Annotated in this window: 212 protein-coding genes, 2 tRNA genes, 1 other RNA gene, 2 pseudogenes and 1 riboswitch (2 of these 218 cut by a window edge); of the genes and pseudogenes, 129 read left to right on the top strand and 88 right to left on the bottom strand. The window is 72.3% G+C overall.

Translation table 11 applies throughout. The annotated features are described in order from the left end of the window. Positions 1-1,432, bottom strand: partial view of a DNA recombination protein RmuC gene (gene rmuC, locus ITJ64_RS16020; protein ID WP_194681699.1) — the 5' portion only. 167 nt of this gene lie to the left of the window's left edge; only the first 1,432 of its 1,599 coding nucleotides appear in the window; the start codon lies at positions 1,430-1,432; its stop codon lies beyond the left edge, outside the window. 141 nt (positions 1,433-1,573) lie between these two features. Between rmuC and ITJ64_RS16015 the strand changes: the two genes are divergently transcribed. The 3 genes from ITJ64_RS16015 (at position 1,574) to ITJ64_RS16005 (ending at position 4,759) form a co-directional block, all read left to right on the top strand. Then, the gene (locus ITJ64_RS16015) at positions 1,574-3,088 is read left to right on the top strand and encodes a CoA-acylating methylmalonate-semialdehyde dehydrogenase (RefSeq protein ID WP_194681698.1); all 1,515 of its coding nucleotides are present in this window, start codon (positions 1,574-1,576) and stop codon (positions 3,086-3,088) included. 96 nt (positions 3,089-3,184) lie between these two features. Continuing rightward, complete coding sequence (ychF, locus tag ITJ64_RS16010) at positions 3,185-4,258, top strand: redox-regulated ATPase YchF (protein ID WP_179549501.1); 1,074 nt, start codon at positions 3,185-3,187, stop codon at positions 4,256-4,258. 39 nt (positions 4,259-4,297) lie between these two features. Beyond that, positions 4,298-4,759, top strand: a complete 462-nt coding sequence (locus tag ITJ64_RS16005; RefSeq protein WP_194681697.1) for a hypothetical protein — start codon at positions 4,298-4,300, stop codon at positions 4,757-4,759. Between the two features lie 26 nt (positions 4,760-4,785). Here the strand turns inward: ITJ64_RS16005 and ITJ64_RS16000 are convergent, their stop codons facing one another. Continuing rightward, the gene (locus ITJ64_RS16000; RefSeq protein WP_194681696.1) at positions 4,786-4,959 is read right to left on the bottom strand and encodes a hypothetical protein; all 174 of its coding nucleotides are present in this window, start codon (positions 4,957-4,959) and stop codon (positions 4,786-4,788) included. Positions 4,960-5,136: 177 nt separating this feature from the next. Between ITJ64_RS16000 and ITJ64_RS15995 the strand changes: the two genes are divergently transcribed. Then, a complete protein-coding gene (locus ITJ64_RS15995; RefSeq protein ID WP_194681695.1) occupies positions 5,137-6,546 on the top strand; it encodes an FAD-binding oxidoreductase in 1,410 nt (469 codons plus the stop codon). Here the strand turns inward: ITJ64_RS15995 and ITJ64_RS15990 are convergent. Next, the gene (locus ITJ64_RS15990; RefSeq protein ID WP_194681694.1) at positions 6,532-7,029 is read right to left on the bottom strand and encodes a DUF427 domain-containing protein; all 498 of its coding nucleotides are present in this window, start codon (positions 7,027-7,029) and stop codon (positions 6,532-6,534) included. The genes ITJ64_RS15995 and ITJ64_RS15990 overlap by 15 nt on opposite strands. Before the next feature lie 51 nt (positions 7,030-7,080). On the opposite strand from ITJ64_RS15990, the gene ITJ64_RS15985 reads away from it, so the two are divergent. Further along, positions 7,081-7,749, top strand: a complete 669-nt coding sequence (locus ITJ64_RS15985) for an LON peptidase substrate-binding domain-containing protein (protein WP_194681693.1) — start codon at positions 7,081-7,083, stop codon at positions 7,747-7,749. On the opposite strand, the gene ITJ64_RS15980 is transcribed toward ITJ64_RS15985, so the two are convergent. Continuing rightward, on the bottom strand, positions 7,698-8,687 hold the full coding sequence (locus ITJ64_RS15980; protein ID WP_194681692.1) for a homocysteine S-methyltransferase family protein: 990 nt from the start codon (positions 8,685-8,687) through the stop codon (positions 7,698-7,700). The two genes, ITJ64_RS15985 and ITJ64_RS15980, sit on opposite strands and share 52 nt — an antisense overlap. 117 nt (positions 8,688-8,804) lie before the next feature. Between ITJ64_RS15980 and ITJ64_RS15975 the strand changes: the two genes are divergently transcribed. Further along, a complete protein-coding gene (locus ITJ64_RS15975) occupies positions 8,805-9,587 on the top strand; it encodes a hypothetical protein (protein ID WP_194681691.1) in 783 nt (260 codons plus the stop codon). A gap of 44 nt (positions 9,588-9,631) precedes the next feature. On the opposite strand, the gene lgt is transcribed toward ITJ64_RS15975, so the two are convergent. Continuing rightward, the gene (gene lgt / locus ITJ64_RS15970; RefSeq protein ID WP_194681690.1) at positions 9,632-10,642 is read right to left on the bottom strand and encodes a prolipoprotein diacylglyceryl transferase; all 1,011 of its coding nucleotides are present in this window, start codon (positions 10,640-10,642) and stop codon (positions 9,632-9,634) included. Between the two features lie 224 nt (positions 10,643-10,866). Here lgt and ITJ64_RS15965 point away from each other — a divergent pair, with 224 nt between their 5' ends. From ITJ64_RS15965 to ITJ64_RS15935, 7 genes are all read left to right on the top strand, one after another. Next, entirely contained in the window at positions 10,867-11,073 is a 207-nt protein-coding gene (locus tag ITJ64_RS15965) for a cold-shock protein (RefSeq protein ID WP_173181437.1), read from the top strand. A gap of 192 nt (positions 11,074-11,265) precedes the next feature. Then, a complete protein-coding gene (locus ITJ64_RS15960; protein ID WP_370545275.1) occupies positions 11,266-12,360 on the top strand; it encodes a fatty acid desaturase in 1,095 nt (364 codons plus the stop codon). Between the two features lie 37 nt (positions 12,361-12,397). Further along, the gene (locus ITJ64_RS15955; protein WP_194681689.1) at positions 12,398-13,129 is read left to right on the top strand and encodes a copper resistance CopC family protein; all 732 of its coding nucleotides are present in this window, start codon (positions 12,398-12,400) and stop codon (positions 13,127-13,129) included. A 50-nt stretch (positions 13,130-13,179) separates the two neighbouring features. Further along, positions 13,180-13,269, top strand: a riboswitch (glycine riboswitch). A 168-nt stretch (positions 13,270-13,437) separates the two neighbouring features. Continuing rightward, positions 13,438-14,586 (top strand): glycine cleavage system aminomethyltransferase GcvT, encoded by a 1,149-nt coding sequence (gene gcvT, locus ITJ64_RS15950; protein ID WP_194681688.1) that lies wholly within the window; start codon positions 13,438-13,440, stop codon positions 14,584-14,586. A gap of 1 nt (position 14,587) precedes the next feature. Further along, on the top strand, positions 14,588-14,959 hold the full coding sequence (gene gcvH / locus ITJ64_RS15945) for a glycine cleavage system protein GcvH (RefSeq protein ID WP_173181434.1): 372 nt from the start codon (positions 14,588-14,590) through the stop codon (positions 14,957-14,959). A 3-nt stretch (positions 14,960-14,962) separates the two neighbouring features. Further along, entirely contained in the window at positions 14,963-17,917 is a 2,955-nt protein-coding gene (gcvP, locus tag ITJ64_RS15940) for an aminomethyl-transferring glycine dehydrogenase (RefSeq protein WP_194681687.1), read from the top strand. A 48-nt stretch (positions 17,918-17,965) separates the two neighbouring features. Then, positions 17,966-18,775 carry a pentapeptide repeat-containing protein gene (locus ITJ64_RS15935; RefSeq protein WP_194681686.1) on the top strand — a complete coding sequence of 270 codons (810 nt, stop codon included), beginning with the start codon at positions 17,966-17,968 and terminating at the stop codon, positions 18,773-18,775. 7 nt (positions 18,776-18,782) lie between these two features. On the opposite strand, the gene ITJ64_RS15930 is transcribed toward ITJ64_RS15935, so the two are convergent. Then, the gene (locus tag ITJ64_RS15930; protein WP_194681685.1) at positions 18,783-19,562 is read right to left on the bottom strand and encodes a CPBP family intramembrane glutamic endopeptidase; all 780 of its coding nucleotides are present in this window, start codon (positions 19,560-19,562) and stop codon (positions 18,783-18,785) included. A gap of 196 nt (positions 19,563-19,758) precedes the next feature. On the opposite strand from ITJ64_RS15930, the gene ITJ64_RS15925 reads away from it, so the two are divergent. From ITJ64_RS15925 to ITJ64_RS15900, 6 genes are all read left to right on the top strand, one after another. Next, positions 19,759-21,375, top strand: coding sequence for an ABC transporter substrate-binding protein (locus tag ITJ64_RS15925; protein WP_194681684.1), 1,617 nt, complete (start codon positions 19,759-19,761; stop codon positions 21,373-21,375). A 109-nt stretch (positions 21,376-21,484) separates the two neighbouring features. Then, complete coding sequence (locus ITJ64_RS15920) at positions 21,485-22,414, top strand: ABC transporter permease (RefSeq protein ID WP_194681683.1); 930 nt, start codon at positions 21,485-21,487, stop codon at positions 22,412-22,414. After that, the gene (locus ITJ64_RS15915; RefSeq protein ID WP_194681682.1) at positions 22,404-23,354 is read left to right on the top strand and encodes an ABC transporter permease; all 951 of its coding nucleotides are present in this window, start codon (positions 22,404-22,406) and stop codon (positions 23,352-23,354) included. Before ITJ64_RS15920 ends, ITJ64_RS15915 begins: the two co-directional genes overlap by 11 nt. Further along, positions 23,351-25,111, top strand: coding sequence for an ABC transporter ATP-binding protein (locus tag ITJ64_RS15910; protein ID WP_194681681.1), 1,761 nt, complete (start codon positions 23,351-23,353; stop codon positions 25,109-25,111). Before ITJ64_RS15915 ends, ITJ64_RS15910 begins: the two co-directional genes overlap by 4 nt. A gap of 95 nt (positions 25,112-25,206) precedes the next feature. After that, entirely contained in the window at positions 25,207-27,114 is a 1,908-nt protein-coding gene (gene typA / locus ITJ64_RS15905; RefSeq protein WP_173181426.1) for a translational GTPase TypA, read from the top strand. A gap of 92 nt (positions 27,115-27,206) precedes the next feature. Then, the gene (locus ITJ64_RS15900; RefSeq protein ID WP_194681680.1) at positions 27,207-27,674 is read left to right on the top strand and encodes a hypothetical protein; all 468 of its coding nucleotides are present in this window, start codon (positions 27,207-27,209) and stop codon (positions 27,672-27,674) included. 23 nt (positions 27,675-27,697) lie between these two features. On the opposite strand, the gene ITJ64_RS15895 is transcribed toward ITJ64_RS15900, so the two are convergent. Genes ITJ64_RS15895 through efeU form a run of 4 tightly spaced genes read right to left on the bottom strand, consistent with a single transcriptional unit; the run spans position 27,698 to position 32,461 of the window. Continuing rightward, positions 27,698-29,074 (bottom strand): MFS transporter, encoded by a 1,377-nt coding sequence (locus tag ITJ64_RS15895; protein ID WP_370545221.1) that lies wholly within the window; start codon positions 29,072-29,074, stop codon positions 27,698-27,700. Then, on the bottom strand, positions 29,071-30,369 hold the full coding sequence (gene efeB, locus ITJ64_RS15890; RefSeq protein WP_194681679.1) for an iron uptake transporter deferrochelatase/peroxidase subunit: 1,299 nt from the start codon (positions 30,367-30,369) through the stop codon (positions 29,071-29,073). The genes ITJ64_RS15895 and efeB overlap by 4 nt, the downstream gene beginning before the upstream one ends. A 17-nt stretch (positions 30,370-30,386) precedes the next feature. After that, positions 30,387-31,574, bottom strand: a complete 1,188-nt coding sequence (gene efeO / locus ITJ64_RS15885; RefSeq protein WP_194681678.1) for an iron uptake system protein EfeO — start codon at positions 31,572-31,574, stop codon at positions 30,387-30,389. A gap of 26 nt (positions 31,575-31,600) precedes the next feature. Next, entirely contained in the window at positions 31,601-32,461 is an 861-nt protein-coding gene (gene efeU, locus ITJ64_RS15880) for an iron uptake transporter permease EfeU (protein WP_194681677.1), read from the bottom strand. A gap of 193 nt (positions 32,462-32,654) precedes the next feature. On the opposite strand from efeU, the gene ITJ64_RS15875 reads away from it, so the two are divergent. From ITJ64_RS15875 to ITJ64_RS15850, 6 genes are all read left to right on the top strand, one after another. After that, positions 32,655-34,325 (top strand): helicase HerA-like domain-containing protein, encoded by a 1,671-nt coding sequence (locus ITJ64_RS15875; protein WP_194681676.1) that lies wholly within the window; start codon positions 32,655-32,657, stop codon positions 34,323-34,325. A gap of 64 nt (positions 34,326-34,389) precedes the next feature. Further along, positions 34,390-34,917 (top strand): DUF6113 family protein, encoded by a 528-nt coding sequence (locus tag ITJ64_RS15870; protein ID WP_194681675.1) that lies wholly within the window; start codon positions 34,390-34,392, stop codon positions 34,915-34,917. 22 nt (positions 34,918-34,939) lie between these two features. After that, a complete protein-coding gene (gene fdxA, locus ITJ64_RS15865; protein WP_173181419.1) occupies positions 34,940-35,260 on the top strand; it encodes a ferredoxin in 321 nt (106 codons plus the stop codon). Next, on the top strand, positions 35,260-36,372 hold the full coding sequence (gene dapC / locus ITJ64_RS15860) for a succinyldiaminopimelate transaminase (protein ID WP_228508693.1): 1,113 nt from the start codon (positions 35,260-35,262) through the stop codon (positions 36,370-36,372). Before fdxA ends, dapC begins: the two co-directional genes overlap by 1 nt. A gap of 91 nt (positions 36,373-36,463) precedes the next feature. Beyond that, entirely contained in the window at positions 36,464-37,750 is a 1,287-nt protein-coding gene (locus ITJ64_RS15855) for a citrate synthase (protein ID WP_370545220.1), read from the top strand. 71 nt (positions 37,751-37,821) lie between these two features. Then, positions 37,822-38,328, top strand: coding sequence for a septum formation family protein (locus tag ITJ64_RS15850; RefSeq protein WP_194681673.1), 507 nt, complete (start codon positions 37,822-37,824; stop codon positions 38,326-38,328). A 47-nt stretch (positions 38,329-38,375) separates the two neighbouring features. Here the strand turns inward: ITJ64_RS15850 and ITJ64_RS15845 are convergent, their stop codons facing one another. Together ITJ64_RS15845 and dapD are read right to left on the bottom strand one after the other, a co-directional pair. Continuing rightward, complete coding sequence (locus ITJ64_RS15845) at positions 38,376-39,359, bottom strand: hypothetical protein (protein WP_194681672.1); 984 nt, start codon at positions 39,357-39,359, stop codon at positions 38,376-38,378. 53 nt (positions 39,360-39,412) lie between these two features. Continuing rightward, on the bottom strand, positions 39,413-40,366 hold the full coding sequence (gene dapD / locus ITJ64_RS15840; RefSeq protein WP_194681671.1) for a 2,3,4,5-tetrahydropyridine-2,6-dicarboxylate N-succinyltransferase: 954 nt from the start codon (positions 40,364-40,366) through the stop codon (positions 39,413-39,415). Between the two features lie 39 nt (positions 40,367-40,405). Here dapD and dapE point away from each other — a divergent pair, with 39 nt between their 5' ends. The 3 genes from dapE (at position 40,406) to ITJ64_RS15825 (ending at position 43,027) form a co-directional block, all read left to right on the top strand. Beyond that, a complete protein-coding gene (gene dapE / locus ITJ64_RS15835) occupies positions 40,406-41,506 on the top strand; it encodes a succinyl-diaminopimelate desuccinylase (RefSeq protein WP_194681670.1) in 1,101 nt (366 codons plus the stop codon). Next, a complete protein-coding gene (locus ITJ64_RS15830) occupies positions 41,503-42,741 on the top strand; it encodes a mannosyltransferase family protein (RefSeq protein WP_370545219.1) in 1,239 nt (412 codons plus the stop codon). The genes dapE and ITJ64_RS15830 overlap by 4 nt, the downstream gene beginning before the upstream one ends. A 112-nt stretch (positions 42,742-42,853) precedes the next feature. Next, positions 42,854-43,027: a DUF3117 domain-containing protein gene (locus ITJ64_RS15825; RefSeq protein ID WP_194681669.1), complete on the top strand. Its 174-nt coding sequence runs from the start codon at positions 42,854-42,856 to the stop codon at positions 43,025-43,027. A 74-nt stretch (positions 43,028-43,101) separates the two neighbouring features. Here ITJ64_RS15825 and ITJ64_RS15820 read toward each other — a convergent pair whose 3' ends face one another. After that, a complete protein-coding gene (locus tag ITJ64_RS15820) occupies positions 43,102-43,731 on the bottom strand; it encodes a class I SAM-dependent methyltransferase (protein WP_194681668.1) in 630 nt (209 codons plus the stop codon). A gap of 230 nt (positions 43,732-43,961) precedes the next feature. Between ITJ64_RS15820 and ITJ64_RS15815 the strand changes: the two are divergent. Further along, a pseudogene (locus ITJ64_RS15815) lies at positions 43,962-44,214 on the top strand (Sec-independent protein translocase TatB); the annotation flags it as partial. A 330-nt stretch (positions 44,215-44,544) separates the two neighbouring features. Here ITJ64_RS15815 and ITJ64_RS15810 read toward each other — a convergent pair. The 4 genes from ITJ64_RS15810 to ITJ64_RS15795 all read right to left on the bottom strand — a co-directional run bounded on the left by ITJ64_RS15810 (position 44,545) and on the right by ITJ64_RS15795 (position 48,770). Further along, on the bottom strand, positions 44,545-45,543 hold the full coding sequence (locus ITJ64_RS15810; protein WP_194681667.1) for a hypothetical protein: 999 nt from the start codon (positions 45,541-45,543) through the stop codon (positions 44,545-44,547). Continuing rightward, positions 45,540-46,793, bottom strand: coding sequence for a P-loop NTPase (locus ITJ64_RS15805; protein WP_370545274.1), 1,254 nt, complete (start codon positions 46,791-46,793; stop codon positions 45,540-45,542). Before ITJ64_RS15805 ends, ITJ64_RS15810 begins: the two co-directional genes overlap by 4 nt. A 62-nt stretch (positions 46,794-46,855) precedes the next feature. Further along, complete coding sequence (locus tag ITJ64_RS15800) at positions 46,856-47,446, bottom strand: DUF1003 domain-containing protein (protein WP_194681666.1); 591 nt, start codon at positions 47,444-47,446, stop codon at positions 46,856-46,858. Then, the gene (locus tag ITJ64_RS15795; RefSeq protein WP_194681665.1) at positions 47,433-48,770 is read right to left on the bottom strand and encodes a magnesium transporter MgtE N-terminal domain-containing protein; all 1,338 of its coding nucleotides are present in this window, start codon (positions 48,768-48,770) and stop codon (positions 47,433-47,435) included. The genes ITJ64_RS15800 and ITJ64_RS15795 overlap by 14 nt, the downstream gene beginning before the upstream one ends. Positions 48,771-48,933: 163 nt before the next feature. Here ITJ64_RS15795 and ITJ64_RS15790 point away from each other — a divergent pair, with 163 nt between their 5' ends. Continuing rightward, complete coding sequence (locus ITJ64_RS15790) at positions 48,934-49,422, top strand: general stress protein (protein WP_370545218.1); 489 nt, start codon at positions 48,934-48,936, stop codon at positions 49,420-49,422. A 9-nt stretch (positions 49,423-49,431) separates the two neighbouring features. Here the strand turns inward: ITJ64_RS15790 and ITJ64_RS15785 are convergent, their stop codons facing one another. Continuing rightward, positions 49,432-50,910 (bottom strand): aminopeptidase P family protein, encoded by a 1,479-nt coding sequence (locus ITJ64_RS15785; protein ID WP_194681664.1) that lies wholly within the window; start codon positions 50,908-50,910, stop codon positions 49,432-49,434. Between the two features lie 104 nt (positions 50,911-51,014). On the opposite strand from ITJ64_RS15785, the gene ITJ64_RS15780 reads away from it, so the two are divergent. After that, positions 51,015-51,884, top strand: coding sequence for a PHP domain-containing protein (locus ITJ64_RS15780; protein ID WP_194681663.1), 870 nt, complete (start codon positions 51,015-51,017; stop codon positions 51,882-51,884). A gap of 222 nt (positions 51,885-52,106) precedes the next feature. On the opposite strand, the gene ITJ64_RS15775 is transcribed toward ITJ64_RS15780, so the two are convergent. Further along, positions 52,107-53,786 (bottom strand): DEAD/DEAH box helicase, encoded by a 1,680-nt coding sequence (locus ITJ64_RS15775; RefSeq protein WP_228509061.1) that lies wholly within the window; start codon positions 53,784-53,786, stop codon positions 52,107-52,109. A gap of 266 nt (positions 53,787-54,052) precedes the next feature. On the opposite strand from ITJ64_RS15775, the gene ITJ64_RS15770 reads away from it, so the two are divergent. Continuing rightward, positions 54,053-54,769: a ferritin-like fold-containing protein gene (locus ITJ64_RS15770; protein ID WP_173181408.1), complete on the top strand. Its 717-nt coding sequence runs from the start codon at positions 54,053-54,055 to the stop codon at positions 54,767-54,769. An 88-nt stretch (positions 54,770-54,857) separates the two neighbouring features. On the opposite strand, the gene ITJ64_RS15765 is transcribed toward ITJ64_RS15770, so the two are convergent. Both ITJ64_RS15765 and ITJ64_RS15760 read right to left on the bottom strand, forming a co-directional pair. Continuing rightward, positions 54,858-55,160 (bottom strand): hypothetical protein, encoded by a 303-nt coding sequence (locus ITJ64_RS15765; RefSeq protein WP_194681662.1) that lies wholly within the window; start codon positions 55,158-55,160, stop codon positions 54,858-54,860. Between the two features lie 9 nt (positions 55,161-55,169). Next, on the bottom strand, positions 55,170-55,394 hold the full coding sequence (locus tag ITJ64_RS15760) for a DUF3107 domain-containing protein (protein WP_194681661.1): 225 nt from the start codon (positions 55,392-55,394) through the stop codon (positions 55,170-55,172). Between the two features lie 230 nt (positions 55,395-55,624). Here ITJ64_RS15760 and ITJ64_RS15755 point away from each other — a divergent pair, with 230 nt between their 5' ends. Beyond that, positions 55,625-59,038 (top strand): UrvD/REP family ATP-dependent DNA helicase, encoded by a 3,414-nt coding sequence (locus ITJ64_RS15755; protein ID WP_194681660.1) that lies wholly within the window; start codon positions 55,625-55,627, stop codon positions 59,036-59,038. Continuing rightward, positions 59,035-62,667 (top strand): ATP-dependent DNA helicase, encoded by a 3,633-nt coding sequence (locus ITJ64_RS15750; protein WP_194681659.1) that lies wholly within the window; start codon positions 59,035-59,037, stop codon positions 62,665-62,667. Before ITJ64_RS15755 ends, ITJ64_RS15750 begins: the two co-directional genes overlap by 4 nt. A gap of 141 nt (positions 62,668-62,808) precedes the next feature. Here ITJ64_RS15750 and ITJ64_RS15745 read toward each other — a convergent pair whose 3' ends face one another. Further along, the gene (locus ITJ64_RS15745) at positions 62,809-63,891 is read right to left on the bottom strand and encodes a phosphotransferase (protein ID WP_194681658.1); all 1,083 of its coding nucleotides are present in this window, start codon (positions 63,889-63,891) and stop codon (positions 62,809-62,811) included. Between the two features lie 62 nt (positions 63,892-63,953). Here ITJ64_RS15745 and nudC point away from each other — a divergent pair, with 62 nt between their 5' ends. Next, complete coding sequence (gene nudC / locus ITJ64_RS15740; RefSeq protein WP_194681657.1) at positions 63,954-65,075, top strand: NAD(+) diphosphatase; 1,122 nt, start codon at positions 63,954-63,956, stop codon at positions 65,073-65,075. Further along, on the top strand, positions 65,072-66,796 hold the full coding sequence (locus ITJ64_RS15735; protein ID WP_194681656.1) for an ATP-dependent helicase: 1,725 nt from the start codon (positions 65,072-65,074) through the stop codon (positions 66,794-66,796). The genes nudC and ITJ64_RS15735 overlap by 4 nt, the downstream gene beginning before the upstream one ends. Positions 66,797-67,659: 863 nt before the next feature. Here ITJ64_RS15735 and ITJ64_RS15730 read toward each other — a convergent pair. Then, on the bottom strand, positions 67,660-69,063 hold the full coding sequence (locus ITJ64_RS15730; protein WP_370545217.1) for a zinc-dependent metalloprotease: 1,404 nt from the start codon (positions 69,061-69,063) through the stop codon (positions 67,660-67,662). Between the two features lie 143 nt (positions 69,064-69,206). On the opposite strand from ITJ64_RS15730, the gene ITJ64_RS15725 reads away from it, so the two are divergent. The 5 genes from ITJ64_RS15725 to sufU all read left to right on the top strand — a co-directional run bounded on the left by ITJ64_RS15725 (position 69,207) and on the right by sufU (position 75,372). Further along, complete coding sequence (locus ITJ64_RS15725) at positions 69,207-70,310, top strand: PDZ domain-containing protein (RefSeq protein WP_370545216.1); 1,104 nt, start codon at positions 69,207-69,209, stop codon at positions 70,308-70,310. 94 nt (positions 70,311-70,404) lie between these two features. Continuing rightward, positions 70,405-73,368, top strand: a complete 2,964-nt coding sequence (locus ITJ64_RS15720; RefSeq protein ID WP_370545215.1) for a UPF0182 family protein — start codon at positions 70,405-70,407, stop codon at positions 73,366-73,368. 51 nt (positions 73,369-73,419) lie between these two features. Beyond that, positions 73,420-73,493, top strand: a tRNA-Met gene (locus ITJ64_RS15715). Between the two features lie 137 nt (positions 73,494-73,630). Next, a complete protein-coding gene (locus tag ITJ64_RS15710) occupies positions 73,631-74,932 on the top strand; it encodes a cysteine desulfurase (protein ID WP_194681655.1) in 1,302 nt (433 codons plus the stop codon). Beyond that, complete coding sequence (gene sufU, locus ITJ64_RS15705) at positions 74,932-75,372, top strand: Fe-S cluster assembly sulfur transfer protein SufU (protein WP_194681654.1); 441 nt, start codon at positions 74,932-74,934, stop codon at positions 75,370-75,372. The genes ITJ64_RS15710 and sufU overlap by 1 nt, the downstream gene beginning before the upstream one ends. Before the next feature lie 16 nt (positions 75,373-75,388). Here the strand turns inward: sufU and ITJ64_RS15700 are convergent, their stop codons facing one another. Then, positions 75,389-76,324 carry a DMT family transporter gene (locus ITJ64_RS15700; protein WP_194681653.1) on the bottom strand — a complete coding sequence of 312 codons (936 nt, stop codon included), beginning with the start codon at positions 76,322-76,324 and terminating at the stop codon, positions 75,389-75,391. Between the two features lie 53 nt (positions 76,325-76,377). Then, entirely contained in the window at positions 76,378-76,692 is a 315-nt protein-coding gene (locus ITJ64_RS15695; protein ID WP_194681652.1) for a hypothetical protein, read from the bottom strand. Positions 76,693-76,847: 155 nt separating this feature from the next. Here ITJ64_RS15695 and ITJ64_RS15690 point away from each other — a divergent pair, with 155 nt between their 5' ends. Beyond that, positions 76,848-78,554, top strand: a complete 1,707-nt coding sequence (locus ITJ64_RS15690) for a M28 family peptidase (RefSeq protein WP_194681651.1) — start codon at positions 76,848-76,850, stop codon at positions 78,552-78,554. Positions 78,555-78,604: 50 nt separating this feature from the next. Beyond that, positions 78,605-80,158 (top strand): family 14 glycosylhydrolase, encoded by a 1,554-nt coding sequence (locus ITJ64_RS15685; RefSeq protein WP_194681650.1) that lies wholly within the window; start codon positions 78,605-78,607, stop codon positions 80,156-80,158. Between the two features lie 87 nt (positions 80,159-80,245). Here ITJ64_RS15685 and ITJ64_RS15680 read toward each other — a convergent pair whose 3' ends face one another. Then, entirely contained in the window at positions 80,246-81,031 is a 786-nt protein-coding gene (locus ITJ64_RS15680; protein WP_194681649.1) for a response regulator transcription factor, read from the bottom strand. Positions 81,032-81,123: 92 nt separating this feature from the next. Here ITJ64_RS15680 and ITJ64_RS15675 point away from each other — a divergent pair, with 92 nt between their 5' ends. Further along, on the top strand, positions 81,124-82,359 hold the full coding sequence (locus tag ITJ64_RS15675; RefSeq protein WP_194681648.1) for a sensor histidine kinase: 1,236 nt from the start codon (positions 81,124-81,126) through the stop codon (positions 82,357-82,359). Then, the gene (locus ITJ64_RS15670) at positions 82,356-84,023 is read left to right on the top strand and encodes a hypothetical protein (RefSeq protein WP_194681647.1); all 1,668 of its coding nucleotides are present in this window, start codon (positions 82,356-82,358) and stop codon (positions 84,021-84,023) included. The genes ITJ64_RS15675 and ITJ64_RS15670 overlap by 4 nt, the downstream gene beginning before the upstream one ends. A gap of 31 nt (positions 84,024-84,054) precedes the next feature. On the opposite strand, the gene ITJ64_RS15665 is transcribed toward ITJ64_RS15670, so the two are convergent. Both ITJ64_RS15665 and ITJ64_RS15660 read right to left on the bottom strand, forming a co-directional pair. Next, complete coding sequence (locus ITJ64_RS15665) at positions 84,055-84,408, bottom strand: hypothetical protein (RefSeq protein WP_194681646.1); 354 nt, start codon at positions 84,406-84,408, stop codon at positions 84,055-84,057. A 206-nt stretch (positions 84,409-84,614) separates the two neighbouring features. Beyond that, positions 84,615-85,382, bottom strand: coding sequence for a GAP family protein (locus tag ITJ64_RS15660; protein WP_194681645.1), 768 nt, complete (start codon positions 85,380-85,382; stop codon positions 84,615-84,617). A 118-nt stretch (positions 85,383-85,500) separates the two neighbouring features. On the opposite strand from ITJ64_RS15660, the gene ITJ64_RS15655 reads away from it, so the two are divergent. The 4 genes from ITJ64_RS15655 to ITJ64_RS15640 all read left to right on the top strand — a co-directional run bounded on the left by ITJ64_RS15655 (position 85,501) and on the right by ITJ64_RS15640 (position 90,255). Continuing rightward, positions 85,501-86,991 (top strand): F390 synthetase-related protein, encoded by a 1,491-nt coding sequence (locus ITJ64_RS15655; protein ID WP_194681644.1) that lies wholly within the window; start codon positions 85,501-85,503, stop codon positions 86,989-86,991. Beyond that, a complete protein-coding gene (locus ITJ64_RS15650; RefSeq protein WP_194681643.1) occupies positions 86,988-88,112 on the top strand; it encodes an NAD-dependent epimerase/dehydratase family protein in 1,125 nt (374 codons plus the stop codon). The genes ITJ64_RS15655 and ITJ64_RS15650 overlap by 4 nt, the downstream gene beginning before the upstream one ends. Positions 88,113-88,201: 89 nt before the next feature. After that, positions 88,202-89,377: a cytochrome P450 gene (locus ITJ64_RS15645; RefSeq protein WP_370545214.1), complete on the top strand. Its 1,176-nt coding sequence runs from the start codon at positions 88,202-88,204 to the stop codon at positions 89,375-89,377. A 65-nt stretch (positions 89,378-89,442) separates the two neighbouring features. After that, complete coding sequence (locus ITJ64_RS15640; RefSeq protein ID WP_194681641.1) at positions 89,443-90,255, top strand: carbon-nitrogen hydrolase family protein; 813 nt, start codon at positions 89,443-89,445, stop codon at positions 90,253-90,255. Between the two features lie 29 nt (positions 90,256-90,284). On the opposite strand, the gene ITJ64_RS15635 is transcribed toward ITJ64_RS15640, so the two are convergent. After that, positions 90,285-91,478, bottom strand: a complete 1,194-nt coding sequence (locus ITJ64_RS15635) for an aminotransferase class I/II-fold pyridoxal phosphate-dependent enzyme (protein ID WP_194681640.1) — start codon at positions 91,476-91,478, stop codon at positions 90,285-90,287. 175 nt (positions 91,479-91,653) lie between these two features. On the opposite strand from ITJ64_RS15635, the gene ITJ64_RS15630 reads away from it, so the two are divergent. The 5 genes from ITJ64_RS15630 (at position 91,654) to ITJ64_RS15610 (ending at position 97,646) form a co-directional block, all read left to right on the top strand. Then, on the top strand, positions 91,654-93,321 hold the full coding sequence (locus ITJ64_RS15630) for a S1C family serine protease (protein ID WP_194681639.1): 1,668 nt from the start codon (positions 91,654-91,656) through the stop codon (positions 93,319-93,321). Positions 93,322-93,446: 125 nt separating this feature from the next. Next, on the top strand, positions 93,447-94,559 hold the full coding sequence (locus ITJ64_RS15625) for a glycosyltransferase family 2 protein (protein ID WP_194681638.1): 1,113 nt from the start codon (positions 93,447-93,449) through the stop codon (positions 94,557-94,559). Positions 94,560-94,561: 2 nt separating this feature from the next. Continuing rightward, complete coding sequence (locus ITJ64_RS15620) at positions 94,562-95,368, top strand: CDP-alcohol phosphatidyltransferase family protein (protein WP_194681637.1); 807 nt, start codon at positions 94,562-94,564, stop codon at positions 95,366-95,368. Continuing rightward, entirely contained in the window at positions 95,365-96,240 is an 876-nt protein-coding gene (locus ITJ64_RS15615; protein WP_194682187.1) for a glycosyltransferase family 2 protein, read from the top strand. The genes ITJ64_RS15620 and ITJ64_RS15615 overlap by 4 nt, the downstream gene beginning before the upstream one ends. A 125-nt stretch (positions 96,241-96,365) precedes the next feature. Beyond that, a complete protein-coding gene (locus ITJ64_RS15610; protein ID WP_194681636.1) occupies positions 96,366-97,646 on the top strand; it encodes a CDP-glycerol glycerophosphotransferase family protein in 1,281 nt (426 codons plus the stop codon). 11 nt (positions 97,647-97,657) lie between these two features. Here the strand turns inward: ITJ64_RS15610 and ITJ64_RS15605 are convergent, their stop codons facing one another. Together ITJ64_RS15605 and ITJ64_RS15600 are read right to left on the bottom strand one after the other, a co-directional pair. Then, positions 97,658-97,879 (bottom strand): hypothetical protein, encoded by a 222-nt coding sequence (locus tag ITJ64_RS15605; protein WP_194681635.1) that lies wholly within the window; start codon positions 97,877-97,879, stop codon positions 97,658-97,660. Positions 97,880-97,983: 104 nt separating this feature from the next. Further along, on the bottom strand, positions 97,984-98,817 hold the full coding sequence (locus ITJ64_RS15600) for a hypothetical protein (protein WP_194681634.1): 834 nt from the start codon (positions 98,815-98,817) through the stop codon (positions 97,984-97,986). A gap of 48 nt (positions 98,818-98,865) precedes the next feature. Between ITJ64_RS15600 and budA the strand changes: the two genes are divergently transcribed. The 3 genes from budA (at position 98,866) to ITJ64_RS15585 (ending at position 101,239) form a co-directional block, all read left to right on the top strand. Beyond that, entirely contained in the window at positions 98,866-99,603 is a 738-nt protein-coding gene (gene budA, locus ITJ64_RS15595; RefSeq protein ID WP_194681633.1) for an acetolactate decarboxylase, read from the top strand. Next, positions 99,600-100,166: an MOSC domain-containing protein gene (locus tag ITJ64_RS15590; protein WP_194681632.1), complete on the top strand. Its 567-nt coding sequence runs from the start codon at positions 99,600-99,602 to the stop codon at positions 100,164-100,166. The genes budA and ITJ64_RS15590 overlap by 4 nt, the downstream gene beginning before the upstream one ends. Positions 100,167-100,273: 107 nt before the next feature. After that, positions 100,274-101,239 (top strand): LLM class F420-dependent oxidoreductase, encoded by a 966-nt coding sequence (locus ITJ64_RS15585; protein ID WP_194681631.1) that lies wholly within the window; start codon positions 100,274-100,276, stop codon positions 101,237-101,239. Positions 101,240-101,343: 104 nt separating this feature from the next. Here ITJ64_RS15585 and ITJ64_RS15580 read toward each other — a convergent pair whose 3' ends face one another. After that, positions 101,344-102,714: an HNH endonuclease signature motif containing protein gene (locus ITJ64_RS15580; protein ID WP_194681630.1), complete on the bottom strand. Its 1,371-nt coding sequence runs from the start codon at positions 102,712-102,714 to the stop codon at positions 101,344-101,346. Positions 102,715-102,826: 112 nt separating this feature from the next. Further along, positions 102,827-103,690 carry an SDR family oxidoreductase gene (locus ITJ64_RS15575; protein ID WP_194681629.1) on the bottom strand — a complete coding sequence of 288 codons (864 nt, stop codon included), beginning with the start codon at positions 103,688-103,690 and terminating at the stop codon, positions 102,827-102,829. 116 nt (positions 103,691-103,806) lie between these two features. Here ITJ64_RS15575 and ITJ64_RS15570 point away from each other — a divergent pair, with 116 nt between their 5' ends. Beyond that, on the top strand, positions 103,807-104,211 hold the full coding sequence (locus ITJ64_RS15570) for a helix-turn-helix domain-containing protein (protein ID WP_194681628.1): 405 nt from the start codon (positions 103,807-103,809) through the stop codon (positions 104,209-104,211). A 40-nt stretch (positions 104,212-104,251) separates the two neighbouring features. On the opposite strand, the gene ITJ64_RS15565 is transcribed toward ITJ64_RS15570, so the two are convergent. After that, a complete protein-coding gene (locus tag ITJ64_RS15565; RefSeq protein WP_370545213.1) occupies positions 104,252-105,142 on the bottom strand; it encodes an aminodeoxychorismate lyase in 891 nt (296 codons plus the stop codon). A gap of 67 nt (positions 105,143-105,209) precedes the next feature. Here ITJ64_RS15565 and ITJ64_RS15560 point away from each other — a divergent pair, with 67 nt between their 5' ends. Together ITJ64_RS15560 and ITJ64_RS15555 are read left to right on the top strand one after the other, a co-directional pair. Continuing rightward, positions 105,210-106,859 carry a CYTH and CHAD domain-containing protein gene (locus ITJ64_RS15560; RefSeq protein WP_194681627.1) on the top strand — a complete coding sequence of 550 codons (1,650 nt, stop codon included), beginning with the start codon at positions 105,210-105,212 and terminating at the stop codon, positions 106,857-106,859. A 91-nt stretch (positions 106,860-106,950) separates the two neighbouring features. Beyond that, positions 106,951-109,488, top strand: a complete 2,538-nt coding sequence (locus tag ITJ64_RS15555) for an acyltransferase family protein (protein WP_194681626.1) — start codon at positions 106,951-106,953, stop codon at positions 109,486-109,488. A gap of 105 nt (positions 109,489-109,593) precedes the next feature. Here ITJ64_RS15555 and ITJ64_RS15550 read toward each other — a convergent pair whose 3' ends face one another. Beyond that, positions 109,594-110,775 carry a Na+/H+ antiporter NhaA gene (locus tag ITJ64_RS15550; protein WP_194681625.1) on the bottom strand — a complete coding sequence of 394 codons (1,182 nt, stop codon included), beginning with the start codon at positions 110,773-110,775 and terminating at the stop codon, positions 109,594-109,596. 189 nt (positions 110,776-110,964) lie between these two features. Between ITJ64_RS15550 and ITJ64_RS15545 the strand changes: the two genes are divergently transcribed. From ITJ64_RS15545 to ITJ64_RS15515, 7 genes are all read left to right on the top strand, one after another. Beyond that, entirely contained in the window at positions 110,965-111,369 is a 405-nt protein-coding gene (locus tag ITJ64_RS15545) for an arsenate reductase ArsC (protein ID WP_194681624.1), read from the top strand. Between the two features lie 57 nt (positions 111,370-111,426). After that, positions 111,427-112,377, top strand: a complete 951-nt coding sequence (locus ITJ64_RS15540; protein WP_194681623.1) for a serine hydrolase — start codon at positions 111,427-111,429, stop codon at positions 112,375-112,377. Positions 112,378-112,431: 54 nt separating this feature from the next. Beyond that, the gene (locus tag ITJ64_RS15535) at positions 112,432-113,481 is read left to right on the top strand and encodes a permease (RefSeq protein ID WP_370545212.1); all 1,050 of its coding nucleotides are present in this window, start codon (positions 112,432-112,434) and stop codon (positions 113,479-113,481) included. After that, positions 113,474-114,355, top strand: a complete 882-nt coding sequence (locus tag ITJ64_RS15530) for a TIGR03943 family protein (protein WP_194681622.1) — start codon at positions 113,474-113,476, stop codon at positions 114,353-114,355. The genes ITJ64_RS15535 and ITJ64_RS15530 overlap by 8 nt, the downstream gene beginning before the upstream one ends. Continuing rightward, positions 114,355-115,788 carry an Ig-like domain-containing protein gene (locus ITJ64_RS15525; RefSeq protein ID WP_194681621.1) on the top strand — a complete coding sequence of 478 codons (1,434 nt, stop codon included), beginning with the start codon at positions 114,355-114,357 and terminating at the stop codon, positions 115,786-115,788. The genes ITJ64_RS15530 and ITJ64_RS15525 overlap by 1 nt, the downstream gene beginning before the upstream one ends. Positions 115,789-115,852: 64 nt before the next feature. Then, on the top strand, positions 115,853-116,251 hold the full coding sequence (locus ITJ64_RS15520; protein WP_194681620.1) for a hypothetical protein: 399 nt from the start codon (positions 115,853-115,855) through the stop codon (positions 116,249-116,251). Positions 116,252-116,299: 48 nt separating this feature from the next. Beyond that, complete coding sequence (locus ITJ64_RS15515; RefSeq protein ID WP_194681619.1) at positions 116,300-116,497, top strand: three-helix bundle dimerization domain-containing protein; 198 nt, start codon at positions 116,300-116,302, stop codon at positions 116,495-116,497. Between the two features lie 81 nt (positions 116,498-116,578). Here the strand turns inward: ITJ64_RS15515 and ITJ64_RS15510 are convergent, their stop codons facing one another. After that, positions 116,579-117,157, bottom strand: coding sequence for a DUF1992 domain-containing protein (locus ITJ64_RS15510; RefSeq protein ID WP_194682184.1), 579 nt, complete (start codon positions 117,155-117,157; stop codon positions 116,579-116,581). A gap of 304 nt (positions 117,158-117,461) precedes the next feature. On the opposite strand from ITJ64_RS15510, the gene ITJ64_RS15505 reads away from it, so the two are divergent. Further along, positions 117,462-117,692, top strand: coding sequence for a hypothetical protein (locus ITJ64_RS15505; RefSeq protein ID WP_194681618.1), 231 nt, complete (start codon positions 117,462-117,464; stop codon positions 117,690-117,692). A gap of 15 nt (positions 117,693-117,707) precedes the next feature. Here the strand turns inward: ITJ64_RS15505 and ITJ64_RS15500 are convergent, their stop codons facing one another. The 3 genes from ITJ64_RS15500 to ITJ64_RS15490 all read right to left on the bottom strand — a co-directional run bounded on the left by ITJ64_RS15500 (position 117,708) and on the right by ITJ64_RS15490 (position 120,285). Beyond that, entirely contained in the window at positions 117,708-118,139 is a 432-nt protein-coding gene (locus tag ITJ64_RS15500; RefSeq protein WP_194681617.1) for a hypothetical protein, read from the bottom strand. A gap of 70 nt (positions 118,140-118,209) precedes the next feature. Continuing rightward, positions 118,210-119,700 carry a zinc-ribbon domain-containing protein gene (locus tag ITJ64_RS19405; protein ID WP_194681616.1) on the bottom strand — a complete coding sequence of 497 codons (1,491 nt, stop codon included), beginning with the start codon at positions 119,698-119,700 and terminating at the stop codon, positions 118,210-118,212. A gap of 264 nt (positions 119,701-119,964) precedes the next feature. Next, positions 119,965-120,285: an ATP-dependent DNA ligase gene (locus ITJ64_RS15490; RefSeq protein WP_194681615.1), complete on the bottom strand. Its 321-nt coding sequence runs from the start codon at positions 120,283-120,285 to the stop codon at positions 119,965-119,967. Between the two features lie 163 nt (positions 120,286-120,448). Here ITJ64_RS15490 and ITJ64_RS15485 point away from each other — a divergent pair, with 163 nt between their 5' ends. Beyond that, positions 120,449-120,832: a Rid family detoxifying hydrolase gene (locus ITJ64_RS15485; RefSeq protein WP_194681614.1), complete on the top strand. Its 384-nt coding sequence runs from the start codon at positions 120,449-120,451 to the stop codon at positions 120,830-120,832. A 128-nt stretch (positions 120,833-120,960) separates the two neighbouring features. Next, positions 120,961-121,539: a GIY-YIG nuclease family protein gene (locus ITJ64_RS15480; protein WP_194681613.1), complete on the top strand. Its 579-nt coding sequence runs from the start codon at positions 120,961-120,963 to the stop codon at positions 121,537-121,539. 13 nt (positions 121,540-121,552) lie between these two features. Here ITJ64_RS15480 and ITJ64_RS15475 read toward each other — a convergent pair whose 3' ends face one another. The 4 genes from ITJ64_RS15475 to ITJ64_RS15460 form a co-directional block, all read right to left on the bottom strand. Further along, positions 121,553-122,773 (bottom strand): MFS transporter, encoded by a 1,221-nt coding sequence (locus tag ITJ64_RS15475; protein ID WP_194681612.1) that lies wholly within the window; start codon positions 122,771-122,773, stop codon positions 121,553-121,555. Beyond that, positions 122,770-124,035 carry an FAD-dependent oxidoreductase gene (locus ITJ64_RS15470; protein ID WP_194681611.1) on the bottom strand — a complete coding sequence of 422 codons (1,266 nt, stop codon included), beginning with the start codon at positions 124,033-124,035 and terminating at the stop codon, positions 122,770-122,772. Before ITJ64_RS15470 ends, ITJ64_RS15475 begins: the two co-directional genes overlap by 4 nt. 22 nt (positions 124,036-124,057) lie before the next feature. Then, positions 124,058-125,221: a helix-turn-helix domain-containing protein gene (locus tag ITJ64_RS15465; RefSeq protein WP_194681610.1), complete on the bottom strand. Its 1,164-nt coding sequence runs from the start codon at positions 125,219-125,221 to the stop codon at positions 124,058-124,060. Between the two features lie 66 nt (positions 125,222-125,287). After that, a complete protein-coding gene (locus ITJ64_RS15460; RefSeq protein ID WP_194681609.1) occupies positions 125,288-125,638 on the bottom strand; it encodes a UBP-type zinc finger domain-containing protein in 351 nt (116 codons plus the stop codon). A 205-nt stretch (positions 125,639-125,843) separates the two neighbouring features. Between ITJ64_RS15460 and ITJ64_RS15455 the strand changes: the two genes are divergently transcribed. Continuing rightward, entirely contained in the window at positions 125,844-126,803 is a 960-nt protein-coding gene (locus tag ITJ64_RS15455; protein WP_370545211.1) for a GlxA family transcriptional regulator, read from the top strand. On the opposite strand, the gene ITJ64_RS15450 is transcribed toward ITJ64_RS15455, so the two are convergent. Beyond that, positions 126,733-127,605 carry a helix-turn-helix domain-containing protein gene (locus ITJ64_RS15450; protein ID WP_194681607.1) on the bottom strand — a complete coding sequence of 291 codons (873 nt, stop codon included), beginning with the start codon at positions 127,603-127,605 and terminating at the stop codon, positions 126,733-126,735. The two genes, ITJ64_RS15455 and ITJ64_RS15450, sit on opposite strands and share 71 nt — an antisense overlap. Before the next feature lie 185 nt (positions 127,606-127,790). On the opposite strand from ITJ64_RS15450, the gene ITJ64_RS15445 reads away from it, so the two are divergent. The 9 genes from ITJ64_RS15445 to ITJ64_RS15405 all read left to right on the top strand — a co-directional run bounded on the left by ITJ64_RS15445 (position 127,791) and on the right by ITJ64_RS15405 (position 136,406). Then, positions 127,791-128,246: a DUF3817 domain-containing protein gene (locus ITJ64_RS15445; RefSeq protein WP_194681606.1), complete on the top strand. Its 456-nt coding sequence runs from the start codon at positions 127,791-127,793 to the stop codon at positions 128,244-128,246. A 124-nt stretch (positions 128,247-128,370) separates the two neighbouring features. Continuing rightward, positions 128,371-129,750, top strand: coding sequence for a serine/threonine-protein kinase (locus tag ITJ64_RS18990; RefSeq protein ID WP_228508689.1), 1,380 nt, complete (start codon positions 128,371-128,373; stop codon positions 129,748-129,750). Next, complete coding sequence (locus ITJ64_RS15435) at positions 129,740-130,273, top strand: SRPBCC family protein (RefSeq protein WP_194681605.1); 534 nt, start codon at positions 129,740-129,742, stop codon at positions 130,271-130,273. The genes ITJ64_RS18990 and ITJ64_RS15435 overlap by 11 nt, the downstream gene beginning before the upstream one ends. 237 nt (positions 130,274-130,510) lie before the next feature. Then, positions 130,511-131,185 (top strand): glycosyltransferase family 9 protein, encoded by a 675-nt coding sequence (locus ITJ64_RS15430; protein ID WP_370545210.1) that lies wholly within the window; start codon positions 130,511-130,513, stop codon positions 131,183-131,185. Between the two features lie 190 nt (positions 131,186-131,375). After that, positions 131,376-131,561 carry a hypothetical protein gene (locus ITJ64_RS15425; protein ID WP_194681603.1) on the top strand — a complete coding sequence of 62 codons (186 nt, stop codon included), beginning with the start codon at positions 131,376-131,378 and terminating at the stop codon, positions 131,559-131,561. A gap of 90 nt (positions 131,562-131,651) precedes the next feature. Further along, positions 131,652-133,304: a RecQ family ATP-dependent DNA helicase gene (locus ITJ64_RS15420; protein WP_194681602.1), complete on the top strand. Its 1,653-nt coding sequence runs from the start codon at positions 131,652-131,654 to the stop codon at positions 133,302-133,304. Positions 133,305-133,386: 82 nt separating this feature from the next. After that, positions 133,387-134,400: an SDR family oxidoreductase gene (locus tag ITJ64_RS15415; protein ID WP_194681601.1), complete on the top strand. Its 1,014-nt coding sequence runs from the start codon at positions 133,387-133,389 to the stop codon at positions 134,398-134,400. Next, positions 134,397-135,845: an NAD(P)/FAD-dependent oxidoreductase gene (locus tag ITJ64_RS15410; RefSeq protein ID WP_194681600.1), complete on the top strand. Its 1,449-nt coding sequence runs from the start codon at positions 134,397-134,399 to the stop codon at positions 135,843-135,845. Before ITJ64_RS15415 ends, ITJ64_RS15410 begins: the two co-directional genes overlap by 4 nt. Before the next feature lie 84 nt (positions 135,846-135,929). Then, complete coding sequence (locus tag ITJ64_RS15405) at positions 135,930-136,406, top strand: SRPBCC domain-containing protein (RefSeq protein ID WP_194681599.1); 477 nt, start codon at positions 135,930-135,932, stop codon at positions 136,404-136,406. A gap of 26 nt (positions 136,407-136,432) precedes the next feature. Here the strand turns inward: ITJ64_RS15405 and ITJ64_RS15400 are convergent, their stop codons facing one another. Next, entirely contained in the window at positions 136,433-137,146 is a 714-nt protein-coding gene (locus ITJ64_RS15400) for a GAF and ANTAR domain-containing protein (RefSeq protein ID WP_370545209.1), read from the bottom strand. Then, positions 137,143-137,859 carry a GAF and ANTAR domain-containing protein gene (locus ITJ64_RS15395; RefSeq protein WP_194681598.1) on the bottom strand — a complete coding sequence of 239 codons (717 nt, stop codon included), beginning with the start codon at positions 137,857-137,859 and terminating at the stop codon, positions 137,143-137,145. Before ITJ64_RS15395 ends, ITJ64_RS15400 begins: the two co-directional genes overlap by 4 nt. Positions 137,860-137,968: 109 nt before the next feature. Here ITJ64_RS15395 and ITJ64_RS15390 point away from each other — a divergent pair, with 109 nt between their 5' ends. Next, positions 137,969-138,187 (top strand): hypothetical protein, encoded by a 219-nt coding sequence (locus tag ITJ64_RS15390; RefSeq protein ID WP_194681597.1) that lies wholly within the window; start codon positions 137,969-137,971, stop codon positions 138,185-138,187. Between the two features lie 6 nt (positions 138,188-138,193). Here the strand turns inward: ITJ64_RS15390 and ITJ64_RS15385 are convergent, their stop codons facing one another. Continuing rightward, positions 138,194-138,490, bottom strand: coding sequence for an ATP-dependent DNA ligase (locus ITJ64_RS15385; RefSeq protein ID WP_194681596.1), 297 nt, complete (start codon positions 138,488-138,490; stop codon positions 138,194-138,196). Positions 138,491-138,725: 235 nt separating this feature from the next. Between ITJ64_RS15385 and ITJ64_RS15380 the strand changes: the two genes are divergently transcribed. The 4 genes and pseudogenes from ITJ64_RS15380 to ITJ64_RS15365 all read left to right on the top strand — a co-directional run bounded on the left by ITJ64_RS15380 (position 138,726) and on the right by ITJ64_RS15365 (position 141,121). Then, on the top strand, positions 138,726-139,376 hold the full coding sequence (locus ITJ64_RS15380) for a hypothetical protein (RefSeq protein WP_194681595.1): 651 nt from the start codon (positions 138,726-138,728) through the stop codon (positions 139,374-139,376). Beyond that, positions 139,373-139,789, top strand: a complete 417-nt coding sequence (locus ITJ64_RS15375) for a phage holin family protein (RefSeq protein ID WP_173181335.1) — start codon at positions 139,373-139,375, stop codon at positions 139,787-139,789. Before ITJ64_RS15380 ends, ITJ64_RS15375 begins: the two co-directional genes overlap by 4 nt. After that, positions 139,786-139,866 (top strand): annotated as a pseudogene (locus ITJ64_RS19175) (DUF3618 domain-containing protein); the annotation flags it as partial. The gene ITJ64_RS15375 and the pseudogene ITJ64_RS19175, both read left to right, overlap by 4 nt. Before the next feature lie 433 nt (positions 139,867-140,299). Then, a complete protein-coding gene (locus ITJ64_RS15365) occupies positions 140,300-141,121 on the top strand; it encodes a YihY/virulence factor BrkB family protein (RefSeq protein WP_228509040.1) in 822 nt (273 codons plus the stop codon). A 3-nt stretch (positions 141,122-141,124) separates the two neighbouring features. Here the strand turns inward: ITJ64_RS15365 and ITJ64_RS15360 are convergent, their stop codons facing one another. The 4 genes from ITJ64_RS15360 to ITJ64_RS15345 form a co-directional block, all read right to left on the bottom strand. Continuing rightward, positions 141,125-142,138 carry a cytochrome P450 gene (locus ITJ64_RS15360; RefSeq protein ID WP_194681594.1) on the bottom strand — a complete coding sequence of 338 codons (1,014 nt, stop codon included), beginning with the start codon at positions 142,136-142,138 and terminating at the stop codon, positions 141,125-141,127. An 86-nt stretch (positions 142,139-142,224) separates the two neighbouring features. Continuing rightward, positions 142,225-143,091, bottom strand: coding sequence for a glycosyltransferase family A protein (locus ITJ64_RS15355; RefSeq protein WP_194681593.1), 867 nt, complete (start codon positions 143,089-143,091; stop codon positions 142,225-142,227). After that, positions 143,088-143,969, bottom strand: coding sequence for a manganese catalase family protein (locus ITJ64_RS15350; protein ID WP_194681592.1), 882 nt, complete (start codon positions 143,967-143,969; stop codon positions 143,088-143,090). Before ITJ64_RS15350 ends, ITJ64_RS15355 begins: the two co-directional genes overlap by 4 nt. 135 nt (positions 143,970-144,104) lie before the next feature. Next, the gene (locus ITJ64_RS15345) at positions 144,105-145,085 is read right to left on the bottom strand and encodes an SDR family oxidoreductase (RefSeq protein ID WP_194681591.1); all 981 of its coding nucleotides are present in this window, start codon (positions 145,083-145,085) and stop codon (positions 144,105-144,107) included. Between the two features lie 140 nt (positions 145,086-145,225). Between ITJ64_RS15345 and ITJ64_RS15340 the strand changes: the two genes are divergently transcribed. From ITJ64_RS15340 to ITJ64_RS15295, 10 genes are all read left to right on the top strand, one after another. Further along, on the top strand, positions 145,226-145,840 hold the full coding sequence (locus tag ITJ64_RS15340; RefSeq protein ID WP_194681590.1) for an MBL fold metallo-hydrolase: 615 nt from the start codon (positions 145,226-145,228) through the stop codon (positions 145,838-145,840). 102 nt (positions 145,841-145,942) lie between these two features. Continuing rightward, positions 145,943-146,224, top strand: a complete 282-nt coding sequence (locus ITJ64_RS15335; protein ID WP_194681589.1) for a hypothetical protein — start codon at positions 145,943-145,945, stop codon at positions 146,222-146,224. 79 nt (positions 146,225-146,303) lie between these two features. Next, positions 146,304-146,903: a DUF6766 family protein gene (locus ITJ64_RS15330; protein ID WP_194681588.1), complete on the top strand. Its 600-nt coding sequence runs from the start codon at positions 146,304-146,306 to the stop codon at positions 146,901-146,903. A gap of 33 nt (positions 146,904-146,936) precedes the next feature. After that, on the top strand, positions 146,937-148,292 hold the full coding sequence (locus tag ITJ64_RS15325) for an NAD(P)/FAD-dependent oxidoreductase (protein ID WP_194681587.1): 1,356 nt from the start codon (positions 146,937-146,939) through the stop codon (positions 148,290-148,292). A 65-nt stretch (positions 148,293-148,357) separates the two neighbouring features. Next, positions 148,358-148,615 carry a hypothetical protein gene (locus ITJ64_RS15320; RefSeq protein WP_194681586.1) on the top strand — a complete coding sequence of 86 codons (258 nt, stop codon included), beginning with the start codon at positions 148,358-148,360 and terminating at the stop codon, positions 148,613-148,615. After that, positions 148,602-149,345, top strand: a complete 744-nt coding sequence (locus ITJ64_RS15315) for an alpha/beta fold hydrolase (protein WP_194681585.1) — start codon at positions 148,602-148,604, stop codon at positions 149,343-149,345. The genes ITJ64_RS15320 and ITJ64_RS15315 overlap by 14 nt, the downstream gene beginning before the upstream one ends. Then, positions 149,342-150,016 carry an alpha/beta hydrolase gene (locus ITJ64_RS15310; protein ID WP_194681584.1) on the top strand — a complete coding sequence of 225 codons (675 nt, stop codon included), beginning with the start codon at positions 149,342-149,344 and terminating at the stop codon, positions 150,014-150,016. The genes ITJ64_RS15315 and ITJ64_RS15310 overlap by 4 nt, the downstream gene beginning before the upstream one ends. Continuing rightward, positions 150,013-150,366, top strand: a complete 354-nt coding sequence (locus ITJ64_RS15305; RefSeq protein WP_194681583.1) for a hypothetical protein — start codon at positions 150,013-150,015, stop codon at positions 150,364-150,366. Before ITJ64_RS15310 ends, ITJ64_RS15305 begins: the two co-directional genes overlap by 4 nt. A 90-nt stretch (positions 150,367-150,456) precedes the next feature. Then, positions 150,457-150,714: a hypothetical protein gene (locus ITJ64_RS15300; RefSeq protein WP_194681582.1), complete on the top strand. Its 258-nt coding sequence runs from the start codon at positions 150,457-150,459 to the stop codon at positions 150,712-150,714. 71 nt (positions 150,715-150,785) lie between these two features. Beyond that, positions 150,786-151,397 carry a hypothetical protein gene (locus tag ITJ64_RS15295; protein WP_194681581.1) on the top strand — a complete coding sequence of 204 codons (612 nt, stop codon included), beginning with the start codon at positions 150,786-150,788 and terminating at the stop codon, positions 151,395-151,397. A 9-nt stretch (positions 151,398-151,406) separates the two neighbouring features. On the opposite strand, the gene ITJ64_RS15290 is transcribed toward ITJ64_RS15295, so the two are convergent. Further along, the gene (locus tag ITJ64_RS15290; protein ID WP_194681580.1) at positions 151,407-152,678 is read right to left on the bottom strand and encodes a M18 family aminopeptidase; all 1,272 of its coding nucleotides are present in this window, start codon (positions 152,676-152,678) and stop codon (positions 151,407-151,409) included. A gap of 41 nt (positions 152,679-152,719) precedes the next feature. After that, on the bottom strand, positions 152,720-153,841 hold the full coding sequence (locus ITJ64_RS15285; RefSeq protein WP_228508687.1) for an NAD-dependent epimerase/dehydratase family protein: 1,122 nt from the start codon (positions 153,839-153,841) through the stop codon (positions 152,720-152,722). Between the two features lie 158 nt (positions 153,842-153,999). Here ITJ64_RS15285 and ITJ64_RS15280 point away from each other — a divergent pair, with 158 nt between their 5' ends. Together ITJ64_RS15280 and ITJ64_RS15275 are read left to right on the top strand one after the other, a co-directional pair. Beyond that, positions 154,000-154,641: a hypothetical protein gene (locus ITJ64_RS15280; RefSeq protein WP_194681579.1), complete on the top strand. Its 642-nt coding sequence runs from the start codon at positions 154,000-154,002 to the stop codon at positions 154,639-154,641. 64 nt (positions 154,642-154,705) lie between these two features. Then, positions 154,706-155,542, top strand: coding sequence for a PhzF family phenazine biosynthesis protein (locus ITJ64_RS15275; protein WP_194681578.1), 837 nt, complete (start codon positions 154,706-154,708; stop codon positions 155,540-155,542). 79 nt (positions 155,543-155,621) lie between these two features. Here the strand turns inward: ITJ64_RS15275 and ITJ64_RS15270 are convergent, their stop codons facing one another. Next, positions 155,622-157,118: an MFS transporter gene (locus ITJ64_RS15270; protein ID WP_194681577.1), complete on the bottom strand. Its 1,497-nt coding sequence runs from the start codon at positions 157,116-157,118 to the stop codon at positions 155,622-155,624. A gap of 108 nt (positions 157,119-157,226) precedes the next feature. Between ITJ64_RS15270 and ITJ64_RS15265 the strand changes: the two genes are divergently transcribed. Further along, positions 157,227-157,883, top strand: a complete 657-nt coding sequence (locus ITJ64_RS15265; protein ID WP_194681576.1) for a TetR/AcrR family transcriptional regulator — start codon at positions 157,227-157,229, stop codon at positions 157,881-157,883. Between the two features lie 25 nt (positions 157,884-157,908). On the opposite strand, the gene ITJ64_RS15260 is transcribed toward ITJ64_RS15265, so the two are convergent. Beyond that, positions 157,909-158,724, bottom strand: a complete 816-nt coding sequence (locus ITJ64_RS15260) for an SDR family NAD(P)-dependent oxidoreductase (protein ID WP_194681575.1) — start codon at positions 158,722-158,724, stop codon at positions 157,909-157,911. 105 nt (positions 158,725-158,829) lie between these two features. On the opposite strand from ITJ64_RS15260, the gene ITJ64_RS15255 reads away from it, so the two are divergent. Next, entirely contained in the window at positions 158,830-162,648 is a 3,819-nt protein-coding gene (locus ITJ64_RS15255; protein ID WP_194681574.1) for a bifunctional RecB family nuclease/DEAD/DEAH box helicase, read from the top strand. Between the two features lie 286 nt (positions 162,649-162,934). Here the strand turns inward: ITJ64_RS15255 and ITJ64_RS15250 are convergent, their stop codons facing one another. Beyond that, positions 162,935-163,225 (bottom strand): hypothetical protein, encoded by a 291-nt coding sequence (locus ITJ64_RS15250; RefSeq protein WP_194681573.1) that lies wholly within the window; start codon positions 163,223-163,225, stop codon positions 162,935-162,937. 80 nt (positions 163,226-163,305) lie between these two features. Here ITJ64_RS15250 and ITJ64_RS15245 point away from each other — a divergent pair, with 80 nt between their 5' ends. The 3 genes from ITJ64_RS15245 to ITJ64_RS15235 all read left to right on the top strand — a co-directional run bounded on the left by ITJ64_RS15245 (position 163,306) and on the right by ITJ64_RS15235 (position 167,118). Continuing rightward, on the top strand, positions 163,306-163,899 hold the full coding sequence (locus ITJ64_RS15245) for an SRPBCC family protein (protein WP_194681572.1): 594 nt from the start codon (positions 163,306-163,308) through the stop codon (positions 163,897-163,899). After that, entirely contained in the window at positions 163,896-166,715 is a 2,820-nt protein-coding gene (locus ITJ64_RS15240; protein WP_194681571.1) for an ATP-grasp domain-containing protein, read from the top strand. Before ITJ64_RS15245 ends, ITJ64_RS15240 begins: the two co-directional genes overlap by 4 nt. 100 nt (positions 166,716-166,815) lie before the next feature. Continuing rightward, entirely contained in the window at positions 166,816-167,118 is a 303-nt protein-coding gene (locus tag ITJ64_RS15235) for a helix-turn-helix transcriptional regulator (RefSeq protein WP_194681570.1), read from the top strand. A gap of 32 nt (positions 167,119-167,150) precedes the next feature. Here the strand turns inward: ITJ64_RS15235 and ITJ64_RS15230 are convergent, their stop codons facing one another. The 4 genes from ITJ64_RS15230 to ITJ64_RS15215 form a co-directional block, all read right to left on the bottom strand. Continuing rightward, on the bottom strand, positions 167,151-167,456 hold the full coding sequence (locus ITJ64_RS15230) for a hypothetical protein (RefSeq protein ID WP_194681569.1): 306 nt from the start codon (positions 167,454-167,456) through the stop codon (positions 167,151-167,153). 147 nt (positions 167,457-167,603) lie between these two features. Next, on the bottom strand, positions 167,604-168,368 hold the full coding sequence (locus ITJ64_RS15225) for an ABC transporter ATP-binding protein (protein ID WP_194681568.1): 765 nt from the start codon (positions 168,366-168,368) through the stop codon (positions 167,604-167,606). Next, entirely contained in the window at positions 168,368-169,153 is a 786-nt protein-coding gene (locus ITJ64_RS15220) for an ABC transporter permease (protein ID WP_194682181.1), read from the bottom strand. Before ITJ64_RS15220 ends, ITJ64_RS15225 begins: the two co-directional genes overlap by 1 nt. Before the next feature lie 139 nt (positions 169,154-169,292). Next, positions 169,293-169,985 (bottom strand): NTP transferase domain-containing protein, encoded by a 693-nt coding sequence (locus ITJ64_RS15215; protein ID WP_173181263.1) that lies wholly within the window; start codon positions 169,983-169,985, stop codon positions 169,293-169,295. A gap of 245 nt (positions 169,986-170,230) precedes the next feature. On the opposite strand from ITJ64_RS15215, the gene ITJ64_RS19400 reads away from it, so the two are divergent. Then, complete coding sequence (locus ITJ64_RS19400; RefSeq protein ID WP_370545208.1) at positions 170,231-171,541, top strand: ABC transporter ATP-binding protein; 1,311 nt, start codon at positions 170,231-170,233, stop codon at positions 171,539-171,541. Continuing rightward, positions 171,517-173,100 (top strand): hypothetical protein, encoded by a 1,584-nt coding sequence (locus ITJ64_RS15205; RefSeq protein ID WP_194681567.1) that lies wholly within the window; start codon positions 171,517-171,519, stop codon positions 173,098-173,100. Before ITJ64_RS19400 ends, ITJ64_RS15205 begins: the two co-directional genes overlap by 25 nt. Positions 173,101-173,124: 24 nt before the next feature. On the opposite strand, the gene ITJ64_RS15200 is transcribed toward ITJ64_RS15205, so the two are convergent. Both ITJ64_RS15200 and ITJ64_RS15195 read right to left on the bottom strand, forming a co-directional pair. Continuing rightward, positions 173,125-173,418, bottom strand: a complete 294-nt coding sequence (locus ITJ64_RS15200; protein ID WP_173181261.1) for a DUF3039 domain-containing protein — start codon at positions 173,416-173,418, stop codon at positions 173,125-173,127. A 54-nt stretch (positions 173,419-173,472) separates the two neighbouring features. Continuing rightward, the gene (locus ITJ64_RS15195; protein ID WP_370545273.1) at positions 173,473-174,741 is read right to left on the bottom strand and encodes a nicotinate phosphoribosyltransferase; all 1,269 of its coding nucleotides are present in this window, start codon (positions 174,739-174,741) and stop codon (positions 173,473-173,475) included. Between the two features lie 93 nt (positions 174,742-174,834). On the opposite strand from ITJ64_RS15195, the gene murI reads away from it, so the two are divergent. From murI to ITJ64_RS15175, 4 genes are read left to right on the top strand one after another with little or no spacing between them, the layout of a single operon-like run. After that, positions 174,835-175,671, top strand: a complete 837-nt coding sequence (gene murI / locus ITJ64_RS15190) for a glutamate racemase (protein ID WP_194681565.1) — start codon at positions 174,835-174,837, stop codon at positions 175,669-175,671. Beyond that, on the top strand, positions 175,668-176,435 hold the full coding sequence (gene rph, locus ITJ64_RS15185) for a ribonuclease PH (protein WP_194681564.1): 768 nt from the start codon (positions 175,668-175,670) through the stop codon (positions 176,433-176,435). The genes murI and rph overlap by 4 nt, the downstream gene beginning before the upstream one ends. Next, entirely contained in the window at positions 176,432-177,031 is a 600-nt protein-coding gene (rdgB, locus tag ITJ64_RS15180; RefSeq protein ID WP_228509028.1) for an RdgB/HAM1 family non-canonical purine NTP pyrophosphatase, read from the top strand. Before rph ends, rdgB begins: the two co-directional genes overlap by 4 nt. Positions 177,032-177,077: 46 nt before the next feature. After that, positions 177,078-178,019 (top strand): cation diffusion facilitator family transporter, encoded by a 942-nt coding sequence (locus ITJ64_RS15175; RefSeq protein WP_194681562.1) that lies wholly within the window; start codon positions 177,078-177,080, stop codon positions 178,017-178,019. A 36-nt stretch (positions 178,020-178,055) separates the two neighbouring features. Here the strand turns inward: ITJ64_RS15175 and ITJ64_RS15170 are convergent, their stop codons facing one another. The 3 genes from ITJ64_RS15170 to ITJ64_RS15160 all read right to left on the bottom strand — a co-directional run bounded on the left by ITJ64_RS15170 (position 178,056) and on the right by ITJ64_RS15160 (position 180,261). Beyond that, positions 178,056-178,820 (bottom strand): DedA family protein, encoded by a 765-nt coding sequence (locus ITJ64_RS15170; protein ID WP_370545207.1) that lies wholly within the window; start codon positions 178,818-178,820, stop codon positions 178,056-178,058. Positions 178,821-178,875: 55 nt separating this feature from the next. Further along, positions 178,876-178,957: transfer RNA gene (locus ITJ64_RS15165), tRNA-Leu, on the bottom strand. A gap of 41 nt (positions 178,958-178,998) precedes the next feature. Continuing rightward, positions 178,999-180,261 (bottom strand): MFS transporter, encoded by a 1,263-nt coding sequence (locus tag ITJ64_RS15160; RefSeq protein WP_194681561.1) that lies wholly within the window; start codon positions 180,259-180,261, stop codon positions 178,999-179,001. Between the two features lie 55 nt (positions 180,262-180,316). Here ITJ64_RS15160 and prfB point away from each other — a divergent pair, with 55 nt between their 5' ends. The 4 genes from prfB to smpB all read left to right on the top strand — a co-directional run bounded on the left by prfB (position 180,317) and on the right by smpB (position 184,165). Next, positions 180,317-181,423, top strand: coding sequence for a peptide chain release factor 2 (gene prfB, locus ITJ64_RS15155; RefSeq protein WP_194681560.1), 1,107 nt, complete (start codon positions 180,317-180,319; stop codon positions 181,421-181,423). Positions 181,424-181,536: 113 nt separating this feature from the next. Further along, positions 181,537-182,697: a cell division ATP-binding protein FtsE gene (gene ftsE / locus ITJ64_RS15150; protein WP_194681559.1), complete on the top strand. Its 1,161-nt coding sequence runs from the start codon at positions 181,537-181,539 to the stop codon at positions 182,695-182,697. Next, positions 182,694-183,608 carry a permease-like cell division protein FtsX gene (ftsX, locus tag ITJ64_RS15145; RefSeq protein ID WP_194681558.1) on the top strand — a complete coding sequence of 305 codons (915 nt, stop codon included), beginning with the start codon at positions 182,694-182,696 and terminating at the stop codon, positions 183,606-183,608. The genes ftsE and ftsX overlap by 4 nt, the downstream gene beginning before the upstream one ends. Before the next feature lie 80 nt (positions 183,609-183,688). Then, positions 183,689-184,165 carry an SsrA-binding protein SmpB gene (gene smpB / locus ITJ64_RS15140; RefSeq protein WP_173181252.1) on the top strand — a complete coding sequence of 159 codons (477 nt, stop codon included), beginning with the start codon at positions 183,689-183,691 and terminating at the stop codon, positions 184,163-184,165. 49 nt (positions 184,166-184,214) lie between these two features. On the opposite strand, the gene ITJ64_RS15135 is transcribed toward smpB, so the two are convergent. Together ITJ64_RS15135 and ITJ64_RS15130 are read right to left on the bottom strand one after the other, a co-directional pair. Further along, positions 184,215-185,141: an SDR family NAD(P)-dependent oxidoreductase gene (locus tag ITJ64_RS15135; RefSeq protein ID WP_194681557.1), complete on the bottom strand. Its 927-nt coding sequence runs from the start codon at positions 185,139-185,141 to the stop codon at positions 184,215-184,217. Further along, complete coding sequence (locus tag ITJ64_RS15130) at positions 185,138-185,821, bottom strand: SIMPL domain-containing protein (RefSeq protein WP_194681556.1); 684 nt, start codon at positions 185,819-185,821, stop codon at positions 185,138-185,140. The genes ITJ64_RS15135 and ITJ64_RS15130 overlap by 4 nt, the downstream gene beginning before the upstream one ends. A gap of 124 nt (positions 185,822-185,945) precedes the next feature. On the opposite strand from ITJ64_RS15130, the gene ssrA reads away from it, so the two are divergent. Continuing rightward, positions 185,946-186,344, top strand: a transfer-messenger RNA (tmRNA) gene (gene ssrA, locus ITJ64_RS15125). 77 nt (positions 186,345-186,421) lie between these two features. On the opposite strand, the gene ITJ64_RS15120 is transcribed toward ssrA, so the two are convergent. The 6 genes from ITJ64_RS15120 to aroA form a co-directional block, all read right to left on the bottom strand. Next, positions 186,422-187,081 (bottom strand): histidine phosphatase family protein, encoded by a 660-nt coding sequence (locus tag ITJ64_RS15120; RefSeq protein ID WP_194681555.1) that lies wholly within the window; start codon positions 187,079-187,081, stop codon positions 186,422-186,424. Positions 187,082-187,091: 10 nt separating this feature from the next. Continuing rightward, a complete protein-coding gene (locus ITJ64_RS15115; RefSeq protein WP_194681554.1) occupies positions 187,092-187,949 on the bottom strand; it encodes a DUF72 domain-containing protein in 858 nt (285 codons plus the stop codon). 31 nt (positions 187,950-187,980) lie between these two features. Then, the gene (locus tag ITJ64_RS15110) at positions 187,981-188,484 is read right to left on the bottom strand and encodes a septum formation family protein (RefSeq protein WP_194681553.1); all 504 of its coding nucleotides are present in this window, start codon (positions 188,482-188,484) and stop codon (positions 187,981-187,983) included. A 148-nt stretch (positions 188,485-188,632) separates the two neighbouring features. Further along, positions 188,633-189,556 (bottom strand): inositol monophosphatase, encoded by a 924-nt coding sequence (locus tag ITJ64_RS15105; RefSeq protein WP_370545206.1) that lies wholly within the window; start codon positions 189,554-189,556, stop codon positions 188,633-188,635. A 25-nt stretch (positions 189,557-189,581) separates the two neighbouring features. After that, complete coding sequence (gene rsgA, locus ITJ64_RS15100; protein ID WP_194681552.1) at positions 189,582-190,625, bottom strand: ribosome small subunit-dependent GTPase A; 1,044 nt, start codon at positions 190,623-190,625, stop codon at positions 189,582-189,584. Then, positions 190,622-192,007 carry a 3-phosphoshikimate 1-carboxyvinyltransferase gene (gene aroA / locus ITJ64_RS15095; protein WP_194681551.1) on the bottom strand — a complete coding sequence of 462 codons (1,386 nt, stop codon included), beginning with the start codon at positions 192,005-192,007 and terminating at the stop codon, positions 190,622-190,624. The genes rsgA and aroA overlap by 4 nt, the downstream gene beginning before the upstream one ends. Before the next feature lie 80 nt (positions 192,008-192,087). Between aroA and ITJ64_RS15090 the strand changes: the two genes are divergently transcribed. Next, the gene (locus ITJ64_RS15090) at positions 192,088-192,723 is read left to right on the top strand and encodes a sigma-70 family RNA polymerase sigma factor (protein WP_370545272.1); all 636 of its coding nucleotides are present in this window, start codon (positions 192,088-192,090) and stop codon (positions 192,721-192,723) included. Further along, complete coding sequence (locus tag ITJ64_RS15085; protein ID WP_194681550.1) at positions 192,720-192,959, top strand: zf-HC2 domain-containing protein; 240 nt, start codon at positions 192,720-192,722, stop codon at positions 192,957-192,959. The genes ITJ64_RS15090 and ITJ64_RS15085 overlap by 4 nt, the downstream gene beginning before the upstream one ends. A gap of 86 nt (positions 192,960-193,045) precedes the next feature. Here ITJ64_RS15085 and ITJ64_RS15080 read toward each other — a convergent pair whose 3' ends face one another. Then, positions 193,046-196,873 (bottom strand): multifunctional oxoglutarate decarboxylase/oxoglutarate dehydrogenase thiamine pyrophosphate-binding subunit/dihydrolipoyllysine-residue succinyltransferase subunit, encoded by a 3,828-nt coding sequence (locus tag ITJ64_RS15080; RefSeq protein ID WP_194681549.1) that lies wholly within the window; start codon positions 196,871-196,873, stop codon positions 193,046-193,048. Between the two features lie 139 nt (positions 196,874-197,012). Between ITJ64_RS15080 and ITJ64_RS15075 the strand changes: the two genes are divergently transcribed. Both ITJ64_RS15075 and ITJ64_RS15070 read left to right on the top strand, forming a co-directional pair. After that, positions 197,013-198,356, top strand: a complete 1,344-nt coding sequence (locus ITJ64_RS15075; protein WP_194681548.1) for a hemolysin family protein — start codon at positions 197,013-197,015, stop codon at positions 198,354-198,356. Then, entirely contained in the window at positions 198,349-199,389 is a 1,041-nt protein-coding gene (locus tag ITJ64_RS15070) for a hemolysin family protein (protein ID WP_173181239.1), read from the top strand. The genes ITJ64_RS15075 and ITJ64_RS15070 overlap by 8 nt, the downstream gene beginning before the upstream one ends. On the opposite strand, the gene ITJ64_RS15065 is transcribed toward ITJ64_RS15070, so the two are convergent. Continuing rightward, a complete protein-coding gene (locus ITJ64_RS15065) occupies positions 199,386-200,486 on the bottom strand; it encodes an NADH:flavin oxidoreductase/NADH oxidase (RefSeq protein ID WP_194681547.1) in 1,101 nt (366 codons plus the stop codon). The two genes, ITJ64_RS15070 and ITJ64_RS15065, sit on opposite strands and share 4 nt — an antisense overlap. Here ITJ64_RS15065 and ITJ64_RS15060 point away from each other — a divergent pair. Next, positions 200,485-201,399, top strand: coding sequence for an ADP/ATP-dependent (S)-NAD(P)H-hydrate dehydratase (locus ITJ64_RS15060; RefSeq protein WP_194681546.1), 915 nt, complete (start codon positions 200,485-200,487; stop codon positions 201,397-201,399). The genes ITJ64_RS15065 and ITJ64_RS15060 overlap by 2 nt on opposite strands. An 89-nt stretch (positions 201,400-201,488) precedes the next feature. On the opposite strand, the gene ITJ64_RS15055 is transcribed toward ITJ64_RS15060, so the two are convergent. After that, positions 201,489-202,178, bottom strand: a complete 690-nt coding sequence (locus tag ITJ64_RS15055; protein ID WP_194681545.1) for a YceI family protein — start codon at positions 202,176-202,178, stop codon at positions 201,489-201,491. A 169-nt stretch (positions 202,179-202,347) separates the two neighbouring features. Here ITJ64_RS15055 and ITJ64_RS15050 point away from each other — a divergent pair, with 169 nt between their 5' ends. Beyond that, positions 202,348-203,655, top strand: coding sequence for a glycosyltransferase 87 family protein (locus tag ITJ64_RS15050; protein WP_370545205.1), 1,308 nt, complete (start codon positions 202,348-202,350; stop codon positions 203,653-203,655). Next, a complete protein-coding gene (locus tag ITJ64_RS15045; RefSeq protein ID WP_194681543.1) occupies positions 203,603-203,926 on the top strand; it encodes a thiamine-binding protein in 324 nt (107 codons plus the stop codon). The genes ITJ64_RS15050 and ITJ64_RS15045 overlap by 53 nt, the downstream gene beginning before the upstream one ends. On the opposite strand, the gene ITJ64_RS15040 is transcribed toward ITJ64_RS15045, so the two are convergent. The 6 genes from ITJ64_RS15040 to ITJ64_RS15015 form a co-directional block, all read right to left on the bottom strand. Further along, positions 203,923-204,630, bottom strand: a complete 708-nt coding sequence (locus tag ITJ64_RS15040; RefSeq protein WP_370545204.1) for a response regulator — start codon at positions 204,628-204,630, stop codon at positions 203,923-203,925. The two genes, ITJ64_RS15045 and ITJ64_RS15040, sit on opposite strands and share 4 nt — an antisense overlap. A 22-nt stretch (positions 204,631-204,652) precedes the next feature. Beyond that, positions 204,653-205,990 (bottom strand): hypothetical protein, encoded by a 1,338-nt coding sequence (locus ITJ64_RS15035; RefSeq protein WP_194681541.1) that lies wholly within the window; start codon positions 205,988-205,990, stop codon positions 204,653-204,655. Then, on the bottom strand, positions 205,987-207,150 hold the full coding sequence (locus tag ITJ64_RS15030) for a sensor histidine kinase (protein ID WP_194681540.1): 1,164 nt from the start codon (positions 207,148-207,150) through the stop codon (positions 205,987-205,989). Before ITJ64_RS15030 ends, ITJ64_RS15035 begins: the two co-directional genes overlap by 4 nt. A gap of 125 nt (positions 207,151-207,275) precedes the next feature. Further along, entirely contained in the window at positions 207,276-208,481 is a 1,206-nt protein-coding gene (locus tag ITJ64_RS15025; RefSeq protein ID WP_194681539.1) for a homoserine O-acetyltransferase, read from the bottom strand. 78 nt (positions 208,482-208,559) lie between these two features. Next, complete coding sequence (locus ITJ64_RS15020; RefSeq protein WP_194681538.1) at positions 208,560-209,885, bottom strand: bifunctional o-acetylhomoserine/o-acetylserine sulfhydrylase; 1,326 nt, start codon at positions 209,883-209,885, stop codon at positions 208,560-208,562. A 32-nt stretch (positions 209,886-209,917) separates the two neighbouring features. Further along, positions 209,918-210,991 carry an acyltransferase family protein gene (locus ITJ64_RS15015; protein WP_194681537.1) on the bottom strand — a complete coding sequence of 358 codons (1,074 nt, stop codon included), beginning with the start codon at positions 210,989-210,991 and terminating at the stop codon, positions 209,918-209,920. A 65-nt stretch (positions 210,992-211,056) separates the two neighbouring features. Here ITJ64_RS15015 and ITJ64_RS15010 point away from each other — a divergent pair, with 65 nt between their 5' ends. Continuing rightward, positions 211,057-211,830 carry an SDR family oxidoreductase gene (locus ITJ64_RS15010; protein ID WP_194681536.1) on the top strand — a complete coding sequence of 258 codons (774 nt, stop codon included), beginning with the start codon at positions 211,057-211,059 and terminating at the stop codon, positions 211,828-211,830. Here ITJ64_RS15010 and ITJ64_RS15005 read toward each other — a convergent pair. Next, positions 211,817-213,286 carry an MFS transporter gene (locus tag ITJ64_RS15005; RefSeq protein WP_194681535.1) on the bottom strand — a complete coding sequence of 490 codons (1,470 nt, stop codon included), beginning with the start codon at positions 213,284-213,286 and terminating at the stop codon, positions 211,817-211,819. The genes ITJ64_RS15010 and ITJ64_RS15005 overlap by 14 nt on opposite strands. A gap of 58 nt (positions 213,287-213,344) precedes the next feature. Here ITJ64_RS15005 and ITJ64_RS15000 point away from each other — a divergent pair, with 58 nt between their 5' ends. The 6 genes from ITJ64_RS15000 to ITJ64_RS14975 all read left to right on the top strand — a co-directional run bounded on the left by ITJ64_RS15000 (position 213,345) and on the right by ITJ64_RS14975 (position 217,890). Next, positions 213,345-213,914: a phosphoribosyltransferase gene (locus tag ITJ64_RS15000; RefSeq protein WP_194681534.1), complete on the top strand. Its 570-nt coding sequence runs from the start codon at positions 213,345-213,347 to the stop codon at positions 213,912-213,914. Beyond that, positions 213,911-214,642, top strand: a complete 732-nt coding sequence (locus tag ITJ64_RS14995; protein WP_194681533.1) for a peptidase S51 — start codon at positions 213,911-213,913, stop codon at positions 214,640-214,642. The genes ITJ64_RS15000 and ITJ64_RS14995 overlap by 4 nt, the downstream gene beginning before the upstream one ends. Then, the gene (locus ITJ64_RS14990; RefSeq protein WP_194681532.1) at positions 214,639-215,337 is read left to right on the top strand and encodes a uracil-DNA glycosylase; all 699 of its coding nucleotides are present in this window, start codon (positions 214,639-214,641) and stop codon (positions 215,335-215,337) included. The genes ITJ64_RS14995 and ITJ64_RS14990 overlap by 4 nt, the downstream gene beginning before the upstream one ends. Before the next feature lie 36 nt (positions 215,338-215,373). Further along, a complete protein-coding gene (locus ITJ64_RS14985; protein ID WP_194681531.1) occupies positions 215,374-215,964 on the top strand; it encodes a GNAT family N-acetyltransferase in 591 nt (196 codons plus the stop codon). Positions 215,965-215,972: 8 nt separating this feature from the next. After that, positions 215,973-217,403, top strand: coding sequence for an amidase (locus ITJ64_RS14980; RefSeq protein WP_370545203.1), 1,431 nt, complete (start codon positions 215,973-215,975; stop codon positions 217,401-217,403). A 100-nt stretch (positions 217,404-217,503) separates the two neighbouring features. Continuing rightward, the gene (locus ITJ64_RS14975) at positions 217,504-217,890 is read left to right on the top strand and encodes an SIP domain-containing protein (protein ID WP_194681530.1); all 387 of its coding nucleotides are present in this window, start codon (positions 217,504-217,506) and stop codon (positions 217,888-217,890) included. A gap of 9 nt (positions 217,891-217,899) precedes the next feature. On the opposite strand, the gene ITJ64_RS14970 is transcribed toward ITJ64_RS14975, so the two are convergent. The 5 genes from ITJ64_RS14970 to ITJ64_RS14950 form a co-directional block, all read right to left on the bottom strand. Then, positions 217,900-218,286 (bottom strand): Fe-S oxidoreductase, encoded by a 387-nt coding sequence (locus ITJ64_RS14970; RefSeq protein ID WP_194682176.1) that lies wholly within the window; start codon positions 218,284-218,286, stop codon positions 217,900-217,902. A 47-nt stretch (positions 218,287-218,333) separates the two neighbouring features. Next, positions 218,334-219,779, bottom strand: coding sequence for an NAD(P)/FAD-dependent oxidoreductase (locus ITJ64_RS14965; protein WP_194681529.1), 1,446 nt, complete (start codon positions 219,777-219,779; stop codon positions 218,334-218,336). A 53-nt stretch (positions 219,780-219,832) separates the two neighbouring features. Next, entirely contained in the window at positions 219,833-220,696 is an 864-nt protein-coding gene (locus ITJ64_RS14960; protein ID WP_370545202.1) for an arginase family protein, read from the bottom strand. A 91-nt stretch (positions 220,697-220,787) separates the two neighbouring features. Next, positions 220,788-221,534, bottom strand: a complete 747-nt coding sequence (locus ITJ64_RS14955) for a PspA/IM30 family protein (RefSeq protein ID WP_194681528.1) — start codon at positions 221,532-221,534, stop codon at positions 220,788-220,790. 45 nt (positions 221,535-221,579) lie between these two features. Then, positions 221,580-223,706 carry a TPM domain-containing protein gene (locus tag ITJ64_RS14950; protein WP_194681527.1) on the bottom strand — a complete coding sequence of 709 codons (2,127 nt, stop codon included), beginning with the start codon at positions 223,704-223,706 and terminating at the stop codon, positions 221,580-221,582. A gap of 212 nt (positions 223,707-223,918) precedes the next feature. On the opposite strand from ITJ64_RS14950, the gene ITJ64_RS14945 reads away from it, so the two are divergent. Together ITJ64_RS14945 and ITJ64_RS14940 are read left to right on the top strand one after the other, a co-directional pair. Then, entirely contained in the window at positions 223,919-224,668 is a 750-nt protein-coding gene (locus ITJ64_RS14945) for a gamma-glutamyl-gamma-aminobutyrate hydrolase family protein (protein WP_194681526.1), read from the top strand. Between the two features lie 175 nt (positions 224,669-224,843). Beyond that, a protein-coding gene (locus tag ITJ64_RS14940; RefSeq protein ID WP_194681525.1) for an NlpC/P60 family protein crosses the window boundary here: on the top strand, positions 224,844-225,472 show its 5' portion. The gene runs 715 nt beyond the window's last position; only the first 629 of its 1,344 coding nucleotides appear in the window; the start codon lies at positions 224,844-224,846; the stop codon falls past the right edge of the window.

Raw genomic sequence — 225,472 nt, 5'->3', positions numbered from 1 at the left:
GGGTCTCCTCGAGGGGGGCGAGCTCGGGGAAGAGGCTCTCCGAGGAGAGGGCGCCGAGCTTGCGGGCGGTGGGGAAGACCTGGCGCTCGAAGGAGCCGATGAAGGCGTTGTAGTCCTTCACCGTGCGGTCGATGGTGCGGCCGAGCTTGTCGATGTGCGAGGCGGTCTTGCCCAGGCGCGCGTAGAGCTGCTGGCTGAGGTCGAAGAGCTGGCGGGCCTCCTGGGTCAGCACGTCCTGCTGCCAGCTGAACGCGACCGTCTTCAGCACCGACCACAGCGTGACCGGTGACGCCAGCGCCACGCGCTTGCCGAAGGCGAACTCCATGATCGACGGGTCGGCCTCGAGCGCGCTGGAGACCAGCGACTCGCTCGGGATGAACGCGATCACGAGCTCGGGGGAGGCCTCGAGCCCGTTCCAGTAGCCCTTCGTGCCGAGTGCCGTGATGTGGCTGCGCAGCGCGGCGACGTGCTTCTTCATCAGCTGCGTGCGGCGGTCGCCCTCGGCGCCCGTGGCCGACGGCGGGATCGACGAGGCCTCGAGGTAGGCGTCGAACGGCACCTTCGCGTCGACGGCGATGTTCTTGCCTCCGGGCAGGTGCACCACCATGTCGGGCCGGCCCACACCCGAGTCGCTCTGGATGCTCGTCTGCACGTCGAAATCGACGCGCTCGATCAACCCGGCCGCCTCGACGACGCTGCGCAGCTGCGTCTCGCCCCAGACGCCGCGCGTGCTGTTCGACCGGAGCGCCGAGGCCAGCGACTCGGCCGTGGAGCGCAGGCGCTCCTCGGACTCGGTGGCCGACTTCAGCTGCTGCGAGAGCTCGCCGTACTGCTGCTGGCGCTGCGTCTCGAGCTCGACGACCTTGGCCTGCACGGCCTTCAGGCTCTCCTGAACCGGGCTCAGGGCCACGAGCACCTTGCTGTCTTCGTCGATGCGGGCGGCCTCGGCCTCCTTCAGCTCGGCGAGCCGGCGCTGGAAGTCGCTCAGGCGCTCCTCGAGGCTCGCGATCTGCGCCTTGTACTGCGCATCCTGCTGGGCCAGGCGCTCGCGCGCCTGCTCCTTCGCGAACGTGAGCTGCGCCTCGAACTGCGCCGCCGCCGCGGCAGTCTGCTCGCGGTGGGCGCGCGCCGCCGACTCGCTCTGCTCCCGGTGGGCGAGCGACCCGATGTCGACCTGCTCGCGGAGCGCGGTGGCCGTGGCGTCGACCGCCGCGAGCCGGCTCTGCAGCGCGGCCCGCTCGTCGACGAGCTGCTCGACGCGACCGCGCACCTCGGTGAGGTCGGCGGTGCGTTCGGCCAGCGCGGCCTCGACGGCCGGATCGGCCGCGGAACGGGCATCCGCCCGCCGACTGCGCGCGAGCAGCCACCCGCCGGCCACGCCGAGGGCGAGGCCCAGGAGGAGACCGATGACGAGGGGGAGGAGTGCGTCCATGCCTCCAGTGTGTCAGCGGCCACCGACAACGGCGGATCGCCACGTCGACACGCCCTCCCAACGACGCCCCGAAGCTCTAGGCTGGCGTGATTCAGCTCCACCGATGAACCACGCCCGTTCCCACCGAAGAAGTCAGGAATCATGTCAGACGATGTCTCCACCGGCCAGCTGCCCGTCGTGAACCACTGGGTCGGCGGGGCCGAGCTCGTGTCGACGAGCGGCCGCACCGCCCCCGTGTTCGATCCGGCCCTCGGTCGCCAGTCCAAGAGCGTCGCGCTCGCGAACGGCGCCGAGATCGACGCCGCCGTCGCCGCCGCGAAGGCCGCCTTCCCGGCCTGGCGCGACACGAGCATCACCAAGCGCCAGCAGGTCATGTTCGCGTTCCGCGAGCTGCTCAACTCCCGCAAGGGCGAGCTCGCCGAGATCCTGACCGCCGAGCACGGCAAGGTGCTCTCCGACGCCGCCGGCGAGATCACCCGCGGCCTCGAGGTCGTCGAGCTGGCGACGGGCTTCCCGCACCTGCTGAAGGGCGAGTACTCCGAGAACGTCTCGACCGGTGTCGACGTCTACTCCACCAAGCAGCCGCTCGGCGTGGTGGGAATCATCAGCCCCTTCAACTTCCCGGCCATGGTGCCGATGTGGTTCTTCCCGATCGCCATCGCGGCCGGCAACACGGTCGTGCTGAAGCCGTCCGAGAAAGACCCGTCGGCCGCCAACTGGCTCGCCGCCCTGTTCAGCGAGGCAGGCCTGCCCGACGGCGTCTTCAACGTGCTGCACGGTGACAAGGAGGCCGTCGACGGCCTGCTGAACCACCGCGACGTCAAGAGCATCTCGTTCGTCGGATCGACCCCCATCGCCCACTACATCTACGAGACCGCGGCCCGCAACGGCAAGCGCGTGCAGGCCCTCGGCGGGGCGAAGAATCACATGCTGGTGCTCCCCGACGCCGACCTCGACCTGGCCGCCGACGCCGCCATCAACGCGGGCTTCGGCTCGGCCGGCGAGCGCTGCATGGCCATCTCGGTGCTCGTCGCGGTCGACACGATCGCCGACGAGCTGGTCGCCAAGATCCAGCAGCGGATGGCCGGGCTGAAGATCGGCGACGGCCGCCGCAACTGCGACATGGGCCCGCTCGTCACCGAGGTGCACCGCGACAAGGTGGCCTCCTACATCGACATCGCGGCGACCGACGGCGCCACCGTGGTCGTCGACGGCCGCGGCATCGAGGTCGACGGCGAGGCCGACGGCTTCTGGCTCGGCCCGACGCTGATCGACAACGTGCCGACCACGAGCAAGGTCTACCTCGACGAGATCTTCGGCCCGGTGCTCTCGGTCGTGCGTGTGCACTCCTACGAGGAGGGCGTCGACCTGATCAACAACGGCGCCTACGGCAACGGCACGGCCATCTTCACCAACGACGGCGGGGCGGCCCGCCGCTTCCAGAACGAGGTCGAGGTCGGCATGATCGGCATCAACGTGCCCATCCCGGTGCCGGTCGCCTACCACTCCTTCGGCGGTGTCAAAGACTCGATCTTCGGCGACTCGAAGGCGTACGGCCTCGCGGGCTTCCGCTTCTTCACCCAGGAGAAGGCCATCACCTCGCGCTGGCTCGACCCCTCGCACGGCGGCATCAACCTGGGCTTCCCCCAGAACTAGCGAACTGCTCCGGATGCGCGGGGCACTGCTTCGGGCGGGCAGGCCCCGCGCACCCCGAAGCTCGGCCCGCGCATCCGGAAGCTAAGCTTGACGCTCGTGGCTCTTACTATCGCGATCGTCGGACTGCCCAATGTCGGCAAGTCCACCCTGTTCAACGCCCTCACCAAGAACCAGGTCCTGGCGGCGAACTACCCGTTCGCCACCATCGAGCCGAACGTCGGGGTCGTGAACCTGCCCGACCCGCGGCTCGACAAGCTTGCCGAGATCTTCAGCAGCGAGCGCATCCTGCCGGCGCCGGTGTCGTTCGTCGACATCGCGGGCATCGTGAAGGGTGCGAGCGAGGGCGAGGGGCTGGGGAACAAGTTCCTCGCGAACATCCGCGAGGCCGACGCCATCGCGCAGGTCATCCGCGGCTTCGTCGACGACGACGTCGTGCACGTCGACGGCAAGGTCGACGCCGCGAGCGACATGGAAACCATCAACACCGAGCTCGTGCTCGCCGACCTGCAGACCCTCGAGAAGGCGGAAGCGCGCTTCGAGAAGGAGGTCAAGGGCAAGAAGCTCGAGCCCGTCGTGCTCGCCACCGCGCAGGAGGCGCGTGCCTGGCTCGACACCGGCAAGCCGCTCTCGGCGTCGTCGATCGACCTCGCGCCGATCAAGGAGCTCGGGCTGCTGACGGCCAAGCCGTTCATCTACGTCTTCAACGTCGACGAGGGCATCCTGAACGACCCGGCCCGCAAGGGTGCGCTCGCCGATCTCGTGGCCCCGGCGAAGGCGATCTTCCTCGACGCCAAGCTCGAGTCGGAGCTGATCGACCTCGACCCCGCCGACGCCGCCGAGCTGCTCGAGTCGACCGGCCAGGAGGAGAGCGGCCTCGACCAGCTCGCCCGCATCGGCTTCGACACGCTGGGCCTGCAGACCTACCTCACCGCCGGCCCCAAGGAGTCGCGCGCGTGGACCATCGGCAAGGGCTGGACGGCTCCGCAGGCGGCCGGCGTCATCCACACCGACTTCCAGAAGGGCTTCATCAAGGCGGAGGTCATCTCGTTCGACGACCTCGTCGAGACCGGCTCCATCGCCGAGGCCCGCTCGCGCGGCAAGGCCCGCATCGAGGGCAAGGACTACGTCATGCAGGACGGCGACGTGGTCGAGTTCCGCTTCAACAACTGACCGCTCCTCCGTGTGCTCGCCCTGAGAGAAGGACCGTCGATGACGTCGTCGCCCACCGCCCCTGACCTCCGCTCCGTCGGCGGTCTCGCCATAGCGGCGGGATGCCTCTTCGTGACCGTCGGAGCAGGTGCCTGGGTCGCTGTCGCCACGCAGTTGCGCGCGGAGAAGATCGACGTGCCGGGTAACGCACCGATGCTCAAGGGCAAGCGGGTGCAGGGCCCGGTCACGGCCTACGTCGAGGCGCTCGTCATCAAGGGCAACGCCGAGCGCGGGGCCGGCGGGCGCACCTTCGCCGACATCAGCGCCGCTCTGCGCGGCGTGGACGGCGCGAGCGACGAGGCCGCCGAGCTGCGCAAGCAGAGCGCGGCCCTGTCGACGGCCGCGTCGCTCCGCACCTCCCTCATGACGGCGGTGCTCGCCTTCGGCGTGAGCGCCTTCGCGGGCGGCTCCGGCACCCTCCTCATCGCGACGGGAACGCTGCTCCGCCGCTCCGCGCGCTGACCCCTGCGCCCCGCCCGCCGCGCGCGTCAGTCCTCGGCGCCTGAGCCGTCGGGGGCGCCCGGGGCGCCGACGGGCGGGGTGATCGTGGGCTCGTCGGTGAGCTCGTCAGGCACGGCGGTGCCGGCGGCGAGTTCCGGATGCTCGTCGGGCTCGGTTCCGTCGGGCGCGCTGTCGGGGGCGGGGGTGCCGGCGTCGGTCATGGAGACTCCTTCGTGGCTCGGTCGAGGCGGCGGGCCCGAGGGCCGGGGTCGTGACCTCAATGTAGGACTGCGGTGGCGGGGCGGCAACGGCGGCCCGTTCTGGGGTGAGCGAGGCGGGGGAGCGGCGGCCCCGTTCTGGGGCGGGCGGGGCGAGGGAGCGGTGGATAGCGTGGGGCCGTGATCGCTGAGCAGGGACCCGAGACCATCCGTGCCGGGGACGAGGGGTTCGAGGGGGCCGTCGTCGACGGCGTGTTCAACGCGATGGCGGTCGACGGGCGGCCGGGGGAGGTGGTGCGGCCGCGCACCGAGGCCGAGGTCGTGCGGGCCGTGCGGGATGCCGTCGCGGCGGGGGAGCGGGTCGCCGTGCGCTCGGGCGGGCACAGCTGGGTGGCCTCGTCGGTGCGCGACGGTGGTGTGCTGATCGATCTGGGGGAGCTCGACGGGATCGCCGTCGACGCCGAGGCGATGGTCGCGACGATCGGGCCGGGGGTTCGGGGGAAGGTGCTGTCAGCGGCGCTCGACGCGCACGGGCTGGCGTTTCCGGTGGGGCACTGCGGTGATCCCGGGGTCGGTGGGTTCCTGCTCGGGGGAGGGCTCGGCGTGAACTGGGGGGCGTGGCTGCCGTCGTGCTTCTCGATCCGGAGCCTCCGGGGGGTGACGGCGGACGGAGAGCTGCGGACGGCGTCCCTCGACGAGAACGAGGAGCTGTTCTGGCTGGCGCGAGGTGCCGGGCCCGGTTTCCCGGGCGTCGTGACGTCGTTCGAGGTGGAGCTCCGGCCGGCGCCGGCCGCGGTGCGGGTGAGCACGTGGACGTATCCGCTCCAGGAGCTGGACGCCGTCACGAGGTGGGTGACCGAGGCCTCGGCGGGGCTGGCGCCGAACGTCGAGGTGGCGGTGGTGACGCAGGGAGTGGGGCGGCCGGGAGGGGCCGCCGAGCATCCGCTGGTCGTGGGAGTGGCTGCCACGGTCGTCATCGAGGCGGACGGCGCCGTCGACACCGACGCACTCGCACCGCTCGGCGACGGCGCGCCCGGGCTCGTGCCGCTGGAGCGCTTCGAGGGGCCGGCGCGGCTGAGCGAGCTGCACGTGCCCGTCGACGCCACCTACCCCGAGGGGGCGCGGTACCTCGCCGACACCTTCTGGACGCACCTGCCCCTCGAGCAGGCGATGGCACCGCTCGAGGAGCTGATTGCGCGCGCGCCGTCGGGCAAGAGCTACGTGCTGACCGGGATGCCGGCGAACGGCCGGGGTGCCGAGCTGCTGCCCGTGGGCGAGGCGGCCTACGGGATGCACGATACGACGCTCCTCATCGTCTACGTGATCTGGGACAACCCGGCCGACGACGCCGCCAACCGCGCCTGGCTCGACGAGGTCGCCGCCGCACTGCTGCCGACGTGCACGGGGCACGTTTTGAGCGAGGCGGACATCCGCGCGCACCCGGAGCGCATCGCGCGCTCGTTCAGGGAAGTGGACTGGCCGCGCATCAAGGAGCTCATCGCCCGCTTCGACCCCGACGGGCTCTTCCACGGCTTCCCCGTGACGACTCGGACGACGACACCCGGCGCCCCGCGTTCACCAGCCTTGTGAACCGGGCGTGCCCTTGAAGGGGCCGACGACGGCGCGGGTGATCCAGCCGCCGTAGAAGCCGCCCGGCTGCGGCGTCACGACCTCGCCGTCGACCGTGCACTCGTCCATCTGCTGGGCGTAGACGGCGACTCGGTCGCGGAGCAGCTCGAACCCGGGAGACGGCTGCGGGTAGTTCCAGGCGGCGGCCGGCCGCACTTCGGACCCGCCGCGCACGTCGAGATACCGGGCGGCGCCCTTGAACTCGCAGAACGACGAACCGTCGGCGGGGGTGAGTGCACCGGGTACGAAGTCGGCGATCGGGAGGTAGTAGACCGGCGGGTGGCTGGTCTCGAGCACCCGGACGGCGTCCCGGGTCTCGACGACGAGCTGCCCGCCCAGCCGGATCGTGACGGGCGCGGCGACGCGCTCGACGCGGGGCGGCCGCGGGTAGTCCCAGACGGACTCCTGCCCGGCTGCGGGGATCTCCGGACGCGGTCGGGGCACCTGTTCACTCTATGTCAGCTTCCCGCCCGGTCAGCAGTGCTTCACTGGAGCATGGCCGCCTCACCGATGTTCCCGCTCGGGTCCGTGCTGTTCCCCTTCGTGCCCATCCCTCTGCGGGTGTTCGAGCCCCGGTATCTCACGTTGGTCGGGCGGCTGCTCGACGAGGTCGAGCCGGGGTTCGAGTTCGGCGTCGTCCTCATCGAGCGCGGATCGGAGGCCGGAGGCGGCGACGAGCGCGCCTCGGTCGGCACGATGGCGCGGCTCGTGAGCGTCGCCGCGGGTGCCGACAGCCTGCTCATCGTCGGCCTGGGCACCCGTCGGTTCACGGTCGAGCGCTGGATCGACGAGGACCCGTACCCCCGGGCCGAACTCACGATGCTGCCGGAGCTGGAGTGGTCGGAGGAGCTCAGAGCTCTGCGGGACGAGGCGGAGACGGTCGTGCGGCGGGCGATCGCCCGCGTAACGGAGGCGGAGCCGGAGCCGCAACCGGAAATGGACGCGGAGCCCGAACCGGAGCCCGAACCGGACTCAGGGCCGCAGGCGGAGGACGACCTCGAGCTGTCGGAGGATCCCGGCACGGCCGTCTGGCAGCTGGCCGCGATCGCTCCGCTGGGGGAGTACGACCGCTACATCCTGCTGAAGTCCACCACGATGGAGCAGCTCCTGCGTCAGCTGATCGACCTGGTGCTCGACGCCGAGGTGCTCTGGTCGGACGAGTGAGGCGTCACCGGCGCCTCGGCATCACCGGCATCGCCGCCACCACCGAGCCCCGCACCCCACAGCGCCGCGACGTGCCGGCTGTCGGTGCCGCAGCACCCGCCGAGCACGGCCAGCCCGGGAAGCTCTGCCCGGACGGCGTCTGTGGCCCGCACGAGCAGCGGCAGGTCGCCCGCATCCAGTTCCTCCGCCTCGTCGAGCTCGGCGTGGGACAGCACCGACGCGTTGGGGCGGAAGAACGCCAGGTGCTCCTGCCAGGCTCCGCCGTCGAGCGCGGCCAGGAGGTGAAGCGGATGCGCGCAGTTCACGCCGTAGTAGTCCGCCGGGTCGGCGACCTCCAGGGCCGTGATCGCGTCCGCGAGGGTACCGCCGTCCGGAAGCCGGCCGTCGGTCTCCACCGTGAACGAGACGGCGACCGGCACCCCGGCGGAGCGCGCCGCTCGCACCACACCGATCGCCTCCGCCGGCGTCGTCATGGTCATCGCGTGCACCAGATCGACCCCGGCCGCGGCCAGGGACCGCACCTGGAGCGAGTGGTACCCGGCGGCCTCGTCGGCGTCGTACGCGGCCGAGCGATACCCGTCCCCGCGCGGACCGACACACCCCGAGACGCGCCGGTCGACGACGTCGGCGGCCGTGGTCGCCGCACGGACGAGATCGACCGAGCGGCGATTCGCCCGGTCGAGCGCGCGAGCGTCGTAGCCGAGGGCGCGGCCCCAGTCGGCATTGGCGCGCCAGGTCGGCGTCTCCAGCAGCAGGCCGGCGCCCACCTCGGCGGCGATCGCCGCGTACTGCGCGTAGTAGTCGGCCAGCACCGCGGCACCCGCGGGCTCGTCGACGAGCGGGAACGCCGCGAACTGCGGCAGCTCGACGCCGTGATTGAAGATCAGATCGGTCTCGAGACCACCGTCGGTGACCCAGGTCGTGTGCCGGAGCTGCATCGGGAATCCCTTCGCCGCTCCCCGTTCTAACAGATCCGCTCCCGACGCGGTGGCCGCCACCCGCTACTCTCGGAGGCGCGAGGGCCGCGGAGGGCGGCCCCGGCCCGGGGGAGCGCCATGCAGACGCACGTCAGCAGTCACAACCACATGATCACCGTCGTGAGGAACGGCAAGCTGAACCCCGACGTGCGGCTCTGGACGGGCATCGCCGCGATCAGCGTCGCCCTGCTGACGGCGAGCGAGTTCCTGGTGCAGGTGCTGCTGGTGGGCGCGCGACCCGCCCTCGACGACGACGCCGCGCTGGTCGAGTTCATGGCGCGCACCGCGAACCAGACGCTGTTCACCATCCTGATCGACACGTTCCTGATGGCGGCGCTGCTCGTGTTCCTCTCGGGGTTCCGGCAGCTGATCACGCACACCCGGCCCGACCTGCAGTGGGTCGCGAACATCGCCTACGGCGCCGGGGTGCTCTTCATCGCGGTGACGCTCGTCGGCGACGGACTCGAGGGCGCGACCGCGCTCGACACCACCGACCTTCGGCCCGACGCGTCCTCGCTCCGGGCGTTGACCGTCGGTCACACCCTGATGTTCGGGTCGATCGGATGCACGCTCAACGCCCTCGTCGCGGCCGCCGCCGGCTACGTGACCCTCGCCTCCGGTGCCCTGCCGAAGTGGACGGGCTACATCGCCTACGCCGTGGCCGTGCTGAACGTGCTCACCGTGCCGATGATGTTCGGAGGCACGAGCCCCGACAGCTTCTTCGCGGCCGGGGGAGCGGCGACCGCGATGCTGGCGACGTTCCCGTGGCTGGTCTGGGTGACCTGCGTGGGGATCGTCGCCATCCGCGACCGGCGGCGGCTCGAGCACCTCTCGCCCGAGCTGCGCGCCGCGCTCGACTGAGGCGAGGCGGCCGCGCCGCCGCGACGCCCAGCAGACAGCGCGGATCAGCGCAGCGGCGCCGAGGTGCCCGAGGCCGCCTTGAGCTCGTCGTCGGTCCAGCGCTCGCCCGTGCCGTCGGCGGCCGCGTCGTCGACCGACTCGAGCCCGGTCGACGGCTCGTCGTCGGAGCCTTTCTTCTTCTTGCTGACGACCGGACGCGGCCCGCGGCCGGCGCGGTACACCGAAGTCTCGATGCCCGGGTGACGGCGGCTCTGCACCGCGAACAGGATGAGGCCGAGCAGCACCGCCGCGAACGACGCCCAGACGTTGGCCGGCACGCCGAGGAACCCGTCGCTGGACGGGTCGATGCGGATCGACTCGAGCCAGGCGCGGCCGAGGCCGTACCAGACGAGGTAGAGCGCGAACAGCTTGCCCCAGCGCAGGCGGAAGCGGCGCTCGAGGGCGAGCAGCAGCACGACGCCGACGAGGTTCCAGATGATCTCGTACGCGAACAGCGGGTGGAACAGGGTGCCCTCGGGCAGCCCGACGGGGAACGCGCCGTTGGTCGACTCGATCTCGAGGCCCCAGGGCAGAGTGGTCGGCAGGCCGAACAGCTCGTGGTTGAACCAGTTGCCGAGGCGGCCGATGGCCTGCGCCATCAGCATCGCCGGCGCGAGGGTGTCGGCGAACGACCAGAGCCGGATGCCCGCGAAGCGGCATCCGATGGCCGCACCGATGGCGCCGCCGATCAGCGAGCCGTACAGGGCGTTGCCCCCGTCCCAGATCTGCACGACACGCCAGAGGTCGGCGCCCTCGTAGAAGTAGTCGCTGCCGTGCGTGAGCACGTGGTAGATGCGGGCTCCGACGATGCCGAGCGGCACGGCCCAGAGCACGATGTCGATCACGACGCCGGGCTCGCCGCCCCGCTTGGTGAGGCGGTGGTTGACCATGAGCATGGCGACCACGATGCCCGCGAGGATGAAGAGCGCGTAGATGTGGATCGTCAGGGGCCCGATCTGGAACTGCGAGAACTCCAGGGGAGGGCTGGGAATGCTGAGCGGGCTGAGAGAAGGCACGCTGAATTCTAAAGCTTCACGACACGAGAAAGAGAACCTAGTAGCCGTAGGGCCGGGTTAGCGGCTAAGCTGATCTCAGTTGTTGTGTTACCCATGAATCTTGAATAGGGTCATTCGCCGCTTTTCTCGCGGCGAGCGGCTTGCTTTTCTGAGGAGCGGAACAAAGTGCACCGCGACGGTAGGTTCCGACAAGCGGAACCGCTTACCTCGAAAAGAGAAAAATAATGGCTCAAGGCACCGTGAAGTGGTTCAACTCCGAAAAGGGCTTCGGCTTCATCTCCCCCGATGACGGTGGAGAAGACGTCTTCGCCCACCACTCGGGCATCAACGGCTCCGGCTACAAGAACCTCGAAGAGAACCAGCGCGTCGAGTTCGACGTGACGCAGGGCCGCAAGGGCCTGCAGGCCGAGAACATCACCCCCCTGGGCTGATCTCGCCTCACCCCCATCGCCGTAGGCGGTGAACGGAGAACCCGTGTCCTGAAAAAGGACGCGGGTTCTTTTTTTGTCCCCTGCCGGGGGTTACGCAGGTTCGGCCCCTAGGTTGAGATCATCTACAGGGCATCTGCTCGAACACCGCGGTTGTGAAGCCGAACCCGAATTCAGTGACGAGGCCTTGTGACCATCACGAGCAACCCGACCCCGCGCGCGACGACTCCCCGTAAAGCCGGTGCCGCGCATCCCACCGCCGCCTATTCCGAGCTGCTGTCGACCGTGCGCGACATGGGCCTGCTGCGCAAGCGCCAGGGCTTCTACATCGGAATGTTCGTGGCCCTCATGCTCGCCCTGGGCGGAGCCGTGACCGGCTTCGTGCTGCTCGGCGACACCTGGTACCAGCTGCTGATCGCCGGCGCGCTCGGCATCATCTTCACCCAATTCGCCTTCCTCGCGCACGAGGCCTCGCACCGCCAGGTCTTCGCGTCGAACAGGGCCAACGACCGCGCGGGCCGCACGCTCGCCACCGCCTTCGTGGGCATGAGCTACACGTGGTGGATGTCGAAGCACACCCGCCACCACGGCAACCCGAACACCGTCGGCAAAGACCCCGACATCGACCGCGACACCGTCTCCTTCCTCGAGAAGGACGCCGCGGCCACCAAGGGCATCGCCGCCCTGATCACGCGCAAGCAGGGCATCCTGCTCTACCCGCTGCTGCTGCTCGAGGGCTTCAACCTGCACTTCCACTCGTTCAAGACCCTCTTCAGCCGCAAGCCCGTCGAGGGCCGTGCGCTCGAGCTCACCTTCATCGGCATCCGCCTGATCGCGTACCTCGCCGTGGTGTTCTACTTCCTGCCGCTCGGCATGGCCTTCGCCTTCGTCGGCGTGCAGGTCGCCGTCTTCGGCTTCTACATGGGCGCCTCGTTCGCACCGAACCACATCGGCATGACGATCTTCCCGGCCGGCTCGCGCATCGACTTCCTGTCGAAGCAGGTGCTCTCCTCGCGCAACATCGGCGGCGGCTGGGCCATGACCATCGGCATGGGCGGGCTCGACCTGCAGACCGAGCACCACCTGTTCCCGAACATGGCCCGTCCGAACCTCGTGAAGGCGCGCCCGATCGTGCAGGAGTACTGCGCGACGCACAACATCCCCTACACCCAGGTGTCGCTGCTCGCGGCGCACAAGGCGGTCGTGGTCTACATGAACAAGGTGGGACTGTCGGCTCCCGACCCGTTCGACTGCCCGCTGGTCAACCAGTACCGGGTGCGCCGCAGCTAGACCGCCCGCTGTCAGGGGCCGCGGCTATCGTGAAGGCGTGAGCCGCACCCACCGCCCCCTGACCCTTCTCGCAGCGACCGCGTTCGCCGGCACGGCCCTCCTCTGGGCCGGGTTCGGCGGGGCGGTCGTTTCGGCGTCCGCCCACGATTCGCTCGCCAGCGCCACGCCGGGCGACGGCGACTCCATCACGGCCGACCCCGGCTCGGTGGTGCTCGGCTTCACCGACGAGCTGCTCGTGCAGCCGGGTGGCACCACCGACGGCTTCGCGGTGCAGATCGTCGACAGCGAGGGCCTGCACTACGAGTCGGGCTGCGTCACCCTCGACGGCAGCAGCGTCGCCGCTCCCATCGCCCTCGGCGACGCGGGCGGCTACCAGGTGCTCTGGCAGGTCGTGTCCTCCGACGGCCACCCGACGAGCGGCCAGTACGGCTTCGACTACGAGCCGGCCTCGCTCGAGGGCGCACACGACGGGCTGACGAACCCGCCCACCTGCGGCGCACCCTGGGCGGGCGAGCCCGACGGTGCCACCCCGGCGGCGGCTGCCCCGACCGAGGCGGCGGCGACGGATGCTCCTGCCGCCGACGAGGCCCCCGCCACCCTCCTGGCCACCGAGTCGGCCGGGCCGGTCTCGGGCGAGCTGCAGCAGGCGGGGGCGATGCTGCCCTGGCCGGTGATCGTGCTGATCGTGCTGGTAGGGGTCGGCGTGATCGCCGCCGTCGTGGTGCTCACCCTCCGCCGGAGCCGCGGTGGGGGCTTCGGCGGCAGCTGAGCCCGCGCTATGCTTGCGGCAGCACCCCTCAACTGAATACCGCCGGCCACTAGGCCGACGCGGGAGAGCCCGGCACGACCGGGCACCGAAGGAGCAATCCTCCCCGATAATCTCTCAGGTCCTCGTACCGCGTCGAACTGGCCACTCTGGAAAGCAGTCCGCGGCATCGACGGCGGCTCGCCCACGGTGAAAGCATCCGTTCGCGGGTGTGAAACTCTCAGGCACGATGACAGAGGGGGAGTTCTCGCAGGGCGCCACCGCGCCCTCCTCTCGCGAAGCCCCGCTTCGCCGAACGGAGAACTCCACTCGTGACCGACGCTCCCACCTCTCCCGCTGCACCGCCGTCCCGGTTCTCACCGCTCGACGCGGTGCACCGCGCCGCCGGCGCCACCTTCACCGACTTCGCCGGCTGGCAGATGCCCGTGCGCTATTCCAGCGACCTCGCCGAGCACCACGCCGTGCGCTCCGCCGCAGGCCTCTTCGACCTCTCGCACATGGCCGAGTTCCGGGTGAGCGGCCCCGAGGCCGCCGCGTTCCTCGACCACGCCCTGGCGGGGCTGCTGTCGGCCACCACGATCGGGCAGGCCAAGTACTCGCTGCTGCTCGCCGAGCAGGGCGGGGTGATCGACGACGTCGTCGTCTACCGCCTGGGCGACGAGGAGTTCCTCGTCGTGGCCAACGCCTCCAACCGCGAGCCGGTCGCCGCCGCGCTCGAGGAGCGCCGCGCCGGCTTCGACCTCGTGCTCACCGACGAGAGCGACGAGACCGCGCTCGTCGCCGTGCAGGGCCCGGCCTCCCGCGAGATCCTCCAGCGCACCGAGGGCTTCGAGGCCCCCGGGCTCGACGAGCTGCGTTACTACCGCTCGACCCCCGCCCGCTTCGGGGGCGTGCCCGTGCTGCTCGCCCGCACCGGCTACACGGGGGAGGACGGCTACGAGCTCTACCTCGCGCCCGAGCACGCCGAGGCCCTCTGGCGCGCGATCGAGACCGCCGGGCAGCCGCTCGGCCTCGTGCCGGCGGGGCTCGCCAGCCGCGACACGCTGCGCCTCGAGGCCGGCATGCCGCTCTACGGCCACGAGCTCTCGTTCGAGACGCTGCCCGTGCAGGCGGGTCTCGGCCGCGTTCCGGCTCTCGCCAAGGAGTCCTTCGTGGGCCGGGACGCCCTCGTGGCCGGCCCGCCCGAGGGTGCGCCCGTGCTCGTCGGCCTCGTCGCCGAGGGCCGCCGCGCCGCCCGCGCCGGCTACGAGGTGTTCCCGATCGACGGGGGTGCGGATGCGCCGCCCGCCGGTCTCGTCACGAGCGGTGCGCTCTCGCCCACGCTCGGGCATCCCATCGCCCTGGCCTACGTCGACCCCCGCCTCGCGGCCGAGGGCACCGAGGTCACCGTCGACATCCGGGGCACCCGCCTCGCGTTCCGCACCACGACCCTGCCGTTCTACCGCCGGAAGAAGGACTGACATGCCCGAGAACACCGAACTCCGTTACACCGCCGAGCACGAGTGGGTGCTCGTCGAGGGCTCGGTCGCGACGATCGGCATCACCGCGTACGCGGCGGCCCAGCTGGGTGACATCGTCTACCTCGACCTGCCCGACGCGGGCACCGAGGTCGCGGGCGGCAGCATCGTCGGCGAGATCGAGTCGACGAAGTCGGTCGGCGAGCTCTTCGCTCCCGTCGACGGCACCGTGGTCGAGAAGAACGAGGCGGTCGAGAGCTCGCCCGAGCTCGTCAACAGCGACCCGCTGGGCGAGGGCTGGCTGCTCAAGGTGGAGTTCACCGAGCTGCCCGAGCTGCTCTCGTTCGACGAGTACACCGCGCTGATCGGGGGCTGACGGATGACCGACCTCCTCGAGCCCGCCGTGGCCACCTCGCCCGGCGGCACCCTCACCGACCGTCCCGCCGCCTCCGGCCTGTTCTCGGCCCGCCACATCGGCACCGACGCCGCCGCCCAGGGCCGCATGCTGGAGGCCGTCGGGTACTCCAGCGTCGCCGAGCTGATGCGGGCGGCCGTGCCGACCGCCATCCAGTTCGACCGCTCGCTCGCCGATTCGCTCGTGCCGCCGGCGGCCACCGAACGCGAGGCGATCGACGAGCTGCGCGCCCTGGCCGGCCGCAATACGGTCTCCACCTCCTACCTCGGTCTCGGCTACTACGGCACCATCACGCCGGCGGTCATCCTGCGCAACGTGCTCGAGAACCCGAGCTGGTACACGGCCTACACGCCGTACCAGCCCGAGATCTCGCAGGGCCGGCTCGAGGCGCTGATCAACTTCCAGACGATGGTCGCCGACCTCACCGGGCTCGCCACGGCGAACGCCTCGATGCTCGACGAGTCGACCGCCGCGGTCGAGGGCATGCTGCTCGCGCGCCGCGCCTCGAAGTCGAAGTCGAACCGCTTCCTGGTCGACGCCGACGCGTTCCCGCAGACGAGGTCGCTGCTGAAGGCGCGCGCCGAGGCCGTCGGCATCGAGATCGTCGAGACGGTGCTCGACGCGGTCGACCACCCGGCGCATCCGCTCACCGGTGACGACGTCGACGCCTTCGGCGTGTTCGTGCAGTACCCGGGCGCCTCCGGCCGGCTGTGGAACCCGAGCGACGTCATCGCGCGGGTGCACGCCTCGGGCGGCATCGCGGTCGTCGCGGGCGACCTGCTGGCCCTCACGCTCGTCGCCTCGCCGGGTGAGCTCGGCGCCGACGTGGCCGTCGGCACCAGCCAGCGCTTCGGCGTGCCGATGGGCTTCGGCGGACCGCACGCCGGCTACATGGCCGTGCGCGACGGGCTCGAGCGCCAGCTCCCCGGCCGCCTCGTCGGCGTGAGCGTCGACGCCGCCGGCCACCCGGCCTACCGGCTCAGCCTCCAGGCGCGGGAGCAGCACATCCGCCGCGAGAAGGCGACCTCGAACATCTGCACCGCCCAGGTGCTGCTGGCCGTGATGGCGGGCATGTACGCGGTCTACCACGGCCCGGAGGGGCTGCGCGCGATCGCCGAGCAGGTGAACGCCACCGCACGCTCCCTCGCGGCCGCGCTCACGGCCGCGGGCCTCGAGATCGTGCACGCCGACTACTTCGACACCGTGCAGGTGCGGGTGCCGGGCCGGGCCCGGGGGCTCGCCGAGCACGCGCACTCTCGGGGCATCCTGCTGCACGTCGTCGACGACGACACGGTGAGCGTCGCGGTCGACGAGACGACCCGCGACCGAGAGCTGCTCGAGCTGCTGCGCGTGTTCGACGCGTCGCTCCAGGCCGACCGCTCGGCACTCGCGACGAGCATCCCGGATGCCCTGCACCGCACCTCGGGCTACCTGACGCACCCCGTGTTCAGCGCCCACCGCTCCGAGACGAGCATGATGCGCTACCTCAAGCGCCTCGCCGACGCCGACTACGCGCTCGACCGCGGCATGATCCCGCTGGGCTCCTGCACGATGAAGCTCAACGCGGCCAGCGAGATGGAGGCGGTGACCTGGCGGGAGTTCTCGGGCATCCACCCCTTCGCCCCCAAGGAGGACGTCGGCGGCTACCTCGAGCTGATCGCCCAGTTGGAGCGCTGGCTCGCCGACGTGACCGGCTACGACTCGGTCTCGCTGCAGCCGAACGCCGGCAGCCAGGGCGAGCTCGCCGGGCTCCTGGCCATCCGCGGGTACCACCGCTCGCGCGGCGACGTCGACCGCACCGTGTGCCTCATCCCGTCCAGCGCCCACGGCACCAACGCCGCCTCGGCGGTGCTCGCCGGCATGAAGGTCGTCGTGGTCGCCTGCGACGAGCTCGGCAACGTCGACCTCGACGACCTGCGGGCGAAGATCGAGGCGCACGCCGGCGACCTCGCCGCGCTGATGATCACCTACCCGTCGACCCACGGCGTCTACGAGCACGAGGTCGCCGAGATCTGCCGGCTCGTGCACGCCTCGGGCGGCCAGGTGTACGTCGACGGCGCCAACCTGAACGCCCTGCTCGGCTTCGCCCGCTTCGGGGACTTCGGCGGCGACGTCTCGCACCTGAACCTGCACAAGACGTTCTGCATCCCGCACGGCGGCGGCGGTCCGGGCGTCGGGCCGGTCGCGGCGAAGGCGCATCTGGCTCCATTCCTTCCGGGGCATGTGTTCGCGCAGGAGGCCGAGCACCTCCAGGCCGACGGCACCCCGGTGGTGCACGGCGGCGCGCCGGTCTCGGCCGCGCCCTACGGCAGCCCGAGCATCCTGCCCATCAGCTGGGCCTACGTGCGCATGATGGGGCTCGAGGGCCTCGCCGACGCCACCGCCTCGGCGGTGCTCGCAGCGAACTACGTCGCCGCCCGCCTGGCACCGCACTTCTCCGTGCTCTACACGGGCGACAACGGGCTGGTGGCGCACGAGTGCATCCTCGACCTGCGGGGCATCACCGCGGCCTCGGGCGTCTCGGTCGACGACGTCGCCAAGCGGCTCGTCGACTACGGCTTCCACGCCCCGACGATGAGCTTCCCGGTGGCCGGCACGCTGATGGTCGAGCCGACCGAGAGCGAGGACCTCGCCGAGATCGACCGGTTCATCGACGCGATGATCGGCATCAAGGCCGAGATCGACGCGGTCGCCGCGGGGGAGTGGCCGGTGGAGGACAACCCGCTGCGGAACGCGCCCCACACGGCGCAGTCCGTCATCGAGGGCGAGTGGTCGCACCCCTACGACCGGGAGCGCGCGGTGTACCCCGTGAAGAGCCTGATCCGGGGCAAGTACTGGCCTCCGGTGCGGCGCATCGACCAGGCCTACGGCGACCGCAACCTGGTCTGCGCGTGCCCGCCGCCGGAGGCGTTCGCCTGAGCGGGCCCTGCCGGGCGCACGACGGGGCGGTGAGGTAGGGTTCGGGTCATGCCCGCCCCGATCGACACCCGTCCTCGTCGAGCCCGGGGGAGCGCCGCCGCCGGTGTCGGCGTGCTCCTCGGCGCCGTGCTCGCTCTGGCCGCGGTCGCACCGGCCCACGCCGATCCACTGTTCGCCGAGGGCGACTGCGTGATCTCGCCGATCAGCGACGGCGGCCCCGGCGGCGCGCAGTGCCCGGGCGTCGACCTGAGCGGCACGCGCTTCGGCGAGGGCGACTTCCGCACCGCGAACCTCACGGGGGCGTCCTTCGCGGGCGGCGACGTGCAGGGCGCGGTGTTCGAGGGGGCGGTGCTCGAGGGCGCCGACTTCAGCGGCACCCGCATCGTGGGCGCCGACTTCACCGGGTCGAGCATCCTGCCCGGCCAGCTCGACCTCGAGGCCGACGCGAGCGGCGCCGCGCCGGTGCCCATCCAGGCGGCGCTGCCCGCCGGGCTGACGCTCGACGGGTGCGCCATCGCGGGCACGCCCGTGGAGTCGGGTCAGGCCTTCCCGATCGGCACCTCGACCATCCTCTGCACGATCTCGAGCTCGTTCCAGGGCACGGCCTCGGCGCGGCTGACGGTGAACGTCACCGCGTCCGCCACGGCCACGCCCACGACGGAGCCGTTGTTCACGCCCGAGCCCGCGGCCACCGGGGGCGGTGGTTCGGACGGGGGAGCGGACTGGATCGCGATCGGCGGCTGGGCATCCGTCGCCGTGCTCGTCGGGGGAGCGGCCCTCATGGTCGTCACCGCCGTTCGGGGCGGCGGTTCGCGCCGTCGGCCACGCCGTTCGGGACGGTCGGCCGGCACCGCCTAGCGGCGCTCTAGCCGAAGAGCGCGGGTGCGAGGCCGACCGCGAGCGGATAGCCGACGAACGAGACGATGTCGATGATCCAGTGCGCCACGACCAGCGGCATCACGCGCCCCCAGCGCCAGTAGCACCAGCCGAAGATCACACCCATCGCGACGTTGCCGACGAACGGCCCCGGCCCCTGGTAGAGGTGGTAGCTGCCGCGCAGCACGGCCGCGCCGAGGATGATCTGCCACTTCCGCCAGCCGAGCTGGCGGAGCCTCGTGAACAGGTACCCGACGACGATGACCTCCTCCTGGAGGGCGGCGCGGAGGGCCGCGAGCACCAGTACCGGCACCGTGTACCACTGGCCGTCCAGCGGGGCGGCGACGACCGCGGCGCTGAAGCCGAGCAGGCGCCAGACGACGTAGAGCACGATGCCGGGCACGCCGACGACGAGCACGAGCAGGGCGCCGCGGCCGAGGTCGCGGCCGGGCCGGGTGAGGTCGAAGCCGATGCGCCGGAACGGGTTGCCGCCCGAGATCGCGAGCAGGTAGAGCACGAGCGCCACCGGCACGAGGTCGAAGCCGATCGCGAGCAGCTGATAGGTCAGGTCCAGCCACGGCCGGTCGCTCAGGGAGCCGTTGATCGTGGCCGTCTGATCGGCCAGCGCGGTGCCCGAGGTGGCCTTCGCCAGGAGGCTCACGACGGAGTACACGGCGGATGCTCCGAGCGAGAGCCCGAGCACCAGGAGCACCTCGGTGCCGAGTCGGCGACGTCGGATCAGGAACCAGGAGTCGGCTCGCGCCATCATTTCGCTTTCTTGCGCCAGGCGCGGTTTTCGAGCGGGTACTGTCGAATGTGCACAAAGATCCTGCGGAGATAGTTTCGTGTATGTAACTTTTTCGGCCCGCATTTGATCTGGTGTTTACCCCCACTTAGGGTACTTCCTTAGGTCTCGGCCCTCACAAGGGAGTCGTCGCCTGCCCCTATTCTGCACAGGAGGAAAATTGAAGAAGAGACGGTATGGCATCGGCGCTATCGCGCTGATCGCCGCGAGCGCGCTCGCACTGTCCGGCTGCGCCGCCGGCGGTTCCGACGACAGCGCGTCGGGCGACACCTCGGCGGTCATCACGGCGAACGGCTCCGAGCCGCAGAACCCGTTGATCCCCACCAACACCAACGAGACCGGTGGTGGAAAGATCCTCGACTCGATCTTCGCCGGCCTGGAGTACTACGACGCCACCGGTGCGCCGCAGCTCGACATGGCCGAGTCGATCGACACCGACGACTCCAAGACCTTCACCATCAAGGTGAAGGCCGACCAGACCTTCAGCAACGGCGACCCCGTCGACGCCGACAGCTTCATCAACGCGTGGCAGTACGGCGCCCTCCTGTCGAACGAGCAGCTGAACAGCTACTTCTTCGAGGACATCGAAGGCTTCAGCTACGACGCGGACAGCCCCCTCACCGGTCTGAAGAAGGTCGACGACCTCACCTTCACCGTGACCCTGAACGAGGCTCGCTCCGACTTCCCGCTGCGCCTCGGCTACTCGGCGTTCTACCCGCTGCCCAAGTCGGCGTTCGACGACATCGAGGCCTACGGCCAGAACCCCATCGGCAACGGCCCGTACAAGCTGGCCAGCGACACCGCATGGGCTCACAACGAGAAGATCGACCTTGTTCCCAACGAGAGCTACCAGGGCGGCCGCCAGGCCAAGAACGGTGGCCTGACCATCGTCTTCTACGCCTCGGAGGACGCGGCCTACGCCGACCTGCTCGGTGGCAACCTCGACGTGCTCGACGCCGTTCCCTCGAGCGCCTTCGGCAACTACGAGTCCGACCTGGGCGACCGTGCGGTCAACCAGCCGGCCGCCATCTTCCAGTCGTTCACCATCCCGGAGCGCCTCGCGCACTTCGGCAACGACGAAGAGGGCAAGCTCCGCCGCCAGGCCATCTCGATGGCCATCAACCGCGACGAGATCACCGACGTGATCTTCTCGGGCACCCGCACCCCGGCCTCCGACTTCACCTCCCCGGTGATCGACGGCTGGAGCGACTCGCTCGAGGGCGCCGACGTGCTGGCGTACAACCCCGACGAGGCGAAGAAGCTGTGGGCCCAGGCCGACGCCATCTCGCCCTGGTCGGGCTCCTTCCAGATCGCCTACAACGCCGACGGCGGCCACGCCGACTGGGTCGACGCGGTCTCGAACAGCGTCAAGAACACGCTCGGCATCGACGCGTCGGGTGCTCCGTACCCGACCTTCGCCGAGGCGCGCACCGCGATCACCGACCGCAGCATCCAGACGGCGTTCCGTACCGGATGGCAGGCCGACTACCCCGGTCTGTTCAACTTCCTCGGCCCGCTATACGCGACCAACGCGTCCTCGAACGACGGCGACTACTCGAACCCCGAGTTCGACGCGCTGCTCCAGGAGGGCTCGTCGACCGCTGACGCGGACGAGGCGAACACCGACTTCCAGAAGGCTCAGGAGATCCTGCTGAAGGACCTCCCGGCCATCCCGCTGTGGTACTCGAACGTGGTCGGTGGCTACGGCGAGAACGTGCAGGACGTGGAGTTCGGCTGGAACTCGGTGCCGCTCTTCTACGAGATCACCAAGAGCTAGTTCCCGCATCTACGGGGGCGGCAGCCATGCGCTGCCGCCCCCGTATCATGTTGTCTGTGATTCGCGCGGCGGCTCTCGCCCCTTAGTTTCGATTGGTTCGGTCTGATTCGTGGCCGGTTACATCCTCAGGCGTCTTCTCCAGGCGATCCCCGTCCTGCTGGGTACGACGTTCCTCATCTACTTCATGGTCTTCGCGATGCCCGGAGACCCCCTTCTCGCCCTCTTCGGCGACAAGACGCCCAACCCGGCACTCCTCGAGCGGCTCCGTCAGGAGTACAACCTCGACCAGCCGTTCATCGTGCAGTACTTCCTGTACCTCGGCGGCATCTTCCGCGGCGACTTCGGTACCTCCTTCTCCGGTGAAGCAGTGTCCGACATCCTCGCCCGCACCTTCCCGGTGACCATCCGCCTCGCCATCCTCGCGCTCATCATCGAGTTCGTCGGCGGCGTGCTGATCGGTCTGTACTCCGGCCTCCGCAAGGGCAAGCTGTTCGACGGCACCGCCCTGATCGTGAGCCTCGTGTTCATCTCGCTGCCGATCTTCGTGATCGCCTTCGTCGGGCAGTACGTGTTCGGCATCCAACTCGGCTGGGCCAGGACGACGGTGTCCAGCGGTGCCCCGATCCAAGACCTGATCCTGCCGGCCTTCGTGCTGGCGAGCATCTCGCTGGCGCAGCTGATCCGCCTCACCCGGGCCTCGGTGATCGAGACGGCGGGCCTCGACTTCGTGCGCACCGCCTACGGCAAGGGCCTCAGCCGGCGGCGCATCATCCCGGTGCACATCCTCCGCAACTCGCTCATCCCGGTCGTCACCTACGCGGCGACCGACTTCGGCGTGCTGCTGGTCGGTGCGACCGTGACCGAGGGAATCTTCAACGTGCCCGGCGTCGGCCGCACGCTCTACCAGGCGATCATCCGAGGCGAGGGGCCCACCGTCGTCTCGTTCGTGACCGTCATGGTGCTCATCTACCTGGTGGTCAACCTCGTCGTCGACCTCCTGTACGGCCTTCTCGACCCGAGGATCCGCTATGTCAAATAAGCCACTCACCCCGACGCACTTCGTCGCACCGCTGGAGGAGACCCCTCTCGTCGCGATCGACGCCGTCAACGTCGGCGAACGCAAGAGCAACCTCTGGATCGACGCCTGGCGCGACATGCGCCGCCGGCCGATGTTCTGGGTCTCCGCCGTCATCATCCTGCTCGTGATCGTCGTCGCCCTGTTCCCCGGCCTGTTCACGCCGGTGGCGCCGAACTCCGACTGCCAGCTGTCCAACAGCAACGGCGGCCCGACCGGCGAGCACATCCTCGGCTTCACCAAGCAGGGCTGCGACGTGTTCTCGCGCATCGTGCACGGCACCTCGACGTCGCTGTCGGTCGGCATCATCGTGACGATCCTCACCACGGTGCTCGGCATCCTGTTCGGCGCCTTCGCCGGCTTCTACGGCGGCTGGCTCGACGCGGTGCTCTCCCGTGCGGGCGACATCTTCTTCTCGATCCCCTACATCCTGGCCGCCGTGGTCATCATGTCGGTGTTCTCGGCCTACCGGAACGTCTTCGTGATCTCGCTGGCGATCGGCATCTTCGCGTGGCCGTCCACGGCCCGCGTGCTGCGGGCCGAGATCCTGAGGGTCAAGCAGAGCGACTACGTGATGGCCGCGCAGGCCGTCGGCGTCTCGAACTTCAAGATCCTGATGCGCCACGTGCTGCCGAACTCGATCGCCCCGGTGATCGTCGTCACCACGATCTCGCTCGGTGCCGCCATCGTCGCGGAGGCGACCCTGTCGTTCCTCGGCGTCGGCCTGCCGAACTCCACCATGTCCTGGGGCAACGACATCAGCGCCGCGCAGGTCGACCTGCGCAACGCGCCGCAGACCCTGATCTACCCCTCACTCGCGCTCTCGATCACCGTGCTCGCCTTCATCATGATGGGCGAAGTGGTTCGCGACGCACTCGACCCGAAGGCGAGGGCCCAGCGATGAGCGACCCGACACCCCGTCCCGCCGGCACCACGCCGCTGCTGGAGATCAAGAACCTCGAGGTCGGCTTCCAGTCGACCAACGGCATCGTGCCGGCCGTGCGCGGCGTCGACCTGACGCTGATGCCCGGCCAGACCCTGGCGATCGTCGGCGAGTCCGGCTCGGGCAAGTCGACGACCGCCCACGCGATCATCAACCTGCTCCCGGGCGCCGGCCGCATCACCGGCGGCACCATCATGTTCGACGGCAAGGAGCTCAGCTCCTACTCCGAGAAGCAGATGGAGGACATCCGCGGCCGCGAGATCGGCTTCGTGCCGCAGGACCCGATGTCGAACCTCAACCCGGTGTGGAGCGTCGGCTTCCAGGTCGAGGAGACCATCCGGGCCAACGGCATCGCCTCGGGACGCAAGGAGGTGCGGGCCCACGCCATCCAGGTTCTGAAGGAGGCCGGGCTCTCCGACGCCGACAAGCGCCTGAAGCAGTTCCCGCACCAGTTCTCGGGCGGCATGCGCCAGCGCGTGCTGATCGGCATCGGCCTGTCGTCGCGCCCGAAGCTGCTGATCGCCGACGAGCCGACCTCGGCGCTGGACGTGACCGTGCAGCGGCGCATCCTGGACCACCTGGAGACGCTGACCCGCGACATCGGCACCGCCGTGCTGTTCATCACGCACGACCTCGGCCTCGCCGCCGAGCGCGCCGAGCAGCTCGTCGTGATGTACAAGGGCCGCATCGTCGAGGCCGGGCCCTCGAAGGAGATCCTGCAGAACCCGGTGCACCCGTACACGCAGCGCCTCGTCGCCGCGGCCCCGAGCCTCGCCTCGCGGCGCATCCAGTCGGCGACCGCCGAGTCGGCCACGCACGCGCTCGGCGACCTCGAGTACGCCCCCACCAAGGTGACCGAGGGTCTCGACCTGATCGCGGCCGCCGAGGAGCGCGTCGAGCACCGTCCCGCCGCCAAGCGCCCCGACGCCATCGTGGTGAAGGACCTGACCAAGGTCTACAAGATCCGCGGCCAGGGCAAGGGCTCCTCGGGCGAGCTGATCGCGGCCGACAAGGTCTCGTTCTCGGTCGAGAAGGGCACCACCACGGCGCTCGTCGGCGAGTCGGGCTCGGGCAAGTCGACCGTCGCGAAGATGATCCTGCGCCTGGAGAACCCGACGTCGGGCTCCATCCTGATCGACGGCACCGACGTGGCGCCGCTGAAGGGCAAGGAGCTGCTCGGCCTCCGCCGTCGCATGCAGCCGGTCTTCCAGGACCCGTACGGCTCGCTCGACCCGCTGCGCAACATCGGCAACACCATCGCCGAGCCGCTGCAGGTGCACAACGTGGGCGACCGCACCGCGCGCCGCGACCGCGTGCTCGAGCTGCTCGACCAGGTCTCGCTGCCGCAGTCGCTGATCACCCGCTACCCGAACGAGCTCTCGGGCGGTCAGCGCCAGCGCGTGGCCATCGCGCGGGCGCTCGCGCTGAAGCCCGACATCGTCGTGCTCGACGAGGCGGTCTCGGCGCTCGACGTGCTGGTGCAGGCCCAGATCCTGCAGCTCCTCGCCGAGTTGCAGAACGAGCTGGAGCTCACGTACCTGTTCATCACGCACGACCTGGCGGTGGTGCGGGTCATCGCCGACAACGTGTGTGTGATGCAGCAGGGACGCATCGTGGAGGCCGCTTCGACGGATGCCGTCTTCGACAACCCCAAGGAGCAGTACACTAGGGAGTTGCTGAACGCTATTCCGGGCGCTGGAATCACCCTGGGCGTTTAGCGGTCCGGGCCACGACGCCCACCCACACCCCGTTATTCGAGCCCGCGGGTGGCTTCTGCCATCAGTCCCGGGTTCAAGAGACCTGAGGACTCCCCATGGCACAAGCCACCCGCGACGACCTGCGCAATGTCGCGATCGTCGCCCACGTCGACCACGGCAAGACCACGCTGGTCGACGCCATGCTCACGCAGACCAACTCCTTCGACGCGCACTTCGACGCCGACGACCGGATGATGGACTCCAACGACCTGGAGCGTGAGAAGGGCATCACGATCCTCGCCAAGAACACGGCGATCTCCTACAACGGCAAGCACGCCGGCGACAAGCCGATCACCATCAACGTGATCGACACCCCCGGCCACGCCGACTTCGGCGGCGAGGTCGAGCGCGGCCTGTCCATGGTCGACGGCGTCGTGCTGCTCGTCGACGCGAGCGAGGGTCCGCTGCCGCAGACCCGGTTCGTGCTGCGCAAGGCGCTCGAGGCGAAGCTCCCCGTCATCCTGCTGGTCAACAAGACCGACCGCCCCGACGCGCGCATCGACGAGGTCGTGGGCGAGTCGCAGGACCTGCTGCTCGGCCTTGCCAGCGACATGTCCGACGACGTGCCCGACCTCGACCTCGACGCCATCCTCGACGTGCCCGTCGTCTACGCGTCCGGCCGCAACGGCGCCGCGAGCCTGAACAAGCCCGAGAACGGCACGCTGCCCGACAACGACGACCTCGAGCCCCTGTTCGGCGCGATCCTGGAGCACATCCCGGCGCCGACCTACGACGACGAGGCGCCCCTGCAGGCCCACGTCACGAACCTCGACTCCTCGCCGTTCCTCGGCCGCCTCGCCCTGCTCCGTGTCTTCAACGGCACGATCAAGAAGGGCCAGCAGGTCGCCTGGGTCAAGCACGACGGCACCGTCACCAACCAGCGCATCAGCGAGCTGCTGAAGACCGTGGCCCTCACCCGCTTCCCGACCGAGTCGGCCGGCCCCGGCGACATCGTCGCCATCGCGGGCATCGAGGACATCACGATCGGCGAGACCATCGCCGACCCCGACGACGTGCGCCCGCTGCCAGCCATCACGGTCGACGACCCGGCCATCTCGATGACCATCGGCACCAACACCTCGCCGCTCGTCGGCAAGGTCAAGGGCCACAAGCTCACCGCCCGCATGGTGAAGGACCGCCTCGACCGCGAGCTGATCGGCAACGTCTCGCTCCGCGTCGTCGACATCGGCAACCCCGCCGCCTGGGAGGTGCAGGGCCGTGGAGAGCTCGCGCTCGCCATCCTGGTCGAGAACATGCGCCGCGAGGGCTACGAGCTCACCGTCGGCAAGCCGCAGGTGGTCACCAAGCAGGTCGACGGCAAGACCCACGAGCCCTACGAGCACCTGACGATCGACGCCCCCGAGGAGTACCTCGGCGCGATCACGCAGCTGCTCGCCGCCCGCAAGGGCCGCATGGAGAACATGGCGAACCACGGCACCGGCTGGGTGCGCATGGAGTTCATCGTCCCCTCGCGCGGTCTGATCGGCTTCCGCACCGAGTTCCTCACCATCACCCGCGGCACCGGCATCGCCAACGCGATCTCGCACGGCTACGGCGAGTGGGCCGGCTCGATCGTCACCCGCAACAACGGCTCGATCGTGGCCGACCGCTCCGGCGTCGTCACCCCGTTCGCGATCATCGCCCTGCAGGAGCGCATGACGTTCTTCGTCAACCCGACCGAAGAGGTCTACGAGGGCATGGTCATCGGCGAGAACTCGCGCGCCGACGACATGGACGTGAACATCACCAAGGAGAAGAAGCTGACCAACATGCGTCAGTCGACCTCCGACACCTTCGAGTCGATGACGCCGTCGCGTCAGCTCTCGCTCGAGGAGTGCCTCGAGTTCGCCCGCGAGGACGAGTGCGTCGAGGTCACCCCCGAGATCGTGCGCATCCGCAAGGTCGAGCTCGACGCCAACGCGCGTGCCCGCCGCACCGCGAACCTCAAGCGCGCCAACCAGTAGTCGCCCCGCTCGGAACGGCCGGCATACCTCGCGGGGTGCCGGCCGTTTCTGCGTCTGGTGCCCGGCGCGCCCCGTCTGGGATGATCGGGGGCATGACGAAGAAGCCGGCCCTCATCCTCGCGCTCGCCCTGGCGGCCGTGCTCACGCCCTCGCTCACGTCCTGCGCCAACCCGGTCGAGCAGCTCGTGGAGGGCGCGGTCGAGCAGGCGGGCGGCGGCGACGTCGACCTCAACTCCGACGGCGGGCTGCCCGACGGCTTCCCCGCGAACGAGGTGCCGCTCTACGACGGCGAGGTGATCGGCGGCATGGGCGCCGGCACCGTCGACTCGGGCGGCGGCTGGACCGTGATCGTGAAGGTCGACGAGGAACGGGAGCCCGCCTTCCAGTCGATCGACGCCCAGCTGAAGGAGGCCGGCTTCGAGGCCAGCTACTCCGGCTTCGTCGAGGGTGTCGGCAGCGGGGCCTACAGCAACGCCGAGTACTCGGTGATCGTCAGCGTCGCCGACGACGGCTCGGGCCAGAGCACCGCGACCTACATCGTGGGCGGCACCACGTCGTAGCGGGTGGGGTTCCGGATGCGCGGCTAGCCCCGCGCGTCGGCGGCTGCCGACGGGGCAGCCGTCCGCGGCGCCGCACCCCGCACCAGCGCCACCGCCGCGACGGCCAGCAGCAGCCCCAGCGCGAACACCCCGGTGAAGCCGTCGATGCCCGCGCCCGGCAGGGCCTGGAAGGCGAGCCCGGCGACGGACAGGGCGACTGCGGGGCCGGCGGCATCCGCGATGTTGAGGGCGCTGCTGTTGAAGCCCTGGTCGTCGTGCGACGAGCCCGAGAGCAGCAGCACCGAGAGCCTCGGGTACGCCAGGCCCATGCCGGTGCCCGAGAGCGCCCAGCCCGCGATGGCGACCCAGCCGGGCAGCCCGAGCGCGGCGGTGGCGAGCGTGACGGCCACGGCGGCGGCGACGAGCGCCGAGCCCGCGGTGAGCACGGCCCGGTCGCGCAGGCGGGCGGCGTAGCGGCCCTGGAGGAGCGACGCAGCACCCCAGGCGACGCCGCTCACCGACAGCGCGAGGCCGGCCTGGCCGGGGGAGAAGCCGTAGTCGCGGGTGAGCAGGTAGGGCAGGTAGGTCTCGGTGGCGAAGAAGCCGCCGGCGAGCACGAGCCGGGTGAGCACGATGCGGGGCAGTCCGGTGCGGCCGGTGAGCGTGCCGCGGGGCACGAGCGGCCGGATCGCGACGACCGCCACCACGACCGCGGCGACCGCGACGACGAGCGCCGTCACGCCGCCGAACTCGGCCGAGACGCTGAGCGCCAGGATGCCCGCCGCGAGCAGCCCCGCCCAGAGCAGCCGGGGGATGCGGAAGCCCGACGCCGTGCCGGTCTGCGCCTGCCGGAGCGTGCGCATCACGGGCAGCAGCAGCCCCAGCGCGGGCACGCAGATCAGCGCGACCCCGAGGAACACCCACCGCCACCCCACGGTCTCGCCGAGCACTCCCGCGATGAACGGCCCGACCAGCGCCGGCACGACCCATGCCGCCGACATCAGCCCGAACACCCGCGGCTGCAGCGCCCCGGGGAACACCCGCGCCACGATCACGTAGAGCGTCACGGTCACCCCGCCCGAGCCGAGCCCCTGCACGAGCCGACCGACGACGACCTGCTCCATGCTGCCGGCGAGGCCCGCGACGACGAGCCCCGCGATGAACAGGGCGACGGATGCGCAGAGCGGCACCCGAGGGCCGCTGGTGTCGCACCACTGACCGGCCGCGACCATCCCGACCACCGACACGGCGAGCGGAGCCGCGAAGGCGACGGCGTACAGGGCGGAGCCGTCGAGCTCGGCGCTGATCACGGGCATCACCGTGGTGACCGCGAGGTTCTCGAAGGCGGCGACGAACACGAGCACGACCGTGCCGAGGGTGATCAGCCGGAAGCGTGCCGAGAACGGCCCCTCGGGGCTCACCCGAGCAGCGTCTCGCCGACCCAGCCGCCGGTCGAGGCGCCGGGTGGCACGGCCCAGAGCCCCGAGCCGACGTGGCGGAGGTACTCGTTCATCGCGTCGTTCTTGGCGAGGTTCATCTGGATCGGCACGAACTGCTTCGCGGCGTCGCGCTGGTAGGAGATGAAGAACAGCCCGGCGTTCAGCCGCCCGAGCTCGTCGTTGCCGTCGACGAAGTTGTAGCCGCGGCGCAGCAGCTGCGCGCCCGCGTTCTGGGTCGGATGCGCGAGGCGCACGTGCGAGTCGGCCGCGATCAGCGGCGCGCCCCCCTGCCCCGTCGCGTCGAAGTCGGGCTCGCTGAACTCGGTGCCGCCGGAGTACGGGGCTCCCTCGCCCTTGGTGCGGCCGACGATCGCCTCCTGATCCTTCAGGGAGGTGCGGTCCCAGGTCTCGATGGTCATGCGGATCTTGCGGGCGACGAGGTACGAGCCCCCGTGCATCCACGCGGCGCCGTCGTCGCGGGAGGCCCAGACCTGGTCGGCCACCACGTCGGACTGCTCGGCCTTGATGTTCGCCGTGCCGTCCTTGAAGCCGAACAGGTTGCGCGGGGTGACCTGCGACGTCGTGGTCGAGCTGGTGCGGCCGAAGCCGAGCTGCGACCAGCGCAGCGACGCCCGGCCGAACGCGATGCGGGAGAGGTTGCGGATGGCGTGCACCGCCACCTGCGGATCGTCGCTGCAGGCCTGGATGCAGAGGTCGCCGCCCGTGAGCGCCTCGGTGAGCATGTCGCCCGGGAAGTGCGGCAGCTCGACGAGCGCGGAGGGGCGCTGGGCGGCGAGGCCGAAGCGGTCGGTGCCGTCGGCGGCGGTGAAGAGGGTGGAGCCGAACCCGAAGGTGATCGTGAGACCCGCGGCCGGCAGGTCGAGCGCCTCGCCCGTGTCGTCGGGCGGGGCGGTGTACGGGCCGTTGACGGCGCCGTAGGCGCCGACCGGGGTGCCGGCGGTCATCAGCGCGGCGGCGGCGCTCCAGTCCTGCAGCAGGCCGACCAGCTCGGCGCGGGTGATGTCGGCGACGTCGAAGCTCGCGAAGTGCAGCCGGTCTTGCGCGGGCGTGACGATGCCGGCCTGGTGCTCGCCGAAGAACGGGTAGACCGTACCCGCGCCCGGCGCGGCGGAGGCCGACTGGGGGAGCGCGAAGCGGTCGACCGCGATGCCCCCCGCGAGACCGGCACCGGCGCCGAGCACGCCCGCGCCGGCGAGGCCGAGCAGCCCCCGTCGGGAGATGCCCGGCTTCGCCGGCGTCGGATCGTGATCGGTCATGGTCGAAAGCCTACGGCTCAGCCCACCAGCGTCGCCGTGAGGCGGCTGAGCGGCTCGCTGAGCGCGCTCACGCCGTCGGCGAGCTGCTTGACCTGGTCGGTGGTCAGCTCGTCGTAGTAGACGAAGCCGGTGTCGAGGCTGCCGTACTCGGCGAGGGTCTTCTCGAGCGAGTCGAAGCGCTCGTCGATCGTGGTGACGAGCTCGGGGTCCTTCGCCTCGACGATGTCGCGCACGCCCTCGTAGGCGACGCGGGCGCCCTCGAGGTTGGCCTGGAAGTCCCACAGGTCGGTGTGCGACCAGATCTCCTCCTCGCCGGTGATCTTGCCGCTCGCGACCTCCTCGAGCAGGCCGATGGCCCCGTTCGAGATGGCGTCGATCGAGACGGTGTAGTCGTCGGCGTTCACGGCCTCGTAGAGCGACTGCGTGTCGGCCTTCAGCTTGTCGGCGTAGTACGTGCGCTCGTCGGAGGTGAGGGGCGTGTAGGCGGTGCCGCCGTTCTCCTCGGCGGTCGGCGGGAAGAGGTCCTTCTCGATCCGGTGCCAGCCGGTCCACTCGTCGCCCTCGGCCACGTCGGCCTCGCGGAAGTCGATCATCGGGTCGAGGTCGCCGAACGACTCGGCGACGGGCTCGATGCGCTCGTAGTTCGCGCGGGTCGTCGCATAGAGGCCGCGCGCGGTCTCGTCGTCGCCGGCGAGGTAGGCCTCGAGGAAGGTGTCGGTGCCGGTGACGAGCTGGCCGACCTGGTCCTTGATGTACGCCACGTAGTTGGTGGCGGCCTGGTCGACCTGCTCCTGCTGGTCGCCCGCGAGCTGCACCTTGTCACCGGAGACGGTGAAGGCGGCGCGGCCGATGCCCTCGCCGACCATGCCCGGCTTGCAGACGGTGAAGTAGTCGCCGGGCTGGGCCTGAACCACGAGGTCGCGGGAGATGCCGGGGCCGACGTTCTCGACCTCGCCGACGATGCGCAGGCCGTCGTCGGCGAGCAGGTAGAACTCGGTCACCTGGTCGCCGGAGTTCGTGACCGAGAAGGTCAGCGTGCCGCTGGAGGCGGACGAGGCGCTCACCGAGCAGTCGTCGGAGCTGGAGTCGACGGTGATCGCGCCGGCCGCATCCGACGAGGACGCGGAGCTGTTCGGGACGCAGCCCGCGAGCGCGAGCAGGGTGACGGCGGCGCCGGCGGCGGCGTAGAGGGGCTTGGTCTTCACAGGGGCTCCTTGGAGGATGGCAGGGATCAGGCGACGGGCGCGACGGCCGGCGCGGCGGGGACGGCCGGAGCCGCCTTCTGCAGCCGGCCCCGGCGCACCGCGCGGAGGAAGAGGAACATCGTCGGCACGAAGTAGGCGAGCCAGGCGCCGAGCTCGAGCCAGGTGGTGGCGGGGGAGAAGTTCACGGTGCCCTTGAGGAAGGTGCCGACCCAGCTGTCGGGCGGGATGATGCCGCTCACGTCGAAGGCGAGGCTGTTCAGCCCGGGCAGGATGCCCGCCTCCTGCAGGTCGTGCACGCCGTAGCTCAGCACACCGGCCGCGACCACGATCAGCGCGGCGCCCGACCAGGCGAAGAACGCCGACAGGTTGATGCGCACGAGGCCCTTCGAGATGAGGTAGCCGAGCACGACGGCCGTCAGGATGCCCAGCAGCGCTCCGACCAGCGGCAGCGTCGTCTCCCCAGTGGCCTGCGCGGCGGCCCAGATGAACAGCGCCGTCTCGATGCCCTCGCGCCCGACGGCGAGGAACGCCACCAGCACGAGGCCCCAGCCGGCGCCGATCAGCGCCTTGTCGACGTCGGACTGCAGAGCTCCCTTGAGGTTCTGGGAGGTGCGGAGCATCCAGAACACCATCCAGGTGACGAAGCCGGTCGCGATGATCGAGAGCGAGCCGCCGATGGCCTCCTGGGCCTCGAAGCTCAGGCCGTAGGCGCCGAAGGTCAGCACCGCGCCGAGCGTGAGCGCGACGAGCACGGCGAGGCCGACGCCGATCCAGAGCCGGGCGAGCACGTCGCGGCGGCCGATCTTCGACACGTAGGCGATGAGGATGCTGACGACGAGCGCGGCCTCGAGGCCCTCGCGCAGGCCGATCAGATAGTTCGCGAGCACGGGCACCTGACTTCGGGGGAACGGGTGTGGGGACGCAGTGCGCCGGGAGGCGTCGACTGCAGTGGTTGGGGTGGCCTTAGTTGGGTAAGCCTTGCCTTACCGAGTGCGAGCTTAGCCCCGCGGGTGGCGCTTTGTCCACTCGTCCGGGCCGGTCGTCAGGTGCCGGTCGCCCAGGGGTGCCTATGCTGACGCCATGACGGATGACGAGGTTCGCACGGTGGCCGGCCCGCTCGACGAGGCCGCGGTGGAGGCGGTGCGGGCGGGGTACGACTTCGACGGGCCGGCGCTCGAGATCGGGGCGCTCGTCAACGGGGAGGCGGTGCCCGGGGTGCCGGTGCGCATCCCGCTCGCCATGACCAACCGGCACGGCCTCGTCGCGGGAGCGACCGGAACGGGAAAGACCCGCACCCTGCAGGTGCTCGCCGAGCAGCTCGCCGCCGCGGGGGTGCCCGTGTTCGCCGCCGACATGAAGGGCGACCTGACCGGGGTCGCCACCCCGGGTTCGAGCAGCGAGAAGCTGCTCGCCCGCACGCGCGGCATCGGGCAGGACTGGACACCGCGCGCCGCCACCGTCGAGTACTTCAGTCTCGGCGGCCTCGGATCGGGCGTGCCGGTGCGGGCCACGCTCACCGCCTTCGGGCCGTTGCTGCTGAGCAAGGTGCTGGGCCTGAACGACACCCAGGAATCCAGCCTCGGCCTCGTCTTCCACTACGCCGAGCAGGCCGGGCTGCCGCTCGTCGACCTGAGCGATCTGCGGGCGGTGCTGACCCACCTCACGAGCGACGAGGGGCGTCGGGAGTTGAAGGCGATGGGTGGGCTGTCGACGCAGACGGTGGGCGTCATCCTGCGGGAGCTGATCGCGTTCTCGGCGCAGGGGGCCGACGCGTTCTTCGGCGAGCCCGAGATCGACACCTCGCTGTTCCTCCGCACCGCCGCCGACGGCACCGGCGTGATCAGCCTGCTCGAGCTGCCGCGGGTGGCCGACAAGCCGGCGCTGTTCTCGACCTTCCTGATGTGGCTGCTCGCCGACCTCTACAACGACCTGCCCGAGGTGGGCGACCTCGACAAGCCCAAGCTCGTGTTCTTCTTCGACGAGGCCCACCTGCTGTTCGCCGACGCGTCGAAGGACTTCACCGCGGCGATCGTGCAGACGGTGCGGCTGATCCGCTCGAAGGGGGTCGGCATCTTCTTCGTCACCCAGACGCCGAAGGACGTGCCGGGCGACGTGCTCGCCCAGCTCGGCTCCCGGGTGCAGCACGCCCTGCGCGCCTACACGCCGAACGACGCCAAGGCGCTGCGGGCGACCGTGTCGACCTACCCGAAGTCGGGCTACGACCTCGAGGAGGTGCTGCCCGGGCTCGGCATCGGCGAGGCCGTCGTGACGGTGATGAACGAGAACGGCGCGCCGACGCCGGTCGCCTGGACGCGGGTGCGGGCACCGCAGGGGTCGATGGCGCCGACGCCGGCGGCCGAGGTCGAGGCGGCGGTCGCCGCGTCGCCGCTGCTGGCGCAGTACGGCACGCCGATCGACCGGGAGTCGGCGCGGGAGATCCTCACCGTTCGGCTGAACGCGGCGCTCGCCGCCGAGGAGGCGGCCGCGGCGGAGGCCGCCCGTGCGGCGTCGGAGCGGGAGGCCGCCGCGGAGTACGCCCGCCAGCAGAAGGAGATGGACGCGCAGCTGGAGCGCGACCGTCGCGCCGACGAGCGTTCGCGCACACGGCGGGAGCCGTCGCCGCGCCCGCGCACGCGCAGCACGCCCTCCGACACCGACATCCTCACCGACGTGCTCAGCTCGCGCACGACGCAGACCATCCTGCGGGGCGTTCTGGAGGGCGTCTTCGGAACCAGGCGCCGGCGCCGCTGAGAGATCTCCCGGCAGGCCCGGCGCGCACCCGTGGCGTTCAGGATCGCGCGCCTAGACTGATCCGGTGCTCCCCGACCAGCCCGCCTACGGCGCCACCGCCCCCGGTGGCCCCGCGTACGGCGCACCCGCCCCGGCACTGGGCGACGTCGTCGGCACGTCCCGCGGGGCGCGCGTCCTGGGCTACGTCGCCGCCCTGCTGCTCGGCGCCCTGTTCGGCGCCATCGGCACGGTCGTGCACCAGATCGACATCAGCGTGTTCGGCCTCTTCGACCTGCCGATCGGTCTCGTCATCGCGCTGGTCGCGATCGCCCTGCTGCTCACCGGCCTCCGCCTGATCGCGCCCAGCCGTCTCGCGTCGGCGCTCGCCGCGGCCGCCCTGATCGGCATGGTCGCGCTGCTCACGCTGGAGAGCCCCGGTGGCTCGATCCTCGTGCCGGCCGGGCCGACCGGGCTCGTCTGGCTGTTCGGCTCCACCCTGATCGCGGTGGTCGTGATCGCCTGGCCGACGCTCGGTGCGCGACACCGGCCCGCCGGAACCGGTGGCCCCGCGCATCCGGGAGCCCGCCCCGACGCCGTAGACTTGAGCCGGTAATCCCGAAGGAGCCTGAACGCCTGTGACCTATGTCATCGCCCTGCCGTGCGTCGATGTGAAAGACCGCGCGTGTATCGACGAATGCCCCGTCGACTGCATCTACGAGGGTGAACGCTCCCTCTACATCCACCCCGACGAGTGCGTCGACTGCGGCGCCTGCGAGCCCGTCTGCCCCGTCGAGGCCATCTACTACGAAGACGACCTGCCCGAAGAGTGGGCCGACTACTACAAGGCCAACGTCGAGTTCTTCGACGAGATCGGCTCGCCCGGCGGTGCCGCCAAGGTCGGCGTGATCAAGAAGGACCACCCCGTCATCGCGGTCCTTCCCCCGCAAGCACACTGATGGCGCTGGGCGCGCTGCCCGACTACCCGTGGGACGAGCTGGCTCCCTTTGCCGCTCGTGCACGGGCCCATCCCGACGGCATCGTCGACCTCTCGATCGGCTCGCCGGTCGACCCGACCCCCGCTCTGGTGGCCGACGCCCTGAAAGCGGCGACGGATGCGCATTCCTACCCGCAGACGGCCGGAACCCCTGCCCTGCGGAGCGCCATCGCGTCCTGGTTCGAACGGCGTCGTGGGGTGCCGGGCCTCGGCGACGACAGCGTGCTGCCCACGATCGGCTCGAAGGAGTTCGTGGCGTGGCTGCCGTTCATGCTGGGGCTCGGCGAGGGGGATGTGGTCGCGCATCCGCTCGCTGCGTACCCCACTTACGAGATGGGGGCCCGGCTCGCCGGCGCAACCCCGCTCGCGGCCGATGACCCTGCGCTCTGGCCCGCCTCGACGAAGCTCGTCTGGCTGAACAGCCCCGGCAACCCGGATGGCCGGGTGCTCGACGTGCCGGCCCTGCAGGCGGCCGTCGCGCGCGCCCGTGCCCTCGGCGCGGTCATCGTGGGCGACGAGTGCTACGCCGAGCTCGGCTGGGACGGGCGCTGGGCGAGCGAGCCGGTGCCGTCGATCCTCGACCCGCGGGTCACCGGGGGAGACCTCACGGGGGTGCTCGGGGCGTACTCGCTGAGCAAGCAGTCGAACCTCGCGGGCTACCGCGCCGCGTTCGTGGCGGGCGACCCGGCGCTGATCGCGCGGCTCGTCACGGTGCGGAAGCATGCCGGCATGATCCCGCCGGCGCCCGTGCAGGCCGCGATGGAGGTCGCCCTCGACGACGACGCGCACGTCGCCGCGCAGAAGGCGCTGTACGCCGCGCGCCGGGCCGTGCTGCGGCCGGCGATCGAGGCCGCGGGGCTGCGGATCGACGAGAGCGTGGCCGGGCTGTACCTCTGGGCGACCGAGGGGCGGGACGCGTGGGACACCATCTCCGACCTCGCGTCGCTCGGCATCCTCGCGGGGCCGGGGCACTTCTACGGGGCGCATTACCCCGAGCACGTGCGCTTCTCGCTGACGGCCACCGACGAGCGCATCGACGCCGCCGCGTCGCGTTTGCGTTCGCGCGGACATTAGGCTGTATACGGGTCAACGCGGTCACGGTCTACAGATGCAGCCTGCGTCCCGCCACAGAAACCACTCAGGCAGGATCACTCAAGGAGGCTCCGTGACGGACGTCGAACAGAAGGCCACTCTGACCTATCCCGGTGGAACGGCCGAGTTCCCGATCCTGAAGAGCGTCGACGGGGCATCCTCGCTCGACATCTCGACCTTCACGAAGCAGACCGGTCTGACAACCGTCGACTACGGCTTCGTGAACACCGCCGCCACCAAGTCGGCGATCACCTACATCGACGGCGACCAGGGCATCCTGCGCTACCGCGGCTACCCCATCGAGCAGGTCGCGACGTCGCTGACCTACCTCGAGACCGCCTGGCTGCTGATCTACGGCGAGCTGCCCACGGCGTCGGAGCTGTCGGAGTTCGACGAGCGCATCCGTCGTCACACCCTGCTGCACGAAGACCTCAAGCGCTTCTTCGACGCGCTGCCGCACAACGCGCACCCGATGTCGGTGCTGTCGTCGGGCGTCTCGGCGCTGTCGACGTATTACCAGGACTCGCTGAACCCCCACAAGCCGGAGGACGTCGAGATCTCGACCATCCGCCTGCTCGCGAAGCTGCCCGTGATGGCGGCGTACGCGCACAAGAAGAGCCTCGGGCAGGCGTTCCTCTACCCCGACAACTCGCTGTCGTTCGTCGACAACTTCCTGCGCCTGAACTTCGGCACCATGGCGGAGCCCTACGAGGTGAACCCGGTGCTGTCGAAGGCGCTGGAGCGGCTGCTCATCCTCCATGAAGACCACGAGCAGAACGCCTCGACCTCGACCGTGCGGCTCGTCGGCTCGACCGAGGCGAACATGTTCGCGTCGATCTCGGCCGGCATCAACGCGCTCTTCGGCCCGCTGCACGGCGGGGCGAACGAGGCCGTGCTCACGATGCTCGCGCAGATCCGCGACTCGGGCGAGGGCGTGGCGAAGTTCGTGGAGCGCGTGAAGAACAAGGAGTCGGGCGTGCGCCTGATGGGCTTCGGCCACCGCGTCTACAAGAACTACGACCCGCGCGCGAAGCTCGTCAAGGAGTCGGCCGACGAGGTGCTGCTCGCGCTCGGCGTGCAGGACCCGCTGCTCGACATCGCGAAGGAGCTCGAGCAGGTCGCCCTGTCCGACGAGTACTTCATCTCGCGGCGGCTGTACCCCAACGTCGACTTCTACACCGGGGTCATCTACAAGGCGATGGGCTTCCCGACGCGCATGTTCACGGTGCTCTTCGCGATCGGCCGGCTGCCGGGCTGGATCGCGCACTGGCGCGAGATGGCCACCGACCCGCAGACCAAGATCGGCCGCCCCCAGCAGCTCTACTTGGGCGCCCCGGCCCGCGACCTCCCCTCCCGCTGAAGTTGATCGGGTGAGGAATGCTCGCATAGTATCTCGCTATGCGAAAATTCCTCTCTTCTGGTCTGATGGCGATGTCGATCGCCGTTCTCGTGTCGGGCTGCGCGGTCGGCGCGCCTCAGCGCGAGCCTGATCCTCTGCCCACTATCGAGATCCCGGAGTTCGACGGCACCCAGCTGCCGTCGGGCGCGGCGATGAACACCGAGGCGCCGGATGCCGATCCGCAGCAGGCTGACGTGTTCTCGCTGAAGGTCGGTGACTGCCTCAATGACACGGCGGGCATCTTCATCGAGGACGTGCCGTTGGTCGACTGCGCCGCAGAACACGATCTCGAGGTCTTCGACGAGTTCTCCACCTCGACCGGTGCCTTCGATCCGATCGCCCTGGGTGACGAGGCCGACGCCGGGTGCACGGCACGGTTCGAATCCTTCATCGGCATCTCCTACGACGCGTCGACGCTCGACGTCGTGAGCTACAAGCCGACCGCCGAGTCGTGGATGACCGGTGACCGGCTCATCTCATGCATGGTCGAAGACCCGTCGGTCAAGACGGTCGGGAGCCTGCGGGGGGCTGCTCGCTAGTCCTCCCGGCGCCCGCGCGGCGGCGTCCTCTCGGCGCCGGTGCGGGCTCAGTGGGTCCAAGCCCAGATGAAGACTCCGGCGACGACGAGCGTGCAGGCGACCTCGACGAGCACGGTCGACCGATTCGACCGGGCGGTCGACCGCAGTCGAGGAGCGGGGGCAGAGGCCCCGGCAGGGACGCCCCCCGTGCCTGCGGTCGCCATCGCGGGAGTGCCCGGTGCCCGGCCGAGTCGGCGCACTCGCTCGACCGCTCGGGTGCCGACTCCGTCGACCAGGGCCGCGCGATCGGCCCAGGCGAGGGGGTCACCGGGGTCGAAAGCGTAGGGCGAGTAGAGGCGCACGGCGCCGTCGTCCACCTCCAAGCAGGCGGCGCGGCCTTCGTCGATGAGCGCCGCCATCAGGTCGGGGGTCAGGATGTAGAGCGCGTCGCGCTCGGTGCCCGGGCGGCAGTACACCAAATAATGCCGTGGGAAGTCGCCCTCGAGCGCCCGACGCTGATCGGCGTCCAAGGCTGCGGGCAGGGTACGACTGCCGGGGCCGACCGCCTGCACGAAGAGGTGGGGGAGCGGGCCGGACTCGAACGTCCACTCGATCAGTCCCCAGCGCTCGGCCACCTGCACCCCGGCCCGCTCGCACCCGAACCGCAGCGTTCCCATCGTGAGCGTGACACCGTTCTCCTGCCTGCGGAAGGAGTCGAGAAGTGTCGCGTTGGTGACGCCCTTCAGAACCGTCGCCGACGGGGCCCAGGGCTTCCGTGACGAGTAGTCCAGACCGTGCTCCGCGGCCAGGATGCCGAACCGCTTCGTCCGCTGTCGGGACATCAGCGCAAGGGCGCCCTGGATGACCGCCAGACCGCCGATTCCGAGAAGGGCGAGCGTGGTGACCCGGCTCTGCAGGGGTACCAGAGTGGAGATGGTCACGGCGCCCGCGATCACTCCCGCCCGCGCCGACCACGCGATGATGGCCGTGTGGTGCTCGAGGAGGCGAGCACGGATGGTTCGAGCCGGCGGCGCGGGTGGGTCGAAGAACATCTACTCAGTGAAGCAGATGAATCCTCAGCTTCGCTAGGCGGCGGGGAAAGGGGTCAGGCGTGGAGGGTGGGGTTGAGGGTGACGCCGGTGCCCGCGCGGGGGGTCGCCTCGACCGCGCCCGTGAGGGAGTTGCGGCGGAAGAGCAGGTTCGGCACGCCCGAGAGCGCGAGCGCCTTGACGATGCGGTTCTCGTCGTCGTCCTCGATCAGCACGACCTTGGTGCCGGCCGTGACGTAGAGGCCGGCCTCCACGACCGAGTCGTCGCCGATCGAGATGCCGATGCCGGCGTTCGCGCCGAGGAGCGCGCGCCGTCCGATCGAGACGCGCTGGGTGCCCCCGCCCGAGAGGGTGCCCATGATCGAGGCGCCGCCGCCGATGTCCGAGCCGTCGCCCACGACGACGCCCTGCGAGATGCGGCCTTCCACCATGGAGGTGCCGAGGGTTCCGGCGTTGAAGTTCACGAAGCCCTCGTGCATCACGGTGGTGCCGGGGGCGAGGTGGGCGCCGAGGCGCACGCGCGAGGAATCGGCGATGCGCACCTTGGGCGGGGTGACGTAGTCGAGCATCCGCGGGAACTTGTCGACGCCGTAGGCCTGGATGCCCGCGCGCTGCAGGGCGGGCCGCAGCCGGTCGAAGGCGTCGGGATGCACGGGGCCGGCGTTCGTCCACACCACGATCGGCAGGTGCGCGAAGATGCCGTCGAGGTTGATCGTGTTCGGCGCGACGAGCAGGTGCGAGAGCAGGTGCAGCCGGAGGTAGGCGTCGGGCGTCGAGCTGGGCGGGGCGTCGAGTTCGATGACCTCGGCGACGACCTCGACCGAGACGTCGCGACGCGCATCCGGAACCGCGTGCGCGAGCAGCTCGGCCGGCGCGTGCAGCGTGGCGGCCTCGGGCGGGGCGCCGAGCGTGGGCGACGGGTACCAGGTGTCGAGCACGGTGCCGTCGGCCGCGATGGTGGCGAGTCCGTGGCCCCAGGCGCGGGTGGGGTTCAGTACTTCTTCAGGCATGACTCAAGCGTATGGGGCCGAGAACCCTAAACTTGGACAATGCCTCGTTTCGACCCCGCGCATCCGGTCTTCGACCTCACCGAATCATCGACCGTGCTGACGCAGCAGATCTGCGACGTCGAGTCGGTGTCGGGCGACGAGACGCTGCTCGCCGACGCGATCGTCGCGTCGCTCGCGGGGGCCGACCACCTCGAGATCATCCGCGACGGCGACACGATCGTCGCGCGCACGAACCTCGGCCGGGCGCAGCGGGTCGTGATCGCGGGGCACATCGACACCGTGCCGCTGAACGAGAACCTGCCGACCCGCTACGAGACCCTCGACGGCGAGGAGTACCTCTGGGGGCGCGGCACGGTCGACATGAAGGCCGGCGTCGCGGTGCAGCTGAAGCTCGCGGCCGAGCTGACCGACCCCGTCGTGGACATCACCTGGATGTGGTACGACCACGAGGAGGTCTCGAACGAGCTGAACGGGCTGACCCGGCTCGCCGCGAACCGGCCCGACCTCTTCGCGGGCGACTTCGCCATCCTGGGCGAGCCGACGAACTCGCAGATCGAGGGCGGGTGCAACGGCAACCTGCGGGCGGAGATCCGCGCGTACGGGCTGCGGGCGCACTCGGCGCGCAGCTGGGTGGGCGACAACGCGATCCACAAGGCGGCGGCGATCCTCGCGATCCTCGACTCGTACGAGGCGCCGGAGGTGGAGGTCGACGGGCTGGTGTACCGCGAGGGGCTGAACGCGGTGGGCATCTCCGGCGGGGTGGCGGGCAACATCATCCCCGACGAGGTCATGGTGCACGTGAACTACCGGTTCGCGCCGAGCCGCAGCGGTGACGAGGCGGTGGCCCACATCCGGGAGCTCTTCGAGGGCTACGACGTGCAGATCGTCGACCTCGCGGTCGGGGCCCGTCCCGGGCTGGATGCTCCGCTCGCGCAGCGCTTCCTGGCCGCCGTGGGCGGCGAGGCCAAGCCCAAGTACGGCTGGACCGACGTGGCGCGGTTCTCGGCCATGGGCGTTCCGGCGGTGAACTACGGGCCCGGCGACCCGCTCAAGGCGCACGCCGACGACGAGCGCGTGCGCGTGTCGCAGATCGTCAGCTGCGAGGCGGGGCTGCGCTCGTGGCTGACCGGCCGCGGGTGAGCGAAGAGCCCGGTCGGCTCGTGGTGGCTGACGACGAGCAGACGACGGATGACCGCCCCGGCTCCCTCTGGGCCAGAACGCCCTGGTGGGCGAAGGTGCTCGGCGTGTTCGCGCTGTCGCGGGTCGTCACCACGATCATCGTGCTGCTGTTCGCGCGGGCCCAGGGCCCCAACCCGTGGACGGGCGCGAACCCGCCGTACCTCAGCTACGCCGCCATCTGGGACGGCAACTGGTACAAGATCATCTCGTTCTACGGCTACCCCTCGGTGCTGCCCGTCACCGCCGACGGCCACGTGGGCGAGAGCGCGTGGGCGTTCATGCCGGGCTACCCCTTCCTCGTCTCGGGCCTGCGCGCGCTGACCGGCACCACCTGGGAGCTCGTCGCCGTCACGGTCTCGGTGCTCTGCGCCGCGGCCACCGCCCTGGTCTTCTACCGGCTGATGAACCACGTGCTGAAGGATGCCCGCACCGCCCTCTTCGCGGTCGTGCTGTTCTGCGTGGCCCCGCTCTCGCCCCTGCTGCAGTTCGCCTACGCCGAGTCGATGGGCCTGCTGCTGCTCGTCACGGCGCTGTACCTCGTGGTGCTGCGGAGGTACGGCTGGGTCTTCCCGATCGTCGCGCTGATGGCGCTGACGCGGCCCTCCGGGCTCGCGTTCGCCCTCTTCCTCGTGCTGCACGTCGGGTACCGGTTCCTGACCCGCGGGCGCGACCCGTTCCCGCTCAGGGAGCGGGTGACGGCATCCGCTCTCGCCGTGTTCAGCGGGGTGATGGGGCTCGCCTGGCTCGCGATCGCGGCGGTCGCCACCGGCTCACCGACGGCCTACACCGACACCGAGCTGGCCTGGCGTGCCGCCTACATCGGCTACGGCGAGCTCGTGCCGTTCACCGCGTGGTTCGAGAGCGGCGTCTGGTGGCTCGGCGCGCCGTGGGGGCCGATCGTGGTCGTGCTGCTGATCGTGGGCTTCGCGGTCTTCCTGTTCCTGCCGCCGGTGAAGCGGCTCGGCAAGGATCTGCGGTTCTGGCTGGCGAGCTACGCGCTCTACCTGCTGGCGGTGTTCTTCCCGCAGTCGAGCACGTTCCGGCTGCTGATGCCGCTGTTCCCGGCGCTCGGAGCGCTCGCACTGCCTCGCTCGCCGGTCTACCGGGTGCTGATCGTGCTCGTCGCGATCGCGGGCCAGGTGGGCTGGATGGCGATCGGCTGGGGGGTCGACGGCCGGGACTGGACGCCGCCGTGATCCGTCGACGGGCCGCTCCGACGGGGCCGTGGCGGACCGCATTCGGGCCGCTGGTTCCGAGCACCCGTCACTATCGGAGATAATGGAGATCACACCAGGAAAGGGGAGCCGAATGGCCGCCATGAAACCGAGGACCGGAGACGGGCCTATGGAGGCAGTGAAAGAAGGACGCCTCATCATCGTGCGAGTGCCGCTGGAGGGCGGGGGTCGCCTGGTCGTCTCCGTCAACGACGCGGAGGCGAAGGAGCTCCACGACGCACTTGCAGGGGTGGTCAAGCCCGCCTAGCCGACAGGCTCGCGACGACCTCGGCGCACCGTTCCTCGGAACGGGCGCCGAGGTCGTCGGCAGTTGAGTGGCTGCTACTCGACGATCTTGGTGACCTGAAGCAGTCCGTCGCCGGCGGGGGAGAGCGCCACGAGCACCGCGTCCGAGGCCGAGAGCTCGGCGATCAGCGTGCGGAAGTCGCCCACCGTGTCGCCACGCTGGGCGGGGTCGGCGACCTTGTCCTTCCAGAGCGCGTGGGGCACCAGCACGGTGCCGCCCTGGCGCACCAGGCGCAGGCCGTGCTCGACGTACTCGATCACCGAGGCGGCGTCGGCGTCGACGAGCACCAGGTCGTAGGAGCTCTCGTTCAGGCGGGGCAGCACGTCGCCCGCCGTTCCGGTGATAAGACGGATGCGGTTGGCCGGCACCTTCGCGTCGAGCAGTGCCGCCCGGGCCACCTGCTGGTGCTCGAGCTCGGTGTCGATCGAGGTGATCGTGGCGTCGGGGGCTCCGCGGAGCATCCACAGGGCGGACACACCGAGCCCCGTGCCGATCTCGACGATCGACTTCGCGCGGGCCGCCGCGGCGATCACCGCGAGCTGGCTGCCGATCGCCGGGGAGACGGATTCGACCCCCACCTCGGCCGCGTGCGTGCGCGCGGCGACGATCTGCGTCGTCTCGACGACGATGTCGTCGGCGAACTTCCAGCTGGCTTCTTTAGTCACTGATGGCCTCCTCCACCAGCTTAGGCAGTGGGCGGGTGGGGGCCGGGGTGCCACGCGGCAGGCGGGCGGGCGGGGTTCTGGCGGCTGACCGGTGGGTGCCCGGCCGATGCCGGGCGGACGCAGGCGGTGGCCGGCGGGTTGCCGGCGGGTTTGACGTAATCCGGATGCTCGGGGCTGATTGACGGCCGGCGCCGCGCCGTCGCGTCACCTCGCGCGGCTATGATTCAAGAATGTTCGGGCTGACCTTCGAGAAGCTGCTCCTGATCGGGATCATCGCGGTGTTCCTGCTCGGCCCTGAGCGCCTGCCCGGGTACACGGCGAAGCTGGCGCAGTTCGTGCGGAGCCTGCGTGACATGGCCAACGGTGCGAAGAGCCGGATGCGCGACGAGATGGGCCCCGAGTTCGACGACGTCGACTGGAAGAAGCTCGACCCCCGGCAGTACGACCCGCGGCGCATCATCCGCGAGGCTCTGCTGGACGACGGGCCGGCCGACGGCGGAGCCGCCACGACCTCCTCGGTGACGCCGCCGAACCGGCCTCGGCCGGAGCCGGCGTATCTGCAGCACAAGGCGAAGTCGGCAGGGGGGCCGGTGCCGGTGGATCTGCCGGGGGATGCGGGTGCTGGTGGTGTCGGTGGTGCCGCTGCGGTGGGCGTGGTCGGGGCTGGCGCTGCTGCCGGTGGTGTCGGGGTCGGTGGGGCTTCCGCGGGAGGTGCCGGCGAGAGCGCCGGTGCGGGCGACAGCGCCGTCGAGGCGGCGCGGCCGGTGGCCACGGCGTACGACTCCGAGGCGACCTGAGCCGAGCATCCGGGGCTCAGCCGTCGGTGACCGCGAAGCCGCAGGTGTTCGCGAGGTAGGCGTAGATCGCGAGGCGGAGCGGGTCGGCTGACGGGATCGAGACGGTGCCGGCGGGCCCGCCGGACAGCTCGAGGGTGACGGGGACGAAGGTGCCGCGCTTGTCCTCGGCGATGGCGTGCGGGTCGCAGCGGGCGGGGACCGCGTCGAGCGTGATCGTGGTGGGGGCGTCGCCGGGGGAGACGGTGAGTTCGATCGGCCAGTCCGCGCCGTCGGCAGGTTCCAGGAGGATCGTCGACGCGGCGCTGTCGAGGTGGAGCGTGGCAGGGCCGTCGCCGGACGGGGCGGCGGGCGTTGTGTCGCTGGCGCCGCCGGTGTCGGTGGTGACGCCCTTCGGGCGAGGCTCGACGATGAGGGCGAGGTGGGCGACGGCGTCGGGGCCCTCGCCCGTGACCTCGAGGGTGTCGGCGAGGCGGAGGGTGGCGACGGCCGCGACCGCCTCGTCGAGGCAGTCCTCGCCGGCGATGCGGTCGAGCACGCCGAAGGGGTCGGCGGGGCGGGCGGTGACCTCGCGGGACGCACCGGTGGCGTCGGTGACCGTGACCGTCAGCTCGGGGATGGTCGAGGGGGCGGGGCAGACCGCGTCGGGGAGCGCGACCGGGAGGTAGCGGGTGAGTCCGGCGGGCACGTCGGTGGACTTCTCCGCGGCGACCGGCTGGGTGAACTGGGGCGAGCTGAAGCGGGCCGCTGTGACCATGACGGAGGCGTCCGTCTCGTTCGTGATCGAGAGCTGCAGGCGACGGGCGCCGTAGTCGGGACGGTTCTGCAGGATCGCCAGGCCGAGTCCGTCGACGACGACGGGGGCGGTGTCGGGCTCGGTGGCGGACGCGTCCGTGGCGGTGGCAGCGGGGGCGGCCGGGGCGGTGCTCGCGGCGGGGCCGGCCGTGGCCGAGCAACCGGAGACCGCGACCAGCACCAGCGCGGTCAGCGCGGCGAGGACGGCGGCCCGGGCGCTCATGCCGGTGCGAGCCCCAGCTTGCGGCCCGCGAGACCGCGGCCGCGGCGGGCGATGCGGTCGGCGACCGACGCGATCTCCACGGCGGCCGGGTCGTCGGGGTGCGCCAGCACGACCGGGGCGCCGGTGTCGCCGCCCGAGCGGAGGGCGACGCTGATCGGCACCGAGGCGAGCAGCGGCACGGCGCCGTCGTCGGGGGTGGGCGCCGATGGAGCGCCGGCGGGCGCGGTGCCGGCCGCCGGGGTGCCGGCCGCCGGGCTGCCGGCCGCCGCGGTGCGGGCCGCCGTCGCCGCCTGCTGGCGGTCGGAGAGCCGACGGGCCACCTCGGCGCCCCCGCCCGAGCCGAACAGCTCGACGACGGTGCCGTCGGGCGCCGCGTAGCCCGCCATGTTCTCGATCACGCCGTAGACGTGCTGCCCGGTCTGCATCGCGACGAGCCCCGAGCGCTCGGCCACGTCGGCGGCGGCCGGCTGCGGGGTCGTCAGCACGATGACCTCGGCGTTCGGCAGCAGCTGCCCGATCGAGATGGCGACGTCGCCGGTGCCGGGCGGCAGGTCGAGCAGCAGCACGTCGAGGTCGCCGAAGTACACGTCGGTGAGGAACTGCGTGATCGTGCGATGCAGCATCGGCCCCCGCCACGCGACGGCGCCGCCCGTGGCCGAGCTCTGCTCGGGGTCGATGAACATGCCGATCGAGATGACCTTCACCCCGTGCGCGACGGGCGGCAGGATCATGTCGTCGACCCGCGTCGGGCGCGCGGCCACCCCGTCCTCGTCGACGAGGCCCAAGATGCCCGGGATCGAGAACCCGTACACGTCGGCGTCGACCAGGCCGACCGCGAGCCCCCGCGCGGCGAGGGCGACCGCGAGGTTGGCGGTGAGCGTCGACTTCCCCACGCCGCCCTTGCCGCTCGTCACGGCGTAGACGCGGGTCAGGGAGCCGGGGCCGAAGGGCATGGCGCGCGGGCCGCCGGGGCCGCGGAGCTTCTCGGTGAGGGCCTGTCGCTCCTCCTTGGTCATCACCGAGACCGCGACGTCGACCGCCCGCACGCCGGGCACGCCGGCGGCGGCCTGGCGCACGTCGCGTTCGATGGTGGAGGCGGCCGGGCATCCGACGATCGTGAGCTTCAGGTCGACCGAGGCGAGGCCGGCCGCGTCCACCTCGACGTCGCCGACCATGTCGAGTTCGGTGATCGGCTTACGGATCTCGGGGTCGATGACCCGCGTGAGGGCGGTGCGGACGGCGGTCGCCACCTCGCTGTCACCGCGCGCGGCAGCGGGGCGGGCATCCTGACCCGACTCGGGAGTCGCGTCGCTCACGGCTTGACGACCGGCACCGAACCGGTCGGGGTGCCGCGGCCCGAGCGGCTGCGGGCGGAGCCGGTGGGCGGTGCGTCCGGGACGTCGTCGCGGCCGCGATCGAGCTCCTCGAGCAGCGAGCGCAGCTCGGCGCGGATGAACTCCTTGCTCGCCATGTCCTGCATCGCGAGGCGCAGCGCCACGACCTCGCGGGCCAGGTACTCGGTGTCGGCGAGGTTGCGCTCGGCGCGCTGGCGGTCCTGCTCGAACTGCACGCGGTCGCGGTCGTCCTGCCGGTTCTGCGCGAGCAGGATCAGCGGGGCGGCGTAGGAGGCCTGCAGCGACAGGATGAGCGTCAGCGCCGTGAAGCCGATGGCCGCCGAGTCGAAGCGCAGGTCTTCGGGGCCGATCGAGTTGAACACGATCCAGACGACGCAGAACAGCGTCAGGCCGATCAGGAAGAACGGGGTGCCCATCGCACGGGCGATCGCCTCGGTGGCACGGCCGAAGCGGTCGCGCGACGCCACGGGGCGGCGCGGGATGACGCTCGTGCGACGGCCCTTGGGTGCGTCGAGCGGGTTCTGGGGCTTGCTGTTACGACCGGCCATTCGAGGTCCTCCTTCCGCGGGTGGTCAAGCGCGGGGCTATGGCCTGCGCTCGCGAGAGTGTGCGATCCGGCACCCGGGGGGTGTCTGGGTCGCTGTCGTTACTTCGCCAGTCGTCGGGCAAAAGGTAGTCGAGGACGTCGTCAATGGTCACCACCCCGACCAGGCGGTGGTTGTCGTCGACAACCGGAACGGAGACCAGGTTGTAGCTGGCCAGGATGCGCGACACGACGGCCGCGCTGGTGTCGGCCGTGACGGGCTCGAGACCCTGGTCGAGGATCGTGCCGAGGCGCTCGTGCGGCGGGTAGCGCAGCATGCGCTGGAAGTGCACGACGCCGAGGAAGCGGCCGGTCGGCGGCTCGTACGGCGGCAGCGTGACGAAGATGGCCGCCCCGAGCGCGGGCGCGAGCTCGTGCCGGCGGATGAGCGCGAGGCCCTCGGCCACGGTGGCGTCGGCGCTGACGATGATGGGCTCGGTGGTCATCAGGCCGCCGGCGGTGTCGGGGGCGTAGGCGAGCAGCATGCGCACGTCGTCGGCCTCTTCGGGCTGCATCAGCTCGAGGAGGTGCTCGCCGCGCTCCTCCGAGAGCTGGGCGATGAGGTCGGCCGCGTCGTCGGGCTGCATCTGGTCGAGCACGTCGGCGGCGCGGTCGTCGTCGAGCTGGGCGAGGATCTCGACCTGCTCGCTCTCGGGCATCTCCTCGAGCACGTCGGCGAGACGGTCGTCGGGCAGTTCTTCGGCGACCTCGAGCATGCGGGCCTGCGGCAGGTCGAGCAGGGTGCTGGCGAGGTCGGCGGGCTTCAGCTCGCTGTAGGTCGCGATCAGCTGCTCGGCCGACTGCGCCTGGCCACGGGCGGTCTGCTCGCGCACGTCGTTCCAGCCGGCGTAGACGGTTGCGCCCTTCGCGAAGAGGCTCGCGCTCGTCTTGGGGCGGCGCACGAACAGCTGCACGATCGCCCACTCGCCGGGGCCGTGCTCCTCGATCGCGACGTCCTCGACGGTGGCCTGCCCCGATCCGTCGGCGAAGACGACCGTTCGGCCGAGCATCTCGGCGATGACGCGCACCTCGCCGCCGCGCTGCTCGAAGCGGCGCACGTTGATGAGGCCGGTGGTGATGATCTGGCCGCTCGAGATGCTCGTGACGCGGCCGATCGAGACGAAGACGTGGCGCCGGCCGGGGATCTCGACGATCAGCCCGACCACCCGCGGCGGATCGCTCTTGCGGTACACCACGAGCACGTCCCGCACCTTGCCGAGACGGTCGCCGGCGGGGTCGAAGACGGTGCACCCCGCCAACCGGGCGACGAAGACTCTGGTGGCACTCACGACTACTAACTTAGACCCCCCGCATGCACGTCAGCCGGGCGCGGCGCGGGGTGGTGGGGGCTCCGGATGCGCGTGCCGGCCGGTCGACCGCGGTGGGGCCTCGCGCGGCCGGCCGGCCGGGGTCACTCGGGTCGCGCTGAGGCGCCCGTGGGATGATCGGGGGGTGAGCGACCGATCCTCTTCCACCCGCCGCGGCCTGCCCCGCTTCCCGTCGATCCCGCGCGGGGAGGTGGTCGCCACCTTCGACAGCTACGACGACGCCCAGAAGGCGGTCGACACCCTCTCGAAGGCGGAGTTCCCGGTGAAGGAGGTGTCGATCATCGGCAACGACCTCGTCAGCGTCGAGCGCGTCACCGGCTCGCTCAGCTACGGCCGGGCCGCCGGCACCGGAGCCCTGTCGGGCCTCTGGATCGGGCTGTTCTTCGGCCTGCTGCTCACGCTGCTCTCGCCGAACGCGTCGACCCTGCTGTTCATCGGCGCCGCGGCGCTGATCGGAGCCGGATTCGGCATGTTCTTCAACATCGCCGTCTACAGCCTGAACCGCCGCCGCCGCGACTTCACCTCGGTGATGCAGGTGGTCGCCACCTCGTACTCGGTGCTCACGAGCGCGGAGCTGGCGAACCGCGCCCGCAACCTCCTCGGCCTGGACTAGCGCCGGGGGTCAGGCGGCCGGGTTCTGCCGCGCGTACCAGGCCTCGACCTCGTCGGCCGTGCGGGGGAGCCCGATCGAGAGGTTCTCGGCGCCGTCGGCGGTGACCAGGATGTCGTCCTCGATGCGCACCCCGATGCCGCGGAACTCCTCGGGCACCGTCAGGTCGTCGGGCTGGAAGTAGAGCCCCGGCTCGATGGTGAAGACCATGCCCGGCTCGAGCACGCCGTCGAGGTACATCTCTCGTCGGGCCTTCGCGCAGTCGTGCACGTCGATGCCCAGGTGGTGGCTCGTGCCGTGCACCATGTAGCGGCGGTGCTGCTGGTTGTCGGCCTCGAGCGCCTCCTCGGCGCTCACCGGCAGCAGCCCCCACTCGGCGGTGCGCTCGGCGATGACGGCCATCGCCGTCGCGTGGATCTCGCGGAACTTGATGCCCGGCCGCACGATCGCGAAGGCCGCGTCGGCCGCCTCGCGCACCGCGTCGTAGACCTTCCGCTGCACCTCGGTGAAGCGGCCGTCGACCGGGATCGTGCGCGTGATGTCGGCCGTGTAGTAGCTGTCGAGCTCCACGCCGGCGTCGAGCAGGATGAGGTCGCCCGGCCGCACGGGCCCGTCGTTCCTCGTCCAGTGCAGGATGCAGGCGTGCGGCCCCGAGGCCGCGATCGTGTCGTAGCCCACGGTGTTGCCGTCGAGCCGCGCGCGGGTGTTGAACACGCCCTCGACGAGACGCTCGCCGCGCTCGTGCTGCGAGCTGCGCGGGAAGTCGGCGATGACGTCGTCGAAGCCCCGGGCGGTGGCGGCGATGGCGAGCCGCATCTGCTCGATCTCGTACTCGTCCTTCACCAGGCGCATCTCGGAGAGGAAGCGGTGGAAGTCGGCGTCGGCCTCCTCGCCGGCGCCCGTCGGCAGCTCGGGTGCGGCCTCGCGCACCACGAGGGTGTCGGCGTCGAACAGCACGTCCTCGAAGCCGGCGATGCCCGCTGTGGCGAGGCCCAGGTCGCTCGCGACCTGGGCGAGGGAGGGGCGCGGCCCGATCCAGAACTCCCCGATCTCGGGGTTGGCGTAGAACTCGTCGGAGTCGCGGCCCGCGCGCTCACGGAAGTAGAGGGTGACGTCGTGACCCGCATCCGCCGGCTCGAAGACCAGGAACGAGCCCGGCTCGCTGTCGGAGCCCCAGCCCGTGAGGTAGGAGAACGCGGAGTGCGCCCGGTAGGGGTAGTCGGTGTCGTTCGAGCGCTGCTTGGCGGCGCCCGAGGCGACGACCAGGCGCTTGCCGGTGTAGGCCTCGGAGAGGCGGCGGCGGCGCTCGGCCGCGAACGGCGCCTGCTCGCGCGCGGGCGGCAGCACCTCCTCGCGGTCGGCCCACTGGCTGCCGATGTAGTCGCGGAACGTCTCGGACGCGGGGGTCGTCGACCGGTTGCTCGTGGCGCGCGGCTTCGGGGCCTCGGTGACGGAGTGGTCGGCCGTGGTGGATGCGGTGGTGTCTGCCATGCCTCCATTCTCCACCCGGCGGCCGGGCGCGCGCGGGGAGCGCGGCGGGCTGTGGACGGAGACGGCGGTCTGTGGAGAGATCGCGGAGTGGTTAGCATTGGGGAATGTCTCCCGATCGGCTGTTCCGCGCGCCGATCGACCTGCACACGCACAGCCGCGTCAGCGACGGCACCGAGTCGCCGGGCATCCTGGTGCGGGCCGCGGCCGAGGCGGGCCTCGGCACCGTCGCCCTGACCGACCACGACTCCACCGCCGGCTGGTCGGAGGCCAGTGGGGCGGCCGTCGAGAACGGCGTCACGCTCATCCCCGGCATGGAGCTCAGCACCCGGCTCGACTGGTCGAGCGTGCACATGCTGGCCTACCTGTTCGACCCCAACAACGCCAAGCTCGTGGCCGAGACGGCGCACATCCGTGAGGCCCGGCTGCACCGCGCCGAGGAGATGGTGGCCCGGATCGGCCGCGACTACGACGTGGGCTGGGACGACGTGCTCGCCCAGACGACCCCCGGCGCCACCGTCGGGCGCCCGCACATCGCCGACGCGCTCGTGGCGCGGGGCCTCGCGGAGACCCGCAGCGAAGCGTTCGCGGGCATCCTGCACTGGCGGGCCGGCTACTACCAGCCGCACTACGCCCCCGACCCGCTGCTCGCGGTGGAGCTCGTGGTCGCGGCCGGGGGAGTGCCCGTCATCGCGCATCCGGCCACCGTCAGCCGGGCCGATGTCGCGCTCGACGACCGCATGGGCGACCTCGTCGACGCCGGGCTCTTCGGCCTCGAGGTCGACCACCGCGAGAACACCCCCGAGGGGCGCGAGCGCCTGCTGCGCCTCGCCGACCGCTACGGCCTCGCGCTCACCGGCTCGAGCGACTACCACGGCGAGGGCAAGCCGAACCGCCTCGGTGAGAACACCACGCGGCCCGAGGTGCTCGACCGGTTGATCGCCCGCGCCACCGGGTGGAGCCCGGTCTACGCGTAGTCGCTGATCCGGCGCGGCCGCAGCACGACTGGCGCTCGGGCAGCGCGAGTGAGCGGATGCTCGGCCGACGTCGTGCGTCGGCCGCGGTCGTGGCGACCACGATGAGCGGATGCTCGGCCGAGGGTCGGGCACGCGCATCCGTTCACCCGGCCGAACCCCCGGAACGCCGAAGACGGCCGGCCCCGAGGGGCGCGACCGTCTTCGGCGTTCCGCTGTCGAGCGCTACTCGCCCGCGGGGCGGGGGCCGCGGCGGCGCGAGCGGCTGCGGCGGCGCGGGGCGCTGTTGCCGTCGTGGTGCTCGCTGCCGGCGCCGGCCGAGGTGGACTCGGTCGAGGCGGCGCCCGACTCCTTGATGGCGGCGGGCAGCGTGCCCGAGGCGAGGGAGCCCGGCGCGAGCTTGCGCGAGGTGTCGTTGTCGAGCACCGAGGTGGGGGCGGAGCCGCCCGAACGACGGTTGCGGTTGCGGTTGCGCGGGGCGCCCGCGTTCTCACCGCCGGCCGTGGCGCTCGCCGCGACGGCGGCCGTGGTCGGGGCGTCGGACTCGGTGCCGGCCGCGTCGGAGGCCGGAGCCGTGACCGTGCCCTGGGTGGCACGGGCGCCGGTGCGGCCCCCGCGGTCGCCGCGCTCGCCGCCACGACCCCCGCGGTCGCCGCGCTCACCGCTGCGGGCGCCGCCGCGCTCACCACCACGGTCGCCGCCGCGCTCGCCCCGGTCGGAGCGGGGAGCGATGCCGGCCTCGGCCGAGCGCGAGGTGGCCTTGAGGCGACCGCGCGTTCCCGCCGGGATGTTCAGGTCGGAGAACAGGTGCGGCGACGAGGAGTAGGTCTCGGTCGGCTCGGGCTGGCCGAACTCGAGGGCGCGGTTGATCAGCGCCCACTTGTGCAGGTCGTCCCAGTCGACGAAGGTGACGGCGATGCCGGTCTTGCCCGCGCGGCCGGTGCGGCCGGCGCGGTGCAGGTAGGTCTTGTCGTCGTCGGGGATGGTGTGGTTGATCACGTGGGTGACGTCGTCGACGTCGATGCCGCGGGCGGCCACGTCGGTGGCGATCAGGATGTCCTTCTTGCCGGCCTTGAACGCCGCCATCGCGCGCTCGCGCTGCTCCTGGTTGAGGTCGCCGTGCACGGCGGCGGCGTTGAAGCCGCGGTCGTTGAGCTCCTCGACCAGCTTCGCGGCGGCGCGCTTGGTGCGGGTGAAGACGACGGTCTTACCGCGGCCCTCGGCCTGCAGGATGCGGGCGATGACCTCGTCCTTGTCCATGTTGTGGGCGCGGTAGACGAGGTGCTTGATGTTCGCCTGGGTCAGGCCCTCGTCGGGGTCGGTGGCGCGGATGTGGATGGGCCGGTTCATGAAGCGGCGCGCGAGCGCGACGATCGGGCCGGGCATCGTGGCCGAGAAGAGCATCGTGTGGCGGTTCGCCGGGGTCTGCGCGAAGAGCTTCTCGATGTCGGCGAGGAAGCCCAGGTCGAGCATCTTGTCGGCCTCGTCGAGCACCATCTCCTGCACGGCGCCGAGGTTCAGCAGACGCTGACCGGCGAGGTCGAGGAGGCGGCCCGGGGTGCCGACGACGATCTGCGCGCCGGCCTTGATCTGCTCGATCTGACCCTCGTAGGCCTTGCCGCCGTAGATCGACACGATCTTGGTGGGGCGGTTGCCGGCGGCGATCTCGAGGTCTTCGGTGACCTGCACGCACAGCTCACGGGTCGGCACGACGACGAGCGCCTTGACGCCGGGCTCGGGGTCGAGACCGAGGCGCTGGATGATCGGGAGGCCGAAGCCGAAGGTCTTGCCGGTGCCGGTCTTGGCCTGGCCGATGATGTCCTGGCCGTCGAGGGCGAGGGGGATCGTCTGCTCCTGGATGGGGAACGGTTCGAGGATGCCCTTCGCGGCGAGGGCGTCGACCATGTCCTGGTCGACCTTGAGGTCTGAGAAATTCACGTGGATACCTGTCGTGGAAGCGGTGCCGCCGTAGTGAGGAACGGCGCTCGGATGACTCGAGCGATGACCGGCGATGGCGCCGGGCGGCGGCGGATTGCCCCGATTTACGTCAGGGCCCGGGTCGAGTTTAGTGGACGGGGCCTGCCGAGCGGCCGGAAGGGCCGCGGCGGCGGGTCGGGGACGGGGTCGCTCGGGGTCGGGCCGCCCTCGCACGCCCCGTTAGGATTGGCGTCGTGTTCGGTTTTCTCCGCCGCCCGAAGGTGCGCATCGACATCCCGCGGCTGAAACCCCGGGACGACTCGGCGAGCTATCCCAAGGTCAACCTGGCGGAGCTCACGCCCGAGGTGCTGCCCTATCTGGGCCAGGCGGCGTATGTGCAGCTGGCCGTGTTCGAAGAGGTGTCGGATGCGATCGCCGCCGCCCCGACGGTGGCCGCCAAGCAGGTGCTGGCTCCCGCGGCCAGCCAGGCGCTCGACAAGCACGAGCGGCTGGTCGCCGAGATCCGCCGCCGGGTCGACGTGCCGGCCGAGGTGATCGAGCCGTTCACGGCGGGGATCGACCGCTACCGCTCGCTCGTGCGCGGCGGCGACTGGTTCGAGCAGCTGGCGAGCGTGTACCTGACCGCCGGCATCCTCGACGACTTCTTCACGCTGCTGGCCGCCGGGCTGCCGGGCGACATCGCGCCGCGCTGCGTGGCCATCCTCGACGCCGAGACGGGCCGGCGGGCGATCGCCGACCTGCTGGCCGACGGGATCGCCGCCGACCCGGTGCTCGGGCCGCGGCTGGCGATGTGGGGGCGGCGCGTCGTGGGCGACACGCTGCTCGTGTGCCGCTCGGCCATCCACCTCTCGGGCAACCAGGAGTCGGACGAGCAGAGGATCGAGCCCGTGTTCACCGAGATGATCGCGTCGCACACGCGGCGGATGGACCGGCTCGGGCTGACGGCCTAGGCGCCGCCGCGCATCCGCTCTGCTGCTCGGCGTGGGCGCTTCGTGCGGCGCCGGCCGCGCATCCGCTCGACTGCCGAGCGCGGGCCGCTCAGGCGGTGACGCCGCCCTTGAGCAGCTGGCGGAGGCGCACCTCGTCGCTCTCCTTGCGGCGGCGGCCGATCAGCACGTCGGCGACCACGACCGCGACGGCCGTGACGACGAGGCTGATCACCCAGATCCACCCCCCGTCCCACGGGAGGCCGGCCCAGGTGAGGATGCCCCAGACGACCGCCGCGACGGCCGCGCCGATGGCGGGGACCACCACGACGCCGTGCCGGTCGCGGTTCGGCAGCGCATAGCGGGCGATCAGCCCGAGGATGACGCCGCCGAGGGTGATGAACAGCAGTTCCATGAGGGGCGGCTAGGCGACGAAGCCGACGCGGCGCGACTCTTCGCTGCCGATCTCGACGTAGCTGAGCGAGGCGACGGGAACGAGGTACTGCTTGCCCTTGTCGTCTTTCAGGGAGACGTGGGTGCCGCCGTTGGTGAGGGCGTCGGAGACGATCGCCTCGATCTCGGCGGGGGACTGGCTCGACTCGAAGTTGAGCTCACGGGGCGAGTTGGCGATGCCGATACGGATGTCCATCAGTGGGTGCCTTTCACGTCACGTGACCGATTCGACCGGCCACGAGTTCAGATTACGGCACACCCCCGACAGCGCCCGCCGAATGGGGCGCGCGGGCACCAGCCCAGAGCGAACAGGGGCGCGCGTCCCTCCGGTCTGAGGCGCGTCTGCGGCGTGTGCTGCCACGTGCCGATGAGGGCGAGCGGATGCGCGGCCCGGCGATGTCGGAGGGGGAAGGTACCGTGGTGGCCGTGATCGACGCACCCACCGACGCTCCCCGCGCCACGGCCCCCGAGACGGCCGCCGCGGCGCCCTCGCGCGCTCTCGCCGGGGTGCCGCCCGAGCTCCTGGCGCGTCCGGTCGAGGCGTCGTTCGCGGTGATCGGGGCGCCGGGCACGGGCAAGACGACGGCGCTCGTCGAGTTCGTCGCCGACCGCGTCGGGCGGCACGGGCTCGCGCCCGAGAGCGTGCTAGTGCTGGCGCCGACGCGGCAGAGCGCGACGCGGCTGCGCGACCGGGTGGCGCTGCGGCTGGGGGTGCCGAGCAGCGGTCCGCTCGCGCGCACGCCCAGTTCGGCGGCGTTCGGGATCGTGCGCACGGGAGGAGATCGCACGGCGGCCGGCGCTGGGGCGGCCCCGGTCGCGGGGGCGGCTCGGGCATCCGCTGCCCCGTCGCGTGCGGTGGCGCTGCTCACCGGGGCCGAGCAGGACAGGATCGTGGCGGAGCTGCTGCAGGGCGGCATCGAGGACGAACTGGCGGGGCGGGCGGCCGTCGCCTGGCCGGCGTCGCTGCCGGCGGAGGTGCGGAGGCTGAAGGAGTTCCGCACGGAGCTGCGCGAACTGATGATGCGCGCGACCGAGAACGGGGTGTCGCCCGCGGCGCTGGCGCGCCTCGGGGTCGCGCACGGGCTGGCGGAGTGGGAGGGGGCGGCCGCCTTCCTCGCGGAGTACCAGGCGACGCTCGAGGCCTATGAGGTGGCGCACCTCGACTCGGCCGAACTGCTCGCCGAAGCGCGGCGGATCGTGCGCGACGGCGGGCTGCCGGCGGGGCTGCGACTCGTGGTGGTCGACGACTTCCCCGACCTGGCGATCGGGGCGGTGAACCTGGTGCGGGAGTTCGCGCGGCAGGGGGCGGCGGTGGTGGCGTTCGGTGATCCCGACACGGCGACGACGGGGTTCCGGGGGTCGGACGTGCGGGCACTCGGGCAGCTGTCGCGCGCGCTCGGGGTGCCGACGCTGGCGCCGGTGGTGCTGCGGGAGTCGCACCGGCAGGGGGGAGTGCTGCGGGGGCTGACGCGGCGGGTGACCGAGCGGATCGGGGCGGCGGCCGCGGGGCGGCAGCGGGACACGGTGGAGGGTGCTGGTGCTGGTGCTGGTGCTGGGCGTGTTCTCCGTATCCAGGCCGACACCCGGGCGGGTGAGATCTCGACGGTGGCGCGGCTGCTGCGGGAGCAGTACCTGCTGCACGGCACCGAGTGGTCGCAGATGGCGGTGATCGTGCGCTCGGGCGCGCTCGTGCCGGCGATGGCGCGCGGGCTGGGGCTCGCCGAGGTGCCGACGCGCACGCTCTCGGCGGTGCAGGCGCTCCGCGACGACTACGCGGCGCGGCACCTCGCCGAAGGGGTGGCGCTCGCGATCGGGCGGCTGGAACTGACGCCGGCGGCGGTGTCCTCGCTCATCCTCGGGCCGCTCGGCGGCGTCGACGCGGTGGGGCTGCGGCGGCTGCGGCTCGCGCTGCGGCACGAGGAGCTCGCGAGCGGAGGCAGCCGGCACTCGGACGAGCTGCTCGAGGAGGCCGTGCGCATCCCGGGCGTGCTCGCCACGATCGACTCGGCGCCCGCGCGGCGGGTCGCGGCGCTCGGCACCACGCTCGCGGCGGTGCGGGCGAGCCACGAGGCCGGGTCGAGCGTCGAGGAGCTGCTCTGGGAGCTCTGGCAGCGCACCGGTCTCGCCAAGCGCTGGGGCGACCTCGCGGCGGGCACCGGCATCGTCGCCGACGAGGCGAACCGCAACCTCGACGGCGCGGTGGCGCTCTTCACGGCGGCCAGGCGCTCGGTCGAGCGCGATCCGGAGCGGCCGGCGGAGCTGTTCCTCGACGAGTTCCTCACGGCGGAGGTCCCGGAGGACACGCTGTCGCCGCGCTCCCGCAGCGACGCCGTGCTCGTCACCACGCCCACGGGCGCGGTCGGCGTCGAGGTCGACGTCGTCGTGGTGGCGGGGCTGCAGGAGTCGGTGTGGCCGAACCTCCGGCTGCGGGGGTCGCTGCTGCACGCGCAGCGGCTGACGGCGCTCGCCGAGGCGGGGGAGCTGTCGGGAGCGGTGCCGGTGCGGACGGTGCTGTCTGGTGCGGCGGCGGGGCGGGCATCCGGTGACCCGGTTCTCAGCTCGATCTCGACTGGGCGTCTCGACGATGGCGACGCGGCTTCTGCGGTTTCCCCGGCTTCGGCGGCTTCCGCGGCTTCGGCTGCTTCCGCGGTCGCCCCGGTTTCCGCCGACGCTGCGGGGGCGGCCGCGGCCGCTCAGCGGGCCGAGGTGCTCGGTGACGAGCTGCGGATGTTCGCCCTCGCCGTGTCCCGCTCGCGGAAGCTGACCGTGCTGAGCTGCGTCGCGAACGACGACGAGCAGCCCTCGCCGTTCTTCGGCTTCGCGCCGGACGCGGAGCCGATCGCCCAGGCGCGGCACCCCCTCACGCTCCGCGGACTGACCGGCTACCTGCGCCGCCGGGTCGCGGAGGACGGCGACCTGCGCGCCGCCGCCGCGCTCGCCCGCCTCTCCCAGGAGGGGGCGGCCGGCGCCGACCCGGCCGAGTGGTACGGGCTGCTGACGGCGTCCACCGACGAGCCCGTCATCGACCCCGCCGACGAGGAGGCCGTGGTGCGGGTGTCGCCGTCGCGTATCGAGGCGTTCGAGCAGTCGCCGCTGATCTGGTTCGTCGACCAGGTGGCCGGCGGATCGAAGAGCCTCGCGGCCGGCATCGGCACCATCGTTCACGCGGCGATGGAGTCGGTCTCGACCGATCCCGAGGCCGAGCCGACGGTCGAAGCGCTCGCCCGCGTGTCGGAGGAGCGCTGGAAGGAGCTGCGCTTCGAGGCCCCGTGGATCGAGCAGCGCGAGCGCCGCGCCCTCGAGACCAAGCTCGACGGCCTCGCCGACTACCTGCGCCGCTTCGAGCACCGCGAGGAGCACGAGCTGGTGGGCGCCGAAGCGGGCTTCTCGTTCCGGCAGGGTCGCGCCCAGGTGAACGGATCCATCGACCGCGTCGAGCGCGACGCCGACGGCGCCCTGCTCGTGATCGACCTCAAGACAGGCAAGTACCCGGTGCGCGCCGCGGACATGCCGAGCCACGCCCAGATGGCGGCCTACCAGCTGGCGCTCGCCCGCGGCACGGTCGACGGCCTGGGCGAGCCCGACGCGGTCCCCACCGCCGGATCGCATCGGGGCGCCGCGCTGCTCTACGTGGCGAAGGGCGACCGGGAGGCGCGGTTCACCCTCCGCGTGCAGGATCCGCTCGACGACGAGTCGCTCGCCGAGATCGCCTGGCGCATCGAGGCCGTCGCCGAGGGCATGGCCGCCGCCGAGTTCCCGGGTGTCGCCGCCCCCGAGGAGCGCGACAACCAGAACCGCTACGAGTACCGCATCCAGCTGATCAAGGCGGTGAGCGAATGAGCGACGCCCTGTTCGACCTCGCCGACCTCGATGATCCGCGCGCCTTCGTCGCGCCGCGGGGAGCGGGGGCCGCGCATCCGTCGACCGCACCGGCACCCGGGTCGGCTGGTGGGTCAACGAATGGGTCAGTGCCCGGGCCGGGGCAGGGTTCGGCGGATGCGCGCCCGCTGCCCAGCACGCCCGAGGGCCTGATCCCGGCCGTCGAGATCGCCGACCGCCTGGGGCTGCCGCGGCCCACCGAGCAGCAGCGCGCGGTGATCGAGGCGCCGCTGGATCCGCGGATCGTCGTGGCGGGCGCGGGCAGCGGCAAGACCGAGACGATGGCGAACCGCGTGGTGTGGCTGATCGCCAACGGGCTGGTGCAGGTGCCCGAGGTGCTCGGGCTGACGTTCACGCGCAAGGCGGCGGGGGAGCTGGCGGAGCGCATCCGGAAACGGCTCGCGCAGCTGGCCGAGGCGCGGGTGACCGAGCGGGAGCCCGACCCCTTCGACGCGCCCGAGATCGCGACGTACAACGCGTTCGCGAACAGCATCTTCCGTGAGAACGCCGTGCTGATCGGACGTGAGGGCGAGGCCGCGGTTCTGAGCGAGGCCTCGGCCTGGCAGCTGGCGCGCTCGGTCGTGGTGGCGAGCCGCGACGAGCGGCTGCTCGGCATCGACCGGTCGGTGGACGTGGTGACGAGCGCGGTGCTGAACCTCAGCCGCGCGCTGAGCGAGAACGTGACCGAGTCGGGGCCGGTGTCGCGCTACGCCGAGCGGTTCCAGGCGCTGGCGTCGCTGCCGAAGGGCAAGAGCTCGCGCGGCGGCGCGGTGTTCGGCTACCTCGAGTCGGCGATCGCGCCGGTGGCGTCGCTGCCGTTGCTGCTCGACCTCGCCGACGAGTACGCGGCGGAGAAGGTGCGGCGGGGGTACGTCGAGTTCTCCGACCAGATCGCCCTGGCCCTCGCGATCGTCGAGAGCACGCCGCGGGTGGTGGCCGACTACCGCGACCGGTTCCGCGTGGTGCTGCTGGACGAGTACCAGGACACGAGCGTCGTGCAGACCCGCCTGCTCTCGGCCCTGTTCTGCGAGCACGCCGTGATGGCGGTCGGCGACCCCCACCAGTCGATCTACGGCTGGCGCGGGGCGAGCGCGGCGAACCTGGCGCGCTTCCGCACCGACTTCGGCGACACCCGCCGCACGCCGGGCGCCACGCCCGCCCGAGCCGCGACCCTCGCGGCCCCGCCCACCGCCGCGGAGGCCCCCGCGGCTCCGCGGGCAGCGACTCCGCCGACGGTGGTGCCGGCGCCGCCGTTCGCGTTGTCGACGAGTTGGCGGAACCCCGAGGTGGTGCTTCAGGCCGCCAACACGTTGGTGCGGCCGCTGACGGCGACCTCGGGCATCCCGGTCGAGGAGCTGGGGCCTCGCCCGAATGTGGTGGCGGGCCGGCTCGACGTCGGCTTCAGCGAGACCGTGCGCGAGGAGGCCGAGCAGGTCGCCGCCTGGCTCGAGCAGCAGCTGCGTCCGCGCCCCGACGGCACGCGACCGTCCGCGGCCCTACTCTGCCGCTCGGTGAAGAAGATCGAGCCGTTCACGGCGGCGCTCGAGGCGCGGGGCGTGCGCTACCACGTGCTCGGCATCGGCGGCCTGCTCGGGCAGCCGGCCGTCGCCGACCTCGTCTCGACCCTCCGCGTGCTCTACTACCCGACGGCCGGGTCCGACCTCCTGCGCGTGCTCGCCGGAGCCCGCTGGCGCATCGGCACGAAGGACCTGGTGGCGCTCCGCGCCCTCGCCTCCTGGATCGCCGAGCGCGACCACCGCTTCCAGAAGCTCGAGCCCGAGGTCTCGGGGCGGCTCCGCGGCTCCGTCGTCGACGACGAGGACCGGTCGATCGTCGACGCCCTCGACTTCCTCGCCACGGCCCGTCCCGACCACCGCGCGCTCGAGCCGTTCAGCGAGGCGGGCCTCGATCGCCTCCGCCGCGCCTCCGCCCAGTTCGCCCACCTCCGCACGCGGGCGGGCCTCGGCCTCGTCGACTTCGTCGACCTGGTGCAGCAGGAGCTCCTGCTCGACATCGAGGTGCTCGCCAGCCCCCATCACACCCTCGGCCGCGCCAGCCTCGACGCCTTCACCGAGCAGCTGACGTCGTTCCTCGCGCTCGACCCGACGGCGGGTCTCGGCGACTTCCTGTCCTGGCTCGAGGAGGCCGAGAAGCGCGACCGCCTCGAGCCGCGCAGCGAGGAGGCCGAGCCGGGCACCGTGCAGATCCTCACGATCCACGGTGCGAAGGGCCTCGAGTGGGACGTCGTCGCCATCCCGCGCATGGTCGAGGGCGAGCTGCCGGGCGATCCGCGCTCGAGCCGCGGCTGGCTGAGCTTCGGCGAGCTGCCGTTCGACTTCCGCGGCGACAGCGCCGAGCTGCCGAAGCTCGCCTGGCAGGGCCTCGACACGCAGAGCGACTTCAAGCCGGCGCTCGACGCGTTCCTGGCCGACAACGCCTCGCAGTACGCCGCCGAGCAGCGCCGCCTGATCTACGTCGCGGTCACCCGTGCGCGCGAGATGCTCCTGCTCACCGGCTCCTTCTGGACCACCGGCGTCAAGCGCCCCCGCGGCCCCGGCCTCTACCTCCGCGAGCTCGAGTCGATCGGCCTGATCGCCGAGGGCGTGCTCCCGGATGCGCCCGAGCACGAGGACAACCCGCTGGCCGAAGCGGAGAACTGGGTCAGCTGGCCGCGCGATCCCCTCGGCGGCCGTCGGTCCCGGGTCGAGACGGCCGCCGCTGCGGTGCGGGCGGCCGATCCGGGCGCGTCCACCCCCTGGGACCACGACATCGAGCTGCTGCTGGCCGAGCGCGCGCGGCTCCGCGCCGACGTGGCGCTCGACGTGCCGGTGCGCATCCCGGCGTCGCGCTTCAAGGACTACGTGTCCGACCCGCAGGCGGTCGTGCGCGCGCTGCAGCGTCCGATGCCCGAGCGGCCCTACCGGCAGACGCGCCTCGGCACCCGATTCCACAGCTGGGTGGAGGAGATGTTCCGCCGCGACGGCGCCGACGCCCTGGTCGACCTCCCCGCCCTCGGCGCCGACCACGTCGACGGCCTCCCCGGCTACGACCTCTTCGACGACCTGACCGACCTCGACCAGGACAGCATGAATGACTTCGACGGGTCGGCCGCCCCTGCCCACCGAGAGTCGGATGATGACGTTGCAGCCGGTCGAACGGCCACAACGGCCGGCGGAAGTTCGACGGCGTCGGGGGCGGGGTCGGCCGAGGACGTGCGGTTCGCCGAGCTGGTGGAGACGTTCCAGCGGTCGCCGTTCGCGGCGCGGCGGCCCGAGGAGGTGGAGGTCGAGATCCACCTGGTGCTCGGCGGCCGCATCGTGGTGTGCAAGATCGACGCGATCTTCGCCGAGGGCGGGCGCTTCGAGGTCGTCGACTGGAAGACCGGGCGGGCGCCCGTCGACGCGGCCGACCTCGAGCTGAAGCAGCTGCAGCTCGCGCTGTACCGGCTCGCCTACGCGCGGTGGAAGGGCATCGACGTCGACCTCGTCGACGCGTCGTTCTACTTCGTGGCCGACGACACGGTCATCCGCCCCGAGCGGCTCTACTCCGAGGCCGAGCTCGAGGCCCTGCTCCGCGACGCCGCCCTCTGATCAGCCCGTGACGCCACGAGCGATGTACGCCCCGGAAGGAGAAACGGGCCCTCCGACGCCATAGTGGTCGGCGAGGGCCCGTTTCTCCTTCGGTCGCGTACGAGCGTGCGCCCTCGGGTCAGGCGTGGGGCGGGCGGGAGGTCAGTCCTCCGCGATGCGGTTCGCGTGGTCGGTCGAGAGGGGGCCGAGGCCCGAGCCCGGGCGCGCAGCACCCGCGGCGACCCCGCCCGAGACGGGGGTGCGGTCGAGCAGCGCCTCCACGTCTTCGAGCCCCATGATCTGACCCGTGTCGGTCGACAGCGGGTTCAGCAGGTCGCTCTGCACGGTCGCGTGCAGCCCCGCGAGCATGCTCTCGGCGTCGGCGATGATGGCCTCGTCGCGGCTGTCCACGCCGTGCAGCAGCCAGCGCGCGATCTCGAGCTCGGCGTAGAGCCGGGCGCGCTTGCGCAGCTGGTGGTCGGCGGGCTTCGTCACGGCGCGCGCGTAGGCGGCGTAGACGCGGTCGGCGCTCTCGATGTGGGTCGCCGAGTTGAGCCAGAACAGGTCCAGCGCCGGGTCGCCGACGCGCAGGTTGTGCCAGTTCAGGATGCCCGTGACCTGGTCGGCCGCGATCAGGAACGACTCCGGCGCGAGCGCCCCGTGCACCACCGTGGGCTGGAACTGCCAGAGCGCGCTGTCCTCGAGTGCCAGCGACCAGCGGGTCAGCAGCTCCTTCGGAACGCGGCCCGACGCCGCGGCGCGGTCGGTGAGCTTGCGGGAGGTGGCGGCGATCTGGCCGGCCGAGTTCGAAGGCAGCCCCGCATCCGACACCACCGAGGTGGGCAGCGAGTGGATGCCCGCGATCGCCCGCCCGATCGAGTCGGACGCGCTCTCCTCGCCGCCGACGTCGCCGAGCGACCCGGGGCGACCGGGGATGTAGTCGTAGACCACGGCCCGGGTGTCGCCGACGGGCGTCTGGCCGATGAAGGCCGGCACGTGGAAGAGCAGGCGCGAGCGGACGCCGGGGGTCAGGGCGTTCAGGGCGACGAGGTCGCGCGACTGCTCCGAGCCCGCGTCGTCGTCGCGCGGCACCCGCACCACCAGTTCGTCGCCCGAGCGCAGCGTGACGACCGCCGAGTCGAAGCGGCCCACGGTGTTCGTGGAGAGCGGGCGGGTCGCGACGATGTCCGCCCCGGCGACTGCCGAGGTCGCGAGCGCGGCTAGAGTGAAGTGGGATCTCGCCATGCTTTCCAGGGTACGGCGGGCAGGCTCCCGCACAGGCTTTCGCCACGCACGATTGGTCAACCATGTCCCGCGCTTTCCCGTCTTCGCTGCCCCTGTCCCGGCACCGCATCGACCGGGACCACGACACCCGCTCCGACTCCGCCGCCCTCGACCGGCTCTGGTCCTCCGACCGGGCCCGCGTGCTCGTGCTGAACCGCGGCCTCGCGCTCGCCTCGACGGGTTCCGACCCCGAGGGCTGGGACGGTTTCGGCGAGCCCCCGGCGAACCGCCGCACCGAATTGGCCCTTCTGCGGCCCGACGAACTGGCCGAGGAACCGGGCGACGAGCCGAGCGGCGAGCCGGTCAGCGGCACCGACGGCGTCACCGGCGCCGTGCGCCTCTACCTCGGCATCCTGCTCGACGCCGACGACCGGCCGACGGGTGCCCCGATCTTCGCGATCACGGTTCCGGATGCCCGTGCCGACGCCCTCGTCGCGGAACGCCCGGGCGCCGCCTGGGTCAACCTCCGTCTCGTGGCGACCGAGCTCGACGACAGCGCCGCCGGAGTCTTCACCGAGGCCCTCGCGATGATGAACTGGCACGCCGTCAGCAGCCACTGCCCGCGCTGCGGCGCGACGACCACGGTCGAGAGCGGCGGCTGGGTTCGGCGCTGCACCGTCGAGGGCGTCGAGCTCTTCCCGCGCACCGATGCCGCCGTGATCGTCGGCATCGTCGACGCGGAGGAGCGGCTGCTGCTCGGGTCGAACGCGCTGTGGGAGAAGAACCGCTACTCGCTGCTGGCGGGCTTCGTGGAACCGGGGGAGTCGCTCGAGGCGGCCGCCATCCGCGAGATCGCCGAGGAGTCGGGCGTGGTCATCGCCGACCCCGAGTACGTCGGCTCGCAGCCGTGGCCCTTCCCGGCGTCGCTGATGGTCGGGTTCATGGCGCGCGTCGCCGAGGACGGCGCCGCCGGCGAGCGGCCCGACGGCGACGAGATCATCGACCTCCGTTGGTTCAGCCGCGAGGAGATCGTCGACCCGGACAACGGCATCCTGCTGCCCGGGCCCTCGTCGATCGCCCGCGCGATCATCGAGCGCTGGTACGGCGGCCCCCTCCTGCCGCGGGACACCGCGTCGGCCGTGGCCCTGCCGGCCGACTCGGCGGCCGATGAGCGACCGGTGCCGAGCGGTTCGGACGAGGGATGATCGGCACCTCGTCGGAGGAGCTGCTGGAGGCCCTCGATCCGCAGCAGCGGATCGCGGCGCGGGCGCTGCTCGGGCCGGTCTGCATCCTCGCCGGTGCGGGCACGGGCAAGACCCGCGCCATCACGCATCGCATCGCGTACGGGGTCGCGACCGGGGTGTACTCGCCGAACCGCGTGATGGCGCTGACCTTCACCTCGCGCGCCGCCGCGGAGCTGCGCTCGCGCCTGCGGCCCCTCGGCGCCGGCGGCGTCGCCGCGCGCACCTTCCACGCCGCGGCGCTGTCGCAGCTGAACTACTTCTGGCCGCAGGTCATCGGGGGAGAGGCGCCCCGCATCGTCGAGAACAAGGCACGGGCGATCGCGCACGCGGCCGAGACGTTGCGCCTCCGGGTCGACACGGCGACCCTTCGCGACGTCGCCGCCGAGATCGAGTGGCGGAAGGTCTCTAACCTCTCCCTCGCCGACTACGAGCTGAAGGCCCGCACCGTGCGCACGATGCCTTCCAACCTCTCGATGGAGCAGATGATCGAGCTGCAGGAGCGGTACGAGGCGCTGAAGGACGAGCGCCGGCAGCTCGACTTCGAGGACGTGCTGCTCGCGACCGCGGGGATGATCGAGATCGAGCCGTCGGTCGCCATCCAGGTGCGGGAGCAGTACCGGTTCTTCGTGGTCGACGAGTACCAGGACGTCTCCCCGCTGCAGCACCACCTCCTCCAGCTCTGGCTCGGCGACCGCCGCGACCTCTGCGTGGTGGGCGACGCGAGCCAGACGATCTACTCCTTCGCCGGGGCGAGCGCGGACTTCCTGCTCGACTTCCCGCGCCGGCACGACAGCGCCACGGTGGTGACCCTCGAGCAGAACTACCGCTCGACCCCGCCGATCGTGGCCTCGGCCAACCGCCTCATGCGAGGCCGCCCCGGCGCCCTCACCCTGCACTCGGCGGTGCGGGATTCGGAGGCGGTGGCCGACAGCACTCCCGAGCCCACCGTCACCGCCTACCGGCACGACCTCGACGAGGCGGCCGGCGTCGCCGCCGAGATCGCCCGCCTCGTCGAGTCCGGCGCCCCGCCGCAGGACATCGCGGTGCTCTACCGCATCAACGCGCAGTCGGCCCCGCTCGAGCAGGCCCTCACCGCCGCCGGTGTGAGCTACCAGCTGCGCGGCGCCACCCGCTTCTTCGACCAGCCCGACGTGAAGCGCGCCGTGATGGAGCTGCGCGCCGCCTCGGTCTCGATCTCGGACGAGCCGCTCTTCAAGTCGGTCAGCGACGTGCTCCGCTCGCGCGGCTGGACCCAGGTTCCGCCCGAGGGTGTCGGCGCCGTGCGCGACCGTTGGGAGTCGCTCAACGCGCTGATCGGCCTCGCCGAGAGCATGCCGGCCGGCACCACCTTCCGCCAGTTCACCGACGAGCTGATGGAGCGCCAGTCCTCCCAGCACGAGCCGACGGTGCGTGCCGTGACGCTCGCCACCCTGCACTCGGCGAAGGGCCTGGAGTGGCCGGTGGTCTTCATCGTGGGTGTCTCGGAGGGCCTGCTGCCGATCAGCTACGCCTCCGGCCTCGAGGGTGTCGACGAGGAACGGCGGCTGCTCTACGTGGGCATCACCCGCGCGCGGGAACGGCTGCAGCTCTCCTGGGCGGCGGCCGGGATCCGGCGTGGGGCGGCGAGGACGGCGTCGCGCTTCCTGGCAGAGACCGGCATCCGCACCGTGGATGCGGACTGACCGACTCCACGCTCACCCCGCCCGGCTCGAGCAGCGCAGCGGGTCGGACCCGCAACGCCCGACCCGGCCAGGGGCTGGGTGAGCCCCGCGCCGTGGCCGAGCAGTGCTCGAGCAGGGCGTCGACGACGAGGCCGGCCGCGATCGCAGTGCCCACCGCATCCGCCGTCAGCGCCTGACGGCCGGCCAGCTGCGAGGCGAGTGCCGGCCAGCACGGATCGGCCTCTGCGCGGGCGAACTCGAGGCAGGCGGCGCATGCCGAGGTGCCGCCGACGACCATCGGCCCGATGCGCACCGAGCGGTCGCCGAACTCGACCAGCAGGTGCGGCACGTCGTCGCGCAGCCACACGGATGCCCGGCGCGGCGCCGTGGCATAGTGCGAGACCAGCACCCCGAACGCGGGCGCGACACCGGGTGCCGCGGTGACGGCCCCGCAGCGACGCAGCAGCGCGGCGATGGCCGGCACCGGTGTGCCGTGACCGCGCACCTCGGCCGCGACCCCGTCGAGCGCGGCGGATCGAGGCGGCGGCGACCGCTCCAGTGCCGGCGTGACCGAGGCGAGCAGCGCATCGACCGCCGGGGGAGCGATGCCCTGCGACGAGGCGAGCGCACCCAGCACCGGCCGGGACACGCCCTTCTGCAGCAGCCCGAGCAGGAAGTGCTGCTCGGCGTCGAGCCCGCGCAGCCTCAGCAGCGGATGCTCGACCCCGAACTGCACCTCGTCGGGCGTGCGCCAGACCAGCGGATGGGACGGGGAGAGTCGGAGTGCCATGCGGGCATCCTGTCGCCTCGATCAGCCCCGCGAGCGGTTATCAACAACCCGCTCGCCGAAGCGATCGACGCACCCGGCCGGTGCAGGAGTGGTCTCAGACGACAGGCGGCTGATCGTCGTCGCGCGGCGAGTCCCCCTGAGGCGAATCCCCCTGAGGCGAATCCCCCTGAGGCGAATCCCCCCGCGACTCCTCCTCGCGCAGCAGATCCTCCAGCGCCTGGTCCATCTCGTCGGGCTCGGGCTCGCCGGCCTGCAGTCGGGCGATCAACGCCGCCGGGTCGTCGATGTCGGCCATCGTGGGCACCAGGTCGGGGTGCGACCAGAGTGCGTCGCGCTGCTCCTGGCCCACCGCATCCGTCACCTGCTGCCACATCGCGGCCGCCTCACGGAGGCGACGGGGCCGCAGCTCGAGGCCGATCAGGGCGCCGAACGCCGACTCGGCGGGGCCGCCCGAGGCGCGGCGGCGGCGAACGGTCTCGGCCACCGAGTTCCAGCGCGGCAGCCGCACCGAGGCCTGCGCGGTGACGGTGTCGACCCAGCCCTCGATCAGGGCGAGCGTGGTCTCCAGGCGGGCGAGGGCGTGCTGCTGCTGCTCGGTCTTCGGCGGGATGAGCGCGCCGCTCGCCATGGCCTGCTTGAGCTCCTCCGGGTTCGAGGGGTCGAAGCTGCCGGCCAGCTCCTCGAGCCGCTCGGTGTCGATCGAGATGCCCTTGGCGAACTCGGTGATGGACGAGATGACGTGCAGCCGCAGCCAGCGCGCGTGCCGGAACAGTCGGGCGTGCGCGAGCTCACGGATGGCGAGGTAGAGCTGCACCTCGTCGTCGGGGATGTCGAGGCCCTCGCCGAACTCGGCCATGTTCTGCGGGACGAGCGCCGCCTGGCCCTCCTCGAGCAGGGGGATGCCGACGTCACCGCCGGAGACGACCTCCTTCGAGAGCTGGCCGACGATCTGGCCGAGCTGCATCGCGAACAGGGTGCCGCCGAGGTTGCGCATCAGCTGGCTGGCGCCCGCGATCATGCCCGCCATCTCCTCGGGCGCCTGGTTCTGCAGCACGTCGGTGAGGGAGTCGGCGATCGACTCGGCGACCGGCTCGGCCAGCTGGGTCCAGACCGGCACCGTGGTGGCGGCCCATTCCTGACGGGTCATCAGGCGGGGCGCCACGGCCGAGTCGGAGAGGCCGGTGACCTCGTCGAGCCAGAGGGTCGCGATGTGCAGGGCCTGGTCGAGCTGCGCCTTCGTCTGGTCGGTCACGGCGAGGCTGCCGGCGGCCGAGATCTCCTGCGCCTGCTTCGTGGCGACGCTCCAGTCGACCCCGTCACCCGAGGCCTGCATGGCGTTCTGCAGCTGCGCCATGAGCTGCGACACGGCGGCCGGATCGGACGGCAGACCGGCCGCCGAGGCCAGCTTCGAGGGGTCGATGTCGGAGTTGCCCGAGAGGAACTGCCGAAGCATGTCGCGGAACTCGTCCTCCGGCTGGTCGCGGTTCTCGTCGCTCACGGTGTCCTCCATGCGGGCTGTCAGATAGTGCTCCTACGCTAACCGGTGGCCCACCGCCCAGGCTGGGTTTTCCCATAAGCTTGAGCGCTGCTGCGTGCGCCCGTGGCGAACAGCCACCCGAGTGCCGACAGCGAGAGGATTCCGTGAGTCTGTTCGAACCCGACGACGCGCGGTCGCGCCCGTCCCGCCGCATTCGCACCGGGTGGACCGTGCTGCTGATCGCCCTCGTGCTCGGCCTCGTGATGAGCTTCCTGCCCGCCCCGTACGTCATCGAGCAGCCGGGCCCGGTCTTCGACACCCTCGGCAGCCAGCAGCAGGACGGCGAGGACGTGCCGCTGATCTCCATCGAGGGCGCCGACACCTATCCCACGGCGGGAACACTCGACATGCTCACCGTCTCGGTGCGGGGCACGCCCGAGCAGCGGCCGTCCTGGGCCGAGATCCTCTCCGCCTGGTTCGACAGCTCACGCGCCGTCATCCCGATCGACGCCGTCTACCCGCCGACCGTCACCACCGAGCAGCGCGACGAGCAGAACGCCGCCCTCATGGTCGACAGCCAGAAGGAGGCCGTCGCGGCCGCCCTGTCCAACCTCGGCATCGCCTACACCACCGAGGTCACCGTGGCCGGCCTCGACCCCGACGGCCCCGCCGCCGGCCAGCTCGACGCGGGCGACGCCATCCTCGCCGTGAACGGCCAGGCGGTCCCCGACGTCGACGCGCTGCGGGCGGCGCTCGCCGCGAACGGCACCTCCACTCCCGCGCAGCTGACGGTCAAGGCGAGCGACGGCGGCGCCGAGAAGACCGTCGCCATCACCCCGGTCATCTCCGAGCAGACGGATGCTCCGGCACTGGGCATCAGCGCCGGCTACGACTTCGAGTTCCCCTTCACGGTCGACATCCAGCTGAACGACGTCGGCGGCCCCAGTGCGGGCATGATGTTCGCCCTCGGGATCATCGACAAGCTCACGCCGGGCGAGCTGAACGGCGGCAAGGACATCGCCGGCACCGGCACGATCGACCAGGCGGGCGAGGTCGGCGCCATCGGCGGCATCCGCCAGAAGATGGTCGGCGCGAAGGACGCCGGGGCCGACTACTTCCTCGCTCCGGCCTCGAACTGCGACGAGGTCGTGGGGCACGTGCCCGACGGCCTGCAGGTCTTCGCGGTGTCGACGCTGGACGACTCGCTCGCGGTGCTCGACGCCGTCTCCACGGGAGGGGACACCGCGGCGCTGCCCACCTGCAGCTGAGCCCCCGGTCACGTCGGGCATACCCTCAGCCAGCCCTGCCTAGGATTCCATTGTCTAAGATTGATGGACACCGCACAGCGAGCCAGAGGCATACGTGACTTCCCAAACAGCAGAGAAGCCCGCACGACGTTCGAGAGTCACTCTCGCGATCGCCATAGCGATCGTGGTCGTGCTCGCCATACTCTTCTTCGTCTTCTCCACCCTCTACACCGAGATCCTCTGGTACGACCAGCTGGGCTTCCTCAGCGTCCTGACGACGCAGTGGCTCGCCGGTGGTGTGATGTTCCTGGTGGGCTTCGTGGCCATGGCCGTGCCCGTCTGGGCCTCGATCGAGATCGCCTTCCGCTGGCGGCCCGTCTACGCGAAGCTCAACTCGCAGCTCGACCGCTACCAGCAGGTCATCGAGCCCCTCCGCCGCCTCGCCACCTTCGGCGTGCCGGCCGTGCTCGGCCTGTTCGCCGGTGTCGCCACCGCCTCGCGCTGGCAGCTCACCCTGCAGTACCTGAACCGCACCGCGTTCGGCCAGACCGACCCGCAGTTCGGTCTCGACATCTCCTTCTACATCTACGACCTGCCGTTCTGGCGCGGAGCCGTCGGCTTCGCCTCGGCCGTCGTCATCGTGGCGGGCCTCGCGGCCATCGCCACGAGCTACCTCTACGGGGCCATCCGCTTCTCGCAGCGGGAGGTGCGCATCTCGAAGATCGCGCGCATCCAGATGGCCGTCACCGCCACCATCTACCTGCTGCTGCAGGCCGTGAGCATCTGGCTCGACCAGTTCGCCACGCTCGCCAACAGCTCGGGGCTGATCACGGGTGCGTCGTACGCCGACGTCAACGCCACCATCCCGGGCCTGCAGATCCTCGCCGGCATCGCGGTGCTCGTCGCCGTGCTCTTCATCGTGGCCGCCGTGATCGGCCGCTGGCGTCTGCCGATCATCGGCACCGCGCTGCTCATCGTGAGCGCGCTCATCCTGGGCTCGCTCGCTCCCTGGGTCGTGCAGCGCTTCCAGGTCGACCCGAGCGAGCGCACGCTCGAGCAGGAGTTCATCCAGCGCAACATCGACATGACGCGTGACGCCTACGGGGTCGCCGACGTCGAGGAGACGCCCTACGAGGCGACCACCACGGCCGAGCCCGGGGCGCTCCGGAACGACGCGGCGACGACCGCGAACATCCGCATCCTCGACCCCGCCCTCGTGACGAAGTCGTTCCAGCAGCTGCAGCAGTTCCGGCAGTACTACCAGTTCCCCGACCACCTCGACGTCGACCGCTACGACATCGACGGCCAGGTTCAGGATGCGGTGGTCACCGTGCGCGACATCGACATCGACGCGCTCGGCTCCTCCGCCACCTGGTACAACCAGACGGTCGTCTACACCCACGGCTACGGCGTCGTCGCGGCCTTCGGCAACCAGCGCTCCGGAGACGGCCAGCCCGTGTTCATCGAGTCGGGCATCCCCTCGGTGGGTCAGCTCGGCGACTTCGAGCCGCGCATCTACTTCGGCGAGAACTCGCCCGCCTACTCCATCGTCGGCGGCCCGGAGGGCTCCGACCAGATCGAGCTCGACTACCCGTCGGGCGAGGACGGTGCGTCGCAGACGTACACGACCTTCGAGGGCAACGGCGGGCCGAAGCTCGACAACATCTTCAAGCGGCTCGTCTACGCGCTGAAGTTCCAGTCGGAGCAGATCTTCCTCTCCGACGCCGTGAACGACGACTCGCAGATCCTCTACGACCGCGACCCGGCCGAGCGCGTCTCGAAGGTCGCTCCGTACCTCACGATCGACTCCGACCCCTACCCGTCGGTCGTCGACGGCAAGGTCGTCTGGGTGGTCGACGGCTACACGACCTCGGCGAACTACCCGTACTCGCGGGTGCAGTCGCTCAGCTCGTCGATCGCCGACACCTACACGCCGACGCCCGCCTACCCGGTCGACGACATCAATTACATCCGCAACTCGGTGAAGGCCACGGTCGACGCCTACGACGGCTCGGTCACGCTCTACGCGTGGGACGAGAACGACCCGCTGCTGCAGACCTGGCAGAAGATCTACCCGTCGACGGTGAAGCCGATCAGCGACATGAGCGGCGAGCTGATGAGCCACGTGCGCTACCCGGCCGACCTGTTCAAGGTGCAGCGGTCGATCCTCGGCCAGTACCACGTGACCGACGCGGGCTCCTTCTACTCGCAGGAGGACGCCTGGACGACGCCGAACGACCCGACGTCCTCCTCGACCAGCCCGACGCTGCAGCCGCCGTACTACCTGACGCTGCAGATGCCGACGCAGGACGATCCGTCCTACTCGCTGTACTCGACCTTCATCCCGGCGACCCAGCAGTCGGCGGAATCCTCCCGGAACGTGCTGACCGGCTATCTCGCGGTCGACGCGAACGCCGGCAGCACAGACGGGGAGAAGTCCGGCGACTACGGCAAGCTGAGGCTGCTCACGCTGCCGAAGGACGACACGATCCCGGGCCCCGGCCAGGTGCAGAACAGCTTCTCCTCCGACCCGGCGGTCAGCTCGGCGCTGAACCTGCTGCGTCAGGGCGAGAGCCAGGTGATCAGCGGAAACCTGCTCACCCTGCCGGTCGGCGGCGGTCTGCTCTACGTGCAGCCGGTGTACGTGCAGTCGCGCGGTGAGACGAGCTTCCCGCTGCTGCAGAAGGTGCTGGTGTCGTTCGGCAACAAGATCGCGTTCGAGAACACCCTCGACGGCGCGCTCGACTTGCTGTTCGGCGGCGACTCGGGAGCGAACGCGGGTGACGAGAACGTCATCCCGACCGACGACACGGGCGGCGGAGGCACCTCCGAGATCCCGACCGACGGCGGCACCGACGGCGGCAGCACCGACCCGGGCACCGGCACCACCGACCCCGGCACCTCGACGCCGGCGCCCACCCTGACCGGCGACGCCGCGCTCACCCAGGCGCTGGCCGACGCGCAGCAGGCGCTGTCCGACCGTGACGCGGCCCTCAAGGCCGCGGACTGGACCGCCTACGGCGAGGCCGACGCCCGCCTGAAGGAGGCCGTGGACCGGGCCATCGCCGCGTCGCAGTAGCGGCCGGTGGTGACGACCACTCCGATCGTGTGCTAGAGTTTCTTCTTGTGCCGCGGGGTGGAGCAGTTCGGTAGCTCGCTGGGCTCATAACCCAGAGGTCGCAGGTTCAAATCCTGTCCCCGCAACAAGACGAAGAGGCCCGGTCATCTGACCGGGCCTCTTCTGCGTAGTGGCTGAGCGTGCGGCGACGGTGGAATGAAGCGTCCGTCGCGGCGCTTGCACCCAGTGACGACAGACGGAACCCGAGCACCCCGAGGCACCTGTGACGATCGACGACATCACGACCACCCCCGGCCTGAGCGACGCGGAGGTGGAGCTGCTGCGCGCCGACTTCCCCATCCTGGGCCGCCGCGTGAACGGGCATCCGCTCGTCTACCTCGACTCGGGGGCCACCTCGCAGAAGCCGCGATCGGTGATCGACGCCGAGCGCCGCTACTACGAGGAGTCGAACGCCGCCGTGCACCGCGGGGCCCACACCCTGGCCGGCGAGGCGACCGAGCTGTTCGAGGAGGGGCGGGCGACCGTGGCCCGCTTCGTGAACGTCGCCGACGACGAGATCGTCTGGACCTCGAACGCCACCGAGGGCATCAACCTCATCGCCTACGGCATCTCCAACGCGTCGCTCGGGCGCGGGGGAGCCGAGGCGGCCCGGTTCCGCATCGGCCCGGGCGACGAGATCGTCACCACCGAGCTCGAGCACCACGCGAACCTCGTGCCCTGGCAGGAGCTGGCGTTCCGCACCGGCGCGACGCTGAAGGTCATCGGGGTCGATGACGACGGCGCCCTGCGGCTCGACGAGGCGGCGGCCTTGATCGGCCCGCAGACGAAGCTCGTGGCCTTCAGCCACGTCTCGAACGTGCTGGGCGGGGTCAACAAGGTGACCGAGCTCGTGGCCCTCGCGAAGTCCGTGGGCGCGCTGACCGTGCTCGACGCCTGCCAGTCGGCGCCGCACCTGCCGCTCGACCTGACGGCGCTCGACGTCGACTTCGCGGTCTTCTCGGGGCACAAGATGCTCGCGCCCACGGGGATCGGCGTGCTCTACGGCCGATCCGAGCTGCTGAACGCGCTGCCGCCGTTCCTCACCGGCGGGTCGATGATCACCACCGTCGGGCTCACCGAGTCGTCGTACCTGCCCGCGCCGATGCGCTTCGAGGCGGGCACCCAGCGCGTCTCGCAGGTGATCGCGCTGGCCCGGGCCGTCGAGTACCTGCGGGGCGTGGGGATGCACCGCATCGCCGCCCACGAGGCCGAGCTCGGCCGCCGGCTCGCCGAGGGCCTCCGCGCCGTTCCGGGCGTGCGGGTGCTGGGGCCGGACGCCGGCGCCGAGCGCGTCGGGCTCGCGAGCTTCGTGGTCGAGGGCATCCACTCGCACGACGTCGGGCAGTTCCTCGACGACCGGGGCATTGCCGTGCGGGTGGGCCACCACTGCGCGCAGCCGATCCACCGGCGCTTCGGCATCACCGCCACGACGCGGGCGAGCGGCTACCTCTACACGACCGCCGACGAGATCGACGCCGCCGTCCAGGCCGTCGCCGACTCGCGCGACTTCTTCCGGGTGGCGTGATGGCCTCGCGCGAGCTCGAGAACCTCTACCAGCAGGTCATCCTCGACCACTCCAAGGAGAAGCACGGCTACGGCCTCCGCGAGGGCGCCGCGGGCTCCTCGCACCAGGTCAACCCGACCTGCGGCGACGAGGTGACGCTGAACGTGCACCGGGGTGCCGACGGTGTCATCGACTCGGTGAGCTGGGAGGGCCAGGGCTGCTCCATCTCGACCGCCTCGGCCTCGCTGCTCAGCGACCTCGTGCACGAGTTGCCGGCCGACGAGCTCACCCGCCGCATCGACGCCTTCCGGGAGCTGATGCAGTCCAAGGGCGCCGTCGAGGGCGACGAGGAGCTGCTCGGCGACGCGGTCGCCCTCGGCGGGGTCTCCCGCTACGTCACCCGCATCAAGTGCGCGATGCTGCCGTGGGTGGCGCTCGAGCACGCGCTCGTGCGGGCCTGAGTCCAGGCCCCTTGGCTCAGGGCCGAGCCACGGGCCAGCTCCTCGCCGGCAGCGTCAGCAGCAGGATGCCCGCGGCGAGCACCGCCAGCCCCGCCGCCGCCACGGGCCCGAGCGTCTCGCCGAGCAGCAGGGTGCCGAGCAGCGCCGCGGTGAGCGGCTCGGCGAGGGTCAGGGTCGCGACCGTCGCGGCGGGCATCCGGGCGAGGCCCCAGCCGAAGAGCGCGTAGGCGAGGGCGGTCGTCACGACGCCCAGCCAGAGGGCCGCGGTGAGGCCGCCCGGGGTGAGCAGCCAGCTGCCGTCGGTGGCGAGCAGCAGGGGCAGGCTGATGGCCGCGGCCACCCCGAAGACCGCGCCCATCGTGCCGCTCGTCGTGACGCCGCGCTCGAGCAGCGCCTTGCTCGCCAGCGTGTAGACCGCGTACGAGAGTCCGGCGCCGAGCGAGGCCAGCAGGCCGGGCAGGGCGACTCCGGATGCGCTGCCGGCACCCGGCGGCGTGAGAACGCCGCTGATCAGCACGACCCCCGCGAGTGCGATGGCAGTGGCGACGAGCCAGCGGGCCCCCGGTGCCCGGCGGGTGAGCGGCCAGACGAGGAGTCCGGTGACCACCGGGGCCGAGCCGAGCGCCACCACGGTGCCGATCGCGACGCCGTTGGCGCTCGTCCCGGCGAAGAAGGCCGGCTGGTAGGCCACGACACCGAGGGCGCCGATCGCGACGAGGGCCCAGGAGGGGAGCCGGCCGGCGGCCGGGAGGCGCCCGGGGGTCGGGCGGGGCCCCGGGGTGCGGCCGCGCATCCGGGAGCCGAGGGCGATCAGGGCCAGCAGCGTGCCCCCGACGAGGATGCGCGCCGCGCCGAGCGAGAGCGGGTCGGCGCCCTCGGGGGCGAGCGCCTGCGCCGTGCCCGTGGTGCCGAAGCAGACGGCGGCCAGGAGGACGGCCAGGGCGGGGAGCATGCCTGATTGTTACACAAAGTCTGCTCGGCGGCCATCGGGCGGTCGCCCGACCCTCAGTCGACGGCGGTGATGCCGATCAGCACGACGAAGACGAGCGCGAGCACGGCGATGACGCCGAAGAAGGTGGCCAGCACGATCAGGCGCCGGTGCAGGTTGCGCATCAGCAGGCGCGCCTCGACCATCACGAGGTACGAGAGCACGATCAGCACGACGCCCAGCAGGGCCACGCCGCTCGAGTCGACCTGCTGCAGAGCCAGCAGGAGCACCACCGAGATGGCCGCCATGATGCCACCCACCACGAGCCAGATGGTGCCGGTGGAGGTGGTCAGGGAGGGCTGGTTGCCCATCTTCGTCGGGTCGTCGCTCATGGCCGGCTTCCTCGTGATGTTTCCATCAGGTTACCCCTTGCTCGATGACCCCTCCATGGGGGTAGCCTTCCGGAAACACTTCACGCCACTCAGGGGAGAACCACGTGATCAGACGTCATCGGAGACTCACAGCGATCGGGATCGGAACGGGGGTGATGGTCGCAGGGGTCGCCGGTTTCGGAGCCTCGGCCGCGTACGCCGTCGATCCGTCCGATCTCGAGGATCGGGTCACGGTCGACGCCGTGATGGGCCACCTCCAGGCCCTGCAGCAGATCGCGGACGTCAACGGAGACACCCGCGCCATCGGCACCGACGGCTACGAGCAGAGCGGGCAGTACATCGAGGGCGTGCTGCGCGAGGCCGGCTACGAGCCGGTGCGGCAGGACTTCCAGGCGACGACGCAGTCGGTGCAGGCCTTCTCGATCGACCTGCTCGGAACAGCCAGCGCGTACGACCCCGCGACGGGGGAGCTCACGCCCGCGACCCCGGAGCGGGTGCTGATGGAGTTCACGCCGAGCACGCCCGACGGGGGCATCGTCGACGCCGAGCTGGTGGCCCCGGCCACGCCGCTCGGCTGCGACGCGGCCGCCTGGGACGGCGTCGACGCCACGGGCAAGGTGGCCGTGGTCAGCCGCGGCACCTGCGCGTTCTCGGAGAAGGCGCTGGCCGCCGGAGCCGCGGGCGCGGTCGCGATCCTCGTCTACAACAGCGAGGCCGGGGCGCTGAACGGCACCTTCGGCGACCCGGTCGACGGACTGATCCCCGGTGTCGGACTGACTCCGGAGGAGGGTGCGGCGGCGCTCGAGGCGATCGCCGCGGGCCCGGCCCTCGTCGACCTGGCCATCGAGCAGACGACCACCACCGTCGACACCTTCAACATCATCGCCGAGACGCCGAACGCCGACGACCACGAGAACGTCGTCATGCTCGGCGCGCACCTCGACTCGGTGCCCGAGGGCCCCGGCATCAACGACAACGGCAGCGGATCGGCGGCGATCCTGGAGACCGCCGTGCAGCTCGCCGAGTCGGGCCAGCTCGACCACGCCGTGCGCTTCGGCTGGTGGGGTGCGGAGGAGGTCGGCCTAGTCGGCTCGACCGAGTACGTCTACAGCCTGCCGGAGGAGGAGCTCGGCAAGATCGCGACCTACCTCAACTTCGACATGGTCGGCTCGCCGAACTACATCATCGGCGTCTACGACGCCGACGGCTCCGACACGGAGGTCGACCCGGCGGTCAACATCCCCGAAGGCTCGATCGCGACCGAGAAGGCGCTGACGGACTACTTCGACGGCATCGGACAGGCGCACCAGGGCACGAACTTCGACGGCCGCAGCGACTACCAGGCGTTCATCGACAACGATGTGCCGGCCTCCGGCCTGTTCACCGGTGCCGAGGACATCAAGACCGCGGCCGAGGCCGAGCTCTTCGGCGGCACGGCCGGTGAGGCGTACGACCCGAACTACCACGGTGCGGGCGACGACATCGACAACATCAGCACGGAGGCGCTCGGCATCAACCTCGGTGCCATCGCCTCGGTGACGGCGTCGCTGTCGAACGATCTCTCGGCGATCCGCCCGGGTGTCGACCCGTCGCCGACGCCGACGCCGACAGCGAGCCCGGTGCCGCCGACCACTGCTCCGACCGCCGCTCCGGCGCCGGGTGCGGGTGGCGGCAAGGGGTCGCTCGCGGCGACCGGTGCCGACGTGTCGGGGGCGCTCGCCGCGATCCCGCTCGCGGTGCTGGCGCTCGGCGCGGGGATCGTGCTGGTGGCGGTGCGGATGCGCCGGCCGTCGGCTGCGTCGTCGGCTCCGTCTGCGTCGTCGGCTCCGTCTGCGTCGTCGTCTTCCGGCGACCAGGAGTAGGTGGAAAGTACTCAGGTAGGGCGGTGGCTCCGCGTCCCTAGCGTGGGGGGATGGCAACTCGCATCCTCTCCCGCGTGGGGTTCTCACTCGCGGCCACCGCCCTTCTGACCGCCGGCCTCACGTCGACGGCCCCCGCCCCACCGGCCTCGGCCGCTCCCGGGGCCGCCTCGACGGTGAACGTCATGGCACCCCTGTTCGTCGAGGACTGGGCGAGTGACGGCCCCGACTGGCGGGCCTTCACCGCCTCGCTCGCCGTCGCCGACTCCCAGGGGGTCGACGCGCTGGCGGTCGACGTCTGGTGGGGCAAGGCCGAGCCCACGCGCGGCGGGTTCGACTGGGGCTACTACGACAAGCTGTTCAAGGCGGCGACCTCGGCGGGCCTCGACCTCGTGCCGATGATGTCGTTCCACCAGTGCGGCGGCAACGTCGACGACGCCTGCAAGACCATCCCCGTCCCGTCCTGGGTGTGGGATCCGTACCAGATCTGCGGCATCTACGGCCCGTGCGCGAGCGCCCCGGTCGACGACTTCTACCGCAGCGAGTACGGCAACACGAACCGCGAGACGGTGGCGCCGTGGGGCATCGGCGTCGACCGGGCACTGGTCGACATGCGCGACTTCATGAACGCGTTCGAAGACCACTACAGCAGCGGCACCACCGACTACCGCGGGCGCATCCAGGAGATCACGATCGGCACCGGGCCGGCCGGCGAGCTGCGCTACCCGTCCTACGCCCACCACGACGACACGGTGCCCGGCCGACCGGCGGCCTACCCGAACCGCGGCACCTTCCAGAGCTACACCGACACGGCCGTGCGCGACTTCGCCGACTGGGCCGTCGCGAAGTACGGCTCGGTGGCGGGGGTGGGGTCGGCGTGGGCCATCCCGGGCCTGACGTACTCGGCCATCACCCCGCCCACCGACCACGACCGCTTCATCACCTCGGGGTCGTACGCGTCGCTGCAGTATGGGCGCGACTTCACCCGCTGGTACAGCGAGAGCCTGCTGTCGCACGGGCACGACATCATGGTCGAGGCCATCCGCGCCTTCGACGGGCCGTTCGCGGCCGTGCCGCTCGGTTTCAAGGTGCCCGGGGTGCACTGGCAGACCATGGCGACGAGCCCGATGCGGCGGGTGCCCGAGATCGCGGCGGGGCTCGTGCACACCGATCAGGCCTACAACGACGCCTCGACGGGTCACGGCTACGACGGCGTGATGGGGCTCGTGCGCGAGCTCGAGACGACGGGTGACGGGGTGTCGGTGCCGACGCATCCGATCACGCTGCACTTCACGGCGCTCGAGATGCCCGACGGGCGGGAGTGGGACGGATCGGACCACGCCTACTCCGACGCGGCCTCCCTCGTGACGTGGGTCGGGTCGGCGGCCACCCGGGCGCACATCACGCTGAAGGGCGAGAACGCCCTGGCGTCGAGCCTCGGGGGAGCGGGGTCGCCGTCGAGCGTGGGATGGTCGCACATCCGCGACGCGTTCGCCGGGTCGCCGTCGGTGTATCGCGGGCTGACGGTGCTGCGCATCGACGACGTGTCGCGGCCGGGTGCGGCGGGCCGGAGCGAGTTCGAGCGGTTCCTGCGCGACTTCCACTGACGGGTGCGGCGGGGGCGGGGGCGGCGGGGGCGGGTGTGCGGCCGAGCCCGCCCGCCCGCGTCGGCGCAGGCGTCGCAGGCGGCGCTGTCAGCGACGGGCGGCGGGGTCGGCGTCCAGGTCGTCGAGGTCCTCGGTGGCGGCGAGGGCGTCGATGGCTTCGAGGTCGAGGTCGTCCCCGTCCACGTCGGCGTCGGCGGGGGTGGCGGTGGCCGCCGTGGGGGTGCGGCCCGTGTCGTCGAGGAGGATGAGGCCGTCGCGGATGGCCTGGTTGCGGAGCGCCACCTTCGAGCCGACGTCGATGCCCGCCAAGCGGTACTTCGCCCGCAGGCGCTTCAGGTGCGACTTCGCGGTCTGCTCGGTGATCTGCAGCACGGTCGCGATGCGCTTCGCCGACTCGCCCGAGCCGTACAGCGCCATCACCCGCCGCTCCTGCGCGCTCAGCTTCGCCAGTGCGGGAGCCGCATCCAGCTGCAGCCCCACGAGCGGCGACACGAAGCGGCTGCCGGCCAGCGCCAGCCGGATCGCGACGACGATCGTCTCGGCGCCCTCGCTCTTCACGATGTACCCGTGGGCGCCGGCCGCGAGAGCCTCCCGCACCACGGCCGGCTCCGAGTACGTGCTCATCATCACGGTCTTCACCCCGGCCGTGTCGAGGGCCCGGAGCTTGATCGAGACGGGCAGGTTGTCCTTCAGGTCGAGGTCGAGCAGCACGACGTCCACCGGGAACTGCGGATGCGCGAGCAGCTCCGGCCACGTCGTCACCGCCGCGACGCACGCGATGTCGTCGGCCGCGGACTTGATCCACTCGGTCAGGGCGGTCAGGAGCATCCGGTGGTCGTCGACGATCGCGATGCGCACAACGTCCCGGGCCATGGAGGCAAGCCTCCCACGCCGCCCATCGCCCCACGGTCCCCCCTTCCGGGGCAATCGCCGGAGGACCGCGTCCACCGCGCTATCTTCGACAGATGGTGATCCCCGTCCCGGCCCCGGAGGCGCCCTCCGTGCCGGAGGCGCCGGGCTCCGGCGAGCACCTGCGGCTCGGCATCGTCTGCGCCCGCCGCTTCGGCATCATCGCGACCGTCTGCGCCGCCGTCAACCTCGCGGCGCCCGAGCACGAGCGCATCGGGGCCTTCCTCCCGTCGCTCGTCGGCATGCTCCTGATGACGGTGGGCTTCTTCGTGCTGACGCCGCGGAACGGCCGGCTCGTGGTGGCGCTGACCTACTGCGCCGCCCTCGGCACGCTCGGCACCTTCCTCCTGCCGGGGGCGCAGGTCGACGACAACCCCACGCTGGCCACCGTCACCGCGCTGGCGTCGATGGCGGTGCCGTCGCTCTTCGTCGCGGTGGCCGAGCTGCGTGCCCTCGGGCTGATCGTGGCGGTGACGGTGCTGCCCGTCAGCGTGCTCGCCTGGGTGGTCACGGCCCCGACCGGGCGCGCGGCGTTCGTCGTGCTCGCGATCGTCGGCGGCTGGACGGCGATGCTCGGCGCCGGTCTCTGGCTCGCCCGCAGCGCCCGGCAGGCCGAGATCGGCCAGGCGCGGCTGAAGGAGAGCTATGCCGCCGAGCGCCGCTCCACCGAGACGGAGGCCGAGCTGCGCTACGGCGCCCGCATGATGCACGACACCGTGCTCGCGACCCTCACCCTGATCGCGCACTCCGGGCAGGGGGTGCCGCCCGAGACGCTCCGGGCCCAGGCCGCGAACGACAGCGCCCTCCTCGCGCAGCTGCGCACCGAGGGCACCCTGGGGGGTCAGCGCGATGAGACTCCGGATGCTCGGCCCGCCGTCGGTCTCACGGCCGCCGCCACGGCGACCGCCCTGGTCGACCCCTGGGTGACGGTGCGCGCCTGGTGCCGGGTGCACGGCCTGGAGGCGACCTGGCACGGCGAGGACACCGGGCCGGCGGCCCCCGAGCGCCGCGCCGCCCTCGTGGCCGCCGTCGCCGACTCGCTCGAGACGGTGCGACGCCACTCGGGAGTGCGGGCGGCCGACGTGACGCTGAGCGGCGACGACACCGTGCTGCGCGCGGTCGTGACCGACGGCGGCCAGGGCTTCGCGGCGGCGGTGCCTCCGGCCCCCGTCTCGCCCGCTGAGGCGGCCATCGCGACCATCGGCTCGCGGCTCGCCGCGGCCGGTGGCTCGCTGCGCGTCTTCGCGTCGCCGGGGCGCGGCACCACGGTGCTCCTCGAGGTCCCGCGATGACCCCCCGCCGCCCCGCGACCCCCGCCGACCCGCCGGCTCCGGGAGCCCACGGGCCCGCCGACGCGTCGGTTCGCACCGCCGCCGGACCCGCCGACCCGTCGGTTCGCGCCGCCGCCGCGCCCGCCGACGCGTCGGGTCGCCCCGCCGCCGGGCCCGCTGACGCGTCGGTTCGAACCGTCGCCGGGCCCGCTGACGCGTCGGTTCGAACCGTCGCCGGGCCCGCTGACGCGTCGGGTCGCCCCGCCGCCGGGCCCGCTGACGCGTCGGGTCGCCCCGCCGCCGCGCCCGCCGACCCGTCGGTTCGCACCGTCGCCGGGTCCGCTGACGCGTCGGGTCGCACCGCCGCCGGGTCCGCTGACGCGTCGGGTCTCGACGCCACCGTGCCCACCGCGACCCGTGGCGACGCCGCGTCCACCGCGGCAGGCGCTGCCGGGGCCGGGGCTGCCGGGGGCGGCGGTGCCGGGGAGGAGGCGGGCGCCGGGCGGGCCGGGTCGTTGGCGCAGCTGGTGGCCGGGATGCGCGGGGGGCCGGAGGCCCGGGGGCGGCTGCGGGCGCGCATCCGTCGTGACCGCAATCTCAGTGCCGGGTATCTGGGGCTGGGGTTCAACCTGTTCGCGGTGCTGCTGCTGATCCGCGGGCTGGCGTCGCTCGGCTGGTCGTTGACCGACGGGTCGTGGCGCTGGCTGTCGCTCGTGGCGTGGGGGCTCCTGATCGTGACCTTCGCCGCGTCGTTCGTGGCGGCCCGGCTGCTCGGGGGCATCCTCCCGGCGCGCCTGTCGTTGCTGGTCACGGCCTCGGGCTTCGCCGCGATGGTGCTCGACCTCGGCGCCTTCCTGCTCGACGGTGACGGACGCATGTACCCGACCGCCACGATCGGCTTCGGCGCCTGCCTGATCGCCTGCCTGCCGCGGCAGCCGCTGCGCTGGAGCGTGGTGGGCACGGTGGTGCTCGCCGCGGTCGGCGGTGGCTCGGTGCTGGCCGGGCTGGCGAGCGGGCCGGACACCCTGGCCACGAGCGTGACCGGGCTGCTGCTCGGACTGGCACCGGTGCTCGCCGGGGTGTCGATGATCCAGGCGGCCGACCGCTACCTCGGCCGCACGATCGACCAGGCGGTCACCGGCAGCCTCGTCACCGCGCCGGCGCTCGGGCACGGGGTGCTCGCGGCCTCGGAACTGCGGCGCCTCGACGGCGACGCCGAGCGACTGCTGGCCGGGGTCGCGGCCCTGCCGGCCGGGCGGGCGATCGACGCGGAGACGGCCGCATCCGCCGCTCAGCTCGGCGACGGGCTGCGGCTCGCCCTGCTGGCCGACCACGAGCAGACCTGGCTGCAGCTCGCCGTCTCGGAGTCGGAGCATCTCGGCGACGTGGTGCGCATCGTCGACCCCTCGCTGCTCGCCGCGCGGCTCGGCACCGAGCAGCGGCAGCTGGTGCTGGCGCTGGTGTGGCTGCTGGTGGCGACCGCGCCGCCGTCGGCCCCGGCGCTCGACCTCACGCTGGTGCCGTCGCGGCCGGGGGCGGGGGCGCCTCCGGCGATCGCGTTCGCGCTCGCGGGCACGCACCGTCGGGCGATCGACCCGGCCGTGTGGCCGCTGTTCACGCGGCTCGGGCGGCACACGATCGACCTCGGCACGGGCCGGGCACTCGTGGTGGTGGAGCTGGCCTGAGGCACCGGCGGTGCGGCCCGCCCCGCGCCGTTCAGGCCGCGCGGGTGAGCAGCGCGAGCGTGAGCGTCAGCGCGAACAGCAGCGCGGCGGCGATCGCCGAGGATCCGGCCGAGATCGCCATCTTCGTCGACCGCGCGTTGAGGTCGAACTCCCCGTCGGCCCGCACGGCGCGCACGGCGACGACGAGGCCCACGACACCCAGTGCCATCGAGGCGACGAGTGCGGCGAGCAGCACGATCACGAGGGGCGATCCGAGCAGCTGCGGCGCGGCCACGACGACGGCCACCAGGGCGATCAGCGGCGCCACCCAGAGCAGCGCCGCGGGCAGGGCGAGCCGGCGGGCGCGGGCGGTCAGGGCGGTGGGGTCGGGGTTCCGGATGCTCATGCGGCGGCCTCGGGATGGTGCACGGTCACGGTTCCTCCGTCTCGTCGCGGTGCCGACGGCCCCGCTGCGGGAAGCCTAGGCGCGTGGCTCGGCCCGGCGAGCCGGCGCGGTGCAGGTTGCCCCGCTTTGGGGTGGACCGTGACGGGTGGTCACACGGCGGTGTGCGAACCCCGCGGTGGTGGCTCGGCCGGCCGGCCGCGGCCGGATCAGAAGCGCGTGAGGCCGCTGCCGATGATGACCGTGCCGAGCACCAGGAGGACGACCGTGGTGACGGTGGAGCTGTTGCGCGCGATCCAGTCGCGGAGCTCGCGCAGGGGGCCGAGCGTGCGGGCGGGATCGACCAGCGCGACGAGGATCGGCACCGCCAGCGTCGAGATGCCCAGCACGACGAAGACCGCGACCGCGACGACCTGGTCTCCGAACGGGGCGCCGCCCGCGGTGATCGCGACACCGGCCGCGAGCGTCAGCAGCAGGTTCTTCGGCCGCAGCATCAGCACGAAGCCGACCCCGAGCGACGGCACGGGCCCGAGCGAGGTGAGCCGCGTCATCCAGGCGGGCGGCGCGGGCGCATCGGCGGGCCCCCCGACCGCGTCGGCGCTATCGGCGGCGGCATCCGCGTGCCCCTCGGTGGGACCGGCGGCGAGGCCCGCGGCAGCGAGGCGGCGGGCGCGGGCGCGGCGGCGCGCGCGGGCGAAGCGCACCACCGCGAGCGCGAGCAGCGCCGCCCCGATCACGAGCTCGATGGTCGCGATCAGCGGGTTCGGCTCGGCCGGCGGCACCGGCGGCAGCAGCGACGCGATGGCCGTGAACAGCGCCGTCAGCCCGGTGAGCCCTACGGCCGCGCCGATCAGGTAGGCGAGCGCCGACCAGCGACTCCGCGGCGACAGCAGGATCAGCACCATCACCACGATCGGCACCGAGCTCAGCGCCACCCCGAGCGCGAGCGGGAGGAGATGCCCGATGATCGCCGCCATGCGGTCAGTCTAGGAGCAGCGCCGTCCCGGGAGCAGCGCCGTCCCGGGAGCAGCGCCGTCGGCCACCGCGCCCGGCACGGCATCGCGACCGCGGCGGCCCCCTGCGTAGTCTGTCGGGATGGGCGGGAGCACGGGCGGCAGCACAGGCGGGAGCGCAGGCGGGAGCGCAGGCCGCAGCACAGGCGGGAGCGCAGCCGGGAGCACGGGCCGCAGCACAGGCGGGAGCATCCGCGGTCGTGCACGCGGCACCGCGAATCAGTCGCTGCTGCGCGCGCTGCTCGTCGCCCGCTTCGTCCGGGCCCGCTGGGGCTACCGCTTCCCGAGCCGGCACCGCTTCGAGGTCTGGCAGCGGCGACGGATGCGCGCCTTCGTGCGTCGTGCCCGTCGCGCCCCGTACTGGGCCGGCCGCCGCGCCCGCGACTTCCCGGTCACCGACAAGACCGCCCTGCTCGAGCACTTCGACGCGATGAACACCCGCGGGGTGCGGCTGACCGAGGCACTCGCCGCGGCCCAGGCGGCCGAGCGCTCGCGCGACTTCACGCCGACGGTCGCCGGCGACCTCACCGTCGGGCTGTCCAGCGGCACCTCGGGGCGGCGCGGGGCCTTCCTCGTCAGTCCTCGAGAACGGATGCTCTGGGCCGGCACCGTGCTCGCCCGCGTCCTCGACCGGGCCGCCGTGGCCCAGCTCCTGCAGCCGTGGCGCCCGCCGGTGACGATCGCGTTCTTCCTGCGGGCGGGCGGCGGACTCTACGAATCCGTGGCGAGCTCGCGGGTGCGGTTCGCCTACTACGACCTGACCGAGCCGTTCGAGGCGCTCGTGCAGCGCTTGGCCGGGGCGGGCCGCGTGACGGTGCTGGTGGGTCCGGCATCCGTTCTCGATGCGCTCGCGCAGGCGTCGGCCACGGCCGGGATCGCGGCGCCCCGGCTCGTGGTGTCGGTGGCCGAGGTGCTCGAGCCCGAGACCGCCGAGCGCATCGAGGCGGCGTGGGGCGTGCGGCCGCGGCAGGTCTACCAGGCGACCGAGGGGCTGCTCGCGCTGCCGTGCGACGCGGGCGCACTGCATCTCGCCGAGGAGACGGTGCGGTTCGACCGGGAGTGGCTCGACGCCGGGCGCACGCGCTTCGTGCCGGTGGTCACCGACCTCGAGCGGCGCACGCAGATCATCGCGCGGTACCGCCTCGACGACGTGCTGCGGGTCGATCCGGCGGCCCCGGAGCGCTGCGCCTGCGGACGCGTCACGACGGTGCTTGCGGGAGTCGACGGCCGGGCCGACGCGGTGCTCCGGCTGCCGGCGGTCGACGGGTCGCGGCTGGTCGAGGTGTTCCCCGACGTGCTGCGGCGCGCGTTCGCCCTCGAGTCGGCCGCCTTCGCGGACTGGCGCGTGACCCAGCGGGGCACGACGGTGCACGTCGCGCTCGACGTCCCCGCGGCAGGCTCCACCGCCGACGGGCCGGGCCGGGCCCCGGGCGACAGCGCGCGCGAGGCGGTCGACCGGGCTCTGGGCGAGGTCTTCGACACGGCCGGATGCTCGGCCACGATCGAGCACGACCCGTGGACGCCGCGCGACCCGGCCGTCAAGCTCCGCCGCATCGTGCGGGAGTCACCGTGACCGCCGCCGGAACCGGATCGGGCGCAGGAAACGGCAACGAAGCCGCCGAGGGCACCGAGGGCACCGCCCGCACGAGCGGCACCGGCAGGCCGCCCCTCCGCGTGCTCGTGACCGGCGCGTCGGGCTTCGTCGGCGGCGCCCTGCTGGCCCGCCTCCACCGCGACCCCGCCTTCGACGCGATCGGCGTCGGCCGCCGCCCGGCCTCCGCCACCGGCTACCGCGTGCTCGACCTCGCGTCCCCCGGGGCCGCCGCCGCGCTCGACGCCCTGCCCGCCCCCGACGTGATCGTGCACGCCGCCGCCCGCAGCTCCCCGTGGGGCACCCGCGCCGAGTTCGAGCGCGAGAACGTCGGCCTCACCGCCACCGTGCTCGCCTACGCGGCCCGGCTCCCGGCGCCGCCGCGGGTGGTCTTCGTCTCGAGCGCCTCGGTGCTGACGCGGGCCGCCGACCAGCTCGGCATCCCCTCGGACGCCGCCGCGCATCCGCCGTTCATCAGCCGCTACGCCGCCACGAAGGCCGCCGCCGAGGACCTCGTGCGCCGCCACCGGGGCGAGTGGGTCGTGCTGCGCCCGCGCGCGGTCTTCGGCCCGGGCGACACCACACTGCTGCCGCGCGTGCTCGCAGCGGCGGCCGCCGGGCGCCTGCCCGAGTTCGGCACGCCCTCGCCCGTGCTCTCGGATCTCGTGCACATCGACACCCTCGTCGAGCAGCTCGTGCGCGCCGCCACCCGCCCCGGCGCCGCCGGCCGCACCCTCGTGGTCACCGGGGGAGAGGCCGTCGAGCTGCAGAGCGTGGTGCGACGGATGGTCGAGGCCGCCGGCATGCCCGCGCCCCGCCGCCGGGTGCCGCGCCGGGTCGCCCTCGCCGCCGCGCGCGGGGTCGAGTTCGCCTGGCGCCTTGCCCGCCGCCCCGGCGAGCCCCCGATCACGAGATACTCGGTCATCGTGTACGCCTTCTCGACGACCTTCGACGACACCGCGACCCGCGCCGTGCTCGGCGCCCCGCTGGTGCCGACCCGCGAGGGCCTGGAGCGCGTGATCGCCGGCCTCGCCGCCGCCCGCACCTCTGCCCGCGCCGCCGCCCGCTCCGGCGAGGTCGTCCCCTCCGAGGTGCGCCCGTGATCCCGGGTGCCCGTTCGGAACCCGGGCCGACGCCCCTGCGGCACGTGCCGGGAGTCACACCGGGCGCCGAGCGACGCTGGGAGGAACGGGTGCAGCGCACCGCGCATCCGCTCGCCTACCCCCTGCTGGCGCGGATCACGCGCCCCACGCTGAGGGTGCCGCGCATCGGCGTGATCGTCTCCGACGCCGCCCTGCTGCGGGCCGTGCTGCTCGACACCGAGAGCTTCACGAAGACCGGCCCCGGCTCCTCGGCCGAGCTGTGGACGCCGGTGCTCGGCCCCTCGGTGCTGCTCAACATGGAGGGCGCCGACCACGCCGCCCTGCGCCGGCGGCTGGCCCCGCTGTTCGCCCCGGCCTTCGTGGGCGCGCTCACCGAGGAGACCATCGGGGAGGGCGCCGACCGTCTGACCGGGCGACTGGTGGCGGGCGAGCCGGTCGACCTGGTCGCCGAGGTGCGCGAGTACGCCGGGCAGGTGATCAGCCGCCTGGTGGGCCTCGACCGCGGTGTGATGGGCGAGGAGCTGTTCGCCCGGGTCTCCGCGATCACCGGCTTCGTCTCGCTCGCCCGGCCCCGCTTCACGCCGGCGCAGATCGCCGAGGCCCGCGAGGTGCTCGACGAGCTGACCCGGCACGCCCGACGGGCCTATCGCGAAGCCGAGGCACCGGCCGAGGGCGACCTCGCCGCCGCCCACGAGACCCTCCCCGGGCGGATGCGCGGCCTCGGGCTCTCGGAGGAGGAGGCGATGGGCGCGGTCGGCGCCTTCGTGCTCACCGGCACGGAGACGCTCGTCTCGTACCTGCCGCGGCTGGTCGCGATCCTCGCCGACACCGGCTGGCTCGACGTGCTCGCCCACGACCGAACGCTGCTCGACGCCGCGATCGGCGAGGGACTGCGGGTCACGACGCCGTCGCCGGTGATGCTGCGGAGCGTCGAACGGGCGGCGCACGTGGGGGAGGAGGCCGTGCATCCGGGCGACCGCCTCGTGCTGGCCACGTTCCTCGCGAACCGCGGCGCCGGGCGCTTCGACCCGATCGGCAACCCGGCGGCGTCGCTGAAGCAGCTCTGGTTCGGCGCCGGGGCGCACTTCTGCCTCGGGGCGCCGCTCGCGATGGCGCAGATCCAGCGCACGATCGGCGCGGTGCTCGACGCGCACGCCGTCGCCCCGCTGACGATCACGGGGCGTCGGGCGCAGCGGGGGGCACTCATCCCGGCCTACCGCTCGCTCACCCTCGCCACCCCGACGGTCGCCCGCACCCGGCGGTAGGGTCGAGGCATGCGTGCAGTGCTGAACACCGGTCTCGAAGCCCGACCCGTCGAGGCGGCCCGGGCATGACGGCCCCCGGCTTCGGCGTGGCCGTCGCGCAGTTCGCCCCGGGTGACGACACCGACGCGAACCTCGCCGCCATCGAGCGCCTCGCCCGTCGAGCGGCCCAGCGCGGCGCTTCGCTCGTGGTCTTCCCCGAGTACTCCTCCTTCTTCGTCGACCCCCTCGGCGAGCGGATGCTCGAGCACGCCCAGCCCGTCGACGGCCCCTTCGTGGCGGCCCTCGCCGCCCTCGCCCGCGAGCTCGACGTGCACCTGGTCGCCGGTCTCGTGGCCACCTCCGCGCAGGAGGACCGCTTCGCCAACCGCCTCGTCGCGATCGACCCTGTGGACGGACTCGTGGCGACCTACAGCAAGCTGCACCTCTACGACGCCTTCGGGGCGCAGGAGAGCGACTGGGTGGAGCTCGGGCGGATCGCCGAACCCGAGACGTTCTCGATCCAGGGCGTGACGATCGGGCTGCAGACCTGCTACGACATCCGCTTCCCGGAGGTGACGCGCCGGCTGGTCGACGCCGGGGCCGACCTCGTGGCGGTGCCGGCCGAGTGGGTGCGCGGGCCGCTGAAGGAGCACCACTGGCGCAGCCTCGTCACCGCGCGCGCCCTCGAGAACACGATCTACGTCGCGGCGGCCGACCAGACGCCGCCGATCGGCGTGGGGGCGAGCCTCGTGGTCGACCCGATGGGCGTCACGATCGCCTCGCTGGGGGAGCGGGAGGACGTGGCCGTGGCCTGGGTCGACCCGGCCCGCATCGACGAGGTGCGGCGGGTCAATCCCGCGCTGGCGCTCCGCCGCTTCGACGTGGTGCCGAGGGTCTAGCCCCACCAGCGGCACCGCCGCCAGGCTGCCTAGCGGCCGAGCCGGGCGAGCTGCGCCGCGGCGCGCTCGAGCACCTCGGTCTTCTTGCAGAACGCGAAGCGCACGAGCGAGGCGTACTCGCCCGCCAGGTCGTCGTGGCAGAACGCGCTGATCGGCACGCCGACCACACCGGCGAGCGACGGCAGCTCACGGCAGAGCACCCGCGCGTCGGCGTAGCCGAGCGGCGCGGCGTCGGCGACGACGAAGTAGGTGCCGCGGGGCGACGAGACGTCGAAGCCCGCCTTCACGAGCCCCTGCGAGAGCAGGTCGCGCTTGGCCCTCAGGGTCGAGGCGATGCCGGTGAAGAAGGAGTCGGGCAGGCCGAGGCCCACGGCGACCGCCGGCTGGAACGGCGCGCCGTTCACGAAGGTCAGGAACTGCTTCACCGCGAGGATCGCCGTGACGATCTCGCGCGGGGCGACGATCCAGCCGATCTTCCAGCCGGTGACGCTGAAGGTCTTGCCGGCCGAGGAGATGGTGACGGTGCGCTCGCGGGCGCCCGGCAGCGACGCCACGGGGATGTGCGGAGCGTCGAAGACGAGGTGCTCGTAGACCTCGTCGGTGACGATGATCGCGTCGTGCTCGTGGGCCAGCTCGACGATCAGCTCGAGCGTCTCGCGGGGCAGCACGGTGCCGGTGGGGTTGTGCGGGTTGTTGACGAGGATGACCTTCGTGCGGTCGGTGACCGCCGCCCGCAGCTCGTCGTGGTCGGGCAGGAAGTCGTGGCCGCGCAGCGGCACCGTGACGTGCCGGCCGCGGGCCAGGGCGATCAGGCCGCCGTAGGCGTCGTAGAAGGGCTCGAGCGTGACGACCTCGTCGCCGTCGTCGACGAGCGCAAGGATGGTCGCGGCCAGCGCCTCGGTCGCCCCCGCGGTGACGAGCACCTCGGCCGGGTCGACGGTCATCGCGTAGAAGCGCTCCTGGTGGGCGGCGACGGCCTCGCGCAGCACCGGCAGTCCGGGGCCCGGCGGGTACTGGTTCACGCCGTCGGCGATGGCGCGGCGGGCGGCCTCGAGCACCTCGGCCGGTCCGTCCTGGTCGGGGAAGCCCTGGCCGAGGTTGATCGCGCCGGTCGAGGCGGCGAGGGCGCTCATCTCGGCGAAGATGGTCGAGGCGATCCGGCCGTCGGGGGCCAGGAGTCCGGCGCCTCGGGCGGTGCGCTGCCAGGATCCGGTGAGGGTCATCCTTAGAACCTACCGCCACGGGGGTGCCGTTCCGGGCTGCGAGGGGGATGCTCGATCATCGGCCGGACGGCCTTCCTAGGGTCGTCATAAGCACACGGCAGTCTGCGCACAGCCTGGTCATAGAGAACGCCCAGTTTGGGTGAGGATGCTAGCGAGTGCTTGGAAGGAGCACCACATGTCAGAGAGCACCGAGAACCCCGAGGGCATTCCGGCCGACGACCAGCAGCCGAAGCACGACGCTCCGGCCTCGGAGACGGCGCCCACCCACCACGACGACACGACCGCCGTCGTCCCTCCCATCGTCCCGGCCCAGCCCGCCGCCCCGGCCCAGCCCACGACTCAGGCACAGTCGCCGACCCCCACGCAGGCCACCACCCCGCTGCCGCCGTACCAGGCCCCGCAGCAGCCCGCCGCGTTCACGCCGCCCGCCGCCCCGGCCTACCCCGCCCCGCAGGGCCAGCCCGTGCAGCCCGCCCACTACGGCAACGGCTCCTTCGGCACCCCGCCGAACGGCACGCAGCCCTACGCGACGGCGCCGCACGACCCGAACTTCAACTCCGCGATGTACGCGGCCTCCGGCGCCTACGCCGACCAGAACAAGGCTCCCAAGGCGCCGAAGAAGCGCCGCGGCGGCCCCGTGCTGATCGCGGCCCTCGCCATCGGCGCCCTGATCGGCGGCGCCTCGGGTGCCGGCGTCACCGCCCTCGTGGTGAGCCAGAACGGCGGCAACTCGTCGAACTCGGCCTCGAGCCCCACCAGCATCACGGTCAACAACCCCGATGACGCCAACCTCGTCACCGCGGTCGCCGCGAAGGCCTCGCCCTCGGTCGTCACCATCTCGGCCTCGGGCGACTCGGCCGCCGGCACCGGCTCGGGCGTCGTGCTCACCGCCGACGGCTACGTCGTGACCAACACCCACGTCGTCACCCTCGACGGTGCCACCGGCAGCGCCGAGATCAAGGCGCAGGCCAACGACGGCACGATCTACAACGCCACCGTCGTCGGCACCGACCCGGTCGCCGACCTCGCCGTGATCAAGCTGACCGACGCGAAGAATCTCACCCCGATCGAGTTCGCCGACTCCTCCAAGCTCGAGGTCGGCGACCAGACCGTGGCCATCGGCTCCCCGCTCGGCCTGAACGGCACCGTCACCAACGGCATCGTCAGCGCGCTGAACCGCAGCATCACGGTCGCCTCCTCCGCCGCTCCCGAGGACACCGAGACGAAGCCGAGCCCCGACCAGGGCGAGCAGGGCCCGTACGACTTCTGGAACTTCGACCTCCCGGGCCAGGACCCGCAGCAGGAGCAGCAGGCGCCCACCCAGCAGCAGTCCATCTCGCTCTCGGTCATCCAGACCGACGCGGCCATCAACCCGGGCAACTCCGGCGGTGCGCTGTTGAACGACAAGGGCGAGCTGATCGGCATCAACGTCGCGATCGCGAGCGCCGGCTCCGGCAGCGAGAGCGGCGGCCAGTCGGGAAACATCGGTGTGGGCTTCTCCATCCCGGCGAACCTCGTCAAGCGCGTCACCGGCGAGATCATCGACAACGGCAAGGCCACCCACGGCCTGCTCGGCGCCTCGGTGGCCGACGCGGCGTCGCAGCCGAACAGCACCCAGGGCGGCGCCTACATCGACTCCGTCACCTCCGGTGGCGCGGCCGAGGCGGCGGGCCTGAAGGCGGGCGACATCGTCACCGCCCTGAACGGCCAGCCCGTCACCGACTCCATCGACCTCACGGCGCTGGTGCGCACGCAGCCCGCGGGCGGCAGTGCCGAGCTGACCTTCGTGCGCGACGGCAAGTCGCAGACGGTCGACGTCACCCTCGGCGAGCTCGCCGGCTAGGGCATCCGCCCCTCCTCCCAGCTGCCGAACACCCGGCTGATAGGCTCGTCGTCGCTGTGAAGCGGCGGCGGGCCTTCCGTCGTCGTGGGCGGCGCGACCTGCACCACGATCGACGAGCGGATGCGATGACCGACCCCTCAGGCCCCGCGGCGCCCGAGCATGCCGACCCCGGCCTGCCGGGCGTCTCCTACGTGATGCCCGTGCTGAACGAGGTCACCCACGTCGAGGCCGCGATCGCGAGCCTGCTCGACCAGGACTACGCCGGCCCCTTCGACGTCATCGTCGCCCTCGGCCCCTCGATCGACGGCACCACCGAGCTGGTGGAGCGGCTGTCGGCGGTCGACCCGCGCATCCGGGTGATCGAGAACCCCACGGGGTCGACCCCCAGCGGGCTGAACGTCGCCATCGGCGCCTCGCGCTACCCCGTGGTCGTGCGGGTCGACGCCCACTCGCTGCTGCCGCGCGACTACACCCGGGTCGCGGTCGAGGCGCTGCTGCGCACCGACGCGGCGAACGTCGGCGGCATCATGAAGGCCGAGGGCACGACAGCGTTCGAACGGGCCGTCGCCCACGCCTACGGCTCCAAGGCCGGGCTCGGCGGCGGGGCGCACCACGTCGGCGGCGTCGAAGGGCCGGCCGAGACGGTCTACCTCGGGGTGTTCCAGCGCGAGTGGCTGGCGAAGGTCGGCCTGTTCAACGAGGACATCCGACGCGGCCAGGACTGGGAGCTCAACCGGCGCCTCCGCGAGGGGGGCGGCACGGTCTGGTTCACGCCCCGGCTCGTGGTGATCTACCGGCCCCGGCCCTCGCTCGAGCGTCTCGCGCGGCAGTTCTTCTCGACCGGGCTCTGGCGGGGCGAGCTCGCCCGCCGCTTCTTCACGGCCAACGCGCTGAAGTACTTCGTGCCTCCGGTGATGGTCACCGCCGCGCTGCTCGGCCTGCTGCTCGGCATCGCGGGGCTCGTCACGCTCGCGGTCGCGGGAGGCGAGCCGGCGAGCGATGCCGGCACCGACACGGCCCGCACCGTCGGCGCCGTGCTGACGGCAGGCTTCGTCGTGCCGCTGGTCTACCTCGTCTTCGTCGCGGTCGCGGCCCTCGGCGCCGCGCGCAGCCAGGGCGCACGCGCGGGAGCCTGGTTTCTCGTAGTCTTGCCCTGCATCCATTTCAGCTGGGGCCTCGGTTTCATCCTCGGATTCCTGAAGCTCACGAAGAACATCACCGCGCACACGGGAAGGTGACCGTGCCCCACGCCCCCTCCGCCCGGCCGACCTCGATCGCCGAGCTCAAGGCCGTCGCGCAGCCCCCCGAGGTGCGCGGCCGCCGCAACGCCGAGCACTGGACGGCGTCGCTGTACCTGCGCCGCCTCTCGCCCTACGTCACGTGGATGCTGCTGAAGACCTCCATCTCGGCCAACGGCGTCACCGGCCTGATGATCCTCACCGGCTGGGCCACGGCGGCCGCGCTGCTCGTGCCGGGCATCGGCGGAGCAGCCCTCGCCCTGGTGCTGGGGCAGCTGCAGATGCTCGTCGACTGCTGCGACGGCGAGGTCGCGCGCTGGCGCCGCACGTCCTCGCCCGCGGGCGTTTTCCTCGACAAGGTCGGGCACTACACGACCGAGTCGCTCATCCCGATCGCTCTCGGCATCCGGGCCGCCGGCTACCCGTTCGAGGCTCCCGAGGACTTCCTCTGGACGACCCTCGGCCTCCTGCTGGCCCTCGTCATCGTGCTGAACAAGGCGCTGAACGACATGGTGCACGTCGCCCGCGCGAACGCCGGGCTCGACAAGCTGGCCGACAAGAAGGGCGAGTCCGAGCCCTCCCAGGCCCTCGTCGCCCGCCTGCGCCGCGCCGCCCGCTTCGTGCCGTTCCACCGCCTCTACCACTCGGTCGAGCTGACGATGCTGATCTTCGCGTTCGCCGTCGTGGGGCTGTTCATCGGCGGGGTGCTCGCCGATCGCATCCTGCTCGTCGCCCTGGTGCCGCTGTCGCTGCTCGCGCTGGTGGGGCACTTCGTGGCGATCATGGCCTCCAAGCGGGTGCGCTCCTGAGCACCGGGCTCCCCACCGTGGGCGTCGTGCTGCTCACCCAGGGCACGCGTCCGGCCGACCTCCTCCGCGGCGCCGAGTCGCTGCTCGCCCAGCAGGGCGTCGACCTCGACATCGTCTGCGTCGGCAACGGCTGGGTGCCCACGGGGCTTCCGGATGCGCTGCGAACCCTCGCCCTGCCCGAGAACGTCGGCATCCCGGCCGGCCGCAACGCCGGGGCGGCCGTCGTCACGGGCGAGTACATCTTCTTCCTCGACGACGACGCCTCGCTGCCCTCGGCCACGTTCCTCGCGGACGCGATCGCGCTCCTGCGCGCCGACCCGTCGATCGGGCTGCTGCAGCCCCGGGTGGTCGACCCCGAGGGGCGCGAGAACCCGCGGCGGTGGGTGCCGCGCATCCGCAAGGGATCGCCCGAGGAGTCGGGCCCCGTGTTCTCGGTCTGGGAGGGTGCGACACTGCTGCCGCGGGCCGTCTTCGACCGCACGGGCGGCTGGGCGGCGCCGTTCATCTACGCCCACGAGGGCATCGAGCTCGCCTGGCGGGTCTGGGACCAGGGGCTCCGCACCTGGTACGAGGGCGGGCTGGTCGCGAACCACCCGGCCATCGAGCCGACGCGGCATTCGTACTACTACCGGCTGAACGCGCGGAACCGGGTGTGGCTCGCGAAGCGCAACCTGCCGGCCGTGCTGGTGCCGCTGTACGTGGGCAGCTGGACGGGCATCCAGGTGCTGCGCTGGGCGCGGCGTCCGGCGGCGCTGAAGGCCTGGTTCGGCGGCTGGTCGGAGGGCTGGCGGAGCGACGCGGGGGAGCGGCGGCCGATGTCGTGGCGCACCGTGCTGCGGATGGCGCGGGCCGGTCGGCCGCCGATCGTCTGAGTGCCTCTCGGGCGGTGCGTGCATCCGCTCGCTCGACACGTGATGAAGGTCACGATTGCCTAAAGAACACCCCGGAAGGCCCCGATTCGGGGGGTGGCCCCGGAGGCCGTCGTTAGCCTTGACGGGTGGGACTGCTGAACGATGCGAAGCTCGGATGGAACGTCGTCCGCGACCTCGTGAAAGCACGCTCGGTGCGCCGCCGGCTCGCCGGACAGCTCGCGTCGCGGGCCCCGCTGCCCACCCGGCGGTTCGAGATCGGCGTCTACTTCGCCGACGGCCCGGTGAACCTCTACCAGCTGCGGCAGTGGTACGAGCCGCTGGCCGAGCTCGCCAAGACCCACCCCGTCGTGATCCTCAGCCGCAACCCGGCGGGCACGAGTGCGCTGCTCGAGGAGTCGCCGGTGCCGGTCGCCTACGTGCGCACGGTGCGCGACCTCGAGGACTTCCTCGGCGAGCACGAGCTCAAGATCGTGCTGTACGTCAACCAGAACGCTCGCAACTTCCAGATGATGCGCTACGGCCGCCGCTGGCACGTGTTCATCAATCACGGTGAGAGCGACAAGATGTACATGACCACCAACCAGTTCAAGGCCTACGACTACAGCCTCGTGGCCGGCGACGCTGCCATCGCGCGACTGCAGCGGGTGCTCTGGGACTTCGACTTCGACAAGCGGGCCCTCCCGATCGGGCGGCCCCAGGCCGACCACTACTCGGGTCGCACGCCGTTCACACCCGACGAGCGCACTGTCGTGCTCTACGCGCCGACCTGGGAGGGCGACCGCGCGGCGGCGGCCTACGGCTCGATCGCCTCGCACGGCGTGGCCCTCGTGCGCGACGTGCTCGCCTCGCCCGCGCACCGGCTGATCTACCGGCCGCACCCTCGGAGCGGCGTGCTCGACCCGCCCTACGCGGCCGCGAACCGTGAGATCGTGCAGCTGATCGCCGCGGCGAACCGGGCCGACCCGTCGGCGCAGCACGTGCACGACACGGGTGCCGAGCTCGGTTGGCAGCTGGCGGCGGCCGACATCGCGATCGTCGACGTCTCGGCGATGGTCTACGACCGGCTCGCCACCGGCAAGCCGCTGCTGATCACACGGCCGGTCTCGCCCGAGGCCCAGATCGACATGGGCGGCTACCTCTCGGACTGCGAGTGGCTGACGGTCGAGCAGGCGCCGCAGGTGCGGGCGCGGCTCGACGAGCTCTCGCACGACTCGGCCGCCGGCGTGCGGCTCGGGCGGTGGGTGCGGCACTACTTCGGCGACACGACGCCGGGTGCGGCGACGGCGCGGTTCCACGGGGCGATCGAGCAGCTGCTCGCGGAGTGGGAGCGCAATGCGGCGCTGCACGCGCGCGACGAGCCGGTCGCGCTGGGTGACACCGAGGCCGAGGCCGAGGAGCGGGACTGAGCGGGTTGGCGCTAGCGCGCGCCGGTGCGGGCGACGAAGTACTTCGCCACGATGACCGCGACCCCCGCGATCAAGAGGAAGACGGCCGCGGTGACGAGCATCGGCGTGAAGTCGTAGCCGGTCTCGGCGAGCACGGGCCGGGCCTCGTGGTCATCGCCGGCGAACGCGGCGGCCGAACCGAAGCCGAGGAGGGCCAGCGTGGCGAGCACGGCGGCCGCGACACGGTACTTCATGACGACCCCCTAGCTGACGAACCACTCGACTGACGAACCACTGACTGCGCTTATATACCCTCGATTGCAGTCAAGGCTACCACTGCCAGGTGGGGCACAGGAGTCTAGATGCGGATGTCGGGCACGCCGGTTTCGTTCTCCGGCCCGGCTCCCCGCGGCCCGGGGGCCTCGATGGCGGCCTGCCGGCGGCGGGGGAGGATGCGCTTCACGCCCTTCCTCGGCGCGGTCTCCTCGACCGGCTTCGCGGCTTTCGGCGCCTTGATCGTGATGGCGAGGGCCTCGGGGAAGGTGATCGGCGGAGCCCCGAACGCCGATCGCGCCGACTGGATGACCGTGCGGCCGAGCATCAGGTTGCCGACCCCGCCGATCGCGGCGCCGACCCCGAACGGGATGGCGCGGCCGACGGCGTTCGTGCCCTGCCCGATGGCGAAGCGCCGCAGGAACACCTTCTTCACCTGATCGGCCACCGGCCCCACCACGAACTGCGGCAGGCTCGAGGTGACGACCTGACCCCAGTAGGCGTTGCGGCCGAGCCCACCCGTCGCCTGCCCCGCGATCTGCTTGAGCAGGTCGCTCCCGGCCTTGCCCATGATCAGGGTCATCACGAGCGCCCGCGCACGATCGGGGTCGTCGACGGCGATGCCGTGCACCTCGGTGACCGACTGGGCGAACAGGGCCGTGGTCTCGAGGAAGCCCGCGGTCTCGACCGCCGACAGGCCGAGCGAGACCCCGGTGCCCACGAAGGGGAACATCGCGCTCGCCCCGACGGCCGCCCCGCCGCTCGTCACCGCGGCCACGTAGCGGCGCTCGAGGATCGCGAGCAGCTGCTCGGGCGTGGCGTTCGGGTGCAGGCGGCGGATGCTGCGCAGGTGCGCGAGCACGGCCGGACGGTGAACGCTCAGCAGGAGGTCGATGTTGCGCTCGAGACGTGTGGGCATGCTCCTACTCTGGTGCGTTCTGCTGAGATGTGCGCGAGAATGCCCCTCATGCGCCGATTCCGGGCCGAGAAGGCCGTGCAGCAGTACTCCGTCGTCGACGCGCTCGTCGCCGGCCTGTTCGACGGGGAGTTCACCGTCGCCGAGGTGGCCAGGGGAGGCGACTTCGGTCTCGGCTGCGGCGACCACATGGACGGCGAGCTGGTGGTGCTCGACGGCGTCTTCCGTCTCTTCCACGGCGACGGCACGGTCACGGTGCTGCCGCCCACCGAGACGCTCGCGTTCGCCGAGGTGGTGCCGTTCCAGGCCGACTCGTCGGAGCCGTTGGAGGAGGTCGCCGACCTGTCTGCGCTGATCGAGGAGGTGCGCGCCCGCACCGTCAGCGAGAACGTCTTCCACGCCGTGCGCTTCGAGGGCCGCTTCGGTTCTCTCGCGCTCCGTGAGGCCCGGCGGCAGACGAAGCCGTACCTCCCGCTGGCCGAGGCCGTGCACGACCAGCGTGAGGTCACGGTGACGGATGCGGTGGGCACGCTCGTGGGGTTCGTCGCCCCGTCCTTCTTCCAGGGCGTGAGCGTCGCGGGCACGCACCTGCACTTCGTCGACGCCTCGGGCGGCGTCGGCGGCCACGTGCTGGGGCTGGAGGGCGCCACGGGCGAGCTCGGGATCGAGACGTACTTCGGCGTGAGCATCCGTCTGCCGCACTCGGCGGCGTACCTCGGTGCCGACCTCGAGCTCGGTGCCGAGGTGGATGCGGCGATCCGCCACGCCGAGAGCGACCACCAGCGGTGACCGCGGCCGAGCCCTTCACCGCGTACGACGTCGAGATCGTGCACCTGCTGGCGTCGCCCCTGCACCGGTACGAGGGACGGCCCGCCGACGGGCCGCTGCCGCCGCCGGGCGGGGTCGACGAGAGCCGGGAGGCGATCGAGGTGCGGGCCGGGCTCGGCATCGTGGGGGACCGGTTCTTCGACCGGAGCCCCGCGCATCGCACGGCGGCCGTGACCGTGATGGCGGTCGAGTCGCTCGAGTGGGTGCAGCAGGCGCTCGGGGTCGCGTCGGCGTTCCCGCTGGCGGCACCTCGGCGCAACATCCTCCTGCGCGGGGTCGACGTCGACGCGCTCCGCGGCCAGGAGTTCGGGCTCGACTCGGGGGAGGGGGAGGTGCTCTTCCAGGGGCACCGTCCGGCGAGCCCGTGCGGGTGGATGAACGTGGTGCTGGCCGAGGGGGCGCACAAGGCGCTGCGCGGCCGGGGTGGGGTGCGGGTCGAGCCGCTGTCGAGCGGGACGCTGAGGGTGGGGCCGGCGGTGCTGCGCACCCGCGCATCCGTCGCCTGGCAGCCGACGCTCGTCTAGCGCGGATCGTCTGCGGCGCGTTCTGCCTGACCCGTGCGCGTTCTGCCGGGTGGTGCCAGCGTGGAGGGCACCAACGTGCAGGACGTCATGCAGAACAGGAGAACCCCATGGTGCGCTTCGGCTACACCCTGATGACCGAGCAGAGCGGTCCGAAAGATCTCGTGCGCTACGCCGTCGCGGCCGAGGAGGTCGGCTTCGACTTCGAGGTGTCGAGCGACCACTACTCGCCGTGGCTGACCGAGCAGGGGCACGCGCCCTACGCCTGGACCGTGCTGGGCGCCGTCGCCCAGGCGACCTCGCGCGTCGAGCTCGCCACCTACGTCACCTGCCCCACCGTGCGCTACCACCCGGCGGTCGTGGCGCAGAAGGCGGCGACGCTGCAGCTGCTGTCGGACGGGCGTTTCATCCTCGGGCTGGGCTCGGGGGAGAACCTGAACGAGCACGTCGTCGGTGAGGGTTGGCCGGCGGTGTCGGCGCGGCAGGACATGCTCGAGGAGGCCATCCACATCATCCGCGAGCTGCACACCGGTGAGCTGACGACGTGGGAGGGCGAGTACTTCCGGGTCGACTCGGCGCGCATCTGGGACCTGCCGGACGAGGGCGTGCCGCTCGCGCTCGCCGTCTCGGGTGAGAAGTCGGTGGCGCGGTTCGCTCCGCTGGGCGACCACCTCGTGGCGGTCGAGCCCGACGCCGAGCTCGTGAAGGGCTGGACCGAGACCGCCGGCAAGCCGTCCCGGTCGATCGGGCAGATCCCGATCTGCTGGGGCACCGACAAGGAGGCGGCGATCGAGAAGGCGCACGCTCAGTTCCGCTGGTTCGGTGGGGGCTGGGCCGTGAACGCCGACCTGCCGACGCCCGCGGGCTTCGCGGCGGCGAGCCAGTTCGTGCGACCGGACGACGTGGCCGGTTCGATCGCGTGCGGGCCCGACCTCGATGAGATCGCGGAGAGCTTCCGCCCGTACATCGAAGCCGGGTTCACCGACGTCGCGCTGGTGCAGGTGGGTGACGAGGGGCAGGACGAGTTCCTGGCGACGGCCGCCGGTCCTCTCCTGGAGAAGCTGCGCGCTCTGTGAGTTCCTCCTGACCCAGCCATGTCCATCTCGGGCAAGCGCGAAGCGCGCGGCAGCCGGGTGTGCTGCCGCGCGCTTCGCGCTTGCCTCCGGATGCGGTGGCTGGATTAGGCGGCGGGTCGGTGGATGGTGCGTCGGCGGGTGGTCGGGATCGGCTTCTGTTCCGTGTCTACCCAACGCGGTGGGATGAGATGGGGCACCCCGCCTTGCATGGTCAGCTTCCATGGTGATTTGTGCAGGTGGGAATGGTGGAAGTGGCAGAGAAGAACGCCATTGTCGATATCAGTGCGTCCGGGCGGATGATCGTCCGAAACCCACTCGTTCGCGTGATGTGTCTCGCAGAACGACGGTGGTCGGTCGCAACTCGGCCACACGCACCCGCCATCGCGGGCGGCTAGTGCCCGGTTCTGCGCCGCGGTGAAGAGCCGCTTGGCCTTGCCGTGGTACAGCACCTCGCCCTTGTCGCCGAACAGCGTGGCGGCGACGGGGGATGAGCACCGTAGCTGCTCGACGGTTGAGGCGGGGATGGGCTGGTCGAGGCCGTCGATCCATCCGACGCCGCGACCCTTCTCGAGATCGTCGAGGGTCATGTGGACGTTCACAGTGGCGATCGCCCCGTTGATGCGGGGCATTTCTTCGGCGCCGGCGGCGCGGGCGATCAGCTCGGTGACGGTGTCGGCGTTCTTCTGCGCTGCGGTACGGCCATCAGCGGTCGTGTACTCGTCTCCCTCAACGAACCGCGGCCCGGCCACGCGCGGGCTCTGCATCGCCCGGATGCTCGACAGCCACACCCCGCCCTGCTCGGGCGGGAGCGCGAACTTCCCCCGATACATCCCATCCGGTGCCAGCGCGATGGTCAGCGACCGCTGCATCTGCAGCACCTCATCACGGGGTTCGGCGCCGTCGGGGTCGAGCACTTCGCGCAGGTGAATGGCTGCCCGGAAGGTCTCATCCGCGGTGAGTCGGCACAAGATAGTTTGGTCGACGAGGGTCTCCTCAGCGAGGGCCACGACGTCGGGTGAGCATCCGCGGTCGGCGAGCGCGATGCACTGCTTCACGATGCCCGATGCGGCCTCGGTGCCGAGCGTGCCCTCCTCGAGCCGTTGTGCGATGAGCGGGAACGGCGCGGGCCCCTCCCCGCCACCCAGCAGCACCGCGCCCCGCAGTCTGCGGCCGAGTTCGAGCCGCGCCTTGCACGCCCGCGCCGACGCGCCCGTCACTCTCGCGACGAGCGCGACCGGGCTGGTGAAGTTCTGCGACCGGCTCAACCCTCCGTCGCCGAGCTCGGGGCGCGACCGTACCCCTACCTCACCGGCGGTGTGCACCTGCCCGGCCGAGGCCAGCCGCCCGATCGCCTCGAAGTCGGCCAGCAACTCCAGAACCGCCTCGTCGGAAAGCCCCGCCGTCGTGGCACGAGCGGCCCCCAGCGCGACCCGGAGATCGCTGGCGATCTTCTTGAGGCCGACGTCTGCTTGCATACTGAAATTCTATCAGAAAACCCTGATGAAAGCTCGTTAAAGGAGAAGGAGACACCCTCCCTGCGGCGGCCGAAGGGCGCATATCGACGCGTCGCAGGGAGGGTGGGGCCGGCTACTTCGCGGCGAGCGCCACGAGGTAGGTCTCGAGGGGCTGGGTGGCGTGGCCGATGAGGCGCGCGAGGTCGCCCGAGGTCTCGCCGAGCAGGCCGTCGCGGATGTTGCCGTCGAGTGCCACGAGGAAGCCGGCGGTGCCCTCGTCGAGGCCCGCATCCTTCAATACCGAGAGGTGCTCTTCGGAGGAGACGGAACGGTAGACGACCGAGCGTCCGCTCGCGACCGAGGCCGCCGCTGCGAACTCGTCGCCCGACCAGGCCGTGTCGCCCGAGAGCTCGTAGACGGCGCCGAGGTGGCCCTCGCCCGTCAGCACGGCGGCGATCGCCTCGGCGTAGTCGGTGCGCGGCGCGCTGGAGACCCGACCCTCGCCGGTGCTCGCGAGGTAGACGCCCGACTGCGCGGCCTGGGCGTAGGAGCCGTCGTAGTTCTCGTGGTACCAGCCGTTGCGCAGCACCGTCGCGGGCACGCCGGAGGCGGCGATGGCCTCTTCGGTCGCCTTGTGCTCGGGAGCCAGGATGAGCGCGCTGTCGGTCGCCTTCGGCGCACTCGTGTAGACCAGCTGCGCCACTCCGGCGCGGGCCGCGGCGTCGATCGCGTTCTGGTGCTGGGCGGCGCGCTGTCCGACCTCGCTGCCCGACACGAGCACGAACTTCTCGGCGCCGGCGAGGGCCGCGTCGAGGGTGGCGGGGTCGGTGAAGTCGATCACCGCGGTGCGCACACCGGTGGCCTCCGCGAGGGCGGCGAGCTTCTCGGGGGTGCGGCCGGCGGCCACGATGTCGGAGGCGGCGACGCCGCGGGCGAGCAGGTGCTCGACGGCGAGACGGCCGAGGTGGCCGGTGGCTCCGGAGACGACGATGGTCATGATGATCCTTTCGGGGCCCCGCTCGGGGCCGGTGTCACAGGGGAGAACTGCTGCACCCCGACCATACTTCCCTAACGGCAGTACCCACTTTCCGGTAAGTACCTTAGGGTGGGGGCATGGCCGAGCGCATCTGGGACGAGATCCACTCCGACACCCCGTCGATCGAGGGCAATCCCTTCGCCGCGGGCTGTCTCAGCCGGGTCGTGCTCGACCACGTCACGAGCAAGTGGGGTGTGCTCGTGCTCGCCGCCCTCGCGGCCGAGCCGATGCGCTGGGGGCAGCTGCACCGCTACGTCGAGGGCATCAGCGAGAAGATGCTCGCCCAGACCCTGCGCCAGCTCGAGGGCGACGGCTTCGTGCTGCGGCAGTCGGCCGGCACCGTGCCGCCGCGGGTCGACTACAGCCTCACCCCGCTCGGCGCCGAGCTCGCCGCGCTCCTCATCCCGCTCGTGCGCTGGGTGGGCGACAACGTGCAGCGCACCGGGCTGGCCCAGCCCTCAGCTCTCGCCGAGACGGCGTAGCGCCGGCCCAGCCGACGCAGACCCGGCCCGAACCCGCCCCTCAGTGCTCCCCGAGGTACTCGTTCAACCGCGCCGTCAGCTCCCGATCCACCGTCTTGGCGACCCCGTCCAGCTCCACCACCGGCACGGCCCGACGGATGCTCGACACCAGCCACAGCGCATCCGCCCGCCCCAGCTCGCTGCTGCGCAGTCGCACCGCCCCGGTCTCGTAGCCGAGCTCCTCGAGCAGCGCGAAGGCCCGGCGCTGCGTGGTGCCGGGCAGGATGCCGAGCTCAGCCGACGGCGTCGTGAACCGGTCGCCCTCCCGCAGCAGCACGCTCGCGGTCGGCGCCTCGAGCACGAAGCCGTCCGAGCTGGTGAAGATCACGTCGTCGGCGCCCCGCCGCTTCGCCTCGCGGATGGCCGCCGTGTTCACCGCGTACGACAGCGTCTTCGCGCCCTGCAGCAGCCACGGCGACGTCGATGCCACGTCGTGCCGGTAGCCGCGGTCCAGCGTCACCACGCGCACGCCCTCGACGCGCTCGCGGCTGAAGTCGCGGCCGGGCTGCGCGAGGATCCAGCCCGTCGGTGCGTCCTGGCCCTCCACCCCGCGGGTGAGCACGAGCTTCACCGCGAGCAGCTCGACGGGCGGATGCGCGGCCACCGCCGCATCGAAGGCCGCCCGCCACACCTCCCGGCTCGGTTCGGGCAGATCGAGCAGCTCCGCCGAGGCCACGAAGCGATCGAGGTGGGCGTCGATCGCGGGGGCGTCGCCCCGGGAGACCATCACCGTCTCGAACACGCCGTCGCCGCGGGTCGCCCCGAGGTCGAGCACGCTGAGGTGCGGCTGGGTCGGGTCGGCCTGGGAGAAGGGGGCGGTCCGCGCATCCGTCGACCCCTCGGACTCGTCGTCGACGGGCCGGGTGACCAGAATGAGTACAGGGACGGACACGCCTTCAGTGTGCTCCGCATTCCCGGCCGCGAAAGCGGAACTCGCCGTGAAGGGGTAGACCGGAGCAATGGCTCACACCAGTCAGACAGAGATCGAACGCAAGTACGCCGTCGAGGGCGAGCACGCACTGCCTCCGCTGGAGGGGGTCGGTGCGACCGCCGGTGTCGTGCAGGTGACCTCGCTCGAACCGTTCACGCTCGAGGCGGTCTACTTCGACACGGCCGAGCTGGCACTGGCCCGGGCGCGGATCGCGCTGCGGCACCGGCAGGGCGGGCACGACGAGGGCTGGCACGTCAAGCTGCCGGCCGCCGAGGGGCGCACCGAGCTGCAGTTCCCGCTGGGTGAGGGTGACCCGCAGGAGGTTCCGGCCGAGGTCGCCGAGGTCGTGCGGGTGCACGTGCGCGATCACGCGCTCACGCCGCTCGCCCGCGTCGTGACGACCCGTCGCGTCACCGAGCTGCGCGATGCCGAGGGCGGGCTGGTCGCCGAGATCGCCGACGACGCGGTGCAGGCGACGGATGCCCGGCAGGGCACGGCCCGCGTCTGGCACGAGTGGGAGGCCGAACTCGGCCCCGCCGCGCCCGCCACCCGCAAGGGCCGCACCGCCCTGCTCGACGAGCTCGAGCAGCACCTGCTCGCCGCCGGAGCCACGGTCTCGCCGAGCGTCTCGAAGCTGGCGCAGGCGCTCGGGCGCACGGGTCTCGGATCGGACGAGTCGGCGCCGTCGTCGTCCTCGAAGCCGACGGCGACCGACGTCGTGCGCGCCGGGGTGGCCGAGCTCGTGCAGCGGCTCGTCGAGCTCGACCCGGCGGTGCGGCGCGACGACGAGGACGCCGTGCACCGCTTCCGCACGACGGTGCGGCGCCTCCGGAACGTGCTCGCGATCCACCGCGGACTGTTCGACGACACGGTCGTGGCCGGCCTGCGCGACCGGCTCTCCCGGCTCGGGGCGGTTCTCGGTGAGGTGCGCGATCTCGAGGTGCGGGCCGACTGGGCCGCCCACGAGCTGGACGCCTTCGCCCGGGAGCGCGGCATCGACGACCCGGATGCGCTGCGACGGCTGGTCGAGGACACCCGCGCCGAGCACGCGGAGGCGCACCAGCGGCTCGTGCGGGTGCTGGGGCAGGGGCCCTACTTCCGGCTGCTGGAGGACCTGGAGGAGTTCGCGGGCGTGGGGGCGACCACGGACTCGAGCGACGCCGACACGAGCGGTGCGGATGCCGCGGGCGGCGGGAAGGCCGCGACCTCCTCGCCGAAGAAGGAGGCCAGGAAGGCGGTGAAGCGCACCGGTCGCCGGGCGCTCACCCGAGCCACGCGCATCCGGGAGTCGCTGCCCGTGCTGAGCGACGCCCAGCCCGACGCCGACGGCAGCGAGCTGGTCGCCGAGGCGGAGGCGCTGGGTGCACTGCACGACTCGCGCAAGGCCGCCCGCCGCCTGCGCCACGCGGCCGAGTTCTCGACCGACGGCCCGGCTGGCGTGCTCGGCTCGTCGGTCGCGACCGTCGGCGAGTCTGCCGAGGACCTGCAGGACGCCCTCGGCCGCCACCGCGACGCCTCCCTGTTCGCCGAGTTCGTGCTGCTCACCTCGCGGCGGGCCGAGGCGGCGGGGGAGAGCTCGTTCACCTACGGCGTGCTCTACCAGCGCTCGCTCGACCAGGCGCGGCAGGCCCTCGACGCGGCCGACGGCGCCCGCAAGGCGCTGCGCCGCCTGCTCTGAGGCAGATGCCCCGCCGGCGCGGCCCGGCCGGCGGGGCGCTCGACCGACGGCGGAAGGAGAGCGCTCTCCTGCCCGCTAGGATTCTCACGCCATGAACTCGCGCCGCCACGACATCCAGGGCCTCCGCGCCCTCGCGGTGATCGCGGTCATCCTCGATCACGTGATCGGCTGGCCGCTCGGCGGCTTCGCGGGCGTCGACGTGTTCTTCGTCATCTCCGGCTTCCTGATCACGGGGCTCCTGATTCGCGACGCCGCGGCCGGCACGCTGTCGCTCCGCCGCTTCTACGCCAAGCGCATGCGCCGCATCGCCCCCGCCGCGATCACCGTTCTCGTCGTCACCACCGCCCTGGCCTGGCTGCTGTTCAACCAGCCGCGCTTCTGGTCGACCGCGTGGGACGCCGTCTCGGCCCTGTTCTTCGTCTCGAACTGGCGCTTCGCCGCGGAGGGCACCGACTACTTCCGGCAGGGCGACGCGGTGTCGCCGCTGCAGCACTTCTGGTCGCTCTCGGTCGAGGAGCAGTTCTACCTCGTCTGGCCCGTGCTCGTGGTGCTGCTCATCGCGCTCGTGGGCCGCCGCGCCTCCGGCACCCCGGTGCGACGGCAGCGGTGGATGCTCGGGGCGGCGCTGGCCGTGCTGGCGGCTGCGTCGTTCGGCGTGGCGCTCTGGCAGAGCACCGAGAACCCCACGGTCGCCTACTTCTCGACGCTGACGCGGGTGTGGGAGCTCGCGTTCGGCGGGTTGCTCGCGGTCACCGCGCCCCTCTTCGCCCGGCTGCCCACGGCGGTGCGGGCCGTGCTCGGGTGGCTCGGGCTCGGCGGCATCGTCGCATCGCTGCTGCTCGTCGACTCGACGATGGCGTTCCCCGGTCCCTGGGCGGCGCCCGCGGTGATCGCCACCGCCGCCGTCATCGTGGCGGGCATCGGCGGCCGGCAGCCGTGGCTCTTCCCGCTCGAGAACCCCGTCAGCCGGTTCCTCGGCGACATCTCCTACTCGCTCTACCTCTGGCACTTCCCGGTGCTCGTGTTCGTGCTGCTGCTCGTGCCCGAGCAGTCGCTCACCGTGACGATCGCGGTGCTCGCGCTGACGCTCGCGGTGTCTCTCGTGGCCTACTTCCTGATCGAGCAGCCGCTGCACCGCTCGCCCTGGCTGCGGGGGCGTGAGCTGCTCGAGACGCCGGCGCCGGCCGAGCCCGAGCCCGACCGGGTTCAGGATGCGCGAGCCGCCGCCCCCGCCGAGCCGGCCCCGCTCGACCCGGCGCCCGCTCCCGCTCCCGCTCCCGCACCGTCTCGCGAAGCGCCCCGGGCCGCTCCGGTGGCGCGGGCGGGCTCACCCGTGTCCGACCGCGTGCGCGCACGGGCACTGGCCGCCGAGGCCGAGCGCGCGCGGCTGCGGGCCGAACTGGCCGCCTCGTCCTCCGCCCCCACCGCCGCTCCGGGGCGGGCCGCGGCGGCGGCGGCGCCCGCGTCCGGCACCGCCCAGGAGGCAGGTGCGTCCGAGAGCGGCAGCGCGGGCGGGACCGAGCGCCGGCGACTCCGCGACGCCCGCCGCTCCGCGTGGCAGGGCTGGCGCGAGCGGTTCGGCGCGCAGTTCCTCGGCGCCGGCCTCGGGTTGGTCGTCATCGTCGTCGTGGTCGCCGTGACGGTGCAGCTGTCCGTCAAGGGCGAGGGGCCGCTGCCCCTCGCGGTGCCGAGCGGGGTTCCCGCGGCGGGATTCGGCGGGGACGAGCATCCGGAACCCGCTGCCAACGGCGACGGCCAGACGGGCGACGCCGCCCCGGTGAACCCCGAGGACGAACTGCAGGCCGAGCTCTGGAACGCCGCCTCGGCCACCGAGTGGCCCTCGAACCTCTCGCCCTCGATGGACGCCGCGATCTCGGAGACCTCCAGCCGCAACCCCGCGAAGGGCTGCTTCGACCTCGGCGGCACCCCCGACTTCGGGCGCTGCACCTGGGGCAGCGGCGACGCACCGAACCACATGTACCTCGTGGGCGACTCGACGGCGCTGGCCTACGCGCCGGCCTTCCGCGAGATCGCCGACCGCAGCGGCGGGCAGTGGAAGGTCACCACCGTGGGCCTCTACGGCTGCCGCTTCACGGACGTGCTGGTGCAGAACGACGGCGACGGCGTGATGGACTCCTGCCCGCAGCGGAAGGCCGACGTGGCCGCCCAGATCGCGGCCGACGCCCCCCAGCTCGTCGTGGTCTCGAACGCCTACGCCCTCGGCAACGCGGCCGACCGGCAGCCGCTCACCGTCGCCCAGCTCGTCGGGTCGACGCTCTCGCTGGCGTCGCGCTTCGACACCCCGGGGCACGTGGTCTACCTCGCGCCGCCGCCGCTCGGTGCCAACCTCGGCGCCTGCTACTCGCCGGTGAAGAGCCCCCAGGACTGCACGGCCGGGGTCGACGGTGCCTGGAACGACTTCCAGAAGTCGTTCGAGGCGGCCGTCGCGGCGCAGGGCACGGGCGACCACGTGGTCAGCTCCCTCGGCTTCACCTGCGTGCAGGGCTTCTGCCCGGCCTTCGCGGGCACGATCCCGACGCGCTACGACCAGGTGCACATGACGCCCGAGTACTCGGTGCGGGTGGCCGAGTCGATCCGCTGGGAGCTGGCTGCCCAGGGCGTCATGTAGCTCTCCGGATGCGCGGCCGTCGGTACGGGAGGAGAATCCTGCCCATACCGCGCATACCGGCCTATGGGGCCGATTCTCCTCCCGTACCGACGTGCCGCGACCGGGTCAGGCGGCCGCGATGCGGCGCTCGGCCTCGAGGCGCAGGCGTCGGAGCCGCCGGTACGTGCCCGCGAGGGTCGAGACGAGGATCGCCGCGATCACGATCGAGATGCTCGACCCGAGCAGCACGGCGAGCGTGCCTTCGTCGGCGACCTCGGGCTGCGCGGCGAACGCGAGCTCGTTCATCAGCAGCGACACGGTGAAGCCGACGCCCCCGAGGGCGCCCGCGGCGAGCAGCCCGTGCAGCGTCAGGTGCGGCCGCTTCTCGCGCGGCCCCACGTAGCTCGACAGCCAGCCGCCGAGGCTGATGCCGATCAGCTTGCCCACGGGCAGCGCGATCAGGATGCCCCAGAACGGCGCGGCCAGCTCGCTCGGTGCGACCTGCGGGATGGCCACCAGCGCCGCCGAGAAGGCGAACAGCGGCAGGATCGCGCCGTTCGTGATCGGCTCCAGGTGGTGGCGGAGCTTCATCGCGGGCTTCCGCACCATGGCGAGTCCGAGGGCGACGCCCGCGATGGTGGCGTGCACGCCCGAGAGGTAGACGAGCGACCACGTCAGCACGGCGGTGGCGACCATGGCGACGGCCACGAGCATCCGGAACCGGGTGCCGAGCAGGCGGCTCAGCAGGCCGAACACCACGACGCCGACCGCGCCCAGGGCGATCAGCAGCAGATTCGGGTCGGCGGTGAAGAAGACGGCGATGATCAGGATCGCGACGATGTCGTCGAGGATCGCGAGCGCCAGGATGAAGATGCGGAGCCTCGACGGGATGCCCTTGCCGAACACGGCGAGCACCCCGAGCGCGAAGGCGATGTCGGTGGCGGTCGGGATGGGCCAGCCGCCCTCGTAGCCCGAGCCTGCGGTGATGACGAGGAAGATCAGGGCCGGCACGATGACTCCGCCGAGCGCCGCGATCGCCGGTCGCACCGCCTTCGAGACGGAGTTCAGCTGCCCGACCGCGAACTCGTTCTTCAGCTCGACGGCCACGACGAAGAAGAAGATCGCGAGCAGGCCGTCGCTGATCCAGTGGCCGACCGAGAGGTCGAGAGGGGTGCCGGGGATGGCGAGATGCGCGTCCTGCAGGCCCATCAGGGCCGGGCCGATCGGCGTGTTCGCGGCGATCAGGCCGAGGGCGGCGGCGATGAGGAGGAGGAACGCGGCGACGCGCTCGGAACGGATGACGGCCATGCGGTGTCCTTGCTGCCACGGGTGGTGGCTCGACGGAAGGGGGGAGCGATCCCGTGATCACCCGCCGACCAGACTTCCCGGCACACCGTCGGCCAGTCTACCGGGAGCGGGCGCTCGGGCGCCGGGCGGGCATCCGCCGTTCACCGGCCCCGTCTACGATGTCGGTCACCGACCCCGAGGAGATCCGCCGTGACCGCTGCCCCGAAGCCCGCCGTGCTGTTCGTCTGCGTGCACAACGCGGGCCGTTCGCAGATGGCCGCCGGGTACCTGCGCGCGCTCGCCGGCGACCGGATCGACGTCTTCTCGGCCGGCAGCGAGCCGGGCGGCGCCGTCAACCCGGCGGCCGTCGCCGTGATGGCCGAGGAGGGGATCGACCTCGCGGGGGCGGTGCCGCAGATCCTGACGACGGATGCGGTGCGGCAGGCCGACGTCGTGATCACGATGGGCTGCGGTGACGCCTGCCCGATCTTCCCCGGCAAGCGGTACGAGGACTGGGAGCTGACCGACCCGGCCGGGCAGCCGGTCGAGGTGGTGCGCGGGGTGCGGGACGACATCCGCGGGCGGGTCGAAAGGCTCATCGCGAGCCTCGTGTGAGGAGCGGTTGCGCCCGGGTCGCGGGCCGCTGTCGGTTGTGCCTGCGAGACTCGGGGCATGACCCGCGCCGATGACGTCCTCGCCCGTTTCGTCGCCGGTGTCGACGCCGAGCAGCTCGCCGCCCACGGCGTGCACGTGCTCGTCGGCGACGAGGAGGCCCGGCACCGGTGGCGCAGCGACGACCGCGAGAACCTGTACTCGGTCTCGAAGGGCGTCTGCGCCATCGCCGCGGGGATCGCGGCCGACGCGGGACTGATCGCGCTCGACAGCACGGTCGGCGAGGTGCTCGGCGAGCCGGTGCAGGTGCAGGTGCAGGTGCCCGTGCCGGTGCCGGTTCCCGTGCTCGGCGCCGGCGTCGAGGCGGTCACCCTCGAGCACCTGCTCACCATGACGAGCGGCATCGACTTCCGCTGGTTCGCGCACCAGCCGGTGCCCTGGCCCGACCTCGCGCAGGAGATGCTCACCCGCCCCACCGCCGGCCCCGGCACGGTCTTCCAGTACAGCGACGCCAGCACCTACGTGGCGATGCGGATGCTTGCCCGCGCGATCGGCGGCGACGTGCGTGACTGGCTCCTGCCGCGCCTGTTCGACCCGCTCGAGCTGCACAATCCGCAGTGGCACCGCTGCCCGCTCGGCCACGTCATGGGCGGCAGCGGCCTGGAGCTCCGCACCGACGAGCTGGCACGAATCGGCCAGCTGCTGCGCGACCGGGGTCTCTGGCGGGGCGAGCGGCTCGTCTCGGCCGAGTGGGTCGACCGGATGCTCGACACCCGTGTCGACACCGGCGGCAGCGACCCCTACCGCCGCTACGGCCTCGCGGTCTGGGCCGGCCCCGGTGAGAGCCGCCGCCTCGACGGCCGCTACGGGCAGTACGTCGTGATCGACGACGCCCACGACGCCGTCGTCACCATCACCGCGCACGAGGAGCACCGCGACGTGCGGCTCCAGGAGCTCGCGGGGGAGGCGCTCGCGGGGGAGGCGCTGGCGGGGGAGGCGCTCGCGGGCTAGGCCGACACGCCGTTCCCAGGGACGTCAGGCCGCCCTGCCCTACGCTGGCTCCTTGTGACGAGCGACGTGCTGCCGCCCCGCACGCGGGCCCCCCGATCCCGAACCGCGCTCCGCGGTCTCGTCGTCGGTGCCGTGCTCGCGGTCGCGCTGCTCGTGCTCCGGGCCGTCTCGGCGACGTGGGGGGCGGATGCCCTCCCCGACCGCATCCGCGACTTCGTCACCCTCTCGGTGAGCGTCGTGATCGAGTCGCTGCCGTTCGTGTTCCTCGGCATCCTGATCTCGGTCGTGGTGCGGTTCTGGGTGCCCGACCACGTCATCCACCGCATCATGCCCACCAACCCGGCGCTCCGGCGCGTGGTGATCTCCCTCGTCGGTGTGCTGCTGCCGGTCTGCGAGTGCGGCAACGTGCCGCTCGCCCGCGGCTTCATGATGAAGGGCTTCAGCGTGCCGGAGGCGATGACCTTCCTGCTCGCGGCGCCCATCCTGAACCCGGTGACCATCGTCACGACGTATCAGGCCTTCGGCTGGAACGACGGCATCCTGATCGGTCGCATCGCCGGCGGCTTCGTGATCGCGAACCTCGTCGGCTGGCTGTTCAGCCGGCACCCGCGGCCGGAGCTGCTGCTGACGCCCGCCTTCGAGGAGGCCTGCCGGATCGGCGACGGCGACCACGGCCACGAGCACGGACGGGCCGGCCAGCTGGCGAAGCTGCGGCGCGGGGTCGTCGCGTTCGCCGACGAGACCTCCACCATGCTGCCGGCGCTGATCGTGGGCTCGGCGATCGCCGGGGCCATCCAGGTCGGGCTCTCGCGCGACGTGCTCACCGCGCTCGGCAGCAACCCGATCTGGTCGGTGCTCGCCCTGATGCTGCTGGCCTTCGTGATCGCGATCTGCTCCAACGTCGACGCGTTCTTCATCCTCGCCTTCGGTTCGACCTTCCTGCCCGGCGGGGTGGTCGCATTCCTTGTGTTCGGGGCGATGGTCGACGTGAAGATGATCACGCTGCTGCGCACCACCTTCACTACGGGGGCCCTCGTGCGGCTCGTCGCCGTGGTCGCCCTCGCCTCCCTCGCCCTCGGATTCGGAGTGAACCTTCTTGCGTGACCGACTTCTCACCCGCTGGCGCGGCATCCTCCTCTCGCTCGTCGGGATCGTCGCCATCATCTGGCTCGCCGTGACCGGCCAGCTGGGGCTGTACATCCACCCGCGCTACTACGAGTTCACCGTGATCATGGCGGTGCTCGCGGGGGTGGTGGTGCTCGCGGCGTTCGCGATCGTGCCGACGGCGACCGAGGCCGACCACGACCACGGCGACGCCGACCACGACGGGCACGAGCACCACGACCACGCGCCCGACGACCACGCGCCCGCGCCCGGCGACCACGAGCACGCCGCCGACGTGGCCGCCGGCGACCTCGGCGCCGCCGTGCCGCCCCCGCCCCCCGGCCGCCGCCGCGACCTCGTCTGGGCCGGACTCGCCGGCGTCGTGATCCTCGGCACCGTCGGCGCCCTGCTGATCGTGCCGCCCTCCACGCTCACCACCGCCACCGTCGACCAGCGCGACCTCAACGCCTCCGCCGCCGTCACCGACACCGGCGCGACCGAGACGCTCGTCGGCAGCGACACCTCCGCGTTCACCATCAAGGACTGGGCGTCCCTCCTCCGCCAGGGGGCCGGCGAGGACTACTTCGCGGGCAAGACCGCGACCCTCACCGGCTTCGTCACCCCCGACCCGACCGACCCCGACGACGTGTTCTACGTCGCCCGCTTCGTCGTCACCTGCTGTGCCGTCGACGCGCAGCCGGTGGGCGTGCCCGTCTATCTGCCGGGCTGGCAGGACAGCTACGCGGTCGACTCGTGGGTCGAGGCATCCGGGAGCTTCGGCACCAACCCGAGCACCGCCAGCAGCCAGCCGATCGTCTTCGAGCCGGCCGACATCACCCCCGTCGACCAGCCCGCCGAGCCCTACGTCTACTGATGACCGACCCCCTGCACGCCCGCGCCCAGCGCTCCCAGCTGCGTCGCTTCCGCCGCACCAGTGCGGCGACGCTCGTCGTGCTGGCCCTGGCGGCCGCCGGTCTCGGCACGGCCGCAGTGCTGCGCGGCCCGACCCTGCAGGCGGGCTCGGTCAACCCCGCCGCCACGATCGCCCGCCCCGACCAGCGCCTCGTGCTGCACGCCGACCAGCCGCTCCAGCCGGTCGACGCGGCGCAGGTGAGCGTGACCCCGGCGGCCCCGTTCACCGTCGACTCCTCGGGGTCGGACGTGACCCTGACCTTCGGCAGCATCCTCGACTACGCCACCGACTACGAGGTGCGGGTCGACGGTGTGACGGGCGACGGCACGGGCCTCACCGGCTCGATCGACTACTCCTTCCGCACGCCCGACATCGACGTCTACAGCCTGCTCCGGCGCGGCGGGGCGGCAGCCGGGGCGGACAAGCCGGACGACCAGATCCTGAAGTCGAGCCTGGCGTCGGGCGCCGAGTCGTCGACCGACGTGGTGCTCGAGGCCCCGCGCATCCAGCAGTACGCCGTCGCGGGCGACGCGCTGGCCGTGATCCTGCTCGACGCCGAGGGCGGCAGCACGCTCGCGGTGTCGCAGGCCGGGGCGACGCCGGCCACCGTGTTCACGCCGACGGGGTCGCGCATCCAGAACCTGCACTCCTCGACGACGGCCGGCCTGTTCGGCTACACCGTCAACGGCGGTCAGGATGCGCAGGGCCGCGACTACCAGAACGCCCTGTTCACCTTCGACCCGCTCGACGCCTCCGGGCGGCCGAAGGAGGTGACGGGCTTCGACGGCGCGCCGCTCCGGGTCGTCGACTGGCAGTTCGTGCCGGGCAGCTCGGCGCTCGTCGCCCAGAGCACCGACCAGCAGCTGTACCTGATCGACCCGCTGGGCAGCGGTGGCCCGACCCCGCTCGGGCGGCACGTCGAGATGCGCGACTTCCTCGCGGGTGGGCTGAAGCTCGTGGTCGCCGACCCCGCCGGCACCTCGACGATCGATCTCTCCGACGGGGTGGTCGAGCCGCTCGACCAGGCGGTTCCGGATGCGGATCCCTCCCTCTACCCGGCCGCCATCGCCACCCTGCCGAACGGTGCCACCGTGCGCCAGTACGACCAGGTCGACTACTCGTCGGGGTCGGCGGCGCAGTCGTCGGTGATCCTCTACGCCGACGCGGACGGCACGCGCGAGCTCTACCGGCCGGCGGCGGCGGGGTCGCGCATCCGCGGTTTCTGCCTGTCGCCGAACGGGCAGTACCTGGCCGTCGAGACGATCGCGGCGGGGGCGGTGGGGGACGGGTACGCCCTGCCCGGGTACTCGGAGATGACGACGTACTTCGTGGAGGTCGCGAGCGGCGCGGTCGAGCGCGGGGTGCCGGGGTTCCAGCCGGACTGGTGCGGGTAGGCCTCCGCGAGCGCTGACCCGCCTCGTTCACCTCGTGGTCACCCGGCGCGGGCACGATGGGGGAGTGCGGAATCTTCTCGCGGGAGTGGTGGCCTGGCCGGTCGTGGGCGTCGCCGTGCTGCTGCTGAGTGTGCGCGAGTGGGACATGGCGGTGGCCTCGGTCGTGGGCGTGATCGGTGGGACGGCGGCGGCTTACGCCGGATGCGGCCTGGTGGTGTGGGTGCCGGTCGGGGCCTGGATCTCGCGGCGGATCGCGGGGGTGGCGCGTCCTGCGGCGTTCGCCGCCCTGGGGGTGCTGATCGGCACGGTGCTGACCCTGGTGCTCGTGCTGCTGTCGGGGAACGCGAGCTGGCCGGGGTCGCTCGGGGTGGTGGGGCTGAACGCCGCGGGGGCGGGACTGGCCTCGGTGCTGGGGTGGGCGATCGTCGTGGCGCGCGGGCGGCGGTCGCGCATCCGTCGATGACCCGTGCTGCGACACCGGCTGTTCACCTGGGCCTGGCAGGATGCGGCCGTGGCCAGAGAAGCAACGGACGAAGAGACCATCGAGCAGATCGTCGACCGCCTGCAGGAGCGGTTCCCCGATCGCGACCGGGCGGAGATCGAGGCGGTGGCGCGGGACGAGTACCGCACGCTGGAGGGGCGGCCGGTGCGGGACTATCTCGCGATCCTGGTCGAGCGGTCGACGCGGAAGCGGCTGAAGAAGGAGTAGCGGCGTTCGCCGTTTCGCTGCTTCTGGCTTCTGGCTTCCGGCTTCCGGCTTCCGGCTTCCGGCTTCCGGCGGGCCTGTCGGTCACCAGCCGTCGCGGAGGCGACGTGCCTTCAGGGCCCGGCGCCGCTCACGCCACGGCAGCGCGGCGATCGCGGCGTCCTCCCGCTCGCGCTCCTCGCGGGCGAGGCGGCCCCGTTCCTCGCGGCGGTGCCGCCACGCGGCCACCTCGGTGTCGACGTCTCTCGTCGCCGTGACGACGGGCGGTCCGCCCTGCAGCTGGCGCCGGGCCTCGACGATCCGCCGGTTGAAGTCGGTCACCAGCTCGCGCACCGCGTGCTCGCTGTGGACGCCGTCGAGCCGTCCCTCCAGCTCCGCGTCCTCGGTGCGCAGCGTGAGGGCGGGCGGGCCGAGCCCGGTCAGCCGCTCGCGCTCGATCTTCTGGCGGATCCACCAGTCCGGGTCGTAGGTGCCCCCCAGACCCGTCAACGGCTTGCCGGCTCCCGGGAGGTCGTCGAAGTCGCCGCGGCGCATGGCCTGCGCGATCTGGATCTCGACGTACTGGGCGCGCTGCTCCATCGTCGGCCGCCCGGCCTCGTCGGCCTCGGGGTCGTCGTCGGTGCCGGTGCGGTAGCGGGCGGCCCTCAGCCGCGGATCGGCCATCCGCCCGTCGTCCCGCTTCTTGTCCTGCACCACTCCATCCAGCGTAAGACGTTTCCCCAGTTCGCGGCCCGGCCGCCGTTCGCTCGTCGCGATGCGCGAGCATCTTCCTGAGCGCCGGTGTCCGCCCGTGCTCGGTCACACGACGACTCATGACGACGAGGTGACGTCACATCGGATGCTCGTCCCACCTGGTCGCCTACGGTGACCAGCACGTCCCACGCATCCCCCGACCGCACCGCACCGCACCTACCGCACCGCACCCACCTACCGCACCCCACCGACCGCGCATCACCAGGAGATCACCATGACCACCAGCCTCTGGACGGCAGAGCTCATCGACCACCGCCGCCGCCTGCACTCACGCATCGACACGATCGCGGGCCCGTCCCCGGCGGCGGCCGCCCGGTTGCGGCTCGAGCTCTACACGCTCACCCACCAGGCCGACACGGGTGCGCTCGACGCCGACCTCCTGGCGCTGGGCCTGGCCGAGCTCGACGACGCCCTCACCCGCGCCGCCCCATCCCGCGCCGCCTGACCCGCGCGGGTGCCTTTACCGATCGGGAGCGTCGGAGCGGCTCGGCCGAGGATCTTCGGTGGGAGGTGGCGTCGTCGCGGAATCCTTCACCACGTCCGGTCGGTCGGGAGCCGTGGCCTCGGGAGCGGGCGGGGCGTCCGGCGTGTCGTCCACCACCTCCGGTCGGGCGGGAGCCGTGGCCTTGGGAGCGGGCGAGCCGTCCGGGGAGTCGTCGAGCAGGTAGACGCGGTCGGCGGTGCCGGGGCGGCGGCTGCTGCCGCGGGCCGAGGGGGATCGCGTCGATCGGGGGCCGGCCGTGCGGCCGCGTGCGGGGCCCGTCGTGAAGTCGCCGCGTCGGGCGGCTGCGGCCATCCGGACGAGTCGCCAGCCGATCACCGCGAACGCCACCAGCACCACCCCGAGCACGACGACCCAGAACGTCAGCCCGATGCGGTCCGCCCACTCCATGCCCCCAGGCTAACGCCGGCTCGCCTCGATGCGGCCGGGCCCGAGCCGGGCGGCGGGCAGAGGGCGCGGGTCAGCGCAGGTACGCGTTGACGAAGAGATCGCCGCGGATGGCGCGGAGCCCGTCCACCAGGGCGTCGACCACGCGATTCGTGACCCCCGACGCGACGATGTCGTGGGGGCCGATCGGCTGCAGCTTGCCGCAGCGCACCCGGATCACCTCCCAGTCGACGGCCCGGAGCATCCGGTCCTTCCGGCGGTCGGTGTCCTCACGGGGGCCGACGTGCTCGAGGCCGAAGCGGCCGACCGTGTCGTACTCGATGGCGACCCGCAGCTCGGGGATGACGATGTCGGGCCAGACCTCCGTCCGCCCGAAGAACGGCCGGGTGACCGCGATCGCGTTCGCCCGCTCGGGGGAGAGGTCGAGGTCGAAGCGCTCGGCGAGGCGCGCGCGCAGCTCGGCCTCCGCGGCGGATGCCGTGCGCGGCGCCCGGCTGCTGTGGAACGGGTCGCCGGCCCGGTGCCGCGGGTCGGTGCGCACGTCCTCGCTGCTCAACGCCCCGGCCTCCGCGTCGAACGGATGCCCGGGCAGCTCCATCGACGGCGGCGGCGGATGCGCGTCCCCGCCGTGCACCACCGGCCCCTCCTCGGGCAGCGGCGGCACGACGAACGGCGCCGTGGCCAGCCGCACGATCCCCGCCCGAGCCCGCCGCCCCGCGGCCGACACCCCGGGCGGCGCCGGCGGCGCGGCCTCGGCCGACCGCGCCACCGGCCGGTACGCCGTCGCCCCCGTCGATCCCGTCGCCCCCGTCGACCCTGTCGACCCTGTCGACCCTGTCGATCCCGTCGATCCCGTGGACCCTGTCGACCCTGTCGATCCCGTCGACCCTGTCGATCCCGTCGATCCCGTGGACCCTGTCGACCGTGTCGATCCCGTCGATCCCGTGGACCCTGTCGACCGTGTCGATCCCGTCGATCCCGTGGACCCTGCCGACCCCATCGATCCCGTCGGCCGCCCCGATCGTCCTGACCTCCCCGACCGCCGCGACCCCTGGGATGCCCGCGCCGGCGCGCCCCGCCGAACGGCTGCCTCGCCGGTCGTGGCTGCCGCATCCGCGCGCTCGTGGGAGGCAGCGGCCCGGTCGGCCGGTGCGCCGGGTGGGCGGTCGTGCCCGGCGGTGGAAGCGCGAGGCCGAGCCGCGGCGGGGCCGTCGAGCGGCACGGACGGACCCGGGAAGGGGCGGGGCGGGCGGCGCGGGGCCGCGAGGTCGGAGCAGGTGGGGCACCAGACCGAGCGCCGTCGCTGGCCGCCGCCCGGGCGCGCGCGCTGCTCGGCGGGGGTCGCGATGAAGACGTGGCCGGCCTCGCACTGCCAGGTGAGGTACACGTCGGCGGCGGGCGGCACCTGGGTGAGGGTGATCATGCGGTTGAGGTCGGGGTGGTACTGCCGCACGAGCACGGGGTAGCGCGCCCAGTCGTCGCGGTAGGTGCCGACGGCATAGGGCACATCGCTGCCCTTCGAGCGCTGGCGTCGCGACCACCAGGCGTCGATGCTCTCGGGCACGCCCGCGCTCCTTCCCGGCCGCACCGCCACGGCCGCTCCGACCCTACGATCGACCACCGACATCGCCCCACCCCGACCCTCCGACCGCCTGACGCCAGTCATGGGCACCAGGCCCCCCGCCGTGAGAGAAACGCTGCCGCCAGGCCCCCCGCCGTGAGAGAAACGCTGCCGCCAGGCCGCCACCCTGAGTCAGAAGCGTGCCGCCAGCCCGCCGCTGTGAGCCCGACGCTGCCGCCGGGAGGCCGCCGGGGCGGGCGGGGTGCGTCAGGGCGCCGGCGGGGCGGCGCCGTCGAGCGGCTCGGGGACGAGGTGCAGGCCCGAGGCAGAGCTCGCCGTCTGCATCAGCGCGTCCACCCAGCGCCGGTCGATCGCCGGAACGCGGCCGCCGAAGAACCTGAAGACCAGGGGCACCGACGCGTGGATCCACACCGCGGTCCGCCCGTCGCCGATCTGCGGGTCGTCCTTCCAGCTGAAGGTGAACGACTCGCCGCGGCGCAGCTTCGCGGCGATGACGACCTGCAGATGGGCGAGCGCGCGATCCTCGAAGTCGACGGTCAGCGAGGAGTCGTAGGTGAACTTGCCCATCTCTGCCTTCCCGGCGCGCGACTGCCGCCCCGCCCAGGCTGTCACGTCGCCGACCGAGGGATCCAACGCGCGGCGGCGGCCGGCGGGCGCCGGTTCGCATTCCGACGTGGGTGACCCCCACCGAACCCCTCGGCGCGCCACCCGGCCGTGGGATGATCTCCCCATGCCCAGGCACCCCATCGACGCCCGCGACGCGCCCCGCGCGGTCGGCCCCTACTCGCACGCGGCCACCGGGCAGGGGCGCGAGCTGCTCTACCTCTCCGGCCAGACGCCCATCGACCCCGCGACCGGTCGGCTCGTCGACGGCGACATCACCGCGCAGACCGAGCGCGTCTTCGAGAACCTGGGCCTCGTGCTCGCCGCAGCCGGCCGCACCCTGGCCGACGCCGTGAAGGTCAACGTCTACCTCACCTCGATGGAGGACTTCGCGGCGATGAACGCGGTCTACGAGCGGATGTTCGCCACGCCCTATCCCGCCCGCACCACCGTCGCCGTGGCCGGCCTCCCGCTCGGCGCCCGCGTCGAGATCGAGCTCGTCGCGGCCTGAGCCGGGCAGAGCGACCTGAGCCGCACAGAGCGGCCCGAGCCGGGCAGAGCGACCTGAGGCGCACAGCGCGGCCTGAGCCGGGCAGCGACCCGCACGCCGGTGTCGGCGGCCCGTTGTACCGTGCCGTCATGGAACATCCGAACGCGGGCTGCGGCGCGACCGATCCGCTCGGCGCATCCGGCCGCTGCGGCCGGCCCGTGGTCGTCGAGGCCGGGCTCGGGCTCTGCGAGGAGCACCTGCTGCGCGCCTCCGAGTGGGTCGCGGGCGAGGCCGGGGTGACGGATGTGCTGCCCTCACCCTGCCCGGCGTGTGGATCGCGGCTCGGGGTGAGGTGGCCGTCGGGCTGGCTGTGCGCGGTGTGCGAGTGGCGGCTGCACGAGCATCCCGACCCGGATGCGCGGCCGGTGCGGGTCGACGTCGTGTACTACATCCGCTCGCGGGGGCGGATCAAGATCGGCACCTCGGCCAACCCGCGCTCCCGACTCGGGCAGCTGCACTACGAGGAGCTGCTGGCGTTCGAGCGCGGCGACCGGCGCCTGGAGCAGAGGCGGCACCAGCAGTTCGCCGCGCACCGGGCGGGCCGGGAGTGGTTCGACGAGCACGACGCGCTCCTGGCGCACATCGACGTGCTCCGCGCCGGCGCGACCGACCCCTGGGACCAGCACCGCCGCTGGCTCAGCGAAGCGGCCGCCCTGGCCGGCCACTAGCCCGCCGCACCCCCTACCGCCCCGCCCGCCGCCGCATCATCACGATCGCCGCCGTCGTCGCCACCAGCACCAGCACCACGAACACCACCAGCGCCACGAGAGCCGGCACGAACGCCAGCGCCGCACCCACCCCGAGCGCCGGCACCGCGAGCCCGGCGTACGCGATCAGGAACACCAGCGCCAGCGTCTCGCCCCGCCGCGTCGGCTCGGCGAGCCCGATGGCCGTGCCGAGCGCCCCCTTGAACAGCAGTCCCACTCCGAGCCCGGCGACCACGCCGCCCAGGAGGAACAGCGCCAGCACGGGCAGCAGCGCCCCCGCCGCGACGAGCACGAGGCCCGCCGTGCAGCCGAGGAGGGCGATGGTGAGCTGGGTGCGCATCCTGAGCTTCACCAGCGCCAGCTGACCGAGGGCGGCCGCGGCGAAGACCGAGAACGAGACGGCGCCGGCCAGCAGGTGGTCGGGGGAGTCGAAGGTCACGACGAGGAAGGTCGGCGCGAGCGAGGAGAACAGGCCGAACACGGCGAAGGCCGAGAAGGCCCCGAACGCCGCCACGGCGAACGCCCGGCCCGAGCCGGCGGGCACCGAGAGTCGCTGCGGGCGATACCGGGGGCGGTCGTCGCCGGTCGGCACGTCGACCGTCTCGGGCACCAGCAGGAGCACGAGCGCCGCCACGATCAGCACGACGAGGAAGACGAGGTGCGGCAGCATCAGCGGGTCGGGCAGGAACTCGGCGAAGAACCCGCCGATCAGGGGGCCGAGCGCGAGGCCGCCGAGGTTGGCGGCACCGGAGACCGAGGCGGCCACGATCGAGTTCTCGTCGGGCTTCGCCCGCGCCCTCAGCTCGCCGAGGTGCGCGGTGGCGGTGGCGGTCAGGATGCCGATGCTCGCCCCGTTGACGAAGCGCGCGACGAGCAGCCCCGGCACCTCGGTGAAGAACAGGAACAGCACGGCCGACAGGGCCGAGACGAGCACGGCCACGAGCAGCACCCGCCGGCGGCCGAGCCAGTCGCTGACGTGGCCCGCGAGGTAGAGGCTGACCATCACCCCCACGGCGTAGGCGGCGAAGATCATGGTGACGACGAACGGCGGGAAGCCGTCGCGCTGCTCGTACAGCGGGTAGAGCGGTGTCGGCACGGTCGAGTAGGCCATCACGAGCAGGAAGGTGACGGCCACGATCCAGAAGGCGGGCCCGTGCGCGACGGCGAGGCGGCGGGGCGAGCGGGTGAGGGTCATCCGAACGTCTCCCCGAGGTAGCGGTGGGCGAAGGTGACGGCCATGGCGCCCTCGCCGACGGCCGAGGCGACGCGCTTGACCGAGTTCTGGCGTACGTCCCCGGCGGCGAACGACCCGGGCACGCTCGTCTCGAGGAAGAACGGATGCCGCTCGAGCGGCCAGGCGGCGAGGTCGCCCGCCGTGAGGTCCGGCCCGGTGACGAGGTAGCCGAGCCGATCGCGCACGATCGGCGTCGCCTCGGCCCAGTCGGTGTCGGGCGACCCGCCGATGCAGACGAACACGCGCGACGCGGCGACGTCCTGGCGCTCGCCCGTGAGGCTGTCCTCGAGCGTCAGCCCGGTCAGCCCGTCGTCGCCGTGCAGCGCGGTGATGCGCGTGTTCAGGCGGATGTCGACGTTCGGCTGCGCCATCACCCGCATCGCGAGGTAACTGGAGAGCGTGTCGCTGAGATCCGCACCGCGCACGAGCATCGTGACCCGCGCGGCGTGGGCGGCGAGGTTCATCACGGCCTGGCCGGCGGAGTTGCCGCCCCCGACGACGAAGACCTGCTCCCCGGCGCACTCGGGCGCCTCGCTGGTGCCGGCGCCGTAGTAGAGGCCGAGGCCGAGCAGCTCGTCCTCGCGGTCGAGGCCGAGGCGCCGCCACTCCACGCCGGTGGCGCAGATGTTGGAGCGGGCGACCAGGGTGCTGCCGTCGGCGAGGCGGGCGTGGATGCGGCCGTCGTGGAACTCGCCCTGCACCCCGGCCCGCATCATCAGCAGCTCGGCGCCGAACTCCACGGCCTGCTGCCGGGCGCGTTCGGCCAGGTCGGCGCCCGCGATGCCGTGCGGGAAGCCGAGGTAGTTCTCGATCAGGCTGCTGCAGCCGGCCTGGCCGCCGACGGCCTCGCGTTCGACGACCACGACCCGCAGGCCCTCCGACGCGGCGTAGACCGCCGCCGACAGCCCGGCCGGGCCGGCGCCGTAGATCGACAGGTCGTACTCGGCGAGCTTCGGGGCCTCGACCCAGCCCAGGCGCGTCGCGATCTCGGCGAGGCTGGGGTCGTTCAACCGGGTGCCGTCGGGCAGGTCGACGACCGGCAGCCGCGCCGCCGACAGCGGCACGCCGAGGAGGCTGCGGCACTGCTCGTCGGTGGCGAGCGTCGTCCAGGTGAAGTCGACGACGCTGCGGGTCAGGAAGTCCCGGATGGCGTAGGCGTCGCGGCTGCGGCGCTCGCCGTAGAGGTGGACGGTGCGGGGGGCGGTCGCGGTCTGCTCGGTCACTCGTCGTCCTCGTCCGCCGGGCCTACGCCCGGCCCGTCGCTTCCCAGAACCGGATCAGCTTCAGGCACAGGTGCAGCGTGCTCCGCTGCATCCCGTCGTCGAGCGCCGCCTTGACCACCTCCGGCATGTTCTCGAGCCGATAGTAGAGCGTCGTGCGGTGGATGTGCAGCAGCTCGCAGGCGTCGCGCACCTGCCCGCAGACATCGAGGTAGGTCTCGACCGTGGTGCGCTGCAGCGGGTCGCCCTCGACGCAGAGCCGGTGGGCGGCGGGCGAGAAGGTCGCCAGCTGCCGGCGGTCGCCCACGATCGCGGAGAGCATCGCCCACGCGCCCAGCTCCCCGATGTCGGCGCCGGGGCCGAGCTGGGGCAGGGCCGAGATGATGGCGGCGGCGGTGCAGGCCTGGTCGACGGCGTTCTGCAGGTCGTCGTCGGCGCGGTCGTGGTGGGCCGAGCCGATCGCGGCGACGGGCATCCCGTACCGCTCGGCCTCACGGCGGATCGTGTCGTCGAGCACCTCCCGGTCACCGGCCCGGCCGACGACGATCAGGGCGTCGCCGCACTCGCCGAGGAACGCGAAGCCGGGGGAGCGGAGCGCACCGAGGTGCCGCCCGAACGCGACGCGCTCGACGTGGGAGCGGTCGAGCCCCACCATCACCGCCCGCACGACCGTGCCGGGCCCGCGTTCGAGGAACCGCTTCGTGACGGCGTCGGAGAAGGCGCGCCGCCGGGTCGCGGGGTCGGCCGACAGCAGGCGCCGCAGCACCGCCGGGCGACTGGTGCCCTCGCCCGCCCCCTCGCCGTCGGCCGAGAGCAGCGCCCGCAGCAGCGATCCGGCCGCCTCGATCGCGGCGTAGTCGGCCGCGGTGAGCGGCGGCAGGTCGCCGGTGATCAGCCAGAGGATTGCCACGGTGCCCGACTCGTCCCGGATCGGCACGGCGAGCCGCTCCCGGCCGCCGAACTCCTCGAGCCCGATCAGCATGGGCTGCCGGGCCGTGTTGACCTGCAGCTCGTCGAGGTAGGCCTGGTAGGGCTGGGGGGTGGAGCGCTGCAGCAGGCTCACCGTGCGGATGCGGTCGATCTCGTCGCCCTGCGCGCTCGCGGCGAGCGGGCGGTAGGCGAGATCGTTGACCACCACGGAGCGACCGAGCGATTCGGCGAGTTCGTCGACGACGTCTTGGAGGTTCATGCCCTCAGGGTAGGAAGGCCCCCGGGCGGGGCGCGTGGCCCTTCCGCTACCACTTAGGCCGGGTGATCAGCCGAGCAGCGACTCCCAGTCGGCGGGCACGCGCTCGGCCGGCCCCGGCACCGTCTGCGACGCGGGGTGGCTCTGCGGGTCGGCCAGCCGCGGCCCGTCGGTGTAGTCCTCGGTGGCGTAGTCCCAGAACCAGTCCTCGCCCGGCTCGAAGCTCTGCATCACCGGATGCCCGGTCTGCCGGTAATGGGCGGTGGCGTGCTTGTTCAGCGAGTCGTCGCAGCAGCCCACGTGCCCGCAGGCCGCGCAGCGGCGCAGGTGCAGCCACCAGCTGCCCGTCGCCTCGCACTCCACGCAGCCGGTTCCGCTCGGCGGCACCGAGGGATCGATCGCCTGCACCGCTTCGGCCATGACGGCTCCCTTCGTCGCCCCGACGCTACGCCACCCCACGGTCCGATCGGAAGCCCTGCCGTCGAGGGCGGTTCCGACGATCGTCGGATGCTCTGCCGAACCCTCCCATGACCACCCACGGTCTGATTCAATTGGAGCGACCGGTCCAGAATCGACGCGAGGAGCCCGGATGTCACACGGTGCCCGACGGACAAGGCGGATCGGCGTGCTCGTGTTCGACCAGGTCAAGACGCTCGACTTCGTGGGGCCGGCCGAGGTCTTCCTCGAGGCGAACCAGCGCATCGACAGCTACGAGATCGTGCTCATCTCGCCCGACGGAGCCGACATCGTCACGTCGCTCGGGATGCGCGTCGGTGTCGCCTGCTCGGCGGAGGACGCCGGCGAGCTCGACACGCTGATCGTGCCGGGCAGCGAGATCGCGCCCGAGGTGTTCTCCGACCCGCGACTGCTCGACGCCGTGGAGCTGCTGGCGTCCCGCTCCGGCCGGGTCGCCTCGATCTGCAGCGGAGCCTTCGCGCTGGCGGCGCTGGGGCTGCTCGACGGCCGCCGGGCGGCGACCCACTGGAAGTTCACCGAGCTGCTGGCGGCCCGCTACCCGGCGGTCGAGGTCGAGACCGACTCCATCTTCGTCAAGGACGGCCCCGTCTACACCTCGGCCGGCGTCGCGGCCGGGATCGACCTGGCCCTCGCCCTGGTCGAGGACGACCTCGGCCCCGACGACGCCCGCGCGGTGGCGCAGCTGCTCCTGGTGTACCTGCGCCGCTCGGGCGGGCAGTCCCAGTTCTCGGTCTCGCTCCGCGGGTCGGCCGCGCGCACGCCGGTCGCGCAGTCGATCGCCGAGTACGTGGCCGCCGATCCGACGCGGCCCTGCACGGTCGGCGACCTCGCCGCGCACGCGAACGTCAGCCCGCGCCACGTCACCCGGGTGATGCGCGAGGAGTTCGGCACGACGCCGATCGGCTTCGTGAACTCCCTGCGGCTCGACCTCGCCACCCGGAGCCTGGAGTCGGGGGCGGCCGTCGCGCGCGCGGCCGACGACGCCGGCTACCGCTCCGTCGAGGCCCTCCGCCGAGCCTTCACCGGGCGCTTCGGGGTCACGCCGTCGGAGTACCAGCGACGGTTCCGGTCGGCGCACCGCCGAACTCACGACCCCCGGACGGCGTGAGCCGCGCGGCGACGCGCCCGCGAAGCAGCTCGTTCGCCAGGGCCGCGGGGCTGCCCGGGTCGGCGTAGAAGACCGTCAGGTAGTACCCGGCGTCGCCCGGGATCTCGAGCGTCTGCCAGCGGAACTCGACCCAGCCGACGGGCTCGATGAACGTGGGCGAGACCCCCGAGACCTGCGGATGCGCGTCGTGCCGGCTCCAGAGCCGGCGGAACTCCCGGTCGCCCACCGAGAGCGTCCCCACGATCTCCTGCAGTCGCGGGCTCGAGGCCTCGGCCTGGAAGCGCAGGGCCGAGATCAACGTGGTGGCCGCCCCCTCCCAGACCTCGACGGGCTCCCGCGGTGCCGACTCGAACAGGGCGAGCAGCAGGTTGACGCCGGGCTCGAAGTAGCCGGGGGCCATCTCGCGGGCGAGGTCGTTGGCGGCGTGCACGTCGTGGTGCCGGTCGCTGACGTAGGCCGCCGTGTGCGGCCACTGCTCGAGCAGCAGCTCCACGAAGGGCCCGGGGGCGTGATCGGCGGCCGGCGGGGCGGGGCGGGCGAGGCGCACGAGGTAGCGCAGGCCGTCGTCGTCCAGGCGCAGGGCCCGGGCGAGCGCCTGCAGCACCTGCAGCGAGGGCTGGTGGTCGCGACCCTGCTCGAGCCGCAGGTAGTACTCCTGGCTGATGCCGGCGATCCGGGCGACCTCCTCGCGGCGGAGCCCGCGCACGCGGCGGCCCTCCTCGCGCACGAGTCCCACGTCCTCCGGTTGCACCAGGTCGCGACGGGCGCGGAGGTAGGCCGCGAGGAGCGGGCGATCGCTCATCCGCACACCTCCTCGCAGCTCGTCGTGCTGGCCCGGGAGTCCGGCTCCGGCACGGCGGCCGGGCAGCCGCGTCGCGCCAGGCATCGATGGTCCCGCATCCGGGCCCCGGGCGCGAGCGGCACCCGAAGCGTTTCGCGCCCACTTTGCCGCGTTTCGGGACATCGGGCCTCGATAGGCTTGACGAGATGTCTCCCCGCCTGCTGTACCGCACCGTGTCCATCGCCGAGGCCGTCACCTGGACCGCCCTGATCGCCGCCATGGTGGCCCGCTACGCGGCCGGTGCCGAGGTGCCGTTCTTCTTCGCGATCGGCCTCGCCCACGGCACCGTCTTCATCGCCTTCGTGGTGACGACCGTGGTGGTCGGGCTGAACCAGCGCTGGCCGTGGTGGCTGATCGTGGTGGCCGGGCTCACGGCGGTGCCGCCCTACGGCACGCTCGTGATGGACGCGGTGCTCGAGCGCCGGCGTCGGCTCGAGGGCGGCTGGCGCACCGAGGCGGGCGACGACCCCCGCGACCGCGGCCCGATCGACCGCCTGCTGCGCTGGTTCCTGCGGCATCCGTGGATGTTCGCGGTGGTGCTCGCGGTCGTCGTCGCGGTGCTCACGACGGTGGCCCTGGTGGCCGGCCCGCCCGTCGGCTGAGCGGCCGCGCATCCACCGGCCGCCTCACCCGCGATCGGCCGGAATTCCACCCTTTTAGGTCAATCGCTGTTGACCTGATCGTGGTAGGCAGGAACGAGCGGATTCCCCGCGGGAAGGATCGGTGATGGGCGAGCTCCTGACCGACGACGTCCCTCGCACCGGCGAGATCCTCGATGGCCGCTACCGTCTCGAGGCTGCGGCCGGCGAGGGCGGTATGGCTACCGTGTACCGCGCGAACGACGAGCTGCTCGGGCGCACCGTCGCCATCAAGGTCTTCCGCCCGGGCACGACCGAGCCGTCCGAGTCGGGGCGCACCGTGTCCGAGACGCGGGTGCTCGCCTCGCTGAACCACCACGCCCTCGTCACCCTGTTCGACGCGCGGGTGGAGGAGGGCGGGCTCAGCTACCTCGCCATGGAGTTCGTCGAGGGTCCGACCCTGCGGGCGCGGATCGCCGAGGGGCCGCTGGATCCGATCGACGTCGCGGCGATGGCCTTCGACCTCGCCGAGGCGCTGCACGTGGTGCACGAACGAGGCGTGGTGCACCGCGACATCAAGCCGTCGAACGTGCTGCTGCGGCCGAGCACCACCCCGGGGCCGGCGTTCCGGGCGAAGCTCGCCGACTTCGGCATCGCCTACCTCGTCGACAGCACCCGGGTCACGCTGCCCGGCACGATCATGGGCACGGCCGCCTACCTCAGCCCCGAGCAGGTGCGGGGAGCGGCGCCCGCCCCCTCGGCCGACATCTATTCGCTCGGGCTGCTGCTGATCGAGGCTCTGACCGGCCGCCGGGCCTTTCCGCAGAGCGGCACGCACGCGTCGCTGATGGCCCGGGTCACCCAGAGCCCCGAGATCCCGGGCGGTCTCGGCTACGGGTGGAAGTCGCTGCTCACCGCGATGACGGCTCCGCGACCGGATGACCGTCCCAGCGCCCTCGAGGTCGCCGTCGCCGCGCGCGGTCTGCAGCTCGCGCTGCTCGTGCCGGGCGCCGCCGACGACGGGGCGCTCGAGGCGACCGGCGTGATCGACCTCCCGGCGGCGGCGACCCTGCCGCTCACCGCCTTCGCCGAGCCCGAGGTGGAAGCCGAGCTCGAGCCCGAACCCACCGTCGCCCTGGAGCTGCCCACGAGGCGCACCCAGCGGCGTGCGGAGCGCCGCCGCCCGAAGGTGGTCGCCCTGGCGATCGCCGTTCCGGGTGCTCTCGCGATCGGCGTGCTCGCCGTGCTGATCGGGGTCGGCACCGCCGGCGGCTCGGTGACGCCGACGGCTCCTCCGGTGGTGGAGTCGACGACGCCCGCCACGGTCGAGGAGACGCCCGTCGAGGAGGCGCCCGTCGTGGAGGCCCCCGTCGTGGAGGCCCCGGCGGAGCCGGTCACCGAGACCGAGCCCGCCCCGGTGGTCGAGGAGCCCGGCAACGGCAACAACGGAAACGGCAACGGCAACGGCAACAGCGGCCCCGGGAACAACAACGGCAACGGCAACAACGGAAACGGCAATGGCAGATAGCAGCACCCCCCGCACCACCCGGCCCCTTCGCCGGGTCACCCGCTCGGTCGTCGTGAAGGCACCACTCTCCGCGGCGTACAAGCAGTGGGTCGACCTCGAGACCTTCCCCGACTTCCTGGAGCCGGTGGCCTCGGTCTCGGTCACCTCCGAGACCTACAGCCACTGGCTCCTCTCGGTCGGTCGCATCACGCGGGAGTTCGACGCGGAGATCCTCGAGCAGATCCCCGACGACCACCTCTCCTGGCGCACGATCGGTGGCGACCTGGCGTTCACGGGCCGGGCCGACTTCGCCGCGGTCGACGACTCGTCCACGCGCGTGACGCTGTCGGTGTCGTGGGAGCCGCACACGGCCGCCGAGCGGGCCGCCGCGACCGTCGGCATCGACGCGCGCGTCGTCGCCTCGGCGCTGCGCTCCTACGCGAAGCACCTCGAGCTCACGGGTGGGCCGAAGGGCCGCTCCCACGTGACCATCAAGTCCGTCGACAGCGACGACCCGCCGCCCGCCAACGCCGACCGCGCCTAGCGCCTAGCGCCTAGCGCCAGACGGACGGAAGCGCCCGGTGTCTCGAGCCCAGCGCTCAGTCGTGCGCGTGCTCGCCCGGGGCCCCCGGCTCGTCGGGCTCCCCGACCAGCTGCAGCCCCTGCGGCGAGTTGGCCGTCAGCATCAGCGCCTCGACCCAGGAACGGTTCACGCGGGAGCGGCCCGGAGAGCCGGTCCATCGTCGACGCGCTCGAGGCCCGCCGGGCGATGGTGCACCAGGTGCCCGGGCTGCCCGAGGCGCCGCAGCCCGCACCGGAGTGGATCGACGAGATGAACGAACGCGAACGCTGGGTACGGCTCGTCGGGGCCTACGGGGTGCCGGCCGACCCGGGCGACACGGTGCTCGAGATCGCGGCCCCGGCTCCGGATGCGCGGCGGCTCGGCGCCGATCCGCTCACCCGGGCGCCGACGGTCGTGCACGTGGGCGCCTTCTACGGGTCACGGCTGTGGCCCGCCGATCGTTTCGCCGCCGTGGCGCGGCAGCTGGAGCGGAGCGGTCACCACGTCGTGTTCACGGGTGGCGCCGCCGAGCGCGAGCGGGCGCTCGCCGTCGCCGAGGCGGCCGGGCTCGGCCCGGGCCGCGTGCTCGCCGGCGAGCTGGGACTGGCCGAGTTCGCCGGGGTGATCGCGCACGCGCAGCTCGTGGTCTCGGCCGACACCGGCGCGGCCCATCTGGCCTCGGCCTACCGTCGCCCGTCGGTGGTGCTGTTCGGGCCGGCGGCGCCCGAGATCTGGGGCCCGCCGCCCGGCCCGCACATCGTGCTGACCGACGCGACACGGCGCCGCGGCGACGCCTTCGCCGCCACGCCCGACCCGGCGATCCTGGCGGTCGGGGTCGACGACGTGCTGGCGGCCGTCGACGCGCTGGCCGGGCAGGGCGTAGCCTGGTCGTGACGCCCCAGACCCCGGCGACCGAAGATCGACAGTGCGCGAAGGGGTCGGTATGTCTGGCGGAACGATGGTCGTGCGGCCACGAAGCGAATCCTGATCGGCTCGGCCGAACTCCTCACCGGCGACGTGTTCGCCGCCCGACGGGCGGGCGCGGCCGGCCCGGCTCGTCCTCGGCCCCGGCACACCGCTCGTCGTGCTCGCGGTCGACTCCGCGCATCCGGAGCCCGACGCCCCCGACGCTCTCAGCGAGCTGCGCGCCCTCGCCCGCCCGGGCCCCACCGGTGGCGAGTGGATCGCCGTCGACGACGACTTCGACGTCTTCGGGCTCCCCGGCGAGCCGGACGCTACCACGACTCCCGCGGGCGGACGACCCGCCTGATCGACGGCGGGTGTCAACCCCGTGCCGCGGCTTTTCGCCGCGCGTACGGTTCCGGATGCGCTGACCGCGCGCGTGCCGGAAGGAAGCCCGTTGACCACCACCCCCGACCTCACCCTGCTCGCCGGCCGTCTCGGCTACGACACCCTGAGGGAGGGTCAGGAGGCTGCCGTCCAGACGGTGCTCGGGGGCCGCGACCTCCTGGCCGTCATGCCGACCGGGCACGGCAAGTCCGCCATCCACCAGCTCGCGGCCCTCGCGCTCGGCGGTCTCACGGTCGTGGTCACCCCGCTGATCGCGCTGCAGTGGGACCAGGTGCGGCACGTCGGCGAGGACGGCGGGCCGCTCCGGGCGGCGGCCGTGAACTCGGCCCAGTCCGCGGCCGAGAACGACGCCGCGTGGGAGCTGGCCGAGCACGGCACGGGGGCCCGCACCCTCCACCTCGCCCCGGAGCAGCTCGCGAACGACGAGACCGTCGACCGGCTGCGGGCCGTCGGCGTGGTGCAGTTCGTCGTCGACGAGGCGCACTGCGTGTCGGCGTGGGGGCACGACTTCCGGCCGGACTACCTCCGGCTCGGTGAGATCGCCGACCGGCTCGGGCATCCGCCCGTCGTCGCGCTCACCGCCACCGGGTCGGCGCCGGTGCGGGACGACATCGTCGGGAAGCTCCACCTCGACGACCCGCGGGTGCTCGTCAGCGGGTTCGACCGACCCAACCTCCACCTCCGGGTGGTGCGGCACGAGAGCGCCGACGAGAAGCGCCGGGCGGTGCTCGAGCAGGTCGCGGCCCTCGAGGTGCCCGGCCTCGTCTATGTCGCCACCCGGCGGGCCACCGAGGAGTACGCCGAGGCCCTCCGGGAGCGGGGCCGCCGGGCCGCGGCCTTCCACGGCGGCCTGCGCGCCCGGCTGAAGGAGGAGGTCTACGCCGCCTTCCACGCGGGCGAGCACGAGATCGTCGTGGCGACCTCGGCGTTCGGCATGGGCATCGACAAGGCGGACATCCGCTTCGTCGTGCACGCCGACGTGCCCGACTCGGTCGACAGCTACTACCAGGAGATCGGGCGCGCCGGCCGTGACGGCGAGCCGGCCGAGACGACCCTGCACTACCGGCCGGAGGACCTGGGTCTCCGCAGCTTCTTCGCCTCCTCCTCGCCCGACGAGAAGCGCCTGCGCGCGATCGTCGGGGCCCTCGCCAGGGCGGAGCGGCCGCTGACCCGCGCCGCGCTGGCCGAGGCCTCCGGGGTGCCGGCCCGCTCGGTGACCCAGCAGGTCAACCTGCTCGCCGAGGCGGGCGCGGTGATCGACCGCCGGGCGGGGCTCCGGCTCGCCCGCGGCGTCGACGCGAAGGAGGCCGTGAGCGGTGCGGTCGAGGTGCACGAGCGCCGCACCCGCATCGAGCACTCCCGCATCGACATGATGCGCGGCTACGCCGAGACGCTCGGCTGCCGTCGGCGGTTCCTGCTGGACTACTTCGGCGACACCGCCCTGACCGATTGCGGGCACTGCGACCTCTGCGAGGCGCGGGCGGCGGCTCCGGATGCGCGTCCCGACGCCGCGCCCGCCGCCTCCGCCGACGCGGCGGAAGGCCCGGGCGGCTTCGCGGTGGAGCAGCGCATCCGGCATCGGAGCCTCGGCGAGGGCACCGTCGTGAGCGTCGACCCGGATCGCATCACGGTGTTCTTCGACGGGGAGGGCTACACCGTGCTCTCCCGTTCGGTGATCGCCGAGCAGCACCTGATCGCCTGATGCGAGCGGGCCGCATCGCCCCGGGGTACGTTGACGAACACAGGCCAACGGGCCGGCCACGGGGCCGGAATAGAGGAGCAGCATGAGCAAGGGAGTCGCCGTCGTGACCGGAGGGACCGCCGGACTGGGGCGGGCCACGGTGCGCGCACTGGCAGGCCGGGGCTGGGACGTGGCCGTGCTCGCACGCGGCACCGACGGTCTCGAGGGGGTCGTCGAGGAGATCGAGGCGTACCGCCGGCGCGGTCTCGGCATCGCGACCGACGTCGCCGACCGCGAGGCCGTCGAACGGGCCGCCGACCAGGTCGAACGGGAGCTCGGGCCCATCGACCTCTGGGTCAACGACGCGATGGTGGGCTCGTTCGCGGAGTTCATCGAGACCGATCCCGAGGATTTCGAGCGGGCGACAGCCGTGAACTACCTCGGCTTCGTCAACGGCACCCGGGCGGCGCTGAAGCGCATGATCCCGCGGGAGCGCGGCCACGTCATCCAGGTCGGCTCGGCGCTCGCCCACCGCGGCATCCCCCTGCAGGCGGCTTACTGCGGCGCGAAGCACGCCGTCCAGGGCTTCACCGAGTCGGTCACCACCGAGCTGATCCACCGGCAGAGCCCGGTGCGCATCTCGACCGTGGACATGCCGGCGATGAACACGATCCAGTTCAACTGGGTCAAGTCGGCGCTGCCCCACCACCCGCAGCCGATGGACGTGATCTTCGAGCCCGAGGTCGGTGCGAGCGTCATCGCCCACGTCGCCGAGCATCCGCGCCGGCGCACCTGGGTGGGCGGCCCGACCGCCAAGACCGTCATCGGCAACCGTTTCGTGGCGGGCTTCCTCGACTGGTACCTCGCCAAGACGGGCTACGACGGCCAGCAGGCGCCCGAGAAGACCGAGCCGATGCTGCCGACGAACCTGTACGAGCCGACCCCCGGCGACCAGGGCGCCCGCGGCATCTTCAGCGACCAGGCGAAGACCCGGTCGCTCGAGGTGTGGTACATCCTGCACCGGCCGCTCGCGCTCTCGATCGCGGGCGCCGGAGCTGCCGCCGGGATCGGCGCCCTCGGCATCGCCGCCCGCTCCGCCCTGCGCGGCCGCCGATGAGCTCGACGCCCGACGCGATCGTCGTGGGGGCGGGGCCCAACGGCCTCGCCGCCGCCGTGACGCTCGCCCGGGCCGGGCTGTCGGTGCAGGTGCACGAGCGCAACGGCACCATCGGCGGCGGGGCGCGATCGGCGGAGGTCACCCTGCCGGGGTTCCTGCACGACCTGTGCTCCGCCGTGCATCCGATGGCCCTCGCGTCGGGATTCTTCCGCAGCTTCGGGCTGCAGCGCCGGATCGACCTCGTGGTGCCCGAGATCTCCTACGGGCATCCGCTCGACGGGGGAGAGGCCGGCATCGCCTACCGCGACATCCGCCGCACCGCCGCGCAGCTCGGGGCCGACGGCCCGGCGTGGATGCGGCTGATGGGCCCGCTGGCCGACGAGGCCGACCGGGTCGCCCAGTTCGCGGGCTCCCCGCTCCTGCGCATCCCCGCGCATCCGCTCGTCGCCGCCCGCTTCGGTCTCCGGGCGCTCGAGCAGGGCTCGCCGCTCTGGAACGCGCGCTTCCGCGGCGAGGTCGCCCCGGCGATGATCAGCGGGGTCGCCGCCCACTCGATCCTGCCGATGCCGGGGCTCGCGACGGCCGGAGCCGCGCTGTCGCTCGGGGCCTACGCCCACGGGCGCGGCTGGCCGATCCCCGTGGGCGGCAGCCAGGCCATCGTCGACGCGATGGCCGCCGACCTGCTCGCGCACGGGGGCGAGATCCTCACCGACTCCGAGGTCACGAGCCTGGACGCCCTGCCGCCCGCCCGCGCGGTGCTGCTCGACGTCACGCCGCGGGCGCTCGCGCGGATCGCGGGGAACCGTCTGCCCGACCGCTTCCGGGCGCGGCTCGAGCGGTTCCGCTACGGCAACGCGGCGGCGAAGGTCGACTTCGCGCTCGACGGACCCGTGCCGTGGACGAACGAGCTGCTCCGGGGCGCGGGCACCGTGCACGTGGGCGGTACCCGCGCCGAGATCGCCGCCGCCGAGCGGGACGTCGCCGCGGGCCGGCACTCCGACTCGCCCTACGTGCTCGCCGCCCAGCCCTCGATCGCCGACCCGACGCGCGCCCCGGCGGGCAAGCACGTGCTGTGGACGTACACGCACGTGCCCCGGGGCTCGACCGTCGACCCGACCGAGGCGATCACCCGGCAGATCGAGCGCTTCGCGCCGGGCTTCCGCGACCTGGTGCTCGCCTCCTCCAGCCGCACGTCCGAGCAGCTCGAGGCGTACGACCCGAACTACATCGGCGGCGACATCGCGGCCGGTGCGGCCGACTTCGTGCAGCTCGCCGCCCGGCCGCGGCTGTCGCTGAACCCGTGGGCGACGCCGGCGAAGGGCGTCTACCTCTGCTCCTCGTCCACCCCGCCCGGGCCGGGCGTGCACGGACTGGCCGGGTGGTACGCCGCTCGCCGGTCGCTGGCCGCCGACTTCGGGATCGACTCCCCGCCCTCGCTCGGCTGACCCCTCGCCGAGCCCGTCCGCCCCTCGACCGGCCCGTCCGCCCCTCGACCGGCAGATCAAACCTCGACCGGAAAGGTGACCACCATGTCGACCAACGTCCGCTTCATCAGAGCCACCCCGGAGCAGGTCTTCGACGTGCTCGCCGACGGCTGGCTGTTCCCCGTCTGGGTCGTCGGGGCCTCGCGGATGCGCGAGGTCGACGACGACTGGCCGAGGGTGGGCAGCCGGCTGCACCACTCCTTCGGGGTCTGGCCCGCCGTCATCGACGACGAGACGACCGTGCTGGAGTGGGACCCGCCGCGTCGGATGGTGATCCAGCCGGCGGGCTGGCCGATCGGGGAGGCCCGCGTGAGCGTCGACGTGAAGCCCCGGGGGGACGGGTCGCTCGTGCGCATCCGGGAACGGGCGGTCAAGGGCCCGGGAGCGTTCGTGCCGTCGCTCGTGCTCGACGTGCCGCTCTACCTCCGCAACGTCGAGACGCTGCGCCGGCTCGCCTGGATCGCCGAGCACCGGCCCCACAACGACTCCACCGAGAGTCGCACGAGCACGCCCGCGGACTGATCGGCGGGACTCCGACGGGACGGGCGCTAGAAGATCAGCGTGCGCCCGACCAGCTGCTGGGCGACGTCGTGCAGGCCCAACCGGTTCGAGCGGGCGTAGCCGCGCAGCAGGTCGAAGGCCTCCTCGGTCGACACCCCGTGGGTGTGCGCGAGCACGCCCTTGGCCTGCTCGATCACGACCCGGGTGTTGAGAGCCCGCTGCAGCTGGGTGCGCACCGCATCCGTCTCGCGGAACACGCGTTCGTGCAGGATGCCGATGGTCGCGACGTCGGCCAGGGCCTGGGCGGCGCGGAGGTCGGCGTCGGACAGGGCGGTCGTGTCGGTGCGGTAGAGGCTGAGCACGCCGATGCGGGTCTCCCGCAGCCGCATCGGCACCGCGGCGACCGTGCCGAAGCCGAGCTCCTCCGCCGCGTCGCGGAAGCCGCTCCACTCGGCCGGTGCTCCGTCGAGCCCGACCAGGCTCACCTGCTCGCCCGTCTCGAAGCAGCGGTGGCACGGCCTCGCCTCGGCGCCGAGCTGCATGGCGCGCACGAGCCGGGGATCCTCGCTGGTGGACGCCACGACGTCGAGCTCGCCCGTCTCGTCGGCGAGCAGCAACCCGACGGCGTCGACGGCCAGCACGTCCTGGCAGATCTCCACGAGGGTCTGCAGCAGGTCGACGACGTCGTAGCCCTCGACGAGCGTGTCGGCGAGCGTGGCGAACCCCTCGATCAGGCGCGCCTCCCGCAGCTCGCCCTTCACGCGAGATCCTCGATCCCGTCGGTTTCGACGGTGAAGCGCAGGTGGCCGTTCAGGATGTCGCCGGCCACGTCGGCCATGCTCCGGCCCTCGGCGTAGGCGTGGCCGCGCAGCAGCATCTCCGCGTCGTCGACCGACACCCCGAGCTGCGCGATCACCATCCCGGTGGCCTGGTGGATGGCACGGCGGGAGTAGCGGTCGACGGGGGCGGCGACCGGCTCGTCGTCGGACGCGGCCTCGAGCGCGCGGCGGAGGATGAGGCGGCTCACCACGGCGGCCAGGGCCGAGGCCTGCCGGGCCTGGAGCGGCGACAGGGTCGTGGGGTCGACGGAGTAGAGGTCGACCGCGCCGAGACGCAGATGACCGACGGCGAGCGGGAAGGCGAACACCGCCCCGATCTCCTCCTGCGCGATCGCCGGGAGGAAGACGGGCCAGGATCCCCGCGGTCGGTGGCGGATGTCGGGCTCGAGGACGGGGGAGATGGTGCGCAGCGCGTCCCAGCAGGGGCCCTCGCCGAGATCGAGCTGCAGTTCGTCGAGTCGAGCGGCCAGGGGATCGCTCGCCGAGACGGTCTCGGAGCTGAGCACCTCGCCGAGGGTGGAGATGGAGGCGCCGGAGACCGGGAAGCTGCGGGCGATCGGCTCCGCCAGGCGGGAGGGGTCGTCTCCCCGGAACTCCCGGAGCTCCTGCAGGGCGTCGGTGAATGCGTCGGCCATGCACAAAACCGTACCAATTGCTGCCGGTTTCGGCCGTGCCATTGCCAAACGACGGCCGGAGGCTCATTCTGGAGCATTTTACCTCGGGAGCATTCGACGAAAGCGTGCCATGAACAGAATCGCCATCGACTACGCCGGCAACCACTACTCGGTGGGCGGACGCGACGTCGACGAGCTCCAGCAGGAGATCGAGTCGATCGTCCTCAGCGGCGAGCCCGGCTGGGTGACCGTCAACCACGGTGAAGGGGTGCCGCAGCAGGCGCGGCTGCTCATCACGGCGGGCACCCCCATCGCGCTCCTGCCCATCGAGGACCCCACCGCGCAATAGCGGCAACTACGGCTCGGGCTCCGGCCGCAGCTGCAGGCCCGACGGCGAGTTCGCCAGCCGCATCAGCTCGTCGATCCAGCGTCGGTTGAGGGGCTCGGCGGCGGCCCGATGGAACGAGAGCACCAGGGGCATCTCGGGCCGCACCCAGATCGACGTGCGTCCGTTGCCGCCCGACTGGCCATCGCTCCAACTGAAGTGGAAGCCCTCGCCGCGGCGCAGCTTCGCCCCGATCACGGCGTGCAGATGCGCCAGGGTGCGGTCGTCGAAGTCGACCGTCGTGCCCGCGTAGCTCAGACGGCCCATCGAGTGCCGTCGTGCCGGGGAACATCGGGGAGGTGCATCCCTCCATCTGATCGTGGGAGCCGGGAGGCGGCTAGAGCCTTGCGCGCGACCCGCTCGTCGCGGTAGTGGGCGCTCCGCGCATCCGCTCGACCGCACCGGATTGTACGCATCGCTCGCCGCCTTCGGAAGCCCCGTTCGCGCCCCCGCCCGTGAGGTGTTGGTAGGGCTCATGGACAGCCGAACGGAAGGAACTCTGATGTCGGAGAACGGTGCAGCCGGACAGGCCGCGCAAGTGAAGGACATGGCGACCGCGCAGGCCGGTCAGGTGAAGGACACCGCGACCCAGGAGGCCGGTCACGTCGCGGGCGTGGCCAAGGACGAGGCCACCCGGGTCGCCCACGAGGCGGGAACGCAGGTGCGGGATCTCTATGAGCGCTCCCGCAGCGAGCTGAAGGATCAGGCGGGGGAGCAGCAGCAGCGGGCCGCCGCCGGGCTGCGCTCGCTCGGCGACGAGCTCGGCCGGATGGCCTCCGGCCAGGACAGCCCCGGTGTGGCCTCCGACCTCGTCGGTCAGGCCGCCTCGCGGGTCGGCGCCATCGGGGAGTGGCTGGAGAACCGCGACCCCGGTTCGCTGCTGGACGAGGTCAAGGGGTTCGCCCGCCGGAAGCCGGGCACGTTCATCGCGGTCGCCGCCGTCGCCGGCGTGCTCGCCGGCCGCCTGACGCGATCGCTCGCGAGCGGGGGCGGCAGCAGCGCCACCGGCAGCACCGACAGCGGCAGCGACACCCCCGCCGCGACCACCCCCGTCGCCACGACGCCGGCCGTGCCCCCGTTCGTCGCGCCCGACGACACCCCGGTCTACACCGAGCGCGTGCAGGCGCAGGGAGACGAGGGGCTGCGGCCATGACCGACGTCCCCACCCCCTCCGAGCAGAAGGCGGCGAACACCTCGCTCGGCGACCTGCTCGGCGAGGTCACCCGTGATCTCTCGACACTCATGCGCCAGGAGATCGAGCTCGCCAAGGCCGAGCTGACCGATTCGGCCAAGAAGGCCGGCAAGGGCTCCGGCCTGTACGCGGGAGCCGGCTACGGCGCCCTGATGGCCGTGCTGTTCCTCTCGATCGCCCTCTGGTGGGGTCTCGGCTACCTGATCGGCAACGCCTGGTCGGCCGTCGTGGTCGCCGTGATCTGGGCGATCGTCGCCCTGGTGCTCTACCTGCAGGGCAAGAAGCAGATGAAGGCCGTCAAGGGCGCCCCCCAGACCGTGGACAGCGTGAAGAGGATCCCCGACGCCGTGAAGAGAAATGAGGAGAACCGATGACTGATTCACCCGAAGAGATCCGTGCCCGCATCGAGTCGACCCGCGCCGAGCTCGGCAGCGACGTCGACGCGCTGGCCGACAAGGTCACGCCCTCGAAGATCGTGCACCGGCAGACCGACAAGGTGCGCGGTGCCGTCGACTCGGTGCGCGACCGCGTGATGGGGGCGGCCGGCGACGCCCGTGACGCCGTGTCGTCGGCGGCCGGCTCGGCCGGTGACGGCATCGGCGGGGTCGGCGGGGCGGCCAAGGCGAAGGCCGAGGGCAACCCGCTCGCCGTCGGCCTGATCGCCTTCGGCGTCGGCCTCCTCGCCGCCTCCCTGGTGCCCGCCAGCAGCACGGAGAAGGCGCTCGCCGAGAACCTCAAGGAGCAGGCGCAGCCCCTCGTGCACGAGGTGACCGACGCCGCCAAGGGCGTCGCGGAGAACCTGAAGGAGCCGGCGAAGGAGGCCGTGTCCTCGGTGCAGTCGACCGCGTCCGAGGCGGTCGACACGGTCAAGGGCGAGGCCCTCGCTGCTCGGCGTCATCGGCCAGCAGGGTCAGGCCGTCGACGCCCTGCTCGGCGTCGTCGACGACGTGGCGCCGGGCGGCACGGCCGAGGTCCTCCGCGGCCCCCTCGAGCAGTTCGCCGGTTCGGGTGCGGCCGGGTTCGCGCTGATCAGCGGCATCGTCGTGGCGATCTGGTCGGCGTCGGGCTACGTCGGCGCCTTCAGCCGCGCGATGAACCGCATCTACGAGATCGACGAGGGCCGGCCGTTCTGGAAGCTCAAGCCCAATCAGCTGCTGGTCACCGTGGTGGCCATCCTGCTCATCCTGATCGCCGCCGTCATCCTGGTGGTGTCGGGTCCGGTGACGGATGCGCTGGGCTCCGCCCTGGGGCTCGGTGAGGTCGTGACGACCGTCTGGTCGATCGCGAAGTGGCCGGTGCTCGCGGTCGTGATCGTGCTGATCGTCGCGATCCTCTACTACGCGGCGCCGAACGCCCGGCAGCCGAAGTTCCGCTGGCTGAGCCTCGGAGCCCTGCTCGCCATCGTGGTCCTGGTGGTCGCGACGGCGCTGTTCGGCCTGTACGTCGCCAACTTCTCGAACTACGACCGCACCTACGGCTCGCTCGCCGGGGTCGTGATCTTCCTGCTCTGGCTCTGGATCGCGAACAACGCGCTGCTGTTCGGCGCCGAGTTCGACGCCGAGATCGAACGCGCCCGCCAGCTGCAGGCCGGCATCGAGGCGGAGGAGGACATCCAGCTGCCCCCGCGCGACACCCGGAAGAGCCGCAAGGCTGCCGAGCGCGAGGAGCGCGAGGAGCAGGAGGGCCGCCGGATCAGGCAGAGCTGACGATCAGGCAGAACTGACGATGGCGCCCCCACGCACCCGCACGTCGGTGAGCGTGAAGTCGTCGACGGTCAGTGCGGGCATCCGCCGCAGCCCGATCCGCAGGTCCTGCGGAGGCACGCGGTACTCCAGCCCCGCGCTGAGCAGCCGGGTCGCCTCGACCACCAGGGCCACCGTGGCGGTCTCGCCGGGGCAGCGATGGCCGTGCGCGACGTCGTCGGCGCCCTGCGGCACGAGCGTGTCGGGATCGCCGTCCCAGCCGGCGAACCGGTCGGGGTCGAAGCGTTGGGGGTGCGCCCAGCTGCGCTCGTCGCGGTTGGTGCCGAAGAGGTCGAGCAGCACCCACTGGCCCGGCCGCAGTCGTTCGCCGCGGAACTCCAGCTCGCGGGTCGCGACCCCGCCGATGACGGGGAAGAACGGGTAGAAGCGCCGCACCTCCTGCGCGAAGTGCAGCCGGTCGTCCGCGTCGACGGCCACCCACCCCGCCCAGCCCGGGTGATGGTGCAGGGCCAGGGCGGCGAACACGATGAAGCGGGCCACCGCGACGGTGGGCCTCAGGATGTTCAGCAGCTCCACCGCGGCGACCTCCGCCGGCACCAGCCGCCCCTCGAGGTCGAGATGCTCGGCGACGGTGCGCGCGAGCGAGCCCTCGGGCGGGGTGCGGGCACCCGACCGGATCTCCTGCACGACCTCCCGGGCCCAGCGCTCGGCGCGGCGGCGTTTCGCCCGAGCGGCCCAGTTCGGCGGGCCCACGGTGGCGGCGCGGTCGACCATCGTGCTCAGCGTGTCGGCCAGCCACTCGGGCGCGGGCTCGAGTCCCGCCCACCGCGTGGCGCTGCGGGCGAGCACCCCGACCGACTCGCGGTAGAGGTCCACCTCGGGCAGTCGCTGCCAGCGCTCCGCGGCCTCGGCCCACTCCTCGCGGAACACCCCGATCAGGAGCGCGAGCTGCTCCTCACGCTGCGTGGCCAGGAACATCAGCTTGCGGTGGTCGTGCGCCGCGCCCTCGAGCGTCTGCACGCTGCCGGCGCACGAAGGTGTAGCCCTGGGCGAGGAAGCGGAGCGTGGAGTCGGGCGTGCGGAGTCGGGCGATCATGCCGTTCCTGTCAGGGGGCGGGCGGCAGCGCGGAGCGCAGCGGCGTCGGGCGGGGCAGCAGCGGCCGGGGCAGCTCGCGACCGCCGTGCACGGTCAGGCTGTGCACGCCGCGCCGCACCCGCAGCAGGAAGGCCCGGGGGTCGGCGAAAGGCCGCATCGAGATGCCCATCGCGATCCGGCGGTCGAGGCGGATGCCCGGCCGGCGCCATCGGCCCCGCGCACCCTGCGCGGCCGCCGGCAGGGCGCCGAGGTGCACCGACAGGTCGAGGTCGTCGTGCACGAGCAGGTCGTGCCGGTGCACCTCGTCGCGCACGGCCAGCCAGGCCTCGCGGCGCACGGCGCAGTTCGAGCCGAAGAGCGGCGGATGGCCGAGAGCCGGCGCCGAGAACAGGGTGTAGGCGCCCAGGTACACGACGGCGAGGGGCCGGCGCAGCAGCCGCGGCCCGTCCGCGAAGCGCGCGCCGCCCGTGACGGCGACGAGCCGGGGCCGTTCGCGGAACGCCCGCGCGATGCCGGCCAGCCAGTCGGCCGGCGGCACGCAGTCGGCGTCGAGCCGCGCGACGATGTCGCCCCGGGCCTCGTCGAACCCGCGGGCGGACGCGGCGGGGATGCCCTCCTCGTCCTCGGGCACGACCCGGGCGCCGCCGGCCAGCGCCACGGCGGCGCTGTCGTCGCTCGACCCGTTGTCGACCACCACGATCTCCAGCGGCGTCAGGGTCTGCGCCGCGAGGGCGCGGAGGCACCGCCGGAGCCCGTCGGCGTCGTCCCGCACCGGGATCACGACCGAGATCGTGGGCGGGGCGTCGGCGGGCCGGTCGGGTGCTCCGGCGGGTCGTCCGGCGGGTCGTCCGCCGGTGTCTCGTCGATGGTTCGTCACTTGGTGCTGAGCTTGTCCTTCACGACCCCGGCGGCCTTCTCGACGATGTTCGGCTTCGGCGTGGTGCCGTAGTAGCGCTCGTCGGGCTGGGTCGCCGGCGGCATCGGCGCCGAGGTGCCCGGCGCGTCGAGGTAGGTGAACTCGCCCTTGCCGTCCGGCGTCGGTCCGCTCGCCCAGCTGCCCTCGGCCGCGGCGGCGCCGTCGGAGAAGTTGATGTACTGGTACGAGACGTCACGGTACTCCTGCGAGAGCGGGAAGTTGCTCGGCACCGGCAGATCCTCACGGCCCTCGGCGCGCAGCTCGGCGGCCGCGGCGGTCCACTGGTTCTGGTGCATGGTGTCGCGGGCGAGCAGGAACGACAGCAGCTCGCGCACGCCGTGGTCGTCGGTCATGTTGTACAGCCGGGCGACCTGCAGCCGGCCCTGCATCTCGGCGTTCGCGTTCGCGGTGAAGTCGGCCAGCAGGTTGCCGCTGGCGGTGATGTACGAGCCCTGCCAGGGGTTGCCGTTGGAGTCGACGGCGCGGGCGCCGGCTCCGGCGACGATGGCGTGCTGCACGTCCATCCCGCCCATCACGGCTCCGAGCACGGGGTCGGAGGCCGCGGCGGCCTCGGACTGCTCGATCGGCGCCTTCTCCAGCAGCTGGGCGATCGTGATCGCCAGCATCTCGACGTGCCCGAACTCCTCGGCGCCGATGCCGAACAGCAGGTCGCGGTACTTGCCGGGCTCGTGGGAGTTCCAGGCCTGGAAGCCGTACTGCATCGCCACCGTGATCTCGCCGTACTGGCCGCCCAGCACCTCCTGCAACCGTCGCGCGAACAGTGCGTCGGGCTTCGCCGGCGTGGCCTTGAACTGCAGTTCCTGCTTGTGGAAGAACATCTGATCTCCGATCTGGTCCGGGTGCGCCGAGCGGGTCGGCGCCGTTGCGGGCCACGGTACGGCTGCCCGGGAAAGCCACGAGGGGGTTGACACCCGGGAGCGCGCACCGCAGACCCGCGCCCGCTCCGACCGTCGTCAGCCCGCCTTGCGCACCTTCGCGACGACGTAGACCGCGGCGCCGGCGACGGCGAGCCAGCCCAGCAGACCCCGCACAGTGCGGCGTCGGGTGCCATGCCAGCCTCCCGAGACGGAGGCCTTCGAGGCGTGCACCGGCCGGTACAGGATGCCCGTGCTGTCGGGCGCGTGCTCGGTCGGCGACAGCTGTCCGGCCTCGGTGAGCGCCGCCATCTGCGCCTCGACGGCCTGCGGGGTGGCTCGGTGCTGGCGCACCAGGGTGCGGCCGAGCCGGCCGACCACGAACTCGTCCTTCGGTCTGGCCGCGAGCGAGACGATCGCCTTCGCCACGTCGTCCGCCGGGTACACCGGCGGCATGGCGATCACGCGTCGCCCGGTGTGATTGGCGGCGTGCTGGAAGAACGGGGTGTCGATGGTCGGCGGCAGCACCGTGGCGACGCGGATGCGCTTCTCGCCCGCGAGCGCGAGCTCGGAGCGCAGGCTCACCGAGAGCGCGCGCACCGCCGCCTTCGACATCGCGTAGGGGGCGGTGTAGGGCTGCGGCACCTCCCCGACGATGGAGGCCACGTTCACGATCACCCCGCGGCCGGCGGGCCTCATCTGCCCGAGGGCGGCGCGCACGCCGTGCACGTAGCCGAGCTGGTCGACCTCGATCACCCGGCGCACGTCCTCGAGCGGCAGCTCGTCGATGCGCCCGAACGACGACACCGAGGCGTTGTTGACCCAGACGTCGAGGCGGCCGAACTCGGCCACCGCGCGCCGGGCTGCCCGCTCCAGATCGATGGGCGAGGTCACGTCGCTCGTCACGGCGACGGCCTCGCCGCCCGCCTCCCGGCAGAGCTCCGCCAGCCGCTCCAACGCGGCGGTGCTGCGGCTGGCGAGCACGAGTCGCGCCCCGCGACCGGCGAACCGCAGGGCGGTGGCGCGACCGATCCCGCTGGATGCCCCCGTGATGACGACGACCGGACGGTGCTTGGACATGACTGCTCTCCTCTCGCGGGCGCCGGAGGGCGGCGCCGGTGCCCGTGGCGGTGGTGCCCGGGTGTGCGGTGCACCGTACTCCGGGCGGGCGCATCGTCAAGCCCGGTTGCGCGGATGCCCGCCCGGGGGAGTCTGGCCGCATGACCACGACCGGCCACCCGACCTCCCCGTCCCCCCGCTCCCGTCCCGCGCCCCGATCGCGGCCCCGGCTCACGCGGAACGTCGCCCCCGGCGTGCACCGCCTGGAGCACGCCCACGTGAACCTCTACCTGATCGACGACCGGCGGCTGGCCGCGCATCCGTACCGCTACCGGCACGAGCGGTCACGGCTGCTCTACCCCGTCGCCCACCCGCGGTGCGTGCCGGTGATCGGCGCGATGACCCGGGCGGGAGCGCTCCGGGTGAAGGGGGTGCCCTTCACCGAGACCGTGCCCGAGAGCGGCACCCTGGACGTGCCCGGCCGCCCGCAGGTGGTGCGCACGCCCGGGCACACCGACGGCCACATCGGGCTGCACCTGCCCGAGCGCGACGCCCTGCTGACCGGCGACGCCCTCGTGACCCTCGACCCGTACACCGGGCTCGTCGGACCGCAGATCGTGGCGGGGGCGGCGACCTCCGACTCCTCGACGGCCCTCCGCTCGCTCGACGCGCTCGCCGCGACCGGTGCCCGGATCGTGCTGCCGGGGCACGGCGAGCCGCTCCGCACCGGGATCCGGGCCGCCGTGGAGGCGGCGCGGGCGGCCGGTGCCCACTGAGCGCCGCCGCCCCGTCCGGCACCCCCTGCGGAAGGCGCCGCCCGCGAGTATGGTCTCGGCCATGACCGGTGCCTCGACCTCGCCCAGCGGTTCTCGGAGGCCGTGGCCGCAGGACGCGGTGCGGAGGCCTGCGCGCTGCTCGTGCCGGCCGCCGAGGAGGAGGCCGCCGAGAACGGCGGTCGCTGCGAGACCGGGGTGCTCGCGCTCGGGCTGCCCGAGTCGGGCGCCGTGCTCGACCGGCAGGCCTCCGGCCGGGCCGCGTTCGTCGAGCTCGAGCACGACACGGTCTTCCTGGCCGTGTCGGGATCGGAGTGGCGGGTGCGTGCCGCCGGCTGCGTGGAGCAGGGCGACGCCCCGTTCGACTGCGTGCTGGAGGGAAGCTGATGCGCGCGGTGTTCGTCGGCTACCTCGTCGTCATCGCGCTCGGGCTCGTCGCGATGTTCGCGATCGGGCTGCTGCAGCGATGAAGCGCTTCCTGAAGGAGAACGGGCTGGCCCTCGGGTTCGGTCTCATCTTCGTGCTCGCCCTCGTCGGCCAGTCCTTCGCCGGTCACGCCGTGTTCGACGACGAGCAGGTGAGCGCGCGGCTCGAGCCGATCGGCTACCTCGCCTACGTCACCTCGTCGAGCTTCGCCGCCGACGTCGCCGAGAACTGGCAGTCGGAGTACCTGCAGTTCTTCCTCTACATCGGCGCCACGATCTGGCTCGTGCAGCGCGGGTCGCCCGAGTCGAAGCGACCGGGCGACGAGGGCCCGGGGTCCGACGCCGATCAGCGGGTGGGCCGCTACGCGGGGTCGGACTCGCCCCGCTCGGCCGCGGCCGAGGGTCTTCGCCAGGTGCTCTACGTGGCCGCCTTCGACGAGCAGCAGATCATCGACCTCCAGCGCCCGGTGACCTGGGCCGAGTACCTCCTCGAACCCGACTTCTGGAACCGCACGCTGCAGAACTGGCAGTCCGAGTTCCTGGCGGTGGGGAGCATGGTCGCCCTGTCGATCTACCTCCGCCAGAGCGGCTCGCCCGAGTCCAAGCCCGTGGGGGCGAGCCACGCCCATACCGGCACCTGACCCCATCCACCCGAACACGAGAAGGAGACGACCATGAGAACAGGCGGAATCGCCCGCGTGCTGATCCTCGGCGGCGGCTACGGCGGCCTGATGGCGGCCCGGCTGCTCGAGCGGCACGTCGACCGTGACCTGGAGGTCACCGTCGTCGACCCGAACACCTACATGACCTACCAGCCGCTCCTGCCCGAGGTGGCCGGCGGGCACGTCGCCCCCCGCGACGTCACCGTGCCGCTCGGCCGCACACTGCGCCGCTCCCGGGTGCTGCAGGCCTCGGTCACCGGCGTGGACTCGGCGGCGAAGAGCGTCGCCCTGCGCACCGCCGACGGAACCGACACGACCCTCGGCTACGACGAGCTGATCGTCGCGCTCGGAGCGATCTCCCGGGTCTTCCCCACCCCCGGTCTCGAGGAGCACGGCATCGGCTTCAAGACGGTGGAGGAGGCCGCCTTCCTGCACGACCACGTGATCGAGCAGGTCGAGCGCGCCGCCGGCACCGACGATCCCGCCGAGCGGGCGAAGGCCCTCACCTTCCTCGTCGTCGGTGGCGGCTACACCGGGGTCGAGGGGTTGTCGGAGCTGGCCGACCTGAGCGTCCGCGCGGTCGCGCAGCACGCGAACCTCTCCCGGGGCGACCTCCGCTGGGTGCTCGTGGAGGCCCTCGACCGCGTGGCTCCCGAGGTCGGCCCCGAGCTGTCCAAGTGGACCCTCGGGCATCTCCGGGACAAGGGGATCGACGTGCGGCTGGAGACCACGGTGAAGAGCGTCGAGGACGCCGTGGTCGAGCTGAGCACGGGGGAGCGCTTCCCCGCCGGCACGGTCGTCTGGACCGCCGGCGTGCAGCCCAACCCGGTGCTCGACGCCACCGACCTCCCCCGGGGGCCGAAGGGCCACCTGATGGCCGACGCCACCCTCCGCGTGGTGCGTGAGGACGGCACCCCCGTGGAGGGCGTGTGGGCCGTCGGCGACGTCGCCCAGATCCCCGACCTCACCGCCGCCTCGCAGCCCGCGTACTACCCGCCCAACGCCCAGAACGCCATGCGGCAGGGGCCCGTGGCCGCCCGCAACGTGCTCGCCGACCTCGCCGGCCGGGAGCCCGAGGAGTACCGGCATGTCTCCCTCGGCACCGTGGCGAGCTACGGCATCGGCGACGGGGCGGCGAACATCAAGGGCGTGCGGCTGAAGGGCGTGCCCGCCTGGCTCGCCCACCGCAGCTACCACCTGCTCGCCCTGCCCACCACGGGGCGGAAGGCCCGGGTGCTGCTCGGCTGGATCGCCGAGGCGATCGCCGGCCGCGAGCTCGTCGCCCTGCCCTCGGCCCGCCACCCCAAGCGGGCCTTCCACGGCTCGTTCGCGGCGCTCGCCGCGGCCACGAAGCGGAAGTCCTCGTGAACCCGGTGCGGGAGCTGTTGTCAAGGCCCCCGGTCCTTGCCGGGCGGCGTCGTAGGGTCGCTCGCATGAGCCGTCTCGCCCCCGCCACCGTCGACGTGCACCTGGTGCAGACCTCCGGCCTCGAGTGGGAGGTCCGGGTCGACCCGACCTGGGACTGCATCGGCTACATCACCCGGTGCGCCGAGGGCTACGAGGCGATCGACGTGCTGCCGCCGTACGAGGTGGTGCTCACGCCGGAGCTCGACGACGCCTTCGGCCGCATCCGCGACACCCTCGCTGCCGGGGACGCGGTGGTGGCGGCGTACACGAGTGCCGCCGCCTGACGTGCCGGTGCCGGCCGCCGTCATCCTGCACGGCATCGGCGTCTCGCACCGCTACAACGACCGGCTGCAGGAGGAGCTCTCCGACACCCGCCTCACCCTGTCGTTCGACCTGCCCGGATTCGCCGGCACCCCGCGCCCGCCCCGGCCGTTCACCGTCGCCGACCACGCCGAGGTCGTGGCGGCCGCCCTCGACGCCCGCGGCCTGGCGGCCCGCACGGTGATCGGCCACTCGATGGGGGCGCAGTTCGCGCTCGAGCTCGCGCGGTTCCGCCCCGACCTCGTCGGCGCCCTGGTGCTGATCGGGCCGGTGACCGACCCGACCCGGGCCACCGCCAGGCAGCAGGCACTCGACCTGGCCGCGGACACCTTCTGCGAGCCGCTGGGCACGAATCTCGTCGTCGCGTCGGACTACCTGCGCACGGGCGTCTGCTGGTTCTTCACCGAGCTCGGCCCGATGCTCCGCTATCCGACCGCCGAGGCGGTCGCCGCGGTGCAGGCGCCGGTGCTCGTGGTGCGCGGCAGCCGCGACCCTATCGCCCGGGAGCCGTGGTGCCGGGAGCTCGCGTCCCGGGCCGCCGACGGGCGACTGCTCGAGGTGCGGGGTCACGGCCACGTCGTGCAGCGCTCAGCCGCACGCACGGTGGCCGCTTCGATCGAGCAGTTCGTGGCCGAGCTGGCCGAGCAGGCTGACCTGGCCGAGCAGGCCGAGCCGGCCGAGGCGGCGCGATGACGGGCCTCGTCGCCCGCGCCCGCTGGTTCGTCGAGGACTACGCCACCGCCGCCGGCCTCCAGCTCGCCGGTATGGCCTCCCGCTCCGACCCCGCCGACTACCAGACCGGGTCCGGGCGCCCCTGCATCGTGATCCCCGGCGTGTACGAGACCTGGCACTTCATGGCGCCGGTGATCGAGGCGCTGCACGGGCGCGGGCATCCGGTGTTCGTGATCGAGGCGCTGCGGCACAACCGCCGTCCCGTCATCGACAGCGCCGCCGTGGTCGCCGACTTCGTGCGGCAGCACGGCCTCGGCGACGTCTTCATCGCGGCGCACAGCAAGGGCGGGCTGATCGGCAAGTACGCCATGCTCGAGCTCGACCCCGACAGCCGCTTCGTGCGCATGGTCGCGATCGCCACGCCCTTCTCGGGCTCCCGCTACGCGGACTTCGCGCCGAACCGCACCCTGCGGGCGTTCCGTGCGAACGACCCGCTCACGGTGCTGCTGAACAAGGAGGACCGGGTGAACGACCGCATCACCTCGGTCTTCGGCGAGTACGACCCGATCATCCCCGAGTCCAGCGTGCTGCCCGGGGCCGAGAACGTGAAGGTGCGGGTCGGCGGGCACTTCCGCGTGCTCCGGCACCCCACGACGCTGGCGGTCACCGTGGAGGCGGCGGCGCGTCCATGAGCCGCTACCTCGCCGCCTTCACCGTCGACGCGTTCGGCACGACCGCGCTGGCGCTCCTCGCGCTGCCGACCGGGTCGCCCGAGCTGCTGCTGCTCGCCGCGGTGGCCGCGATCGGGGTGCTCCTCGCGGCGATCGCGTTCGGTGCGCACGAGGAGGCCGGGCGACGCGGGGTCGCCGTCGGGCTGCTGGTCGCGGGGCTCGCGATCACGACGGCCGGATGCGCGGCGGTGCTGATCGGGCCGGTGGGGCACGCGCATCCGCTCACCCTGCCCGCCGCGCTGGTGCTGCTCGTCGTCGGCGATCTGCTGAGCGTGGTGTACCTGCGCCAGATCGTGCGCGCTGCCCCGTAGGCCCCCTGAGCGGCTTTGTCCAGCCTCCTGGCGGGCGGTGGCGCACCGGGGTTTGCTGGAAGGAGCCGATCGCCCTGGAAGGACGAACCCATGACCACCCTCCGCCGCCGCCTCCTCACCTTCTCCGCCGCCGCCCTGCTCGCGGGCGGAGCCGTCACCGGTCTCGCCGGCTGCGACGCCGACGCGCAGACGCCCTATCCCGAGCGCACCTCGTCGGGAACGCCCGTCGCGCCCGACGACGACATCACGCCCTCGCCGTTCCAGTCGGCGACCCCGACGCCCGCCGAGTCCGACTTCCCGACGCCCGCGCCCAGCTCGAGCGACGAGTCGGGCACGCTCGACGGCTAGGGCCGCTCCGCGATCAGGTCCTTCCGGGACCGCTCCGGTAGCATCGGGCCGGCCATGACGGAAGGGGACCGATGCCCGAGGACCGCACCCCCCGCGACCCGGCGCTGCCGGGTCGTGAACCCACCGCCGCGACGGCGCTCGACGGCTTCCGCCTGCTGCCGCGCCGGAAGCTCCCCGTCATCCCGCCCAAGGGCGAGAAGTGGGCGGGGCTCCTCCGGCCGGCGACGCTCGTCTGGCTCGGCATCGGGATCGTGCTCGTGGTGGCCGTCGTGGTCGGGCTGTCGGTGTCGAGATCGTCTGCTCCCACGACGCTCGAGGGGGCGAGGGCCGAGGCGACCGCGCAGGCCGACGAGCTGACCGCGACCCTGCCCGAGCCGCCCGTCTCGGTCGTCGACGACTCGGCCGTCGCACCCTGCGTCGACGAGAGCGACCGGCAGCAGTACGAGCTCGAGCGCGTGCTGACCCTGGCGCCGGGGTTCGATCCGGCGGCGTGGGCGGCGGCCGTCGAGGCCTCGTACGAGGCGAAGGGCTGGAACGTCGTCACCGGGAGACCGGGCGACGACGGGGGCTTCAGCGTCACCCTGATCGGGCTGAACCTGGTGCCCGTGACCGCCGACATCGCGCCGGGCGACGCCGGCACCACCCTGACGCTGCGGAGCATCTCCCGCTGCGGCACGGTCTGAGTCGCGGCGTCAGGCCCCGGCGAAGAACGCGCCGATAGCGGCCGACAGGGCCACCAGGTCGTCGACGTGCGCGAGCTCGCGCGCCGAGTGCATCGACAGCAGCGGCACGCCCACGTCGACGGTGCGGATGCCGAGGCGGGTCGCCGTCAGCGGCCCGATCGTCGACCCGCAGGGCACCGTGTTGTTCGACACGAACTCCTGATAGTCGACCCCCGCCTGCTCGCAGGCCCGGCGCCAGAGCGCGGCGCCGTGCGCGTCGGTGGCGTAGCGCTGGTTGGCGTTGATCTTCAGCAGCGGCCCGCCGCCCGCGACCGGCCGGTTCACCGGGTCGTGCTTCTCGGGGTAGTTCGGATGCACGGAGTGGCCGGCATCGGACGACAGGCACCACGAGGCGGCGAACGCCCGCGCCCGCTGCTCCTCGCTCGCGCCGAGACCGTTCTGCACCCGCCCCAGCACGTCGGCCAGCAGCGGCCCGCTCGCGCCGGAGCGCGACTCGGAGCCGAGCTCCTCGTGGTCGAAGGCCGCGAGCACCGACACGGTGTCGCCGTCGAGCCCCACGGTCTGAAGCGCCGTGAGCCCCGCGTGCACCGAGCTGAGGTTGTCCATCCGGCCCGCGGCGAACAGCGCCCGGTCGAGCCCGAAGCGGGCGGGGGCGGCCGTGTCGGCCGTGAGTACGTCGTAGCCCGCCACCTCGTCGACGTCGACGCCGGCCGCCTCGGCGAGCACCGCGAGCAGATCGGCCTGGCCGAGCTCGCCCACGCCGAACACCGGCGCGGTGTGCCGCTGCCGGTCGAGCGTGAGGCCGGTGTTGGCGTCGCGGTCGAGGTGGATGGCGAGCTGGGGGATGCGCAGGAACGGCCCCGTGCGCGTGAGGTGCTCGGTGCCGTCGCGGGTGACCAGCCGGCCGGCCAGCTCGAGCTCGCGGTCGAGCCAGGAGTTCAGCAGCGGCCCCCCGTAGATCTCGACCCCGGCCTGCAGCCAGCCGTTCGAGCCGGTGGTCGGCTTCGGCTTGAGCTTGAAGCCGGGGGAGTCGGTGTGCGCGCCGAGCACCCGGAACGAACTGAGCGCCGTGGCCCCCTCGGGAACGACCCAGGCGATCACCGCTCCGTCGCGCACCACGACGTAGCGGCCGGGCTCGCGCGGCCACTCGTCCGCCTCGTCGAGCGCGTTGAACCCCGCCTCCTGCAGCCGCCGGCTCGTCTCGGCGGCCGCGTGGTACGACGAGGGCGACTCGCGGATGAAGGCGGCGAAGTCGTCGATGTGCGCGGCGGTGTCGATCATCCCTCCATCCAACCACCCGGCGCGGGCCGGGCCGTCCGCCGTCAGCGCGCCAGCCGCTCCAGCACGCGGCGCTCCTTCTCGGGCGCGAGTCCGAGCACCGGCCGGTCGGACCGCTGCGGCGGCACCCCGCCCCGCTCGCCGAGCCACGCCCAGGTGTCGGCCACCGTCTCGGCGAGCGGCCGGAACGCCAGCCCCGTCGCGAGCGCCTTGGACACGTCCGAGCCGTGCAGCGAGTCGTGATCGGGGCCGGCGGGCAGCCACACGGGCAGCTCGATCCACGGCGCGACACCCTCCGCGAGCAGCACTTCCTCGGGCGCCCACACCAGCCGCACGTCCACCCCCGCCACGGCGGCGCACGCGTCGAGCAGCTCGCCCATCGTGTGCCGGCCGACCGGCGTCACCGCGTCGAAGGCCGGGCTCCGTCCCGGGCCGGCCGCCGCCCTCACCGGCCCCGCCGGATCCGGCACCGGCCCCGCCGCCCCCACCACCGGCACCGCGGCCGGCAGCCCCAGCACCCACCACGCCAGATCGCGCGCATCGATGTACTGGATGCCCGCCCCCGCCTCGCCCGGCGCGAGCACCTCCCCGCCCCGCGCCATCCGCCCGAGCCACCAGGGCAGCCGCCCCACGTTCTCCCACGGCCCGAGGATCAACCCGGGCCGCACCAGGAGCCCCCGACCGCCGAACACCTCCTCGACGGCCCGTTCGGCCGCGGCCTTCCGCCACGCGTAGTCACCGCCGTCCCCGTCGCCGTTCCCGCCCCCGTCGCCGTCTCCGGTCCCGACCTCCACCAGCGCCGCCGTCTCGTCCGCTCCGGCCCCCGGATCGGCGTACACCGAGCGCGACGAGACGTAGCAGTACCGCTCGGCCAGCGGTTCGAGCAGCCGGGCGCTCTCCCGCACCGCCGCCGGCTCCCACGACCAGGTGTCGACGACGAGGTCGAAGCGGCAGCCCTCGTCGGCGGGCGCGGCGAGCCCGTCGCGGAGGGCGTGGGCGAGGGCATCCGGAACCCGCCGGTCGGCGACGAGCGACCGCACCCCGGCGGGAGCCTCGTTCCACCCCCGGTTCAGCACCGTCACCTCGGCGCCGCGGGCGAGCGCGGCCTCCACGACCGCGCGCCCCACGAACTCCGTCCCGCCCAGCACCAGCACCCGTTCGACCATGCTCCGAGTCAATCGTGCGGGGCGGTGCCGATCCACCCGTTCTGCCGACGGCAGAGCGCCGCGTCGTCTCCCGGCCCGCCCGAAGCTGACGGTCGGGTTCGTGGGCTACGGTCATGGGTCGGAGCGACCCGCCGAGTGGCGGGCCGGAGAGGGAGCGGATGCACGGGCGGCTGCACGGGCGAGGGGCGGGCGCATCGATCGCCCTGGGGTTGTCGGTCGTCGCGCTGGTGCCGCTGCTTCTGAGCGGATGCGCGGCGAGCCCCACCGCGGCCCTGTCGCGCATGGCGCACCTCGACCAGGGCACCCCCGTCGCCGACCACATCGTGCCGCCCGTGGTGCCGAACGTCGACGCCGACCTCGTCGACTCCAGCGTTCGCCTGCTCGCCGAGCACGACGGCACCGCCTTCTGGGTCGGAGCCACCTCCGCCGACGACATCTGCTTCATCGCGGCCCCGGCGCCGGCCGACCTGCTGGCGACCCCGTCGCCCACTCCCACGACCACGACCTCGTCCTCGCCCGGTGCCGTCGCGCCGGGCGCCACGCCGACGCCGACGCCGTCAGCCCCTGCAGTCGTCTCGGAGGGCTTCGGCCCGCCGACGACCGCGGCCCCGACGCTGCCGGTGCCCTCGCTCACCCTCGCGGAGCCCGAGGCCGTCTGCCTCTCGCCCGACTCCTTCGGCTCGCACGGCGCCACGCTGCGGCTCGGCGCTGAGAGCACGCGCGTCTGGCTGCACACCGAGTACATGACGGTCGGTGCGGGCTGGGTGCCGATCGCGCAGAACATCGCGGTGAAGGCCTGATCCGAGGCCACGGCGTCGTCGGTGGCCGCTTGAGCCGCCTGCGGCCGGAGAGCACACTCGGGGGATGACCTCCCGCCTCCCCGCCGACGACACCGCTGACGACACCGCCGACGACGCCGCCGGCGCCACCTCCGACCCAGCCGGCCGGCCCACCGTCGCCCGCGTCGACGACCAGGCCGACGCCTCTGTCCACGTCCACGTCCACGTCGTGACCGTGTTCACCGACGCGCGCGGCGACCACGGCAATCCCCTCGGCATCGTCCGTTCGACCGAGCGCACCCACGGCGCCGAGCAGCGCATCGCGACGGCGCTGGGATTCAGCGAGACCGTCTTCCTCGACGAGCTGGTCGAGGGCGGCGGGGGAGCGGGCACCGCTGCGGGCGGGCGCCGGGCGCGCATCCGCATCTTCACCCCGGCGACCGAGCTGCCGTTCGCCGGCCACCCCTGCGTCGGCACGGCCTGGTGGCTGGCGCGGCAGGGCACGCCCGTTCTCGCCCTGGACACCCCGGCCGGCCCGGTGGCGGTGCGGGACACCGGCGATCTCGTCTGGATCACCGGACGGGCCGCCTGGGCGCCCGACTTCGCGTTCCACCGGCTGGGCTCGCCCGGCGAGGTCGACGCGCTCGACCCGTCCGGCTTCGCGGCGGGTCGCCACTACGCCTGGGCCTGGGTCGACGAGACGGCCGGTCACCTGCGATCGCGGATGTTCGCCCCCGCGCTCGGCGTGCCCGAGGATCAGGCGACCGGCTCGGCGGCCGTCGCGCTGACCGCCCGCCTCGGCCGCGATCTCGCCATCGACCAGGGCCGCGGCTCGCGCCTGCTCACCCGGGTGCTGCCGCACGGAGCCGTCGAGGTGGGCGGACGCAGCGCGGCCGCGGAGTCCCGCACCATCGACGCCTAGCGTCGCGGCGCGCACCCCGCGGCCGAGCCGCCCGGCCCGCCCGGCCCGCTCGGGCCGCCCGGGCCGCTCGGGCCGCCCGTCAGTGCCCGAGCACCGGCTCCGGCTCGGGCGTCGCCTCGCCGCTCCGCTCCTCCGGCACCGCGACGCCCACCGTGAGCCCCTGGCCCTTGCGCCGGAACAGCAGCGCCGCGATCACGGCCCCCACCGCGAAGAACCCCGCGCCCCACCAGTAGGCCGTGGCGTAGCTGTGCACCGCGGCCTGCGCCGCCACCTCGGCCGTCGCCGGCAGGTTGTCGGCCACGTAGTTCGCCGCCGCGGTCGCCGCGAGGGTGTTCAGCAGCGCCGTGCCGATCGATCCGCCGACCTGCTGCGAGGTGTTCACCATCGCCGAGGCGACCCCGGCGAACCGCCGGTCGACCCCCAGCGTCGCCGTCTGGATCGACGCCGGCATGATCGTGCCCATCGCGAGCCCGAGCAGCATCAGCGGCGGCATCACGTCGACCGCGTACACGGCGGTCACGTCGAGGTGCGTCAGCCACACCATCCCGAGCGCGGCCAGCGTCATGCCGATCGGCACCATCACCTTCGGCCCGAACCGCGGCACGAAGATGTTCGTCGACAGCTGCGCCGCCGTGATCAGCAGCAGGATCATCGGCAGGAACGACAGCCCCGTCTGGATCGGCGTGTACCCCAGCGTCGTCTGCAGGTAGTAGGTGACGAACAGGAAGATGCCGAACATGCCCGCGCCGGCGATCAGCACCGAGCTGTAGGCGGCTCCCCGGTTGCGGTCGAGCACGATCGAGAGAGGCAGCAGCGGATGCGCGGCCCGCCGCTGCCACAGCACGAACGCCACCAGCAGCACGACGCTCGCGCCGAGCATGCCCCAGGTCAGCGGCGAGTCCCAGTCGTTCGTCTCGGCGCTGGAGAAGCCGTAGACCAGGGCGAACAGCGCGGCCGAGACGAGCACGGTGCCCGGCAGGTCGAGCTTCGGGCGGGCGCCTTCGCGCCGGGGGGTGCTCACGAAGATCATCGCGCCGATGACCGCGATGACCGCGATGACGACGTTGATGTAGAGGTTCCAGCGCCAGCTGAAGTTCTCGGTGAGCAGGCCGCCGAGCAGCAGTCCGACCGCGCCGCCCGCACCGGCGATCGCGCCGAAGATGCCGAACGCGCGCGCCCGCTCCTTCGGGATGGTGAAGGTCGTGGTGAGCACCGCCAGCGCGGTCGGGGCGAGCAGCGCGCCGAACACGCCCTGCATCGCGCGAGCCGCGACGAGCAGGCCGAAGCTGTCGGCGGCGCCACCCAGGGCGCTGGCGGCGGCGAAGCCGATCAGGCCGATGATGAAGGCGCGCTTCCGGCCCATCAGGTCGGACAGGCGGCCGCCGAGCAGCAGCAGGCTGCCGAAGGCGAGGGAGTAGGCGGTGACGATCCACTGGCGGTCGCCGTCGGAGAAGCCGAGGTCGGCCTGCGCCGACGGCAGGGCGATGTTGACGACGGTCGCGTCGAGCACGACCATCAGCTGGGCGAGGGCGACCGTGGTGAGGGTGAGCCAGCGACGCGAAGAATTTTCAGGCATGGAGGGACTATATACGGAACTCGTCAGTTTCGGATACCATCGGTTCTGTAAACATCTCGTGACAGAATCGAGGTGTCCCGCCCACGTCCCGAAGGAGGAGCCGCGACGATGCCGCTCGACCTGATCGACTCCACGCCCGCCCCGGCATCGCCCGGACCCGGCCAACCCGGCCGCCCCGGCCGCCGTCGCGACCACTCGCGCGACCCCGAGATCCTCGACGCGGCCATCGAGGTGCTCGCCGAGGAGGGCTATGACGGCATGACGATGGAGATGGTCGCCGCCCGCGCGAAGGCCGGCAAGGCGACGCTCTACCGCCGCTGGCCGTCCAAGGGCGAGCTGGTGGTCGACGCGGTGGCGTGCATGAAGTCGCGCGACCTCGACGTCGACAACCTCCCCGACACGGGCACTCTCCGAGGCGACCTCGTGGCGATGATCAAGCCGCGCACGCTCGAGGAGGCCGACCGCAAGATGCAGGTCATGGCCGGCCTCATGTCGGTGCTCTCACGATCGCCCGAGCTGGTCGACGCCATCAACTCGGCGATCGTCGCCCCCCGCGCCGAGGTCAACCGGCGACTCCTCGAACGCGCCATCGCCCGCGGCGAGATCTCGGCCGAGGTCGACATCGCCACGATCGCCCTCGTGGCGCCGTCGATGACGGCCTACCGCCTCCTCGTCACGCAGCGTCCGGTCGACCGGGAGTACCTGCTGTCGATCATCGACGGCGTGGTGCTGCCGGCCGTCGGCCTCTCGGCCCCGCGCGCCTGAGCGGCACGTGCATCCGCTCGCTCTGCTACTCGGCGAGAAGCGCTTCGGTGTGCTCCCACAGCGCGAGCGCCAGAGCCGGGTCGTCGGCCCCGCGCCGGATCGCCGCCGGGGCGCGCTTGACGTAGTACCCGCCGCTCTCCCAGTCGATGCCGGGGGTGCCGGCGGCCAGCCAGACGAGCGTCTCGGCGCCCTGCTCGGGGGTGCGCAGCAGCCGCTTCAGCACGGAGGTGTAGACCAGCCGCAGCGCGCTGTTGGTCTGCCCGGCGAAGCTCGTCGACACGACGCCCGGGTGGAACGCCGCCGCAGACAGGCCCTGGTCGTGGAAGCGCCGGTGCAGCTCCCGCACGAACAGGAGGTTCGCGAGCTTGGCGGTGCCGTAGGCGCGCTCGGGCCGGTAGCCCTGGCGCGCCTCGAGGTCGTCGAAGTCGAAGGATCCGTAGCGGTGCGCGATGCTCGAGGTGGCGATCACGGTGGCCCGGCTGTCGAGCAGCCGCGGCAGCAGCAGCTGCGTCAGGAGGAACGGCGCGAGGTGGTTCACCTGCAGCGTCAGCTCGTGCCCGTCGACGGTCTCGGTGCGCGGGCCCATGATGCCGCCGGCGTTGTTCGCGAGCACGTCGATGCGCTCGTAGCGCTCGAGCAGGGTCGCGCCGAGCTCTCGCACCTCGTCGAGCCGCGAGAAGTCGCTCAGCAGCCACTCGGCGCCCACGGATTCGGCCACCGCCCGCGTCTTCTCGGCCGACCGCCCCACGACGACCACCGTGTGCCGCTCGCTCAGGGCCCGCGTCGCCGCCGCCCCGATGCCGTCGCTCGCACCCGTGATCACGATGACCTTGCCCGCCATGCGTCCGCTCCTCGTCCTGTCGCCCGCGCGGACGACCCTCCGCACCCTATCCCGGCCCGCTGTCGGAGGCTCGCACTACCCTGAACCCGACCCCAGGGAGGCCCCATGATCGTCGCCGGCGACCGCGTGCTCTACAGCGCCACCGACCTCACGGCCGCGGCGGTCTGCGAGTTCGCCCTGGTGCGCCGCCTCGACGCGAAGCTCGGCCGCATCGAGCCCGTGCCCGAGGTCGTCGACGAGATGCTCGAGCGCACCGCCCGGCTCGGCGACGCCCATGAGCTGCGCACCCTCGAGGCCTTCCGCGAGCTCTACGGGCCCTTCGACGGCGTCCATCCGCGCGGCGTCGCCGAGATCCCGCGGCCCGACCGCCCCACCCCCGAGGCGCTGCTCGAGCACCAGCGCCTCACGCTCGAGGCGCTCCACGCCGGCGCCGACGTCGTCTTCCAGGCCACCTTCTTCGACGGCCGCTTCCTCGGTTTCGCCGACTTCCTCGTGAAGGCGCCTCCCGCGACCGGCGCGGCCACCGCATCCGCCCCCCATCGCTACGAGGTCTACGACACCAAGCTCGCCCGGCACGCCAAGATCACCGCGCTGCTGCAGCTCGCCGCCTACGCCGACCAGCTCGACCGGCTCGACGTGCCGCTCGGCGACGAGGTGCACCTGCTGCTCGGCGACGGCAGCCGCTCCACCCACGAGCTGCGCGACATCCTCCCGGTCTACCTCGATCGGCGCCACCGCCTCGAGGCCCTCCTCGACGAGCGGATGCACGAGCCCGCCGTGCGCTGGGGAGACCCCCGCTACGCCATCTGCGGTCGCTGCGAGGTCTGCGCGCCCGAGGTCGAGGCGCACGACGACCTGCTGCTGGTGGCGGGCATCCGCGTGGCCCAGCGCGCCAAGCTGCTCGCGGCGGGCATCTCGACGCTCGACGAGCTGGCGCTGTCCGAGGGCCCGGTCGACGCGCTGCCGGCCACGACCCTCGAGAACCTGCGCGACCAGGCCCGCATGCAGCGCGACGGCCGCCACGGTCTGGCCGCCCGCGTCTACGACACCACCGCGCTCGACGGCCTGCCCGAGCCCGACCCGGGCGACATCTTCTTCGACTTCGAGGGCGATCCGCTCTACTCCGAAGGCGACGGGGCCGACTGGGGCCTCGACTACCTCTTCGGCCTCATCGAGCACGACCCCGACCGCCCGGGCGAGACGGTGTTCCTGCCCTACTGGGCGCACTCCTACGCCGAGGAGAAGGAGGCGCTGCGGGCCTTCCTCGACCACGTCACCGCGCGGCTGCGCACCCATCCCGGGCTGCACGTCTATCACTACGCCAACTACGAGCGCGCCCACCTGCAGCTGCTCTGTGCCCGACACGGCGTGGGGGAGGAGCAGCTCGACGAGCTCCTGCGCGCCAACGTGCTCGTCGACCTCTACCCGGTCGTCAAGAAGAGCGTGCGGGTGAGCTCGCGCTCGTACAGCCTGAAGAAGCTCGAGCCGCTCTACATGGGTGACCAGCTGCGGCAGAGCGACGTCACCAACGGTGCCGACTCCATCACGGCCTACGTGCACTACACGTCGCTCCGCGACGCGGGCCGCACCGACCCCGCCGCCGCTCTCGCCGCCGACCGCCAGCTCGCCGACATCGCCGACTACAACGAGTACGACTGCCTCTCGACGCTGCGGCTGCGCGACTGGCTGCTCGCCCGGGCGGCCGAGCTCGACGCCGGGCCGCTAGGCCCATCCCGACTCGCGGCAGCCTCCGCCACTCGTGCGGCCATCTCCGACGACCCCTCCGCCCTCCTCGACCTTGCGTCCCTCGCCGACCCCGCGGCGTCCACCGGCCGCGACCCCGACCACGACGACCCCGCCTCCTTCGAGTTCGAGGAGAGCCCCCTCCACCGCGACCTTCTGGCCCACGCAGCCGCCCTCGCCGCCGCCGCCCCGCCACCCGGGAGCCGCGACCCCGCGCATCCGGCCGCCGCGGGCCGCAGCGCCGACGAGCTGGCGGTCGCCGTGGCCGCCGCCGCCATCGACTACCACCGCCGCGAGGACAAGTCCTTCTGGTGGGAGCACTTCAACCGCCTCGAGCAGCCCCTCGCCGAGTGGTCCGACACCCGCGACGTCCTCACGGTCGAGACCGCCGTCGTCGACCGCCCCTGGTACCGCAACGCCGGCCAGCGCGCCGACCGCCGCGAGCTCCGCCTGCGCGGCACGCTCGCCCCCGGCAGTCGGCTCGAGCCCGGCGCGAACGGGCGCTTCTTCGTCTACGACCCCCCGCATCCGTGGCCCGCCCCGCGCACCCGCCCCGCCGACCGCGTCGCCCACGCCCGCACCGTGCTCCGTGAGGTGCGCGAGCTCCCGAACGGCGTCACCCAGTACGTCTTCGAGGAGGCCCTCACCGTCGGCGCCGACCCCTACGACGCCCTCCCGGTCGCCGTCGCCCCGGCCGCGCCACCGAAGACCGCCTCCCTGCAGGACGCCATCGCCGAGTGGGGCCGCGCCCTCGCCGACTCCCTGCCGACCTTCCCGAACGACGCGGCCGTCGACATCCTCCGCCGCCGGGCCCCCCGCCGCCGCGACGGCCGCCCGCTCGAGCCGGTGGCCGAGCATCCGCGGGGCGCCATCGACGCCATCCGCGACTCCCTCCTCGCCCTCGACGACTCCTACCTCGCCGTGCAGGGCCCACCGGGCACCGGCAAGACCTACACCGGCGCCCGCGTCGTCGCCGATCTCGTGCGCGACCACGGCTGGCGCGTCGGCGTGGTCGCCCAGTCCCACGCGGTCGTCGAGAACATGCTCTCGGCCATCGTCGGCGCCGGCGTCGACCCCGCCCTGGTCGGCAAGGTCAGCGAGAATCCGGATGCACGGTTCACCCCCCTCGCCAAGAACGCCCACCGCCGCTTCCTCGACGCCGCGTCCGCGAACGGCACCGGAGCCGTCATCGGCGGCACCGCCTGGGACTTCACGAACCCCACCCGCATCGACCGCCGCGAACTCGACCTCCTCGTCGTGGACGAGGCCGGCCAGTACTCCCTCGCCAACACCATCGCGGTCAGTGTTTCGGCCCGCAACCTCCTGCTCCTCGGCGACCCCCAGCAGCTGCCCCAGGTCACGCAGGGCACCCACCCCGAGCCGGTCGACTCCTCGGCGCTCGGCTGGCTGACCGAGGGTCACGACGTGCTGCCTCCGTCGCTCGGCTACTTCCTGGCGGTGAGCTGGCGTATGCACCCCGCGGTCTGCGCCCCGGTCAGCGCCCTCTCCTACGAGGGCGAGCTGCACTCGGAGCCCACCGCCACCACGTCCCGCTCCCTCGAGGGTGTCGCCCCCGGCCTCCACCTCCACCCGGTGCTCCACCACGGCAACTCCACCGATTCCCCCGAGGAGGCCGACCGCGTCGTCGCCCTCGTCCGCGCGGCCGTCGGCCGCCCCTGGCACGACCCCGCCGACCCGCCGCGCGCCTCCGCCGAGGCCGCGCCCGGACCCGCGGTGGGCCCGACGGCCCCGCACCCGGCGGCAGCCCTACCGCCCGCCCCCGCCGAGCCGCAGGCGTCGCCCGCGGCCCCGGCCGCCGGTCGCCCGCTGCTGCCGGAGGACATCATCGTCGTCGCGCCCTACAACGCCCAGGTCGAGCGCCTCCGCGCCCACCTCACGGCGGCCGGCTTCCCGGGGGTGCGGGTCGGCACGGTCGACAAGTTCCAGGGCCAGGAGGCCCCGGTGGCGATCGTCTCGCTCGCGGCGTCCTCAGCGGCCGACGTCCCCCGCGGAATCGCCTTCCTCCTGATGAAGAACCGCCTCAACGTGGCGATCTCCCGCGCCAAGTGGGCGGCGCACCTCGTCTACTCCCCGGCGCTCACCGACCACCTGCCCCTGAACCCCGCCGAGCTCGCGACCCTCTCGGCCTTCCTCCGCCTCACCCACCCGCCGACCCCCTAGGCGCCGAGTGCGCTCGCCCCTTCGTCCCCGTGGATGAGCGGCACCCACGACAGCCGCGCGGCCTCGTCACCGAAGGGCGTGACCGCTGAGGGGGCAGAGCATCCGGCCCTCACCAACGGACGTGACCACGCATGGTGGCCGAGCATCCGGCCGTCACCGACGGACGTGACCACGTACGGTGGCCGAGCATCCGGCCGTCACCGACGAACGTGACCACGTGCGGTGGCCGAGCATCCGGACCTCACCGACGAACGTGACCACGTGCGCCGAGCGAGCGGGGATGCGACTACTGCAGCAGCTCCCAGGAGCCGCCGACGCGGCGCGTCAGCTGCCACGCGATCGGCTCGACCGAGACCCGTGAGCCGTCGACGCCCTGCTCCGCGATGAGGTACGCGGCCTCGTCGGTGTCGGCCGTGAACCGCACGACGACGCGCGGCGAGCCCTTCACGACGGTCACGTCCGACGCCTCGACGGTGGTGAAGTCGGCGATGGCCTGCGTCAGCGTCGGCAGCACCTCCTCGGGGCGCACGCCGAGCTCGAGCGATCCGACGATCATGGTCACACGGTACGAAGGCATGCCCACAGCGTAAGGGACCCCGGCGCCCGCCGACCCACGACCTCCGCGGCGCATCCGTCGACCCGCGCTACGGTGAGCACATGCAGCAGCTCGTGGTGTTCGAGACCGTCGGCGACACGGCGGTGCCCGCGGCGGTCGCCTTCGAGCGGGTCGTGCCGCGCGACGACAGCACGCTCTTCCACCGCTTCCTCGTGCTGCCGGGCGTGACGGGGGTCACCGACGCGACCGGCCCCTGGGACACCCCGGGCCGCACCCGCACCGTCCACCTCTCCGACGGCAGTCGCTTCCGCGAGCACCTCGACGTCTACGAGCCGCCCACGGTTCCGGATGTGCTGGGCCGCTTCGACTACACCGTCACCGACTACACGAAGACCCTCGCGCACCTCGTCTCCGACGCCGAGGCGCAGTGGCGCTTCGAGCCCGCCGAGCCCGGTGACGCCTCGGGGGTGCGCTCGCGCATCCGTTGGACCTACGGATTCCGCCCCCTGCCCGGCCGCCGCTTCGCGGTCGAGCACCTGATCGGGCCCGTCTGGCGCGCCTACATGCGCCGGAGCATGGCGGTCTGCGTGGCGGCGGCCCACGGCACCGACGGCTACGAGCCGCCCGCCGCGGCGCCAGCCCCGTCCGCGCCAGGCGGACCGCTTCCTTCGGGCGGCGCGCGCCCCTTCGCATGACGACGGTCGTGCTGACCGGGTCGCGGGCGCCGGCCACGCTCGACCTCGCCCGCCGTTTCGCGGATGACGGCGTCCGCGTCGTCGTCGCCGACAGCCAGCCGGCGATCACCTCGTCGTCGAACGCGGTCGACGCGGCCTACCGTGTCCCCTCGCCGCGGTTCCGCCCGAGGGAGTTCGCGGCGGCCGTCGCGGGCATCGCCGCCCGCCACGTCGCCGACCTCGTCGTCCCCACCTGCGAGGAGACCTTCTGGCTCGCCGCCGCTGCCGCCGCCCCTGCCGCCGCAACCTCTGCGGTGGCTGGTGCCGCAAGCTCTGCCGCGGCGGCCGTTGCAGCTTCACTCGCCGCCCCGGATCCGTCGAGCGTCTCTGCGCCGCCCGAAGGCCGCGAAGCCGCGGTCGCGCTCGGGCAGCTGCTCTTCGCGCCTCCGATCGAGGTGCTGCGCCGCCTGCACGACAAGGCCGAGTTCGCGGCGCTGCTCAGCGAGCTGGACCTGCCGCACCCCGCGACGGAGGTGGTCGACTCCGCGATCGACTGGCGCCACCGCGCGCAGGCGCGCGAGCGCGCGCTGGACCGTGGCGGCACACACGCCCCCGCCCGCCTCGTGCTCAAGCCGACCTTCTCGCGCTTCGGCACCCGCACCCGCGTCATCGAGCCGCACCAGCCCCTCCCGGATCTCCCACGTGTCACCCGCCACGAGCGCTGGGTTCTGCAGGAGCACGTCGAGGGCACCGAGTTCTGCACCTACGCCGTGGCGATCGAGGGGCGGCTCACGGCCTTCGTGGCGTACCGTCCGGTCTGGCGCGCGGGCCGACGCGGCGACACGGGCGCCGGCGTCGCCTTCGAGCGGCTCGACCCGGCGACCGCCCCCGTGCGTGAGGCCCGCCGCATCGCCGCCCGCTTGGCAGCGGCCCTCACCCTCACCGGACAGTTCGGCCTCGACCTGATGCACCGACCGCCCCGCCCCGGCGACGCCGGTGCCGGCGCGGGTGCCCGCGTGGGCGCCGACGCTGAGGCTCGCGTCGTGGTGCTCGAGTGCAACCCGCGTGCGACGAGTGGCATCCACCTCTTCGCCTCATCCGATCACCTGGCCCGCGCGTTCCTGCCGCATCTCGCGCGCCGCCCCGCGAGTCCCGCGAGTCCCGCGGTCCCGTCCCACGAGCCCGAGCCCGAGCACGGGCCCGAGTCTGAGCCCGAGGCCACGGCCGCGCCGAGCGCGCCGCCGATCCAGGCGTCCCGTGCGACCGCCCGGCTCGGCCTGCCGCACGCGATGTACCCGCCGCTCGGCCCCCCTGTGGCGCGCGCGCTCACCTTCACGAGACAACTGCGGTACCCGGATGCGCTGCGACCGCCCGAGGATCGCCTCCCTCTCGCGGCTCTCGTCCGATCGCTGGCGGTGCAGCTGCGCGAGAGTCGCCGCGCCCGCGTCGGACTCCTGGCCGCCTCGACCCACGACCTCGAGTGGAACGGCGAGTCGCTGCGACCGGAACCGTCGCCCGCCGACCCAGGAGCCGAACCGGTGCGGCCGACGGGCGCGAACCGGTCGACACCGGACGACGGATGGGCCGGCGCCCTCGCGGCTGCAGTCGCCGAGGCCGGGGGAGTGGCCGCCGCGGTGACGAACGCGACCGCCGAGCTCCGCACAGTGCGAGTGGGTGACCATGAGCTGCCACTGACCGTCTCGACCCACCGCCAAAGATCGACCCACCGTCGGAGCTCGACTGGGCACCGGGGATCGACCGGCCGCCAGGGATCGACCCACCGCCAGCCGGATGACCGGCCGGCCCAGGGAACCGAGCAGGCCGACGCGCCACCCCCGAGCTACGTCGTCTCGCCCTTCACGCACTACGTCGACTACGCCCGCGAGGAGCTCGGCGAACTGACGTCCGCGTCGGCACGCCGGGCCGCGGGTCTGCTGCTGTGGGGTCTCGGCGCGATCCTGGATGCGGGCCGGGTCGACGACATCGTGCTCATGGGCAACGGCCTCGTTTCGACCAATCTGCTGCCCGACGCGGGTGAGCGCGGGGTGGCGGAGGTGACGGCGCGGCTGCGGCGCGAGCATCCACAGCGGGCCATCGGCTGGCGCAGCGTGCACGGCCGCGGGATGCTGCTGCCCGAGACACTTCGGAGAAGCGGCTACCGCCTGCTCCCGTCGCGCAGCGTGTTCTTCGCGCCGACCCGCGGTGACGAGTGGCTGGGTCTCCGGGACGTGCGTCGCGACCGCCAGCTGTTCGAGGCGTCGGGCTACGAAGCGGTGCCGGCGCCGATCGACCCGCGCACGGGCGCGTCCGACCTGGCCACGCGCGAGCGCATCGTCGAGCTCTACCGCCTGCTCTACCTCGACAAGTACTCGCGCCTCAACCCCGCCTATACGCCGGCCTTCGTCGCGGCGGCCCAGCGCAGCGGCTTCCTCGACTTCACCCTGCTGGTGCGGCGCGATGCCCCCGTGACCACGCCCGGCCCCGACACCACCGCCGGCACCGGCGCCGGGCGCATCGACGGCGTCATGGGCACGCGCACCGCCCACGGCTTCCTCGCCGCACCCGTCTTCGGCTACGACACTTCCCTCCCGCCCGAGACGGGGCTGTATCGGATGCTCAGCTGGCTCGTCGCCCGCCGGGCCCACGACGAGGGCGCCGAGCTGCACGCCTCGAGCGGGGTCGCCGACTTCAAGCGCCACCGCGGAGGCGAGGCCGAGCTCGAGTACACCGCGGTGTACGTGCGGCATCTGCCGTGGCGGCGCCGGCTGGCGTGGGGCGTGCTCGAGACGGTGCTCACGCGAGTGGCGGTGCCGGTGCTCGTACGGCAGGGCCTGTAGGCCGGCCCGCGGCTCCGCTGACAGCCGCAAAGCGTGAGGTGGCAACGCATGTGCTCCAGCCGCTCTGGTTCCCTGAGCGTGGGGCAGGTAGGCATGGGGTGTGACTTCGAACTCGGATGCGGCGCGGCTGCTGGGCACCCGCATCCGTGAGGAGCGTCAGCGCTTCGCCATCAACCAGATGGAGCTGGCCGAACTGGCCGGCCTGCACTTCACGAACCTCGGCAAGATCGAGCGGGGCCAGGCGAACCCGTCGCTGCACACCATTCTGCGGATCGCCGGGGCGCTGAACCTCAACCCCGCCGTGCTGATCGACGGGATGACGCCCGACATGCTGCCCGAGCGGCCGCACAAGGTGACGGTCGCCGACCTCATCCGCGCCCGCGAGTCGGGCGCCACGCCCTAGCCGGCAGTGGGGCAGCCGCCCGCGGCGCCCGCTCAGAAGCTCACCCGCCACAGGTACTCGTCGCCGTTCGGCCGGAACCACCGCACCACGAGCACCGCCGTGAGCGGCAGCGTGGCCCCGCGGATGCCCAGCCGCACCTCCTGGCCCGGCGCGAGCAGCAGCGGGGGACTGGCCTTCATCAGCCCGGCGCCGAGCAGGCTGAACGACAGCCCGCGGAGCGGCTCGTCGCCGACGTTCTTCAGGAGGTAGCGGTGCGGGGCGCCGCGACGGTCGAGCCGCAGCGGGACCTGGTAGGCGATCGGACTGGTTCTGGGACTCGTGATGGGGGTGGTGGCCATGGGGCAATACCACCGGGTGCCACTGACGGTAGGGGCTGTCGGGGGCCGCCGGCTCGCGCTTGTGGAGAGAATCGAGAAGTGCACAGGCGAGTGCGGGAGTGGACGACCCCGCTCGACGGGACGGGAACGGCCCGCCCGCCCCACGACTCAGGCCGTGTCGGCCGCGTACCGCGCGAGCGCCTCGTCGATCGCCCCGTCGAACACGAGCCGCCCCTTGTCGAGGTACAGCCCCCGCGTGCAGAAGCGGCGCAGGTCCCGCTCGTTGTGCGAGACGAAGAACAGCGTGCGCCCTCCGGCGAGCAGCTCCTCGATGCGCCGGTAGCACTTCTCCCGGAAGCCCTTGTCGCCCACCGCCAGCACCTCGTCGACCAGGATGATCGGCTCCTCGAGCTGGGCGATGACCGAGAAGGCGATCCGCACGCGCATCCCGCTCGACAGGTGCTTGTAGGGCGTGTCGAGGAAGTCGCCGATCTCGGCGAACTCGATGATCGAGTCGAAGCGCGCGTCGACCTCCTTGCGCGTCATGCCGTGCAGGCCTGCGGTCAGGTAGACGTTGTCGCGCACCGAGAGGTCGTCGACGAAGCCGCCGGTGATCTCGATCAGCGGTGCCACGCCCTCGAACACGCCCACATGGCCCTCGTCGGGCAGCACCACCTCGGCGACGAGTTTCAGCAGCGTCGACTTGCCCTGACCGTTCCGGCCGATCACGCCGATCGCTTCGCCCTGCTTCACGGTGAAGCTCACGTCGCGCAGCGCCCAGAACTCGTCGGGGCGCGAACGGCGGGTGCGGCCTGCGAACAGGTCTTTGAAGCTGCGGCGGGCGCGGCGGTTCCGTTTGAAGCGGATGCCCACCTTCTCGACCGCGATCACGTCGTGACCCGTGCCGACCGTTGGATCAGTGCCCGCGACCATCAGATCTCCTTCAGCACCGAGCGCTCCGAGCGCTGGAAGACGAGGACGCCGATCGCCAGCAGCACCAGCGACATCAGCGCGCCGATGCCGACCTGGTACCAGTCGAGCTGGTCGGGGAAGAAGCCGGCCCGATAGAGCGAGAAGATGCCGCTCAGCGGGTTGAAGGCCGCCCAGCTCTGCAGCTCGGAGGGCAGGTCGTGGGTGCCGTAGATGATGGGCGAGGCGTAGAAAAGGAAGCGCAGCGCGAGCTTCACGGCCCGCTCGAGGTCGCGGAAGAACACCACGAGCGGCGCGACGATGAGCGTCACGCCGACGGTCAGCACGGCCTGCAGCAGGATGCCGAGCGGGAACCAGACGAGGTCGACGTTGACGGCCGCGCCCGAGAAGATCGCGAAGAAGGCCAGCACCGGGATGCTCGCCACGAACTCGATCCCTTTGGAGAGCACGAGGCGGTTCACCCAGATCGTGCGCGGGATCTTCGTCGAGCGGATGAGCTTCGCCTCCCGGAGGAAGGCGCGGGTCGAGTCGGAGACGGAGCCGTTGAACCACATCCACGGCAGTAGCGCCGAGAGCAGGAAGACGATGTACGGCTCGGCGCCGACCGGCCGCTGGAACACCTGGGTGAAGACGAACCAGTAGATGCCCGCCATGACGAGCGGGTCGAGGATCGACCAGACGTAGCCGAGGGCCGACGTGGAGTAGCGCACCCGCAGGTCGCGACGGGTGAGCAGCCAGAGCGAATGGCGGTACCGCGACCATCCGCCGCCCTTGCGCGCCGGCGGCAGCTGTGTCGCTGCGCTCACGGATGGTGCCCTTTCGTCGCCTGAGCGCTCAGCCTAACGCCCCGAGCCCAGCGGGCGGCACCCAGCACGCCGCCGACGCTCGCCGAAGCGATTTCGGCGGCGAGGACGCCGAAATCAGAGATCAGACAAACAGGTTGGCCCGCTCCAGGTCTTCGGCGAAGTCGACCTCGACCGCGTACAGGTCGCTGATGTCGATCGGCTCGACGAGCACGCCGTCCTTCTCGATGGCGAGCTCGAGGCCGCGCTCGAAGTAGTCCTGGTCGTTGACCCGCTGGAGGTGGCGGATGAACGCCGCCTTGTCGCGCGAGGAGATGTAGTTGATGCCCACGGCCTCGCCGAGCCCGCCCACGACGGTCTTCGACAGCTCGTCGATGTAGCCCTCGGCGGTGGTCGTGTACTTGACCTCCTCGTCGGACACCTTGGCGGTGTTGACGGTGACGAACGACTGGTCGCGCGCGATCAGCGGAACGGTGCGGTCGAGCACGCTGGGGGAGAAGACGACGTCACCGTTCATCCACAGCACACCACCCGAGGTCGACGCCTGGAGGGCGCGCAGCAGGCTCTTCGAGGTGTTCGTCTGGTCGTACTCCTCGTTGTAGACGAAGGACGCGTCGGGGAACGCCTCGATGATGTGCTCGAGCTTGTAGCCGACGACCACGGTGACCTTGGCGGCGTTGCCGAAGGTGTGCCGGATGTTGTCGAACTGCTGCCCCATGATGGTGCGCCCGTCGCTCAGCTCGGTGAGCGGCTTCGGAAGTGAGCGGCCCAAGCGGCTGCCCATGCCGGCGGCGAGAATGACGACCTGCGTTGTCATGTTTTCTCCTCTGGTCGATGGGTTCGGCCAGTTCTCGGGCCTGGTTAACCACATGGTCATGTTCCAGACACGTCTTCATGCCTCCTGACAGCGTACTATGACCCCTTTTCGGGGCAAGGGGAAAGCCGTGTATCGTTTCTGTTTCGTGATGCGTCGGCGGGGGGCCGAGGGTGTCAGACTGGGGGCTTCGTGAACGTGCGCCTGGGGCCGGTGCGGCGTCTCGACGGGATTGATAGGTTGGTGCGGTGAGCTCAGAGTCAGACACTCCAAACGCTGGGGGAGCGCGCTCGGGCGATCAGCGCGCACCTCGCACGACGCCGGCCACCTCGGCGGCGGCCACGAGCTCCGCAGCGCCCCGCAAGCCGGTGAAGCGCGCACCCGCCGCAAAGACGGCCGCGGCCCGCACGACCGCCGCGAAGACCGCCGCCGCTCGAACGGCGGCCGCGAAGACCGCCGCAGCCAAGGCGACGGCGGCCGAGTCGACGGCAGCCGAGGCGGCTCCCGACGAGACCACCGGGTCGGCGACGGTTCAGGATGCGCAGCCCGCCCCCGAGGCGCCGGCGACCCCTGAGGCGGCAGCCCCTGCCACGCCCACCGTGAAGCCCCCGGCCAAGAAGCCCGCCAGCCCCCGCAAGCCGGTGCAGCGCAAGCCCGCAGCCGCCTCCGCCACGACCGGCGCGTCCACCCCGGCAGCCCCCAAGGCCGCCCCCCGCACCCCTTCCAAGCCCCGCACCCCGGCGCGCCGCCCGGCCCAGCGCCCGGCCCCGGCCTCCGTCGTGCGCGACCTCGACCCCAACCGCATCAGCCTCTCGATCTCGGGCCTGACGAAGAAGTTCGGCAGCACCACCGCCGTCGCGGGCATCGACATCGACGTTCCCCAGGGCTCCTTCTACGGCATCGTCGGCCCGAACGGCGCCGGCAAGACGACCACGCTCTCCATGGCCACCGGCCTGCTCCGCCCCGGCGGCGGGTCCATCACGGTCTTCGGCCACGACGTCTGGCGCGACCCGGCGGCGGCGAAGCGCCTGATCGGCGTGCTGCCCGATCGCCTGCGCCTGTTCGACCGCCTCACCGGCCGTCAGCTGCTGCACTACTCCGGCACGCTCCGCGGCCTCGACTCCGCGACGGTGCGCCAGCGCGCCGACGACCTCACCGTGGCCTTCGGTCTCGAGGACGCGATCAACCGCCTCGTCTCCGACTACTCGGTCGGCATGACCAAGAAGATCGCCCTGGCGAGCTCGATGATCCACTCGCCGCGCATCCTGGTGCTCGACGAGCCGTTCGAGTCGGTCGACCCGGTGTCGGCGGCGAACGTCGTCGAGATCCTCGAGCGCTACGTGGCGGGCGGCGGCACGGTCGTGCTCTCCAGCCACAGCATGGACATGATCCAACGCGTCTGCGACCGCGTCGCCATCATCGTCGAGGGCCGGGTGCTCAGCAAGGGCACGGTCGACGAGGTGCGCGAGGGCGGCACGCTCGAAGAGCGCTTCATCGAGCTGGCCGGCGGCCGCAAGAGCGCGGAAGGCATGGAATGGTTGCTGAGTTCCTCCGACTGAGACTGCGTCTGCTCGGCAACGCCGGGCGTCGTCCGGCGTCGCAGCTCGTGGGGGTGCTGATCGGCCTCGCCTACGCGGCGGTCATGACGATCGCGCTCGTGGCGGGCCTCGTCACCCTGCGCGACGCCGACCCCGACCTGGCGCGCACGATCGTCGTCATCTCCGGCAGCGTCGTGGTGGCCGCCTTCTGGCTGGTGCCCGTGGTGTTCGGGCTGACCGACCGCCTCGACCCGCGCTCCTTCGCCCTGTTCGGCGTCACCGACGGCCGCCTCGCGATCGGCCTGCTGGTCGCCGCGTTCCTCGGCGTGCCCGCCCTCGTCGTCACGATCGTGGGCCTCGCGACCGCCATCACGTGGTCGCAGTCGCCCGGTTCGACGCTGCTCGCCCTCGTCACCGGGCTCGTCGGCGCGGTCACCTGCGTGCTCGGCGCCCGCATCTCGGTCTCGCTCGCCTCGTTCGCCTTCACCAGCCGCCGCGCCCGCGAGGTCGGCGCCGTGGTGGGGGTTCTCGCCGTCGTCGTGCTCGTGCCCGGCCTGCTGCTGCTCATGATCACCAGCTGGGGCGGCAACGCCTCGGCCGGCGACGGGGTGCTCCCGGCCCTCGCCGGCGCCCTGGGCTGGACGCCGCTCGGCGCCGCCTGGGCCGTGCCCGCCGACGCCGTGAACGGCCAGTGGGTCTACGCCGTGCTGAAGCTCCTGATCGCCCTCGCCACGGTCGGCCTGCTCTGGCTCGCCTGGCGGGGCCTCGTCGCCCTGATGCTGGTCTCGCCCGGCACCCGCGACGACGAGCTCCGCGACGAGGCCGGCCTCGGCTGGTTCGGCCGCACCCCGTCGACCCCCACCGGCGCCATCGCCGCCCGCGTGCTCACCTACTGGGCCCGCGACCCCCGCTACTTCGCGCAGCTGGTCATCGTGCCGGCCCCCGCGGTGCTCGCCGTGCTGGTGTTCGCGTTCGTCGGGGTGCCGATCGAGTACACGGCCCTCCTGCCGCTGCCGATGATGTGCGTGTTCCTCGGCTGGGTCGTGCACAACGACACCGCCTTCGACAACACCGCCGTCTGGCTGCACCTCGTCGCCGGCCGCGTGGGCCTCGCCGATCGCATCGGGCGCATGATCCCGGTCGTGCTGATCGCCGTGCCGCTGATCGGCATCGGCTCGTTCCTCAGCGTGCTCTTCGCCGACGACCTGGATGCGCTGCCCGCCGTGCTGGGCGTCTGCACCTGCCTCGTGCTCACCGGCCTCGGACTCGGCAGCATCTTCTCGGCGCGCTTCCCCTACGCGGCGACGCGCCCGGGCGACAGCGCCTTCACGCAGCCCCAGTCGACCGGCCCGACCTCGGTGCTGGCGCAGCTGTTCTCGCTGTTCGGCACGATCGCGCTGTCCACCCCCGCACTCGTCTACGGCGTACTGGGCGTCTTCGTCGACCCGATGTACCTCTGGGTCTCGCTCTGGACCGGCCTCGGCGTCGGTGTCGTGGTGCTCGTGGTCGGCGTCATCGCCGGCGCCCGCATCTTCGACCGCCGCGGCCCCGAGATCCTCGCGGCCGCCCAGCGCAACTAGCCCAGCGCAACTAGCCCCGGACGATCACTCGTCGAGCAGGCGCTCGTAGATCTCCTTGCACGTGGGGCAGATCGGGAACTTCTCCGGGTCGCGGCCCGGGGTCCACTTCTTGCCGCAGAGCGCCTTGACGGGTTTGCCGGTCATGGCGGACTCGAGGATCTTGTCCTTCTCGACGTAGTGCGAGAAGCGCTCGTGATCTCCCGGATCGATGTTCTCGGTGTTCAGCAGCTCCTCGAGCTCGCGGTCGAGGGTCGTGGTTCCGCCACCACCGTCGGGGAGGTCGCCGGGTTCGGAGGTGCGCGCGAGAGGATCGGACATGGAGACGATTCTAGAACGCGTCGCGGGGTGCTCGGCCCGTACCGCAGCAGCTGCTCAGACGGCCTCGTAGACGGTCGGGATGACCGGCTCACCGGCCGCGAGCCGGAGCGCCTCACCCGGCAGCTCGGCCACGGCCGAGGCGTGGTGGGAGCGGGCGGCCCGCACCCCCTCCGATCCCGTGAACCCGTCCTGCAGCACCCCGTCCACGACGAGCGGCACGTGCAGCGCCCGCCCCGCGGAGAGCGCCGAGGCCGGTGCCGCGTCGCCGACGTAGATCGTCTCCGACACCGCGGTCCCGGATGCTCCGAGCAGCCTCACCGGATGCTTCCGCCCCCCGTGCGTGGCCTTCTCGGCCGACTTCTTGGCCACCGACACCCAGGCCCCGTCGGCGCCCTGGCGCGCCACCAGCTTGTAGACCATCCCTGCCGCCGGATGCCCGGAGCCCGTCACCAGCGAGGTGCCGACCCCGTAGGAGTCGACGGGCGTGGCGGCCAGCGCCGCGATCGCGTACTCGTCGAGGTCGTTCGTGACGGTGATCTTCGTGTCGGTCGCCCCGAGCGAGTCGAGCTGCTCGCGCACGTCGTGCACCAGCGTCAGCAGGTCACCGGAGTCCAGCCGCACGGCGCCGAGCGAGGTGCCGGCGACCCGCACGGCGGTGGCGACCCCCGTGGGCACGTCGTAGGTGTCGACGAGCAGCGTCGTCGAGGGTCCGAGCGCGTCGACCTGGGCGCGGAACGCCTCCTCCTCGGAGTCGTGCAGCATCGTGAAGGCGTGGGCGGCGGTGCCCATGGTCGGGACGCCCCAGCTGCGGCCGGCCTCGAGGTTCGAGCTGGCGCCGAACCCGGCGATGTACGCGGCCCGCGCGGCGGCGACCGCCGAGCGCTCCCCGGTGCGGCGCGATCCCATCTCGGCGAGTGGACGCCCCCGTGCGGCCGACACCATCCGCGCGGCGGCGCCCGCGACCGAGGAGTCGTAGTTCAGCACGCTCAGGATCAGCGTCTCGAGCACCACGCCCTCGGCGAAGCTCGACTCCACCACGAGCAGGGGGGAGCCGGGGAAGTAGACCTCGCCCTCGCGATAGCCCGTGATGGTCCCGGTGAACCGGTAGTCGGCGAGCCAGTCGAGGGTCGGGGCGCTCACCACCTCGTGAGCCCGCAGCCACTCGAGTTCGTCGTCGCCGAACCGGAAGCGGGCGATCAGCTCCAGCAGCCGCCCGGTGCCCGCGACCACCCCGTAGCGCCGTCCCCGCGGCAGCGAGCGGCCGAAGGCCTCGAAGACGCTCGGCCGGTCGTGCGTGCCGGCCCGCAGCGCGGCATCGACCATGGTCAGCTCGTAGCGGTCGGTCAGGAGGGCTGTGGATGCGGCGGAGGAGGTCACGGCTCGAGCTTAGAACGGGCGGGGCTAGGCTGGTCTACCGTGAGTGACGCGCCGATCGGGATCTTCGACTCCGGAGTCGGCGGGCTGACGGTCGCCCGCTCGGTGCGCGACCAGCTCCCGCGCGAGTCCATCCTCTACGTCGGCGACACCGCCCACTCGCCCTACGGCCCGAAGCCGCTCGCCGACGTGCGCCGCTACGCGCTCGACGTGCTCGACGATCTCGTCGCCCAGGACGTGAAGATGCTCGTCATCGCCTGCAACACCGCCTCCGCGGCCATGCTCCGCGACGCCCGGGAGCGCTACGACGTGCCGGTCATCGAGGTCATCCAGCCGGCCGTCCGCACCGCCGTCACCGTCACCCGCAACAACCGGGTGGGGGTCATCGGCACCGAGGCGACCATCACCTCCCGCGCCTACAACGACGCCTTCGCGGCCGCGCCCCACCTCGAGCTCTTCACGCAGGCCTGCCCCGAGTTCGTGCACCACGTCGAGGCCGGCGACACCACGAGCCGCGAGCTCGTCGCCCTCGCCGAGCGCTACCTGGCGCCGCTGGTCGCCCAGGACATCGACACCCTCGTGCTCGGCTGCACCCACTACCCGTTCCTGAAGGGCGCCATCTCCTACGTCGTGGGGGAGGGCGTGCGGCTCGTCTCCAGCGACACCGAGACGGCCAACGACGTCTACCGCACCCTCGTGCGCACCGGCATGGAGCGGACGAGCACCGCGCCGCCCGAGTACCGTTACGAGGCCACCGGCGGCAGCGCCCAGGAGTTCCTGCGCCTGGCCGAGATGTTCCTCGGCCCCGAGGTATCCCGGGTCGAGCTCGTCGAGACCGGCGTCATCCCCATCCCCCATCCCGCAAGGAGAGCACCGTGACCGATTCCCCGACCACCGGCCCCCGCAAGGACGGCCGCACCGCCGACCAGCTGCGTCGCGTCACGATCGAGCGCGGCTGGAGCGAGCACGCGGAGGGCTCGGCCCTGGTGTCGTTCGGTCGCACGAAGGTGCTCTGCACCGCATCCTTCACCAACGGCGTGCCGCGCTGGAAGTCGGGCTCGGGCAAGGGTTGGGTGACGGCGGAGTACTCGATGCTGCCCCGCGCCACGAACTCCCGCACCGACCGCGAGTCGGTCAAGGGCCGCATCGGCGGGCGCACCCACGAGATCTCCCGCCTGATCGGCCGCTCGCTCCGCGCGGTGGTCGACATGAAGGCGCTGGGGGAGAACACCATCGTGATCGACTGCGACGTGCTGCAGGCCGACGGCGGCACCCGCACCGCGGCGATCACGGGCGCCTACGTCGCGATGGCCGACGCCATCGAGTGGGCCCGCCAGAAGAAGTTCATCGGGCAGAAGTCGCAGCCGCTGATCGACTCGGTCTCCGCCGTCTCGGTCGGCATCATCGACGGCGCCCCGATGCTCGACCTCGCCTACGTCGAGGACGTGCGCGCCGAGACCGACATGAACGTCGTGGTCACCGGCCGCGGCCTCTTCGTCGAGGTGCAGGGCACCGCCGAGGGCGCGCCGTTCGATCGCACCGAGCTGAACGCCCTGCTCGACCTCGCCCTGAACGGCACCGCCGAGCTCGCGACGCTGCAGACAGCGGTGCTGGTGGATGACGCAGCGGGGGAGTCCGCCTGATGCGCGTCGTGCTCGCGACCCACAACGCCCACAAGGTCGAGGAGTTCCAGAACATCCTCGGCCAGGCCCTGCCCGAGCTCGAGATCGTCGCCTACGACGGCCCCGAACCGGTGGAGGACGGCGTGAGCTTCGCCGAGAACGCCCTGATCAAGGCGCGCACCGCGGCCGAGCACACGGGGCTGCCGGCCCTCGCCGACGACTCCGGCATCTGCGTCGACGTGCTGGGAGGCGCCCCCGGCATCTTCTCGGCGCGCTGGGCCGGCCACGGCAAGGGCGATCGCGCGAACGTCGAGCTGCTGCTCGACCAGCTCTCCGACGTGCGCGACGAGCACCGCGCGGCGAGCTTCGCCTGCCACATCGCGATCGTCGTGCCGGCGACGGGCTTCGAGCAGGTCGTCTCGGGCCGCTGGCCCGGCCGCCTGGCGCGCGAGGCCGCGGGAGCCGGCGGCTTCGGCTACGACCCCGTCTTCGTGCCCGAGGGCCTCGAGGTCTCGGCTGCCGAGCTGACGGCCGCCGAGAAGAACACGATCAGCCACCGCGCGCGGGCCTTCGAGGCCGCCATCCCGGTGTTGAGAATGAACGTCATTCCCGACTAGCCCGAACCCGCCCTCGGGGCACCCGCGGGCGGTTACGGTGGTCGGTATGACGGATGCGCAGCGCACTGCCGAGGGTCACTCCCACGGTCAATCGCACGGCGCGGGCGCGAACCGCCGCCGGCTGACCGTCGCCATCGCGATCGTGTCGCTGGTGCTCGTGCTCGAGGCGGCCGGCGCCGTGCTCTCCGGCTCCCTGTCGCTGTTCGCCGACGCCGGGCACATGCTCTCCGACCTGATCGGCCTGATCGTCGCGCTGATCGCCACGGTGGTCGCCGCCCGCCCGGCGAACGAGCGGCACAGCTACGGCTACCAGCGCGCCGAGGTCTTCGGCGCCCTGATCAACAGCCTGATCCTGATCGTCGTCGCGGTCTTCGTCACCGTCGAGGCCGTGGGTCGGCTGCTCTCGAGCGAGCCCGGCGAGGTGCAGGGGCTGCTCATGCTCGTCGTGGCCGCGGTGGGCCTCGTGGCCAACTTCGTCTCGCTGCTGGTGCTGCGCGGGGGAGCGAAGACCTCGATCAACATGCGGGGCGCCTACCTCGAGGTGCTGGGCGACCTCCTGGGGTCGATCGCCGTGATCGTGGCGGCCGTCGTCATCCTGACCACGGGCTTCGAGAAGGCCGACGCGATCGCCTCGCTCGCGATCGCGGCGATGATCGTGCCGCGCGCGGTTTCGCTCCTCCGCGACGTCGTGCAGGTGCTGAGTCAGGCGACCCCGCCGAGCATGGACGTGGCGGGCATCCGCTCGCACATCATGGACGAGCCCGGCGTGGTCGAGGTTCACGACGTGCACGTCTGGGCCATCACCTCGGGCCGCTACGTGTTCTCGGCCCACGTGGTGGTCGAGCCGGTCGTGTTCGAGCGCGGGGAGACGGGGCTGCTGCTCGACTCGCTGGGGGAGTGCCTCGAGGGGCACTTCGACGTCGAGCACTCGACGTTCCAGCTGGAGCCGGTCGAGCACGCGCGGCACGAGGAGAACCCGCACCGCTAGGAGCGGGCAGCCCGCCGGGTCGCGAGCCGCGGGTCGTCAGCCCTTGGGCTTGGTGTCGACGTCGCCGCCGAACACCTCGGGCTCGAGCGTGAGCTTCTCGGCGGCGCCGGTGATCTCGACCTCTTCGGCCTCGGCCTCGAGCACGTCGCGCTTGGCCTTGCGCGACTCGCGGATGTAGTGGAAGACGGTCGGGATGACCGTGAGCACGACGACGGCGATCAGCACGACGTCGAGGTACTTCTCGGTGAACTCGCGCACCGGCTCGATCTGGCCGAGGGCGAAGCCGAGAAGCACGATGCCCGAGCCCCAGATCAGGGCGCCGATGGCGTTGTAGAGCGAGTAGCGCTTGTAGTTCATGTGCCCGACGCCCGCCGCGATGGGGGCGAAGGTGCGGACGATCGGCACGAAGCGCGCCATGATCACGGCGAGGGCGCCGAAGCGCTCGAAGAAGGCGTTGGTGCGCTCGACGTTGCGCACGCTGAACAGGCCGGACTCCTTGCGCTCGAACACCTTCGGGCCGAGCTTGTGGCCGATCAGGTAGCCGACCTCGCCGCCGAGGAAGGCGGCGAGCGAGATGGCGAGGCAGACCCACCAGATGTCGATGCCGAACTTGCCGCCCACGGCGAGCACGCCGGTGAAGAACAGCAGGGTGTCGCCCGGCAGCAGGAAGCCGACGAGCAGGCCGGTCTCGGCGAACACGATCGCGCAGACGACGAGCAGGGCCACCGGCCCGAAAACGCCGCTCAGCAGTGTGTTGGGGTCGAGCCAGGGGATGAGGGCGGCAGGTGCGGCGGCGATCACGGTCGGTTCTCCAGTCGTCGGGGCGGCGGTCCGCCCGGCGGCAAATCGATGAGAGTGCGGGAGAAGGGACTTGAACCCTCACGCTCGAAAGCACAGGAACCTAAATCCTGCGTGTCTGCCAATTTCACCACTCCCGCAGACGCAAATCCAGTGTAGGGGGTGGGTCGTCGGCGGCTTGTCAGCGTGCGGGCGGAGCGGTCTCGAGCGCCGCCGCGCGGCCCGGACGCGGCAGATACCGGGGGATCGCCCTGATCAGGATGCCCGCTCCGACGATGCCCACGACGCCGACGAGTCCCGTGGCAAGCGGCAGCGTCGCCACCGCCACGACGGCCGAGACGCCGAGCGGGGCGAGGGCCGCGCCCGCGTCGGCGGTGAAGCGGAAGGCGCCGAGGAACGGCGCCGGGTTCTCGCGCGGCGCGAGGTCGGCGCTCAGCGTCATGATGATGCCGCTGCCCACGCCGTTCGCCACGCCCATCACGATCGCGATCACGACGAACCACTGCGCCGCGCTCGCCAGGTCGTGGGTGAAGGAGAGGGTGATCAGCGCGGCGCCCATGCCGACCATCGAGGGCACGACGCTCCAGAGCCGGCCGAAGCGGTCCATGATCCAGCCGCTGGTGTAGAACAGCGCGAAGTCGGCGGCACCGCCGAGACCGATCACGAGCGCGGTCGTCGAGGGGGAGAGGCCGATGCTCACGGCCCAGAGCGGCAGGATGGCCATCCGGCTCGCGCGGAGGGCGCCCACGACGCCGGCGCCCGATCCGACGCGCAGCAGCACGCCGCGGTTGTCGGCGATGGTGCGGAACAGTCCCTTCGCCTCGGCCTCGACGAGCGTGCGTCCGGCATCGGGCTGCGTGAGGCGGGCGGTCGGGTCGGGCATCCGGAGCAGGATGATCACGACGGCCACCAGGCAGACGATGTGCACCCCGAAGGCGGTCCAGACGCTGCCGGTGAGCGCGATCACCGCGCTGCCGAGGAACGGCCCCACGAACCAGCCGGCCCGGAAGGCGCCGCCGAGCGTCGACAGGGCACGGGCCCGGATGCGCACCGGCACGAAGCTCGTCATGAACGCCTGGCGGGCGAGCGCGAACACCGCGGCCGAGAGCCCGAGCAGGAAGATGCCGACGCCGAACAGCACGGCGTTCGGCGCCAGCATCGCCAGCACGACGGAGAAGAGGGAGAGGATGCCCGCGGCGATCATCGAGCGTCGCTCGCCGATGCGCGACACCAGCCAGCCGCTCGGGATGTCGCCGACGAGCTGCCCCACCACGATCATGGCGGCGATCAGGCCGGCGCCCGCGAGCCCGGCGCCGAGGGAGTGGGCGATGCCCGGGATGATCGGGATGACCGCGCCCTCGCCGATCGCGAAGAGGAGGGAGGGGAGCAGGGCCGGGAGCGCTATGGAGCGGAACCGGAAGGTGTCGGTCTGTGCGTCGCTCATCACCGATTAGTTTACCCCTGCTAACGATTCGCCCGCCCGGTAGACTTCTCGCATAATGCTCGACTTAGACCTCAGTGAACAGATCGCCCAGCTGCGAAGCACCTTCCACGACATCCGGACGGTGGTCGACGTCGACGCCCTGCGGGCCGAGATCGCGCGCCTCAGCGAGGAGGCCGGCGTGCCCGACCTCTGGGACGACACGGAGAAGGCGCAGAAGGTCACGAGCGCCCTCAGCCACCGGCAGGGCGAGCTGGCGAAGATCGAGTCGATCGAGTCGCGGCTCGACGACCTCGAGGTGCTGATCGAGCTCGCCAACGAGGCGGGCGACGAGGAATCGGCAGACGAGGCCCGCGCCGAGCTCGTCTCGCTGCAGAAGGTGCTCGGCGACCTCGAGGTGCAGACGCTGCTGAACGGTGAGTTCGACGCGCGTCCCGCGGTCATCACCATCCGCGCCGGGGCCGGGGGCGTCGACGCCTCCGACTTCTCCGAGATGCTGATGCGCATGTACCTCCGCTGGGCCGAGAAGCACGGCTACTCCAGCACGGTGATGGAGACGAGCTACGCCGAGGAGGCGGGCATCAAGTCGGCCACCTTCGAGATCGACGCGCCCTACGCCTTCGGCACCCTCTCGGTCGAGGCGGGCACCCACCGCCTGGTGCGGATGAGCCCGTTCGGAGCCGCCGGCAAGCGCCAGACCAGCTTCGCCGCGGTCGAGGTCATCCCGCTGATGGAGGAGGCCGCGGTGATCGAGATCCCCGAGAACGACATCCGCGTCGACGTGTTCCGCTCCTCGGGTCCCGGCGGGCAGTCGGTCAACACCACCGACTCCGCGGTGCGGATCACCCACCTCCCGACGGGCACGGTGGTCTCGATGCAGAACGAGAAGAGCCAGATCCAGAACCGTGCCGCCGCGATGCGCGTGCTGCAGTCGCGCCTGATGCTGATCCAGCGCGAGCAGGAGGCGGCCCAGAAGAAGGAGCTCGCCGGCACCATCACCGCGAGCTGGGGCGACCAGATGCGCAGCTACGTGCTCGCGCCGTACCAGATGGTGAAAGACCTGCGCACCGACCACGAGGTCAACAATCCCTCGGCGGTGTTCGACGGCGACCTCGACGGGTTCATCAACGCGGGCATCCGCTGGCGCAAGCGCAAGCAGGACTAGCCACCGGTCGGGCGCGCTTCGTAAGGATCCGCTTCGTGTGGATTCTATGAATCGGCGCGTCCAGCGCGTCGCGCGCTGGGATCGCCGGGGGCTCTGCTTAGAGTCATCACGTCATGATTCGGTTTGATCACGTATCCAAAACCTACCGGGGCACCAAGCGTCCGGCACTCGACTCGATCGACCTCGAAATCCTCCGGGGCGAGTTCGTGTTCCTGGTCGGCGCCTCGGGCTCCGGCAAGTCCAGCTTCCTCCGCCTCGTGCTCAAGGAGGACCGCCCCACGGGCGGCAACATCCACGTGCTCGGGCAGGACCTGAACGCCATCTCCAACCGCAAGGTGCCCTACTTCCGGCGCAACCTCGGTGTGGTCTTCCAGGACTTCCGGCTGCTGCCCGGCAAGAACGTCTTCGACAACGTCGCGTTCACGCTGCAGGTCATCGGCAAGTCCCGTGGCTTCATCCAGGAGGCCGTTCCCGACGTGCTGCAGATGGTCGGTCTCGCCGAGAAGGCGAACCGCCTGCCGCACGAGCTCTCGGGCGGTGAGCAGCAGCGCGTGGCGATCGCCCGCGCGGTGGTCAACAAGCCCGCCATCCTGCTGGCCGACGAGCCGACCGGTAACCTCGACCCCTCCACGAGCGCCGGCATCATGACCGTGCTCGAGCGCATCAACGCCGGTGGCACCACCGTCGTGATGGCCACCCACGACAACGCGATCGTCGACCACATGAAGCGTCGCGTCGTCGAGCTCGTGACCGGTCAGATCGTGCGCGACGAAGACCAGGGCGGCTACGGCATGACGGCCGAGATCGCCCTCCAAGACTCCGGCCTCACCGCCGAGATCGCCCTCTCCGAGGGACTCGTGCGGCCGACCGGTCCCGCCCAGCCGCACACGGCGCCGGTGCGTCAGGTGCCGCCCATGCCCCCCGCGACAGCGGCCACGCCCGTCGTGCGCCCGGCCGAGCCTGAGCGCGAGCGCGTCACCGTTCCGGCCGCGACCGAGCAGACGGCGGATGCGCAGGAGCAGGCCGCCCGTCAGCAGCGCGCCACCGCCCAGCAGCAGGCGGCCGCCCAGCAGGCCGCGGCCCTCCAGCAGGTGCAGCAGAACCGTGCGGCCGCCGCGGCCGCCGCGGCTCCGCCCCTCCCGCCGCAGGGCGCACCGCACGATCCCCGCGACCCGGCCACCGAGTCGCTCACCCTGGCCGAGAAGCTCGGCCTCCGGGCTCCCGGCGCTCCGGCCGACCCGGCGAACGACCAGAACGTGGGGCCGACGACGTGAGATTCGCACTCATCCTGGGCGAGGTCGGCACCGGCCTCCGCCGCAACGTCTCGATGGTCATCTCCGTCGTGCTCGTTACCTTCATCTCGCTCACCTTCGTCGGAACGGCCATCCTGCTGCAGATGCAGATCGGCCAGATGAAGAACTTCTGGTACGACAAGGCGCAGGTCGCCGTCTACATGTGCACCGCGACCTCGGGCGGCGACAACTGCGCCGGCGGCGAGGCGACGCCCGACCAGATCGCGGCCGTGCAGGGGCAGCTCGAGTCGCCGACGCTCGCGCCGTTCATCGACCGGTTCTACTTCGAGGACCACGAGCAGGCCTACGAGAACTTCCAGAAGCAGTTCGCCGGCAACCCGGTCACCGAGTACGTCACTCCCGACCTGCTGAACCAGACCTACTGGGTGAACCTCGTCGACCCGACCCAGTCCGACGTGCTGGTCGAGAGCCTCTCGGGCCTCGCCGGCGTCGACAGCGTCACCGACCAGCGCAGCTACCTCGAGCAGATCTTCTCGATCCTGAACGCCGCCAGCTACACGGCGATCGGCATCGCCGCGCTGATGCTCGTGGCGGCGGTGCTGCTGATCGCCACCACCATCCGGCTCTCCGCCTTCTCGAGACGCCGGGAGATCGGCATCATGCGGCTCGTCGGCGCCTCGAACCGGTTCATCCAGACGCCGTTCATCCTCGAGGGGGTGATCGCCGCGCTGATCGGATCGATCCTCGCGGGGGGAGCGATCGTGGCGATCGTGCAGTTCTTCGTGCGCGACTTCCTCGTGCCGGCGCTGCCGTTCACCTCGTTCGTGAGCATCGGCGACGCCCTGCTGGTGGCACCGATCCTCCTGGTGGTGGGCGCCGTGCTGGCCGCCTTCTCGGCGAAGTTCGCGATCACGCGCTACCTGAAGGTCTGACCACCCCCGGTCGTCCGACCGGCTAGACTGATGGGCTGCCGCATCCGGCTGCCCATCGATTCGAACCCCAGGAGAAGCCCGTGCCCCGCGAACGCGGAGAGAAGGTCGTCGCGACCAACCGCAAGGCGCGCCACGACTACACCATCGAAGACACCTACGAGGCCGGCCTCGTGCTCACCGGCACCGAGGTCAAGTCGCTGCGCGCCGGCCGCGCCTCGCTCGTCGACGGCTACGCCTTCATCGACGGCGGGGAGGCCTGGCTCGACGCCGTGCACATCCCCGAGTACAACGAGGGCACGTGGAACAACCACCCGCCCCGCCGCAAGCGCAAGATGCTCCTGCACAAGGAGCAGATCATCAAGATCTCGCACAAGACCAAAGAGGGCGGCTACACGCTCGTCCCCCTGCGGCTCTACTTCCTCGACGGCCGGGCGAAGGTCGAGATCGCGGTCGCCAAGGGCAAGCGCGAGTACGACAAGCGCCAGACCCTGCGCGAGCGCCAGGACAAGCGCGAGGCCGACCGCGCCATGGCCGGCCGCCGCAACCTCGGCGACTGAGCCTCGCCTCCGCCTGGGCGGCCCGCTGCGGGGCGTCGGGCGCCGTTGGTCAGACCGGGTAACGGATGCTCGTGAGCTCCTCGGCGGCGGCCCACAACCGCTCGGCGACGGCGCAGTCCCGCGCGTACGGTTTCGCGGCCACGATCGCGGGGCGGCCCTTCAGCTGGCGCCAGCCGCTCGGACCCCAGTACTGTCCGCCCGCGGAGCGCGGATCGACGGCGGCGGCCACGAGGGGCAGCGCCCCGGCGTCCTTGCCCTGCGCGCCGACACGGTAGCCGGCCCGCACGAGGGCGCCCGCCGTCTTGGGCGTCGGCAGGATGTCGCGCGACGGCGTGAGCTCGTCGACCGCGAACCCCGGATGCGCGACCAGGCTCGCCACGTCGGCCCCCGCCGCGCGCAGCCGCCGGTCGAGCTCGAAGGCGAACGTCATCACGGCGAGCTTCGACCGCCCGTAGGTGCGGAACTCGCGGAACCGTCCGCGTTCGCTCTGCAGCTCGTCGAGGTCCAGCCGGAAGAACTCGTGACTGATCGAGCCGAGGCTCACGATGCGGGGAGCGGGGTGGCCGGGCGTGCTGTCCTGCTCGAGCATCCGCGGCAGCAGGCGGCCGATCAGGGCGGTGTGGCCGAGCAGGTTGGTGCCGATCATCGACTCGAAGCCGTCGGCGGTGAGCTGCCGGCCGTGGCTCGAGAGCACGCCGGCGTTGGCGATCAGGGCGTCGATCGGCGGGAGCGCGGCCAGTTCCGCGGCGGCCGCCTCGACCGAGGCGAGGTCGGCGAGGTCGAGGCGCACGAAGCGCGCGTCGGCGCCGGGGACGTGCCGCTCGAGGGAGGCCAGCGCGGCCGCACCCTTCTCGGGGGAGCGGGCGGCGATCACGACCGAGGCGCCGCGGGCGGCCAGCTGCTCGCTCGCCCAGTAGCCGAGCCCGCCCGTGCCGCCGGTGACGACGACGTGGCGCCCACGCAGCTCGTCGTTCATCGGGCGACCGGGGGAGCGGCGCTGAAGCGCGCGTGCACCGAGGCCTCGATCACGATGGCGTTCGGTCGCAGCTCGATCCCGCCGCCGCCGGAGGACTTAGCCATCGCCAGCATGCGCGGCTGGCCGCCGCCGGAGGAGCCCGCCGAGGGGTCGTCGAGCAACCCGGGGTCGCTCAGCGAGAGCGCGGTGACCGTGCCGAGCCCGAGGGCGTCGGCGTACTCGCGGGCCTTGGTCAGCGCATCCTGGATCGCCGCCTGGCGCACCTCGCGCTGCAGCTCGGCCTCGGTGTCGGGGGCAAGACGCCACTCGATGCCGTCGACCGCGATGCCGTCACCGGCGGAGACGACGTCGATCCACTCGGAGAGCGCCTCGAAGTCCCCGAACTCGGCGTCGACGAAGACGGCGCTGTGGAACTCGACCGGCAGCCGGGAGCCGTCGGGGCTGTAGGGGCGCTGGCCCCAGACCCGGATGTCCTCCGAGGTCCAGTCGATGACGGGGCCGCCGTCGGGGTGCAGGAGCGTGACGAGGGAGCCCGTGACCGACTCGTGGGCGGCGCGGGTGGCGGCGAGCACGCTGTCGCGCTTGGAGCCCTCGAAGCCGATGCCGATGCGCACCTTCGCGCGTTCGGGGGTGCGGCGCAGCCGGCCGGTGCCGGCGACGGTGATGATGGTCTCTGGCATGCCCTCACGCTAGCCCATGACCCTGGTGGCGCACCGTGCCGCCGCTGACGTATACTAGAGGGCTGCAGCGGATGAGCATCCGGTGCATTTGGAAACTCAACAGCGTACGACAACGGCCCATCGCGGGGATGATCGGTTTCGACACTGCCTGCGAAACTGCGAGAAGCGGGCCGAGGATGCGGGGTTATCTCGTTAACGCCCTCCGCAAAACATAAGTGCCAATTCAAACAGCACTGTTGCGGCCAAGAAGGCCACCTTCGCCCTCGCGGCCTAGGTCTTCCTTCCTAGCTAAATAGCAACTGTCGGTCCGGGAATGCTCTCTACCCGGGTTCCGGCATTATCTAGAGAGATTGCTGCGTGACTGTGTCTCAGGGTCACGTGGGACTTGCACTGTGACTGGGCCCGTCGACCTAGGTGCCTGTGGCAAAGGTCGGGGCCGAGCAGAACGCCTGCACAGGCTACGCCCGTAGAAGGCGCGGAATCACAGTAGTGGACGGGGGTTCAATTCCCCCCATCTCCACCAGCGCCGTTGTCGTACGCTGTTGCCCCCTCGTCAGGGCGGATGGCGCCCAGCTCCACGTCGCGGGGCGGGCGCGGGCGCTAGAGCGCGGACTCGCCCGTGGGGTCGGGGGCCGTGGGGTCGTCGAGCGCGGCGCCGCCGAGCGGTTCGCCCGCCCATTCGAGGCAGACCCAGCCGCCCTCGGGGGAGCCCTCGAGCACGACCACCGCGGTGTTCGCCAGCTCGAGCGCGAGGGTCGTCGACTCGTCGATGTTCTCCGAGAACCAGGCCGCCCAGGTGCGGATCGCGGCGCCGTGGCTGAACACCGCCACCGTGCCCTCCGGATGCGCGGCCCACAGCGAGGCGACGGCCGCCGAGTAGCGCTCGACGAACTCTGCCCCGTTCTCGCCGCCCGGGATGCGCGCGTCGATGTCGGTCCACCACGACAGCAGCGTGCGCATGTAGGTCGTCACCGACTCGCGGTCGCTCCGGCCCTCGAGGTCGCCGGCGGAGATCTCCTGCAGGCCCTCGAGCACGACGGGGTCGAGGCCGAGCGCGGCGGCGAGCGGTGCGGCGGTCTCCTGGGTGCGCCGCATGGTGGAGACGGCGATCGCGTCGATCGACTCGGCGACGAGCGCGGCCGGTACGGCGGCGGCCTGCTCCTTCCCGAGCTCGGTCAGCCCGGGCCCCGGCACCACGGTGCCGATCTCGCCCTTGACGTTGTCGATGGTCTGGCCGTGTCTGATCAGGAGGAGTCGCATCCCCACCAGCCTACGGCCGAGCGCCGGGCAGCGCCCGCACCCGCTCGCGCAGACGTTCGGCGTCGTACGGCGCGTGGCCGGCGGCGTCGTTGTCGAAGTACACCACCACGTCGCGCGGATCGCCGTCGGGGGTGCCGGTGCCGTCGAGCCACCGCCCGATGCGGGCGGCCCAGCCGTCGAGCTCCTCGTCGGTGTAGCCGCTCGTGTACAGCTCGCGGGAGCCGTGCAGCCGCACGTAGACGAGGCTCGAGGTGATCGCCTGCGGCTCCACCCAGCGCCCGGCCGTGTCGGCGATCACGAGGCCGATGCCGTGCGCCCGCAGCAGGGCGGCCGGTACGTCGCCGAGGAACGAGCCGTGCCGCACCTCGAGGCTGTGCCGGATCGGGGCGTCGCCCTCGATCTCGAGGTGCGCCCGGCCCTCGAGTCGCTCGTCGTGCCGGCGGGCGAGCGTCAGCGCCTGGCCGGCGCTGCGGGGGAGCAGGTCGAAGAATCGCTCGAGCAGCGGCCCGTCGAACTCCTGGCGCTCGGGGAGCTGCCACAGCACCGGACCGAGCTGCGGTCCTAGTGCCAGCACCCCCGAGGCGAAGAAGTTCGCGAGAGCCGTTTCCACCCCGGCGAGCCGCTTCATGTGGGTGATGAAGCGGCCGCCCTTGACCGCGAAGACGAAGCCGGGCGGCACCTCCGAGCGCCAGCGGCGGTAGCTCTCGGGCCGCTGCAGGGAGTAGAACGAGCCGTTCAGCTCGACGCTGTCCAGCCGCTCGGCGACGTGGGAGAGCTCCCGCCGCTGCGCGAGCCCCGCCGGGTACCAGTCGCCGCGCCAGCGCGGGTAGCGCCAACCGGAGATCCCGACGAGGGCCCGTGCAGCCATGCCCCGTTGATCCTCCCGTGCAGGACGGAGGCTACTTGGCCGCGCCCTTGAGCGTGCCGGTGACCTTGCCGTTCGGGTCGCCGATGAGGCAGGACACGAGGCGGTCGTCGCCGTCGGTCCAGGAGCCCTCGGTGGGCGTGAAGTAGGTGTAGCCGAGGGTCGAGTCGTCGTAGGAGATGCCCACGAAGCTCTCGAACTCGGTCAGGCACTTCGCGTCGGCCTCGGTGTTGATCGCGTCGGTGCCGGGGAACTCGTCGCCAGTCAGCTCGAAGTCGGAGTAGACCTCGAAGTCGTGCTCGTCGGCGCAGTCGACCAGGGGCACCTCGCTGACCTCTGTGCCGTCGGTGTCGTTCAGGCACTCGCCGACGCTGAGGGCGAAGACGTCGGTGTCGGTCTGCTCGATCTCCTCGCCGGTGGAGGAGTCGGTGGCCGGCGGCGCGGAGCTCGGGAACAGCGCGGTGCAGCCCGAGAGCGAGAGCCCGGCGATGAGCACCGCAGCAGCGGCGAGCGAGAGTTTGGACGGGGAAATCGCCATGAGGCCTCCGATGTAGGGATGGAACGCCGAGGGCGCCGCCCCCGGCAACAGCACCTGGGAAACGGCTGTGCAGGCCCCCGCGTGACCATTATGGCCCGGGTGTGCCCATTTCGGGGGCACGGCCTCGATCGTTCTCGCTGCCGGTTCGTCAGCGGGCGGTGGGGCGGCCGATCAGGCGCAGCGCCTCGTCGTGCAGCAGCCCGTTGCTCGCCAGGGCACTGCCGCCCCACGGCCCGTCGGCCCCGTCGGCCGAGGTGAACCGCCCGCCGGCCTCCTCGACGATCGGGGCGAGCGCCGCCATGTCGTACGGCTTGAGGTCGAACTCGGCCGCGAGCTCGAGCTGGCCCTCGGCGACCATCATGTACGACCACATCTCGCCGTACGCCCGGGTGCGCCAGACCGACCGCGAGAGGGCGACGAGCTCGTCGAGCCGGCCCTCCTCGTCCCAGCCCTTGAGGCTGTTGTAGCTGAGCGACGCGTCCTCGAGCGAGGAGATGCCCGAGGCGCGGATGGGCCGGGCGCCGTCACCCCGAGCATCCAGCCGGTCGCTGGTGAAGGCGCCGAGCCCGGTGGCCGCCCACCAGCGCCGGCCCAGGGCGGGTGCCGACACGACCCCGACGACGGGCACGCCGTCGATGGCGAGCGCGATCAGGGTCGCCCAGACGGGCACCCCGCGCAGGAAGTTCGCGGTGCCGTCGATGGGGTCGACGATCCACTGGCGGTGGGGGTGGGCTCCGGATGCGCGGCCGCTCCGTCCGGCATCGGCGGCGCCCGGCGCCCCGCCCTCGTCGGCCGTCTCGTCGGGATCGGGCTCGCCCTCGGTCTCCCCGTACTCCTCACCGAGGACGGCGTCGCCCGGGCGCGCGTTCGCGAGCCCGTCGCGGATCGACCGTTCCACGGCCTGATCGGCATCCGTCACCGGCGTGCGGTCGGGCTTCGTGGTGACGTGCAGGTCGTGCGCGCGGAAGCGCTGCTGCGAGAGCACGTCGGCGGCGTCGGCCAGCGCCAGGGCGAGGGCCAGGTCGTCGGAGAGGTCGGTCAGGGACTCGGGGCGGGGCGTCGCGGAGCTCACGCGACCAGGCTAGCGGGCGAGCCGCTCAGGCGGTGGTCTGCAGCAGCTTCTGCAGCGACTCCAGGCGCGCCCGCCCGCTCTCGCCGAGCTCGCCGGCCTCGACCCGGTCGACGATCTCCCAGTCGTGCGCCTCGGTGAGCGGGATGCCGCCCGGCGGCTCGCCCTCGGGCACCCGCGCGGTCTGCGCGAACGACCGCAGGATGTTCGCCGGGTCGACGTGCCCCAGGCCGAAGGAGCGGACGCCCGGCGTGTCGATGATCCACCCCGTGCGCCCGTCGGCGGCGCGGAGCCTGAGGCACAGTGTCGAGGACGAGGTGTGCCGCCCGCGGCCGGTGACGGTGTTCACGACGCCGGTCGCGCGGTCGGCGCCCGGCACCAACTCGTTCACGAGCGTCGACTTGCCGACGCCGGAGTGTCCGACGGTCACGGTGGTGTGGCCCACCAGCAGGTCGGTCAGCTCCTCGAGCGGCACCTCGTCGCGCGACAGCGTGATCACCCGGATGTCGAGGCACGCGAACTCGGACAGCAGCTCGTCCGGGTCGGCGAGGTCGGTCTTCGTGATGCAGAGGATGGGGGTGATGCCGGCGTCGAACGCCGCCACCAGGTAGCGGTCGATCAGGCGAGCCCGCGGCTCGGGGTTCGCGGCGGCGACCACGATCAGCATCTGGTCGGCGTTCGCGACGATCACCCGCTCCACGGCGTCGGAGTCGTCGGCGCTCCGGCGCAGCAGCGTCGACCGCTCCTGCACGCGCACGACCCGCGCGAGGCTGCCCGGCTCGCCGCTGACGTCGCCGACCAGGTCGACCCGGTCGCCCGTGACGATGGGCGTGCGGCCGAGCTCCCGGGCGCGCGAGGCGGTGATCTCGTGCTCGTCGGGGGTGTCCTCGCCGATCAGCACGGCGAAGCGCCCGCGGTCGACGGTCATGATGCGGCCGGTGACCGCGTCCTTGTGGTCGGGGCGCTGCTTCGTGCGCGGCCGGTTGCCCTTCGGGTTCGGGCGGATGCGCACGGCCGACTCGTCGAAGTCGTCCTCGTCGTCATCGTCGTCGGCCGAGTCCCACCAGCTCATCCGCGCCCCACAACCGACTGCTCGGGAGAGGTTCCCGCGAGCATCGACGCCCAGAGCTCGGGGAACTGCGGCAGCGTCTTGGCGGTGGTCGCGATGTCGTCGACGAGCACCCCGTCGACGGCGAGCCCGATCAGGGCGCCGGCCGTCGCCATGCGGTGGTCCTCGTAGCTCGACCAGAGCCCGCCGTGCAGGGGCCGCGGCGTGATCTCGAGACCGTCCTCCAGCTCCTTCACCTCGCCGCCGAGGTTGTTGATCTCGGTGGCGAGGGCGGCGAGCCGGTCGGTCTCGTGGTGCCGGATGTGGCCGATCCCCGTGATGCGGCTGGGCTCGTCGGCCAGTGCGGCGAGGGCCACCAGCGGCGGGGCCAGCTCACCCCCGGTCGACAGGTCGATCGAGACGCCCCGGATGCTCGCGCCCCCGGTCACCGTCAGCCGGTCTCCCTCGCGCTCGACGGTGGCGCCGAACAGCGGCAGCAGCTGCTCGAGGTCGGCCCCGACCTGCGTGGTCGACTCCGGCCAGCCGGTGATCGTGACGCTGCCGCCCGTGACCAGAGCGGCGGCGAGGAACGGCGCGGCGTTGGACAGGTCGGGCTCGATGTCGATCTCGATGCCCGCGATCGGCCCGGGGGCGACGCGCCAGCGGCCGCCCTCCTCCGACTCGGCGTCGACGCCGCGGCGCACGAGCGCGGCGACGGTCATGTCGATGTGCGGCTGGCTCGGCAGGCGGGAACCCTCGTGCTGCAGCTCGAGGCCGTTCTCGAAGCGGGCGGCGGCGAGCAGCAGGCCGCTGACGAACTGGCTCGAGGCGGAGGCGTCGATGGTGAGGGGGCCGCCCTCGACGCGGCCGGAGCCGTGCAGGGTGAAGGGGAGCGCGGCGCGGCCGTCGTCGGCGATGTCGGCGCCGAGCTCCCGCAGAGAGCAGATCGTCGTGGACATCGGCCGGCGCCGGGCGCCCTCGTCGCCGTCGAAGGTGACCGGGCCGAGCGCGAGGGCGGCGACCGGCGGGAGGAAGCGCATGACGGTGCCGGCGAGGCCGCAGTCGATCGTGGTGCTGCCGACGAGTTCCGCGGCGGGGGTGACGAGCAGGTCGGGGCCGAAGGCGCCCTCGCCCGGCACCTCGACGATGGTGGTGCCGAGGGCTCGCAGAGCATCCGTCATCAGGGAGCTGTCACGGGAGTGCAGGGGAGCGCGCAGCCGCGACGGGCCGTCGGCCAGTGCCGAGAGCACGAGCTCGCGATTGGTCAGCGACTTCGAGCCGGGCAGCGACAGCACGGCCGAGACGGGGCCGCTCGCGCGCGGCGCGGGCCAGTGCTCGTCGACCGCCTGCGGGGAGTCGTCGCCGTAGGGGTTGAACTGCGGAGCGGAATATCTCTGGACAGGCATCGGTTATCAGAATAGTCGCCTGCAGCATCCGCTGCCGGTGCAGCAGAGCCCTCTGGAGGAGCGATTTGACCGCGACCGCCGTGTTGGACCGCCCGGTCGTAGACTGGCCGGTGATGAGTGATACCACCCCTGATCCGCGCGCCCTTTTCGAAGAGCAGGCCATCCCGTTCCTCGATCAGCTCTACGGTGCTGCGCTGCGCATGACGCGCAACCCCAGCGACGCCCAAGACCTGGTGCAGGAGACCTTCGTCAAGGCCTACGCCGCGTTCGGCCAGTTCGAGCAGGGCACGAACCTCAAGGCGTGGCTCTACCGCATCCTGACGAACACGTTCATCAACACGTACCGCAAGAAGCAGCGCGACCCCTACCAGGGCTCCACCAGCGAGATGGAGGACTGGCAGCTGGGCACCGCCGAGTCGGTGACCGCCAGCATGTCGAGCCGCTCGGCCGAGGCCGAGGCCATCGACCACCTGCCCGACAGCGACGTCAAGGAGGCGCTGCAGTCGATCCCGGAGGACTTCCGGCTGGCCGTCTACCTGGCCGACGTGGAGGGCTTCTCCTACCAGGAGATCGCCGACATCATGAAGACCCCCGTAGGAACCGTGATGAGCCGCCTGCACCGAGGCCGGCGGCTGCTTCGTGGACTACTGACCGATTACGCGCGGTCCCGCGGCCTCGAGGTCGCCACCGCCACCGCCAAAGGGAGCAAGAAATGAGTGACTGCGGCTGCGACAAGGCGCGTGCCGAGCTCGAGGAGTATCTGCGCAACGAGATCTGCACGACCGATGCGGCGGACATCCGAGACCACCTGGAGACCTGCGAGGGCTGTCAGTCGGAGCTGCACATCGGAGTGGTGCTGACTCAGACGGTGCAGCGAGCCTGCAAGGAGACCGCTCCCGAGGAGCTGCGGGACCAGCTGCTGGCCCGCCTCCGCGAGGTGCAGACGCACTAGTCGTCGCATCCGCTCACGATGCATCCTGGTCACCGAGAAGGGCCCCGCCCGGCAGCTGCCGGCGGGGCCCTTCTTCGTTGCTCGACCTAGCTGAGCGCGCGGGCGATCAGCGCCGTCTGCTCGGTGGCGTGCCGCTTGGCGCTGCCGGCGGCGGGGGAGGCCGCGGCCGGACGGGACACCACGGAGATGGTGCGACCCTCGAGGTGACGCGCCAGCTCGGTCAGGATGAACGGCCAGGCGCCCTGGTTCTGGGGCTCGTCCTGCACCCAGACCAGCTCGGCATTCGGGTAGCCGGCCAGCGCGGCCGTGATCTCCTCGATCGGCAGCGGGTAGAACTGCTCGAGCCGCACGAGCGCGATGGCGTCGTTCGGGTTCTTTTGCAGCTCGCTGGCGAGGTCGTAGTGGATCTTGCCCGAGTGCAGCAGCACCTTCGTGACCGCGCCCTTGTCGGTGATGCGGCTGTCGTCGATCACCGGCTCGAAGCGACCCGTGGTGAGGTCCTCCACCGAGCTCGTCGCTCCGCGCAGGCGCAGCATCGCCTTCGGGGTGAAGACGATCAGCGGCTTCCGCGGCCGGGCGTAGGCCTGGCGGCGGAGCAGGTGGAAGTACGACGCCGGGGTCGAGGGGCGGGCGACCGTCATGTTGTCCTCGGCGCACATCTGCAGGTAGCGCTCGATGCGGGCGGAGGAGTGGTCGGGGCCCTGGCCCTCGTAGCCGTGCGGCAGGAGCAGCACGAGTGACGAGCGCTGGCCCCACTTCTGCTCGGCCGAGGAGATGAACTCGTCGATGATGATCTGGGCGCCGTTGGCGAAGTCGCCGAACTGCGCCTCCCAGAGCACGAGCGCGTCGGGGCGCTCGACCGAGTAGCCGTACTCGAAGCCCATGGCCGCGTACTCGCTGAGCAGCGAGTCATAGATCCAGAACCGCGCCTGCTTGTCGCTGAGGTTCGCGAGCGGCAGCCACTCCTGGCCGTTCTCGCGGTCGTGCAGCACGGCGTGGCGCTGCACGAAGGTTCCGCGACGCGCATCCTGACCGGCGAGACGCACCGGGGTGCCCTCGTTCAGCAGGGAGCCGAGGGCGAGCAGCTCGCCGAAGGCCCAGTCGATGCCGCCGTTGCGGCTCATGTCGACGCGCTTGGTGAGCAGCTGCTGCAGCTTCGGGTGCACGGTGAAGCCGGCGGGCTTGTTGTCGAAGGCGTCGCCGATGGAGTGCAGGGCGTCGAGCGACACGGCGGTCTCGAAGGGAGCCGTCGTGCTGTCGTCGCGCTGCGCCTCGGGGCGCTCGAGGTCGGACACCGCCTGGGTGTCGGCCGTGATCACCGGGATCGACGCGGTCTGCGCCGCGTGCGTCTCGGCGAAGGCGCGCTCGAGGCGGTCCTGGAAGTCGCGGTGCGCTGCCTCGTACTCCTCTTCGGTGATGTCGCCGCGGCCGACGAGGGCCTCGGTGTAGAGCTTGCGCACCGAGCGCTTCGCCTCGATCAGGTTGTACATCAGCGGCTGGGTCATCGAGGGGTCGTCGCCCTCGTTGTGCCCGCGGCGGCGGTAGCAGATCAGGTCGATGAAGACGTCGCGGTGGAACTTCTGGCGGTACTCGAAGGCGAGCTGCGCCACCCGCACGACCGACTCGGGGTCGTCGCCGTTCACGTGGAAGATCGGCGCCTGGATCGTCTTCGCCACGTCGGTGGAGTACACCGAGCTGCGCGACTCGCTCGGGGGAGTGGTGAAGCCGACCTGGTTGTTGATGTTCACGTGGATGGTGCCACCGGTGCGGTAGCCCCGCAGCTGCGACATCTGCAGCGTCTCGACCACGACGCCCTGGCCCGCGAGGGCCGCGTCGCCGTGGATCAGGATCGGCAGCGTCGAGAAGGTGCCGATCGGCTTCCTGTCTTGCTTGGCGCGCACGATGCCCTCGAGCACGCCGTCGGCGGCCTCGAGGTGCGAGGGGTTCGCGGCCAGGTAGACCGGGATCTCCTTGCCGTCGGAGGCGGTGAAGGTGCCCTCGGTGCCGAGGTGGTACTTCACGTCGCCCGAGCCCTGCACGGTGCGAGGGTCTTGCGTGCCCTCGAACTCCCGGAAGATCTGGCCGTAGGTCTTGCCGGCGATGTTCGTCAGCACGTTCAGGCGGCCGCGGTGCGCCATGCCGATGGCGACCTCGTCGAGGCCCTCCTCGGCGGCGCCCTGGATGATGGCGTCGAGCAGCGCGATCGTCGACTCGCCGCCCTCGAGCGAGAACCGCTTCTGGCCCACGTACTTGGTCTGCAGGAACGTCTCGAAGGCCTCGGCCTCGTTCAGCTTCTCCAGGATGCGCATCTGCTCGTCGTGGCCCGGCTTGGCGTAGGGGCGCTCGATCTTCTCCTGGATCCAGCGACGCTGCGCCGGGTCCTGGATGTGCATGTACTCGATGCCGATCTTGCGGCAGTAGGAGTCGCGGAGGACGCCCAGGATGTCGCGCAGGTAGGCCTGGCGGGTCATGCCGAACTCACCGGTGACGAACTCGCGGTCGAGGTCCCAGAAGGTCAGGCCGTGGGTCGCGATGTCGAGGTCGGGGTGGGTGCGCTGGCGGTACTCCAGCGGGTCGATGTCGGCCATCAGGTGGCCGCGCACGCGGTAGGCGTTGATCAGCTCCTGCACGCGGGCCGTCTTGTCGATGGCGCTCGCCTCGTCGACCGAGATGTCGGCGGCCCAGTGGATGGGCTCGTAGGGGATGCGCAGCTCGGCGAAGATGTTCTCGTAGAAGCCGCGCTCGCCGAGCAGCAGCTCGTGCACCTTCTTCAGGAACTCGCCGGAGCCGGCGCCCTGGATGACGCGGTGGTCGTAGGTGCTCGTCAGCGTGATGACCTTGCCGATGCCGAGGTCGGAGAGCACGCGGGGCGAGGCGCCCTGGAACTCGGCCGGGTACTCGAGGGCACCGGCGCCGATGATGGCGCCCTGCCCCTTCATCAGACGCGGCACGGAGTGCACGGTGCCGATGCCGCCCGGGTTGGTGAGCGAGATCGTCGTGCCCTGGAAGTCGGTGGCGGTCAGCTTGTTGCCGCGGGCCCGGCGCACGAGGTCTTCGTAGGCGGCGAGGAACTCGTTGAACGACATGGTGTCGGCGCGCTTGATGCCGGGCACCAGCAGTGCCCGCGAGCCGTCGGGCTTCGGGATGTCGATCGCGATGCCGAGGCCCACGTGGGCGGGGGCGATCACCGAGGGCTTGCCGTCGACCTCGTCGTAGTAGACGTTCTGGCTCGGGAACTCCTTCAGCGCCTGCACGAGCGCCCAGCCGATGAGGTGGGTGAAGGAGACCTTGCCACCGCGGGCTCGGCGCAGGTGGTTGTTGATCACGATGCGGTTGTCGATCAGCAGCTTCGCCGGGATCGAGCGGACGCTCGTGGCCGTGGGCACCGTGAGGCTGGCGTCCATGTTCGTGGCGAGCGACTTCGCCATGCCGCGGAGCGGGCTGACGACGTCCTTCTCGGCGTCGGCGGCCGCGTCCTTGGCGGCCTCCTCGGCGGTGCTGGTGCGGGTCGAGGGCGCCTCAGCGGGGATGGGCTGGGGCTTCGCCTCGATGCTCGTGGTCTTCGCGACCGGCTGCGTCGCCGGACGGGCGCCGGAGGCCTCGGCGACCTGCGCCGACTCCGTCTGCGGAACGGCGGCGCTGGTCTCGGCCGGGGCGGCGCCCTGGTCGGCGGGGGCCGACGCTGCCGGGGCCGCTGCAGCCGGAGCCGGAGCCTGAGCCTGAGCCGGCGCCGCTGCGCCCGACTTCGCCTGCTGGTGCGAGCGGTAGCTCTCGAGCACCGGCCACCACGACTTGTCGACCGAGTCCTTGTCGGCGAGGTACTGCTCGTACAGCTCGTCGACGAGCCATTCGTTCGCGCCGAACTCGCCCGACGCGCCCTCGTCTGTATTCGTACCCGTCAATTGGCTAGCCAAAGCCGATCGCCCACTTCCCGTTGCCTCGTGATGGCACGTGCCGGTGTCTGCTTCGCTGCGTGTTCACGCGCGGACACGTGCAGCTTCAACCCTAAACCTTTCCCGGCTCCGTTCGGGCGGCTGTAGAGTCAGGGAGACAATGGCTCTCGAATGGATTCTGCTCGGTGTCGGGCTGCTGCTCACGGTCGGCACGGGGTTCTTCGTGGCCAGCGAGTTCTCGCTCGTCAACCTCGACCGGTCCGATCTCGAGGCGCGCTCCGCCCGCGGCGAGAAGGGGCTCCAGCCGGCGATCACCGCGCTGCGGCACACCTCCACGCACCTCTCCAGCGCCCAGCTCGGCATCACGCTGACGACGCTCCTCACGGGCTACACGATGGAGCCCGCCGTCTCGAGCCTGCTCGAGGCCCCGCTCACCGGTGTCGGCATCCCCGAGGGCGTCGTCCCGGCCATCAGCGCCACCGTGGGCATCCTGTTCGCCACCCTGCTCTCGATGATCGTCGGTGAGCTCGTGCCCAAGAACTTCGCACTGGCGCTGCCGCTGAAGACCGCGCGCATCGTGGTGCCGTTCCAGCTCGCCTTCACGATGGTCTTCCGGCCGGCGGTGGCGCTGCTGAACAACAGCGCGAACGCGCTGCTGCGGCTGATCGGAATCGAGCCCAAGGAGGAGCTGTCGGGCGCCCGCACGGCCGAGGAGCTGTCGTCGCTGGTGCGCCGCTCGGCGGTGCAGGGCAGCCTCGACGTCGACACTGCGACGCTGCTGAACCGCACGCTCCTGTTCTCCTCGCACGACGCCTCCGACGTGATGACCCCGCGGCCGCGCATCGTCAGCGTCAAGCGCGACGAGTCGGCGTCGGCCGTGCTCGAGCTCGCCCGCAGCACCGGGCACTCCCGCTTCCCGGTCGTCGACGACGACATCGACGACATCGTGGGGCTGGTGCACGTGAAGCAGGCGGTGTCGATCCCGCGCGACCGGCGCGGCGACGTGCCCGCCGTGGCGATCATGACCGAGACGGTGCGCGTGCCCGAGACGATGACCCTCGACCTGCTGCTCGGCGAGCTCCGCGGCCAGGGCTACCAGATGGCCGTGGTGATCGACGAGTACGGCGGCACCGCCGGGGTCGTGACCCTCGAAGACCTGGTGGAGGAGCTGGTGGGCGAGCTCGTCGACGAGCACGACCGCTCCCGCGCCGGCGTCGTGCGCACCCGCGCCGGCACCACCTTCCCCGGCATGCTGCGCCCCGACGAGCTGGCCGACCAGGCCGGCATCGCGGTTCCCGAGGACGGCCCCTACGAGACGGTCGCCGGCTTCGTGATGAGCGCGCTCGGCCGGATGCCCGTGGTGGGCGACACGGTCGCCCTGCCCGACGGCGCGCTGCGGGTCGAACGGCTCGACGGCCGCCGCATCGACCGGCTGCGCTACGTGCCGTCGCCCGCTGTCGACGCGTCGCCCGCGGTCAACCCTGAGGAGGTGCCCCGTGGCTGATTGGCTCGGGATCGTCTGGCTCATCGTGCTGCTGGCCGGCAACGCCTTCTTCGTCGCGGCCGAGTTCGCCGTCATCTCCGCCCGCCGCTCCCAGATCGAGCCGCTGGCCGAGCAGGGGAAGGCGAGCGCGAAGACGGCGCTCTGGGCGATGGAGCACGCGACGCTCATGCTCGCGACGACGCAGCTCGGCATCACGGTGTGCTCGCTGCTGATCCTGAACGTCTCCGAGCCCGCCATCCACCACCTGCTCGAGGGGCCGCTGCACCTGGTGGGCCTGCCCGAGGAGGCGAGCGGCGCCGTCGCCTTCGTGATCACCCTCGTGCTCGTGTCGTTCCTGCACGTGGTGCTCGGCGAGATGGTGCCGAAGAACATCTCGTTCTCGGTGCCCGACCGCGCGGTGCTGCTGCTCGCGACGCCGCTCGTCGCGATCGCCCGCGTGCTGAAGTTCGCCATCGTCGCCCTGAACGCCACCGCGAACGGCGTGCTGAGGCTGTTCCGGGTGGAGCCGAAGAGCGAGGCGGCCAGCGCCTTCACGCTCGACGAGGTGTCGACGATCGTCGCCCAGTCGCAGAAGGAGGGCGTGCTCTCCGACACGGCCGGCACGCTCACCGCGGCGTTCGAGTTCACGGCCAAGACGGTGGCCGACGTGGCGGTGCCGCTCGATTCCCTCGTCAGCCTGCCGCCCGACGCGACCCCCGCCGACGTCGAGCGGGCCGTGGCGAAGTACGGCTTCTCACGCTACGTGCTGCTGGACGACGAGGGGATGCCCGCGGGCTACGTGCATCTCAAGGACGTCATCGACCTCGACGACGACGAGTTCGACGACCCGATCCCCGCGAAGCGCGTGCGCCAGCTGCCCTCGCTGTTCGAGAAGACCGAGCTCGAGGACGCCCTGGCCAGCATGCGCAAGTCGGGTGCCCACCTCGCCCGCTCGTTCACCGAGTCGGGGCTGACGACGGGCGTGCTCTTCCTCGAGGACATCATCGAGGAGCTCGTCGGCGAGGTGCACGACGCCACCCGGCGCGTGCGCTAGCGGGTCGGGCGCGCCCGCACGTACTGCGGCGCCCAGTAGTCGATCTCCGCGCCGAGCTCCTCCGCCGCGCGCAGCGCGAAGTGCGGGTCGCGGAGCAGTTCGCGGGCCAGCATGACCGCGTCGGCGCGCCCCGAGGCCACCACGTCCTCGGCCTGCTGCGGTGTGGTGATCAGCCCGACGGCCGACACCGGCAGGCCCGAGCCGTCCTTGACGGCCTCGGCGAGCGGCACCTGGTAGAGCGGGCCGACCGGGATGCTCTGATGACGCACGTTCCCGCCGCTGGACACGTCGACCAGGTCGCCGCCGGCGTCGCGCACCCACCCCGAGACGATGGCGGTCTCCGCCTCGTCCCAGCCGCCCTCGGCCCAGTCGGTCGCGGAGAAACGCACGAACACCACCAGCTCCTCGCCGACCGCGGCCCGCACGGCGCGGACGACCTCGAGCACGAGCCGTGCCCGGTTCTCCAGCGAGCCGCCGTAGGCGTCGGTGCGCGTGTTCGACAGGGGGGAGAGGAACTGGTGCAGCAGGTAGCCGTGCGCCGCGTGCACCTCGAACACCTCGAAGCCGGCCTCGAGGGCGCGACGGGCCGCGTCGCCGAAGGCCGCGACGAGCGCGGGCAGCTCGGCGGCGTCGAGGGCACGGGGCTCGGCGTAGTCGCCGAAGGCGATCGCCGACGGCCCGACGGTCGGCCAGCCGCCGTCCTCGGCGGGCACCGTGCCGCGCCGGGCGTCCCACGGGCGGAAGGTCGAGGCCTTGCGTCCGGCGTGGGCGAGCTGAATCGCGGGCACGGCGCCCTGCGCGCGGATGAAGGCGGCGATCCGGGCGAGGGAGTCGCGCTGCACGTCGTTCCAGAGACCGAGGTCCTGGGGGCTGATCCGGCCCTCGGGCACGACCGCGGTGGCCTCCGTCATCACGAGGCCCGCCCCGCCGGCCGCGAACTGGCCGAGGTGCATCAAGTGCCAGTCGGTGGGGACGCCGTCGCGGGCCTCCACGGAGTACTGGCACATCGGCGCCACCCAGACCCGGTTTCGGGTGGTGACGGAGCGCAGGGTGAACGGACGGAACAGAGCGGTCTGGGGCACGTATCGTGGAACCATGTCCGACCCCGCCGCTATTCCCGACGCCCGCGACGATGCCCGTGACGACACCCCCGTGCAGTGGCGCGACTGGACCGAGCTCTCCGCCTCGGAGAACATCGCGGTGCCCGGGCCCGACGACGACAAGTACAGCCGGGGAGTGCTCGGCGTGGTCACGGGCGGCGACGAGTTCCCGGGCGCTGCCGTGCTCGGCGTCGACGCCGCGGTGCGCACGGGCGTCGGCATGGTGCGCTACCTCGGGGCGGCCCGCGCGGCCGACCTCGTGCTGCGCCGACGGCCCGAGGTCGTGACGGCGCCCGGTCGGGTGCAGGCGTGGCTGATCGGCTCGGGCCAGACCGCCGCGAACCGCGACGAGGCGACCGCCGCCGCCCTCGAGCACGCGATCGCCGACGGGGTTCCCCTCGTGGTCGACGCCGGAGCGCTCGATCTCGTCGGCCGCCTCGGCGCCCCGGCCGTGCTCACGCCGCACGCGGGCGAGCTCGTCACCCTGCTGAAGGCGGCGGGCACCGAGGTCGACCGCGCCACCGTGAGCGCCGACCCCGAGCGCTGGGCCGCCCGCGCCGCCGACGCCACCGGGCACGTCGTGCTGCTCAAGGGGCGAACGACCCACGTCTGCGCCCCGCTCCGCGGCGAAGGCCCGAGGGTCGGCGCGCGCGTGCAGGCGCCGTCGAGCTGGGCGGCGACCGCGGGCAGCGGGGACGTGCTGGGGGGCGTCGTCGGATCCCTCGTCGCGACCCACTCGGACGAGGTGCTCGCCGACCCGGAGCTGCTGGTCGCCCTCGCGGCCACGGGGGCGTTCGTGCACGCCTGGGCGGCGGAGCGCGCATCCGATCGCGGCCCCGTCGCGGCCCTCGACATCGCCGAGGCCGTGCCCCGCGTGATCGCCCGCCTGGTCAGCGGCGTCGCGGACTGACGCGCGCAGCGTGCACGCGAGCACGCGAGCACGAGCAGTCAGCTGCCGACGAAAAGCACCGGCACCAGCACCCGCACCATCACCGCCCCTCAGTTCGCGGGCGCCGCCACCAGGTCGATGTCGATGTGCGCCGTGTCGGACGCCCCCACCACGGCCAGCGCGGTGCTCGAGAATCCGTAGTCGGAGAGCGCGATCGGGATGCTGCCGGTGAGCGTGCCCGACTCGCCGTCGAAGCCGATCTCGGCCTGCGCCTGCACCTCGTGGCTGATGCCGCGCACCGTGAGCGTGCCCGTGATGGTCGTCTCGACGGGATCGCCGCCCGCCTCGGGCAGGTCCACCGGGTCGGAGAGCACGAAGGAGGCCGTCGAGTTGCCGCCGGTCGCCGCGAGCAGGGCGCTCAGCACCGCGTTGCGCGGCCCGCCGTCGCCCGCGAGCGTGGCGAGGTCGACCATGAACTCGGCGGTGGTGATGGTGTCGCCGGTGCGGGCGATGACGCCCGAGATCTCGTCGGTCTCGGCCGAGACGAGGTCGTCGCCCGAGGCGCTCTGCATGCGGTAGCCGATGGAGGAGGAGCGGTCGATCGAGAAGCTCGTCGTCTCGACCGAGCTGTCGAGCTCGTCGTCGGGGGTGCCGAAGACGGTCGGCATGACGGCCTGCACCGTGGCGCTCTGATCGAGCGTCATGCTGCGCGCGAGGATCGGCACGGCGACCAGGGCGACGGCGCCGATGGCGGCGACCGAGGCCATCAGGGCGACGGCGGTCTTGGCGGATCTGTTCACGAAGGACTTCCGGTTCGGTGGGAGTGATCCCAGTGAACCAAGGAAAGGTGGTTGCGGGCTGAGAACGACCGGTGCGGGGGCTGGGCCGCGGTCCCGGCCCAGTCGCACGGCCCAGCCGCACGGCCCGCGCACACGGCCCACTCACGGGGCACACCCTAGGATGACCCTCGTGCTGACACGCCTCCCTCGCCTCGCGGCCAACCCCCTCGTGCTCTGGGCGGCCTTCCTCGCCCTCCACGTCTGGCTCGGCTACGACGGTCTGACGCACCCGAACCAGCCGTTCGGCGACGTCACGAGCGTGTACAAGGGCTGGGTGGAGCAGTCCCTCGACGGCTACCGGCTCGGCATCGACGGCCCGTGGGTCTACCCGATCCTCGCCTTCGTGCCGATGCTCGCCGCGATGGCTCTCGGCCCCGGCCTCTACGGCATCGGCTGGATGATCGTGGTGACCATCGCGGACGCGGCCATCTTCGCCTACCTCACCACCCGCCGCCGCGTCGGTCGCGCCGAGGGCACGCGCCCGCTCGAGACGGGGGAGCGCCTCCGCCTCGCGGCCGCCTGGTGGTGGCTGCTGTTCCTGCTGCTGCTCGGCCCGGTCGCGCTCGGGCGCATCGACATCATCACCGTCGACATCGTGATCGCCGGGCTGCTCGTCGCCCGCAACCGGCCGGTGCTCGCGGGCGTGCTGCTCGCGATCGCCACCTGGGTGAAGGTCTGGCCCGCCGCGATGATCGCCGCGGTGGTCATCACGCTGCGTCGACGGATGCGCACGGCCGTCGCCGCGGCCGTCACCCTCGTCGCGGTGCTGGCCGGGGCGCTGGCGCTCGGGGCGGGACTGAACGCCTTCAGCTTCGTCTCCGAGCAGACCGGACGGGGCATGCAGGTCGAGGCGCCGACCTCGGTGTTCTGGCTCTGGTCGGCCTACGCGGGTGGTGGCTCCGAGGTCTACTACGACATGCAGATCCTCACCTTCCAGGTCACCGGCCCGGGCAGCGACGTCGCGGCGATGCTGATGACCCCGCTGCTCGTGGTCGCGGTCGCCGCGGTGCTGCTGTTCGCCGTCTACGTGGTGCGGAAGGGTGCTCCGGCGACCCACGTGCTGCCGCCGCTCGCGCTCGCGCTGGTGATGGCCCTGATCGTGTTCAACAAGGTCGGATCGCCCCAGTTCATGGTGTGGCTGTCGGCCCCGATCATCCTGGGCCTCGTCACGCAGGGGCGCCGGTTCTTCTGGCCGGCCGTGCTCGCCTTCGTGATGGCCGGGCTGACCCAGGTCATCTACCCGATCGCGTACGACGCCATCCTCGGGCTCGACCCGGTGATGCTCACGGTGCTCACCCTGCGCAACCTGCTGAGCATCACGATGCTCGTGATCGCGGTGGTCATGCTGTGGCAGAGTAGACGCGGATCGGGAAAGGCGGATCAGCATGCTCGTGGCGTTTTCGGTGGCACCGTCGGGCGGGGCCTCCCCCGCGGGTGAGGGCGACGGGGCGAGCGTGCACGACGCCGTCGCCGCCGCGGTCGAGGTGGTGCGGGCATCCGGGCTGCCGAACTCGACCGACTCGATGTTCACGACCATCGAGGGCGAGTGGGACGAGGTGTTCGACGTCGTCAAGCGGGCGACCGAGGCCGTCGGCGCCTACGGCTCGCGGGTCTCGCTGGTGCTGAAGGCCGACATCCGGCCCGGGCACTCGGGTGAGCTGACCGGCAAGGTCGAGCGCCTGGAAGCGGCGCTCGAGCGCCGCACCTAGCTCGGCAGCACGTCGTCCTCGAAGTCCTCGGCGCTCTGGTTGCCGAGGTACTCGTCGCGGGGCAGCAGCCCGTCCTGGATGGCGCGCTTCCGCAGCGCCACCTTCGTGCCGACGTCGATGCCGACCAGGCGGTACTTCTCGCGGATGCGCTTGAGGTAGGACTTCGCGGTCTCCTCCGAGATGTCGAGCGCCTTCGCGACCTGCTTCACGGGCTCGCCGCCGCCGTAGAGCGCCATCACCCGCCGCTCCTGGGCAGAGAGCCGCGGGGAGGAGTCGAGGTCGTCGGCCGCGAGGGCCAGGTCGAGCTCGGTGGAGATGAAGCTGTCGCCGGCCGAGGCGGCGCGGATTGCCTCGACGATCATGTCGGCCTCCTCGCTCTTGACGAGGTAGCCGAGGGCGCCGGCCGCGATGGCCTCGCGCACGACCACCGGCTCGGAGTAGGTGCTCATCAGCACGGTCTTCACGCCCGCCGACTTCAGGGCCCGCAGCTTCACCGAGACCGGGAGGTTGTCCTTCAGGTCGAGGTCGAGCAGCACGACGTCGACGGGGAACTCCGGGTGGGTGAGCAGGTCGGGCCAGGTCGTCACGGCCGCGACCATCGAGATGTCGTCGGCGGCGCCGCGGATCCATTCGGTCAGGGCGCCGAGGAGCATCCGGTGGTCGTCGACGATGGCCAGTCGGATGGGTTCGCGTGTGATCGTCACCACAGGTCTCCTTCTGTCCGGCTCACCGCGAGGCGTCCGGCACGACAACATGGGCGTCGACACTGACCCGCAGGCGGCCGGTGCGGCCGTCGACGGAGTACTGGCCGACTCGGGAAAGGGCCGACCAGACAGCCGGGTCGATGCGGCGCCGGGGGATCTCGCCGACCGACATGGCTATCGGGAGCACCATCCTATCCAGAGCGTCGGGCCCGCTGAGGGAGCCGGGCCGCCCGATCTCGACCTCGATCGTGGGGGCCCAGCGGCCCGAGCCGTCGACGATCAGCCAGATGGCCGAGAGCAGGCCGTCGCGCTGCGGCGCCTCGAGGTAGCCGGCGAGACCGTCGGGGTCGACGAGCCGCACCGCCGAGGCGAGGTACTCGGAGTCGGCGACGGCGTGGTGCAGCCAGGTCTCGCGGCGCCCCGCGACGAGCAGGCGGCGCAGGTCGGTGGCGAGACCGGATGCGGTGGCCGCCTCCGAGCGGTCCAGCGGCAGGGTCGTGCGGCCGCTCGCGACGTCCTGCAGCAGCTCCTCGGCGGCGAGGTCGAGGCGGGCGAGCTCGGCCGAGGCGAGCAGGCCGAGGCCGTACCGGGGAGCGGTGATCGTGCTCTCGGCGACGGTGCGGTCGAGCTCGCGCTGCACCAGGCGACCGAAGGAGCGCACGACGATGACGCCGGCGAACAGCGGGGCGACTGCGAGCGAGACCTGCTGCCCGGTGTAGACGAGCCCGGGCGGGTCGATCAGGGCGCCGATCACGATCGCCGAGAGCTCCAGTGCGGTGAGCCCGATCGCGGCCATCAGCATCTGGTTCACCGGCCGGAAGGTGGAGCAGGCGAGGAGGGTGGCCCCCACGGCGATGGGCACGGAGACGTAGTTGGTGTCGGGGGAGTTCCAGACCGCCACGTGGTCGAGCACCACGCTCAGGGCGCCGGCCACGAGCATCCCGGTCCAGGCCCAGTCGGGCAGGCTGCCGCGGGTGCGCCGGGCGATGACCACGGCGGCCACGAACACGGCGATCACGAGCACCCAGCCCGTCAGGGTGAGGCCGGGCAGGGCGTTCCGGGCGATCGTCCAGCTGAGCGAGACGAGACCGCGCACCACGAGCAGCGCGCCGATGATGACGGCGCCGATGCCGAGGTAGCCGATGCCGAGCCGGGAGTCGCGGGCGATGCCCCGGCGCACGGCGTCGACGGCGTCGGGGCCGAGACGCCGAGCCCGCACCAGCTGGGTCAGGGCGCCGTCGGGGTCGGCGCTGCGCATCCGGCTGCGGGTGCCCGCTCCCGGGGTGAACGAGACGGGGGTCGGATGCTCGGGCCGCTCGGTCTCGCCGGGCCGCTCGGTCTCTGCCGGCCGCTCGGTCACTTCGGCACCTCCAGCACCACCGTCGTGCCCGCACCGGGGGAGGAGAACAGCCGCACCTTGCCGCCGACGTCGCGCACCCGCGCCATCACGGACTCGGCGAGGCCGAGACGCTCGATGTCGACGGTGTCGAGGTCGAAGCCGACCCCCGCATCCGTCACCATCGCGCGCACCGAGGTGTCGTCCTCGGAGATCGTGACGTCGGCGGAGCCCACCTGGGCGTGCCGCCGCACGTTCTCGAGGCACTCGGACAGCGAGAGCAGGAAGGCGTCGAGCACGTGCGAGGGCAGCAGGATCTGGCCGCTGCCGTGCCAGGCGACCTGCAGCCCCATCCGCCCGAAGCGCTGCTTCACCGACTCGAGGGTGTGGCCGAGGTCGCCCGTCTCGACGTGCTCGAGCGTGTAGCCGCCCGAGGAGCGGGGCATCGGGGTGCCGCCGAGGCGCAGCTGGCGCAGCAGCCGCGCATCCTCGCCGGCCTGCTTGCGCAGGGCCTCGGGCTGCACGCCGATGCCCGAGTGCGCCAGCAGGGTCAGGGTGGCGAGCACGGTGTCGTGCAGCAGCCGGGCGCTGCGGCGGCGCTGCGCCTCGAACTCGCTGGCCTGCCGCTCCACGGCGTGGGCGCGGCCGAGCCGGGCCATGCCGCCGAACGCGCGGCGGAGGCTGGCCGACAGCCAGGTCGCCGTGATGAACAGCGCCACCCAGCCGGCGACGACCGAGGCGATCACGAAGACGGTGCGCCCGGTCGGCCAGGTGACGACGGTGGTCATCGCGAGCACGGGCAGGTAGGCGGGCACCACGATCCAGAGCAGGCGCCGGGTGGTGGCGACGGTGAGGATGAGCGTGGGGATGGCCGTGGACGCGAAGAACGTCACCGCTCCCGTGGTCGCCACGTCGGAGATCAGGGTGCCGTGCAGGGCGAAGCTCGCGAGGGTCAGGAGGCTCAGCCCGTAGACGATGCCCGGCCAGAGCAGGGATCGGGCGCTGCCGACGAGGTAGAACCCGAGCCCGGTGAGCACGAACAGCACCACCGGCACGGCGACCTGCTCGAGCCGGTCCATGTTGGCCAGGACGACCGAACCGAGCGATGCTCCGGTGAACAGGATGCCGAGGTCGCGCGCCGACCGGGTGAGGAGCTTTCGCCGTTCACGGTCGGTCCTGGGCACAGTCTGAATAGTACAGGCGGCCCTCCCCACAACTGGGGTCGCCACGAAGTCGACACTTGTCGCTAACATGGAAGCAGTTCCGGGGGGAAATGCACCGGGGGTCGCTGAGGCGGCCCCCGGTTTTCTCATTCCCGAAGCAGTCTGGCGATCTCGCGCCCGACCACGTCGAACTCGATCAGGAACCCGTCGTGGCCGAACTTCGACTCGATCACCACGGGCCGGTCGCCGTCGAGCGTGTTCGGCAGGTGCCGGGCGATCAGCTCCTGATCGGCGACGGGGAACAGCCGGTCGCTGTCGATGCCGACCACGAGCGCCGTCGCCCGCACCGACTCGAGGGCGGCCTGCACCCCGGTGCGGCCGCGGGCGAGGTCGTGCGAGTTCATCGCCTCCACCAACGTGATGTAGCTGTTGGCGTCGAAGCGGCGGGTGAACTTGTTGCCGTGGAAGTCGAGGTAGGACTCCACGGCGAACCGGCCGCCGCCCCCGAGCGGGTCGAGCCCGCTCTGCCAGCTGCGCCGGAAGCGGTCGTTCAGTTCGTCGGGGCTGCGGTAGTTCAGCAGCGCCATCCGCCGGGCGAGCGCGAGCCCGTGGTGCGGCCCCTCCCCGTCGGGGGCATCGTAGTAGTCGCCGCCGTTGAAGGCCGGGTCGGCGCGGATGGCCTGCACCTGCACCGAGTTCAGCCCGATCTGGTCGGCCGAGCTGAACGCCGGCGCCGCGATCACGGCGATCCGCGCCATCGCCTCGGGGTAGCGCACCGCCCACTCGAGCACCTGCATCCCGCCCATCGAGCCGCCGACGACGGCCGCCCAGCGCTCGATGCCGAGCACCTCCGACAGCGCGTGCTGCGCCCGCACCTGGTCGACGATCGTGGTGAACGGGAACCGGGCGCCCCACTCGGCCCCGTCGGGCGCCACCGACGACGGCCCGGTCGAGCCCTGGCAGCCGCCGAGCATGTTCGGGGCGATCACGAACCACCGGTCGGTGTCGATCGGCAGGCCCGGCCCCACGAGCCCCGGCCACCAGCCGTCGGTCGGATGCCCGGGCTCGGCCGGATGGTTCAGGTTGCTGTCACCCGTCAGGGCGTGCAGCACGAGCACCGCGTTGTCGCGGGCGGGCGACAGCGTGCCGTAGCTCTGATACGCGATCTGCACGTTCGGCACGGTCTCGCCGGTCTCGAAGACGACGTCGCCGATCGCGGCGAAGGAGCGCCGGCCGACCGGGTCGCCGACCCGCCACGCTCCCGACGCCGGTGGCTTGCCGAGCACCGAGCGGATCTGGGCGTCGGTGACGAAGCCGCTCGGAACCGTGTCCTCGTTCGTCTGCCAGTCCATGTCGCTGTCGATTCTGCACGAGACGGGGGCCCGGTGCGCGATTGTTACACGCACCGGGCCCCCGTCGGGACGTCACGGTCAGACGGCGTTGGCCGCGACCACCTGTCGGGCGGCCTCGAGGCCCGACTCGAGGTCGGCCTTCAGGTCGTCGATGTTCTCCAGGCCCACCGAGAGCCGCACGAGGCCGGGGGTGACACCGGCGGTCAGCTGCTGCTCGGGCGTGAGCTGCGAGTGCGTCGTCGAGGCCGGGTGGATGACGAGCGAGCGCACGTCGCCGATGTTCGCCAGGTGGCTGAACAGCGACAGGCTCTCCACGAAGCGGGCGCCGGCGTCGACGCCGCCCTTCAGCTCGAAGCTGAGCACCGCGCCGACGCCCTTCGGGGCGTACCGGTTGGCGGCGGCGTACCAGGGGCTCGAGGGCAGGCCGGCGTAGTAGACCGTGGCGACGTCGGGGTGGGCGTCGAGCCACTCCGCGATCTCCTGGGCGTTCTGCACATGCCGCTCGATACGCAGCGACAGCGTCTCGATGCCCTGGATCAGCTGCCAGGCGCTGGCCGGCGCGATCGAGGCGCCGAGGTCGCGGAGCAGCTGCACGCGCGCCTTGATGATGTACGCGATCGGGTCGCCGAGCGCTCCCGTGTAGCTGACGCCGTGGTAGGAGGGGTCGGGCTCGGTCAGCCCCGGGAACTTCTCGGTGTTCTTCGACCATTCGAAGCGGCCGCCGTCGACGATGATGCCGCCGATCACCGTGCCGTGGCCGCCGAGGAACTTCGTGGCCGAGTGCACGACGATGTCGGCACCGTGCTCGAACGGGCGGATGAGGTACGGGGTGGCGATCGTGTTGTCGACGATCAGCGGCACGCCGCTCTCGTGGGCGACGGTCGAGACGAGCTCGATGTCGAGGATGTTGATCTTCGGGTTGCCGATGGTCTCCGCGAAGAACAGCTTCGTGTTCGGGCGCACGGCGCGGCGCCACTCCTCGGCGTCGTCCTGGTCCTCGACGAAGGTGGTCTCGATGCCGAGCTTCGCGAGCGTGTACTTGAAGAGGTTGTAGGTGCCGCCGTAGATCGACGACGACGAGACGATGTGGTCGCCCGCCTGCGCGATGTTCAGCACGGCGAAGGTCTCGGCCGCCTGGCCCGAGGCCACGAGCAGCGCCGCGGTGCCGCCCTCGAGGGCGGCGACCCGCTGCTCCACCACGTCCTGCGTGGGGTTGTGGATGCGCGTGTAGATGTTGCCGAACTCGGCGAGCGCGAACAGGTTCTTCGCGTGGTCGGCGTCGTTGAAGACGTACGAGGTGGTCTGGTAGATCGGCGTCGCCCGGGCATTCGTCGTCGGGTCGGGCTGCGCGCCGGTGTGGATCTGCTTGGTCTCGAACTTCCAGTTCGCTGCGGAATCGCTCATGTCTTGGAGAGTAGGGCCGCCGCGACCCGCGATCAATCGCGCGCGACGCGGGGCGTAACGAACAGCCACCTGGCCCGCGGCTCGACGAGCGGCCGGGTGACGCGGCGCACGGGTCTCGAGGCCAGCAGGAGGGTGAGGAGCACGCTGAACACGATCATCCCGACCAGCAGCAGGTCGTTCTGCGGCCCGCTCAGCACCCCCGACTCACGGATCGGGTACAGCACGAAGGAGTGCAGCAGGTAGACGTACATGGTGGCCTGGCCGAGCGGTGAGAACCAGGTCGCGCTCCGGGGCATCAGCACGAGGAAGGCGAGCACGAGGATGCCCGCCAGCACGATCACGCCGAGCCGCACCGCCCCGGCCCACCACTCGTCGTAGCCGAAGGTCGGGTAGGCCTCCTCGAACAGCAGGAACCGCCGCAGCTTGATCTCGCGCAGGAGCGGCACGTTCAGCGCGATCACGACGGCGACGACGGCGAAGACGGCGATCGCGCCGGCCCGCACGAGGAGCACGGTGCGCGCCGACGCCCGCAGCCAGATCGCCGTCAGCGGCAGCTGCCGCAGTCGCCAGCCGAGCACGAAGAAGGGCAGCAGGGTCAGCGTGCGGTCGAGGGCGAACACGCCGCCGATCCCCGGCAGGTAGCCGGCGGCCACCGAGATGACGACGGCGATCAGCAGGGGGTGCTTCAGCAGGGCGAGGTAGGGCAGCGACACCCGCCAGATGATCAGGGCGAGCAGGAACCAGAGCGTCCACGACGGGATGGCGTAGTCGAACAGCAGGGATCCGGCGACGATCGAGCGCACGACCGACCAGATCGTCTCGAAGATCAGGTACGGCAGCACGAGGTCGGTGACGATGCGGCGCAGCTGCTTCGGGCCCGGAGCATCCGCCTTGGCGAAGTAGCCTGCGACGGCCACGAACACGGGCACGTGGAAGGCGTAGATGAAGAGGTAGACGCCGTAGGCCGTGTCGGACTCGGCGATCAGCTTGAGGATGGCGTGACCGACCACCACGAGCAGGATGGCGATGAAGCGGGCGTTGTCCCAGAGCGGCACCCGCTTGGGCCGGGACGGCGCCGTCTCGGCGGGGGTGGCGGGAGCAGTCACCCTCTTGACACTACCTTTGTAGGCACGGAAGGGACCGGGGCGGTCCCGGTCGGAGAGGTTCGCTGATGAAGCGCGCGGTTGTGACAGGGGCGAGTTCGGGGATCGGTGCGGCGACGGTGCGCCGGCTGCGGCAGGACGGCTGGGACGTCGTCGGGGTGGCCCGTCGGGCCGACCGGCTCGAGGAGCTGGCCGCCGAGACCGGCTGCGAGGTGTTCGTGGCCGACCTCACCGTGGCCGCCGACGTCGAGGCGCTCCGCGACTTCCTGGCGGAAAGCGGCGGCGTGAGCGCGCTCGTGAACAACGCCGGCGGGGCCATGGGCCTCGACAGCGTCGAGAAGAGCGAGGTCGACGACTGGCGGTGGATGTTCGAGATCAACGTGCTCGCGGTCAAGCGCGTCACGGCGGCCCTGCTGCCGCTGCTGCGTGAATCGGTCGAGCCCGGCGGCTCGGCCGACATCCTGATGGTCTCCTCGATCGCGGGGCACGTCTCGTACGAGGGCGGAGGCGGCTACAACGCGGCCAAGTTCGCCGTGCACTCGATGGTCGACGTGCTGCGGCTGGAGGTCAGCGGGGAGCCGATCCGCGTGCTCGAGATCGCGCCCGGCATGGTCAAGACGGAGGAGTTCTCGCTGAACCGCTTCCGCGGCGACCAGGAGCGGGCCGACTCGGTCTACGACGACGTGCCCGACCCGCTGAGCGCCGACGACGTGGCGGCGACCATCGCGATGATGCTCGGGATGCCTCCGCACGTGAGCCTCGACCTCGTGGTCGTGAAGCCGGTCGCCCAGTCGGCGGTGCACAAGATCGCGCGCGGCGAGCTCAGGGTCAAGGAGAGCTGACGGTCACCGGATCGGCGAACGCCAGCTTCGGCACGAAGAACAGCAGCACGGCCGCCGCCAGCGCTCCGCCCGCGCAGATCGCCCAGACCACGAGGTAGCCCGAGAGGCTCGACGCGGTCGACCCCACCACCGTCGACGCCCCGTGGAAGAGCACCACGGCGAACACGGCCGAGGCGAACGATCCGCCGATCGTCTTGGTCGTGTTCGTCAGCCCGGCGGCGATCCCCGTCTGCCCCAGGGGTGCGGCCGCGGCGGCGGCGGCCGGCAGCGCCCCGACCAGGGCTCCCGAGCCGAGGCCGGCGATCACCATGTTCGTCACCACCTGCCAGGTCTCCTGATGGAACGGCAGGAACAGGGCGTAGCCGATCGCCACCAGGAAGGTCGCGGCGATCAACGCCACCCGGGGGCTCGACCGCCGTGACACCAGCGGGAACAGCAGCGCGCCGACGATCATCGACAGCAGGTACGCACCGATCAGGATCGACCGGCTGGTGGCGGCGAGCCCCAAGCCGTAGCCGTTCGCCGGATCGGTGCCCGCGAAGGTGCTGAGGGGCGCCTGCGCGCCGAGGAGGCTGATGCCCACGAGGCCGGCCGTCAGCTGCACGGGCCACATCGACGGCTGCCGGAGCACCCGCAGGTCGATCGCCGGATCTTTCTGCCGCAGCTCCCAGCGCCCGAACGGGATGAACGCCAGCGCTCCCGCGAGCATCAGCAGCCAGACCCACCAGGTGCCGGGCCCGTTCACCCGGAGGAAGGTGAGGCCGCTCGTGATCAGCAGCAGCCCGACCGTGAGCAAGGTGAAGCCCACCACGTCGAGGGTGCGCTTCCCGGGCTCCGGCGTCGACTCGGGCACGCCGAACAGGATGACGAAGAACACCAGGGTCACGGCGATCGCCGGGATCATCAGCGTGAGGCCGACGTCGCCGCCGAGGGCGGTGAACACGGCGCCGCCCGACAGCGCCCCCACGATCGCGCCGGTCTCGAGGGCGACCACGAGCAGGCCGGCGGCCCGGCGGGTCTGCGAGGCGGCCCGGCCCGAGCGCCGTCCGCGGTCGAAGATCAGCGCCACCTCGAGCGGCAGCCAGACGACGTAGAAGCCCTGCAGCGCCCAGGCCACGAGGAAGCTCGTGAAGTCGCCCGCGACGACCAGCCACCAGCTGGCGCCCGCGGTGACCACGGTCGCGACCAGCAGCATCCGCTTGTGCCCGGTCATGTCGCCGAGCTTCGCCAGCACCGGCACCACGAGGGCCGAGAGCAGCAGCTGCGCCGCCTCGAACCAGTTGAAGTCGGCGTCGCGGATTCCGAGGTGCAGCACGAGGTCGGAGATGAGGGGCACGTAGTAGCCCTGCAGGATGCCGCTGGTCAGCTCGACGGCGAACAGGAAGCCGATCAGCGACGCCGAGACGCCGAGCGCGCCGCGGGCGGAGGAGGCGGCGGGGGTGACGGCGCGGGTCATGAACGGATGCTAGCGGCCGGGTCGTGGCGGTGGGGGGATTACCGATAGCGTTGCCTCCATGAATTCGGCCTCAGACGACGTGACCCTCGACGATTCGGTGGCCGTCACGGCCGCCCCGGCCGCCGAGGAGGCCCCGGCCGCTTCCGAGCGCGAGGTGCTCGGCTGGCTCGAGTTCGGCGACGCCTCCCGCTCGCTCGCCCGCGACATCGTCGAGAGCGGCTTCGAGCCCGACTTCGTGATCGCCATCGCCCGCGGCGGCCTGATCCCCGGCGGCGCGCTCGCCTACGCGCTCGGCGTGAAGAGCTGCGGCAGCCTGAACGTCGAGTTCTACTCCGACGTCGAGGAGACGCTGCCCGAGCCCATCATCCTGCCGCCGCTGCTCGACAACGAGCCGCTGATCGGCAAGAACGTGCTGCTCGTCGACGACGTCGCCGACTCCGGCCGCACCCTCGCCCTCGTCGTGGAGCTGCTCGAGAAGGTCGACATCACCGTGAAGTCGGCGACCCTCTACATCAAGCCGCGCTCGGTGATCGCGCCCGACTTCCACTGGAAGACGACCGACCGGTGGATCGTGTTCCCCTGGTCGGCGCACCCTCCCGTGGGCGACGAGCGGTCGCTCGAGGCGTGAGCATCCACCTGATCGGCGGCGGCTGGCCGGTCGAGGACGAGGGCGCCGTCTACCGCCCGTTCTTCGACGAGATCGCGGCCCACGCCGAGGCGGCGGGCAAGCTCGAGGGCGCCCGGCTCGCGATCGTGCTGGTGCGCGACGGTGACGCCCCCGAGAAGTACGCCGAGCTGGTGGCGGCCTTCGAGCTGCTCGGCAAGATCGAGCCGGTGGCCGTGCTGGCCCCCGAGAACGCCCCCATCGCGCCGGCCGCCTTCGCCGACGTCGACGGCATCGTCGTCTGGGGCGGCCTGACGCCCGCCTACCGGCAGTCGCTCGAGCCCTCCTTCCTCGAGCTGCGGCGTCTCGTCGCGTCGGGCGTTCCCTACCTCGGCTTCTCGGCCGGTGCCGCGATCGTCGCCGAGCGCGCCATCGTCGGCGGCTGGAAGATCGACGCCGTCGAGATCGGCGCCGAGGAGGCCTCCGAAGACCTCGAGCAGCTCACCGTCGCCGAGGGCCTCGGCCTGATCGACCTCGCGGTCGACGTGCACGCCGCGCAGTGGGGCTCGGTCTCGCGCCTGATCGCCGCCACCGAGGCGGGCCTCGTCGACGGCGGCGTGGCGATCGACGAGCACACCGGGCTCGTGATCGGGGAGGGCCCCCTGCGGGTCCTCGGTCGCGGCAGCGTCTGGAAGGTCACGCCCGACTCGGGCAGCGTGCGCGTCTCGACGGCCGGCGCCGACCGGGCGTGAACGCCTCGGGGCAGTCGCTCGCCGAGCTGGCCGAGCACGGGCTGATCGACGCGGGCTGGGCGGAGGCGCTCGCGCCCGTCGCTCCGCGGATCGCCGCGATGGGCGACTTCCTCCGCGCCGAGGTCGCGGCGGGCCGTCCGTACCTGCCGGCCGGTGACGACGTGCTGCGGGCCTTCCGCGCGCCGCTCGCCGGGGTGCGGGTGCTCATCGTGGGGCAGGACCCGTACCCGACGCCCGGGCATCCGATCGGATTGTCGTTCGCGGTCGAGCGCCACGTGCGGCCCGTGCCGCGGAGTCTCGCGAACATCTACCGGGAGCTCGACGACGACCTCGGGCTGCCGCCCGCCGAGCACGGCGACCTGTCGTCGTGGGGCGAGGCCGGCGTGATGCTGCTGAACCGGGTGCTCACGGTGCGGCCGGGAGAGCCCGCCTCGCACCGCGGGAAGGGGTGGGAAGAGGTGACGGAGCACGCCATCCGGGTGCTGGCCGGGCGGGGCACGCCGCTCGTCGCCGTGCTCTGGGGGCGGGACGCGGCCCGGTTGGAGCCGATGCTCGCGGGGGTGCCCGTGGTCTCGTCCGCGCATCCGAGCCCCCTGTCGGCGTCGCGCGGCTTCTTCGGCTCGAAGCCGTTCAGCCGGGTCAACGCGCTGCTCGAGGAGCAGGGCGCCGCGCCGGTGGACTGGACCGTGCGCTGAGCCGCGCGGCCGCCCGCGCTCGCTAGGCTGAACCGCATGTTGGAAGAGGAGTACCAGCCGCGTCGCAGGCTGCCCCGCGAGCTGCGCCCCACCAGCACCGAGAAGCCGCCGCTCGAGGTGCCGTTCGAGTACGAGCTGCGGGATGCGGTGGCCACCGACCTGCCGTACATCCGCGAGATCTACAACCACTACGTGGCCAACACGGTCGTGACATTCGACGAGGACGCCATGACCCTGAAGGAGTGGCGGCACAAGTTCGCCTGGACGCAGAAGGCGAACTACCCCTTCATCGTCGCGGTCTCACCCAGCGGCACGCTGCTCGGCTTCGCCTACGTCTCGGCCTGGAAGCAGAAGGCGGCCTACCGTCGCACCGTCGAGGACTCGATCTACCTCGGCCCGGCGGCCACGGGCAAGGGCCTCGGGAAGGTGCTGCTCGGGGAACTGATCGACCGCTCGAAGAAGGCCGGCATCAAGGAGATGCTCGCGGTCATCGCCGACCAGGGCGCCGAGGCGTCGATCGCGCTGCACGAGCGCTTCGGATTCAAGGAGGTCGGGCGGCTCGGCCGGGTCGGCTTCAAGTTCGAGCACTGGCTCGGCACGGTGCTGCTGCAGAAGTCGCTGAAGTAGGGGAACTCGTGCCCACGCAGATCCATGAATTCGGTGCCTTGCAGCAGTACCGGCTGCTGCAGCGCCGCGAACTCGGGGTGCTCGAGGCCGTCGACCACTACCTCGAGCGCGTCGAGCGACTGAACCCGTCCCTCGGAGCCTTCCACACGGTGACGGCCGACGCGGCGCGCGAGCGGGCCCGGATGCTCGACTCCTCCGACGATCGCACCGCGCTGCTCTGGGGGCTGGCGGTCGCAGATAAGGACCTGGTGCGCCGGGCCGGCGTGCGCACCACCTTCGGCTCGCGCCTGTTCGAGCAGTTCGTGCCGTCGGAGTCGGACGAGCTCGCACTGCAGCTCGACGCCGCCGGCACGGTGAGCCTCGGCAAGACGGCGACGCCCGAGTTCGGGCTGACCGGCTACACCGAGAGCAGCGTGGCGCCGCCCGCCCGCGACCCCTACGACACCGCACTCGGTGCCGGCGGCTCGAGCGGGGGAGCGGCGGTCGCCGTCGCGGCCGGGCTGCTGCCGTTCGCGCCGGGCTCCGACGGGGGCGGCTCCATCCGCATCCCGGCGGCGGCCTGCGGGCTGGTCGGGTTGAAGCCCTCGCGCGGGCTGGTGCCCGCCGGGTCGGGGCAGGACTCGCTCGCCGGCCTGCCGGTCGCCGGGCCGATCGCCCGCACGGTCGTCGACGCCGCCCTGCTACTGGACGGGATGATCGCCCGCACCGGCGACCGCATCCGCCACACCCACACGCTCAGGCCGCCCGCCTACGACGACGGCCTGTTCCTCGGCGCCGCCGTGCGCGGCGAGGGCCGCTTCAGCATCGGCGTCACGACGAGCACCCCCTGGGAGCTCGTGCAGGAGATCCGGCTCGATCCGGCGGCGACGGATGCCCTCGCCGTCGCCCGCGACACGCTGGCCTCGCTCGGCCACGGCGTGGAGGAGTTCGCGCTCGAACCGGCCCCGGAGTACGGGCCCGCCTTCCGCACGATCTGGCAGGCGGGCGCCTCGACCCTGCCGGCCGACGAGAGCACCGAGCACCTGCTCGAGCCGCTGACGCGCTGGCTGATGCACCGCGGTCGCGCTCTGCCGGCCTCGGAGCTCGTCGCCGCCCTGGCGACGCTCTCGCGCTTCGAGCGCTCGATCGTGCGCCAGTTCGACCGCTTCGACGCCGTGCTGACGCCGACGCTCGCGCTCACGCCCCGCCCGGTCGGCTGGTACGACCAGGAGGACGGGGAGCGCAACTTCGCGCAGCAGGTCGAATACGCGCCCTTCACCTCCTACGTCAACGTGGCGGGGCTCCCGGCGATCACGCTCCCGGTGCACCGCACGGCCGACGGCATCCCGATGGGGGCGCAGCTGATCGGGCGGCCCGGGGGAGAGGCGACGCTGCTCGCGCTCGGCGCGCAGCTGGAGCGGCGCCTGCGGTGGGGGCGCATCCACCCGCCGCAGTGGTAGCTCGGGTGCGGTAGCCCGGGTGCTCGCGGAGCACTCGCATCCTGAACGATCGCCGTAGGTGTGGCAATCCTAAGTAAGGCATGCCTATACTCATCAGGACATGTACTCGATCGCCTCTGACGCCACCCTCGTCTCCCGTGCCTCCGGCCGCGTGCTCCTCGCCGGAACCGAGGCCGACCTCGACGCCCTCCGGGCCCTCGTCGCCAGCCTCGGCCACCGCGCCCGCGGGCAGGTCTTCGTCGAGGTGCCGACCGCGGCCGAGATCGAGCCGATCGCGACCCCCGAGCGCGTCACCGTCACTTGGCTGCCGCGCGACGTGCGCAGCGGTGCCATGGGCACGGGCCTCGCCTGCGCCCCCGGCCAGGCCCTCGGCCGCGCGGTCACCGCGTGGATCGGCGAGATGTCGACGGGCGAGCTCGAGCTCGACGGCGACGAGATCTGCATCTGGCTCGGCCAGGCCGTGCCCTCAGAGCACCTCGCCGTTTAGTTCTTCGGCTCAGTCCTTCTTCCGGCGCGGCAGGTAGTTGCCGTCCTCGAGCCCGGCCTCGATCTCGAAGTGGTTGTGCAGCGGGTCGCTGCCGGCCAGGGCGTAGAGCACGGGGAACATCAGGCCGTACGTCTTCCACTGCTGCCGGTGCACCGCCTCGTGCCGCAGCACGTGCGGCGCGTCGTTGCGATCGGTGAGGTAGACCCCGCCCACGCAGGTGCCGCCGCGCTTGAAGGCCCACTTCGGCAGACCGGCGCAGACGATCAGGCCGTCCTCCACCCGGCGCACCCGGCCCGTTCCGAGCAGGGTGCCCACGGTCGCGGCCACCGCGGTGGCGTAGAGGTACCCCGCACGGGCGACCGGCGGGTAGTACAGGATGCTCCGCACCCGCTCCATCACCGGGCCGCCCGGTGCGGTATCGACGCCGGTGCCCTCGTCGGCCGTCATGCGCTCTTCCGTCCGTAGCCCTCGAGGAGGCGCAGCCACACCTCGCTGATCGTCGGATACGAGGGCACCGCGTGCCAGAGCCGCTTCATCGGCACCTCGCCCACGACGGCGATGGACGCGGAGTGCAGCAGCTCCTGCACGTCGGGGCCCACGAAGGTGGCGCCGACGATCACCTGGCGGTCGTCGTCGACGACGATCCGGGCGGTTCCCGTGTAGCCGTCGGTGTGCACGGCGGCCCCGGCGACGCTGCCGATCTCGTAGTCGACGACGGTCGTCGTGAGTCCCGCCTCCTCGGCGGCCTTCGCGGTCAGCCCGATCGAGGCGACCGCCGGGTCGGTGAAGGTCACCTGGGGCACCGCGCGGTGGTCGGCGGTGGCGACGTGCCGGCCCCAGGGGGCGTCGTCGACCGTCTCGCCCTTCGCGCGGGCGACGATGACGTCGCCGGCGGCGCGGGCCTGGTACTTGCCCTGGTGGGTCAGCAGCGCCCGGTGGTTCACGTCGCCGGTGGCGTAGAGCCACTCGCCCTCGAGGGGTGCGCCGTCGGCGCCGAGCACGAGCATGGTGTCGTCGACGTGGAGCCACTCGTCGGGGGTGAGGCCGATCGTCTCGAGGCCGAGGTCGCCGGTGCGGGGGAGTCGCCCGGTCGCGATCAGGATCTCCTCCGACTCGATCGTGCCGCCGTCGGAGAGTGTGGTGCGCACCACGCCGTCGTCGCCGCGCTCGACACGTTCGGGGGAGTCGCCGAGGCGGAGGTCGACGCCGAGCTCCTTCAGGGCATCCGCCACCAGCTCGCCCGCGAAGGGCTCCTGGTTCGCCAGCAGGCCGCTGCGGGCGACGAGGGTGACGGTCGAACCGAGGCTCGCGTAGGCCGTGGCCATCTCGACGGCCACCACGCCGCCGCCGACGATCAGCAGGCGGGGCGGGATGCTCCGGGCGCTGGTGGCCTCCCGGCTCGTCCACGGTGCGGCCTCGGCGAGGCCCGGGATGTCGGGCAGCAGGGCGACCGAGCCGGTCGACACCGCGACCGCGTGCCGGGCGCGGAGCTCGGTGGTGCTGCCGTCGCCGGCCGTCACGGTGAGCGCCTTGACGCCGGTGAAGACGGCGTGGCCGCGCACGAGGTCGATGCCGGCGCCCTTCACCCAGTCGACCTGGCCGCTGTCGTTCCAGTCGCTCGTGAACGAGGTGCGGCGGGCCAGCACGGCGGCGGCGTCGATCTCGCCGGTCACGGCCTCCTTCGCTCCGCCGACGGCGCGGGCGGCGCGCACGACCTCGCCGGAGCGCAGCAGCGCCTTCGAGGGCATGCAGGCCCAGTAGGAGCACTCGCCGCCCACGAGCTCGGCCTCCACGAGCGCGACCGTGAGGCCGCCCTGCACGGCGCGATCGGCGACGTTCTCGCCGACGGCGCCGGCTCCGATGACGATGAGGTCGTATTCCTTTGTCACAGCTGCTCCTGGTGCTACTCGGGTCGTGCGTCGGGTCGTGCGTGATGGATCGCTCAGCGCACGAGCGCCGAGACGATGCGGAGGATGGCCGGCAGGTCATCGACCGCCGCCTCGGGGGTCGAGGGCGCGAACTCGGTGATGCCCGCCCCGGTCAGCGGGAACGCCTCGCGCACCGCGCGGATGGCGGCGACGAGCTGGGCGACCGGAAGCCCGAACGGCTCCGGGAACTGCACGCCCTCGATCTCACCGGGGTCGATCACGTCGAGGTCGACGTGCAGGTAGACCTCGGTGGTGCCGGCGGCCACGAGCGTCTCGACGAGGGCGGCGGGGTCGGCGAGCTCGGTGGGTCCAAGCATCCGGATCCCCGCCTCGGCCACGTACTCCGCCTCGGCGTCGTCGAGGGCGCGGGCCCCCGCGAGCACCACCTGCGCGGGCTCGAGCACCGGTGTGGCCGCACCCGTGCCGGACGGGTCGGAGAGCTCCACCGGCCCGCCGCCGAGGAGCGACCGCAGCACCATGCCGTGGAACGCCCCCGACGGCGAGCTCTGCGGGGTGTTGAGGTCGGCGTGGGCGTCGAACCAGACGACGGCGAGCCGCGCGTCGGGCGACCGCCGGGCGGCGGTCGCGGCGGCGTGCCGGATGCCCGCGAACTCCACCCCGCAGTCGCCGCCGATGAGGATCGGCGTGCCGGGCGCCTCGGCGAGCACGGCCTCGGTGGCCTGGGTGATCGCGGCGATCGACGAGAAGCGGTGCACGCCGGTGTCGAGCGACTCGCCGGCGCCCTGCGGCACCTCGACGACGCGCGTGGCGGCGGCGGGCAGGTCGCCGCGCACCGCCTCGGCGCCGTCGATCAGGCGCATGGCCCGGCTCGATCCCGAGCCCTGCCAGCTCGGCACCACCACGAACGTGGCGCTCACCGCGCCCACCGCCCGGCCCCCGGGCGCGGCGCCACCGAGGTGACCCGTCTCGCCCACCGGCCTGCCCGCGCGCCCACCGCGATCGCCGTGCCTACTCGCCGCTCGTCACGGCGCGCGAGCCGCCGCCCGAGCCCGCCTTCAGCGCGGCGAGCCGCGCCTCGACCTCGGTCAGCTCGCCGAGGTCGTCGAGGCTCTCGAACTGCGCGTCGACGCTGGAGGAGTTCAGCTCCTCCTGGCCGCGCACGCGGGCTTCCTCGCGGCGGATCTTCTCCTCGAAGCGGCCGAGGTCGCTGGTGGGGTCGAGCACGTCGATGTTCTTCAGCGCCGCCTGCACCTGGCTCTGGGCCTCGGCGGTCTTGGCGCGGGCGACGAGGTTGTCGCGCTTGGCCTTCAGCTGGTTGAGCTTCTCCTTCATGGCGGCGAGGCCCGACTTCAGCTTCTCGACCGACTCGGTCTGGCTGGCGATCGAGGGCTCGGCGTCCTTCGCCTCGTTCTCGGACTGCAGCTGGCGGGTCAGGGCGACCTTGGCGAGCGCGTCGAACTTGTCGGCGTCGACCGCGTTGCCGGTCGAGCGGAACTCGTCGGCCTTCTGGCTCGCGGCGAGAGCCTTGCGGCCCCAGTCGGAGGCGGCCGCCACGTCTTCGCGGTGGTCGTCCTCGAGCAGGCGCAGGTTGCCGATCGTCTGCGCGATGGCGCTCTCGGCGTCGGCGATGTTCGTGGTGTAGTCGCGCACGAGCTGGTCGAGCATGAGCTGGGGGTCTTCGGCCTGATCGATCAGCGCGTTGATGTTCGCCTTGGCGAGCTGCGCGATGCGACCGAAAATCGACTGCTTGGACATCCTGTCTCCTTCTGGTGGTGCCGATGGATTCTGTTGGTTCACGAACTAGAAGCGACCGCCGCCGCCGCGCCGGCCTCCGCCGCCGAAGCTGCCGCCGCTCGAGCGCCGGCTGCCGCCGCCGAAGCCACCGCCCCCGAAACCGCCGCCCCGGGACGAGCCTCCGCCGAAGCCGCCGCGGTACGACGAGCGCCCGCCGCCGCCCCCGCCGAGCATGCTGCCGATGATGCCGCCGAGCAGCGCGCCGGCGAAGTCGTCGCCGCCGCCGCTCTGCCGGCTGCCGCTGTTCGACCAGGTTCCGCCGCCGCCCCAGCTGCTCTGGCCCGACTGGGCCCACGAGACGTCCTGCTGGGCCGACGCCGCGGCGCGGGTCGCGAGCTCGGCGGCGGTGGTGGCCTCGCGCAACGACCCCTCGGGGTCGGTGGCGGCGAGGGCGTGGGCCTGGTCGAGGTGCCGCTGGGCCTCCGAGAGGCGGGTGCGGGCATCCGTCCCGACGGCGCCGCGGCGGGTCTCGAGGAACTGCTGCGTCGAGGCGACCTGGCTCTCGGCCGAGCTGATGGCCCGGTCGCGCTGGCTCAGGATGCGCGCCTGACGCTCGCGCTCGGTGCGGTCGGCGGCCAGCGCCTGATCCAGCGGCGCGTCGGCGCGCTCGAGGGCCTGCCGGGCGTTCAGCGGATCGCGGGCGCCCGTGGTGCGGGCCCGCTCGAGCTCGACGCGCACGGCGGCGGACAGCCCGGCGACGCCGGTGCCCGGGCGGCTCGCCTCGAGCTGCGCGGCGGCGGCCACGTCGGCTTCGGCGTCGGCGACGGCGGCGGCGAGCCCGGCGGAGGCGTCGCGGAGGTTCCGCTCGAGCGTGAGCACGGCCAGGGCGATCGTGCGCACCTGGGCCGAGGCCTGCCGGGCGGCCCGGATCTGCACCGCCGCCTCGCCCGTGCGCCCGGCCGCGACGGCCTGCTCGGCCTCGGTGAGCTGGGCGGTGGCGAAGGCGCGGAGCTTGTCGATCTGCTCGGCGCTGCCCTCGACGGTGCCGAGCGCGGTGGCGTCGTAGCTCCGGCCCAGGGCGGTCAGGCGCTCGCGCACCTCGTCGGCGGCCGTGGCGGAGTCGGCGAGCTCGGAGCGCGCCTCGGCGAGGGCCGGGGCGGGGTCGCGCTCGACGTCGCGCAGGGCGTCGAAGGCACCGGCCTCGGAGTCGAGCCGCGCATCCGCCTTCTCGCAGATGTCGATGATCTCGAGCGACCAGGCCCGGCGCTCCTCGTCGGTGTCGGGCACGGCGTCGTCGAGCTTCTGCTTGATGGTGAAGGCGCGGGACAGCTCGGCCTTCACCTCGGTCAGCGCCGTCTGGAAGGGTGCGGTGGCCTCGGCGCCGAACTGGGCCACGGCGAAGCCGAGCTCCTCGGTGCTGGAGGTGACGGCGTCGTCGAGCTCGACGAGCAGGGCGCCGACCTTCTGGTCGAGCTCCTTCTGGCTGGGGCCGGCGGCCTCGACCTGGGCGGTGACGGCCTTGTCGAGGGTGCGGCGGCGGCGCAGCACGAGGGCGATCACCACGGCCCCCACGATCAGCACCACGAGGATGGCGACCACCCAGATGAAGCCGCCGAGCAGGCCCGCTCCGTCGCTGTCGGCGGTGCCGTCGACGGACCCGCTGCCGCCGAGCGCGCCGTCGATGCCCTGGGCGGCCGCCACGGCGGCTCCGGCCCAGTCCTCGTCGCGCAGCTGCGGCACGATGTCGTCGGTCTCGATGCTCTGCAGCTGCTGGTCGTCGAGCGGGAAGCCGGAGTCGACCGACAGCTGGTAGAGCCGGTCGTCGACGGCGACGGCGAGCAGCACGTCGTTGGTGCCGAGCTGGTTCAGCTGCGCCGTCTCGGCGGCCCACTGCTGGCGGTCGGCGGGGTTCTCGAAGCTGTCGGTGTAGACGACGAAGAGGTTGACGCCCTGCTCGGTGGCGAGGGTGTCGATGGCGTCCTGCACCTCGGTGGTGGAGCCGCCGAGCACACCCGCCTCGTCGACCACGTAGCGGCCGTCGAGCGACACCGGGTCGCCGGCCAGGGCGGCCTGGGCGGGTGCCAGCACGAGGGCGAGCGCGGTGAGGGCGATCGCGCCGGCGGAGGCGCCGATCCGGGCGAGGAGGCGGTGCGGCGCTCGCGAAGAGGCGGGGGCCGGGAGGGGCTGTCTCATTGCGTGAAGTCTAGGAGGGAGGGGGCCGGGGCCGCTACGAATCCGTGCGGCGACCGAGTGATTCCCGGGAGCCTCCCGGGTGGATGCGAGCGCGGCGGCAGGCGACATCCGACGACGGCCCGTCGCATCCGGCACCCGCACCGAAGTCCTTGTGTTGCGCCGCATGACACGAGCGGATGCACGCCCCGCCGCCGCTCGACAGGATGGACGTCATGACCACCGACCGCCGCCTCAGCATCGTCACCGTGACGGCCCACCGGCCGCACGCGCCGGAGTACCACGCGTACTCGACGATGCTGATGCGCCGCGCGGTCGCGGTGTCGCAGGCCGCGGGCTGGACCGTCGAGGTCGTCGCCGCCGAGGACGCGACCGTCGCCGACACCCTGGCCCGCACCGACGGCGCCGACGCCGTGGTGGTGCTCGGCGGCGAGGACATCGCCCCGGAGCACTACGGCGCCGCCCGCGGCTACCGCGCCGAGGGCCGGCACGCCGAGCGGGCCGACGAGGCGCAGATCCTGCTGGCGCGCCGGTCGGTCGAGCGCGGCACCCCGCTGCTCGGCATCTGCCGCGGTCACCAGATCATCAACGTGGCCCTCGGCGGCACGCTCGTGCAGGACCTGGGGGAGGGCTCGTCCCACCGCCGCGACGGCGAGCCGATCGAGCGCGTCATGTCGACCCACGACGTGGAGCTGACGGCCGGCACCCTGCTCGCCGGGGCGCTGATCGACCGGCTCGGCCGGGTCGTGTCGACCCAGAGTGCCCACCACCAGGCGGTGGCACGGCTCGGCAGCGGGCTCGCGGTCGCCGCCGTCGCCCACGACGGTCTCGTCGAGGCGATCGCGCACCGCGAGGCGCCGGTGCTCGGCGTGCAGTGGCACCCGGAGGACCCGGGAGCGGTGCGCGGCCAGTTCGGCGCCCTGCTCGCGGCGGTCACCGAGCCCGCCCTCGCCGTCGCGGCCTGAGCCCGCCCTCGCCGTCGCGTTCGGAGCCCGCCCGAGCGCCGAACCCTATGTCCGTCCCGCCGTCCGGACTGTCATTGTCGTCGGCGTGTTGCTACTGTGATCGAAGTTGTTGATGTTGCGTGTGTGACTGGAGTTACTCGAGTCGACGCGTCACCCGATCATCAGAGGTCTCTCCATGCCGCTCGACACCACGTCCGCCCGCCGTCGCCGGGTGCCCGCCGTCGCGGCCCTCGCGACCGCCGCCGCCCTCGCGGCGAGCCTGTTCATCGCCTCGCCGGCCGCCGCCACCGACTACCCGTCCTGGAACGACGTCGTCGCCGCGCGCGCCAGCCAGAGCGCCACGCAGAGCAAGGTCGCCGAGCTCGAGGGCCTGATCACCGGGCTGCAGACGCAGGTCGATCAGGCCAAGGCCGCGGCCGCCGAGGCGTGGGTCGCCGACAAGGCCGCTCAGGATGCGCTGTCCGCCCAGACCCGGGCCGCCGAGTCCCTGAAGGCGCAGGCCGACCAGGCGGCGGCCGACGCCGAGGCGTCGAAGAAGCGCGCCGCCGGTCTTGCCGCCCAGTTCGCCCGGAGCGCCGGCAACGACCTCACCTCGCAGCTGATGGTCTCCGGCTCGGGCAGCGACGACCTGCTCTACCAGCTCGGCACCATGTCGAAGCTCTCGGAGACCTCGCAGGAGGTCTTCACGGCCGCCAAGCAGGACCAGAACACCGCCACGGCGCTCACCGAGCAGGCCGAGGTCGCGGAGGCCGAGCTGCAGAAGCTCGCCGACGCGGCGAAGGTCTCGCTGCAGTCGGCCGTCGA

Source organism: Herbiconiux sp. VKM Ac-1786, assembly GCF_015350805.1.
Taxonomy (GTDB): domain Bacteria; phylum Actinomycetota; class Actinomycetes; order Actinomycetales; family Microbacteriaceae; genus Herbiconiux.
This window is presented reverse-complemented; position numbering and strand designations above follow the sequence as displayed.

Excerpts from the sequence above, each read along its gene's own strand:
- ITJ64_RS16015 (WP_194681698.1), top strand. The coding sequence starts at position 1,574 with ATGTCAGACGATGTCTCCACCGGCCAGCTGCCCGTCGTGAACCACTGG.
- ITJ64_RS16005 (WP_194681697.1), top strand. The coding sequence starts at position 4,298 with ATGACGTCGTCGCCCACCGCCCCTGACCTCCGCTCCGTCGGCGGTCTC.
- ITJ64_RS16000 (WP_194681696.1), bottom strand. The coding sequence starts at position 4,959 with ATGACCGACGCCGGCACCCCCGCCCCCGACAGCGCGCCCGACGGAACC.
- ITJ64_RS15985 (WP_194681693.1), top strand. The coding sequence starts at position 7,081 with ATGGCCGCCTCACCGATGTTCCCGCTCGGGTCCGTGCTGTTCCCCTTC.
- ITJ64_RS15980 (WP_194681692.1), bottom strand. The coding sequence starts at position 8,687 with ATGCAGCTCCGGCACACGACCTGGGTCACCGACGGTGGTCTCGAGACC.
- ITJ64_RS15975 (WP_194681691.1), top strand. The coding sequence starts at position 8,805 with ATGCAGACGCACGTCAGCAGTCACAACCACATGATCACCGTCGTGAGG.
- ITJ64_RS15965 (WP_173181437.1), top strand. The coding sequence starts at position 10,867 with ATGGCTCAAGGCACCGTGAAGTGGTTCAACTCCGAAAAGGGCTTCGGC.
- gcvH (WP_173181434.1), top strand. The coding sequence starts at position 14,588 with ATGCCCGAGAACACCGAACTCCGTTACACCGCCGAGCACGAGTGGGTG.
- gcvP (WP_194681687.1), top strand. The coding sequence starts at position 14,963 with ATGACCGACCTCCTCGAGCCCGCCGTGGCCACCTCGCCCGGCGGCACC.
- ITJ64_RS15935 (WP_194681686.1), top strand. The coding sequence starts at position 17,966 with ATGCCCGCCCCGATCGACACCCGTCCTCGTCGAGCCCGGGGGAGCGCC.
- ITJ64_RS15930 (WP_194681685.1), bottom strand. The coding sequence starts at position 19,562 with ATGATGGCGCGAGCCGACTCCTGGTTCCTGATCCGACGTCGCCGACTC.
- ITJ64_RS15915 (WP_194681682.1), top strand. The coding sequence starts at position 22,404 with ATGTCAAATAAGCCACTCACCCCGACGCACTTCGTCGCACCGCTGGAG.
- ITJ64_RS15910 (WP_194681681.1), top strand. The coding sequence starts at position 23,351 with ATGAGCGACCCGACACCCCGTCCCGCCGGCACCACGCCGCTGCTGGAG.
- typA (WP_173181426.1), top strand. The coding sequence starts at position 25,207 with ATGGCACAAGCCACCCGCGACGACCTGCGCAATGTCGCGATCGTCGCC.
- ITJ64_RS15900 (WP_194681680.1), top strand. The coding sequence starts at position 27,207 with ATGACGAAGAAGCCGGCCCTCATCCTCGCGCTCGCCCTGGCGGCCGTG.
- efeB (WP_194681679.1), bottom strand. The coding sequence starts at position 30,369 with ATGACCGATCACGATCCGACGCCGGCGAAGCCGGGCATCTCCCGACGG.
- ITJ64_RS15875 (WP_194681676.1), top strand. The coding sequence starts at position 32,655 with ATGACGGATGACGAGGTTCGCACGGTGGCCGGCCCGCTCGACGAGGCC.
- dapC (WP_228508693.1), top strand. The coding sequence starts at position 35,260 with ATGGCGCTGGGCGCGCTGCCCGACTACCCGTGGGACGAGCTGGCTCCC.
- ITJ64_RS15850 (WP_194681673.1), top strand. The coding sequence starts at position 37,822 with ATGTCGATCGCCGTTCTCGTGTCGGGCTGCGCGGTCGGCGCGCCTCAG.
- ITJ64_RS15845 (WP_194681672.1), bottom strand. The coding sequence starts at position 39,359 with ATGTTCTTCGACCCACCCGCGCCGCCGGCTCGAACCATCCGTGCTCGC.
- dapD (WP_194681671.1), bottom strand. The coding sequence starts at position 40,366 with ATGCCTGAAGAAGTACTGAACCCCACCCGCGCCTGGGGCCACGGACTC.
- dapE (WP_194681670.1), top strand. The coding sequence starts at position 40,406 with ATGCCTCGTTTCGACCCCGCGCATCCGGTCTTCGACCTCACCGAATCA.
- ITJ64_RS15825 (WP_194681669.1), top strand. The coding sequence starts at position 42,854 with ATGGCCGCCATGAAACCGAGGACCGGAGACGGGCCTATGGAGGCAGTG.
- ITJ64_RS15810 (WP_194681667.1), bottom strand. The coding sequence starts at position 45,543 with ATGAGCGCCCGGGCCGCCGTCCTCGCCGCGCTGACCGCGCTGGTGCTG.
- ITJ64_RS15800 (WP_194681666.1), bottom strand. The coding sequence starts at position 47,446 with ATGGCCGGTCGTAACAGCAAGCCCCAGAACCCGCTCGACGCACCCAAG.
- ITJ64_RS15785 (WP_194681664.1), bottom strand. The coding sequence starts at position 50,910 with ATGGCAGACACCACCGCATCCACCACGGCCGACCACTCCGTCACCGAG.
- ITJ64_RS15780 (WP_194681663.1), top strand. The coding sequence starts at position 51,015 with ATGTCTCCCGATCGGCTGTTCCGCGCGCCGATCGACCTGCACACGCAC.
- ITJ64_RS15775 (WP_228509061.1), bottom strand. The coding sequence starts at position 53,786 with ATGGTCGACGCCCTCGCCGCGAAGGGCATCCTCGAACCGTTCCCCATC.
- ITJ64_RS15765 (WP_194681662.1), bottom strand. The coding sequence starts at position 55,160 with ATGGAACTGCTGTTCATCACCCTCGGCGGCGTCATCCTCGGGCTGATC.
- ITJ64_RS15760 (WP_194681661.1), bottom strand. The coding sequence starts at position 55,394 with ATGGACATCCGTATCGGCATCGCCAACTCGCCCCGTGAGCTCAACTTC.
- ITJ64_RS15750 (WP_194681659.1), top strand. The coding sequence starts at position 59,035 with ATGAGCGACGCCCTGTTCGACCTCGCCGACCTCGATGATCCGCGCGCC.
- ITJ64_RS15745 (WP_194681658.1), bottom strand. The coding sequence starts at position 63,891 with ATGGCGAGATCCCACTTCACTCTAGCCGCGCTCGCGACCTCGGCAGTC.
- nudC (WP_194681657.1), top strand. The coding sequence starts at position 63,954 with ATGTCCCGCGCTTTCCCGTCTTCGCTGCCCCTGTCCCGGCACCGCATC.
- ITJ64_RS15735 (WP_194681656.1), top strand. The coding sequence starts at position 65,072 with ATGATCGGCACCTCGTCGGAGGAGCTGCTGGAGGCCCTCGATCCGCAG.
- sufU (WP_194681654.1), top strand. The coding sequence starts at position 74,932 with ATGGCCTCGCGCGAGCTCGAGAACCTCTACCAGCAGGTCATCCTCGAC.
- ITJ64_RS15700 (WP_194681653.1), bottom strand. The coding sequence starts at position 76,324 with ATGCTCCCCGCCCTGGCCGTCCTCCTGGCCGCCGTCTGCTTCGGCACC.
- ITJ64_RS15695 (WP_194681652.1), bottom strand. The coding sequence starts at position 76,692 with ATGAGCGACGACCCGACGAAGATGGGCAACCAGCCCTCCCTGACCACC.
- ITJ64_RS15690 (WP_194681651.1), top strand. The coding sequence starts at position 76,848 with ATGGTCGCAGGGGTCGCCGGTTTCGGAGCCTCGGCCGCGTACGCCGTC.
- ITJ64_RS15685 (WP_194681650.1), top strand. The coding sequence starts at position 78,605 with ATGGCAACTCGCATCCTCTCCCGCGTGGGGTTCTCACTCGCGGCCACC.
- ITJ64_RS15680 (WP_194681649.1), bottom strand. The coding sequence starts at position 81,031 with ATGGCCCGGGACGTTGTGCGCATCGCGATCGTCGACGACCACCGGATG.
- ITJ64_RS15675 (WP_194681648.1), top strand. The coding sequence starts at position 81,124 with ATGGTGATCCCCGTCCCGGCCCCGGAGGCGCCCTCCGTGCCGGAGGCG.
- ITJ64_RS15670 (WP_194681647.1), top strand. The coding sequence starts at position 82,356 with ATGACCCCCCGCCGCCCCGCGACCCCCGCCGACCCGCCGGCTCCGGGA.
- ITJ64_RS15665 (WP_194681646.1), bottom strand. The coding sequence starts at position 84,408 with ATGAGCATCCGGAACCCCGACCCCACCGCCCTGACCGCCCGCGCCCGC.
- ITJ64_RS15660 (WP_194681645.1), bottom strand. The coding sequence starts at position 85,382 with ATGGCGGCGATCATCGGGCATCTCCTCCCGCTCGCGCTCGGGGTGGCG.
- ITJ64_RS15655 (WP_194681644.1), top strand. The coding sequence starts at position 85,501 with ATGGGCGGGAGCACGGGCGGCAGCACAGGCGGGAGCGCAGGCGGGAGC.
- ITJ64_RS15640 (WP_194681641.1), top strand. The coding sequence starts at position 89,443 with ATGACGGCCCCCGGCTTCGGCGTGGCCGTCGCGCAGTTCGCCCCGGGT.
- ITJ64_RS15635 (WP_194681640.1), bottom strand. The coding sequence starts at position 91,478 with ATGACCCTCACCGGATCCTGGCAGCGCACCGCCCGAGGCGCCGGACTC.
- ITJ64_RS15630 (WP_194681639.1), top strand. The coding sequence starts at position 91,654 with ATGTCAGAGAGCACCGAGAACCCCGAGGGCATTCCGGCCGACGACCAG.
- ITJ64_RS15625 (WP_194681638.1), top strand. The coding sequence starts at position 93,447 with ATGACCGACCCCTCAGGCCCCGCGGCGCCCGAGCATGCCGACCCCGGC.
- ITJ64_RS15605 (WP_194681635.1), bottom strand. The coding sequence starts at position 97,879 with ATGAAGTACCGTGTCGCGGCCGCCGTGCTCGCCACGCTGGCCCTCCTC.
- ITJ64_RS15600 (WP_194681634.1), bottom strand. The coding sequence starts at position 98,817 with ATGCCCACACGTCTCGAGCGCAACATCGACCTCCTGCTGAGCGTTCAC.
- budA (WP_194681633.1), top strand. The coding sequence starts at position 98,866 with ATGCGCCGATTCCGGGCCGAGAAGGCCGTGCAGCAGTACTCCGTCGTC.
- ITJ64_RS15585 (WP_194681631.1), top strand. The coding sequence starts at position 100,274 with ATGGTGCGCTTCGGCTACACCCTGATGACCGAGCAGAGCGGTCCGAAA.
- ITJ64_RS15580 (WP_194681630.1), bottom strand. The coding sequence starts at position 102,714 with ATGCAAGCAGACGTCGGCCTCAAGAAGATCGCCAGCGATCTCCGGGTC.
- ITJ64_RS15575 (WP_194681629.1), bottom strand. The coding sequence starts at position 103,690 with ATGACCATCGTCGTCTCCGGAGCCACCGGCCACCTCGGCCGTCTCGCC.
- ITJ64_RS15570 (WP_194681628.1), top strand. The coding sequence starts at position 103,807 with ATGGCCGAGCGCATCTGGGACGAGATCCACTCCGACACCCCGTCGATC.
- ITJ64_RS15560 (WP_194681627.1), top strand. The coding sequence starts at position 105,210 with ATGGCTCACACCAGTCAGACAGAGATCGAACGCAAGTACGCCGTCGAG.
- ITJ64_RS15555 (WP_194681626.1), top strand. The coding sequence starts at position 106,951 with ATGAACTCGCGCCGCCACGACATCCAGGGCCTCCGCGCCCTCGCGGTG.
- ITJ64_RS15550 (WP_194681625.1), bottom strand. The coding sequence starts at position 110,775 with ATGGCCGTCATCCGTTCCGAGCGCGTCGCCGCGTTCCTCCTCCTCATC.
- ITJ64_RS15540 (WP_194681623.1), top strand. The coding sequence starts at position 111,427 with ATGACCCGCGCCGATGACGTCCTCGCCCGTTTCGTCGCCGGTGTCGAC.
- ITJ64_RS15525 (WP_194681621.1), top strand. The coding sequence starts at position 114,355 with ATGACCGACCCCCTGCACGCCCGCGCCCAGCGCTCCCAGCTGCGTCGC.
- ITJ64_RS15510 (WP_194682184.1), bottom strand. The coding sequence starts at position 117,157 with ATGGCCGATCCGCGGCTGAGGGCCGCCCGCTACCGCACCGGCACCGAC.
- ITJ64_RS15505 (WP_194681618.1), top strand. The coding sequence starts at position 117,462 with ATGACCACCAGCCTCTGGACGGCAGAGCTCATCGACCACCGCCGCCGC.
- ITJ64_RS15500 (WP_194681617.1), bottom strand. The coding sequence starts at position 118,139 with ATGGAGTGGGCGGACCGCATCGGGCTGACGTTCTGGGTCGTCGTGCTC.
- ITJ64_RS15490 (WP_194681615.1), bottom strand. The coding sequence starts at position 120,285 with ATGGGCAAGTTCACCTACGACTCCTCGCTGACCGTCGACTTCGAGGAT.
- ITJ64_RS15485 (WP_194681614.1), top strand. The coding sequence starts at position 120,449 with ATGCCCAGGCACCCCATCGACGCCCGCGACGCGCCCCGCGCGGTCGGC.
- ITJ64_RS15480 (WP_194681613.1), top strand. The coding sequence starts at position 120,961 with ATGGAACATCCGAACGCGGGCTGCGGCGCGACCGATCCGCTCGGCGCA.
- ITJ64_RS15475 (WP_194681612.1), bottom strand. The coding sequence starts at position 122,773 with ATGACCCTCACCCGCTCGCCCCGCCGCCTCGCCGTCGCGCACGGGCCC.
- ITJ64_RS15465 (WP_194681610.1), bottom strand. The coding sequence starts at position 125,221 with ATGAACCTCCAAGACGTCGTCGACGAACTCGCCGAATCGCTCGGTCGC.
- ITJ64_RS15460 (WP_194681609.1), bottom strand. The coding sequence starts at position 125,638 with ATGGCCGAAGCGGTGCAGGCGATCGATCCCTCGGTGCCGCCGAGCGGA.
- ITJ64_RS15450 (WP_194681607.1), bottom strand. The coding sequence starts at position 127,605 with ATGAGCGATCGCCCGCTCCTCGCGGCCTACCTCCGCGCCCGTCGCGAC.
- ITJ64_RS15445 (WP_194681606.1), top strand. The coding sequence starts at position 127,791 with ATGTCTCCCCGCCTGCTGTACCGCACCGTGTCCATCGCCGAGGCCGTC.
- ITJ64_RS18990 (WP_228508689.1), top strand. The coding sequence starts at position 128,371 with ATGGGCGAGCTCCTGACCGACGACGTCCCTCGCACCGGCGAGATCCTC.
- ITJ64_RS15435 (WP_194681605.1), top strand. The coding sequence starts at position 129,740 with ATGGCAGATAGCAGCACCCCCCGCACCACCCGGCCCCTTCGCCGGGTC.
- ITJ64_RS15415 (WP_194681601.1), top strand. The coding sequence starts at position 133,387 with ATGAGCAAGGGAGTCGCCGTCGTGACCGGAGGGACCGCCGGACTGGGG.
- ITJ64_RS15410 (WP_194681600.1), top strand. The coding sequence starts at position 134,397 with ATGAGCTCGACGCCCGACGCGATCGTCGTGGGGGCGGGGCCCAACGGC.
- ITJ64_RS15405 (WP_194681599.1), top strand. The coding sequence starts at position 135,930 with ATGTCGACCAACGTCCGCTTCATCAGAGCCACCCCGGAGCAGGTCTTC.
- ITJ64_RS15395 (WP_194681598.1), bottom strand. The coding sequence starts at position 137,859 with ATGGCCGACGCATTCACCGACGCCCTGCAGGAGCTCCGGGAGTTCCGG.
- ITJ64_RS15390 (WP_194681597.1), top strand. The coding sequence starts at position 137,969 with ATGAACAGAATCGCCATCGACTACGCCGGCAACCACTACTCGGTGGGC.
- ITJ64_RS15385 (WP_194681596.1), bottom strand. The coding sequence starts at position 138,490 with ATGGGCCGTCTGAGCTACGCGGGCACGACGGTCGACTTCGACGACCGC.
- ITJ64_RS15380 (WP_194681595.1), top strand. The coding sequence starts at position 138,726 with ATGTCGGAGAACGGTGCAGCCGGACAGGCCGCGCAAGTGAAGGACATG.
- ITJ64_RS15375 (WP_173181335.1), top strand. The coding sequence starts at position 139,373 with ATGACCGACGTCCCCACCCCCTCCGAGCAGAAGGCGGCGAACACCTCG.
- ITJ64_RS15350 (WP_194681592.1), bottom strand. The coding sequence starts at position 143,969 with ATGTTCTTCCACAAGCAGGAACTGCAGTTCAAGGCCACGCCGGCGAAG.
- ITJ64_RS15345 (WP_194681591.1), bottom strand. The coding sequence starts at position 145,085 with ATGTCCAAGCACCGTCCGGTCGTCGTCATCACGGGGGCATCCAGCGGG.
- ITJ64_RS15340 (WP_194681590.1), top strand. The coding sequence starts at position 145,226 with ATGACCACGACCGGCCACCCGACCTCCCCGTCCCCCCGCTCCCGTCCC.
- ITJ64_RS15330 (WP_194681588.1), top strand. The coding sequence starts at position 146,304 with ATGAAGCGCTTCCTGAAGGAGAACGGGCTGGCCCTCGGGTTCGGTCTC.
- ITJ64_RS15325 (WP_194681587.1), top strand. The coding sequence starts at position 146,937 with ATGAGAACAGGCGGAATCGCCCGCGTGCTGATCCTCGGCGGCGGCTAC.
- ITJ64_RS15320 (WP_194681586.1), top strand. The coding sequence starts at position 148,358 with ATGAGCCGTCTCGCCCCCGCCACCGTCGACGTGCACCTGGTGCAGACC.
- ITJ64_RS15310 (WP_194681584.1), top strand. The coding sequence starts at position 149,342 with ATGACGGGCCTCGTCGCCCGCGCCCGCTGGTTCGTCGAGGACTACGCC.
- ITJ64_RS15305 (WP_194681583.1), top strand. The coding sequence starts at position 150,013 with ATGAGCCGCTACCTCGCCGCCTTCACCGTCGACGCGTTCGGCACGACC.
- ITJ64_RS15300 (WP_194681582.1), top strand. The coding sequence starts at position 150,457 with ATGACCACCCTCCGCCGCCGCCTCCTCACCTTCTCCGCCGCCGCCCTG.
- ITJ64_RS15295 (WP_194681581.1), top strand. The coding sequence starts at position 150,786 with ATGCCCGAGGACCGCACCCCCCGCGACCCGGCGCTGCCGGGTCGTGAA.
- ITJ64_RS15290 (WP_194681580.1), bottom strand. The coding sequence starts at position 152,678 with ATGATCGACACCGCCGCGCACATCGACGACTTCGCCGCCTTCATCCGC.
- ITJ64_RS15285 (WP_228508687.1), bottom strand. The coding sequence starts at position 153,841 with ATGGTCGAACGGGTGCTGGTGCTGGGCGGGACGGAGTTCGTGGGGCGC.
- ITJ64_RS15280 (WP_194681579.1), top strand. The coding sequence starts at position 154,000 with ATGCACGGGCGGCTGCACGGGCGAGGGGCGGGCGCATCGATCGCCCTG.
- ITJ64_RS15275 (WP_194681578.1), top strand. The coding sequence starts at position 154,706 with ATGACCTCCCGCCTCCCCGCCGACGACACCGCTGACGACACCGCCGAC.
- ITJ64_RS15270 (WP_194681577.1), bottom strand. The coding sequence starts at position 157,118 with ATGCCTGAAAATTCTTCGCGTCGCTGGCTCACCCTCACCACGGTCGCC.
- ITJ64_RS15265 (WP_194681576.1), top strand. The coding sequence starts at position 157,227 with ATGCCGCTCGACCTGATCGACTCCACGCCCGCCCCGGCATCGCCCGGA.
- ITJ64_RS15260 (WP_194681575.1), bottom strand. The coding sequence starts at position 158,724 with ATGGCGGGCAAGGTCATCGTGATCACGGGTGCGAGCGACGGCATCGGG.
- ITJ64_RS15255 (WP_194681574.1), top strand. The coding sequence starts at position 158,830 with ATGATCGTCGCCGGCGACCGCGTGCTCTACAGCGCCACCGACCTCACG.
- ITJ64_RS15250 (WP_194681573.1), bottom strand. The coding sequence starts at position 163,225 with ATGCCTTCGTACCGTGTGACCATGATCGTCGGATCGCTCGAGCTCGGC.
- ITJ64_RS15245 (WP_194681572.1), top strand. The coding sequence starts at position 163,306 with ATGCAGCAGCTCGTGGTGTTCGAGACCGTCGGCGACACGGCGGTGCCC.
- ITJ64_RS15240 (WP_194681571.1), top strand. The coding sequence starts at position 163,896 with ATGACGACGGTCGTGCTGACCGGGTCGCGGGCGCCGGCCACGCTCGAC.
- ITJ64_RS15230 (WP_194681569.1), bottom strand. The coding sequence starts at position 167,456 with ATGGCCACCACCCCCATCACGAGTCCCAGAACCAGTCCGATCGCCTAC.
- ITJ64_RS15225 (WP_194681568.1), bottom strand. The coding sequence starts at position 168,368 with ATGGTCGCGGGCACTGATCCAACGGTCGGCACGGGTCACGACGTGATC.
- ITJ64_RS15215 (WP_173181263.1), bottom strand. The coding sequence starts at position 169,985 with ATGACAACGCAGGTCGTCATTCTCGCCGCCGGCATGGGCAGCCGCTTG.
- ITJ64_RS15205 (WP_194681567.1), top strand. The coding sequence starts at position 171,517 with ATGGTTGCTGAGTTCCTCCGACTGAGACTGCGTCTGCTCGGCAACGCC.
- ITJ64_RS15200 (WP_173181261.1), bottom strand. The coding sequence starts at position 173,418 with ATGTCCGATCCTCTCGCGCGCACCTCCGAACCCGGCGACCTCCCCGAC.
- ITJ64_RS15195 (WP_370545273.1), bottom strand. The coding sequence starts at position 174,741 with ATGGTCGATGCCGCGCTGCGGGCCGGCACGCACGACCGGCCGAGCGTC.
- ITJ64_RS15175 (WP_194681562.1), top strand. The coding sequence starts at position 177,078 with ATGACGGATGCGCAGCGCACTGCCGAGGGTCACTCCCACGGTCAATCG.
- ITJ64_RS15160 (WP_194681561.1), bottom strand. The coding sequence starts at position 180,261 with ATGAGCGACGCACAGACCGACACCTTCCGGTTCCGCTCCATAGCGCTC.
- prfB (WP_194681560.1), top strand. The coding sequence starts at position 180,317 with ATGCTCGACTTAGACCTCAGTGAACAGATCGCCCAGCTGCGAAGCACC.
- ftsE (WP_194681559.1), top strand. The coding sequence starts at position 181,537 with ATGATTCGGTTTGATCACGTATCCAAAACCTACCGGGGCACCAAGCGT.
- ITJ64_RS15135 (WP_194681557.1), bottom strand. The coding sequence starts at position 185,141 with ATGAACGACGAGCTGCGTGGGCGCCACGTCGTCGTCACCGGCGGCACG.
- ITJ64_RS15130 (WP_194681556.1), bottom strand. The coding sequence starts at position 185,821 with ATGCCAGAGACCATCATCACCGTCGCCGGCACCGGCCGGCTGCGCCGC.
- ITJ64_RS15120 (WP_194681555.1), bottom strand. The coding sequence starts at position 187,081 with ATGCGACTCCTCCTGATCAGACACGGCCAGACCATCGACAACGTCAAG.
- ITJ64_RS15115 (WP_194681554.1), bottom strand. The coding sequence starts at position 187,949 with ATGGCTGCACGGGCCCTCGTCGGGATCTCCGGTTGGCGCTACCCGCGC.
- ITJ64_RS15110 (WP_194681553.1), bottom strand. The coding sequence starts at position 188,484 with ATGGCGATTTCCCCGTCCAAACTCTCGCTCGCCGCTGCTGCGGTGCTC.
- rsgA (WP_194681552.1), bottom strand. The coding sequence starts at position 190,625 with ATGAGCTGGTGGGACTCGGCCGACGACGATGACGACGAGGACGACTTC.
- aroA (WP_194681551.1), bottom strand. The coding sequence starts at position 192,007 with ATGCCTGTCCAGAGATATTCCGCTCCGCAGTTCAACCCCTACGGCGAC.
- ITJ64_RS15085 (WP_194681550.1), top strand. The coding sequence starts at position 192,720 with ATGAGTGACTGCGGCTGCGACAAGGCGCGTGCCGAGCTCGAGGAGTAT.
- ITJ64_RS15075 (WP_194681548.1), top strand. The coding sequence starts at position 197,013 with ATGGCTCTCGAATGGATTCTGCTCGGTGTCGGGCTGCTGCTCACGGTC.
- ITJ64_RS15060 (WP_194681546.1), top strand. The coding sequence starts at position 200,485 with ATGTCCGACCCCGCCGCTATTCCCGACGCCCGCGACGATGCCCGTGAC.
- ITJ64_RS15065 (WP_194681547.1), bottom strand. The coding sequence starts at position 200,486 with ATGGTTCCACGATACGTGCCCCAGACCGCTCTGTTCCGTCCGTTCACC.
- ITJ64_RS15045 (WP_194681543.1), top strand. The coding sequence starts at position 203,603 with ATGCTCGTGGCGTTTTCGGTGGCACCGTCGGGCGGGGCCTCCCCCGCG.
- ITJ64_RS15025 (WP_194681539.1), bottom strand. The coding sequence starts at position 208,481 with ATGGACTGGCAGACGAACGAGGACACGGTTCCGAGCGGCTTCGTCACC.
- ITJ64_RS15020 (WP_194681538.1), bottom strand. The coding sequence starts at position 209,885 with ATGAGCGATTCCGCAGCGAACTGGAAGTTCGAGACCAAGCAGATCCAC.
- ITJ64_RS15010 (WP_194681536.1), top strand. The coding sequence starts at position 211,057 with ATGAAGCGCGCGGTTGTGACAGGGGCGAGTTCGGGGATCGGTGCGGCG.
- ITJ64_RS15005 (WP_194681535.1), bottom strand. The coding sequence starts at position 213,286 with ATGACCCGCGCCGTCACCCCCGCCGCCTCCTCCGCCCGCGGCGCGCTC.
- ITJ64_RS15000 (WP_194681534.1), top strand. The coding sequence starts at position 213,345 with ATGAATTCGGCCTCAGACGACGTGACCCTCGACGATTCGGTGGCCGTC.
- ITJ64_RS14985 (WP_194681531.1), top strand. The coding sequence starts at position 215,374 with ATGTTGGAAGAGGAGTACCAGCCGCGTCGCAGGCTGCCCCGCGAGCTG.
- ITJ64_RS14975 (WP_194681530.1), top strand. The coding sequence starts at position 217,504 with ATGTACTCGATCGCCTCTGACGCCACCCTCGTCTCCCGTGCCTCCGGC.
- ITJ64_RS14970 (WP_194682176.1), bottom strand. The coding sequence starts at position 218,286 with ATGGAGCGGGTGCGGAGCATCCTGTACTACCCGCCGGTCGCCCGTGCG.
- ITJ64_RS14955 (WP_194681528.1), bottom strand. The coding sequence starts at position 221,534 with ATGTCCAAGCAGTCGATTTTCGGTCGCATCGCGCAGCTCGCCAAGGCG.
- ITJ64_RS14950 (WP_194681527.1), bottom strand. The coding sequence starts at position 223,706 with ATGAGACAGCCCCTCCCGGCCCCCGCCTCTTCGCGAGCGCCGCACCGC.
- ITJ64_RS14945 (WP_194681526.1), top strand. The coding sequence starts at position 223,919 with ATGACCACCGACCGCCGCCTCAGCATCGTCACCGTGACGGCCCACCGG.